Genomic DNA, 226,147 nt, shown 5'->3' with positions numbered 1-226,147 from the left:
TTGACGGCCAAGGACCTGCGCAACCTCATCCGGGTCCATCTCCAGGCGGTCACACTGGCCGAGCGGAGGGGCTGACATGGCAAAATCCCTGCGCCGCAAGCTCAGGCAGCTCGACCGGACAAGGCTCCTGTCCGCCGAAGAGAGGGCACGCTTCATTCTCGACGAGAGGACCGAACGCCTCGCCAGCAGACCCGGCGACCGCACGGAGCCTGTCGCGGATGTGACCCGTGTCCTGATCTGCGGCGCCGGACACGAACATTATGGCATTCCGCTCGACAGGATCGCCGAAATCCTTCCCTTCCGGCCTCCCATGCCGGTCCCGGGCGGCCCTGCGGCCCTCATGGGGGTGCTCGGCCGCGGCGGTCATCTGGTGAGCGTGATCGACCTTGGCGCCGCCCTCGGACAGGGCCCCTCGGACACGGATGGAGCGAACCGCCACCTGGTGCTGCTCCGCCGGGAGCAGCCGCGAGTCGCCCTTTGCGTCGATCGCGCTCACGAGGTTGCGGACGTCACCCGTCTCGCATCCGAGACGACCGGCGATTTCCGGAAGGATGCCGTCATGGGCTATGCCAAGGCGGCATCCGGCTTTGCAGATCAGGAGCGAGTCCTATCTCTGCTCGACGTCGACCGCCTGCTTCACCCCTTCCTGTCCTCTTCCCCTGCCCCTGGAGTTTAATGTGACGGTCTCGATCGCGAATCGCATTCTTCTCGGCTTCGCCGTCATCGTTGCCCTCATGGTCGGGCTCGGTCTCTACACGATTTCCCAGCTCGAGGATGTTCGCCGGACCACGGAAACGATCGTCTCGCGCGATCTCTCCACGATGCGGCAGATCGATATGGTCGGCGAGCAGCAGAACCGAATGCGCGCCGTGCGGGAGGAGGTGCTGTCGCGCTATCTTCTTCGCGCGCTCGGCCAGCAGCAGGCGAATGTCGAGGAACTGATCGCGGAGTGGGGACGGCTGGCCGCTTCGACGGAGGCGGCTCTGGCGCAGGCCATTGCCGCGACCAACAGCTTTGCGGTTCGTTCGGTGACCAACGAACGGGCGGACGCCTGGCGGCGGACGGCGGAGCTTCTCAATTCCGCCAACGGCGAGTTGAACCGGATCCGATCCGCCACCGAACAGCAGTTCACGGCGCTCCAGAACAGCGATTTCGCCGCAGCCCAGGCGACCCAGAACGCCCTGAACACCAGCCGCAGTGCCTGGAACAGGACTCTCGAGGAAACACGTGACCTGGTCAACCAGGCCATCGCGGTTGGGCAGCAGCGCGTCGGAGAGGTTTACGAGCAGAGCCGGCTTTCGATTGCGCTCGCCCTTGCAGGCGTCGCTCTGCTGAGCGTCCTCATCACCTATGCCCTGCGCTCTTCGATTTCCAATCCCCTCAACGCCTTCATGGCTTTCGTGGAGCGGGTCGGACGAGGAGACCTGGCAGGTCAGACCGCCATGACCGGCAACGACGAGATCGGACGCCTCGGCGGAACCCTGAACAGCATGGTCGAGGGCCTGCGCCAGCTGGCGCGCCAGAGCCGCGAGGCCACGGAAAATCTCAATGCCGCCGCGGCGGAGATCCGCGCCTCGACCCAGGAGCAGGCCGCGAGCGTTGAGGAACAGCTCGCCGCCGTCCAGGAGACGGCCGCCACCGTCGACGAGATCACCCATGCGGGCGCCCAGATCGGCAAGCGGGCGCAGGAGGTCATCGCCTCGGCCCAAGCGACGGCTCAGACCAGCCTTTCCGGCCTGCAGGCGGTCGATGAGACGGCGCGCGCGATGGATGCCATCCGGGAGCAGGCGGAGACCGTCGCGGAGAACATCGTCGCCCTCAGCGAGAAGACGCAGGCGGTCGGCGAGATCATCGCCACGGTCAACGACATCTCCGAACGCACCCATCTTCTGGCCCTCAACGCGGCCATCGAAGCCGCAGCGGCGGGCGAGAACGGCCGCAGCTTCGCCGTCGTCGCGTCCGAGATGAAGGTTCTCGCGGATCAGGCCAAGGATGCCACCACCCAGGTGCGGTCGATCCTCGGCGACATCCAGCGCGGCATCAACTCGTCCGTCATGCTGACGGAGGAGGCCGTGAAGCGCGTCTCGGCCGGCAAGGAGCGTACGGACACGACGCAGCAGACGATCACCGAGATTTCCACCCGCGTTCAGGAGAGCGTTCAGACCTTCCAGCAGATCGTGGCCTCCACGAACCAGCAGCAGCTCGGCATCGAGCAGGTCATGGGCGCCCTTCAGAACATCCGTCAGGCGAGCCAGCAGACGGCGGCGGGAACGCGCCAGCTCGATATGGCTGCGGCCAACCTCTCGGATCTTTCGCAGCAGCTGCTCGGGCTCGTCGAACGCTATCGGTTGTGATCGCGCAGGACCGGAGAACCGCGTATCGTGACGGATATCCGCAAACAGCTGCTGGCAGCCTTCGAGGTCGAGCATCGGGAGCATCTTCATGCGATCCGGTCGGCCCTCGATGGCGCGGACCGAAGCACGATCGACATGGCGGACGTGTTCCGCCGCGCCCACAGCCTCAAGGGGGCGGCCCGCGCCGTCGACCTGCCGGCGGTCGAAGAGGTGGCCCATCACCTGGAGGCCCTCTTCTCGCGGATCCTGGAGGGACGGCAGGAGCTGGACAAGCCTACGATCGCGGCCGTCCGCCTGAGCCTCGACACCATCGAGGATCTCGTCGCCGAATCCTCCGGACCGGCCGGTTCCGCGTCGGCGGAGGCGGCCTTGCAGGCGCTGAAGTCGACTTCGCCCGGGGAGCGGCCTGCGGCACCTCCTCCCCAGAAGGCGGAGGAGCGGAAGGACCATCCGCCGAAGCCTGACGCAACCCCGCCCGCAGATGCGGGTGCCGGCACTTATCTCCGCGTTGCCGCCGAACAGATGGAGCAGCTTTCGAGCTCCATGCACGCCCTCGTGGCGGAGCTGCAGGACGACGAGGCGTTCGACGACACTCTGCGGCAGATCGAGGTCGAGGTGCGCGGCCTCCGGCGCGGCTGGGACGCGCTTCATGCCCAGCTCGTCTCAACGGCGCCTGCGGGAAAGGGATCCGCAGCAGAGCGCACCGGACGGACGACGGGTGCCGCAACGCCTCGCCTGCGGGATTTCGACCAGGATCTGAAAGCTCTGTTCCGCAAGCTCTCGGCCCTTGCCCGTAGCCGGAAGCAATCCTCCTGGTCCATCGATCAGGCCGCACGCCAGCTCCGGGACGATATCGACCGGATTTCGCTGGTCGCGGCGGAAACGGTCTTCGGCGGCTTCGGCCATATGGTGCGCGAAATCGCCCGGGAGGAAGGTCGCGACGTGCATGTGCGCACCATCGGCCTCGACCTTCAGGTCGACCGCCGGGTCCTGCAGGCGCTGAAGGATCCGATCATGCACCTGTTGCGCAACGCGGTGAGCCACGGCGTGGAGCCGGCGCCGGAACGCGCAGGCAAAGGGAAGCCCGAGAGGGCCGAGATCGTTCTCGAGCTCGCTTCCCGGGGCGGCCGCCTGGCTGTCAGCATCCGGGACGACGGCCGAGGCCCCGATCTCCAGCGGATCGAAAAGGTCGCCATCGGGCGCGGCCTCCTGGCGCCCAGGGCGGAAGATGCGATGCCGCCCATGCTCGACCAACTGCTCTCGCTCGTCTTCACCCCCGGCTTCTCGACCGCTGACGAGGTCGACCGCCTCTCAGGCCGCGGCATGGGACTCTCCGTCGTGGCCGAGGCGGCCCGCAAACTGCACGGATCGGTTCTGATGCGGCCGCGCTTCCCTTGGGGAACAGAGGTTCTGCTGAATGTCCCTCTCACGGCTGCACGCCAGTCTCTCCTCCTGGTCGAGGCGGAGGATCGCATGTACGGCGTGCCGTCCCATGCGGTCGAACGCCTGCTCCGGCTGCGCGCGGAATCGCTGGAAAGTGTGGAAGGACGCCCGACCATTCGGATCGAGGTAAGGGGGCAGGACGTTGTCATACCTGTTATCGCCCTGGCGGCACTGACAGGATCTCCGAATGCCCAGATTCCCATCGAGGCCGGAAACGTGAAGGCTGTGCTCGTCCGACATGGAGCACGCCATTGCGCCTTCGCGGTCAATGCGTTTCACGACGTCCGCACCATGCTCGTCAACGATGTCGAGGCCATCGGCCTCGACGCGATGGTTTCGGGCACCGTTCTGATGGAAGACGAGATGCCGGCGCTCGTTCTGAATCCCGAACTCCTGATCGACCACTGGGTGCGCAACGAGAGTCGCCTCGCTGCCGGAGGAATGGGACTTTCGGCATGGGCTCCCGACAAGGAGCGACATGCCACGACCGTCCTCGTGGTGGACGATTCGATCACGACCCGCACCCTCGAGAAGAGCATCCTCGAGGCCCAGGGCTATCAGGTTCTTCTCAGCGTCGACGGAATCGACGCGTTGAACGTGCTGCGTTCGGGAGAAACCATGGTGGATCTCGTCGTCGCCGACGTGGAGATGCCGCGCATGGATGGCTTCGGTCTCCTGCAGGCGATCAAGGCCGATGCGCGCATTTCATCGATACCCGTGATCCTGATGACGTCGCGCGCGGATCCTGAGGACGTGCGCAGGGGTCTCGATCTCGGTGCGAGCGCCTATATCACCAAACAGAAGTTCGACCAGCGCGAACTGCTGGCAACGATCGGGCAGTTGCTGTGAGAAGTACGTCGCAAGTCCCTGTCCGCGTGATGGTGGTCGAGGATTCCCTCGTCGTGCGGCAGCTTCTCGTCCACATCATCGCCCGCGATCCGCGCCTGGTCGTGGCCGCAGCGGTCGGCTCCGCGGAGGAGGCGCTGCGCGAGATCGGCCGCGTCCAGCCCGACGTGATCTCCATGGATATCCGTCTGCCCGGCATGGACGGGCTTGAGGCGACGCGCCGGATCATGTCGGACCACCCGACCCCGATCGTCGTGATCGCCGGCAGCGTCGAGGACGAGTCGCTCAAGATCTCCATGAACGCGCTTCGCGCCGGAGCGCTCACGGTCGTGGAGAAGCCCGTCGGCCTGACCAGTGCAGGCTTCGACGGCATTGCCGAAACCATCTGCACCCAGCTCTACATCATGAGCCAGGTTCCGGTCGTCAGACAGCGTTCCTTCGCCTGGCGTCCGAACGCTCAACCCGCGCTGGTGCAGAAGCGGGACTGGGAAAGATCGCCCCTCCGGCCCTCGATCATGGGAATCGCAGCCTCCACCGGCGGCCCGCCGGCTCTGGCGAAGGTCTTGGGCGCCTTCCCGGCCGATTTTCCCATTCCGATCCTGCTCGTCCAGCACATGGGGGCGCCCTTCATGGAGGGCTTCGCCTCCTGGCTCAACGGGCTCATGCCGCTCGAGGTCCGCGTGGCGCGCGACCAGGAAATCCCCGCCCCGGGCAAGGTCTACGTCGCGCCCGGCGACCGCCACCTTCTGCTGTCTCCGGCAGGAACCCTGCAGATCAGCGCCTCTCCCGCGCTGGCCAGCCAGAGACCGTCTGCAACGCTGCTGTTCCAATCCATGGCCAAGACGGTAGGATCGAGAGGCCTGGGCGTCATCCTGACGGGGATGGGCGAGGACGGAGCACAGGGCATCCTCGAACTGCGCCAAGCGGGAGGATACACGGTGGCAGAGGACGAAAGCACGGCGGTCGTCTACGGAATGCCGGCCGCCGCCGTTCGCATGGGCGGCGTCAGCGCCAGCCTGCCGCTGGACCTGATCGGGCCGAGGCTCCTGCGCCTGACCCGAGGAGATGGCGAATGAGCGTGGGTCCTGGGACGCAGGCAGCCCACATTCTCCTGGTGGAGGATTCCGAGACGCAGGCCCTTCAGCTCCGGTATGTCCTGGAAACCAATGGCTTCAGGGTCAGCTGGCAGGCGACCGCGGAGGCTGCCCTCGACGGCCTGAACGAGAAGCTCCCGGATCTCGTCATTGCCGATTATCACCTGCCGGGCATGAACGGCGATGAGCTGACGCGCCAGATGCGCCTGAACGTGCGCACGCGGGCCATCCCGGTCATCATGCTCACGGAAGCGCGGGAGCGCACCGTCGAGCGGCAGGGCCTGGAGAGCGGGGCGGACGCCTACATCTCCAAGTCCGCCGAGCAGGAACTCATCATCCTGAGGATCCGCGCCCTGCTCCGCCGGCGCTCCGTTCCCGTCGCGGAGGCCCAGGAAGGGCATGAGGCGCCGAGCTTCAGCACGTTCCGCAGGGCCTGCATCCTCATCGTCGACGACAGCCCCACCCGACAGGCCTACCTGCAGGACCTTCTCTCCCGCGAGGGCTATGCCGTCACCCTGGCCCGGGAGCCGGCCGAGGCTCTCCGGCAGATCGGCTCTCCGAGCACGGCTTGGGATTGCGTCCTCGTCAACATCCTCAGCCCGACCTTCGACGGATTGGATCTCTGCCGGCAGCTCAACGCCTATCGCGGACTTGCTCCCCTTCCGGGCATGGAGGTATCGAGCTTCTCCATCGTCGGGCTAGGCAACGACGACGGCGGAGACATGCTGTCCAAGGCCTTTGCCGCAGGTGCCGACGACATCGTGCCCACGAGCGCCGATGCCGATGTCATGCGGATCCGGATCCGTGCCCTGGTCCGCCGCAAGCTGCTGCAGGACGAGAACTGGCGCATCGAGGCGGAGTTGCGCGAGCGCGAGCTCGCCTTCGAGCGCGCAAGGGCGGAAGCCGCCTCGGCCGAAGCCCTGGCCAGGGCCAATCGGGAGCTGGAGGAGGCGAACCACCGCCTGAAGGACACGCAGTCCAAGCTCGTCCAGGCCGCCAAGATGGCCTCCCTCGGCGAGCTCGTCGCAGGCATCGCCCATGAGATCAACAATCCCCTCGCCTTCATCCTGGCACACCAGGGCACCGTCGAACGCGTGCTTGCCGACGTCGCGACGCGGCTTCCTCCGGAGGCGGGGCTGGAGCGGCCCATCAACAAGTGCATCGAACGGGTCGGGGCCATGAAGCTGGGCCTGGGGCGGATCCAGGAGCTGGTTCTCAACCTGCGGCGCTTCTCCCGGCTCGACGAGGGCGATTTCCAGACCGTGAACGTTCGGGAATCGATCGAAACCGTCGTGGCACTCCTCGGCCACAAGCTCGGCACACGCATCGACGTCCGCCGGCACTACAACGCCGTGCCGGACCTCTACTGCTCGCCCGCCCTCCTGAACCAGGTGGTCATGAACATCATCGGCAATGCCGCGGACGCGATCAGCGGAACCGGCGCCATCGATATTGAAACATCGAGCGACGACACAAGCTATACCATCAGGATCAGCGACACGGGCCCGGGGATACCGCCGGAGCTGCGCGAGCGCATCTTCGAGCCCTTCTTCACGACGAAGCCTGTCGGGGCCGGAACTGGACTTGGCCTTGCAATCGCCTATAGCGTAGTTCAGGCCCACAAGGGCACGATCACCGTGGATTCCAGCCCCTCGGGAGGCACGAGCTTCATCATCACGATCCCAAGGCAGAGCATCGCATGACGCTGTCGAGCGACAACCCTACAAGGAACGGCACGATCCTGGTCGTCGACGACGAGCCGGACATCCTTGTCGCGCTCGAGGATCTTTTCGAGAACGACTACCGGGTCCTTTCGACCACGTCGCCCCTGAAGGCGCTCGACATCATCGAGCACGAGCCCGACATCGCGATCATCATCTCCGATCAGCGCATGCCGGAAATGCCGGGCGACGAATTCCTGGCGCGGGCGCGTCACCGGAGCGATGCCGAGGCAATCCTCCTGACCGGCTATGCCGACCTCAAGGCCGTGATCGGCGCCGTGAACAAGGGCCGGATCATGGCCTATGTTCCCAAGCCCTGGGATCCCGCGGCCCTCTCCAGCATGGTGGCATCGGCCTACGAGCGGCGCCTGCTGGCCCGCGAACTCGAAACGGAACGCGCCCTTCTGCGCGGCCTGATGGAGAGCACCGGGGACCAGATCTCCTTCAAGGATCTCGAAGGCCGCTTCGTGCGCCTCAACACCAGCAAGGCCAGAAGCCTCGATCTTCCGCCGGAAGCCTGCGTTGGCCGCAAGGAGAGCGAGCTTGCCTCGCCCGAGCAGGCACAATCGGCGGAAGAGGCCGAGAGGAAGGCGGTCATTGCGCGCCAGCCGAGCGAGCGCACGGAGGAGCGCTACGGCCCTGACGGCACATCGCAGTGGTTTCTGGTCAACCACATCCCGATCCTCAACGAGGCGGGATCCGTCACGAATGTCGCCACCATCGAACGGGACATCACCGAACGGAAGGTCATGGAGCTCCGCCTGCGGCAGGCCGATAAGATGCAGGCCCTTGGGACCCTGGCCGGCGGGGTCGCGCACGATTTCAACAACCTGCTGATGGCGGTCCTGGGCAGCCTCGACCTCGCCTCCCGGCGGGCGCCGGACGATCCGCGCCTGACGAGGCTTCTCCAGAACGCGACATACGCGGCGGAGCGCGGCGCATCCCTGACCCAGCGGCTCCTGAGCTTCAGCCGGCAACGGGACCTCAGGCTGCAGACGGTGGACGTCAATCAGGTCATCTGCGGCATGAACGACCTCCTGACCCGCACCCTCGGCGGGGTCATCCGGATCGAGCGGGATCTGGCGGAGCATCTGTGGATGGCCATGGTCGACCCGGATCAGCTCGAACTGGCCATTCTCAATCTGTGCATCAATGCCCGCGACGCCATGGCGGAGAACGGCGTCCTGACGCTGTCGACCCGGAACGAAACGGTCGAGGAAGGACGCGTCACGGATCTGGGTCGCGGCGACTACGTGGTGATCTCGGTCGCCGACACGGGAGCCGGAATGCCGCCGGAGATCCTGAGCCGCGTCCTCGAGCCGTTCTTCACCACGAAGGAGGTCGGCAAGGGCACGGGTCTCGGCCTGTCGATGGTGTACGGGCTTGCCCAGCAATCCGGCGGCACGGTCGCCATCACCAGCACGGTCGGCGTCGGCACGACGGTCGAGCTCTACCTGTCCCGTGCCGCCGTCGACAGGTCCCGGGCGGATCAGGAGGAGACGTCGGACCTGGCTCCCATGGCCAAGGTGCGCATTCTGCTGGTCGACGACGACGCGGAGGTCCGGTCCGTCACGGCAGCCTATCTCGGCGAGATGGGACACCGGGTGGTCGAGGCCGCGGACGGTGCATCCGCTCTCGACATTCTCAAGACGGACAGTCAGCTCGACCTCCTGATCGCCGACTTCGCCATGCCCGGCATGACCGGCCTCGACTTGGCCGACAGGGCACGCAAGCTTCAACCGGGTCTCGGAATCCTCCTCGTGACCGGATATGCCGACCCCGAACGGGTGCCCGGGACATATCCGGTGCTGCACAAGCCCTTCAACCGCTCGGAACTCGGCGCGAAGGTGACGGAAGCGATCCGCAGAACCGAGAGTGCCGATCTGGGCTAGGAAATGCGGGGAAGCTTACCTTTCGGCAGGTTGCGCATCCGGCGCAGAATCCCGTCGGACTTGGCCATAATCGCGCAAAATTGAGGCGCCCGATTCCCTGCGCTTTAGGCACGAAATGGTATATTTTTTCGAAAAATTCTGGAAGGTGTTCGGGACAGATTGACTTTATTGAGGCTTCGCACCTTAACTCCGTCACAGAACGGTCATGAGTGGCCGTCTCAGAGGACCAATGTAATGAAGAAATCAGCTCTCTTCGCAGCGGTTTGCGTTCCGGCCTTCCTGGCCGCCGCTCCGCTTGCGGCCAAAACCCTCGTCTATTGCTCCGAGGGAAGCCCGGAGAACTTCTATCCTGGCGTCAACACCACCGGTACGTCTTTCGACGCCAGCGAGCAGATCTACAACCGCATCGTCGAGTTCGAGCGCGGCGGCACGAAGGTCGTCCCCAGCCTCGCCGAGCGTTGGGAGGTTTCCGAGGACGGCACCGTCTATACTTTCCATCTGCGCAAGAACGCCAAGTGGCACTCCAACAAGAACTTCAAGCCCACGCGCACGGCCAATGCCGATGACGTGGTCTTCATGTTCGAGCGCCAGTGGAAGGAAGAGAATCCTTACTTCAAGGTGACCAGCCCGAACCACTCCTACTTCAACGACATGGGCATGCCTGCCCTGCTGAAGTCGGTCGAGAAGGTCGACGACTACACCGTCCGCATCACCCTGAACCGTCCGGAAGCGCCGTTCCTCGCCAATCTCGCCATGATGTGGGCGAGCGTCCAGTCGAAGGAATACGCCGATGCGATGTTGAAGGCCGGAACGCCCGAGAAGATCGACCAAGAGCCGATCGGCACCGGTCCGTTCTCCCTCGTCCAGTACCAGAAGGACGCCATCATCCGCTACAAGGCGTTCCCCGAATACTGGAACGGCAAGGCGAAGATCGACGACCTCATCTTCTCGATCACCCCGGATGCCTCCGTGCGCTGGGCGAAGCTCCAGAAGGGCGAATGCCACGTCATGCCGTATCCGAACCCGGCTGACCTCGAGGCGATGAAGAAGGACGCCAACGTCCAGATCCTCGAGCAGCCCGGCCTGAACGTCGGCTACCTCGCCTTCCAGACCACCAAGAAGCCTTTCGACGACGTGCGCGTCCGCAAGGCCGTCAACATGGCCATCAACAAGAAGGCCATCGTCGACGCGGTGTTCCTCGGCAGCGGCGTTCCCGCCAAGAACCCGATCCCGCCGTCCATGTGGTCGTACAACGAGGCCGTGAAGGAATACGAGTACGATCCGGAAGCCGCTAAGAAGCTCCTGGCCGAAGCCGGCTACCCGAACGGCCTCGAGACGGACCTGTGGGCCATGCCGGTCCAGCGTCCGTACAACCCGAATGCGCGCCGCATCGCCGAGCTCATGCAGGCCGACCTCGCTAAGATCGGCGTGAAGGCCGAGATCAAGAGCTTCGAGTGGGGCGAGTATCGCAAGCGGGCCCAGGCCGGCGAGCACCAGATGGCTCAGCTCGGCTGGACGGGCGACAACGGCGATCCGGACAACTTCCTGCACACCCTGCTCGGCTGCGCCTCGGCACAGTCTGCTTCCGGCTCGAACATCGCGAAGTGGTGCCACAAGCCCTTCGACGATCTCGTGACGAAGGCGAAGGTCACGACCGATCAGGCCGAGCGCACCAAGCTCTACGAGCAGGCTCAGGTGATCTTCAAGGATCAGGCTCCCTGGTTCACCGTGGCTCACGCGGTACAGCTGAAGCCTGTCCGCAAGGAAGTCGTCGACTTCAAGCTCTCCCCCTTCGGTCGCCACACCTTCTACGGCGTGGATATCAAGGGCAAGTAAGCCTCAACACTCAACCTCTGGCGGAGCGGCCTCGGCGCCGCTCCGCCTTTTTACATTGCGACGATGCTCCGCTTCATTCTCACCCGCGTCAGCCTTGTCATCCCGACCTTCCTCGGGATCACGCTGCTCGCCTTCTTTCTCATCCGCCTCGTCCCGGGCGACCCCATCGAAACCCTTGCTGGCGAACGCGGGATCGACCCTGCACGCCACGAGCAGCTGCGCAAGGAATACGGCTTCGACCAGCCGATCCTCGTCCAGTACGGCATCTATCTTGCCCGTGTGCTCCAAGGGGATCTGGGCAAGTCGATGATCACCCAGGAGCCTGTTCTGAGCGAGTTCTCGGAACTGTTTCCAGCCACCATCGAGCTCGCGGTCTGCGCCATTCTCTTCGCCCTGCTGATCGGCCTCCCCGCCGGAATGCTGGCGGCCATCCGGCGAAATTCCATCTTCGACCACGGCGTGATGGGCATTTCGCTGACCGGATACTCGATGCCGATCTTCTGGTGGGGCCTGATCCTCATCCTGCTGTTCTCGGTCCAGTTCGACCTGACGCCGGTCTCGGGACGCATCGACGTTCTGTACTATATCGAGCCCATCACCGGCTTCCTGCTGATCGATACGCTCTTGTCCGAGGAAGAGGGCGCGTTCTGGTCCGCCGTCCGGCACCTGATCCTGCCGACGATCGTGCTCGGCACCGTTCCCCTGGCCGTGATCGCCCGCATGACGCGCTCGGCCATGCTGGAGGTGCTGGGCGAGGACTACATCCGCACGGCCAAGGCCAAGGGTCTGTCCCGCTTCCGCATCATCGCGCTCCATGCCCTGCGCAACGCCTTGATCCCGGTGGTCACGGTCATCGGCCTGCAGGTCGGCGTGCTCTTCACGGGCGCGATCCTGACCGAGACGATCTTCTCCTGGCCCGGGGTCGGCAAATGGCTCATCGACGCCATCTTCCGGCGCGACTATCCCGTGCTGCAGGGCGGCGCGCTCCTCCTCGGCATTGTCGTGATGAGCGTCAACCTGCTCGTCGATCTCACCTACGGCCTCATCAATCCGCGCATCAGGCACCACCGATGACCGCTGAAACCATGGAAGCTCCCCCGGCCGCCGCACATACGGCCACTCCTCCTCATCCACTGCGCGAGTTCTGGGGCTATTTCAGCGCCAATCACGGCGCCGTGGCCGGACTCGTCATCATCATCGCGGTGGTGCTGGTGGCTCTCCTGGCCGACGTGCTGGCGCCGCATTCGCCCTACGTGACCAATACGACAATCGCGCTCCAGCCGCCTTTCTGGCAGGAGGGCGGCTCCATCGCCTATCCCCTGGGCACCGATCCGATCGGCCGGGACATCCTGTCCCGTCTGATCTACGGCGCCCGCCTGTCCCTGCTCATCGGCATCGTCGTCGTGGCGATCTCCATCGTGATCGGCACCGTGCTCGGTCTCGTGGCCGGCTTCTTCCGGGGCCTGACCGAGATCTTCATCATGCGCCTGATGGACATCATCCTCACCCTGCCGAGCCTCCTCCTCGCCATCGTGATCGTCGCGGTGCTGGGTCCCGGCCTCATGAACTCCATGCTGGCGGTCGCCCTGGTGATTTTGCCGCATTACGTGCGCCTTGCGCGTGCGGCGGTCATCACCGAGACATCCAAGGATTACGTGACGGCGGCCCGTGTGAGCGGCGCCGGCACGGCGCGGCTGATGTTCAGGGAAGTGCTGCCCAACTGCACGGCGCCTCTCATCGTGCAGGCGTCCCTCGGCATCTCGACCGCGATCCTGGACGCCGCAGCCCTGGGCTTCCTCGGCCTCGGCGCTCAGCCGCCCTCGCCCGAATGGGGCACCATGCTGGCGGATGCCCGCGAATTCGTGCTCCGTGCCTGGTGGGTCGTGACCTTCCCGGGTCTTGCGATCCTCATCACGGTGCTTGCCTTCAATCTCCTCGGGGACGGTCTCCGCGACGCCCTCGATCCCAAACTGAAGCGCTAAGACATGGCCCTTCTCGAAATCGAAAACCTATCGGTCGAATTTCCGACCCAGGGCGGCGTCATGCGCGCCGTGGACGGAGTGAGCCTCACGCTCGACGAGGGCGAGGTGCTCGGCGTCGTCGGCGAATCCGGCTCCGGCAAGAGCGTCACGATGCTGGCCGTCATGGGCCTCATCCCGTTTCCTGGCCGCGTGAAGGCCGACAAGCTCACCTTCAACGGTCGCGATCTCCTGACCATGTCCGAATCCGAGCGGCGCAAGCTCACGGGCAAGGACGTGGCGATGATCTTCCAGGAGCCGACCACGAGTCTCAACCCGTCGTTCACCATCGGCTTCCAGCTTGCCGAGACCCTGCGCCTGCACGAAGGCATGGACCGCAAGGCGGCGCGGCGGCGGGCCATCGAGCTCCTGGAGCAGGTGGGCATCCCGTCGGCGGAAAGCCGCCTCTCGGCCTTTCCGCACCAGCTCTCGGGCGGCATGAACCAGCGCGTGATGATCGCGATGGCCATCGCCTGCAATCCGAAGCTGCTCATCGCCGACGAGCCGACGACCGCTCTCGACGTGACGATCCAGGCCCAGATCCTCGACCTTCTGATGACCCTGCAGAAGGAGCGGAACATGGCTCTCGTCATGATCACCCACAACATGGGCGTCGTCGCCGAGACGGCGCGGCGGGTGATGGTGATGTATGCGGGCCAGATCATGGAGGAGCGCTCGGCCGCCGATCTCTTCGACTCGCCTCAGCACCCCTATACGGCGGCCCTTCTCGCCGCCCTGCCGGAACGGAGCGAGGGCGCCACGCGCCTCGCCACCATCCCAGGCGTTGTGCCGGGTCTCTACGACCGGCCGAGGGGCTGCCTGTTCAGCCCGCGCTGCGCCTATGCGACCGAGCACTCGCGCAATGTGCGGCCTGACCTGAGGCCCTGGGCCGGCGGCCAGATCCGTTGCCACTATCCGCTCGGCGATCCGAACCGGAATGCCGAAATCCAAGCTGATCATCCTGTCGGAGCGGAGGCCGCATCGTGAGCGCCCCCATCGTTGAAGCCAAGGGCCTGAAGCGTGTCTACGAGGTGAAGCAGGGCCTGTTCAAGGAGCCCGGCCGCCTTCAGGCCGTGGGCGGCATCTCGTTTGCCATCGAGCCGGGCAAGACCCTGGCGGTGGTGGGCGAATCCGGCTGCGGCAAGTCGACCCTCGCCCGCATGGTGACCCTGATCGAGAAGCCGACCGAGGGCTCCCTCACCCTGGACGGTATGGACGCGGTCAATCCGCCGGCCGGCAAGGCCAAGGACCTGCGCCGCACCGTGCAGTTCGTGTTCCAGAACCCCTACGGCTCCCTCAACCCGCGCAAGAAGGTGGGCACGATCCTGGAGGAGCCGCTCGCCATCAACACCAATCTGCCGTCGGGCGAGCGCACCGAGCGGGCGCGTGCCATGATGGCGAAGGTGGGCCTGCGGCCCGAGCACTACAACCGCTACCCGCACATGTTCTCGGGAGGCCAGCGGCAGCGCATCGCCATCGCCCGCGCGCTGATGCTCTCGCCGAAGCTCGTCGTGGCCGACGAGCCGGTCTCGGCCCTGGACGTGTCGATCCAGGCGCAGGTCCTGAACCTCCTGGCGGATCTCCAGGCGGAGATGGGCCTCGCCTATCTGTTCATCTCGCACGATCTCGGCGTCGTCCGGCACATCGCCCACGATGTGCTCGTCATGTATCTGGGGCATGCGGTCGAGCAGGGGCCGAAGGAGCGCATCTATGCGCGTCCGCTCCATCCCTATACCCAGGCGCTCCTGTCTTCGACGCCCGGCATCACAGGCGTGAAGCGCAAGCGCATCGTGCTGAAAGGGGAGCTGCCCTCGCCCCTCAACCCGCCGCAAGGGTGCGTGTTCTCAACCCGCTGCCCCTATGTAACGGACCGCTGCAAGGTGGAGCGGCCGCAGCCCCGACTTCTCGACGGGCGCTACGTGGCCTGCCACTATGCGGAAAACTTCCTCAAGGAGACGGCGGCCTGACAAGCCGCCGGCTCATGCGGGCAGCGGCAGGCGCTTGACAGCCTCCGCTCCCTCCGCGGGCGGCGGCGCCGCCGGTGCGGCGCTGTTCTCGTCGGGCGCCTTGGCCTTGTTGGTGGCGACCTTCAGGCAGCAGACCACGCCGTCGCGCAGGGACGCGACGTAATAATCCGCCCCGAGAGTTTTGCGCAGCGCTTCGTCCTGCAGGACCTTGTCGTCGGCGGGCCACAATCCCACCAGAATGGGGGCATTGGGAACCTGTTTGCGCAGACGCCTCAGGAGATAGCGCAGATGCGCTGGCGTTCCGCCGATCTCGAGGTAGCAGACGCAGACCATCTGAACGCCGGTCGCATCGAGGTTGAAGATCGCGGCCCGCGAGACATCCGCGTGCGGAATGGTGCGGGTTCCGAGACCATGCTTGCCCAGGAGCTGGGCCAGCATGTCGGCGGCGGCATCATCGAGCGGCCCGCGGCCTGCGATGCACATGACGGCGCCGGACGCCCTCCAGGCGTCGGGAATGTCCTCCTCGCGCGGGTCGCCCTCGATCGCAGGCTCCTTGATGTCGGGCTTGGCACTCTGCGGCGAGGCAACAGGCTCGTCGTCGGTTTCGTCGGGCTCCGGCTCGATGTCGTCGTGGGTTCCCAGGTCATGCACGAGCGCCTGGGCGACTTCCTTCACCTGCTCGAGCTGGCGGCCCGTGAGCACACCGCGGTTCGCGTCGTTGGCCGCAAGCTGGAGCCCCTTGAGGGCCACTTCGTCGTAGTACGACGTGAGCGAGCGCTCCTTGAGGAGGACCTCGGCCGATTCCAGCGCCTCGTCCGGATCGCCCGCCAGCATGCGCTGGTAGAGGTTCTCGGCCGGTGTCAGGGCGGGGCGGTCGCCCAGGAGCACGTCGAGGAATTCCAGCCTCTCCACGTGCCGTCCGAGCACGACGAGACAGAGGGTCAGGGGGGTTGCGATGAGAAGGCCGACAGGGCCCCAGATCCAGGTCCAGAAGATCGCCGAGATCACGACCGCGAACGGGGACAGGCCCGTGCTCTGTCCATAGACCAGAGGCTCGACCACATGCCCCATCAGCGGCTCGCTGATCAGGAAGAGGGCCAAGGTCATGAGCGCCATGGACCAACCGGGATCGACCGCTGCGGCGAGCAGAACCGGGAAGGCGGCCGCCAGGAAGGAGCCGATATAGGGCACGAACCGCATGAGCGTGGTGAAGACGCCCCACAGGGCGGGGCTCGGCACGCCGATCAGCCACAGACCGATGCCGACGAAGACGCCGAAGGCCGAGTTGAGCGCCAGTTGGGTGAGGAAGTAGCGGCTGAGACGCCGCGCCGCATCGTCCATGGCGGCCGTGGTCCGATGCAGATCCGTCGAGCCGAACAGCCGGATCATCCTGTCCCGCAAGTCCTCCCGCTGCAGGAGAATGAAGATCAGGACCACGAAGACGATGCCTGTCGTCGTAAGCGGATGCAGCAGCGGCACGGCAATGCTTCGGGCGATCTCGAGGGGCGTAGGCTCCCGCTCATGCACCTCGACCGGGAGAGGCCCGGGCTCCGGCGCAGGCGGATCCGCCGGGACGGCGGCGGAGGACGCAGGGGGCGTCTCGACGGCCTCCTTTGTCCCCTCCTCCACGGCGCTGTTGAACTCCTTCAGCAGGGAGGGCAGGCGTCCGATCGTTCCTTCCCGCAGGGAGCCGACCTTTTCCCTGATGGTGGTCTGGTACCGCGGCAGGTCGGTGGCGAGCCCGGCAACCTGAAAGCCGATGACGGTGCCGAGCGCCACGATGATCCCGAGAGCGAGGAGAACCGCGATGATGACGGAGGGCACGCGGCCGAGATGCCAACGCCTCAGCAGGTCGACGAAAGGAGCCAGAACGAAGGCCAGGAGGATGGCGAGCACGACCGGCAGGAACACGTCCTGGCCGATATAGAGCGCCGCCAGGACTACGACGCTGACCGCCAGGGTCATCAGACCGCTGATGCCGGGGACGCCCGGCGGCTGGATCTCCGTCTCGGGCGGCGGTGGTACGGGAAGGGGCGCTCGGGCGGTCGGCATGGATTGGATCTCTGTCCGGCCCTGAGGGGATCCCAGCGGCCAGCACGACAACGCCCGGAACAGCCGAACGATCCTTGGCCGTTAGGCGAAGCGGATCGTGGGACCTTTTGCCGTCTCGGACAGGGGAAAGCCCGTTCCTATCTCTTTATCATCACGGTTGCCTAGCCCCACCGGATCCATGTCGATCACCAGACGAACGCTCCTGATCGGGACAGCTCTTGCTGCCTCCCCTCCTGCCCAATCCCAAGACGGAAAGCCAACCTCGATGCCTGTGACGGAACAACGCCAAACCTTCAGGAGCGGCGGCAGGTCCATCGCCGTCGACGTCTTCCAGACGAGCGGGACCGCGCCACGCCCGGCCGTGCTCATGCTCCACGGGGCCGACGGATTGAGCGGCCACGACCAGTATCGCGAGGGAGCGCGCAGTATCGCCGGCGCAGGATACCAGGTTCACCTTGTCCATTACCTCGACCGCACTGGCGAAAGGCGGGCTTCCTTCAGTACGCTGTTCCAGAACTTCCAGCTCTGGATGGAGACGGTAAACGATGCCCTTGCCTGGGTGTCCAGCCACGCGAATGCGGATTCCAGCCGCATCGGGATCGTCGGCATCTCCCTTGGTGCAGCCCTCGGTCTCGCCGTTTCGAGCGCAGACCGGCGCATCAAGGCGTTGGTGAACTATTTCGGTCCTCTGCCTCACGGGGCCATCGCGCAGGATGCCCGCCTGCCGCCCACTCTCATCCTGCACGGGGGCATGGATCCCATTGTTCCCGTCTCGAACGCCTATGCCATCGAGGCTCTCCTGCGGCAGCAGGCCGTACCGCACGAAATCAAAGTCTATCCCGAGCAGGCCCATGGCTTTCGGGGCGAGGCTCATCGGGATGCGACCCAGCGGGCGCTGGCTTTTCTCCGGCGCCATCTGTCCTCGGAAGCGGGCGCGGGGCCCTCGCCGTTTTCCGTGAACGGGTGAGATCATGAAGCTTCGCCATGCTGAGGCGGCTCGTCTTCACGTCTCGGGCATTTTGCGCCGACCGGGTCCACATCCGCGCAAAATGCTTTAAGACTCCGCCCAGCAACGACATCGGCAAGGAGATCCCATGACTGCATCCGACCAGGCCGGCACGGCCAACCCTCTCCTTCGCCCTTGGACGGGCCCGCACGGTCTTCCGCCGTTCGAGAGCATCGCGCCCGAGCATTTCAGGCCCGCCTTCGACACGGCTCTCGCCGAGCAGCAGGCGGAAATCGCCGCCATTGCCGGCAGCTCCGAGAAGTCCACCTTCGCCAACACCATCGAGGCGCTGGAACGGAGCGGCCTGGCACTGAAGCGTGTCGGCGGGGTGTTCTTCAACCTTGCGGGCTCGCACACGAACGATGCGATCCAGGCCATCGAGCGCGAAATGGCCCCGATCCTCGCCAAGCACCGCAACAGCATCTTCATGAACGAGGCGCTCTTCCAGCGCGTCGAAGCGCTCTACCGGGACCGTGAGCGCCTGGGCCTGAACCCGGAGCAGGCCCGGGTTCTGGACCGCTACCGCACGATCTTCATTCGCGCCGGCGCCCAGTTGGACCCCGAGAAGAAGAAGCGGTTGGCTGCCATCACGGAGCGGCTGGCCTCCCTCGGCACGCAGTTCGCCCAGAACGTCCTGGCCGACGAAAGGTCATACAAGCTCGTCCTCGACGGCGAGGCGGATTTGGCCGGCCTTCCCTCGTTCCTGCGCGAGGCCGCGGCGCAGGCCGCCGAGGATTCCGGGCTGAAAGGCAAGCACGTCATCACCCTCTCGCGCTCCAGCATCGAGCCGTTCCTGCAGTTCTCCAGCCGCCGCGATCTGCGGGAGCAGGCCTTCAAGGCCTGGGCGGCACGGGGCGATTCGGGCAATGCGACCGACAACAAGGCCATCATCGCCGAAATGGTGGCGCTTCGGGCCGAGCGGGCCAAGCTTCTGGGCTACGCAACCTTCGCCGATTTCAAGCTCGCCGACACCATGGCGAAGACACCCGATGCGGTGCTCAAGCTCCTCAACGAGGTCTGGACACCGGCCCGCGAGCGCGCACGGCGTGAGCGGGACGACCTGCAGACGCAGGCCCAGTCCCAGGGCGACAACATCGAAATCGCGCCCTGGGACTGGCGCTACTATGCCGAACAGGTACGCATGGCCCGGCACAATCTCGACGAGGCCACCATCAAGCCTTACTTCCAGCTCGACCGCATCATCGAGGCCGCTTTCGACACGGCCCATCGCCTGTTCGGTCTCACTTTCGAGGAACTGCAGGATTTCCCGCGCTACCATCCTGACATTCGGGCCTGGCAGGTCAGGGATTCAGGAGGAGCGCCGATCGGCATCTTCATCGGCGATTATTTTGCGCGGAGCTCCAAGCGCAGCGGCGCCTGGATGAGCGCCTTCCGCTCGCAGGAGCGGCTCACCGGCGACATTCGCCCCATCATCGTGAACGTGATGAACTTCGCCAAGGGCGGACCGGGCGAGCCCTCGCTGCTGAGCTTCGACGATGCGCGCACGCTCTTTCACGAATTCGGCCATGCCCTTCACGGCCTGCTCTCGAACGTGACCTATCCGCTGCTCGCGGGTACGAGCGTATCGACGGATTTCGTGGAGCTGCCGTCCCAGCTTTACGAACACTGGCTGTCGCAGCCGGACATTCTGCGCCGTTATGCAACCCACTACCGCACGGGCGAGCCGATCCCGGAGGAGCTGCTGCAGCGCCTGATGGCGGCACGCAACTTCAATCAGGGCTTTGCGACGGTCGAGTATCTGGCCTCCGCCTTCGTGGACATCGATCTTCACCGCCTTGCCGATCCGGGCGAACTGGATGCGGCCGCGTTCGAGAAGCAGTCCCTGGAGAGGATCGGCATGCCGCGCGAAATCATCATGCGGCATCGCACGCCCCATTTCGCCCACGTCTTTTCCGGCGACGGCTATTCTTCGGGTTATTACAGCTATCTCTGGTCCGAAGTGCTGGACGCGGATGCCTTCACGGCCTTCGAGGAAACGGGCGATGCCTTCAACGGCGAGCTGGCGGACAAGCTCAAGCGCTTCATCTATTCGGCCGGCAACCTTCGCGATCCGGCCGAGGCCTATAAGGCCTTCCGCGGTCGTCTGCCGACTCCGGATGCGCTGCTGGCGAAGCGGGGCCTGGTCGCGACCCCGGCGGCCTGAATGCGCCCCTCAGGGGCGCGTGGTGCCTTCCTGCAGAAATTCCTCGCGGCGCCGATCGGAGCGGATCTGCGCCGCGCCCTGTTTGGACTCGTCCTTGGGAGGCGACACGGGAGTGCGACGCAGGACGCCCAACAGGAAAGCCGCCCCTTTCGGGTCTGTCTTCAGGGCTTTCGCATCGAGCACCGGCATGGCGGATCTCCCTTTCTTGGCTTGTCGTTATTGTCGAGACGCAACGCCGCAAAGACAACCGTCACGCTGGCTGCCGGGTTCCTCACTCCGACGCGAATCGCAGCTCGCTGATCTGCCGGGACACCACTCCCGGCACCAAGATACACGGGGGAAAATGGGCCTTATTGGGGCCGTCGGGAAAACGCTGCGGTTCTAGGCAAAGCCCCGCGTGCGATCCGTACCGTGCTCCCCCCAGGCCCGGAACGGGAATGTCCAGCATGTGCCCGTCATAGAACTGGACGCCCGGCTCCGTGGTCCAGAGTTCCATCGCGAGGCCGTTCTTGAGCGATGTTAACGTAGCGGCATGGGCCAGCTCGCCGCCGTCGCTCTGGAGCACGTAATTGGTGTCGTACGAAATGCGCCGCTGCATCAGCTGCGCCGCGCCGATGGGCCGTAAGGTGGTGAAATCGTAGTCGGTGCTCTCCACCTTCCTGATCTCGCCGGTCGGGATGAGATCGGGCGTGGTGGGGGTGATGTAGTCCGCCTTGATCATCAGATGATGGGACGAGATGTCGGAGCTGCCATCCAGGTTGAAGTAGCCGTGCGTCGTGAGGTTGACCGGAGTGGGCCGGTCGCATGTGGCCTCCAGGGCGATCCGCACCGTCGCCGGCTCGTGCAGGGAGTAGGTGCAGGTGGCGATGAGGCGGCCCGGATATCCCATATCGCCGTCCTCGGATACGAGAGCGAGGGTCAGGCTGGAGGGCTGGTGGTCGATGATCGTCCACAGGCGGGTCCCGAAACCCCTGGAGCCGCCGTGAAGCTGATTGCGGCCTTCATTGGCATCGAGCCTGAATGCTTCCCCGTCCAGGGCGAAGCGGGCCTGCCCGATGCGGTTCGCGTAGCGCCCGACGATGGCGCCGAAATAGGGGGAGTGGGCAACGTAGTCCTCGATGGAATTGAGCCCCAGTACCGTTCTTTGAGGCCCTTCGGCGGCAGGCGCGATCAGGTCCCGCACCACGGCGCCCCAGGTCAGGACGCGCATCTCGATCCCGTCCGGCCCCTTGAGGGTGATTTCGAGGACGTCCTCCCCGTCGATGGAGCCGAACCGTTCGATCGTCATGGCTTATCCTTCGAAGATGTTCGTCTTCATGCCGCGGATGCCGGTCTCCACCACGAAGAGGTGGCCCGCCATGGGGTCGATATGCGGATCGTGGCCGATGGCCGCCGTGGAGATGTAGAGGGTGGTGAGATCCGGGCCGCCGAAAGCGCATTTCGTCACTTGCGCGGTAGGCACGGGGAGGATCCGCTCGATGGACCCGTCCGGAGCGAAGCGGCTGATGCGGGATCCGCCCCAGTGGCAGACCCACAGGTATCCCTCGGCATCGACGGCCATGCCGTCGGGATAGCCCCAGCCCTTCTCGAACTGGACGAAGCGGCGGGGCTCGCCGACACGGCCCTGGTCCAGATCGAGGGCATAGATCGTCCCGCCCATGGTGTCCGTGGCGTAGAGCGTCTGCCCGTCATGGCTGATGGCGGGGCCGTTGGTGACGATGAAGCCCTTGTGGAACTGGGCCAGCTCCTTGCCGTCCCAGCGCCAGAACGATCCGGTGGGATGCTCCTCCTCATCGTCCATGGTGCCGAAGTAGAGCGCGCCGTCGTGTCCCACATCCCCGTCGTTGATGCGGTTTCCCGGCTGCTCGGGCTCGGGGGAGACGAGCGGCTGGACCGTGCCGTCACGCAGGTCGAACCGCGCGATGCCCTTCTTGAACCCGGCGACCACCACATCCGGGTCAGCCGTGAGGGCCACGAAGCCGACCCGTTCGGGAGCCCCGATCCGGGAGTGCTCGCCCGTCTCCGGGTGATAGCGCCAGATGCCCGGGTTCTTGATGTCGACCCAGAACACGGTTCCGGTCCTGTGGTCCCAGAGGGCCCCCTCGCCGACCGTGCAGGCGCTTGCCACGGCGACATGCGGCGTTTCCGGATGAACGACTGGATTGGTCATGTGTCCCCCTCAGCCCCCGCTTCGGCTTCTCTCGTCCTGCCGGTAACTCTGGTGCCCGGATCTCGGTTCGATCAGGCCGAGGCCCCATCCGCAATCCGGGCGGCAAGGGCAACGAGGCTCAGATCGGAACCGGCCGGCCCCATGATCGAAATCCCCAGAGGCGCTCCGAGGCGCGAAGCGAGGGGAATCGAGACCTGCGGCAGGCCCGACAGAACCGACAGGCAAAGCAGGTTTATGGCGTTGTTGCGATAATCGTTCAGCGCCTCGTCGCTCTCCGAGAGCAGAGGCGCCACATCGGGCATGGTGGGCAGGATCAGCACCCCATCCCTGCCGAACAGGGCTTCGAAGCGCTCCCGGAAGGCGCTCCGGATCGCCTGCGCCTCGGTCACCTGTCGATCCGTGACGCCCCGCGAGAACTCGAACCGGTCCCCGACGCCCGGGCCGAGGGGCGGCCGGTAGCGCTCGATCATGGCGCCGTCGACGGTCCAGGCCTCCCGGCTCTGGATGTAGCGCATGCCCCAATAGAGCGAGGTGAAACCGTCCGGCGCGACGTCCTTTTCGTCAGGCTGCCCCAGAACGGCCTCGATGCGGCGAAGGGCAGGCGCAAGGGCCTCCCGCACGGTGCCGTTGAGCAGCCCGAAGGCGTCCCTGGCCAGGAGAGCCCTGGGTTTTTCCGGGAGGGGAACCCGATCCTCCCCGAGCAACACCTCGCCGACACGGACGAACGTGGCCCCATCCCGGGTGAAATATCCGCAGGTGTCGAAGGACGGCGCCAGATCGTGGCAGCCCTCCAGGCTGACGCGGCCATGGGTCGGGCGGATGCCGAAGAGCCCGCAATGGCTGGCCGGCGCCCGCACCGACCCGCCCGTATCGGTTCCGAGGGCGAAATCGCAGAGCCCGTTGGATACGGCAGCCGCGGAGCCGGACGAGGAGCCGCCGGGAATCCGGTCCGGCGCACCCCCGTTCACCGGCGTGCCGAAATGGGCGTTCTTGCCGCTCATGGAAAAGGCGAGCTCGTCCGTGATCGTCTTGCCGACGAGGCGGGCGCCCGCTTCGAGGAGCCTCTGCACCGTCGGGGCCGTCCGGGTCTTGATGCCCGACATCGCGAGCATGTGGGGCGACCCGCTGCTCGTCGGATAGCCCGCCACGTCGAACAGGTCCTTCGCGGCGAAGGTCAGCCCTGAAAGCGGTCCGCGGTCGGCATGGGGCACCGCAGCGGCCGGATAGGGCATGAAGGCACGGGCGGGATCGGCATCGAGCAGCATGGAAACCTTGATCAGCGTGAGGGGAAACGGGGCATCACTTTGTCACCCGCCCGGAGGGGCAGCAAGGCAGGAATTCCGGCCTTGAGCCGCAATAAGTCTTCCTTCACGTCATGAATGGCCCTACATCCTCGCAAGTCCTCCCAGGAAGGGTACGAGTATGGCGACGATATCGATGATCCGCTGGCTGGCTCTTGGAGCGGCGCTCGCGCTTGCAGCACCGGCCGTTCAGGCGCAGCAGGCCCCCATCAAGCTCGGGGAGCTCAACTCCTACTCCAAATGGGCCGCCTTTACCGTGCCCTACCGCAATGGCTGGCAGATGGCCCTGGACGAGATCAACGCCAAGGGCGGCGTGCTCGGCCGCAAGCTCGAAATCGTCTCCCGCGACGACGGCGCCACGACGGGCGACGCGACCCGGGTTGCCGACGAACTGGTGACGCGTGAGGGCGTGTCGCTTCTGTTCGGCTCCTTCCTGTCCAATGTCGGCGTCGCCATGGCGGACTACGCCAACCAGAAGAAGATCGTCTACGTGGCCGCGGAGCCGCTGACCGACGCCATCACGATGGCGCAGGGTAACCGGTACACCTTCCGCATCCGCCCCAACAACTTCATGCAGGTCGGCATGCTGGTGGAGCAGGCGAAGGCCTCCGGCGCCAAGCGCTGGGCCATCGTGGCGCCGAACTACGAATACGGCCAGTCGGCGGCCGAGGTGTTCAAGCGCCTGATCAAGGAGCGCGTTCCCGGGGCCGAGATCGTCGCGGAGCAATATCCCGCGCTGGGCAAGATCGAGGCCGGCGCGACCGTGTCGGCCCTCGAACAGGCGCGGCCCGACGGCATCTTCAACGTGCTGTTCGGCCCCGACCTCACCCAGTTCGTGCGCGAGGGCAACACCCGGGGCCTGTTCGAGGATGCCACGGTTCTCTCCCTGCTGACCGGCGAGCCCGAATGGCTCCTGCCCCTGAAGGACGAGGTGCCGGAAGGCTGGACCGTGACCGGCTACCCTTGGGACCAGATCACCGAGCCGAAGCACAAGGCCTTCGTGGAGGCCTACCGCGCGAAATTCAACGAGACACCCCGTCTCGGTTCGCTCCTCGGATACATGACCGTGTACATGATCCGCGATGCGATCGAACGGGCAGGATCCGTCGAGACGGAAGCTCTCATCAAGGCGCTCGAGGACGCGAAGTTCGACACGATCATCGGCCCCGTGACGATGCGCGGCATCGATCACCAGTCCACCATGGGCGCCTGGGTCGGCAAGCTCGTCCAGCAGGGCGCGACCGGCGGCATGACCGACTGGACCTACAAGGACGGCGCATCCTTCATGCCCTCCGAAGCGGAGGTCAAGGCGGTTCGGAAGGAATAACGGCTTGAAGAAGCGAGGCGCGCACGTGCATCTCTCGACAGGACGGTAACCCACCCATGGAGCCGTCCTTCCTCGTCATCCAATCCCTCAACGGATTGGCCAGCGCCTCGTCCCTCTTCATCACCGCCTGCGGCCTGACCCTCGTCTTCGGGGTGACGCGGATCGTGAATTTCGCGCACGGCTCGCTCTACATGATCGGAGCCTATACGGCCGCGACGCTGGTGCCCTGGCTGCTCCAGTTCTATTTCGGGCCGGTGACCTTCTGGGCCGGCATTCTCGCCTCGGCCCTCGTCGTCGGCCTGATCGGCGTGGTGCTCGAAATCGTGCTCCTCCGGCGCATCTACGCAGCGCCCGAACTGTTCCAGCTGCTGGCCACCTTCGGCGTCGTGCTGGTCGTGCAGGATCTGGTGGTGCAGGTTTTCGGGCCGCAGGACATCCTCGGGCCGCGTGCCCCGGGATTGCGGGCGCCGGTCGAGATCCTGGGACGCCGCTTCCCCTCCTACGAGCTCGTGCTCATCGCGGCGGGGCCCATCGTCCTCGGCCTCGTCTGGCTGCTCCTGCGAAAGACCCGGTTCGGCGTGCTGGTCCGGGCCGCCACCCAGGACCGGGAGATGGTCGCCTCCCTCGGGGTGAACCAGGCGGTGCTGTTCACCGGCACGCTCTTCCTCGGCGCCTTTCTGGCCGGGCTCGGCGGCGCGCTCCAGATCCCCCGGGTCGCGGCCAATACGGGCATGGACCTCTCCGTCATTGCCGAAAGCTTCGTCGTGACCGTCGTAGGCGGCATGGGCAGCGTCCCCGGCGCCTTCCTCGCGGCCCTGATCATCGGCCAGCTCCAGGCCTTCGGAATCCTGATCTTTCCGAAGAGCACCCTCGTCGTCGTCTTCCTTCTCATGGCCGTAGTTCTCGCGATCAGGCCCTATGGGCTGTTCGGGCGGCCGGAGGTCGTCGGGGGCACCCACGCGGTCGGCATCGTCAGCCGCAAGCCGCGATCCTCGGACATGGCGGTGGCGGTGATCGTGCTCGCGCTCCTGGCCTGCCTTCCCCTCGTCGCCGACGCCTACCTGCTCAAGGTGGCGACGGAGATCCTGATCTTCGCGCTCTTCGCCTTCAGCCTGCAGCTCCTCATCGGCGTCGGCGGCATCGTCAGCTTCGGCCATGCCGCCTTCTTCGGCCTGGGAGCCTACGGCGCGGCCCTCGGCATCCGGTGGCTGAGCGCGCCTATGGAGGCGGCGCTGCCTCTCGGGCTGCTTCTGGCCGCCGTGGGCGCCGCCCTGATCGGAGCGTTCGTGGTGCGTCTCTCGGGGATCTATCTCGCGATGATGACGCTCGCCGCGGCGCAGATCCTCTATGCGGTCGCGTTCCAATGGGTCGAGGTGACCGGGGGCGACAACGGCATCGTCGGCGTCTGGCCGGCCGAATGGGCGAGCGGGCAGACCCGCTATTACCTGCTCACCCTGGGCCTGACCGCTTCCGCCGTCCTGGTCCTCAGGCGGGTGATCGACGCGCCCTTCGGCTACGCCCTGAGGGCTGCGCGGGACTCGGAGCCGCGCGCCGAGGCGATCGGCCTGAACATCCGCCGTCACCGCTGGCTCGCCTTCATCCTGTCCGGCGCGGCGGCGGGCCTGGCCGGGGGGATCTACGCCTTCTCCCGCGGCTCAGTCGATCCGAGCCTGCTCGGCATCCCGACATCGGTCGATGCCCTCACCATGCTCCTCCTCGGCGGTATTCAGACCGTCACCGGCCCTCTCGTGGGCGCGGGCGTCCTCCATGCCCTGCGCGACCAGATCATGCCTCTGACCTCCCTGTGGCGGATGTTTCTCGGCCTGAGCATCATCGCCATCGTGCTCATCTTCCCGCGCGGTCTCGTGGGCACCGTCGGGCATTGGCGCGAGGCGCGGTCATGAGCCTCCTCGCGGTGCGGGACCTGAACAAGACCTTCGGCGCCGTGGTGGCGGCCCGGGATGTCGGCTTCACCCTGGAGCGGGGCGAGATGCTCGCCCTGATCGGCCCCAACGGCGCCGGCAAGTCCACGGTCTTCAACATGATCGGCGGCCAGCTCCGGCCGGACCGGGGGCGGATCCTGCTCGACGGGCACGACATCACCGCCGCCTCCCCACAGAAGCGTTTCCGGCGCGGTGTCGGCCGCACCTTCCAGGTGGCCCAGACGTTTCTCTCCATGACCGTGGCGGAAAACGTGCAGATGGCCCTGATCAGCTGCAACAGGGAGGCGCAGGCCGGGTGGGTTCCGGCCCGGGAGCATCATCGCCCCGAGGCGCTGGAGCTTCTCGCCATGGTGGGCATGGCCGACGCGGCGGACCGTCCGTGCTCCGCCCTTGCCTACGGCGACGTGAAGCGGGTGGAACTGGCCATCGCCCTCGCGGGCAAGCCCAAGCTTCTTCTCATGGACGAGCCGACCGCCGGCATGGCTCCCCAGGAGCGGGCGGCCCTGATGGATCTGACGGCTTCCATCGCCGTTTCCCGGGCCATCGGCGTGCTGTTCACGGAGCACGACATGGATGTGGTCTTCGGCCATGCGGGGCGGGTTCTCGTGCTCCTGAGGGGCGAGATCATCGCGGCCGGAACCCCCGACGAGATCCGCCGGGACCCGCAGGTGAGGCAAGCCTATCTGGGCGACGAGCACGCCTTGGAGAAGCCGGAAGCAGGGAGACCCGCATGACGGCGCCTCTGCTCGACGTCGTCAATCTGTCTGCCGCCTATGGCCGGGCACGGGTCCTGTTCGGATTGTCCCTCCATCTCGACCCGGGCGAGGTCGTGGCCCTGGTCGGGCGGAACGGAGCCGGCAAGACCACCACCCTGAAGGCAATCATGGGCCTCGTGCCCGCGACCGCCGAACGCTTGGCCTTCAAGGGCAGGCCGATCCTCAATCTCTCCACCTACCGCATCGCCCGCCTCGGCCTCGGCTACGTTCCCGAGGACAGGCGCATTTTCACCGATCTGACGGTCGAGGAGAATCTCGAAGTCGGCCGGCGCGAGGCCCGGGGCGGCCTCTCCCCCTGGACGCCCGAGCGCCTCTTCAAGCTCTTTCCCAACCTCGCCGAGATGAGGGGGCGGCGCGGCAACCAGATGTCGGGAGGCGAGCAGCAGATGCTGTCCATCGCCCGCACGCTCATGGGCAATCCGGAGGCGATCCTCCTCGACGAGCCCTCCGAGGGAATCGCGCCGGTCATCGTTCAGACGATGGCAGAGGCGATCCGCGCCATGAAAGCCGAGGGCGTCGCGGTGCTGCTGTCGGAGCAGAACTGGGCTTTCGCTGCCGGCATCAGCGACCGGGCCTGCGTCATCGAACGGGGCGAGATCCGGTTTCAGGGCCCCATGAAGGACCTGATGGCCGATGCCGCCCTGCGGGCCGAGACCCTGGGGGTGTGATGCCCCGATGCCCCCGCCGGGCAGGTGGCGGATGCAACAAGCGCAGCGCTAAGGCGTTGACGGGCGGGGCCAAACGCCCGATATGCACCCGGTCCGGCGCGCTCCGCGCCTTCTCCAGTTTTCAAGCCGTTTGAGGAATCCCTGCTTCATGGGCGTCATCCATGTGACCGATCGGGCCGGCCAGCGCCATACCCTTGAGGCCATCGAAGGCTGGCGGGTCATGGAGATCATCCGGGACTGGGGGCTGCCCATCGAGGGCCTGTGCGGCGGAGCCTGCGAATGCGCCACCTGCCATGTCTTCGTCAGCGAGGACTGGCTGTCGAAGCTCTATCCTCCCACCGAGGAGGAGGAGGACCAGCTCGACACGGTGGTCACCCAGCCGAATTCGCGCCTGTCCTGCCAGATCATCTGGACCCCTGAGCTGGATGGTCTGGAGCTCACCCTCGCCCCCACGGGGGGCTAATCGTCAAGCCTGCCGCATTGCCAAACGCGCAAGACCGTGCTTTTCGGGACCGCGCGAAGGAGCCAGTTCATGACCGACAATATCGAAACGGACGTCGTCATCATCGGAGCGGGACCTGTGGGCCTGTTCGCCGTCTTCGAACTGGGCCTCCTCGACATCAAATGTCACGTGATCGACATCCTGCCCAAGGTCGGCGGCCAGTGCGCCGAGCTCTATCCCGAGAAGCCGATCTACGACATTCCCGGCTTCCCCATGATCACGGGCCAGGGCCTCGTCGACAACCTGATGGCGCAGATCGAGCCGTTCCATCCGACCTTCCACCTGAACGAGATGGTGGAGAGCGTGGAATCGATCGGCACGCCCGAGGCTCCCCTGTTCCGGGTCAAGACCTCGGAGAACGAGACCACCTTCACCTGCAAGGCGATCCTGATCGCGGCGGGCGGCGGCTCCTTCCAGCCCAAGAAGCCGCCGATCGAGAACATCGAGGCCTATGAGGGCACGGGCGTGTTCTATGCCGTGCGCCACATGCAGATGTTCCGCGACAAGCGCGTCCTGATCGTCGGCGGCGGCGACTCCGCCCTCGACTGGACCGTGAACCTCCAGCCCATCGCCAAGCGCCTGACGCTCCTGCACCGCCGCGACGCCTTCCGCGCCGCGCCGCATACGGTGGAGAAGATGCGCTCCCTGGTCGGCTCCGGCGACATGGACCTGCATCTGGGCCAGGTCACCGCTCTCAAGGGCACGGCGCCGGTCCTGGAGGGCGCCGTCATCCGCAAGGACGACGGCTCGACCTTCGAGGTCGCCTGCGACGTGATGCTGCCCTTCTTCGGCCTGACCATGAAGCTCGGTCCCATCGCCGAATGGGGCCTGAACCTGCATGAGAACCTGATCCCGGTCGATACGGAGAAGTTCGAGACCAACGTTCCCGGCATCTTCGCTATCGGCGACATCAACACCTATCCGGGCAAGCTCAAGCTCATCCTCTCGGGCTTCCACGAGGGCGCGCTGGCGGCCCAGAAGGTGCACCGCTACGTCTACCCGGAAAAGAAGCTCCTCTTCCAATACACGACGTCCTCGTCGAGCCTGCAGAAGAAGCTCGGCGTCGCGGCCTGACCGTTTTCGGAACCGGCCCAGCTTCCTCTTGCGGAGCGGGCCGGTTCCTGAAAATGTCCGGGCTATGAACACGACGTCAGACCTCTCCCTCGGCCGGCGCGTCATGGCGCTGCTCGACGGGCTCGCCCGGCACAGCGACGAGCCCGGGCGCCTCACCCGCCTCTATCTCTCGCCGGCCCACCGGGACGCGGCGGAGACGACCCTCCGCTTCATGCGCGAAGCAGGCCTCGACAGCCATATCGACCCGCTCGGAACCGTGGTGGGGCGGATGAGCGGGGCCGATCCGGACGCCCCCGCCCTTCTGATCGGCTCCCATATCGACACGGTGGTCGATGCCGGCCGCTTCGACGGCACCCTCGGGGTCGTGTTGGGGATCGTGGTTGCCGAGACCCTGCGGGCCGAGGGGATCACCCCCTCCTGCCCGATCGAGGTGCTGGCCTTCGGCGACGAGGAGAATGCCCGTTTTCCGACCAATCTCTCGACCTCCTATGCCCTGTCGGGCCGCTACAACCCGGCCTGGCTCGACGGCCAGGACCAGGACGGCGTCTCTCTGCGGGATGCGCTGATCCGCTTCGGCGGCGACCCGGAGGGCATCGCCGGCATCGCCCGCAACCCCGCGCGCTATAAGGGCTATCTCGAGGTCCATATCGAGCAGGGACCGCTGCTGGAAGCGCGCAACCTGCCGGTCGGGATCGTATCGGCCATCAACGGCATCACCCGTGCCCGCGCCACCGTGACCGGCGAAGCGGGCCATGCGGGCACGGTGCCCATGACCATGCGCCGGGATGCCCTGGCCGCCGTGGCCGAAATGATCGGGATCGTGGAACGTGCCGGGTCGACGCGCACCGACACGGTCGCGACGGTGGGCGTCGCCCAGGTTCAGCCGGGTGCGATCAACGTCATTCCGGCGCGGGTCGACTTCACGCTCGATGCCCGCTCTCCGGACGATGCCGTGCGTCACGCCATGGTCGAGGACATCGTCAGCGAGTGCGAGGCGGCCGCACAGAGACGCGGCGTGAGCCTCACCATCGAGCCCTTCATGGATTCGCCCGCAATCCCCATGGACAAGGACCTGATCCTGGGGCTCGAGGAGGCTGTCGGGACAATCGGCGTCACGCCCCTGCGCCTGCCCTCCGGCGCAGGTCATGACGCGGTCGCCATGGCCAGCCTTTGCCCCGCCGCGATGCTCTTCGTGCGCTGCAAGGACGGCATCAGCCACAATCCGGCGGAGTCGATCACGGTCGAGGACGCGGATGCGGCCGCGCGCGTCCTGGTCGAGGCCGTCAAGAAGCTGACGGCGGGAGCGCCTCGTTGACGATGTCCCCGTCCCTGGAATTCGTCGAAGAGCCGAATGCCGACCTACGGCGAACCGTTCTGGAGGGCATCCGCTCCTTCAACAGAACTCTCTTTGCCCATTATCCGGAGAGCCGGGATCTCGCCATCGCCATCCGGGATCCGGACAGCCAAACATTCGTGGGAGGCCTGCTGGGACGCACCGCAGGCGGCTGGCTCGCCATCGAGCTTCTGTTCGTGCCCGAGGCCTTTCGCGGCCAGGGGCTCGCCACGAGGCTGCTCGCGATGGCCGAGGAGGAAGCCCGGCGCCGGGAGTGCCATTCGGCCTGGATCGACACCCTCAACCCGAGGGCACGTGAGCTTTACGAGCGCCTGGGCTACGCGGTGTTCGGGGAACTCCAGGACTATCCGGTCGGCTCCAGCCGTTTCTTCCTGCAGAAAAAGCTCGCGCCCGTTCCTAGCACCTGAGGCGCGCTATCCCTGCCAGTCCTCGGCGAGGATGGCCCAGCGCTCGTGGTCGCGCCATTCGCCGCCGATCTTGAGATAGCGCGGCGAGTAGCCCTCCTGACGGAAGCCGAGGCGTTGCACGAGGTTGCGCGACGGGAGGTTGCCTGGCTGGATGTTGGCTTCGAGACGGTGGAGACCGAGGACCTCGAAGGCGTGGGTGATCGAGAGACGCACGGCTTCGCTCATGAGGCCGCGCCCGTCCATGCCCAGGACCCCGTAATAGCCGAGATAGGCATTCTGAAAGAAACCGCGCACGATCTCGCTGAGGTTGACGACCCCGACGATCCGTCCGCTCGCTCTCTCACGCGCGACAAGCCCAACGGCGCGCTCGCCGTCGCAGCGGTTGAAGTAGGCGTGGAAGCTCGCCTGGTCGCGGCAGGGAGACACCCAGGGTTCATGCAAGGCGATGCTGGCGAGATTGGCGGCAATCAGTTCATCGGCATCTTCGATTCGAACCGGCCGGACGATGACGGAGGACGTCATGCTCTCGATCCTCTGTTAGGAACCATGACTTAGCGCTGTCGTTGTCGTCCGTCTCCTCCAATAACGAAGGGTCGATCATGAGAGCCGCCATTCTCCCCGCTTTCGCCTTCATTCTCGGTGTCGGATTCCTTTCAGCGCCCGAGGCGCAGGCCCGCTTCAACGCAGCCCAGTTGCAGGCCCCTTCGCTCATGGAGGACGTGGCGTGCGTCACCCGCCGCATTCGCACCGTTCGGCCGAACGGGCGCGTCGTCTATCGGACCGTTCGCCGGTGCGGTGTGAGGCCCGCTCCGCGCTGGAGAGACCGCTGCCGTACGATCAGGGAGCGAGTGATCCGCCCCAACGGGACCGTGATCTACCGCAACATTCGCCGCTGCCGCTGACCGGCGGCCTTCGGGCCTGGAATGCTCCAGGCCCGTTCTCCCGCATCATTCCAAAGCGCCGACGGCGTCCTCGACAGCCTCGACCACCGCGCCCGAGCGCACCAGGTCGAGGGCTTGGCGCATCTCGGTCGCGTACCAGCGATCGCCTTCCAGCGCCGGCGGAATGACGGCGCGGATCGCGTCCATCGCGGCCCGTGAGCCCTTGCCCAGGGGGTAATCCTTCGCCAGGGGCTCGACCAGCGTGAGGGCCTGGGCCGCCATCAGCAACTCGCCCGCCACGATCTGCTCCACGTTCTCCACGACGGAGCGCGCCTTGCGCCCGCACCAGGTCGAATTGGAAATGTGATCCTCGGCGTTCGACTTGCCGGGGATGGAGTCGACCGAGCCCGGCGTCGCCAGGCTCCGGTTCTCCATGACGAGAGCCGACATCGAGCACTGGACCGTCGCATAGCCGGTGTTGAGGCCGCGCTTGCCGGCGAGGAGGTTGCGCGGCAATCCGTAGGACATGGTCGGGTCGACGAGACGGGCCAGGCGCCGCTCCGAGATCGAGCCCAGATCGGCCATGGCGATGGCAAGCACATCCATGGCCTGCGCCACGTACTGCCCGTGAAAATGGCCGCCGGAAATGGAGACGTAGCCGCCATTCCCGTCGTCGAAGATCAGGGGATTGTCGGTGGCGGAGTTCATCTCCGTCCCGATGATGCGCTCCACGTATTCCACCGCTTCCACGGCCGGCCCGTGGACCTGCGGCGTGCAGCGCAGGGAATAGACGTCCTGGACGCGCGGGCTTGCCGGAGTGCCGGGCTGGCGCGGTTCGTCGGGGAACACGACGTCCCGCGCCGCCTGTGAGCAGCGCTTCGTGCCCTCGAGGATACGCAGGAGATTGCGGGCGACGCGGGCTTGGCCGGGATGCGGGCGAGCCCTGTGGACCCGCGGATCGAACGCCGCCAGCTCGCCGCGCATGGCCTCGAGGGAGAGGCACATGGCGATGTCCGCGTGCTTCAGGAGACGGCGTGCGTCGTAGGTGGCCAGAGCGCCCAGGGCCAGCGACGTGGTCGAGCCGTTGATGAGGGCGGAGGCGTCCTTCGCGCCGAGTTCGAAATCGGGCTCGAACCCGGCCTTGGCGATGGCCTCCCGCGCAGGCATGCGCCGGCCCTTGTAGACCATCTCGGCTTCGGCGAAGCCGCACACGGCGCCGGCCATGTGCGCCAGCGGGGCGAGATCCCCCGATGCGCCGACGGAGCCCTTCTGCGGAATGACCGGGTGCAGGCCCGCATTCAGGAAATCGATCAGCCGCTCGACCAGTTCGACGCGCGGGCCGGAATAGTTGGACGCGAAGGCGTTGGCGCGCAGGAGCATCATCGCCCGCGTCACGTCCTCGGCGAAGGGCTCGCCCACGCCCGTCGCATGGGCATAGACGGTCTTGCGCTGATACGCCTCCATGTCGGCGATCAGGACGCGCTGGTCCTTGAACAGCCCCACGCCCGTGTTGAACGCATACATGAGCGGGGCATCGTCATGCATCCAGGTTTGGTCGATATAGGCGCGCGTCGCGGCGATGCGCTCGCGCGCCTCGGGGTGCAGGGCCGCCTTTTCGAAGCGTCCCTTTCCGTTGGGGCGGGAGACCCGCACCACATCCTTGACCTTGAGCTTTACTCCGTCGACCTTGACCGCCATGGCCCATCCCTCGTGTTCACCCGAGGGATAGCGAGGCTTCCACCGACACGCAACCTTGCTTCTCGAACCGCGCTTGCGCCGGCGGCGGCGTCTTCAGCCGATCCAGGGAGCGAGCCGTCGCGTTCAGGTGCGGCCGAGTCGCTTCGTGGTCTGCGGATCGAACAGGTGCACGTTGGCCGGATCGATGGAGAGGGGCAACTGGCGGGTATCCGCCGGGATCTGGCCGGTCGAGGCCTGCACGACGAATTCCGAGCCCGCCACCTTGCCGTGGAAGAGCTGCGTTGCGCCGAGCTCCTCGACGAAATCCACGTTCATCGTGAGGGCGCTGCTGCCAGCGGCGCCGGCCTGAACGTCCTCGGGACGCAGGCCGACCTCGATCGCGGAGCCGGGGGTCAGGCCCTCGCGCATGTCCGTCACGGCCACGCTCTGTCCGCCCACCGACACGCGGCCGGGGCCCTCCACCTGTCCGGGAAGGATGTTCATGGGCGGGGAGCCGATGAAGGTCGCCACGAACCGGGTTTCCGGACGGCGATACACTTCGGAAGGCGTGCCGACCTGCTCGATCTGGCCGCCGCTCATCACCACGAGCTTGTCGGAGAGCGTCATCGCCTCGACCTGATCGTGCGTCACGTAGATGGAGGTGACGCCGAGGGTGCGCTGAAGGCGCTTGATCTCGACGCGCATCTGCACGCGCAGCTTGGCGTCGAGGTTGGAGAGCGGCTCGTCGAAGAGGAAGACCTGCGGCTTGCGGACGATGGCGCGGCCCATGGCGACGCGCTGGCGCTGACCGCCCGAAAGGGCGCGGGGCTTACGGGCCAGGAACGGCTCGATGGCGAGGATGCGGGCGGCTTCATTCACCCGCTTCGCGATCTCGTCCTTCGGCGTTCCGCGGTTCTTCAGGCCGTAGGCCATGTTGTCGTAGACGCTCATATGGGGATAGAGCGCGTAGTTCTGGAACACCATCGCGATGTCGCGGTCGGCGGGCTCGACCTGGTTCACGACCCGGTCGCCGATCTTCACGGTGCCGCCCGAGATCGTCTCGAGACCTGCGATCATGCGCAGAAGCGTAGATTTGCCGCAGCCGGAGGGGCCGACCAGCACACAGAAAGAACCGTCCTCGATGCCGAGGGACACGCCCTTCACGGCCTCGACATTGCCCGTATAGACCTTCCGCACGGTATCGAGCGTCACGCCTGCCATTGTCTTCAATCCTTCACTTCAGCCTGTGCGACGAGGCACGGGGCCAGATATTCCGTCGTTGATCTGTTCAGCCCTCCCCTTCGAGAGGAGGGCGACGCGCGATCTGCGCGTCACTTCTCCGTTTCGACGAGACCCTTCACGAAGAGCCTCTGCATGAAGATGACCACCAGGACCGGCGGCACCATCGCCAGAACGGCCGTCGTCATGGCGATATTCCACTCCGTGAGCGCATCCTGCGTGGTGATCATCTTCTTGATGCCGATGACGATGGTCTGCATCGAGCTCTGCGTCGTGATCAGCAGCGGCCAGAGATACTGGTTCCAGCCATAGATGAACTGGATCACGAAAAGCGCCGCGATGGTCGTGATCGACAGCGGGATCAGCGTATCCTTGAAGAAGCGGAAGGCGCCCGCTCCGTCGATCTTCGACGCTTCCAGCAGCTCGTCCGGGATCGTCATGAAGAACTGCCGGAACAGCAGCGTGCCGGTCGCCGAGGCGATGAGCGGCAGGATGAGACCGGTATAGGTGTCGAGCAGGCCCAGATCCGCCACGATCTTGTAGGTCGGGTAGATGCGCACCTCGACGGGCAGCATGAGCGTGATGAAGATGATCCAGAACGCGGTCATGCGCAGCGGGAACCGGAAGTAGACCACCGCGAAGGCGGAGAGGACCGAGATCAGGATCTTCCCCACCGCGATCCCCATCGCCATGACGAAGGAATTGAACATCATCATGCCCACCGGCTCGCGGGATGCGCTGCCGCCGATGAAGAGGGTGCGATAGTAGTTGTCGCCCGCCTGATCGCCGGGAACCAGCGGCATGTTGCCGTTGATGATCGTCGAGGCGTCGAACGTGGAAGCCATGATCGCCAGGTAGACCGGGAAGGCCACGATGACGATACCGATCGTGAGGATCAGGTAGGCGAGGAGGTTTCTATAGCGTCGGTTCTCGACCATCAGTACTGCACCCTGCGCTCGACGTATTTGAACTGGATGGCGGTCAGCCCGATCACGATGATCATCAGGATCACCGACTGCGCGGCCGATCCGCCGAGATCGCCTCCGAGACGGCCGTCGGCATAGACCTTGTAGACGAGGGTGGTCGTCTGCCCGGCCGGGCCGCCCCCCGTCACGGCATCGATGATGCCGAAGGTGTCGAAGAACACGTAGACGATGTTGACGACGATGAGGAAGAACGTCGTCGGCGAGAGCAGCGGGAAGATGATCGTCCAGAAGCGGCGGATCGGGCCAGATCCGTCGATGGCGGCCGCCTCGATCACGCTCTTGGGGATCGACTGCAGTCCCGCCAGGAAGAACAGGAAGTTGTAGCTGATCTGCTTCCAGGTGGCGGAGAGCACGAGCAGCGTCATGGCGTGGTTGGCGTCGAGCATCGGATTCCAGTCGATGCCGATCGCCTTGATCGGCCGCGACAGGGTGCCCAGGGTCGGGTGGAACATGAAGATCCACAGCACGCCCGCAATGGCGGGAGCCACGGCATAGGGCCAGATGAGGAGCGTCTTGTAGCCGTTCGAGAAGCGCAGCTGCTTGTCGGCCTGGGTGGCGAGCAGCAGGGAGACGGCGAGGGACAGCACCGCGACCGCCGTGGAGAACACGGCCGTGGTTACCATGGCGCGGTAATATTCCGGCTGCTGGAACAGGTGGCGGTAATTCTCGAACCCGACGAACTCGCTCGAGAGGCCGAAGGCGTCTTCGAGGAGGAAGGATTGCCAGACGGCCTGCGAGGCCGGCCAATAGAAGAAGATGAGCGTGATCGCGAGCTGCGGCAGAAGCAGCATGTACGGCAGGATCTTGCTCGAGAAGAGGGCGCGTTTTTCCATCGCGTTCAGGTCACCCAGTGCAGGCCGGTCTGGAACGGCTGACGCGTTCCGCAGGCTCTCTCTATAAGATCATCCCGGGCGGTCGCGGACCGCCCGGGATGACATGTTGGCTTAGCAGCTTTTAGCGGCTGACGGTGCGCTCGAACTGACGCAGGAGCTGGTTGCCGCGGTTGACGGCGGAATCGAGGGCTTCCTTGGCCGACTTCTTGCCGGCGAGGGCAGCTTCGATTTCCTCAGACCACATGTCGCGCATCTGGACCATGTTGCCGAGGCGCAGACCGCGGGAATTCTCGGTCGGCTCCTTATTGGTCAGCTCGATCAGGGGCGTCTGGAGGACCGGGTTCTTCTCGTAGAAGCCGGACGCCTTGGTCTTCTCGTAGGCTGCCTTGGTGATCGGCAGATAGCCCGACTCCTGGTGCAGCTTGGCCTGACGGTCGGTGTCCGACAGGAAGGCGAGGAACTTGGCGACGCCCTTGTACTCATCGGCCTTCTTGCCGCCCATGACCCACAGCGACGCGCCGCCGATGATGGAGTTCTGCGGAGCGCCCTGGACGTCCGGATAATACGGCATCGGCGCCGACGTGAAGTCGAACTTCGCGTTGGCCTTCACGTTGCCGTAGAAGCCCGACGAGGTCAGGAAGATCGCGCATTCGCCCGAGGTGAAGCGACCCTCGGAGCGGCTGTCGCGGCCCGAGTAATCGTAGGTCTTGTCCTTCTGCAGGTCGACGAGGTTCTGCAGGTGCTTCACGTGCAGGGGCGAGTTGAACTTCAGCTCGGTATCGAAGCCGTCGAGGCCGTTGGCCTTCGTGGCCAGCGGCACGTTGTGCCAGGCGGAGAACTGCTCGATATGGGCCCAGGAAGCCCAGGCGTTGCTGAAGCCGCAGGTGTCGTGGCCGGCAGCCTTGAGCTTCTTGGCCGCATCGAACACCTCAGGCCAGGTCTTCGGAATTTCGTTGACGCCGGCCTTCTTCAGGGCGTCCCGGTTGATCCACATCACCATGGAGGAGGAGTTGAACGGGAACGAGAGCATCTCGCCCTGAGAGGTCGAGTAGTAGCCGGTGATCGTCGGCAGGTAGGCCTGCGGATCGAACTTCTCGCCCGCTTCCTTCATCAGCTCGTGGACCGGCTTGACGGCGCCCTTGGCGCCCATCATCGTCGCGGTGCCGACCTCGAAGACCTGCAGGATGTGGGGGGCGTTGCCCGCACGGAACGCGGCGATGCCGGCATTCATGGTGTCGGCGTAGTTGCCCTTGTAGCTGACGACGACCGTGTAATCCTTCTGGGAGGCGTTGAACTCCTCGGCCAGCTTGTTCACGACCTCGTTATTGGCACCCGTCATGGCGTGCCACCACTGGATCTCCGTCTGAGCGAAAGCAGACGTGCTCGTCGCAAGGCCGAGGGCCAGGGCGGCGAGGAAGGACTTATTCTTCATTCCAATCTCTCCCATAGTCATCCCGTCCGGGATGTTCTTGTCGTTCATCACCCCTGCGCAAAGGCTGGATGACATTTCCATGACGGAAACATGACAATCATAGCCGGCTCCAAAATGGAAGCCCTTTCGTTGAGCAGGCTTAACGCCCGGGCGGGAACAGGCCCGAGCGGCAGATCGTTGAGATCCTATATCCCAACGGAAGAGAGTCCCATGCCCCAGATGATCACGGCCCTGTTCGAGAATGCCGCCCAGGCGCGCCAGGGCTTGCAGGCGCTGATTGAGATGGGGATCGCCCAAAACCGCATCGTCGCCGTCGGATCGGAGGATGCCCGGGAGGTCTCGGCGATTTCCGGTTTCCGCACCCTGTCGGCCCGCGACGACGCCCAGGCGGCCCTCCACGACCTGAACCTGCCGCCGGACGACCTTCGCGTCTTCGAGGAGGGGCTGCGCAAGGGCTGCGCCCTCATTGCCGCACAGGTCGACCGGGACAACCTCGAGGAGGCCGCCCGCGTCCTCGAGATGTTCGATCCTGTGGATCTCGATCGGGACAGCCGGGATCGGATGCAGTCGCAGGGCTCCGACATGCCGACGGCGGATGCGGGCGCCCCCCTCGCCGCCGGGATCACCGGAGGCTCCACCGCGGGCACGACCAACACGAGCGCCCTGCCGGGCATGGGCCTGATGTCGGAGGCCGCGGACGATCTCGGCACGGCCGACCTCCGGACGGACGAGACCGCACAGCCGGGAATGGGCCAGAGCACGACCACGGCCACCGGAGCCCGCCGCGGTGACGAGCGGGCAGACTGGGAGGGCGTCAACGAGCTCGGCGTCCGCTCTCAACCGCCGGCAGCCCAGACGGGTTTTCTTCAGCGCCACATGAACCGGGGCGGCCGCGTCTGGGCCTACGGCTCGGTCGAGGACAGCTCCCTCTAGGTCCGCTCAGATGACGTTGCGCTCCAGGAGCGGACGGTTGGCGACCACCCGCTCATAGGCGAGCTCGGACAGGTCCAGGCTCCGGTAGCCTCCGTGGACGATCAGCTCCGAGAGGCCCCGGCCGACCGCAGGCGCCTGCTGCAGGCCATGGCCCGAGAACCCGTTGCACAGATAGAGGTTCTCGATCTCGCCGGCCCTGCCGATGATGGCGTTGTGGTCGAGAAGGCACATGTCGTAGGGCCCCGACCAGGCGCGGCCCGGCTTGATCGCCTCGAAGGCGGGGACGCGGTGGGCCAGGGCGGGCCAGATGAATTCCTCGAAGAAGGAGAAGTCGATCTCCTGGGTCGCAGGATCCTCGTCCCTCCAGTCCGGATCGAGATCGGCCTCGGGCGACGCGCCGCAGATGAAGTTGCCCTCGCCTTCCGGACGCACATAGGCCCCCGAGGTATCGATGAGCAGCGGACAGTTCTCGACCCTGTCGCGACAGGTGAAGGTGAAGACGTAACGGCGTTTCGCCTGGACGGGGATGTCGAGCCCCGCCTTTGCCGCGAGCGCCCTGCCGCCGGACCCGGCGCAGTTGACGAGTGCGCCGCAGGCGATGCGGGTGCCGTCCGCGAGGCGCACGGCCACGATCCGGTTGCCCTCCCGCTCGACCTCGACCACCTCGCCCCTCACGTATTCCGCCCCCAGGGAGCGGGCCTTCTTGCGGAAGGCCTGCAGGAGACCCCAGCCGTCGAACCAGCCCTCGCCCGTGCGGCCCCAGGTGCCGGCCTTCAGATCCTCGACATTGAGCCAGGGGAAGCGCGCCTTCAGGGCGGCGGCGTCCATGTAAAGGATATCCGCGCCCTCCGCCGCCTGGAGCGCCTGGTTCTCGGCGAGCGTCGCCGCGCCTGCCTCCGTGGCGCAGTAGAGATAGCCTCCCTCCTTGAGGTCGATCTCCGGCCGCTCGCCGTCGACCGCGAGGCGGTCGCCGATGCTGCGCAGGAACTGGATCCCGTAAAGCGAGATCCTGATGTTCACCGCGCTGGAATATTGCTGGCGGATCGAAGCGGCCGAGAGGGCGGAGGCCGAGAGCTGGTAGGTCGGATCCTTCTCGACGACGACGACCCGCCCCTTGAAGCCCGGGTCGGCCAGCAGGTGATAGGCCGTCGACGAGCCCATGACGGCACCGCCGACGATGACGACATCGGCTGAGGAGGAGGCGTTGGAAATCATCGTTCGAATTTCGTTGAGAGGATGATCGAGGACTGGGTGCGCTCCACGCCCTCGACCGCGCCGATCTTGTCGATGGCGGCATCGAGGGAGGGGACGTCTTCGGCCTCTACCACTGCCAGAAGATCAAAGACACCCGCAACGGAATGAAGGGCGCGCAGTTCAGGCATGCGCTGGAGCGCGGTGACGACTCCCGCGGAGGCTTTGGGCGCCACGACGATGGTCACGTGCGCCCGCACCATCCGCCGGCCGATCTCCTCGGCCAGCCGTACGGTATAGCCGACGATGACCCCCCGCCGCTCCAGACTTTCGACCCGGGCCTGAACGGTCGTCCGGGACAACTTCAGACGTCTGGCCGCCTCGGCGTGGCCGATGCGGGCATTCTCACGCAGGAGGGCAATCAGGGCGCGGTCCGTGGCGTCGATCATCGATCTGTTCAATGACTCTGGCGATATGCCGAAACCTACTTGGCTTTTCGTCAACCTGTCTATGGCGTTTTGCAGCCGCCTGCCTTTTTCTCAGGCCAACAGCAAAGGGAGATCCATATGCATTCCATCCTCGTCATCGGTGCCGGCAAGATCGGCTCCACCATTGCCGACATGCTCCATGCCACGGGCGACTATGCCGTGACCGTCGCCGACGGCTCCGCGGCCGCCCTGGAGGCCGTGGCGCGGGATGGGATCAAGACGATCCAGCTCGACTTCAACGACGCGGTGGCCCTGCAGGCGGCCCTGAAGGGGCATTACGCCGTCCTGAGCGCGGCGCCCTATCACCTGACCGGCCATGTGGCCCAGGCCGCCCGCCTCGCCGACGTCCATTACTTCGACCTCACCGAGGACGTCGCCACGACCCGCATGGTCAAGGAGCTGGCCGAGGGCGCGAAGACCGCCTTCATTCCGCAATGCGGCCTGGCTCCGGGCTTCATCTCCATCGTGGCTCACGACATCGCCCGCCGCTTCGACAAGCTCGACACGGTCCGCCTGCGGGTCGGCGCCCTGCCGCAATACCCCTCGAACGCGCTCTCCTATAACCTCACCTGGAGCACGGACGGCGTCATCAACGAGTATATCGAGCGCTGCGAGGCCGTGGTCGACGGCAAGCTCCGGGAGGTCCCGGCCATGGAGGAGCTGGAGGAGTTCTCCCTGGACGGCACCCGCTACGAGGCCTTCAACACCTCGGGCGGCCTGGGCACCCTGTGCGAGACCCTCGACGGCCAGGTGCGCAGCCTGAACTACAAGACGATCCGCTATCCGGGCCATTGCGCGCTGATGCGGGTCCTTCTCAACGACCTCCAGCTTCGCAATCGCCGCGAGGTTCTCAAGGACATCCTCGAAAATGCCGTGCCGGCCACCATGCAGGACATGGTCATCGTCTTCGTGACCGTGACGGGCGAGCGCGAGGGACGCCACGTGCAGGAGACCTATGCCCGCAAGATCTACGGCCAGAAGGTCGCAGGCGTCCAGCGCACCGCCATTCAGGTGACGACCGCCGCCGGCATCTGCGCCATGCTCGACCTTCTCGTCGGAGGCAAGCTGCCGCAGCAGGGCTTCCGCCGTCAGGAGGAGGTCGATCTCGACACCTTCCTGGCCAACCGCTTCGGCCGCGTCTATGCGGGCGAGCTGCTGGAGGAGACGGGCGGCAAGGGCAGCAAGAAGATCGGCCTCGACGCCGTCGCCTGATTTCATTTAAACACGGCGGCACGACGTGCCGCCGTTCCGCTTTTCAGATCTGAGCGAGGGGCGGCAACCCTTCGACTGACCGGGAGACCACCATGTCCGCAAGCCTAAAGCCTGTCTCCGCCACACCCGCGACCGTTGCGGAAGAGGCGCGCTCCATCTTGTCCCGCCTCGGCGTGCCGGACAGCGTCTTCGCCCCGACCGGCCGTCCGGCCACCTCGCCGATCACCGGCGAGACCATCGTCCATGTCCGCGAGACCACCCCGGACGAGGCTCGCGCCACCATCGGCCGGGCCGACGCCGCCTTCAAGGTCTGGCGCAAGCTGCCGGCGCCGAAGCGCGGCGAGTTCGTGCGCCTGATCGGCGAGGAGCTGCGCGCGGCCAAGGAGGATCTCGGCCGCCTCGTGACGCTGGAAGCCGGCAAGGTCATTTCCGAGGGCCTCGGCGAGGTGCAGGAGATGATCGACATCTGCGATTTCGCGGTCGGTCTCTCCCGCCAGCTCTACGGCCTGACCATCGCAACCGAGCGCGCCGACCACCGCATGATGGAGACCTGGCATCCGCTGGGCGTCTGCGGCGTGATCTCCGCCTTCAACTTCCCCGTGGCCGTCTGGTCCTGGAATGCGGCGCTCGCCTTCGTCTGCGGCGACCCCGTGGTGTGGAAGCCCTCCGAGAAGACCCTGCTCACCGCGCTCGCCACGCAGGCCATCGTCGAGCGCGCCGCCAAGCGCTTCGGCGGCGTGCCCGAGGGCCTCTCCGAGGTTCTCCTCGGCGGCCGCGAGATCGGCGAGATCCTGGTCGAGGATCACCGCGTGCCTGTTCTCTCCGCCACCGGCTCCACCGCCATGGGCCGGCAGGTCGGCCCCAAGCTCGCGGCGCGTTTCGCCCGTGCGATTCTGGAGCTCGGCGGCAACAACGCCGCGATCGTCGCGCCCTCCGCCGACCTCGATCTGGCTCTGCGCGGCATCGCCTTCGCGGCCATGGGCACGGCGGGCCAGCGCTGCACCACCCTGCGCCGTCTCTTCGTGCATGAGAGCGTCTACGATCAGCTCGTGCCGCGCCTGAAGAAGGTCTACGGCAGCGTGAAGATCGGCGATCCCCGGGCGGACGGCGTTCTCGTCGGCCCGCTGATCGACAAGTCCGCCTTCGACGGCATGGAGCGGGCGCTCGACGAGGCCCGCGCCGCCGGCGGCACGGTGCATGGCGGCGGGCGCTACACGGATGCGGATCTCGGCGACGGCTACTATGCCCGTCCCGCTCTGGTCGAGATGCCGGAGCAGACCGGCCCCGTCCTGCGCGAGACCTTCGCGCCGATCCTCTACGTGATGCGCTATTCGAACCTGGACGAGGTGATCGAGCAGCACAATGGGGTGGGAGCGGGCCTGTCCTCCTCGATCTTCACCCTCGACATGCGCGAAGCCGAGACCTTCATCTCGGTGGCGGGCTCCGATTGCGGCATCGCCAACGTGAATATCGGCCCCTCGGGTGCCGAGATCGGCGGCGCATTCGGCGGCGAGAAGGAGACGGGCGGCGGTCGCGAGGCGGGCTCCGATGCCTGGAAGGCGTACATGCGCCGCGCCACCAACACCATCAATTACGGCACGACCCTTCCGCTCGCCCAGGGCGTGAAGTTCGACGTCGACGCGTAATTGATCAGGTGACATTCCCTTGAGAGGGTGAAGGGCATATCCTGCCCTTCACCAACCCTTCCGATTTCCTTTCTTCATCGCGAGCCTCCCATGAAAGCGCCCTCCCGCACCGGCGGTCAGATCCTTGTCGATCAGCTCCTCGTTCATGGAGTCGATCACATCTTCTGCGTTCCGGGGGAGAGCTATCTCGCGGCGCTCGACGCGCTCCACGACGCCGACATCAACGTCACCGTCTGCCGCCAGGAAGGCGGCGCAGCCATGATGGCGGAGGGCTACGGCAAGCTCACCGGCCGGCCGGGCATCTGCTTCGTCACCCGCGGCCCCGGCGCCACCAACGCCTCGCCCGGCATTCACATCGCCAAGCAGGACTCGACGCCGATGATCCTGTTCGTCGGCCAGATCGAGCGCGGCATGCGCGAGCGCGAGGCCTTCCAGGAGCTCGATTACCGCGCCGCCTTCGGGCCCCTGGCCAAATGGGCCACGGAAGTCGACGATCCGGCGCGCTTTCCCGAGATCGTCTCCCGCGCCTTTCATGTCGCCACCTCCGGCCGCCCCGGCCCGGTCGTGATCGCCCTTCCCGAGGACGTGCTCACGGAAGTGGCCGGCGTGGCGGACGCCCCGCCCTATCAGGTGATCGAGACCCACCCGTCCCTCGGGCAGATGGCGGAGCTGCAGAAGCTGCTGCACGGGGCCAGGAATCCTGTCGTTCTCCTGGGCGGGAGCCGCTGGTCGGAGACGGCTGTGCAGCGCTTCATGCGTTTTGCCGAGCGCTTCGACCTGCCGGTCGCCTGCAGCTTCCGCCGCCAGATGCTCTTTCCGGCCGATCATCCGTCCTATATCGGCGACCTGGGCCTCGGCGTGACCCCGAAGCTCGTCGCCCGGATCAAGGAGGCCGACCTCATCCTCATGGTGGGCGGGCGCCTTTCGGAAATCCCGAGCCAGAGCTACACCCTCCTCGACATTCCCTCGCCGCGGCAGAGGCTCGTGCACGTTCATCCTGATCCGAGCGAGCTCGGCCGGGTGTACGCGCCGCACCTCGCCATCAATGCCTCGCCGATCGCCTTCTCGGCGGCGCTCGAGAGCGTGCATCCGCCCGCCACGCTTCCCTGGAGCGAGGGCACGAAGGCCGCCCATGAGAGCTATCTCGCTTGGAGCGACCCGAAGGGTATCCGCCATCCCGGTCCGCTCCAGATGGGCGAGGTGATGGCCCATCTGCGCGAGACGCTGCCCGCCGAGACGATTTTCTGCAACGGCGCTGGCAACTTCGCCACCTGGGTCCACCGTTTCTGGCCGTTCCGGAAGTACGGCACCCAACTCGCGCCGACCTCCGGCTCTATGGGGTACGGCCTGCCCGTCGCCGTCGGCGCCAAGCGCTTTCGGCCGGAAAGCCCGGTGGTGGTGTTCGCGGGCGACGGCGACTTCCTCATGAACGGGCAGGAATTCGCCACCGCCGTGCAGTACGACCTGCCGATCCTGGTGATCCTGCTCGACAACGGCATGTACGGCACGATCCGCATGCACCAGGAGCGCGAATATCCCGGCCGCGTTTCGGCCACGATGCTCAAGAACCCGGACTTCGCCGCCTATGCCAAGGCCTTCGGCGGTCACGGCGAGCGGGTGGAGCGGACGGAGGATTTCGCACCCGCCCTCGAGCGGGCGCTGGCCTCCGGCAAGCCGGCCATCCTGCACTGTCTGATGGACCCCGAGGCGATCACGCCGAGCATGTCGCTCTCGGCCATCCGCGAAAAGGCGCTGGCGAGCCAAAGCTGAGCATTGACGGAATAATGTGGCGGCTCCTATAACGGGGCCGTTATCCACCTGGAGCTTTGATGCGCAGAGAGACCGAGTCCCGGTAAGGCCCGCCACCTGAAGGCGGGCAGCGGCTGATCGTTCAGCCGAGCGCGCGTGTGCGCGCCTCTCTCCGACACGATACACAAAGCTTTGGGTTTTTCCCGTGAACGTTTCACGCAATGGCCAGCGCGTGCTCCACGTGCTCGCTCAGGGCGGTCTCATTCGTCATTACAGGGACGAGAACGGCCGCATTTCCGAAATCGAATGCCTGACCCGCGAGGGCTGGCTGATGTCGCTCTGCACGCTGGAGCTGTTCAAGGCGCTGCGTCAGAAAGGGCTGATCGCCTCCTCGAACGGAGGTCCCTACCGCATCACGCGCATGGGGCTGCAGGCGGTGCGGAGCCGGCCCGACAACCGTTGAGCCGTTTTCCTTCGACAGCAAAAGGGAGGCGGCTCTGCCGCCTCCCGACAACCCCTCGAAGCATAAATCCTCTCAAGCCTCGGGGCGCATCTCCACGGCGCTTGCGGGTTTGACCCTGATCGTGGCGGCTCCGGCATCGAATCCGTCGAGCAGGGCGTTGTGGTGCTCCACGATCTGCTCGACCGTGAACTTGTCCGTATCCGCCGTCGTATGGGCGTCGGCCACGAGGGTCACGTCGTAGCCGAGGCTGACGGCGCGCCGGCAGGTGGTGTCGAAGCAGTACTGCGTCATGAGACCGGTCACCACGAGATGATCGATCCTGCGCGCCGAGAGCACGTCCTGAAGATCCGTCCCGTAGAACGAGTCGCAGGCCGTCTTCCGGACGACGATGTCGTCCGGGGTCCGGCCCAGATCGCCGCAGATCTCCCATCCCGGCGTGCCGGTCTCGAGACGGTGTCCCGGGCCGCCGTCATGCTGGACGAAAACGACGGGAACGTCCCGCTCCCGCGCCTGTCGCACCAGACCGGCGATCCTGCCGCGGACCTGGTCGAAGCGCTCCTTGACGGCCGGGCGCACGGCACCCGGCACTTTCAGGATGTCCGTCTGCACGTCGATGATGAGGAGAGCCTTGGACATGGGGATCAGGCCGCCTTCGCTTCCTCGAGCCGCCGCGCCACCAGGGTGCGCAGGGAACGCAGGTCCTTCACGAACTGACGGATGCCCTCCGAGAGCTTCTCGGTCGCCATCGCGTCCTCGTTCAGGGCGAAGCGGAAGCTCTTCTCGTCGAGCCGGGCGGGAGCCGGAACCCTCTCCACGTTGTCGGGCGACAGCTTGCGCGGCAGATCGCCTTCCGCCTTGGCGAGCTCGTCGAGCAGCGCGGGCGAGATGGTGAGCCGGTCGCAGCCGGCGAGCGCCTCGATCTCTCCGATGTTGCGGAAGGACGCGCCCATGACCACGGTCTTCACCCCTTGCGCCTTGTAGGAGGCGTAGATGTTGCGCACGGACAGGACGCCCGGATCCGTCTCGCCCGTATAGGGTCCGCCGCCCGCCTTTACGTGCCAGTCGAGGATGCGGCCGACGAAGGGGGAAATGAGGAATACGCCCGCCTCCGCGCAGGCCTGGGCCTGGGCCTGGCAGAACAGGAGCGTCAGGTTGCAGTCGATGCCTTCCTTCTGGAGCACCTCGGCCGCGCGGATGCCCTCCCAGGTGGAGGCGATCTTGATCAGGATGCGCTCGCGCCCGATCCCACGCTCCTCGTAGGCCTTGATGATGGCGCGGGCCTTGGCGACTGTCGCTTCCGTGTCGAAGGAGAGATCCGCATCCACCTCGGTCGAGACGCGGCCAGGCACGATGCCGGCGAGCTCCGCCCCGAAGGCGACCGCAAGACGGTCGCAGATGGCGGCCACCGCTCCTTCGCGCGAACCGCCCTGGGCGCGGCCCCAGGTCAGGGCCTCGTCCACGATATGCGCATAGGCCGGGGCCTCCACGGCCTTGAGCAGCAGCGTCGGGTTCGTGGTGCAATCCTGCGGTTTCAGGCGGCGCACCGCGTCGAGGTCGCCCGTATCGGCGACGACGACCGTCATGGCGCGCAGTTGGTCGAGCTTGGAGGACATTGAAATCTCCGTGGAAATGTTGCGTCAGCCTTTAGACTGTCTGGCCTGTCTCGTGAAGCCCAACGCCCGTCACAGGAACAGGGTCCGGTTGGCCTTGACCCGGCCCAGGATGAACGAGTGGACCTCCTCGACACGGCGCAGGTTGCGCACCTCCGCATGCATGACGAGCCAATAGGTGCGCAGGAAGGACAGGGAGGGCACGACCACCTGCAGGTCCGGGAGCTGCCGGATGGCGTAGTCGTGCAGCACGCCGACGCCGACCCCCGCACGGACGGCCTCCACCTGGGCTACGACGCTGGCGCATTCGTAGCGGCGGGAGGTGTATTTCTCGAGGCCGGAGAAATAGTCGAGCACCGGGCTGTAGACGAGGTCCGGCACGTAGGTGACGAGGGTCTTGCCTGCGAGATCGGACGGGTCCTCGATGGGGCCGTGCCGGTCCAGATAGGCCTTCGAGGCATAGAGCCTCAGGCGGTAATCCGTGAGCTTCCGGGAGACCAGCCGCCCTTCCGTCGGCTGCTCGAGGGTGATGGCGATGTCCGCCTCGCGCTTGGACAGCGAGAAGGTGCGCGGCAGGGCGACGAGCTGGAGCGTGAGGTCCGGGTGCTGCTCGGCGAGCGCGCCGAGTTCGGGCGCCAGGAAATAGGTGCCGAACCCGTCCGGCGCACCGATCCGGACCGTGCCGGAGAGCGCCAGATCGGAGCCCCCCACCTCGCTCGCCACCGCGAGCGCCTGGGTCTCCATGCTTTCCGCCTTGGCGAGCAGGCGCTCCCCCTGCTCGGTCAGAGCATAGCCCTGGGGCTTGCGCTCGAAGAGCTTGGTCTGGAGCGCGCTCTCGAGGGCCGAGATGCGGCGCGAAACCGTGGTATGATCCGCCTCCAGACGGCGCGCGGCCACGGTGAGACGACCTGCCCGTGCCACGGCGAGGAAGAAGCGCAGGTCGTCCCAGTCGAAAGCGTTCACGGGTTCAAGTCCTTCGAAGACATATTGGCATTTTCGCACAACGCCGCCTCAGTTTCACCCATAGTCGTGCGTTTTCGACAATGGTAGAAGGGGCAGCATCAAAACATCCCTGAGGAGGAGAGACGCCATGCGCGAAGTCGGACATTTCATCGGCGGCAAGCAGGTTCCCGGCAAGTCCGGCCGGACGACCGAGTTCTTCCAGCCCATGACCGGCGAGGTCATCGGCCGGGTCGCGCTGGCCTCGAAGGACGAGCTGCGCGAGGCGGTGGAGAACGCCAAGGCCGCCCAGCCCGCCTGGGCCGCCACCAATCCGCAGCGCCGCGCCCGCGTGCTCATGAAGTTCCTCGATCTCATCGCCAAGGAGACCGATTCCCTCGCCGAGCTGCTCGCCCGCGAGCACGGCAAGACCGTTCCCGACGCGAAGGGCGACATCCAGCGCGGCGTCGAGGTGGTGGAGTTCGCCTGCGGCATCCCGCACCTCCTCAAGGGAGAATTCACGGAAGGCGCCGGCCCCGGCATCGACATGTATTCGATCCGCCAGCCGCTGGGCGTCGTGGCCGGCATCACCCCATTCAACTTCCCGGCCATGATCCCGATGTGGAAGTTCGCCCCGGCCATCGCCTGCGGCAACGCCTTCATCCTCAAGCCGTCCGAGCGCGATCCGGGTGTGCCGATGCGCCTCGCCGAGCTGATGATCGAGGCGGGCCTGCCGGCCGGCATCCTCAACGTGGTCAACGGCGACAAGGAAGTGGTGGACGCGATCCTGGACGATCAGGACGTCAAGGCCATCGGCTTCGTCGGCTCCTCGCCGATCGCTCAGTACGTCTATTCCCGCGCCACCGCGAACGGCAAGCGCGCGCACTGCTTCGGCGGCGCCAAGAACCACATGATCATCATGCCCGATGCGGACATGGACCAGGCAGTCGACGCGCTCATCGGCGCGGGCTACGGCTCGGCGGGCGAGCGCTGCATGGCCGTCTCCGTTGCCGTGCCGGTCGGCAAGGCCACCGCCGACAGCCTGATGGACAAGCTGATCCCGCGGGTGGAAAGCCTGAAGGTCGGCCCTTCCACCGATCCGAGCGCCGATTTCGGCCCGATGGTCACGAAGGCCCACATGGAGAAGGTTCGCTCCTATGTGGATCTCGGCGTCCAGGAAGGCGCGAAGCTCGTCGTGGACGGCCGTAACTTCAAGATGCAGGGCTACGAGAACGGCTTCTACATGGGCGGCTGCCTCTTCGACGAGGTTCGTCCCGACATGCGCATCTACAAGGAAGAGATCTTCGGCCCCGTCCTGTCGGTGGTGCGCGCCAACGACTACAACGAGGCGCTGCGCCTGCCGAGCGAGCACGAATACGGCAATGGCGTCGCGATCTACACCCGCGACGGCGACGCCGCCCGCGACTTCGCCTCCAAGGTGAATGTGGGCATGGTCGGCATCAACGTGCCGATCCCGGTGCCGCTGGCCTACTACACCTTCGGCGGCTGGAAGGCCTCGGGCTTCGGCGACCTGAACCAGCACGGCCCCGATGCGGTGCGCTTCTACACCAAGACGAAGACGGTCACCTCCCGCTGGCCGTCCGGCATCAAGGACGGCGCCCAGTTCGTCATGCCGACGATGCAGTAATTCGCACATCATGGGGAAAGGCCGGGCTCTCGCTCCCGGCCTTTTCTGCTCTAGAGACGTATTTTCCGGCGTAGCGGATCCACTTCGGCGGAAAGAGCTCTAGATCGAAAGTATGGGTGCACGAAAGCGCCCAAGCATGACGATTTAGGCGCCATGAATCAGTTCTCCCTCACCGAAGACCAAATCGCCGTTCGCGACATGGCCCTCGCCTTCGCGGCGGACAACCTCGCCCCCCATGCCCTCGAATGGGACGAGACCAAGCATTTTCCCGTCGACGTGATGCGCGAGGCGGCAGCCCTGGGCATGGCGGCGATCTATACCCGCGACGATGTCGGCGGATCGGGCATGACGCGGCTCGACGCGGCGCTCATCTTCGAGGCGCTCGCCACCGGCTGCCCGGCCGTCTCGGCCTATCTGTCCATTCACAACATGGTCGCCTGGATGATCGACCGCTACGGCTCCGAGGAGCAGCGCCAGCGCTTTCTCCCGGGCCTGTGCAGCATGGACCTCATCGGCAGCTACTGCCTGACCGAGCCCGGCTCCGGCTCGGACGCGGCGGCGCTCAAGACCCGCGCCGTGCGCGACGGCGACCATTACGTCGTCAACGGCGTGAAGCAGTTCATCTCGGGCGCCGGCACCTCCGACATCTACGTGACCATGGTGCGCACGGGCGATAGCGGGCCCTCGGGCATCTCCACCCTCGTGATCGAGAAGGACAGCCCCGGCCTCTCCTTCGGAGCCCAGGAGAAGAAGATGGGCTGGAACGCCCAGCCCACGGCCGCCGTGATCTTCGAGGACGTGCGCGTGCCCGTCGCCAACCGCCTTTCCGACGAGGGCATGGGCTTCAAGATCGCCATGTCCGGCCTCGACGGCGGGCGTCTCAATATCGGCGCCTGTTCGCTGGGCGGCGCGCAGGCGGCCCTCGACAAGGCTCTCGCCTACACCGCCGACCGCAAGGCCTTCGGCAAGCGCATCGCGGATTTCCAAGCCCTCCAGTTTCGCCTGGCCGACATGGCGACGGAGCTGGAAGCGGCCCGCACCTTCCTGTGGCGCGCCGCCTCCGCTCTCGATGCCAAGGCGCTCGATGCGACGAAGCTCTGCGCCATGGCGAAGCGGATGGCGACCGATACCGGCTTCAAGGTGGCCAACGACGCGCTCCAGCTCCATGGCGGCTACGGCTACCTGGCCGATTACGGGATCGAGAAGATCGTGCGCGACCTGCGGGTCCACCAGATCCTGGAGGGCACCAACGAGATCATGCGCCTCATCGTGGCGCGCGACCTCGTCGGGCGGGGGAACGTATGATTTTCAGATCGCTGGGTCTCGGCTTCGGCATCGCCGTGGCGATCTTCGCGCTCTTTTCCCTGGCCGGCCCCGGGTTCTTCCTCGAGGGCCGCCGCCCCTTCCAGCTCAACTTCACCGCCGGCGCAGCCCTCGGCCTGATGCTGGGCCTCACCGGCCGTCATGTGCTGCGCGTGCCCGCGGAGGATGCGGTCAGAGCCATGGTGCTCGCAGCCGTTCCCGGCATGCTGATCATGGCGGCCGTGGGCTCCCACTTCGCCGTGTTCTTTCCCGAGCTGAACCCCGCCCTCGACAAGGTTTTCGGCTCGCTCATGCTCTGGTTCTACGGCTTCGCGCTCGTCGGGGCGCTCTGGACGGCGCGGCGCGCATGAGCGGCGGGCGGGAGCGGCGCGGACTGCCCTCGGGCGAGCTCAGCACCTGGCTCGTTCTCTCGCTCTCGGTCGTCTTCGTTCTCCTCGGTATTCTCTTCGTCTTCGCGCCCCGGGCCGGGGCGGCCCTGTTCGGCATCCGACCGACGGAGGAAGCGGGCCTCGCCTACGTCTCGGCCATTGGCCTGCGGGATCTCGCCCTCGGCCTCTATCTTTTCGTCCTGTCGCGAATCTCCACGCGGCGAGCCATCGGCGCGATCCTGGCCGTCACGGTGCTCATCCCCATCGGCGACGTGATCATCGTGTTCCTGGAGCGTGGCCTCGAGTCGCCGGGCCATCTCCTGCTGCACGGCGGCAGCGCCTTCGTCATGGCAGCCAGCGCGGCCTGGCTGCTCGCCCAAGCAAAACACCACGACCGGGAGGACTAACGCATGACCACCATCGCCTTCATCGGCCTCGGCCACATGGGCGGCCCCATGGCCGCCAACCTCGTGAAGGCCGGACATCAGGTGATCGGTTTCGATCTCTCGCCCGCCTCATGCGATCAGGCGCGGGCCGACGGGGCGACGATTGCCGGCTCGGCTGCCGATGCGGTGCGGGACGCGGAAGTCGTCGTCACCATGCTTCCCGCCGGCAAGCATGTGCTGTCGGTCTGGACCGGCATCCTGCCCGCGGTTCGTCCCGGCACGCTCCTGATCGACTGCTCCACCATCGACGTGGACAGCGCCCGGCAGGCTCACGCCCTGGCGCGGGAACAGGATGGAAGCCTCCAGTCCCTCGACGCGCCGGTCTCCGGTGGCGTCGGTGGCGCCAAGGCCGCGACCCTGACCTTCATGGCGGGCGGATCACAGGAGGCCTTCGCGCGGGCCGAGCCGATCCTGTCCCAGATGGGCAAGAAGGTTGTCCATTGCGGCGATGCCGGTGCCGGACAGGCGGCGAAGATCTGCAACAACATGATTCTCGGCATCTCGATGATCGGCGTGGCGGAGGCCTTCGTGCTGGCGGAGAAGCTCGGGCTCTCCCATCAGGCCCTGTTCGACGTGGCCTCCACGGCCTCGGGCCAGTGCTGGTCGCTGACCACCTATTGCCCAGTGCCTGGGCCGGTGCCGACCTCACCGGCCAACAACGACTACAAGCCGGGCTTCGCGGCCGCCCTGATGCTGAAGGACCTGAAGCTGGCGCAGGAGGCGGCCCTTTCGTCCGGCGCGACGACCCCGCTCGGCGCCGAGGCCGCGCAGCTCTACGCGCTCTTCAACGCCGCCGGACACGAGGGCGACGACTTTTCCGGAATCATCAACTTCATCCGCGGCCAACCGAGAGCCTGATCACCGGAACCGGCGCATGAAGCGCCGGTCGATCCAGTCCTTCCAGCGCCAGACCCAGCGCCCCTCGAAGGAGAGCCACCGGCCGCGTCCGCCGATGGCGCGGCCGTCGCCGGTTCCGATCAGGATCAGGTGGTCGTGCTGCGGCGTGTAGAACTCCAGCGGCTCGCCGCGCAGGACGCGCCTGAGGTTGCGGGCGAGCACCGGCCCCTGCCGCACGGCAAAGACCCCCGCCTTGGGACGGGGGCTGACCATCATCGTGGCGCAGTCGCCGGCCGCGAAGACGCTGCTGTCGTTCAGCACCTGGAGCGACGGTCCGACGGCGAGAAAGCCGCGCTCGTCCTTGGCGAGGTCCGAGCCGTTCAGTGCCGGTGGCGGCGCCGCGCCGGTGGAGACCAGAACCGCGTCGGCCGGAACAAGGCTTCCGTCGGCGAGAGTGACGCCGCGCTCGTCCACTCCGACGGCCACGGCATTCGCGTAAAGGGCGATTCGGCGGCGCTTCAGCGCCTGCCTGATTCGCTCTTGCATCCCGCTGTTCAGTTCGGGCGAAGCCCCCGCGCTAACGACCGAGATCTGCATTCCCGCCCCTCCAACCTTCCGTAGCGTCGAGGCGGCCGCGAACGCCAGGCAGATGCCCGCAACACCGCCGCCGACGATGGCGACGCGGCGCGGACCGTCCGGTCCTGCCGCGGCGGCCACGAGCCGGTCCCACTTTTCCAGCAGGTCGCCGATCGGTTTCACCGCCAGCGCATGGTCCGCAGCCCCGTCGATCCCCGACAGGTCGGGCGTGATGCCGATATCGATGGACAGGAGGTCGTAGGCGATCTCGCCGCCGTTCCGCAGGCGAACCTGCCTGTTCCGGGCATCGAAGCCGATCGCCTCGTCCTGCACCAGGGTGGCGCCGCTCTCCCGGACCAGCCGCTCCAGATCGATATGCATGGCGTCCCGCTCATAAAGACCCGCGAGATGCCCCGGCAGCATGCCGGAATAGGGGGTGAGCACGTCCTTCGTCACGAGGGTCAGCCGCAGCCCGGGCTCGGGGCGGCGGGCAAAGGCCTCCAGCACAAAGACATGGGCGTGGCCGCCGCCCACGAGGAGGAGGTTTTGCGACGTTTCAGGCAGGTTGCGTTCCATCATGCCGACAATCTTGACGGAAGCGAAGATGGGCGAAGTGTTGCACGACACCTACAGCTTTTACCACTTCAGTCCATTACTCTCCCGGCTTACGAGTGCTCAACCCCTGATTGCCGAGCCGTTCATGGCCCGTTCCGTCTCTCCTCTGGCCGACCCTTCAGCCGATGCCGCGGCCATTCTGCGGCGCCTCGGATTCGCGACCCTGTTCTTCGCGATTCCCATGAGCGCCCTCTTTGCGCGCCGGGCCGTCGTGATCCTGGCGCCGCTGGCCGTGATCCTGCTCGTGCTGGCCGCCGCACTCGACGGCAGCGCCAAGCATCTGGGCCAGAAGCTCGGCGCCGTCGTGACCTCCAGGGGCGGCGTGGCCGGGGCCGTTCTGCTGCTCTGGACGGTTCTGGCGCTGATCTGGACCCCCTTCCTTTCCGAAGCCTCGGAGCGGCTCCTCAACATCGTGGCGATGGCCCTGATGGCGCTCGCCGGCTACCTGGCGCTTCCGGACCGGATGCGCTCGGCCAATCTCTACATCCTGCCCGTGGGCGTGGGCCTTGCCGCCCTGACCGGCATGACGATGGCGCTGCGCGGATCCGGCGGCTTCAACCAGGACGGCCAGAGCTTCGAGAGAGGCATGATCCTGCTGGTTCTGCTGCTCTGGCCGGCCGTGACCTGGCTGCATTCCAGGGGCAGGAACCTGGAAGCCATGGTCCTGGCCATCATCGTCGCCCTCGGCGCCCTCTTCGCGGACGACACCCTGGCTCTTCAGGGATTGGCCGTGGGGGCGCTGATCTTCGCCGTGACCGCCTTCAGCCCGCGCTTCGGCACCCGCCTGACGGCCCTGGCCATGGCGGGGCTCCTCCTCTTCGCCCCGGCCCTCCCCTTTCTCCTCAAACCCCTGGCCGAGAGCCTTCTCGGCGCGAAGGCTCCGCTCGTGGCGAGCCTCGAGACCTGGCGTCTGGTCGTTCTCGACGACCCCCTCCGGCTGATCACGGGCCACGGTCTCGAAACCTCCCTGCGCGGACGCCTGCACGGCCTGGTTCCGCCGGCCGCGCCGCACGGCATCCTGTTCGAAGTCTGGTACGAGCTCGGCCTCGTCGGCGCCGTCGCGGGGGCCGTTCTGCTCTACAGGTCGGTTCTCGGCGCAGGCGGCCATCGCCCGATCCTCGGCCCGGGCATCGTCGCGGCCTTCGCCACCGCCTTCGCGCTTGGCTGCTCGGGCATCGGGACCGCGCAGGTCTGGTGGTTCACGGCTCTCGTGGTCGTCGTGCTGGTTTTCGTCGCCATCGAACGGGGCCAGTTCCGCACCAAACGTCCGAAGGCCATCCTTCGCCCCATCCGCTGACGCAGACCAGACCCGCTCGCGCGAGGTTGACGGATCGGCATCGCCTCTGCTTCGGTAGGGACCTGCTCATTTCCAAGAAGGTTTCCTATGCCGATCATCAATCGTGTTGCCGACCTCGCCGATGAGATCACCACCTGGCGACGGGATTTCCACGAGAACCCCGAGCTTCTCTTCGACGTCCATCGCACGGCCGGCATCGTGGCCGAGAAGCTGAAGGCCTTCGGGTGCGACGAGGTGGTCACCGGAATGGGGCAGACCGGCGTCGTCGGCGTCATCAAGGGCCGGTCGAACGGCTCGGGCCGGGTGATCGGGCTTCGCGCCGACATGGACGCCCTGCCGATCGAGGAGGCCACGGACGTTCCCCATAAGTCCAAGGTCCCCGGCAAGATGCATGCCTGCGGCCACGACGGCCACACCGCGATGCTCCTGGGCGCCGCGAAGTATCTTGCCGAGACCCGCAACTTCGACGGCACCGCCATCATGATCTTCCAGCCGGCGGAGGAAGGCGGCGGCGGCGGCGACGCCATGGTGAAGGACGGCCTCATGGAGCGCTTCGGCATCCAGGAGGTCTACGGCATGCACAACATGCCCGGCATTCCGCTCGGCCAGTTCGCCATCCGCCCCGGCGCGATGATGGCGGCCGCCGACCGCTTCATCATCACCATCGAAGGCAAGGGCGGCCACGCGGCGCGGCCCCATGACTGCATCGACCCGGTCGTCATCGCGGCCCATGTGATCACGGCGCTCCAGACGGTCGCATCCCGCAATGTCGATCCGCTGGAATCGGCGGTGGTGTCGGCCTGCTCCGTCAAGGCGGGCGACGCCTTCAACGTGATACCGCAGACCGTGACCCTGCTCGGCACGGTGCGCACCCTGTCGCCGGAGGTCCGGGACCTGTGCGAGACCCGGATCCGCGCCATCGCGGAGAATGTCTGCGCGGCGTTCGGGGCCAAGGCGGAGGTGGATTACAGCCGGGGTTATCCGGTCACCATGAACGACCCGGCCAAGACCGAGTTCATGACCCAGGTCGCAAGGGCGGTCGCGGGCGAGAACGGTGTCGACACCACGGTCGCCCCCCTCATGGGCGCGGAGGATTTCTCCTACATGCTGGAGCAGCGTCCGGGCGCCTACATCTTCATCGGCAACGGCGACACGGCGGGCGTTCACCACCCGGCCTACGACTTCAACGACGAGGCGACGCCCTACGGCGTTTCGCTCTGGGCCAAGATCATCGAGAGCGGCATGCCGGCTCGATAAGGCGCATCAGGACCGGCCCGTCGCGTTCGACGGGCCGGTCTCCTCCGGATCCTGCCCCAGGAGGGGCAGCCGCAGCTCAGTCGTCCGCGTGCGGCAGCGTGAACGAGAGCGTCGCGAAATAGCTCACCCGATCGATGTCGGGATTGTCGGGCGTCTGCTTTGCATGGGCGACGCCGATCACGTTGAGCCCGTCGTTGCGGACGAACAACGTGACCTTGCCTTCCGCGTCCGTCTTCGCGCTCATTGCATGGGGATCGTTCAGGTAATCGGTATTCAGCGCCACCCCGGCGACAGGCTTCCCGTCGGCGAGGACCTGGACGGGCAGGTCGTCTCCCATCTTGAGACCGACCGGATCGACCAGAGGCACGATCTCGAGGCCCAGCCCGGCGGGTTTCAGGGAACCGCCGCTCGCCAGGACAGTGGTGTTCGTCTTGATCGAATGACTGGCCGATTGTGCCCCCGGCACCTCCGCTTTCGGCTTGTTGACCGACTTTCCGTCGGGACCCTTCGTCCAGATTCCGTTATCGAAGACCACGGTCAGAAGCGTGGCCTCCGGGGCCGGCTCGACCAGAGCGTTCCTGGCCTGCCGCACGATGCGGGCTTCCTTGGTCTCTCCCGACTTGAGCCGTGAAACGGCCTCCTTGACCTTCGCGGGGAGGTAGGCCTCGTCGCCGGCCCCGTGGCCGTAGACGACGGCGAGATCGCCATGGCGCTGGGCCACCCAGATCCCATGGGCCTGAGCGGCGGTCGTCATGGCGGCGAATGCGGAGAATATCAGGTAGGTCCGGCGCAGCATTGTTCATGATCTCCAACGATTTGGAGCTTGCGTATAGTATACTATACTAAGCGCCGTCAAGCGACGTCCGACAAGGAACGGGCAGGTCCCCCCGAGCGGAGCACCGGCACATTCCCGTCGATGCTCCGGCGCCGTTCATGCTGATGCGGATGAGAGAGGCAGCGGCCGCCGACATGGAGCCCCGTTCGGCTTTCATGCGCCGCGGGGCTTCAGGCGATATGATTGCTGCGCCGGAGGCCTCAGTCCTTGATCGACGAGGCGAGGAGGCCTTCGATGTCGATGTAGTGACCCGCGCGGTCGCGCTTGGAGGCCAGGTAGCTGACGTTCTCGGGCGTCGCGCGGCCGAGCACCCGGTGATCCGAAATCACCTCCAGACCTGCGTTACGCAGGGCCGCCAGCTTTTCCGGATTGTTGGTCATGACCCGCACGGCCTTGACCCCGAGCTGCCGGAGCATTCCGGCGGCAAAGTCGAAGCGGCGCTGGTCCGCATCGAAGCCCAGGACCTCGTCGGCGTCGTAGGTGTCGTAGCCCTGTGCCTGAAGCTTGTAGGCGCGGATCTTGTTGGCGATGCCGTTCCCGCGTCCCTCCTGGTCGAGGTAGAGGAGAATGCCGCCCTCGTTCTGAGCCATGAAGCCCACGGTGCCGCGCAGCTGGTCGCCGCAATCGCATTTGAGGCTGCCGAAGAGGTCGCCGGTCAGGCAAGCGGAGTGCAGGCGCACGGTGACCGGCTTCGTGAGATCCGGCTTGCCCACGATGACCGCCACCTGGTCGCGCAGGCCCTCGCCGCCCCGGAACACCACGAACTCGCTCGTCGGCGCTCCTTCGAGCGGGACCGGGGCCCGGCTCACGATCTTCAGGTCGAGGGCCTTGGCACGGCGATAGTCCCGGACGGCGGAGCCGGAAACCCGGGTGATCGACGGGTCGATCTCGACGCCCGCAGCGAGCGGAATGACGACGACGGCGGGCAGAACCAGCGACAGCCGCGCCAGCTCGAGAGCCTCCTCGTCGAGTCCGGATGCCGGACGGACGGGAGCATCGATGCGACCGTCGATCTTGAGGGCGAGATTCTCGATCCGGGCCCGATCCACCACAGGCAGGGCGACGACGGCGGGCCTGTCGCGGTCGAGCCCGAGCCGGCGTAGCCGGGCGGAGGGCAGGATCAGGTGAGCATGTCCGCCGGCGATGGCCTCGAGCTGGGCGCCCATGGCCTCGTCCAGATCCTCCACGCCGAGCACGAGCGCGCTGAGCTCCGCCCCGTCGATCACGACCGGGCGGGCGCTGCGGAATTCCATGATGGCCCGCTCGACCGAGGTGGTCGCGGGATCATCGGACAGGCTCAGAACAAGGCGCATCATCAATCGAACTCAGGCGAACCCGTCTCTCGCAGAAAGGAATCGGTTCGTTGCGGAGGCCATCCGGCCTCAGGTCAAGCTTCGAAACTAGGGGCACCTTATCACAAGGCGAGACCGATCCCTAATGACAGAGATGGGATGGCAGCCATGCTTCATCAACAGGCCGCCCCTTCGGCACGGAAAGCCCCATCGCTACAGGAACTTGCCGCCCGAATCCCGCTCAGCCCTGCCCCTGCGGGGCCGGTCGTCGCGGCCTGAGCGCGTGCGCGAGCACGGATGGCAGCCGCCCGTCGATCAGGACGAGGCCGGCGGCAATCAACGCCATTCCGGCCATGTGCCTCGCTTCCAGCGTCTCGCCGAGAAGGAGAACGCCGAACAGGATGGCGCTGACGGGAATGAGAAGGGTGACGAGCCCGACATTGGTGGCGCCCGCCCGGGCCAGCAGCCGGAAGAACAGGATGTAGGCGAAGGCGGTGGAAACCAGCGCCAATCCGGCCAGGGCCATCGCCACGTGGAGGCTCGGCGTCGGCAGGGACCAGGGACGGTCCACGATCATGGCGAGGGGCAGGAGAATCGCGCTCGATGCCGTGACCTGTCCGGCCGCGGTTGCCAGGGGCGGGATTCCCATGGCCCTGAACCTGCGCCCGAACACGCCGGCAAAGGCGTAGGACAGGGCGGCGGCCAGCACGGCCATCTGGGCCGGAATGCTCATGCCCCAGGATTGGAAGGCGGCCGCGCCGATCATGACGGCCACCCCCAGGAAACCGACCAGAACGCCGGCAAGGCGCTGCCGCGTCAGACGCTCGTCCTTGGTCAGGACATGGGCGACGAGCACGGTGAAGAGGGGCGTCGTCGCGTTGAGGATCGAGGCCAGGCCGCTGGCGATGTGGTTCTGTCCCCACACGATCAGCACCATGGGAATCACGTTGTTGAGGATCCCCATCCCGAAGAAGGCCGTCCAGACCTCCCGCCCACGCGGCAGGGCAAGACCCATGAGTCTCAGGACCATGTACAGGGTGGCGGCTCCCAGGCAGACCCGGCTGGCCACGATCGTGAGCGGGGGCAGTTCCTTGACCGCCACGCCGATGAAGAGAAAGGAGCCTCCCCACACGATGGAGAGGATGATCAGCAGCGCCCAGTCGGACGCGCTCATGGTCTTCTGGATCGGGGATGGAATCATGGTGCGGGTCCGCAATGTTCCACCAAGGCAATGCCATATCATGCCCCGCTCTTCGACCCGTTTCCTGTGATCGCGCGGAAGAGCTCTCCGCGACCGTGGCTCGGACGACATCGGGATCTCGATGAGAAGAGCTGCCCGAGAACCATGGAAACGAACGGTTTCCACATCTATTAACCGGCCATAAATCATGAACAATTCGCAACCGCGAAAGGATTGGTTTACGCAAAAACCGGGCTTCGGATCAGTTTTACTTCGCGTTCACGGCTTCGGTTCAGGTTGGCGCCATGACACGTTCATCAGACACCGTGACAGCCATGGGCCTGCACCCCTCCGACGACCGCTCGTTCCTGACGCGCCCTTCCCGCGAAGAGCGGTTTCGATCCACCGGGCGGGCGGGTTTCTGCGTCATGCCCACGCCGCCCCGGCCGGCACGCAACACCAGCTTCATCTTCGGGCGCTCGGAATCGCGGATCCGCCCGCTCCTGAACCAGGAAGAGCGCGATCGCCTGCATTGCTGGGCCATGATCGTGGCCGTCGCCTCGTCGGCGGCGGGGACCACCCTCCTGCTCACGGCGGCTCTCCGATAGAGCCTGCCGGCCCCGAATGGAAAAGCCCGGAACGTCGTTCCGGGCTTTTGTCTTGCCGAGGGATCAGGCCACGGGCCCTGGCTGGTCGCCCGGCTGCGGCGGCGTCATCGGCGTATCCGGGGGGCGTCCGGGATCGGTGGCCGGGATCTCCGTCGGCTCCTGTATGGGCACCTCCGTCGGGGTATGGCCCGGAGGCACGGGATTCTGATTCGGGTTCTGGGGGCTCGGCTGAGGATCGTAGGGGCCGGGGCCTCGCGTCATGACTCAACTCCCTTTGTTGGATTGAGGGGTCAACGGGTGGGTCATGGCTCCGTTCCTCACCGAAGGGGCCAGACCACCATGATCAGCGGGATGCCGACGACCACGACGAGAATGGAGAGCGGCAGGCCCAGGCGCCAGTAATCGCCGAATCGATAGCCCCCCGGTCCCATGACGAGAGTGTTGCACTGGTGCCCGATGGGCGTCAGGAAATCGCAGGCCGCTCCGATGGCGACGGCCATCAGGAAGGCATCGGGCTTGAACCCGAGTTGGGCCGCGAAACTCGCCGCGATCGGCGCCATCACCAGCACGGTCGCGGCATTGTTGAGGAAGGGCGTGACGGCCATGGCCGCGACCATGATGAGCACGAGTGCGCCGGTCGGCGGCAGCATGTTGGCGGCGGACGACAGCCATGCGGCGATGAGTTCGGTACCGCCCGTGGTGCGGATCGCCTCGCTGACGGGAATGAGCGCTCCCAGCATGACGATGATCGGCCAGTCGATGTTCTCGTAAGCCTCGCGCAGGGTCAGCGACCCGAAGAGGACGAGGAGAACGGCCGCTCCGAAGAACGCGATGGCGACGGGAAGCAGGTCGAAGGCCACGAGCACCATGGCGGCCGCGAGGATGGCGATGGGCAAGAGGCTCCTGCGTGCGCTGCCGAGGCGGATGTCGCGTTCCGCGAGCGGCAGGCAGCCGAGCTCCTTCAGGGTATCCGGCAGCCTCTTCAGGTTGCCCTGAAGCACGATCACGTCGCCCGGGCGCAGGCTGATGGTGCGCAGCCGCTCCGTGAAGCGCTGGCCGCTGCGGCTGACGGCGATCAGGTTGACGCGGAAGCGCTCGTAGAGGGCGATGCGCTCCGCGGAAATGCCCGTCAGCACGGAATTCGGCCCGACCACGGCCTCGATGACGCCGATCTCGTCGGTCGCCTCCTCCGTCTCGGGCTGGCGGTGCTCGTGGGTCAGCTTCAGACCGGCCCGCGCGACGGTGCTTTCCAGCGCGTCCGGCTCGCCTTCGAGCATGAGCAGATCGTTCTCGCGAAAGGTCGCGTCGGGCAGCGGGCTGGAGCTGCGGGTCTCGTTGCGGATGATCGCCGCCACCTTCACTTCGTCGTTGGCCATCTTGCGAAGATCCGCGACCGTCTGCCCGATGATGTCGGAATCGGACGCCACGCGCGCCTCGGTGATGTAGTTCTTGATGTTGAGCGCCTCGTCCAGGGAGGCCGTGCCCTTGCGCCCCTTCGGCAGGAGCCGGTAGCCGAAGGCCAGGAAGGCGACCCCGGCGGCCGCGATGCCGAGGCCGACCGGGGCGAAATCGAACATCTCGAAGGGCTGGCCCAGCAAATCGCCCCTGACCCGCGACACGATGATGTTCGGAGAGGTGCCGACAAGGGTCACGATGCCCCCGAGCAGAGACCCGAAGGCCATCGGCATCAGGAAACAGGATGGGGCGGTATTGCTGCGCCGGGCGATCTGGAAGGCGACCGGGATCATCATCGCCAGGGCGCCGATGTTCTTCACGAAGGCCGACAGCACCGTCACCACGCCCACGAGCACGATGATCTGGATTTGGGTGGTGCGCAGATAGGGGCCGATCCGGTTGAGAGCCGCTTCGAGAACCCCCGACTTGGCGACGGCGGCACTCACGAGAAGAGCGCTCGCCACGATGAAGACGATGTCGTCGCTGAAGCCGGAAAAGGCCCGGTCCGCCGGCACGATGCCGACCAGCACGGCAACGAGCAGCGACAAAGCCGCGACGACGTCGTAGCGGAAGCGGCCCCACACGAAGAGCGCCATCATCCCGGCGACGACGGCGAAAGCGAGCATTTGTTGATGGGTCATGGGGTGCGCGAAGAGAGGAACCTTCCCTCTAACGCGCAGCCTAACCCTTTGTGCCGTCCGTTCCTACTGCCCAAGAACGAGAGCCCAATAGCGGCCGTAGCCGCCCTTGGCGTCGGCGCGGGCCAGGCCGATCCGGCGGGCCTGAGGCATCAGAAGATTGGTGTTGTGGGAGGGCGAGGCCTTCCAGCGGCTCACCGCCCGGTCGACGGAGGCGGAGCCGGCCGAGAGGTTTTCCGCCGCATAGCCCATGATGCCGAACTTCTCCATCCGGCTGCCGAAGCTGCCATGGCTCAGCTTGCCCGCCGCGGCCACGACCCGCGCTTGATATTCCGCCGCCTCGTTCATGCGCGGATCCACGGTAACCGGGCTCAGGCCGCGGGAAACCCGATAGGCGGAGATGAGGGAGGCCGCCTCTGCCGCATCGGTCGTCGAGCTTGCGAGGACCGCGTGATTTTGCGTGAGACCGGCATCGCTCGCACATCCGGCGAGCGCCAGAGCGGCCAGGATGCAAAAGGAAACTGTCCTCATCGAAATCCCCTCGAGGCGGCGTTCGCCGCCGCTCCCCTTGAAAAAAATGCCTATGGCGGTCATGTGCAAGAAATATGGCCGCCCGATCCGACGCCGCTGCATGCCATGCTGCCGGCCGAGGGTCCAGAACCCTCCTTCGAGCTCCTGCCGCGTCAGCTGATCGCATGTCCCTGCCGTCCCCTCCCCAAGTCGCCGTGATCGGCGGCGGCCCTGCCGGCCTGATCGCAGCGGAGGTCCTGGGGCAGTCGGGCGTCTCGGCGACGGTCTACGACCAGATGCCTTCGGTGGGCCGCAAATTCCTCATGGCCGGCCGGGGCGGCCTCAATCTGACCCACAGCGAGGATTTCGAGCGGTTCGCGGCGCGCTATGCCGAAGCGCAGCCCCATCTGCGGCCGCTGCTCGAGGCATTCGGTCCGGAGGATCTGCGGGACTGGTGCGAGGGCCTGGGGCAGGAAACCTTCGTGGGCTCGAGCGGACGGGTGTTTCCCAAGGCTTTCAAGGCCTCCCCCCTTCTGCGCGCCTGGCTCTCGCGCCTCGACGCGCTCGGCGTGCGTCTGGCCCTGCGCCACCGCTGGCAGGGATGGGACGAGGCGGGCCGCCTTGTCTTCACCGATCCGGCCGGCGAGATCCTTCGGGTGACCCCGGACGCGACGGTGCTGGCCCTTGGCGGCGCAAGCTGGCCGCGGCTGGGCTCGGACGGCGCCTGGACCTCTCCCCTGGAGGCGGCCGGTATCGCCGTGATGCCCCTGCGCCCGGCCAATATGGGCTTCACCCTTGCCTGGTCCGAGGTAATGCGCTCCCGCTTCGAGGGAGAGCCCCTGAAGCGAATCGCCCTGACGTTCGGGGACGTCACCATCCGCGGAGAGGCGGTCGTGACCGCCGAGGGGATCGAAGGCGGGGCGGTTTATGCCCTGTCTGCGAGGCTGCGCGACGCCATCGAGAAGCAAGGTCACGCCACCCTGATGGTCGATCTGCGACCCGATCTCCCTGCCGAGGCCCTGGCCGCGCGGCTCGGGGCTACGCGCAGGGGCCAGTCCGCCTCCACCTTCCTGCGCAAGGCCGCCGGTCTTTCGCCCGTCGGGGTCGCGCTGCTTCGGGAGGCGCGCCCTGCCCTGCCGGAAAGGGCGGAGGACCTGGCCCGCCTCATCAAGGCCGTGCCCTTGGCCTTGACCGGGACGAAGTCCCTGGAAAGAGCGATCTCCAGCGCGGGCGGCATCCCCTTCGGGGAGGTGGACGAGCACCTGATGCTGCGCAGGAAGCCCGGCGTGTTCGTGGCCGGCGAGATGCTGGACTGGGAGGCCCCCACCGGCGGCTACCTCCTGCAGGCGACCTTCGCCACGGGCATCGCGGCCGCGCGGGGGGCGCTCGCGCACCTCGAGATTCCCGATGCCGCATTGACGCGGAGTCCCTCCTCGGCCACACGGCAGCCGTGACCGACCCGCTCAAGATTCTCCACGACGTCTTCGGCTTCCCGTCCTTCCGCGAAGGGCAGGAAGAGATCGTGCGCGCCGTTCTGGACGGCGAGGACGTGCTGGCCGTCATGCCCACGGGTGCCGGCAAGTCCCTCTGCTACCAGCTGCCGACCCTCGTCCGGAACGGCCTGACCGTCGTGGTATCGCCCCTGATCGCCCTGATGCGCGACCAGGTGGAGGCCCTGCGCCATTTCGGAATCGAGGCCGGAAGCCTCAACTCCGCCAACGACCAGGCCGAGAACCGGCGCGTGGTCGATGCGATTCGCGACGGGCGTATGCGCCTGCTCTATGCCTCGCCCGAGCGCCTCGCCAATACGGGCGCCACCGAATGGCTGGCGCGGGCGGGGGTGAACCTCCTCGCCATCGACGAGGCCCACTGCGTGTCGCAATGGGGTCACGACTTCCGCCCCGAATACGCCCTGCTTGGCGAGGTCCGCCGGCGCCTCGGCGGGGTGCAGACCATCGCGCTCACGGCCACCGCCGACGTGGCGACGCGCGGCGACATCATGCACCGCCTCTTCGAGAGCGAGCCGCGCATCTTCATCCATGGCTTCGACCGGCCGAACCTGCGCCTCGCCATGCAGGCGAAGGAGCATTCGCGGCGCCAGCTCTTCTCCTTTCTCGACAAGCACCGGCACGAAAGCGGCATCGTCTATTGCTCGTCCCGGGACGCCACGGAGAAGCTGTCGGATTCGCTCAATCAGGCCGGCTACCGCGCCCTGCCCTATCATGCCGGCATGGCGCAGGCGGAACGGGCCAAGAACCAGGACATCTTCCTGCAGGAAGACGGGGTGGTGATGGTGGCGACCGTCGCCTTCGGCATGGGCATCGACAAGCCCGACGTGCGCTTCGTCGCCCACGCGGCCCTGCCGAAATCCATCGAGGCCTATTACCAGGAGATCGGCCGCGCCGGCCGTGACGGCGCACCGGCCGACACGCTCACCCTCTACGGCCTCGACGACATGCGCCTGCGCCGCCTGCAGATCGAGGACAGCGATGCCCCCGACGAGCAGAAGCGGGTCGAGCGCCAGAGGCTCAATGCCCTCGTGGCTCTGTGCGAGGCTCCCCGCTGCCGCCGCCAGACGCTGCTGGCCTATTTCGGGGAGACGACGGAGCCCTGCGGCAATTGCGATCTGTGCATCGACGGCGTCATGTCCTTCGACGGCACCATCGAGGCGCAGAAGCTCCTCTCCGCCATCGTGCGCACGGGCGAGCGCTTCGGCACCGAGCATCTCATCAGCATTCTCGTCGGCGAGGACACGGATTCGATCCGCCGCTTCGGGCACGACAAGCTGAAAACCTTCGGCGTCGGCAGCGACCGCTCGAAGACCGAGTGGCGCTCCCTGCTGCGGCAGATCTACGCCGCCGGCCTGGTGGGGCTGGAACTGGCGGAATACGGGCGCTGGACGATCACGGACAAGGGCGTGGCCGTGCTGAAGGGCCAGGAATCCATCGAGCTGCGCTCGGATGTCCTGATGAAGCCGAGCGAGCGCCGGCGCCGCCGCTCACGGATGGAAGCGCAATCCGTCGTGCCGACGGACGATCCGCTCCTGCTCGAACTCAAGGCGCTCCGCACGCGCCTTGCGAAGGAGGAGGGCGTGCCGGCCTATGTGATCTTTTCGGACCGCAGCCTGATCGACATGGCGGCCAAGCGCCCGACCTCCGTGCGCGCCTTCAGCGAGATCCACGGCGTCGGCCAGGCGAAGCTCGACCGCTATGCCGTGGCCTTTCTGGAGGTCATGAAGGAGCACGCCGCCTAAGCGGCCTGCTTCGCCTCGCTCGACGAGACCTCGACCCACTGCCTCGAATGGGCGCTGCGGGCGACGGCGTCCACGGTCCGCTCGATCCGGATGCCGTCCTCGAATTCGATCAGCGTCGCAGCCTCGCCCCTGATGCGGCCGATGAGCTGGCGGCATTCGATGATCTTCAGCTCGTTGAAGCCGAGGCCATGACCCGGAGCCGGGATGAACTTGTCGTAGGGCGGGTGGTGCGGCGCGGTGAGGATGGTGCGGAACCCCTGGGTCTGCTTCTCGCCGTCCGTGGTGTAGAGCTGCACCTCGTTCATGCGCTCCTGGTCGTAGACGACGGTGCCTTTCGATCCGAAGAGCTGCACGAAGATGCGGCCTTTCCGGCCCCAGGCCGAGCGGTTGAGCGCGATGAGGCCCGACGCGCCGTTCTCCAGCTCGATCAAGGTGGTTGCGATGTCGCAGGTCTCGACCGCGCGCCGGCCGCCGCCCTGCACGGGCCGGTCCGCATAGGGCTTCGCCATGTGGCCGCAGACGCGGCGGACGCCGCCGAACAGGGTCCAGATCAGGCTCAGCGCATGGACGCCGAAATCGTCGAGCGCCCCATGGCCGGAGGTCGCCTCGCTCTTCCAGGAGAAGAACTCCTCCGGATCCGCCATGAAGTCCTCGTCCATCTCGAGGCGGACATGGTTGACCTCGCCGATCCGCCCCTCGTCCAGCAGGCGCCGGATCAGGCGGATGATCGGGTTCTGGATATAGTTGTAGCCGAGAGCCGCGACCTTGCCGGAGGCGCGGGCGGCGGCGAGCATCCGCTCCGCATCCGCGAGCTTCGTCGCCATAGGCTTCTCGCACCAGATATGCTTGCCGGCCTCCAGCGCCGCGATGGCCATGTCCGGGTGGAAGGCGTTCGGTGTGGTGATGGACACCACATCGACGGCCGGATCGGACACGAGGGTGCGCCAGTCGCCGGTCGCACGGTCGAATCCGAGCTCACGCGCCTTTCTCTCGGCCAGATCCTGAGACGTTTCCGCCAGCACCGCGAGACGGGGCCGCCCCACGTCGCCGAAGACGGGCGCGACGGCGTTCCAGGCGAGTGCGTGGCACTTGCCCATGTAGCCGGTGCCGATGAGACCGATGCCGAGAGATGTCATGTGTTCGTGCTCCTAGACCATCCCGCCGAGATCGCTCGACAGCACCTGCAGCTCCTTGCCGCCCGCCATGAGGTTCTGCAGCTCGTCGATCTGGATTTCGGATTTGGCATAGGTGCCCAGCGTCTTGCCGCGGTTGAGCACGGTGAACCGGTCTCCGACCGCATAGGCATGGCGCACATTGTGCGTGATGAAGATGACGCCGAGGCCCTTCTGCCGGACCTGGTGGATGTATTTGAGCACCATGGAGGTCTGCGCCACGCCGAGCGCGGAGGTCGGCTCGTCCAGGATCAGCACCTTGGCGCCGAAATAGACCGCGCGGGCGATGGCGACGCATTGGCGCTCGCCGCCCGAGAGCGTGCCGACCGCCTGGTTGGGGTCGCGCACGTCGATGCCGATCTTGTGCATCTCCTCCTGCGTGACCTCGTTGCAATGGTCGAAATCCACGTACCGGAACGGCCACATGCCCTTCACGGGCTCGCGCCCTATGAAGAAGTTGCGCGTGACCGACATCAGCGGGATCATCGCGAGATCCTGGTAGACGGTCGCGATGCCCGCATCGAGCGCGTCGCGGGGGCTCGTGAAGGTCACGTGCCGTCCATCGACGAGGAACTCGCCGCTGGTCGGCTGGTGAACGCCGGCCAGGGTCTTGATGAGGGTGGACTTGCCGGCCCCGTTGTCGCCCAGGAGGCACATCACCTCGCCGCGATTGACCGTGAGCGATACGCCCGAAAGGGCGATCACGGAGCCGAAATGCTTCACGACGTTGCGGATGTCGATGAGAGGAGCATTCGTCGTCATGTCAGCGCTCTCCCGTCACTTTCCGGCGGATGAAGTTGTTGAACAGCACGGCGAGGAGCAGCATGGCGCCCAGGAATACCTGGAACCAGTCCGAGTCGAAGCGGGTATAGGTGAGGCCGATGGACACCATGCCGAAGATGATGGCGCCGAAGAAGGCGCCGATGGCCGAGCCGTAGCCGCCGGTGAGCAGGCAGCCGCCGATGACCGCGGCGATGATCGCCTCGAACTCCTTCTGGAATCCGCGCCGGGCATCGGTCGAGCCCGCATCGAGCACGGTCAGGATCGCCACCAGGGCAGCCGCGCAGGCCGTCAGCATGAAGAGCCCGGTCTTCACCCGGTCGACCGGCACGCCCGAGTTGCGGGCCGCGTTCGGATCGCCGCCCGCGGCGAAGATCCAGTTGCCGACCCGGGTGCGCAGCAGGATCCAGGTGGCCGCGGCGGCAAAGACCACGAACCAGATGATCGACACAGGAACGCCGGTGACCGTCGGCATTCCGTTGGGGAATTTCGCGATGAGATCCTGCGCCGCAAGCCAGGAGAACACGCCCTCGAAGGCGACGCCGGAAAAGATTTCCCGCACGTAGCTCTCGCCGGCCTCGGCACCGATGCCGCGCATCTGCGTCGAGCCGCCGGTCGCCCATTTGAGGCCCACGAGGGACAGCCCGCGCAGGATGAAGAGGAAGGCCAGGGTGACGATGAAGGACGGCAGTTTCGTCCGGATGACGATCTGCCCGTTCACGCCGCCGAGCAGCCCGGCCACGATCAGGGTCGCGGGGATCGCCAGCAGGAGCGGCCAATCCGTGATGATCACGAAGGATCCGAAGACGAGGCCGGCGAAAGCCACCATCGAACCGATGGAAAGATCGAACTCGCCGCCGATCATCAGCATCGCCGCGGCAATGGCCAGGATGCCGAGCTGGGCCGCGGGCGAGAGGATGTTCATCAGTCCCGCGAGGGTGAACATCGACGGATCGGCGGTCGACAGGAAGAAGATCGTCACGAGGACGAGACCGGCCAGCGCTCCCAGTTCGGGGCGACGCATGGCCTTCGTGACGAAGGACGCCTCCTTCAGGCGCTCGTCGCGAGCCGGTCTGGCTGAGACCCCGCCCACGGGCGAGGTCATGGGTGCGGTAGGCTGGCTGACATCCACCATAGGGGCCTCCCGAGCAGATTCAGAAAAAGAAGGGCCCGCGATCCCTGTGGTCGCGGGCCCGGACGAGGCTTAGCGGATGCCCTTGGCGGACAGCTCGATCACCTGATCGGCCTTTTCCTTCGTGATCAGGTTCGGACCGGACGGGACGTTGCCGCCCGGAATGAGGCCGTACTTCGCGTTGAGGGCCAGGAAGGCCACCGGCAGGTAACCCTGGAGATATTGCTGCTGGTCGATGGCGAAGGCTGCGTCGCCTGCCGAAACGGCCTTCAGGAAGTTGGGCGACAGGTCGAACGAAGCCACCTTCACGGAGCCTCCCTTGCCGGCTTCCTTGACGGCCGCCACGGTCGGCTCACCGGCGAGCGAGGCGCCGAGCGCCAGGATGGTGTCGACGGAGGTGTCGGACGCGAGCGCAGCCTTGACCTTGGCGCGAATGTCGGCGGGATCGTTGGAGACGGGGAGCACCGTCACCTTGCCGCCGAAGCCCTTCTTGAAGCCTTCGCAGCGCAGGTCGAGGGAGACGTTGCCGACCTCATGGTTGACGCAGAGGGCCGTCTTGCCGCCCATCTCCTTGAGCCTCTCGCCGGCGATGCGGCCCGCATCGGCCTCGTCCTGGCCCACATGGAGCTGCGCGCCGAGCTTCTTGGAAACGTCGGAGCCCGAGTTCATGGAGATCACGGGAATTCCGGCCGCGACCGCCTTCTGGATCGACGGGCCGAGAGCGGATGCATCCGGGATCGAGACGACGAGACCGGCGGGCCTCTGGTTGACGGCCGCGTCGATGAGCTGGCTCATGGCGACCATGTCGAAGGTTTCCGGCGCCCGGTAATCGACCTGCACCTTCATGTCCTCGCCGGCGGCGGACACGCCGTTCTTCACCACCGACCAGAACGGGTCGTTGGCCTGGCCGTGGCTGACCACGATGATGCGGGAATTCTGCTGGGCCGCGACCGGAGCCGCCGTGGCGAGGGTGAGAGCTGCCGCGGCAGCCAGACCTGTGACGAATGCCTTCATGTGTTTCCTCCCAAAAGGGTCTTCTCTCGAGCATCGCTCCCGGTGACCGGTCGCGACGAACGCTACGGCCTGGAAGCCGCGCGATGGAGTTCGGCAGAAGGGAAACAAATGATTCGAACCCGAATCACCCGTCTTTTTGGCGTCTCCTCTGCCGGCCCGGCTCGCCCAAAACGGAACGCCCGGACCTTTTGTTTATATCTTTAGAATTTTTATTCCATTTTTCCGGGATCGGTGTCAAGCTCCCATTCGCGCAGCGGTAGAGCACTTGGGGATCAGGACAGCCATGGGGGCGGATTCGGAATCGATCACGGACGCGACTCCTGAGGATTACGAAGGCCTGAGGACCCTTCTGCTCAGCCGCAGGGACACCATGCCCAAGCGGTTGAAGCAGCTTGCCGCCTTCGCCCTGTCGCATCCCGAGGAAGTGGCTTTCGGGACCGTGGCGGGCATCGCCGAACATGCGGGCGTGCAGCCCTCGACCCTGGTCCGCTTCGCCAAGAGCCTCGGCTATGACGGCTTTTCACATCTGCAGCAGATCTTCCGCGCCCGCCTGAGAGAGCGCTTTCCCGACTATCGCGAGCGCCTGCGCGTTCTGCGCGACAGCGAGGGCAGCCACGTCCAATCGGCCTCTCTTCTCGAAGGGTTTGCGGATGCGGCGGCCGTCTCGCTCGGCCGCATGCGCGAGTCGGTGCGCCCGGAGGAATTCTCCCGTGCCATCGAGACCCTGGCGAAGGCGGATACGATCTATCTGCTCGGCGCGCGTCGGGTCTTTCCCGTCGCCGCCTACTGCGCCTATGCCTTCGGCAAACTCGGCGTGCGTGCGATCCTGATCGACCATATCGCCCAACTCGGGCCGGAACAGCTGGGCACCGCCACGGAGCGGGATGCGGTGCTGGCGATCAGCTTCACCCCTTATTCGCCCGTGACGGCGGACCTCGCCGCGGCGGCGGCCCGGCGCGACATTCCGGTGGTCGCGATCACGGACTCGGCCTTCAGTCCGCTGGTCACGAGCGCGGATGTCTGGCTCGAGGTCGCGGAGGCGGATTTCGGCGCCTTCCGCTCCCTGTCCGCCTCTTTCGCCCTCGCGATGGCCCTCGCCGTCGGCACCGCGGAGCGGCGGGCGGAGATCTGACGCTCGATCACGCGCGCCAAAAGAAAGGGCCGGGACGAGCCCGGCCCTCGAACGCGGTTTGGGACGGTTCTCAGAGCTTCACGGGCCTGCCGCTCTGCGCCGACTCGGTTGCGGCATCCGCAAGGCGCTGTGCCATGAGCCCGTCATGGCCGGTCGGGTTGCAGGCCGTGCCGGCCTTCACCGCCGTCAGGAAGGCATCGAGCTCGGCCCGGTAGGCGTCGGCATAGCGCTCGAGGAAGAAGTCCTGGACCGGATCCACGGTGATGCCGGACGCATTCGCCACCTCCACGGTGGTGCGATGGATGTTGCCCGCACGGATCATGCCCTTCGAGCCGTGGACCTCGATGCGCTGGTCGTAGCCATAGGTGGCCCGGCGGGAGTTCGAGATCTGCACGATCCGCCCCTTGGCGGTCTTGAGGGTGACGGCGGCCGTGTCCACGTCGCCCGCCTCGCCGATGGCCGGATCGACGAGGGACGAGCCCACCGCGTGCACCTCCACCGGCTCGTCCCCGAGAAGGAGAAAGCGGGCCATGTCGAGGTCGTGAATCATCATGTCCCGGAACAGGCCGCCCGAGGTGGCGATGTAGCTCACCGGCGGGGGACCCGGATCGCGGGACAGGATCGTCACGATCTCGACCTCGCCCACCTCGCCGTCGGCGAGACGCCGGCGCAGGCTGGCGAAGTTCGGGTCGAAGCGCCGGTTGAAGCCGATCATCAGCGGCGTTCCCGCTTTCTCGACCGTGCTCAGGCAGGTCTCGATGCGGGCGCTGGAGAGATCGACCGGCTTTTCGCAGAACACCGCCTTGCCGGCGCGGGCGCCGCGCTCGATGAGATCGGCATGGGTCGTGGTGGGCGTGCACACGAGAATGGCGTCCACATCGGAGCGCTCGACGATCTCGTCCAGGGAGGCGACCTCCGCTCCCGTGGCGGCCGCAAGCTCCTGCGCGGAGGGGGCGTGCGGATCGGCGACCGCGACGAGGCGGGCGTCCACGTGGTTGGCGGCGTTGCGCCCATGAATGCGGCCGATGCGGCCGGCGCCCAAAACGGCGATCCTGATCATAGTCCCCCCGGTGTCTTTTGCCGGCTCACAGGCAAAATTGGAATTGATGTTCCAGCTCAAACTGCTAATAGAATAAACGTTCCATAGCTGCAAGAGCCGTGAAAAAGGCTTGAACCGGACGACGAAACCGGTTCGGGAAGCGGGAGGGATAGCATGAAGCCGACCCTGGATGTCATCACCATCGGCCGCTCCTCGGTCGACCTCTACGGCCAGCAGGTCGGCGGACGCCTGGAGGACATGGCCTCCTTCTCGAAGGCCGTGGGCGGCTGCCCCGCCAACATCGCCATCGGCACCGCCCGGCTCGGGCTCAAGTCCGGCCTCGTGACCCGCGTCGGCGACGAGGCCATGGGCCGCTTCGTCCGCGAGCAGATGGAGCGCGAGGGCGTCGCGACCGACGGGATCGTCACCGACAGGCAGCGCCTGACGGCCCTCGTGATCCTGGGCGTGCGCGACGAGGATTCGTTCCCGCTCATCTTCTATCGCGACAACTGCGCCGATATGGCCCTGTCCGAGGACGACATCGACGAGGGCTTCATCGCGTCCGCCGCCGCCATCGTCGTCACCGGCACCCATTTCTCCCGCGAGACCACCGCCGCCGCGCAGAAGAAGGCGATCCGCATCGCCAAGGCGAACGGCCGGAAGGTGGTGTTCGACGTGGATTACCGCCCGAACCTCTGGGGCCTGCTCGGCCACGGCGCCGGCGAGTCGCGCTATGTGCGCTCAGACGCCGTGACCGAACACCTCAAGCCTATCCTGGGCGATTGCGATCTCATCGTGGGCACGGAAGAAGAGCTGCATATCGCCGGCGGCTCCGAGGACACTCTGGCGGCCATTCGCGCCATCCGCGCGGCCTCGAAAGCCACCATCGTGTGCAAGCGTGGTCCCATGGGCTGCGTCGTGTTTCCGGGCGAGATCCCCTCCTCCCTCGACGAGGGCGTGAAGGGCCCCGGCTTCCCGGTCGAGGTCTACAACGTTCTCGGCGCCGGCGACGCCTTCCTCTCCGGCTTCCTGCGCGGCTGGCTCAGGGGCGAAGCCCTGGAGACCTGCTGCGCCTATGCCAATGCGAGCGGCGCCTTCGCGGTCTCGCGCCTCCTGTGTTCACCCGAGATCCCCACCTTCCCGGAGCTGCAGTACTTCCTGAAGAACGGCAGCCGCCACAAGGCGCTGCGCTTCGACGAGGGCATCAACCATATCCACTGGGCCACCACGCGCCGCCCCGGCTCCGAGACCCTGATGGCGCTCGCCATCGACCATCGCATCCAGCTGGAGGCGATGGCGAAGGAACTGGGCGCCCCCATCGACCGCATACCGGACTTCAAGGTGCTGGCCGTCCAGGCGGCTGCACGGGTGGCGAACGGCCGCCCCGGCTTCGGCATGCTGATCGACGGGACCTATGGCCGCGAGGCTTTGTTCCGGGCAGCCGACCATCCCTTCTGGATCGGCCGTCCCGTGGAACTGCCCGGTTCGCGCCCGCTCGATTTCGAGAACGGCGGCAGCCTCGGGGCGCAGCTCATCGAATGGCCGGTGGGTCACACCATCAAGTGCCTGTGCTTCTATCATCCGGACGATCCGCCTGAAATGAAGGAGCGCCAGGAACGCGAGCTTCTTCGCCTCTACGACGCCGCCCGCCGCGTCGGACGCGAGCTGCTGGTCGAGATCATCGCCGGCAAGAACGGCCCCCTGACCTCCGACACCATCCCCCGCGTGCTGCAGCGCCTCTACGACCTCGGCATCAAGCCCGATTGGTGGAAGCTCGAGCCGCAGCGGGATGCCGCCGCCTGGGGCGCCATCGGCAAAGCAATTTCCGCAAACGATCCCTATTGCCGGGGCATCGTCCTGCTCGGCCTCGAAGCGCCGGAGGACGAGCTTGAGGCCGCCTTCGCGGCCGCCGCGAGCGAGCCGCAGGTCAAGGGTTTCGCCGTCGGCCGCACGATCTTCAACGATGCCGCGCGGCGCTGGCTCAAGGGCGAGATTTCCGACGAGGCGGCGATCGGCGACATGGCGGCCCGCTTCCAGCGTCTCGTCGACGCTTGGCAAAGCGCCTCCGGACGTGCAAAGGCTGCTTGATCCACGAGCGAGGCCGCCATGTCCTTCACCGAGGAAGACATCAAAGCAGCCGGAGGCGCCATCGCGCTCTCGGAGGACCAGCTCGACGGTCTGCTGGCGGTGCTGCGGGCGCGGAAGACCTCGGCCGCGGCGGCTCCGGCCGGGCCGAAACCGGAGCGCGTCCGCTTCGATCTCGTGCACCTTCTCTGGTATGCGGGCACCCTCATCGTGATGAGCGCGATGGGCCTGTTCTCGACCCTGGCCTTCGAAGCGCTGGGCGGCATGGCGCTTGCCATCACGGCTGCAGTCTACGGGGCCCTTTTCGTGCTCGCGGGACGCCGCCTCTGGAACCGCGGCTCCCTCCGAACGCCCGGTGGCCTGATGATCGCGATTGCCGTCACGATGGTGCCGCTGGCCATCTACGGCATCCAGGAGGAGTTCGGCTGGTGGGGCGACGGCGGCGACCCCGGACGCTACCGGGACTTCTTCGCCTGGGTGAAGAGCAGCTGGCTGTTGATGGAGATCGCGACCGTCGCGGTCGGCCTGATCGCCCTTCGCTTCTATCCCTTCCCGTTCATCGTCGCCGTCGTGTCGCTCGCGCTCTGGTTCATGTCCATGGACCTGACGCCCTGGCTCCTGCACGGGCGGGAGATGAGCTGGTCCGAGAACTGGGCCGTGCGACGCGCGGTCTCGATGGTGTTCGGCCTGGTCATGATCGGGGTCGCGTGGTTCGTGGACATCCGGCGGGATAAGGATCTGGACGTCGCCTTCTGGCTGTACCTCGCGGGCCTCATGGCCTTCTGGGGCGCACTGACGCTCTCGCACAGCGACAGCGCGCTCGCCAAAGCCTTCTACTGCCTCATCAACGTGGCGCTCGTCCTGCTCTCGGTCTTCCTGGTGCGCCGGGCCTTCGCCCTGTTCGGCGCGATCGGAATCGCCATCTACCTGGGCGACCTGGCGATCAGGGTCTTCGACGATTCCTTCCTGTTCCCCTTCGTCCTGTCCTTCATCGGCATAGGCATCATCGCAGCAGGCCTCGTCCTCCACCGCCACCGCGCCGCGCTGTCGGAGTGGATGCTGGACTGCCTGCCGGAACCTCTCAAAAAGCTGCGTCCGCCCCATGCCGACGCCGCCCTTCGAATGGAGCACGCATGAGCACGATCCGTCTCACCATGGCCCAGGCGATCGCCCGTTTCCTCGCGGCGCAGAAAACCGAGATCGACGGGGAGATCCTGCCGCTTTTCGCCGGTGTCTGGGCCATCTTCGGTCACGGCAACGTGGCGGGCATGGGCGAGGCGCTGCACGGCGTGCGCGACCGCCTGCCGACCTACCGCGCCCATAACGAGCAGGGCATGGCCCATGCGGCCATCGCTTTCGCCAAGGCCTCGCGACGCCGGCGCATGATGGCCTGCACCACCTCCATCGGCCCCGGCGCGACCAACATGGTGACGGCGGCGGCCGTCGCCCATGTGAACCGCCTTCCCGTCCTGCTGCTGCCCGGCGACGTCTTCGCCAACCGCCGCCCCGATCCCGTGCTGCAGCAGATCGAGAGCTTTTCCGACGGCACGGTCTCCGCCAATGACTGCTTCAGGCCCGTCTCGCGCTATTTCGACCGCATCGCACGGCCGGAGCAGATCATCCCGGCGCTCCAGCGTGCCATGACGGTGCTGACCGACCCCGCCGAATGCGGTCCGGTGACCCTCGCGCTGTGCCAGGATACCCAGGCCGAGGCCTACGACTATCCGGAGAGCTTCTTCGCGGAAAAGGTCTGGACGCCGCGACGCATCCGCCCCGACAGGAGCGAACTGGAGACGGCCGCCGCCCTCATCCGCAAGGCCAAGAAGCCCTTCATCGTCGCCGGCGGCGGCGTGCTCTATTCCGGCGCCGAGGCGGCGCTCGCCGACTTCGCCGAAAAGCACGGCCTCTTCGTCGGCGAGACGCAGGCCGGCAAGTCGAGCCTGCACCACGACCATCCGGCGAATCTCGGCTCCGTCGGCGTCACCGGCACAGGGGCAGCCAATGCCCTTGCCGAAGAGGCCGACGTGGTGATTGCGGTCGGCACGCGCCTGCAGGATTTCACCACCGGATCCTGGGCCCTGTTCAAGGATCCGAACCGCCGCATCGTCGGCCTAAACGTGCAGGCGTTCGATGCAACGAAGCACAATGCGCAGCCGCTGGTGGCGGACGCCCGCGTCGGGCTCGAAGAACTGAGCGAGGCCCTTGCGGGCTGGAAGGCGCCTGAAGCCTGGACCGCCAAGGGAAGCAGCGAAAAGACCCGCTGGTTCGAGGCCGCCGCGCGCTACACGGACCCGACCAATGCGGAACTGCCCTCCGACGCGCAGGTGATCGGCGCGGTGCAGCGCACCTCCTCGCCGACCGATGTGGTGGTCTGTGCGGCTGGTGGGTTGCCGGGCGAGCTGCACAAGCACTGGAAGGCCGGCGCCGCGCTCGGCTACCACATGGAATACGGCTATTCCTGCATGGGTTACGAGATCGCCGGCGGCGTCGGCGTGAAGATGGCCTGCCCGGACCGCGAGGTCATCGTGATGGTCGGCGACGGCTCCTATCTCATGATGAATTCCGAGCTCGCCACGTCGGTGATGCTCGGCCAGAAGCTGACGGTCGTCCTGCTCGACAATCGCGGCTATGGCTGCATCAACCGCCTGCAGCGGGCCACGGGCGGAGAGAGCTTCAACAACCTCCTGCAGCACACCAATCACGTGACCCTGCCGGAGATCGACTTCGCCGCCCATGCGGCGAGCCTCGGCGCACAGGCGATCAAGGTGAACGGCATCGGCGAGCTCGAGGATGCGCTGAAGAAGGCCCGTGGTGCCGACCGCAGCACCGTCATCGTCATCGACACGGATCCCCTGGCCTCGACGGATGCCGGCGGACACTGGTGGGACGTGGCCGTGCCGGAGGTCTCCGTGCGGGCCGAGGTGAACGCAGCCCGCAAGGAATATGAGAACGCCCTCGCCACGCAGCGCGTCGGCGACTGACAACGAAAGAGAGACAAGAACATGACGATCCGCATCGGGGCGAATCCCATCGGCTGGTCCAACGACGACATGCAGGAACTGGGCGGCGAGACGCCGCTCGAGGTCTGCCTTGCCGAGGCGAAGCAGGTCGGCTTCGAGGGCATGGAACTGGGCAACAAGTTCCCGCGCGAGCCCGAGGCCCTGAAGAGGGCTCTGGCTCCCTTCGGCCTTGCCTGCATCTCGGGCTGGTATTCGGCGGAGCTCTTGAAGCGCGACGCCGATGAGGAGATGAAGGCGCTTCGCCCGCATCTCGACCTGCTCAAGGCCATGGGATCGAACGTCCTGGTCTTCGCCGAGACATCCAATGCCATTCACGGCGACCGCTCCAAACCGCTCTCGCAGCGCCCGGTCATGAAGGACGGCGATTGGGCGGAGTATGGCCGGCGCGTCACGCAGGTGGCCGAGCAGACCCTTAAGGAAGGCGTGCGCCTGGTCTACCACCACCACATGGGTACGATCGTGGAATCGGAGGCCGATATCGACGCCTTCATGAACTCGACCGGCGAGGCGGCGCATCTCCTGCTCGATACGGGGCACGCCACCTGGGGCGGCGCGAACCCGGCCGAACTCGCCCGCCGCTACCGCAACCGCATCAGCCACGTCCACACCAAGGATGTGCGCAAGGACGTGATGGAGAAGTCGAAGGCGGGCAACTGGAGCTTCCTCGATTCCGTCATCGAAGGCGTCTACACGGTGCCGGGCGACGGCATGGTGGATTTCGTCTCCGTCTTCAAGGAGCTGCCCGGCTACAGCGGCTGGGTGGTGATCGAGGCCGAGCAGGATCCGAAGAAGGCTCATCCGCTCACCTATGCCAAGATGGGCTACGCCAACCTCACCCGCTTCCTGAAGGAAGCAGGATTGCGATAGGAGCAGCGCCGATGTCGAAACTCCTCGTCAAACCGAATAAGCCCGATGCGAACGGCCGCATTCACGCCATCACACCGGCATCGGCGGGATGGACCTATGTCGGCTTCGAGGTCTACCGGCTCCAACAGGGCCAGAGCCTCCGCCAGGCGACGGAGGACCGGGAGGCCTGCATCGTCATGCTGTCCGGCAAGGCGCACGTCTCTGCGGGGACCGAGGATTTCGGCGTGATCGGCGGGCGCTCGTCGCCCTTCGAGCCCGATCCCTGGTCGCTCTACGCTCCGGCGCGCTCAGAGTGGTCGCTCCAGGCGGAGACGGACTGCGAGATCGCCGTCTGCACGGCGCCCGGCGAGGGGAAGCTGCCGGCCCGCGTCATCCGTCCGGATCAGGTGGGGCAGGAGACGCGCGGCAAGGGCACGAACACGCGCCACGTGCGCAACATCCTGCCCGAGACTGAAGCAGCCGAGAGCCTGCTCGTGGTCGAGGTCATCACGCCTTCCGGGCACTGGTCGAGCTATCCGCCGCACAAGCACGACCGGGATGCGCTGCCCAACGAGTCGCTCCTCGAGGAAACCTACTATCACCGCCTCAACCCGCCTTCGGGCTTCGCCCTGCAGCGGGTCTATACGGACGACCGCTCCCTCGACGAAACGCTGGCGGCGAGCGACGGCGACGTGGTGCTTGTGCCCAAGGGCTACCACCCGGTCGGCGCTCCGCATGGCTACGAACTCTACTACCTCAACGTGATGGCGGGCCCGAAGCGGATCTGGAAGTTCCACAACGATCCGGCCCACGAGTGGATGGTGGCGTAAGGCCGGACCCGAACGTCGAAATCCCCTCGCTTCGTATAGTCCCTGTTCACGGATGGGACCGCGTGAAGCACGGTGCATATCTGGTCGGACCAGGACAATTTCCTTAAAGGAAATATTGTTCTGGTCCGACGTGTTTGAGAAGCGCTGTTCGCTTTTCCGGCATTCTGCCGGAACGGCAATTTCGCAGAACTTCCCAGAAACAGCCCGGACCACAAGAAGGAACCAGCCCGAGAACGGGCATGGGAATGAGCCAACGCGCTCGTTGAATGTGGTGGGCAGACATGACGACTTCGACACAAGGCGGTGCTTCCGCAAGTGTCGTGCGGCCTTCGGGCTATGGCACGGCATCCGCGCTGATCTGGGGCTATAAGTGGGGCAGCGACTCCATGGGAACGCCGGTCACGGTGACATGGAGCGTTCCGAAGACATCCTCCACATTCGCATCGATGAGCCTCTACGGCGGCAAATCGGAGACCGGCTCCTGGCACGCCTTCACGTCCGCCGAGGCCTCGGCCGCAAGCCGCGCGATAAAGGCATGGGACAAGGTGGCGGGGATCAAACTGACGAAGGTTGCCGACAGTTCGTCCAGTGCCGGCGACATCCGCTTCGCCCTCACGACCGCGAAGGATTCCCCTGGAAGCATGGGGCATGCCTATAGTCCGGGCACCTATGACTCGGCGGGCGATGTCTGGATGCAGCATCAGAACTGGCACACCGACCGCACCGCCGCCATCAAGCCGGGCTCCTACGATTACCTGATGCTGCTTCATGAGATCGGCCATGCGCTGGGCCTGAAGCACCCGTTCGAGAAGACGTCCCTCGAGGGCAGTTCCAAACTGTCTGCGAGCAAGGACAGCTACTTCCAAACCGTGATGAGCTACTCGGCCAAGCCCGGATTTTCAGGTCATGCGGATTTCTATCCGACGACGCCGATGTATCTCGACATTCTCGCCCTGCAGGCCCTGTACGGACAGGACACGAGAACCAACGCAGGCAACACCGTCTACCGCTTCTCCAGTTCGAAGAAATACTGGCAGACCGTTTACGATGCCGGAGGGCGGGACACGATCGTCTCGACGGGGGCGGCGGATTCCACGATCGATCTGCGCCCCGGGAAGTTCAGCACGCTCGGAGCCCCGATCACCTTCTCGAACGGATCCTCCACCCGCAAAGCCGTGAGTATCGGCCCCAACACCACCATCGAAACCGCCATCGGCGGCTCCGGCGACGATAGAATTGTCGGCAACGGCGCCGCCAACACCCTTCGCGGCGAGGGGGGCAACGACGTGCTCTACGGTGGGCTCGGAAGCGACCTTCTCGCGGGAGGTGCGGGACGCGACATCTTCGTGTTCAACACGAGGATCGAAGGCGACATCGACCGCATTGTAGACTTCATTGCGCGCGACGACACCATCAAGCTGGAGAATGCCGTCTTCCGCGGATTGGCGCCGGGTGCCCTGTCCGCCAGTGCCTTCCGAATCGGGTCGAGGGCACACGATGCGAACGACCGCCTCGTTTACGACGAGGCGACGGGCTCTCTCTTCTACGATCCGGATGGAACGGGAGCGGCTCCTCAGATCGAGTTCGCCCGCATCGGCAAGAACCTTCCGATGACGGCAGCCGACTTCCTGGTCATGTGACCAGGGCGACAAAGCTGTGCCCCCCACCCGCTACTTGGGAGGCAGCACCAGGGCGAGGTCGGCATCGCCGAGAATGCGGTACTGTCCCGGCGCGAGGTCGTCGGGCAGCGCCAGATCTCCCACGCGGTCCCGATGCAGCGCCGTGACATGGTTGCCGACGGACGCGAACATACGCCTGACCTGATGGTAACGTCCCTCGGTGAGGATCACATAGGCGCTGGTGCTGGAGAGCACCTCCATCTGCACGGGCAGGAGCGGCTTGTCCTCCCCTTCCAGGAGCAGGGTGCCGGATGCGAACACGGCCCCCTCGTCGCCGCGCAAGGGCCGGTCGAGGGTCACGTGGTATCGCTTCTGCACATGTGCGCGCGGCGAGATGATCCGATGGAGCAATCCGCCGTCATCGGTCAAAAGCAACAGTCCGGACGTCTCCTTGTCGAGACGCCCGACCGTCGAGAGAGCGGGATCGCGCCGGCGCCAGCGGTCGGGCAGGAGGCTGTAGACGAGGGGACCGGCCTCCTTGTGGGAGCAGGTCACGCCGAGGGGCTTGTGCAGCATCAGCGTCAGCCCCGGCGGCGGATCGAGCGGCTTTCCTTTGATGCGCATCCTGCCGGAGAGATCGGGTGTGACGGCGATGCGCTGCTCGGCATCCTCGATGATCTCGCCGTCCAGCACCACCAGGCCCGCGCGGGCCATCTGCTGGACCTCGCGGCGCGATCCGTAGCCCATATTGGCCAGGAGCCGGTCGAGGCGCAGCATCGGACCACCTTTACTCATTTCTGGGCCTCGTAAAGCTTGTATCCGCCTGCTTCCGCCTTCAGGTCCACCCGCCTGAACAGCGATGTGAGGACGGCCTCGTAGGGAAGATGGCGGTTGGCGATCAGCCAGCAAATGCCGCCCGGGCGCAAGGCTTCCGCCGCCCGCCGGATGAAGCTCTGTCCCAGGCTGCGATCCTCCTCGCCGCCGTCGTGAAAGGGCGGGTTCATGACAACGAAATCGAGCCTGCCGAGCTGATTGCCCAAGGCTCTCACGTCGGCCCAGAGCACGCTCGCACGCGGGTCCTCGATGTTGCGCTTCGTGGCCTCCACGGCCCGCCGGTCGATGTCGACCAGGGCTAGGTGCTCGACCTTGGGCGAGGTGAGCACGGTCCGCGCCAAGTAGCCGATGCCGCAGCCCAGATCCGCGCCCCGTCCGGCGAGAGGAGGGAGATTCCGTTCGAGAAGGGCGCTGCCGGGATCGATCCGGTTCCAGCTGAAGACACCCGGCTGCGACCAGAGCCCGAACTCCTCCATGAGGCGCGGGCTGCCTTCGGCAAGGGCCTCGTCCATGCCCGTCAGGACCGACGGGCGCTCGCAGGTGCAGATCCGGTAATGCCGCCGCGCGGTTTCGTCGACGGCGCAGCCGAAGCCCGCGAGTTCCTTTCGCAGCCGCGATCCGCCCTTGTCCTTCGGTGCAAGAACGGTCAGGGACGCGCCGGGCGCCAGGGTCTTCAGGGCAAGCGCGATGGTGTAGCGGCGCTCGATGGTGCCGGGAGGTGCCAGAACGATCAACTCCGCCAGCGATGCCTCGCCCTGCTGTTCGAGGCTTTCCGCGCCGGGAACGAGAGGGGAGAACTGAATGGCTCCCTCAGGCACCGCGACAAGTTCCGCCGGCGGGGTGCCATAGACACCGTCAGGTTTTGCGTCGTGCACGTCCGATTGTTCCACGTTGGTTCTTCGTGTTCCTATAACGAAGCAACCGGGAAGGTAAGTCCGGCGGAGAGGAAAGCCTTTAGCCGCTACGACGCCACTGCCGCCACCTGCGGCGTCATGGACTGGATCTTGTGCGCCAGATCGGCGGCGCGGTACGGCTTGTAGAGAAGGTCGATCTCCTCGACGAGCTCCGAATCCTCCACATAGCCCGTCGTCAACAGAACCCGGACCGCCGGATACTTCTTCTTGATCAGGCCCGCGAGATCGACGCCGCTGAGCTTTCCGGGCATCCGCACATCGCTCAGGACGAGCTGGAATTCGCAGCTGTTCTTCAGAAGGTCGGCCGCCTCATCCGCCGACTCGGACTCGGTCACGGTGAATCCAAGGGACTTGAGGGTCGAAACCGCAACCTGCCTGACGTCCGAATTGTCCTCGACCACGAGGACGGCCTCGCCTTGACCGAAGGGAAGCATGTCCATGGTTCGGGCATTGCTGCCAGGGCAGGCGACGGGATCGTGTGACCGCGGCAGGAAGAGCCGGATGGTCGTGCCCTGGTCCGGGGCGCTGTCGACCTCGATATGGCCGTTCGATTGCTGGACGAAGCCATAGACCATGCTCAGTCCGAGACCTGTCCCCTTCCCGCTTTCCTTCGTGGTGAAGAAGGGCTCGAAGACGCGCTCCAGAACGTGGGGCGGCATGCCGACACCCGTATCGGCAACCGAGATCACCACGTAGTCGCCCGGCTGTGCGGCTCCTTCGACAGTCCGGTTCTCGATATGGATCTTGAGTCCGCCGCCATTGGGCATGGCGTCGCGCGCGTTGACCGCGAGGTTGAGGAGGGCCGCCTCGAGCTGGGCGCGATCCACGTGGATCGGCCAGACGTCCTCGGGACCGGTGAGCTCGATGCGGATGTTCTCGCCCAAGGTCCGGTGCATGAGCTCCAGAAGGCCCGGCATGACCGCGGCGACGCTGATGGTCGCCGCCTGAAGCGGCTGACGCCGCGAGAAGGCAAGAAGGCGATGGGTCAGATCGGCGCAGCGCTGTGCGCCCTCCAGCGCCATCTTCACCCGTTTCTGCGCGCGCTCGTTCCCCTTCAGCGATTTCTGCAGAAGATCGAGGTTGCCGATGACGACGCTCAGCATGTTGTTGAAATCGTGCGCGATGCCGCCGGTGAGCCGGCCGACGGCCTCGAGCTTGCTCGCATGCAGCAGGTTCTGCTCCAGCTGCTTCCGCTCCGTAATGTCGAACCACATCCCGAAGATCTCGCGCGGATTGTCGTCGTCGTCGCGAATGATGATGGTGTGGTCCAGAAAGTGCCGGTCGGTGTTGTCGGCGCAGCGCCAGCGATATTCCAGGGACACGGATCCGAGATCGCGCAGATCCCGCAGCTGCGAGAACACGCGCTCCTGATCCTCCGGGTGGACCCGGGACGACCAGAAATCCTCCCGGTCGAGGAAGGCCTGCTTGTCGAAGCCCGTGATGGCCGAGATGCTGTCGTTCGTGAAGTGCAGGCGCCGGTGATCCTCCTGAAGGGAGGCCGTGAACAGGGCGATCGGCAGCGACTTCAGGATGATCGACTGATGCTCCTCGCGCCGGCGCAGCATCTGCTCGGTCTTCAGCTTCTCGCTGCGGACCTGCAGGTTTTCCAGAAGAAGACGGCGCTCCTCCTCGCCCTGCCTGCGGATCTCCTCGGTCTTGCGGTGAAGATCGACGAAGATGTCGACCTTCGATTTCAGGATCAGCGGCTCGATGGGCTTGAACACATAATCGACCGCGCCCGCGCTGTAGCCGCGGAAGATGTGCAGGTCGTCCTTGTTGAAGGCGGTGAGAAAGATGATCGGCACCCGCGACGAGCGGGCCCTCGCGCGGATCATCCCGGCAACCTCGTAGCCGTCGATGTGCGGCATCTGCACGTCGAGGAGGATCACGGCGAAATCCTCCTTCAGGACATGCCGGAGCGCGGCCTCTCCCGACTCGGCGGTCACGATCTCCACTTCCGGCGCCTGCAGCATCTCCCTGACGGCCAGGAGGTTGCGCGGATCGTCGTCCACCACCAGGATCTTGGCCGTGACCGGCTGAGGATCCACGTGGGGAAGCAGACCCTCAGGCCAGAACGTCGGTTCCACCGGGCCGTTAGGCTTCCTCATAGGTGCAGACCATTCATCGCCGCCCCAGGCCTGCTCGGCCTGTAGGTGCTGTTCGTGAGCTGGATCCGGAGGACCGCCAGGAGCTGGTCCATGTCCACCGGCTTGGAGACATAGTCGGTCGCGCCGGAGGCGAGGCACTTCTCGCGGTCTCCCTTCATGGCCTTGGCCGTGACCGCGATCAGAGGCAGGCTCTGGTATTCGGGCAGCTTCCGGATCTCCTGCATGGTTTCGAAGCCGTCCATTTCCGGCATCATGATGTCGACCAGCATGACATCCACATCAGGAGTATTCTTCAGCATTTCGATGCCTTCGCGCCCATTCTCGGCGAACACGACGTTCATTCCATGCTGCTCCAATGCGCTTGTCAGCGAGAAGATATTGCGGACGTCGTCATCGACAATAAGCACCTTTCGTCCTTGCAGGGACGCCTCGCTGGGCCGCTCCAGCCTGATCGGCTGAAGCTCGGCGTTTTCAGCGCTATCTGTGATCGCCTTGTGAAGAAACAAGGTGGTCTCGCTGAGAAGTTTCTCGGGAGCGCCGCTGCCCTTGAGGATGATGGTCGAGGCGATGCTCTCCAGGCGGCTTTCCTCCACCTTGGTCAGTTCGAGGCCGGTATAGACGATGACCGGCAGCTCTTCCCCACCCCGGATGCTGCGGATGCGCTCGATGAGCTCCGCCCCCGGCATGTCGGGAAGGCCGAGGTCGATGATGGCGCAATCGAACCGCTTCGCCTCGATGGCCTCCAGGGCTGCCTCGCCCGTGCCCATATCCGTGACCTCGACGTCGCCGTCCTGCAGGAGCGCGACCATGCTCTTGCGCTGATTGGCGTCGTCCTCCACCAGGAGAAGGCTCTTCACGGGATGGTCGATGAACTCCCTGGTCCGGGCTAGGGCCTTCATCAGGGCATCCCGGTCGACCGGCTTCTCGAGGAAGCCGAAGGCTCCGGCCCTCAGGCCCCGCTTCTTCTGATCGTCCACCGAAATGACGTGGATCGGCACGTGGCGGGTGCGCGGATCGTGCTTGAGCAGATCGAGCAGCGCCCATCCGTCCATGTCGGGAAGACCGATGTCGAGGGTAATCGCGTGCGGCTTGTAGCGGTGGGCCAAGGCCAGGGCCGTGGCGCCGTCGTTGGCGATCAGACCCTTGATGCCCTGTTCGCGGGCGAGCTCCAGCAGGACCGATGCGAACATGGCATCGTCCTCGATGATGAGCACCACGTGGTCACCCTGCGAAATTGCATGGCGATCGTCCGAGAAGGCGGTCAGGGCACTCGGCATCGCAGGCCGGTTGAAGGTGCCGTCCGCGCTGCTCGTCCGAGGATCGGCGTCCGCGCCGACGGGCGCCTGGAGCGGCAGGAACAGGGTGAAGGTCGAGCCTCTTCCGGGCTCGCTCGACAGCACGATCTCGCCGCCCAGCAGCCTGGCGATTTCGCGGCTGATGGCGAGGCCGAGACCCGTTCCGCCATAGCGCCGGCTCGTGGTTCCGTCCGCCTGCTGGAAGGCCTCGAAGATGATGCGCTGTTTGTCCTCGGGAATCCCGATGCCGGTATCGACGACCGAAAGCGCAATCCAGTCGCTGCCGGCCCGCAGCGGCGAGCCCTCGGCGGAGCCGATCTTGAGGGTCACGCCCCCCTGCTCCGTGAACTTGAATGCGTTCGAGAGCAGATTCCGCAGGACCTGCTGCAACCGCTTCGTATCCGTGCGGATCGTGGCAGGCAGCTCGGGATCGAGGACGATGCTGAAATCGATCTCGTTCTCGATGGCCACCTGCCGGAAGGTTCGCTCCATATTGTCCGCAAGTTCCTGGAAGTTCACGTTGGTGAGTTCCAGGCTGACCGTGCCCGACTCGATCTTCGACAGGTCGAGGATGTCGTTGATGAGCGCGAGCAGATCCGAACCCGCCGCATGGATCGTCTTGGCGAATTCGCGCTGCTTCTCGGTGAGGTTCCCGTCCGGGTTCTCGGTGAGAAGCTTCGACAGGATGAGAAGGCTGTTCAGGGGCGTGCGCAGCTCGTGGCTCATGTTGGCCAGGAACTGGGACTTGTAGCGGGAGGTCAGCGAGAGCTGCTCCGCCTTGTCCTCCAGAGCCGACTTCGCATGCGAGACCTCGAGGTTCTTGTTCTCGACCTCCTTCTTCTGGATTTCGAGCAGGCGCGCCTTTTCTTCCAGCTCCTCGTTCGTCTGGCGCAGGGCATCCTGCTGCTGGCGCAGAAGCTCTTCCGACTGGCGCAGGGTCGCAGCCTGCTGCTCCAGTCGGTCGTTCGTCTTCTTGAGTTCTTCCTGCTGGCTCTGGAGCTCGCTGGTGAGGAGCTGCGACTGCTTGAGCAGGCCTTCCGTGCGCATGTTGGCCGCGATCGTGTTGAGCACGATGCCGATGGACTCGGTGAGCTGATCGAGGAAGGACTGGTGCGTTTCGCTGAAGCGGCTGAAGGAGGCCAGCTCGATCACCGCCTTCACCTCCTGCTCGAACAGGACGGGGAGCACGATGATGTTGAGCGGCGGCGCCTCGCCGAGTGCCGAGCTGATCGTGATGTAGTCGCCGGGAACCTGCGTGAGGAGAATGCGCTTCTTCTCGTAGGCGACCTGGCCCACGATGCCTTCGCGGAGGCGGAACCGGTTGGCCAGGCTCTTGCGCTCGGTGTGAGCGTAGGATGCGGTGAGTTCGAGCACTGGCTCCCCGCCATCGGCGCTCACGGTGTAGAACACGCCACGCTGCGCATTCACCAGAGGGGCGATCTCCGACAGGATGAGGTTCGACACCATGCCGAGGTCGCGCTCGCCCTGCAGCATTCGGGTGAATTTGGCCAGGTTCGTCTTGAGCCAATCCTGCTCCGCGTTCTTCTGCGTCGTGTCGCGCAGATTGCGGATCATCTCGTTGATGTTGTCCTTTAGGGCGGCAAGCTCGCCCAGGGCTTCGGCGGTAATCGACCGGGTCAGGTCGCCGCGGGTCACCGCGGTCGCGACCTCCGCAATGGCGCGCACCTGGTTGGTGAGGTTGGCCGCGAGCTGGTTCACGTTGTCCGTCAGATCCCGCCAGAGACCCGAGACGCCTTCCACGCGCGCCTGACCGCCGAGCTTTCCTTCCGTGCCCACCTCCTTCGCGACGCGGGTCACCTCCGAGGCGAAGGAGTTGAGCTGGTCCACCATGGTGTTGATGGTGTTCTTCAGCTCCAGCATCTCGCCCTTCACGTCCACCGTGATCTTCTTGGAGAGATTGCCGTTCGCGACCGCGGTGGTCACATCCGCGATGTTGCGGACCTGGCCGGTGAGGTTCGCGGCCATCATGTTCACGTTGTCGGTGAGATCCTTCCAGGTGCCGGCGACGCCTTGCACCTGGGCCTGCCCGCCGAGCTTTCCTTCCGTGCCCACTTCGCGGGCCACGCGGGTCACCTCGGACGCGAAGGAGTTGAGCTGATCCACCATGGTGTTGATGGTGTTCTTCAGCTCCAGCATCTCGCCCTTCACGTCCACCGTGATCTTCTTGGAGAGATTGCCGTTCGCCACTGCCGTGGTCACGTCCGCGATGTTGCGGACCTGGCCGGTGAGGTTCGCGGCCATCATGTTCACGTTGTCGGTCAGGTCCTTCCAGGTGCCGCCGACGCCCTTCACCTGAGCCTGACCGCCGAGCTTTCCTTCGGAGCCCACTTCGCGGGCCACGCGGGTCACCTCGGACGCGAAGGAGTTGAGCTGGTCCACCATGGTGTTGATGGTCGATTTCAGCTCCAGCATCTCGCCTTCGACCACGACGGTGATCTTCTTCGACAGGTCGCCCGTGGCGACGGCCGTCACGACCTCGGCGATGCCGCGCACTTGGCCGGTCAGGTTCGCGGCCATGAGGTTCACGTTGTCGGTGAGGTCCTTCCAGGTACCGCCGACGCCCTTCACCTGCGCCTGACCGCCGAGCTTTCCTTCGGAGCCCACCTCCTTCGCGACGCGGGTCACCTCCGAGGCGAAGGAGTTGAGCTGGTCCACCATGGTGTTGATGGTGTTCTTCAGCTCGAGAAGCTCGCCCTTCACGTCCACCGTGATCTTCTTGGACAGGTCGCCGTTCGCGACCGCGGTGGTCACGTCCGCGATGTTACGGACCTGGCCGGTGAGGTTGGCCGCCATGAGGTTCACGTTGTCGGTCAAGCCCTTCCAGACGCCGCCGACGCCCTTCACCTGGGCCTGCCCGCCGAGCTTTCCTTCCGTGCCCACTTCGCGCGCCACGCGGGTCACCTCGGACGCGAAGGAGTTGAGCTGGTCCACCATGGTGTTGATGGTCGATTTCAGCTCCAGCAGCTCGCCCTTCACATCCACCGTGATCTTTTTCGACAGATCGCCGTTCGCGACGGCCGTGGTGACATCCGCGATGTTACGGACCTGGCCGGTCAGGTTGGCGGCCATCATGTTCACGTTGTCGGTCAGGTCCTTCCAGGTGCCGCCGACGCCTTCCACGCGTGCCTGACCGCCGAGTTTGCCCTCCGAGCCCACCTCCTTCGCGACGCGGGTCACTTCCGAGGCGAAGGAGTTGAGCTGGTCCACCATGGTGTTGATGGTGTTCTTCAGCTCCAGCATCTCACCTTTCACGTCCACGGTGATCTTCTTCGACAGGTCGCCCGTGGCGACGGCCGTGGTCACCTCGGCGATGTTGCGGACCTGGCCGGTGAGGTTGGCCGCCATCATGTTCACGTTGTCGGTGAGGTCGCGCCAAAGACCGGCGGCTCCCGGCACGCGGGCCTGACCGCCGAGCTTGCCCTCGATTCCCACCTCGCGGGCGACGTTCGTCACCTGATCGGCGAAGGTCGCGAGCGTCTCGATCATGCTGTTGATCGTATCGGCCAGAGCGGCGATTTCGCCCTTCGCTTCCACGGTCAGCTTGCGGGTCAGGTTGCCCTCGGCGACCCCTGTCACGACCTCGGCGATGCCGCGCACCTGACCGGTGAGGTTCGCGGCCATCATGTTCACGTTGTCGGTGAGATCCTTCCAGACACCGGCGACGCCCTTCACCTGGGCCTGCCCGCCGAGCTTGCCCTCCGAGCCCACCTCGCGCGCCACACGGGTCACCTCGGAGGAGAAGGAGTTGAGCTGGTCCACCATGGTGTTGATGGTGTTTTTCAGCTCCAGCATCTCGCCCTTCACGTCGACGGTGATCTTCTTGGACAGGTCGCCGTTCGCCACTGCCGTGGTCACGTCCGCGATGTTGCGGACCTGGCCGGTGAGGTTCGCGGCCATCATGTTCACGTTGTCGGTCAGGTCCTTCCAGGTGCCGGCGACGCCCTTCACCTGCGCCTGCCCCCCGAGCTTGCCCTCGGTACCGACCTCGCGGGCCACGCGGGTCACCTCGGAGGCGAACGAGTTGAGCTGGCCGACCATGGTGTTGACCACCTTGCCGATGCGCAGGAACTCGCCGCGCAGGGGCCGCCCTTGGATTTCGAGCTGCATGGCCTGGGTGAGGTCGCCCTTGGCCACGGCTCCGATGACGCGAGCCACCTCCGTCGTCGGCTGGACCAGATCGCCGATCATCGAGTTGACGGATTCGATGCAGTCGCTCCAGCAGCCCCGGGCCGCCGGAAGCTTGCCGCGCTCGCCGATCTGCCCCTCCTTACCCACGACCTTGGACATCCGGTCCAGTTCCTGGGTCAGCCCCTGGTTCAGCTCCACGACGTCGTTGAAGGCCTCGGCGATTTCGCCGTCGACCCCGGTGAGGTCGAGCGGAAGCCGGACGGAGAAATCTCCTTTTCGGAAGGATCTCAGAGCCTTGAGAAGCACCTTACGGTCAAGCTGGGAAGCGGTGGTCTCGGTCTGTGGCATGGTCCCCCCGTACGAGCACTCGTATCTGAACAATAAAGAGGCAGGATTTCTTCTTCCCACTGGTCATGGAAAAGACCTGTCATGGCAAGCGATAACAGAAATGCCGCCTCCAGCACTCATTTGGCTTGGTAAATAATAGTGCCGTTTTCGGAGTCTAGGAGAGGCACCGAAATACCGCACGATACGTTATTTTATACAATTCGATGACTTGAAATCGCCCAAGCATGACCTAGCGGACCTGAACGCAGCCTGACCCCCGCCATAGAAGCCGAAGGGCCGTCAGCGCGAGCGGCAAACGAGATCGACGATTTTCATGGAGGGATGGCGCACCCGACACGATTCGAACGTGTGACCTTTGCCTTCGGAGGGCAACGCTCTATCCAGCTGAGCTACGGGTGCTTGAGGCAATAACCTGACGACTCCACTACCCGATTAGCGCCCCAAGAGCAACCTCTGACCGCGGCATGAAATGAGGAATGGCGGAACGGCAGCCGTGCCGGAGCCTGTCCGTTCGCAGGCAGCGCGCCGACCTTCGTCAATCGCCGTGCATATGCACGTGTCTCATGAAAGAAATTTACGTATTCCAGCCGCTCATGAATAGGAATACTGACTTATACGTTCGTAAATATCCGTATCTTGTAAAGCTTTTGGGGTGAATATAGGATTTCCCCATCGACATTTGGCGGGACGACTGGGCTACTCGCTTTGGCACTGCCGGGCGCACGTTGCTTCTCTCTACCAATATCGACTAACGGGCGGACGCCGCCCACGTGCAAACGACAGTGAAAGGGACGCCCATGGCTACCGGAACCGTGAAGTGGTACAATGAAACCAAGGGCTACGGCTTCATCCAGCCGGACAACGGCGGCAAGGACGTGTTCGTCCATGCGACCGCTCTCGAGCGGGCTGGCATGCGTGGCCTGCGCGAGGGTCAGAAGCTCTCCTACGAGCTTCAGGCAGACCAGCGCACCGGCAGGGAATCCGCCGTCAACCTGAAGACCGACTGATCCCGAGAACGGAACCGGCGCAAGGCATGCCTTGCGCCGATCGTGAGAGCCGCCCCGCCGGGCGGCTTTTTGCTGGGCCGCGCACCCTCGGCCGGGTCAGCGGCGGCTCGTGCGCGAGGGCTTCCGCGTCCGCGGCGGAAGGACCGTGACCGTGATCTTCTTGGAGCGCAGCAGCGGCTTGAAGGGCCTGTGCTCCGCATCGCCCAGGACGAGTTGCAGCGTGTGCTTGCCCGGAGGAAGCTCGAGACGGGTCTCCGTCTGCCCGGAGCCGAAATGGAGATGCTGCTTGTCGGTCGGAAGCGGCTCCGTCGGATCGATCTCGTCGGTCACGTCCACGAGGAGATGGTGGTGTCCCATGTTGGGTGTCGTGTCACCGGCGCGGGTCACCCCCATGTTGCGCAGCCCGAACCTGACCGGAAAGGCGCCCCGGATGCGCTGCCCGTCGGCGGGATAGATGATGTAGAGGTGGGCATCGGGCGGAGCCGGCGTCTGTGCCGGCGCGGGCTGCGGAATCCAGCAGGCCCCCGTCAGGACGGCGACGGCTGTGCAAAGCCGGAGGGTGATGCCCATGGTCCTCTCCTCTCATAGGGAGCGCGCGACCCGGAAGCCGTGGGTGGGATATCGCACGCCGCTGTCGTAATAGGCCCGGCTCGCCGACCGGACATAGCTGGCATCGTTGCGCCACGAGCCGCCGCGCAGGACATGCTCACGGCAGTGAGGCTCGCTCCACGCCGAACCGTCCGTGGGAGCGCCCTGATAGTTCGGGTGCCAGCAATCGGCGACCCACTGGGCCACGCTCCCGACCAGGTCGTGAAGTCCGAATTCGTTTGCCGGGAAACTGCCCACGTTGACCGGCTGCCGGGTGTCGTGGGGCTCGCCGCAGCCCTTGCAGTTCGCCATTTTCGGCGCGAGCTTCTCACCCCACCAGTAGCGGCTGGTCGTTCCCGCGCGGGCCGCATATTCCCATTCCGCCTCGCTCGGCAACCGATAGTCCTGGCCCGTGCTCTTGGAGAGCCATGCCACGTATTGCTGCGCATCGTTCCAGCTCAGATTGCGGGCGGGAGCCCTGCTCTCGCCGTCCAGGCTGCGCGAGCAGGCCTTCGCGGCTGCGCAATGATTCCACTCGCCTACCGTGACCGGATAGCGGCCCAGGGCGAAAGGCTCGATCCGAACCGGGTGAACCGGCTTCTCCGACGGATCCTCGTCACTCCCCATACGGAAGCTTCCGCCGGGCAGGCGGACCATTTCGGGACAGCCCTGACAGTCCCGGAAGACCGGCCCGCTGTCAGCAGGCGGGTTCAGAGGCTGCGGCGGGACGATGGCGGCGGTCTGCGTGCCCTCGGCCGGAGCCGCCTCGGGGGGCGTCGGAGGAATGGGGATCGGAAGCGTTCCGCTCAAGGCGGCAGGCGGAGCCGGCAGGCCCGGCAGCGATCCTGCGGCCTGCGGCGGACTGGACGAAGCGGCGGCGAGATCCGTCTGCGCCGCGGCGGCCACGGGGGGCCCCACCGGAGCGGGCCTCGCACCCTCGGCTTCCCGCAGGACCAGCACGGACCAACCCGCGCCGACGGCTCCCAGCAGAGCCATGGCGCCCGCGGCAGTCCATTTCCACCGGCTTCGGGTGGCGCGGGACACGGCTGCCGGATCCGGCAGCACCCGATAGATCCGCACCGGGTCGGTGATGTTCTTGAGCTTCTCGTCGCCGAGGGACTGGTAGCCGCAGACGAGCTTGTTCTTGATCTGCTCGTAGACGCCGCCCGAGATGTAGACACCGCCGGGATCCGCCAGGTTCTCCAGGCGGGCTGCGATGTTGACGCCGTCGCCGTAGATATCGTCCGGATCGACGATGACGTCGCCGAGATTCACCCCGATGCGGTAGCGGATCCACTGCTCCGGCGGAAGCGACATGTTGCGCGCCGCCATGGATTGCTGGATCACGATGGCGCAGCGGACCGCCTCGAGCGGACTGTCGAACATGGCCAGAAAGCCATCTCCGGTGGTCTTGATCACGCGGCCGAAATGCTCGTGGATCGTGGGCTCGATCAGCTCGCGGCGATGCCGCTTGAGGCGGGCGAGGGTACCCTCCTCGTCGAAGCCCATGAGCCGGCTGTAGCCTGCGATGTCGGCGGCGAGGATCGCCGCCAATCGACGTGGGCTGCCGACCACATGCGATGTGCTCTCTCCGGGCATGACAGCTCCCGACGGCACAGTGAAGGCTTGATAAGGTACACCCGTTCGCCCCTCCGGCGCAATCTGCGATCGCAGTCCCGCTTATCCGGACGACACTCGGCCGAGGCCCGGCATCATATTCCTACGAGGCTGCGCCATGGCCCTGCTCCGCGCGCTTGCGCTCGAGGGCCCTGACGCGCTCGCGGTAGGCGGTGTAGAGACCGCTCGCCGCGATGATGCTGGCGCCGAGCGCGGTCCACATGTCCGGCAGGGTGCTGAAGACGAGGTAGCCGAGGGCGCTGGCCCAAAGGAGCTGGACATAGGAGAACGGCGCGATGACGGACGCGTTGGCGTGCCGGTAGGCAAGGATGACCAGCCAGTGCCCGGCGGTGGACAGGATGCCGATGCACAGACCGAAGGCGACCTGCTCCCAGCTCGGAGCAACCCAGGTGAACGGCAGGGCGATGCTCAGCACGACGAGGCCGACGAAGGCGGAATAGGCCAGCGTCGTCAGCGGATGGTCGCGGCCGCTCATCTTGCGCGTCACGACCGCGGACGCGGCCCAGCTCGTGGCGCCGAGGAGCGGCAGGAACGCGGCCGCCTCGAAGGCGCTCGTTCCGGGGCGGATGACGATGACCACGCCCAGGAGGCCGACCGCGGCCGCACTCCACCGCCGCCATCCGACGTCCTCCCCGAGGAACAGGACGGAGAGGGCCATGATCAGGATCGGCGAGATGAAATAGATCGCCGTTGCATCGGCAACCGGCAGGAACGGCAGCCCCGCGGTGAACAGGAGGGAGGACCCCACCATGCCGAGGCCGCGAAGCACCTGGAGGCCAGGACGCTGCGAGCGCAGAATCGTACCGCCGCCGTTCATCAGAAGAGCCGGGATGACCAGGAGCGCAAAGGTGGCATAGCGCAGCCATGCGATCTCGACGGGCGGAAGCGCGGATGCCAGCTCCTTGGTGATCACGTCGGACACCGAAAAGAACACGGTGGAGCCCACCATCAGCAGCGTTCCGCGAAGCTGCGACTCCACGGGCCTGTGGTGAGGCTGCGCCCCTGCTGACGGGGCAGGCGCGGCAAGCTTCGATGCAATGGAGCTGGTCATTGAGGGATGTTTCGAAAAAGGAAGGGGCCCTCGGAGCCCGACAGCGCGACGGCACGCAATTCTCAACTTGCAGTAAGCAGATCTTCGCCCCTGAGGAGAAGCGCAAAGGCGACACCTGCTCCATGTTCTCAGCGAATGGATCAGTTGGCCGCCTGTGCTAGATCTGCGTTGCAGGCGGGAGAACCTGCCCTAACGGCACGGTTGCGGCGAAGGTCATCAGAGGACGATCCGATTCCATGCAGGAAGCCCCCAAGCGCCTTGAGAGCGGAACCCCTGCCTTTCGCCGCCTGAATCTCGCCCTGTTCGCCGCCGGCTTCGCGACCTTCGCCATTCTCTACTGCGTGCAGCCGCTTCTCCCGGTCTTTTCGGAGGAGTTCCACGTCAGTCCGGCGGTCAGCAGCCTGTCCCTGTCGCTCACGACGGGCCTGCTCGCGGTCGCCATGCTTGTCACGGGCACCCTGTCGGAGGTGTGGGGGCGCAAGCCGGTCATGGTCGCCTCGCTTCTTTCCTCGGCGGCGCTGACGATCCTTTCGGCGGCGGCGCCCAACTGGCAGATCCTGCTCCTCGCACGGGTGCTCATGGGCATCACGCTCAGCGGGCTTCCTGCCGTCGCCATGGCGTATGTCAGCGAGGAGGTGCACCCGAAATCCATCGGCCTCGCCATGGGCCTGTTCATCGGCGGAAACGCGATCGGCGGCATGGCCGGCCGGCTGGTCAGCGGCGCCCTGACCGATCTGGGATCCTGGCGCCTCGCCATCGGCACCATCGGCGGGCTCGGGCTGATCGCCGCCATTCTGGCGTGGCGCAGCCTGCCGAACTCCGTCCATTTCCTCCCGCGCCGGGCGCGGCCCGTGGAGCTGCTGCGCTCGTTCGCGGATCATCTTCGGGATTCGGGCCTGCGCTATCTCTATGCCGAGGCATTCCTTCTCATGGGCGCCTTCGTGACGCTCTACAACTATCTCGGCTACCGGCTGATGGCCGCGCCCTACGGCCTGAGCCAGACCGCCATCGGCGCCATCTTCGTCATCTATCTCATCGGAACGGCGAGCTCGACCTGGGTCGGAGACCTCGCAGGCCGCCTCGGGCGGGAACGGGTCTTCTGGGTGATGATTGCCGTCACCCTCGGCGGGGCGCTGCTCACTCTCTTCGACCCGCTCCTCATGATCCTCGCCGGGATGGTGACGGTGACCTTCGGCTTCTTCGGCGCCCATTCCATTGCCAGCAGCTGGGTCGGGCGCCGCGCCGCCCACTCCAGGGCTCAGGCCTCGGCACTTTATCTCTTCTGCTATTACTTCGGCTCGAGCGCCGTCGGCACCCTGGGCGGCGTCTTCTGGGCGCGGACCGGCTGGTGGGGCGTGGTCGGACTGGTGGCCGTGCTGCTGTCGCTGGGCTTGGCCCTGGCCTTCCGGCTCATGAGACTTCCGCCCGTCGAGGCGGAGGACGGCGCTGGAACCTGATCCCCGCATACGGGAGCCGGACCTTCCACCAGAAGACGATACCCTCGATAAGCTGAAGCATAGTAAAGTCTTGGAGCCGAGGCTAAAATGAAGCCGTCCAAGATGGTTCCATAATCTATTTTTCGAGCTGCATCGGTCCTTCCATAATTTTTGCGAATATATGGAACTTTCTCGAAGGACTTATTCTCGCCCCATTAGCCTACGATTAAGCTGCCTCCGCACAAGAACAAGGGAATGCAACGTGATTCAACGTAAGGCAACGCTTGCGCTTGCGAGCCTCATCGTATCGGCCGCCGCAGTTCTGTCTCCGGCCACTGTCAGCGCAGAGCCGAAGAAGGCTTCCACGCGGCACGTCCAGAGCGGCAAGGCCTCCTGGTATGGCCCGGGCTTCCACGGAAAGCGTACGGCGAGCGGCGAAACCTTCAACACGCACGCCATGACGGCGGCGCACCGCACCCTGCCCTTCGGCACCAAGGTCCGCGTCGTAAACAAGAAGACCGGCAAGTCGGTCGTGGTCCGCATCAACGATCGCGGTCCTTATGCCCATGGCCGCGTGATCGATCTGTCTCGCGCCTCTGCACAAGCCATCGGAATCTCCGGCGTCGGTTCGGTCGAGGTGGTGCAGCTTTAAGCCTCAGCTTGGAACCCGGAGCGCGCCCAGCCGCGTTTCTCTCGTCTCCTCCCCTCCATCAGGGGAGGAGTTCGGGAGGGTGAGATGCGGTTCGACGAAGCCTTGGGACGAAGCAGCATTCTGCTTGTGACGCTGTTGTTCGGCGGGGGAGGAGCCCTCGCCCAGACGAACAGGCCCTGGACCGATCCTCCGGCCGATCTCAACGTTCCCCAGCCGGTCGAGCCCCAGGCCCCGGCTGCGCCGCCTCCACTTCCGGTCCAGCCGAATCCGCCGCAGGCCGCGCCCTCCCCTGAACCCGCGCCGCCCGTGCAGTCGGCCCAGCCGGAGAGGCCCAGCCCGGCTCCGGTCACGCCTCCGAGCCAATCCGCAGAAACGCCCCCCGCACCTCCCGCCGCAGCGCCTCCTGCACCGGCCGTGGCCGAGAGCCCACGCCGGGACGAGCCCCAGGACCGGATCGCGATTCGCAGCGAAGCCGCACGGGACCTTGCGGTCGAGTACCTGAGATCCTGGTCCGCGCCGAATGATGAAACACTGGAGATGACGGGCGATTTCTACGGGGATCGCGTCGTGTTCCATGGACGTGCGATGAGCGTGAAGAACCTCGTCCGGGAGAAGCGTCGCTTCGTTCGACGCTGGCCGGAACGCGACTATCGTCCCCAACCCGATACGGTAAAGGTCTCCTGCGAACCGGCGGGCATGCTCTGCACGGTTCATGCGATGTTCGATTTCAAGGCGGCCAATCCGAGGCGCGGCAGAAAGGCCGAGGGCGTCGGCGCGCTTCAGCTCGTCGTCAGCTTCGTGGGCGAGCGGCCCGTGATCACCGCCGAGAACAGCCTGGTCATGGGCCGAAACGCCGCTCGCCGAAATCTTGCTCTGGAGAAACGGTCCGATGATTGATGTCGAACGCTCCGCGCGGTCAGGAAAAACCGTCCAGGTTCACGATGCGGCGCCCGAATCGCGGTGGCGGAGCACGCGGGAGCGGGTTCGCGAGGCCATTCGCACCGAGGTCGACCGGTTCAACCCGACGGAGGATGCCCGCCGTCCGCTGGAACTGATCGTCGAATCCTCCATCCGCTACGGCGATGCCGATGGCGAACCCGCCATCACGGTCGTGGACGATGCCGGACAGCCGCGGACCGTCACCCGCGACGGACAGACCGCCGCCTTCACGATCCGCGATCTTCTCGAAGAACTGCGTGCCACGCGCCCGATGCTTTTCAAGCCGGCGCAATCCACCGCCGCCCCGGCGGACGAGCAGCCGCAGCCTGCCCCGATCCGCGAGCGCGACTGGCTCGATCTCGGTGCCGGGGAAGGCGCCTCCGAGAGCGATCCGGCGGAACCCGCCCGCGAGAGCGGGCTCGTTCACCTCAAGGGCGGCGGGGCTCGCCTTCACCTGTGGACGCGGACGGCACATAGGAGGTGGGTCGCGCCGATGCTGGCGGCAGGCGCATCGCGCCTCCATGCCGCCCGCAGCGACATGCCCCAGACCCTGGACCGGGCCCGGAGCGCATGGGACGGGATCCGCACGCCCGCAGGCGGTCGCGGCCTTGCGGCCGGAGCGGTCGCGCTCCTGGCTCTTCTGGGCGCAGGGAGCTATCTCCTCTCCGACTGGAACCGGCCTGCCGCCGAGAGTGTCCGACCGGTTGCGGAAGCCCCAAAGGCGGTGGTTCCTGTTGCGGACGAGGCCGACCCTGCCACCGAGACCGCCGGCACCCAGGGTGCCTTCGAAGAACCGGACACCACCGGCTCGGTGTCGAACGAAGGCACGGATACGGCCTCCGCGCCCAGGACGAGCGGGCGCTCCCTGCGCGGGGTGCCGGATGTGCTCGACACGGCGACGCTCTCGCTACAGGGCGAGGTCGTGCGTCTGTTCGGGGTGGAATGGGCGCCCGGCGCCGGAAAGCCGGAAGATCTCACCCGCTATCTGCGGGGGCGGGAAATCGTCTGTGAGCCCGCGGGCGCGAACGACACCTACCGCTGCCAGGTCGGCAATCAGGATCTGTCGAAGGTGGTGCTGTTCAATGGCGGCGGGAAGGCGACGGCCGATGCGACGCCCGAGCTGAAGGCGGCCGAGGAGAAGGCGCGCACGTCCCAGATCGGCGTCTGGCGCAACTGACGGCCGGCTAGGGGTTGCGTCCGAGTCGGCGTACCGGAAGCGGGGCGCCGACTCGGACCTTGTCGTCCATCTCAGGCTCGGGCGAGGTCGGGGCCCGGAAGCTCGACCTCGATCTCAAGCGTCGAGAGATCGGCACCGCGATTCATCTTCACCTGAACCCTGTCGCGCTCGATCGTCACGTGCCGGCCGACGACGGCGAGGATCTCTTCCCGCAGGAGCGCGACGAGGTCGGTCTTGCCGCCGACGATGCCGCGCTCGTGGGCCAGGAGGATCTGGAGCCGCTCGCGTGCCACCGGCGCAGAGGTGCGCCGGTTGAAGAAGCTCATCAAGCTCATGCTGCCCTCCGGCCGAACAGCTTTCCGAGCAAGCCCTTCCTGTCGGAGGGGATCATCATCTCGACCGTCTCGCCCTTGAGTCGGCGCGCCGCGTCGAAGTATGCGCGTCCCGGTGCGCTGCTCGGATTGTTGAGAGTGACCGGCGTGCCGACGTTGGAGGCGCGCAACACCTCCTCGCTCTCGGGAATGATGCCGAGGAGCGGGATCGAAAGGATCTCCAGCACGTCCTCCTTCTTCAGCATCTCGCCGCGCTCGGCCCGACCCTGGTCGTAGCGGGTGAGCAGCAGGTGCTTTTCCACCCGCTCGCCCTTCTCGGCCTTCTCGGTCTTGGAGTCGAGCAGGCCGATGATGCGGTCCGAGTCACGCACCGAGGAGACCTCGGGGTTGGTGACGACGACCGCGACATCCGCGTGGCGCATGGCCAGGGTCGCGCCGCGCTCGATGCCGGCCGGGCTGTCGCAGACGATCCAGTCGAACTTCTCGCGAAGCTCCGCGAGCACGCGGGCCACGCCCTCCTCCGTCAGCGCATCCTTGTCCCGGGTCTGGGAGGCGGGAAGCAGCGAGAGGTTCTCGAGGCGCTTGTCGCGGATCAGGGCCTGGCTGAGCTTGGCATCCCCTTGCACCACGTTGATGAGATCGAAGACGACCCGGCGCTCGGCTCCCATCACGAGGTCCAGGTTACGCAGGCCGACATCGAAATCGATGACGACCACTTTCTCACCGCCCTGAGCGAGCGCGCCGCCCAAGGCTGCCGTCGATGTCGTTTTTCCGACGCCGCCCTTGCCAGATGTTACGACCAAGACTTTGGCCATTGTCGTCTCTCTTTCTTATCTCAATCCAGGGTTTTCAGGATGATGGAGTCGCCGTCCAGGCTCACCTGGATCGGTTGACCGCGGTATTTGGAACCGAGGTCGTCGGCCGTTTTGTACAGCCCATCGACGGCGATGAGCTCGGCTTCGAATTTTCTGCAGAAGATGCGGGCATTGGCGTGGCCCGTGCATCCGGCGATCGCGCGGCCGCGCAGGGCGCCGTAGATGTGGATCGAGCCGCCTGCCACGATCTCGGCGCCCGATGCCACGTGGCCGAGAACGGTCACGTCGCCTTCCGTATGGATGATGGATTGGCCGGAACGGACGGATCCCTCGATGAGGAGGGCCGTCGTCGGCGCGGATTGCGCCGGAGCGGCCGCAGGCAGCGGCACGGCGTCGAGATCGGGCGTCTCGATGTCGCCCGCGGGGCGTCCGCCGTTGATCTGCGGCGGCATGTCGACGTCGAGAACGGCCGCCGCGGCTCCTTCGAGCCCGATGATGTGGATGTCCCGCATCTTGAGCGCGGCCAGGAAGAATTTCAGCTCCGACTTCGAGGGCTTGAGGGCGGAGACATCGGCAATGATGGGGCGGTCGGTAAAAAATCCCGGCGAGCCCTTGGAAACGGCGTCGAGGTCCTCGAGCCAGTCGCGGAGCGGCACCGTCGGCGCGAGAACGAGCGCCAGAAACGACTTGCCGCGAAAGCGGAGAGAGGGGCGGGTGCGAACTGCAATAGTCACGGGCGATCAATTTCCTGCTGCTCTGTGATTTCGTCGTTTTATGGTTAATGGACGGTTAATTTTGCCGCCGAAGCGCGAGATTTTTAACTCTTCTCTCCGGGTGGTCCTTCCGGGTCCGGCATCCGGCTGCCCGCCGCTTCGCGTCCCCTCCTTCCTCCCTCCAGGCAGCAGGTGCGACCAAATGTAATAATCGAGGCACCACCAAGGCATGCCGGCTTCAGTGGGTGATTTGCCTTATAGGAGGAATATAAATCTAAAAACTAGCTCTTCTTGATTACTGCCTACCCCTTTTCAATTACTGCACTGCATTCTGCCGATTATTGACCGATAAAATGATCGGCCTACGATGACCCTCCCCGTATCTCCAACTTCCGCGATGTTTACACAACGACATCATGGCAGATCGTTTAGATACGAAAGTAATCATGAGGCTCAAGACAGCCCAGGGAGGACAGGATGTCCGGACGGTTCGGCGATTTCTGCGCAACTGCTTTCCGTGGCGACGGCACCCGAGCGGGCACGCTGCGACGAGGCCTTCTCGGCGCCCTTGCCGCCGCTGCCGTCATGCTCTCCGGAGCGGCCCCGGCCTCCGCCCAGAATGGGTCGGCATCCAACTTCGCGCGCGTCAATGCGGGAACGGTCGGCATCATTTCGGGCGGTGCGGACGGAACCTACATCCGCATCGCCGCCGATCTCGCGAACGTCCTCGACGGCGAGAACCTGCGGATCCTGCCCATCATCGGGCGCGGATCCCTCCAGAACCTGCGCGACGTCATGTTCCTGCGCGGCGTCGATATCGGCATCGTGCAGATGGACGCCCGAGAGGAGCTCAAGGCCGAGAACCTGCGCAACGACGCCGTGCGCCGGCTGCGCTACATCTCGCGCCTCTACAATGAAGAGGTCCATATCATCGCAAGCCGCGACATCACCGACATCCGGCAGCTCGAAGGCAAGAAGGTCAACATCGACAAGGCGGGCAGCGGCACCAACCTGACCTCCCGCCTCATCTTCGAGAAGCTCGGAATCAAGCCCGACATGACGACCTTCGACCAGAGCTCATCCTATGAGCGCCTGCGCTCGGGCGAGATCCAGGCGGCCGTCTACGTGGCCGGGCGGCCGGTGCGCGCCATCGCGGAGTTCCAGAGCGAAGGGCGCTTCCACCTTCTGCCCATCCCGTTCGAGGGCGAGATCGCCGAAACCTATTTCCCGGCGCGCTTCTCGAACTCCGACTATCCGCGCCTGGTGGCCGACGCGCCCGTCGACACCCTGGCGGTGGGGAGCCTTCTCGCCGTCTTCAACTGGCCCGAGAACTCCGACCGCTACAACCGGGTGAAACGGTTCGTGGATTCCTTCTTCTCCCGCTTCGACGAGTTCCTGCAGCCGGGCCGCCATCCGAAGTGGAAGGAGGTCAATCTGGCCGCGGAGGTTCCCGGATGGGAGCGCATGAAGCCCGCGCAGGAATGGCTCGACCGCGCAGCCGCCGCCAAGGCCACCCCGGAACAGTCGAAGAGCTTCGAAGCCTTCATCCAGAGCACCGGCAACACGATCTCGGCTGCACAGCGGGAGCTTCTCTTCCGCGAGTTCCTCACCTGGCAGAACGAACGGCAGAAAACGAACCGGGGAGCGGCCCGGCAGAACTGAAGCCACGGCAGGACCGCAGCTCCCGGTCGGCGCCGCCAGCCCGTGAGAGAACCACAAGGAGGTCCGACATGACTGGACGTGACCATCCCCTTTCGTCCGCCGCACGATCCCGCATGCAGCCGCCGGGCAGGCGCAGAACAGGCCTCGTTCACGGCGTATCCGCAGCGGCCTTGATCGTCCTGATGGGACTGCCGGCGGGTTCTCCGCCGAGAGCCCAGGACGCGGCCGTCACGGCTCCCGATCCGGCCCCGAGCCAAGCCGTGGCTCCTGCCGGTGCGGCCGACGCCAATCCCGACGACGTGGCGGCTCTCCTGCCGCTGCTCATGACCTCTCCCGAGCGCAAGCGCTTCGCGTCCGACCTCGAGTCGTCCATCCGCCTGGGAAATCTGGAGGCCGCCGAACATCGGCTCAAGGCGGCCATCGAGACGGGCACCCTGGCCATCGTGCTCGCGGACAAGCTGCGCGATCCCGGGCTGCTCACGGCCCTCCAGGCTCTGGGCATCAAGGGAGCGGACGACCCGCCCGCGGCGCCCGATACGGACGCCGCCGGCAACCCGGCGGTCTGCACCATGGCCGCGGCGTCGGCGCCCAACGCAGCCGATCTGCAGGAGGCCCTGGAACGTGAGCAGGCCCGTGGCGACGCGATGGCCTGGGAGCTTGCCACCCTCACCGAGGAGTTCCGCAATCTCCAGAAGCTCGGGGAAACAGGTTCCGCCTCGAGCGACGCCCAGATGGGCGAGCTGCAGCAGGCCCTGCAGCGTGAGCGCGAGCGGGGAGACAGGGCCGAGCGCGAGCTTGCAAGCGCGCGAGAGGAGTATGGCGCCCTTCAGGCTCTCCACGAACGGGACGCGACTTCCCAGGCCGGCGCTTCCGCGCAGATCAAGGAGGCGCTGGCGCAGGAGCGGGAACGGAGCGAGAGCACGGCACGCGAGCTGGCGGCGATGCAGGAGGAGCTGAGCCGCCTGAAGAACGACCGCGAGGCCGAAGCGACCTCGATGAACGCCCAGGTGGCCGAGCTGCGGGAGGCCCTGAAGCGAGAAGGCGAGCGGAGCGACACGGCAGCGCATGAGCTCGCTGCGGCCAGAAAGGCGGCGGACGACCTTCGGGCGCTCCGGGAGCAGGAGGCGGCGGCGGAAGCGGCAAGGCTGACCGAGCTGACGGAAGCGCTGGCGCGGGAGAGGCAGCGCCGCGATGCCGTGACCCAGGAGCTGGCCAGCGCCATCGACGAGCTGCGCACCTTCCAGGAGGCCCATGGCAGCGGGCCGGCTCCGCTGCTGGTCCGTTTGGCCTCGACGGGAGTTCCGAGCCCTCAGGCAGCGCCGCCCGAGGAGGCTCTTCCGCCTCCCGACAAGCCGGTCTTCGTTGCTGCGGCCATTGCAGCGCCTCCTCCCGCACCGGCACCGAATGCCGCCTCTGACGCCACCGGCACGACCCAGGCGATGCTCACGCCGCCTCCGGCCGTCCAGCCGCCCAGGACCGAAGCGGCTCCGCCGCCGGCTGTCGCGGACGACCGTCTCCTGAAGCGAGCCAACTCCCTTCTTCGCAGCGGCGACGTCAGCGCCGCCCGGCTCCTGCTCGAACGGTCCGCGGAGGAGGGAAACGCCCAGGCGGTCTACCTTCTCGCGGAAACGTTCGATCCCCACGTCCTCGCGGTCATCGGGGCGCTGGGAATCCGCAGCGATGCCGCCAAGGCGCAGGAACTCTATGCCCGCGCGCTGGCGCTGGGCATCCGGCAGGCGGAAGCGCGCATGAGGGCCTTGAAGTGAGGTCCGGGCCGGGCGCCGGGTGAAGGCTGGGCGGGGCGGCAGGGGTTCAGAACGGAACCCATTCCCCGCCTTCGGTCAGGGCCTCGGTCGCGCATTCCAGCGCCGTTGCGGCATCCAGGAGATGCTGAGCGGTCTGTTCGACCTGAAGCCCAGGCCCCGGAAGGGCCACGACGCGCTCCGTCAGCTCCCTGACCCGGTCGATCATCTCGATCAGATCGGCGGCCAGCGCAGCCCTCTCCTCTTCGGCAGGCGTCGCCGCCGGCGTCTGCTGCCTGGAGCGCGAGGAGAATGGGATCACGTTCGACATTGCTCTAAAGGTCCGCCTTTGGCCGGACCAAGGCAATAATAGAGTCACGCGATCCACAGCAATCAGCGTTTCACGCGTACGAGCAGTTTTCCGAAGTTGTTGCCCTTGAGCAACCCGATCAGAGCTTCGGGCGCATTCTCCAGCCCCTCGACCACATCTTCGCGATACTTGATCCGCCCCTCCCGCAGCCAGGGGGAAACCTCGCGATAGAACTCCTCTGCCTGGGACGCGAAGTCGCCCACGATGAAGCCCCGCAGGGTCAGGCGGCGCGCCAGAACGGCGCTCATGAGCTGGGGCAGGCGGTCGGGACCCTGCGGGAGGCCCGTATCGTTGTAGTGGGCCACCAGGCCGCAGACGGGAATTCGCGCGAAATCGTTCAAGAGCGGGAAAACGGCGTCCCAGACGGCGCCGCCCACATTCTCGAAATAGACATCGATTCCGTTAGGGCAGGCCTCCTTGAGCCTGGCGGCCATGTCGGAAGAGCGGTGGTCGATGGCCGCGTCGAAGCCGAGCTCCTCGACGAGGTAGCGGCACTTCTCCGGCCCGCCTGCGATGCCGATGGCCCGGCAGCCTTTCAGCTTGGCGATCTGTCCGACCATGGATCCGACGGGTCCGGTCGCGGCCGCCACCGCGACCGTTTCTCCAGGCTTGGGCTGGCCGATATTCATCAGGCCCGTATAGGCGGTCAGTCCCGGCATCCCGAGTACGCCGAGGGCCGTCGAGACCGGCGCCAGCGACGGATCGAGCTTGCGCAGGCCGGCGCCGTCCGAGAGGGCATAATCCTGCCACCCCGCATAGGACTGGACGATGTCGCCCTCCGCGAACCCCGGATGCCGGGAGGCGACGACCTCGTTCACCGTGCCGCCGACCATCACCTCGCCCACCTCCACCGGTTTGGCGTAGGATCTGGCGGCGCTCATGCGTCCGCGCATATACGGATCGAGCGACAGCCAGAGAGTCCGAAGGAGGATCTGGCCGTCGCCCGGCTCCGGAACGGCGGCATTCTCCAGCCTGAAATCGGCGGGTGTCGGCTCGCCTGTCGGACGCGACGCCAGGACGATCCGACGGTTGGTTGCCTCTCGCATGGGGTTCTCCTGAATGAGGGCCTGTTAGATTGAGCATCCCGCCCGGCGGGCAAGGGTGCCGCCCCGGCACGGAAATCTCTAGACATTCGCCTAATGGGCTTCGAGAACCGCCCCATGCTATCCCGCAGGGGCCTCGCCTCTGGTCCCAACCACAAGAACAGACCGACCATCATGGATTTTCCCACCGTGCTTCTTCTTGCCGCGTCCGGCCTTGCGGCAGGGCTCGTGAATGCCATTGCGGGAGGAGGCACGTTCTTCACCTTTTCCGCGCTCCTCGCCGCAGGTCTCCCGCCCATCGTCGCCAACGCCACCAGTGCGGTGGCGGTCACGCCGGCCAACTTCGCGAGCGCCTGGGCCTACCGGAAGGAACTCGTCGCCAATCTCCGGCGATTCGCCGCGCTCGGCATCGTCAGCCTGTTCGGCGGACTTCTGGGCGCCTACATCCTGACGGTGACGAACAATGCTGCATTCCGGCAGCTGGTGCCGTGGCTTCTCCTGTTCGCGACCCTTCTGTTCGCGGCAAGTCCGCGCATCGTGGCGCTCGCGCGCACCATCGGCCGCCACGAAGGCCACCATCCCTCGACAAAGGCCTGGGCGGCGGGACTGGCCTTCCAGTTCCTCGTGGCCATCTATGGCGGCTTTTTCGGTGCCGGGATGGGAATCGTCATGCTCGCGGCTCTCGCCATCACCGAAGGCGACGACTTTCACCTGATCAATTCCGCCAAGCATCTGTGCTCGACCGTGATTCAGCTGGTCGCCGTCGTGCTCTTCATCGTCGCCGGGCTCGTGAGCTGGCGCGAGACCGCCATCGTGGGCGGCGCGTCGGTGATCGGCGGCTATCTCGGCGTCGTCTTCGGGCGTCGCCTGCCTCCGGCCGCGATCCGCTGGCTGGTGATCGCGGTGGGCGCGGTGCTGACGCTCTACTTCTTCATTCGTTAACTCTGGCCATCGATTTTGCTGGCGCTTTTTCCGGAGCTTGCCTGATTCACGCCACACCCGTGACTCTAGCTGTGACGGTGTGATTCTCATCTCTCATGAAAAGGACAACGCCGTGGCCGAACCCAAGAATATGGCAGGACTCGAAGGATCCCAATCGGTAAGCGCCCTCGGCCTGCGCTGGGCCGCCCTGCGCGGCATGCTGACCTCACCGCTCATCATGGTCGAGGAGCAGCGTGGCCTGCGCGAAGAACTCCTGCGGGAGCTGGGAACGATCGAGCAGGAATTCGTGTCCCTGCAATCCCGTAACACCATGGAGATTTCCGCCAAGATCGACATCGCGAAATCCGCCCTTCGCGACGGATTGCAGGCCGGGCACAACTGGCTCGTCGATCTTCTGGACAGCATCCAGACGGACCTTCACCTGACGAACGCGAAGCCGGCTGCACCGGCACGCCCCACGACGAACCTCGTGCGCGCCCAGCAGCAGCGTCCCGACGGCGGGCCCGCGCCCACTCCCGAAGCCGAGCAATCGCCGGCAGCGTAATCCTGTTCGCATCGCGCGCCGCGTCGGAACGAAACGCGGCGCGCGATGCGCCCCTCGGCTTCAGACCAGCCCCGGATCGATGGCGCTCCTGCGCTCCAGCCATGCGGGCACCGGCAGGTTCTTCGAGCGCAGGAATTCCGGGTTGAAGAGCTTCGACTGATAGCGCGTGCCGTAGTCGCACAGCACCGTCACGACGGTATGGCCCGGCCCGAGGTGCCGGGCCAGACGGATCGCCCCGGCCACGTTGATGCCCGAGGAGCCGCCGAGGCAGAGCCCTTCGTGCTCCAGCAGCTCGAAGATCACCGGCAGCGCCTCCTCGTCGGGGATCTGGAACGCCACGTCGACGGGCGCGTCGTTGAGATTGGCGGTGATCCGTCCCTGCCCGATGCCCTCGGTGATGGACGAGCCGGTCGCCTTGAGTTCACCGGTCGTGTAGTAGCTGTGAAGCGCCGCTCCCATGGGATCGGCCAGTCCGATGACGATCTTCGGATTTCGCTCCTTCAGCGCCATGCCGACGCCGGCCAGCGTGCCGCCCGTACCGACGGCGCAGACGAAGCCGTCGGCCCTGCCGTCCGTCTGCTCCCAGATCTCGGGCCCGGTCGTCTCGATATGGGCCTGCCGGTTCGCCACGTTGTCGAATTGGTTGGCCCAGATCGCTCCGTTGGGCTCCGTAGCGGCGAGCCGCTCGGCAAGGCGCCCTGAGACCTTCACGTAATTGTTCGGGTTGGCATAGGGCACCGCCGGCACCTCGATCAGCTCCGCCCCCGCGAGCCGGAGCATGTCCTTCTTCTCCTGGCTCTGCGTTTCCGGGATGACGATGATCGTGCGGAACCCGAGCGCATTGCCGACGAGCGCGAGGCCGATGCCCGTATTGCCCGCCGTTCCTTCGACGATGACGCCGCCGGGACGCAAGGCTCCGCGCCGGATAGCATCCTGGACGATGAAGAGGGCTGCCCTGTCCTTCACCGACTGACCGGGGTTCATGAACTCGGCCTTGCCGAGAATGGTGCAGCCGGTCAGCTCCGAGGCGCGGCGGAGCTTGATCAGCGGCGTGCCGCCGATCGCGGCGAGGACGTCAGGCTTTATCGTCATGGGGGTCTCGTATGGGGTGGGTGGCGCGGCGGCTGGCGCCGCAGAGCAGGAGATGAAGGGCCCTGCCCGCGCAATCAATAGCAGGATAATTCACAAATTAAATTAGGTGAATTATTTTAATTTGCAATTCTTGACGTATATTATATGAAAGCACATCCTAAAGACGGATCCGGGATGCGCTCAGCTCTGCGGCAGAGGTCCCGGCCCGCAGGTAAGGAAAACCCCCATGTCTAGCTCTGCATTGGCCTCGCCCGTCTCCGTCGGGAGCCGGACCGGTCTCGGCATCAATGTCTCGACGTCCTTTGTCGCCGCGGCCGGCATCCTGGGCGGTGCGGCCTTCATCGGCTCGATCGTCAATCCCCGGCAGGCCGCCCTCTACGTGCTGGGCGCCGTGCTCGGTCTCGTGCTCTATCACGCGGCTTTCGGCTTCACCTCCGCCTGGAGGGTCTTCATCGCGGATCGCCGCGGCGAAGGTCTGCGGGCTCAGATGGTGATGCTGGCCGTCGCATCCGCCCTGTTCTTCCCGGTCCTGGCCTCCGGCTCCCTGTTCGGCCAGCCGGTGACGGGCCTCGTCTCTCCGGCCGGTCTGTCGGTGGTCGTCGGTGCCTTCATCTTCGGCATCGGCATGCAGCTGGGCGGCGGCTGCGCCTCGGGCGTTCTCTACACCGCGGGCGGCGGCTCGACCCGCATGCTGATCACGCTTGCCGGCTTCATCGCCGGTTCGGCCATCGGCGCAGCCCATCTGCACTGGTGGGCGGCGCTGCCGAGCCTGCCGAAGATCTCCCTGGTCGAGGCCTGGGGTCCGTGGACCGCCCTTGCGGCGCAGCTCGCAGTCTTCGCCGCGATCGCCGCCGTGACCGTGGTGCTGGAAAAGCGCCGCCACGGCCGCCTGATCGAAGCGAATCCCTCGCCCCGTCAGGGCCTTGCCCGCTTCCTGCGCGGTCCGTGGCCGCTGGTCGCCGGTGCCGTGGCGCTGGCATTCCTGAACTTCGCGACCCTCTATCTGGCCGGACGCCCCTGGGGCATCACCTCGGCCTTCGCGCTCTGGGGCTCCAAGATCGCTGCCGTGATCGGCTTTGAACCGGCGAGCTGGCCCTACTGGTCGTCTCCCGCCCGGCAGGCCGAGCTGACCGGAAGCATCTTCAACGACATCACGTCCGTGATGGATATCGGCCTCGTGCTCGGCGCCCTGCTGGCCGCCGCGCTCGCCGGACGCTTCTCGCCGGTCTGGCGGATTCCGCTGCGCTCGGCCGCAGCGGCCGTCGTCGGCGGCCTGCTGCTCGGCTACGGCGCCCGCCTGGCCTATGGCTGCAACATCGGCGCGTATTTCTCGGGCATCGCCTCGGGCAGCCTGCACGGCTGGGTCTGGCTGGTGGCCGCCTTCCTCGGAAACGTGCTCGGCACCAAGGTGCGCCCCCTCTTCGGGCTCGAAGTCGAGCGCGTCAAGCTGACGAGCTGCTGAGCGGAAAGGGGCTCTCCTCGAGCCTCCGTCACGATCAGGTCGGCGGAGCCACGGCTCCGCCGGCACTGCCGAGCGCCCGCTCGATCACCTCCCTGACCGTCTCGTACGGCTGCGCGCCGCTGAGGAGGTAAGCCTGCTCCCCCGCGCTGACGACGAGCGCCGGGACGCCGGAGATGCCGATCTCCTGGGCGAGACGCTGATCCTCCAGGACGCCCCGGGCGTAGCGGCCATCGTCGAGCGCTTCGCGCAGGGCATCCGCATCGAGACCGACCGATCGGGCGATGTCGAGCAGGACATCGGGATCGGCAAGGTCGCGTCCCTCCTCGAAGAAGGCCTTGAACAGGGCCGCGTTCATCGCATCGAGCCTGCCGGCCTCGCGGGCGAACTCCGCGGCCTCGTGAGCCTTGCGGCTGTAGGGCTGCACGGGCGGCAGACGCAGGCTCATCCCGCGCGCCTGCGCCATGGGATAGACCGACTGGTTCCAGACCCGGTGAAGATACTCGCCATCGGGATCGAGCGTGGGCGTCGGCTCCGGCCGCAGCTCGAAGGCGCGCCAATCGATCTCCACCTTCTCACCCAGCTCGCTTCTGACCTGATCGAGAACCGGCCGCTCGAGATAGCAGAACGGGCAGACATAGTCGCTCCAGACCAGGATTCGGAGGGTGGCGTCCGCCGGCATTCGTGTTCTCCGTCGTCGGCCGGCCGATGCCGGCAGCTTTCAGTCAACGTCTGCGGGCTTCGCGGGTTTGGCACCGGCCGCATCTTTCGTGCGGATCGCCCTGATGAGTTCGCCGAGCGCCGCGAAATCCGCCTTGCGCCCGGAGGTGCGCCGCCAGGCAAGCCCGATGGTGCGCTTGGGCGGCTCGTCGGGAAACTGGATCAGGGCGATCCGCTGCCGGTCGACCTCGGCCTCCGCGCAGAGTTCGGGGAGAAGCGTGATTCCATGGCCGGCGGCGACCATCTGCATGATGGTGGTGAGCGAGGCCGCCCCCAGCGCCTTGCGCGCCTGGACGTTCGCGACCTGGCAGAACTGCAGCGCCTGATCGCGCAGGCAATGTCCCTCCTCCAGCAGCAGCAGACGCTCGCGCATCATGCGCGCATGCAGGTTGTCCGGCGTCCAGCCCCGCGCAGCCTGCGCCTGCACCGCGATCAGGAACCGGTCGTCGAACAGCTCCAGGGTGTCGAGCTGGGAGGGCGACACGGGCAGGGCCAGCAGGGCCGCATCGAGATCGCCGCGGATGAGCTCCTCGATGAGCGTGTCGGTCTGCGTCTCGCGGACGAGAAGATCGAGGGACGGGTAGCTCGCCTCGACTCCGCCGAGGAGGCTCGGAAGCAGATAGGGCGCCACGGACGGGATGATGCCGAGCCGCAGGGTCCCGGTGAGCACGCCGCATTGCTGGCGCGCATAATCGGTGAGCTCTCGAACCTGGTTCAGGATCGCCTCCGCCCGGGCGGCGATCTCCTGCCCTGCGACGGTGAGCGCCACGGCGTTGCCCCGGCGCTCGACGAGCTTGATGCCGAGCTCCTGTTCGAGCTCCTTCACCTGCATGGACAGAGCGGGCTGCGTGACGGCGCATTGACTCGCCGCCATGCCGAAATGGCGGGTGCGGGACAAGGTTTCGAAATAGCGGAGCTGCCGGAACGTGACCATGCCGATAAGAATAACTTATCTCTCCTCACATGCAAAGCGATTGGACCTGATCGGCCAGTTTAGGCATGTTCCAGACAAGCTTTGGAGAGGACCATGACCAAAAGCACGACAATGACGACCACGGCCGGAGCGCCGATCCCCGACAACCAGAACAGCCTTTCGGCCGGCCCGCGCGGTCCGCTGCTCCTCCAGGACTACCAGCTCATCGAGAAGCTCGCGCACCAGAACCGCGAGCGCATTCCGGAGCGCGTGGTGCACGCCAAGGGCTCTGCGGCCTATGGCACGCTCACCATCACCAACGACATCACCCGCTATTCCAAGGCGAAGGTGTTCTCCGAGATCAGCAAGCAGACGGAAGTGTTCCTGCGCTTCTCGACCGTGGCCGGCGAGCGCGGCGCGGCCGACGCCGAGCGCGACGTGCGCGGCTTCGCCCTCAAGGTCTACACGGAAGAAGGCAACTGGGACATCGTCGGCAACAACACGCCCGTGTTCTTCGTGCGCGACCCGGTGAAGTTCCCCGACTTCATCCGCACGCAGAAGCGCCACCCCGCGACGAACCTGCGCTCGGCCACCGCCATGTGGGACTTCTGGTCGCTCAGCCCGGAGACGCTGCACCAGGTGACGATCCTGTTCTCGGACCGTGGCCTGCCGCAGGGCTACCGTTACATGCACGGCTTCGGCTCGCACACCTACTCGTTCATCAACGAGGCCGGCGAGCGTTTCTGGGTCAAGTTCCACTTCAAGTCGATGCAGGGCATCAAGACCTGGTCGAACCGCGAGGCCGAGGCGGTGATCGCCAAGGACCGCGAGAGCGCCCAGCGGGACCTCTACGAGGCGATCGAGAACGGGGACTTCCCGCGCTGGAAGTTCTGCGTCCAGATCATGCCCGAGACCGACGCGGAAAAGACCCCCTACAACCCGTTCGACGTGACAAAGGTGTGGCCGCACGCGGACTACCCGCTGATCGAGGTCGGGGTTCTCGAGCTGAACCGCAACGCCGCGCACTACTTCGCCGAGGTGGAGCAGTCCTCGTTCTCACCGTCCAACATCGTGCCGGGCATCGGCTTCTCGCCCGACAGGATGCTGCAGGGCCGCCTCTTCGCCTATGCGGACGCCCACCGCTACCGCGTCGGCACCCATTACGAGGCCCTGCCGGTGAACCGTCCGCGCTGCCCCGTGCACCATTACCATGCCGACGGCGCCATGCTGTTCGACGTGCCCAACCGGGGTGACGCCTATTACGAGCCGAACTCCTTCAACGGCCCGGTGCAGAGCCAGCGCGCCGTGGAGCCGCCGCTCAAGATCTCGGGCGACGCGGACCGCTACGACCATCGCGCCGGCAACGACGACTACAAGCAGCCGGGCGACCTGTTCCGCCTGATGACGCCCGAGGAGCAGGGCCGTCTGATGGACAACATCGCCGAGGCGATGCAGGGCGTGCCGGTGGAGATCGTGAAGCGCCAGATCGTGCACTTCTACCTGGCCGACAAGGCCTACGGCCTTGGCGTCGCCGACCGGATGGGCCTGAAGGGCGCCGTCATGATCCAGGCGGCCGAGTAAGCCCCGACGACATCGAGGCAACGACGAAGGCGGTCCAGGGCAACCCTGGGCCGCTTTTCGTTGCGGGCCGCGGCGCCCCGGCGATCATGTCCCGGGCCGAGGCGAGCGACAAAAGCTACAGGCGCCGGTGGGATGTCCTACACCCAGCCGCCGTCCACCAGATAGGTCTGGGCCGACATGGCGGTGGAATCGTCCGAGCCGAGGAACAGGGCGAAATTGGCGATGTCCTGCGGCACGAGACGGCGCTTCACGCATTGGCGCTTCATGAGCTCCTCCTCCCCCTCCGGCGTGAGCCACATGTCGATCTGGCGCTGGGTCATGATCCAGCCCGGCACGATGCAGTTCACGCGGATGTTGCGGTCGCCCAGCTCCCGAGCCAGGGCGCGGGTGAGACCCACCACGGCGGATTTGGCGGTCTTGTACGCGGCGAACGAGTCGTTGCTCACCATGTAGCTGGTCGAGCCCATGTTGATGATCGAGCCGCCGCCGGCCTTCTCCATGTCGGGCAGCACCGCCTGGGACGCGAAGAACTGGTGGTCGAGATTGGTGGCGAAGCGTTCGCGCCAGTATTCGGGCGTGACCTGGTCGATGGTGTGCCGGTCGTCGCGCGCGACGTTGTTGACGAGAATGGTGACCGGCCCCAGCGCCTCGCTGGCACGGCGGATGGCGGCCTGCAGGGCCGGGATGTCGCGCACGTCGTTGTGCTCGAAATGCACACGCTCGCCCAGACGCTTTGCGAGGTCCTGACCGGCCTCCGCGTTGTAGTCGAGAATGGCGACCTTGCTTCCCTGGGCGTGGAAGGCCTGGGCGATGCTCTCGCCGATGCCGCTGGCGCCGCCGGTGATGAGGACGGTCTTGCCCTTCAGGGAGCCGTAAACAGTCTGGGTCATGAAGTCTCGCTTCCTTGATTGTTCGTCGTCAGCTTGCGCCGGGGCCGGGAACGGCGCCGGGCGGACATTTCCCGAGGATGATCATGCCCAGCACCTCGTCCTGGGTCACGTCCGAAACGTTCGCCGAACCGACGAGCCTGCCGTTCTTCATCACGCTCACCCGGTCCGCGAGGCCGAATACGTCGTGAATATCGTGGCTGATGAGGAAGATGCCGATGCCTTCCTTCTTGAGCTGCAGCACGAGATCGGCCACCTGCTGCGTCTCTGCGGGCCCGAGGGCCGCGGTCGGCTCGTCCATGATCAGCACGCGGGCGTTGAAGTAGATCGCGCGGGCGATCGCCACCGACTGGCGCTGGCCGCCGGACAGGGCCTTCACGGGCTCCTTGAAGCGGCGGAAATGCGGGTTGAGGCGCGCCATCACCTTGCGGGTCTCCGCCTCCATGGTGGCGTCGTCGAGGGTGCCGTAGGGCGTCAGCACCTCGCGGCCGAGGAAGATGTTGCCGGCCGCATCGATGTTGTCCGCGAGCGCGAGGGTCTGGTAGATCGTCTCGATGCCGTAGCGCTTGGCGTCGCGCGGGGTTCCGATATCGGCCTTCTCGCCGTTCACGTAGATCTCGCCCGCATCCGGCCGGTAGGCGCCGGACAGGATCTTGATGAGGGTCGATTTGCCGGCGCCGTTGTGGCCGAGGAGCCCCACCACCTCGCCGGGGCGCAGATCGACGGAGACGCCGTCGACCGCCTTGATTCCCCCGAAGGCGATGGAGATGTCGCGCATCTCGACCAGGGGCGTTGTGCCGTTCGCTTGCATGGCGCTCTCCCTTACTTGATGCGGCGGCGGTAGAGGCCGTCGACGAAGACCGCCAGCACCAGCACGGCGCCGACGACGATGTTCTGAAGGGGCGTATCGACCCCGAGCAGCACCATGCCCGATTGCAGGGACTGCATGACGAGGGCGCCCAGCATGGCGCCCGCGATGGTGCCGACGCCGCCTGCGAGCGACGTGCCGCCGATGACAGCCGAAGCGATGACGTAGAGCTCGTCCAGCGAGCCTGCGGCGTTGGTCGCGGCGTTCAGGCGGGCGGTCGAGATGCAGGCGGAGATGCCGCACAGCAGGCCCATGAGGCCGAACACCTTCATGAGGGTCCAGCGGGTGTTGATGCCAGACAGTTCCGCCGCCTCGGGGTTGCCGCCGATGGCGAAGACATAGCGGCCGAAGCGCAGGCGCCGGGCCAGGAAGGTCATCCCCAAGCCGACGATGATGGCGATCAGCACCGGCAGGGCGATGCCGTGCGGAATGGACAACCCGCCCTCCGGCCAGGCGATGCCGTTCGCCTCGGCCCAGCGGCGCGCGATTCCCACCGGCAGCGGATAGGCATTGGCGATGGCCGCCGCGATCAGAACCGCCCCGCACGCGAAGGCGGCGATCGCCGCGTCGCCCCAGGCGGGACGGACGGGGAAGCCGAAACGCACGCGCCGGCGGCGGGAGAGGCCGAGCGCCACGACGATGAGACCGCAGGCCACGGCGGCGATGATCCAGGTGGCGGTGGCGCCGAGCGCCCCTTCCACGCCGCCGCCGAGGGCCTTGAAGCGGGTGTCCATCGGCGCCACGGTCTGGCCCGTGGTGACCCACCAGGCGGCGCCGCGCCAGATGAGCAGGCCGCCGAGGGTAACGATGAAGGACGGGATGGCCAGATAGGCGATGAGCCAGCCCTGGAACAGGCCGATGGCGCCGCCCACGAGAACGGCGGCGACCACGGCGATGGGCGCCGTGAGCCAGTGCTCGAAGCCGAGCCAGGCGGGCAGCCATTGCACCTGCAGCACGCCGACGATCATGCCGACGACGCCGAGAATGGCGCCCACCGACAGGTCGATGTTGCGGGTGACGATGACCAGCACCATGCCGGTCGACATGACGGCGATGGACGCGGTCTGAACCGAGAGGTTCCAGAGGTTGCGCGGGGTCAGGAACAGGCCGCCGGACAGGATGTCGAACCCGATCCAGATCACGCCGAGCGCCGCCAGCATGCCGAGCATGCGAACGTCGATCTCGAGCTTCGACAGGAACGAGGCGGATGTGGCGCCGTGGGACGGCGCGGCCGTCGCGCTGGGAGCAGTCATGGCAGGCCCTCGGATCGTTGGAAGTCATTCCGGGCCCGCATGGCGGGCCCGGAAGCTATCGGCACGACAAGGAGAGATCGGCTCGTCATGGGAGGTCGTGTTGCCGGACCTGCCGTGCCTCCAGCCCTTCGGGAGACGACCCTTTCGGACCGCCTCCGGATGACGGGAAAGGTCAGTCGCAGACCTTCGCGGTGCCCGGCTTCACGCCCTGGCAGACCACGTCCTTCGTGACCCAGCCCGCGTCGATGACCACGTTGAGATTGTCTTTCGTGATCGCGACCGGCTTGAGGAACAGGGCGGTCATGTTCTGCTTCTTGGGACCCTGGTTCCAGGTCGTGGCGCCCTGGATCTCGTTCAGCTTCTTGCCGTTGGCGAGCTGGACGGCGATTTCCGCCGCGTTGCGGCCGAGCTCGCGGGCGTCCTTGAACACGGAGACGGTCTGGGTGCCGAGCGCCACCCGGTTGAGGGCCGCCTTGTCGGCATCCTGGCCGGAGACCGGCACGGAGCCGGCCAGACCCTGAGCCGCGAGCGCCGCGATAGCGCCGCCGGCGGTGCCGTCATTGGCGGCGACCACCGCGTCGACCTTGTTGTTGTTCTTGGTCAGGAACTGCTCCATGTTCCGCTGCGCGTTGGCGGGAAGCCAGCCGTCGGTATAGGCCTCGCCCACGTTCTTGATCTTGCCGGCATCCATGGCGGGCTTGAGCACTTCCATCGAGCCCTGGAACAGGAAGTTGGCGTTCGGATCCGAGCCCGAGCCCTTGATGAAGACGTAGTTGCCCTCGGGCTTCACCTTCATGACCTCGCGGGCCTGGAGACGGCCGACCTCGACGTTGTCGAAGGTGAGATAGAAGGCCTGCGGGATCTCGATGAGGCGGTCGTAGCCCACCACCGGAATGCCTTCGGCCACCGCCTTCTCGACGGCCGGACGGACCGCATCCGCGTCCTGCGCCAGGACGATCAGGGCCTGGGCGCCGCGGGCGATGAGGCTCTCGATATCGGTGAGCTGCTTGGCGGGCGAGGATTGCGCATCGGCGGACACGTAGGTGCCGCCGGCCTTCTCGACCGCGGCCTTGATGGCGGCCTCGTCGGTCTTCCAGCGCTCTTCCTGGAAGTTGGACCAGCTGACGCCGACGACCGGGCCCTTCCCCTGCGCGAAGACGGCAGTCGTGGACAGGGCGAGGGCGGCAAGGCTGATCAGGGCGTGCTTCTTGAACAACATGAATTCCTCCTGGGCGGCATTCCTCGAAAGCCGTTTGCCATGGCGGGTCATCACCCTGAGGGCGAACGCGCTCGGTCGCACCGCCATGCTTTCTTATTTTCGAGCCCGGAAATAATTATCCCGAACCGAAGCCTCATCAAGCGGCCCTTTCCTCATCCATTGGTCTGATACCCTTTTTACGAAGAGGTGTTTTATTCGCTAGATGAACAAATAAGGGACCATGTCGATGAACCCGCTCACCCCCCGCGAAGCCGCCCGGCGTCGTCTGCTCGACACGCTGCGCCGGGAAGGGCCCATGGCGCGGGTCGAGATCGGCCAGCAGCTCGGGATGAGCCCGGCGAGCGTCTCCGAGCTCACGGCGAGCCTCGTCGAGGAAGGCATCCTGGTGACGGAAGAGACCGGCGAATCGGCGGGCCTCATCCGCGGGCGCCCGAAGGTGCGCCTCTATTTCGCCGACACCCTCGGCTCGGTGATCGGCGTCTGGACCGGCTTCAACCGGATCGAGCTGCGCCTGGTGGACAGCGCGGGCCGCAACCGCGCCAGCCGCCATATCGAGCACCCTCTTCGCAACCTCGAAGCCGAGGAGCTCATGGACGCGCTGGCGGAGGCCATCGCGGCCTTCGCGCGGGACACGAACGCGCCGAACCTGAAGGCCGTGGGCCTTGCCTGCCAGGGCTATGTGGACACCCGCGACGGCATCGTGGCCTGGAGCCCGGTGCTCGGCGCCCGGGACCTGCCGCTGGCCTCGGGCCTGAACCGGCGCCTCGGGAAGCCGGTGCTGATCGAGAACGATGCCAGCGCCATGGCCTTCGCCATCGCCCAGCGCCATTCGGAGCTGCGCTCGGGGCGCACGGCCTGCCTCATGGTCGGCGACGGCGTGGGCTTAGGGTTTCTCATCCAGGGCGAGCTCTATCGCGGAGCCCGCTTCGGCGGCAGCGAGTTCGGCCATGTGCGCCTGCGCCGGAGCGGCCCGCAATGCCGCTGCGGCGGGCGCGGCTGCATCGAGGCGTTCCTGGCCGACTATGCCCTGCACCGGGACGCGCAGCTCATCGACCACCGCCCGGCCCCGACCGTGCTGATCCCCGGCGAGGACGCCATGGACGCCATCGTGGCTCAGGCCCGTGCGGGCCACCCCGCCCTCGCCAACCTCTTCCGCGAGGCCGGCGAGGTCCTCGGGGACGCGGTCGGGATCCTGATCCAGACCCTGGAGCCGGATCACATCGTGATCTGCGGCCCCGGCACCCGCGCCATGGACCTCCTGCGCCCCTCCTTCGAGGCCGCCCTCGAATCGCAGACGATCCCCGAATTGCGGGCGCTCGCCACGATCCAGGTGGTGGAATCCTCCATGGATCTCCTGACGGAAGGCGTGGTCATGCAGGCCCTGCGGGAGCTCGATCTGGATCTCGCGCGCTTGAGGGCTGCATAAGCCGGCCGTAGCCATAGCCATCGGGGCCCGAAACCACTATCTCTTGCGGGATCATTTCCGCACGAACGAGACCCATGGCTTCCTCCCGTCCCGTCCAAGCCGGCGACCACGTTTTCCTCGTCGACGGCTCGTCCTTCATCTACCGGGCCTACTTCCAGTCCATGAACCAGGACTCGAAGTACAATTCCCGCATCTCGGACGGGATGCCGACCGGCGCCGTGCGCCTCTTCGTGTCCAAGCTCCTGCAATTCGTCCGCGACGGCGCCGCCGGCCTGATGCCGACCCACCTCGCCATCGTGCTCGACAAGTCGGAGGGCTCGTTCCGCAAGGAGCTCTACGAGGACTACAAGGGCCACCGCCCGGATGCGCCCGACGACCTCAAGGTGCAGATGCCCCTGATGCGCGAGGCGATTCGCGCCTTCGGCCTGGAGCCCATCGAGCAGGAGCGCTACGAGGCCGACGATCTCATCGCCACCTATACGCAGGAGGCCAAAGCCCGCGGCGCCAACGTGCTGATCGTCTCCTCCGACAAGGACCTGATGCAGTTGGTCGGGCCGCTGGTCTGCTTCTACGATTTCGAATCGGGCTCGAAGGGCAAGCCCGGCTACCGGCCCGAGCGGAACCTGGACGAGGCCGCCGTCACGGAGCGCTGGGAGGGCATTCCCCCGGAAAAGATCGGCGACGTGCTGGCTCTCATGGGCGACACCTCCGACAACGTGCCGGGCGTGCCCGGCATCGGCCTGAAGACCGCCGCCCAGCTCATCAAGGAGTTCGGCGACCTCGAAACTCTTCTGGAGCGGGCGCCGGAGATCAAGCAGCCCAAGCGCCGCGAAACGCTGATCAACAACGCCGAGTCGGCCCGGCTCTCCAAGAAGCTCGTGACCCTCGACTGCGCCGCGCCGCTCCCCGTTTCGCTCGACGAACTGCGCCTGCCCGAGCCCGACCCGAAAACCCTGATCGGCTTCCTGAAGGCGATGGAATTCAACACGCTCACGCGACGGGTGGCCGAGATCTACGACGCCGATCCGACCGCCGTGGAGCCCGACCCGCGCCTGATGCCCGGCGGCGAGGCCATCCGCTGGGAGCGCCTCGGCGGCCCTGGCCCCGCCGAGACCGAGGTTCCTTTCGAGGGCGGCGCCGTCGCGGGAGACGTCGATCCCTTCGCCGGACTCGACCTGCCGGAGACCGCGCGGCGCAAGCCCGTGGAAGGGCTCGGCACGCCCTCGCAGCTGGCCGCGAAGCGCGCGACGGAAGCCTCCTCGCAGGCTGTCGACGTGCAGGCCTACGAGACCGTCACGAGCCTCGAGCGCCTGAAGGAATGGGTCGTGGAGGCCCGCGAGAAGGGGTTTGTGGCGGTCGACACGGAAACGAGCGCGCTCGACGCCAATCTTGCCGAACTCGTCGGCTTCTCGCTCGCGGTCGAGGCGGGCCGGGCCTGCTATGTGCCGCTCCAGCACCGGGGCGATTCGGACCTGTTCGGCGGCGGGCTCGTGCCGGGCCAGATTCCGGTCACCGATGCCCTCGACGCCATCCGTCCGCTCCTGGAGGATCCGTCCGTTCTCAAGATCGGGCAGAACCTGAAATACGACTGGATCGTCTTCAAGCGCCACGGCATCGACGTGCGGCCCTACGACGACACGATGCTGATCTCCTACGTGCTCGATGCGGGCAAGGGCCCGCACGGGATGGACGAGCTCTCGCGCCGCCATCTCGGCCATTCCCCCATCAGCTTCTCCGACGTGGCCGGCACGGGCCGCAGCAAGGTGAGCTTCGACAGGGTCGAGATCGCCAAGGCCACCGCCTACGCGGCCGAGGACGCTGACATCACGCTGCGCCTGTGGCAGATGCTGAAGCCGCGCCTCGCCGCCGAGCACCGCGCGACGGTCTACGAGACCCTGGAGCGCCCCATGATCGACGTGGTGGCGCGCATGGAGATGCGCGGCATCCTGGTCGACCGGCAGATCCTGAGCCGCCTCTCGGGCGACTTCTCCCAGACGCTCGCGCGGCTCGAGGATGAGATCCACGAGATGGCGGGCGAAAAGTTCGCCCTCGGCTCGCCGAAGCAGATCGGCGACATCCTCTTCGGCAAGATGGGCCTGCCCGGCGCGAAGAAGACCCCGTCCGGCCAATGGGCCACGCCCGCGACGCTCCTCGACGAGCTGGCCCAGGCCGGCCACGAGCTGCCCGCGAAGATCCTCGAATGGCGCCAGCTCGCCAAGCTCAAATCGACCTACACCGACACCCTGCAGGAGCACATGCACCCGGACACCAAGCGGGTGCACACCTCGTTCTCGCTGGCCGCGACGACCACGGGACGCCTGTCCTCGTCCGACCCGAACCTCCAGAACATCCCGATCCGCACGGAAGCCGGCCGCAAGATCCGTCAGGCCTTCGTGGCGCCGCCCGGACACAAGATCATCTCGGCCGACTACAGCCAGATCGAGCTGCGGCTCCTCGCGCATATCGCCGACATCCCGCAATTGCAGGAGGCGTTCGCGCAGGGCATCGACATTCACGCGGCGACCGCGTCCGCCATGTTCGGGGTGCCCCTCGACCGGATGAACCCGGATCTGCGCCGTCAGGCCAAGACCATCAATTTCGGCATCATCTACGGCATCTCGGCCTTCGGCCTCGCGGTCCGCCTCGGCATTCCGAACAACGAGGCCGCCGCCTTCATCAAGCAGTATTTCGAGCGCTTCCCGGGCATCCGCACCTATATCGACGAGACCAAGAAGTTCTGCCGCGACAAGGGCTACGTGACGACGCTGTTCGGCCGCGTCTGCCATTACCCCCAGATCAAGTCGGGCAATCCGTCCGAGCGTGCGGGCGTGGAGCGCCAGGCGATCAACGCCCCGATCCAGGGCACCGCCGCCGACATCATCCGCCGCGCCATGGTGCGGATGGAAGACGCGCTGCGGGCCGAGCGCCTCTCCGCCCGGATGCTGCTGCAGGTGCACGACGAACTGGTCTTCGAGGCCCCCGACGAGGAGGTGGAGGCCACGCTGCCCGTGATCTCCCGCGTCATGACGGAAGCCCCGTTCCCGGCCGTATCCCTCAAGGTGCCGCTCGCCGTGGAAGCCCGCGCCGCACAGAACTGGGACGAGGCGCATTGAGGGGCAGCATTCTGCCAAGCACGCCGTCGCGCCTGATCCAGTGGTGGTAGAGCGCGCCTGCGATGTGCAGGACGAGAAGAGCGAGCAGGAGGCGCGCCATGAAGCCGTGCGCAAGTCGGGGCGGCTGTCGCATCAGATCGGACATGGACGACAGATCCCCCGCGGCCAGCATGGGTGCCAGACCGCTCCTCGCGATCAAGCCGATGCCGCTGACCGTCAGCGCGAGGACCACCCCGTAGAACCCGGCATGAACCAAACGCGCCAGGCGGTGCTGAACGGAAGCATCGGCCTGCCCTGGCCGCGACATGAGGTCGAAGGCTCGCCACCACACGAGCCGGACAAGGGTCAGAAGGCCGACCATGATTCCAGAAGCCACGTGGACCCGGTACAACCCGGGACGCAACCCGTCGGGGACCGCCTGCATGGCGAAGCCTAAGGGGATGAGAATGAGGATCAGAACGGCGCTTGCCCAGTGGAGAGCCAGGGCGACGGTCCCGTATCGATCCGATGTGCTCTTGAGAGTCATGCCTGCGCTCCTCGATCAGCGGGCAGAACCCAGCGTCCGCTCGGCCTGATAGAGGCGGCGGAACCCGGTCTGTCTCATCGACGCGGCGGCCGCCTTGAAGTCGGGTGAGGCCAAAGCGGCCATGAAGGCGGAGACACTTTCCCATACGGCATGATTCACCCAGAGACGGGAGCCGCCCACCGGCCGATGAAGCGTCGTCGAGACGAACCCGGGCTGGCGCCGCAGGACCTCGGCCGCCCTGGCCCAGCCCTGCCGGAAAGCCTCGGCCTCCCCTTCCGGCACCAGGAACGTGTTGAGCAGCACGATCTGTCCAGTCGGTGCGGAGCGAAGCTGCTCCGCGAAACTCGTCCCGTCGCTTTTCTGCGCATCGGAAAGGCTGAGAATCTGCTCTGCCCGGCCGGCGCCGGGAAGTGCTGCCGCGAGCATGGCCGGAACGATGATTTGTCTCAGACCCATGGAAGCCTCCTATGTATATAGCATGCTATATATCATTGAATAGCTTGCTATACAAGATAAGAAGCATCGACTCTGCAGGATACGGAATGAGTTTCGACAAAGACCAATCGGCCGGGTACGTGGTCAATCACATGGCCCGCCTGTTCGCGGCGGCGCTGACCGAACGCATCAGGCCGCTCGGGCTGAGCACAGGGCAGTTTCCCATTCTGCTCCAGCTATGGAGCGAGGAGGGGTTGACTCAAAAGCAGTTGGTGGAGCGTCTCGACTTGGAGCAGGCGACCATCGCCAACACCCTGACCCGCATGGAGCGTGACGGCCTGATCGAGCGGAAAGCCCATCCGCAGGACGGGCGGGCCCAGTGCATCTATCTCACGAAGAAGGCGCGTGCTCTGGAGGCTCCTGCAACGGAGGCGGCCAAAGCCGTGAACGAAGTCGCCCTGGCGGACCTGCCGCCCGTCGCACGCAAGGCTTTCTTGCGCGTGATGGAGCAGATCATCGGAGCCCTGCAAAAGGATCTCGCAGGATAGGTGGCCATCGCCGCTGTGCCTCCTAAGTCTTAGGCCTGTACCGCTGAACGACGGGAGCCCCCTATGCCTTACGAACTCTACTACTGGCCCACGATCCAGGGACGCGGCGAGTTCGTGCGGCTGGCGCTGGAGGAGGCGGGTGCGGATTACGTCGATGTGGCGCGGGGGCCGGACGGCGTCCCGGCCATGATGCGGATGCTGGAGGAGGCGGCGCACCCGCCCTTCGCGCCGCCTTTTCTCAAGGACGGCGATCTCGTCATCGGCCAGACGGCCGCGATCCTGCTCTATCTCGGGGCGCGGCACGGGCTCGCCCCGAAGGATCCGGCCGGGGGCCTGTGGACGCAGCAGATCCAGCTCACCCTGTCGGATCTCGTGGCGGAGGCGCACGACACCCACCATCCGGTGAGCGTCAACCTCTACTATGAGGACCAGAAGGAGGAGGCCCTGCGCCGGGCGGCCGATTTCCGCGACAGCCGCATCCCGAAATTCCTCGGTTGGTTCGAGGGCATCCTCGCGCGCAACCTGGCCGGCGACCGGCACCTCGTGGGCGCGTCCCTCACCTATGCGGACCTGTCCCTGTTCCAGGTGGTGGAGGGATTGTCCTACGCCTTCCCGAAGGCCATGGAGCGCGCGCTCGCGGATGCGCCACGCGTCACGGCGCTTCGTCATGCGGTCGCCGAGAGACCGCGCATCAAGGCCTATCTGAGGAGCTCGCGCCGCATCCCGTTCAACGAGGACGGCATCTTCCGGCGCTATCCGGAGCTCGACGGGTAGGGCGGCCTCAGGCTGCCAGGCGTCCCATGGCCTCGTTCAGGCACTGAACGCCGACGCCGCCACCGGCGCGGGCCACGAGAGTGCAGCCTTTCGGCACCTCCCGCCAGCCCTTCTCCTTGCTGTCGATGGGCTCGGACACGACCAGAAGGCCGCCGTTCTCCTCGCGGTAATAGAGGGTCGGGGGCTTGCCGTCGCAGGCCCAGCGGAAGGCCCACAGGCTCTCGCCGTCGGTGAGGGCGGCGGTGAAGCGCAGGGGCTCCTCGATCTCCGCCTCCTCCATGAGGCCCCGCACCTGCTTGAGCGTGCGGGCCATGGCGGCGATGGGATCGTCCTTCAGGCCGTTGGCGAGGGCGGCGAGGAAGATCGCCTCCGAATCCGTGGTGCCGAGGCGTCCGTCGTAGAGCTCGTCCGGGATCAGGGCCTCGAGGCGGCGCTTGATCCGGCCATAGCCGCCGATCTGGCCGTTGTGCATGAACAGATGGCGCCCATGCGCGAAGGGATGGCAGTTGGCCCGGGTGGTCGAGGTGCCGGTGGAGGCCCGCACATGGGCGAAGAAGAGGCTCGAACGAACCTGCTCGCACAGGCTCCGCAGGTTCTCGTCCGACCAGGCGGGGCGGACCTCCCGATAGACCCCCGGTTCCGGGCGCTCCCCATACCAGCCGATGCCGAAGCCGTCGCCGTTGGTGCCGGTCTTGGCCTCGACCGCGTGCAGGGATTGATGAACCAGGGAGTGGGCCGGAGCGCAGACGAGATCGGCGAGGAAGATCGGCTCTCCCCGATAGGCAAGAAAGCGGCACATCGATGTTCGTCCCCCCGGCGTCTCGGGCGCCCTGTGCAACCTTGTTTTACTATCCTTCCCTCATGGTGAACAGCCGGTTAACGAACCTGCTGTTGCGGCCCCGCCCGCCTGCCCGTAAAGCTTGGCAAAACACGTCCAACCGGACGACGGGGGTTTCACCGCATGTCTCGCGCTCTCCGCCTGGCGCTCGGCGCCGCTCTGCTGCTGCTGCCAGAGGCCGCGTCGGCCGCCGAGCTCGACGGGCGGTCCTTAAGCCTCCTCTGGTCCCTGCCCTTCGCGGGCATTCTTCTCTCCATCGCGCTCTTCCCGCTTCTGGCGCCTCATGCCTGGGAGCATCACCACGGCAAGATCGCGGCCCTGTGGGGCGTGCTCGTCCTCGCGCCGATGGCCCTGATCCTGGGCCCGGCGACGGCGCTCCACGCCCTCGTCCACACGGCGCTCCTCGAATACATCCCCTTCATCCTGCTGCTCCTCGCCCTGTTCACCGTGGCCGGCGGCATCCTGGTGCGCGGCAACATCCACGGGGCGCCGGGCACCAACACGATGCTGCTCGGGATCGGCACGGTGCTGGCCAGCTTCATCGGCACCACGGGCGCCTCCATGGTGATGATCCGCCCCGTCATGCGCGCGAACGACGACCGCCTGCACAACGTGCACGTGATCGTGTTCTTCATCTTCCTGGTCTCGAACATCGGCGGCTCGCTCACGCCGCTGGGCGACCCGCCCCTCTTCCTGGGCTTCCTGCGCGGCGTCGACTTCTTCTGGACGACCACGCATCTCCTGCTGGAGACGCTCTTCGCCGCCGCCCTCCTGCTCGGCCTCTTCTTCCTGTTCGATACGTACCTCTACCGGAAGGAGGGCCGCATCAAGCCGGACCCGACGCCGGACACGCCGGTGAGGATCACGGGCGGGATCAATTTCTTCCTGATCTTCGTCATCATCAGCGCCATCCTCATGAGCGCGACGGTCGATCTCGGCCGGGCGACGGTGCTCGGCACCGAGGTCGAACTCGCCAATGTCCTGCGCGATCTCGTCATGGTGGCCGTCACCGTCATCTCCCTCAAGCTCACGCCGAAGGGCAACCGCATCGACAACGGCTTCTCCTGGGGCCCGATCGAGGAGGTGGCGAAACTCTTCGCCGGGATCTTCGTCACCATCATCCCGGTGCTCGCCATGCTCAAGGCCGGCAGCGAGGGCGCGTTCGCGCCTCTCGTCGCCCTGGTATCGAACCCGGACGGCAGCGCCAACCATGCGGCCTATTTCTGGCTCACGGGCGGCCTGTCCTCGTTCCTGGACAATGCGCCCACCTACCTCGTCTTCTTCGAACTCGCGGGCGGCGACCCTCAGGTGCTGATGACGCAGGCGGCGGTGACGCTGGCCGCCATCTCGGCGGGCGCCGTGTTCATGGGCGCCAATTCCTATATCGGCAACGCCCCGAACTTCATGGTCTATGCCATCGCCCGGCAGGGCGGCGTGAAGATGCCGAGCTTCTTCGGCTACATCGTGTGGTCGGGCCTGATCCTGGTCCCGACCTTCGTGCTGGTGACGCTGATCTTCTTCCAGGGGTAAGACCCGGCGGCGGGAGGCGCTAGGCCTCCAGCCTGTCCGCCACGTCCTCGGCGAGCGACAGGCTCGACGTCAGGCCAGGGCTCTCGATGCCGAACATCTGGACGAGACCGGGCAGTCCGTGCTCGGCCGGTCCGTCGATCATGAAATCGGCGGCCTTCTCGCCCGGGTTGGTGAGCTTGGGCCGGATGCCGGAATAATCCGGCACGAGGGCCCCGTCGGGCAGGCCGGGCCAGTAGCGGCGGATCGAGGCGTAGAAGCTTTCCGCCCGCTGCGGGTCCACCTCGTAGACCTCCCGCTCGACCCATTCCACATCGGGGCCGAAGCGCATGCGCCCGTTGAGATCGAGCGTGACGTGGGTGCCCAGTCCCCCGTCCACGGGCGCCGGATAGATCAGCCGCGAGAAGGCGGGCTTGCCGAGGCAGCCGAAGTAATTGCCCTTGGCGAGCACGAGCGGCGGCACCCGTTCCTGCGGGTAGCCCTCGGTGGCACGGGCGAGGGCCTGGGCGCCCAGCCCCGCCGCGTTGACCACGGCGTCGAAGGTCAGCGTGTCGGCCTCAGCGCCCCCGATCCGCACATCCCACCCGGAGGCCGTGCGCGCGATGTGCTCCACCGGCGTGTTGAAGGCGATGGCGCCGCCCTCCGCCTCCAGATCGCCCTGGAGCGCCAGCATGAGGGAATGGCTGTCGACGATGCCGGTCTCGGCCGAGAGAACGGCGCCGGTGCAGGACAGATTGGGCTCGAGGGCCCGCGCCTCGGCGGCGGTCAGGAACGACAGGCCCTCCACGCCGTTGGCGATGCCCTGCTCGTAGATGCCCTCGATCTTCGCCTGTTCGAGATCGTTCGTCGCCACGATGAGCTTGCCGCATCTGGCATGGGGCACGCCGTGGCTCTCGCAGAAGGCGTAGAGCAGGCGCCGGCCGTTGACGCAGTGGCGGGCGCGCAGGGAGTCGGTCGGATAGTACATGCCGGCATGGATCACCTCGCTGTTGCGAGAGGACACGCCGTTGCCGATCCCGCCCGTGGCCTCCGCCACGATCACCCCATGGCCGCGCTGGGCCAGGGCGCGCGCAACGGCCAATCCGACGACCCCGGCTCCGACGACAAGAGCATCCATGTCCAGTCCCCCATGCAAAACGGCGGCCCGAAGGCCGCCGTTTGTTAGGACAGATCGAAAAGGATGTCAGGCCGCAATCGACGTCTGCGGCGCCGCGGAACGCACGTCGGAATCCACGTGCCCCTCGAAGCGCTTGAAGTTCTCGTTGAACATGTCGATGAGGCGCTTGGCCGTCTCGGCGAACTCCGCCTTGTTCTGCCAGGTCTTGACCGGATACAGGATGTGCGGCTCGACGCCCGGCACCGAGGTGGGCACCGCGAAGCCGAAATAGGGATCGCGGCGGAAATCGGCGCGGGAGAGCGAGCCGTCGAGGGCCGCCGTCAGCAGGCGGCGCGTGACGCGGATCGGCATGCGCCGGCCGACGCCGTACTTGCCGCCGGTCCAGCCGGTGTTGACGAGCCAGCAATCCACCGAATGCTTGGCGATGAGGTCGCGCAGCAGGTTGCCGTAGACCGAGGGGTGGCGCGGCATGAAGGGCGCACCGAAGCAGGTGGAGAAGGTGGCTTCCGGATCCTTCACGCCCTTCTCCGTTCCGGCGACCTTCGCCGTATAGCCGGAGAGGAAGTGGTACATGGCTTCCGCCGGCGTGAGCTTGGCGATGGGAGGCAGCACGCCGAAGGCGTCGCAGGTCAGCATCACGATGTTCTTCGGGATGCCGGCCCGGCCGGTCGCGCTCGCATTGGGGATGAAGTCGAGCGGATAGGCGCAGCGCGTGTTCTCCGTCTTCGACGCATCGTCGAAATCGGGAATGCGCGTGATCGGATCGATCGCCACGTTCTCCAGCACCGTGCCGAAGCGCTCGGTGGTGGCGAAGATTTCCGGCTCCGCCTCGCGGGACAAGCGGATGGTCTTGGCGTAGCAGCCGCCCTCGAAGTTGAAGACGCCGTTCGGGCCCCAGCCGTGCTCGTCGTCGCCGAGCAGGATGCGGTTCGGATCGGCCGAGAGGGTGGTCTTGCCCGTGCCGGAGAGGCCGAAGAACACGGCCACGTCATTGGCATTGCCCACATTGGCGGAGCAGTGCATCGGCATCACGTTCTGCGGCGGCAGCACGAAGTTCAGGTAGGTGAAGACCGACTTCTTCATCTCGCCGGCATAGGAGGTGCCGCCGATGAGGACGATCTTGCGGGTGAAGTCGCAGGCGATCACCGTCTCGGTGCGGCAGCCGTGCCGGGCCGGGTCGGCCTTGAAGGACGGCAGGTCGATGATGGTGAGATCCGGCGCGAAGCTCTTCAGATCGCCCCGGTCGGGACGGATCAGAAGGTTGCGGATGAACAGGGAGTGCCACGCGAACTCGGTGAACACCCGCGCCCGGACCCGGTAGCTCGGATCGGCGCCGCCGTAGAGATCCTGCGCGAAAAGCTCCTTGCCCTCGGCATGGGCCATGAAGTCCTTGTACAGGGTCTCGAATTGCTCGGGGGTGATCGAGCCGTTGTTCTCCCACCAGACCGTTCCTTCCGTCGTGGCGTCGCGCACCACGAACTTGTCCTTGGGGGAGCGGCCGGTATGAACGCCGGTCTCGGCCAACAGCGCTCCGCCCTGGACCACCTTGGTCTCGCCGCGGGTCAGGGACTGCTCGTAGAGCGCGGGCGCCTCGAGGTTCCAAAAGACCCGCTTGAGGTTTCGGAAGCCGGAGGTCTCGGCCCCCTGCGCGCTGTTGAAGACGCCGATAGTTTCCACTGAAGACTTCTCCTGATGGTCGGCCATTGGACGGCCCTGTTTCCTGCCCAGAAATGGCGCTATACTGTTCTTGTTCAAGCGTCGCCGTTGCAACCCTTTCGCCGTACCGCCTGTCGCAGCGATGGTGAGGTTAGCCGGCGTCACCGTCAACTAACCACGTTCCATCGCATTCTATTTTGTCTCAGGCTAGGCCGTTTTCGCGCCGTCCAGACGAAATTCGCCCGCTTTTGCGGGGTATTGGCGGCTCTCCGGCCCGCCTTGGGAAGAGAAACCCAGCTTCCGGCGGCGTTCATCTCCGGTTGTGGGAGGGCGCCTAAACTTGCCCTCGGGACCGGGGCCCCTGGCACTCCCACGAGGGGACCTTATTTATGCCATGAGAAAGACGCAGTTGGGCACGTTTTGGTGCCTCCTGCGTTGTCAGGCGGGAGGCCCACCGGAGTGAGCGTGCCGGCAACGGCCATTCGCGTATAACAAGGAAGAGTTCATGCCAACGATCGCCCTTGTCGATGACGATCGCAACATCCTGACATCCGTCTCCATCGCCCTGGAGGCGGAAGGCTATCGCATTCAGACCTATACCGACGGCGCATCCGCCCTCGACGGCTTGAAGCATGCCCCGCCGGATCTCGCGATCTTCGACATCAAGATGCCGCGCATGGACGGAATGGAGCTCCTGCGCCGCCTGCGCCAGAAGTCCGATCTGCCGGTGATCTTCCTGACCTCGAAGGACGAGGAGATCGACGAGCTGTTCGGCCTCAAGATGGGCGCCGACGACTTCATCCGCAAACCATTCTCGCAGCGTCTCCTGGTGGAGCGGGTCAAAGCCGTGCTGCGACGCTTCGCCCCCAAGGATCAAGCCGCCCCGCGGGAAACCGACGCCAAGGCGCTGGAGCGCGGGCAGTTGAAGATGGACCCGGAGCGCCATGCCTGCACCTGGAAGGGCGAGCCGGTGACCCTGACGGTGACCGAATTCCTGATCCTGCAGGCGCTCGCCACCCGCCCGGGCGTCGTGAAGAGCCGCAACGCCCTCATGGACGCGGCCTATGACGACCAGGTCTACGTGGACGACCGCACCATCGACAGCCACATCAAGCGCCTGCGCAAGAAGTTCAAGATGGTTGACCAGAATTTCGAAATGATCGAGACCCTCTACGGCGTCGGCTACCGCTTCAAGGAAGCCTGACGCCGAGGCGTCCTGAATGAGTGGCATGAAGGCTGATCCCATCCACGCCGAGGCTGCGGCCGAAGACCCGCCAGCCCCCCGTGGTGCCCTGGCACAGCTTCGGCAGTTCGGCCGGATGCTCGTGCAGCGCGCGTCGTCGAGCCTGACGCGACGGATCGTCGTGCTCAATCTCGCCGGCCTCGTCGCGCTGCTCGTCGGCTTTCTCTACCTCAACCAGTTCCGCGAGGGCCTCATCGAGGCGCGGGTGCAGAGCCTGCTCATCCAGGGCGAGATCATCGCGGGCGCCATCGCCAGCTCGGCGACGGTGGACACGAACACCATCGCGATCGACCCCGACCGGCTGCTGCAGATGCAGGCGGGCGAGACCGAGCGCTTCAGCGACGAATATCTCTCCTCGCTCGAGTTCTCCATCAATCCCGAGCGGGTGGCGCCCCTGCTGCGCCGGCTCGTCACGCCGACCCAGACCCGCGCGCGCATCTTCGACCGGGAGGGCTTCCTCCTCCTCGACTCCCGCACCTTCTATTCCCGCGGCGACATCCTGCGCCGGGACCTGCCGCCGGTGGCGGCCACCGAGGACACCACGAGCTTCATCGAGCGCACCTGGAACTCGCTGCGCAATCTGTTCCGGCGCAAGCGGCGCCCGGTCCAGGAGGAGCCCGGCCCCGCCAACGGCAAGACCCTGCCCGAGGTGCAGCAGGCCTTCGCCGGCAAGCAGGCCAACGACGTGCGCGTGAACGCCCGGGGCGAGACCATCGTTTCGGTGGCGGTGCCGATCCAGCGCTTCCGCACGGTCCAGGGAGTGCTGCTGCTCTCGACCCAGGAAGGGGACATCGACGCCATCATCGCCTCCGAGCGTTTCGCCCTGCTCCAGGTCTTCCTGGTGGCGGCGGTGGTGATGATCGTCCTCTCGCTCTTCCTCGCGGGTGCCATCGCCGGGCCGGTCCGGCGGCTGGCCGAAGCGGCGGAGCGGGTGAGATGGGGCACCAAGTCCCGCCAGGAGATCCCGGATTTCACCGCCCGCTCCGACGAGATCGGCCACCTCTCGGGGGCGCTGCGCGACATGACGAAGGCGCTCTACAACCGCATCGACGCCATCGAGAGCTTCGCCGCCGACGTGGCGCACGAGCTCAAGAACCCCCTCACCTCCCTGCGCAGCGCCGTGGAAACCCTGCCGCTCGCCCGCAACGACGAGTCCCGCCTGCGCCTCATGTCGATCATCCAGCACGACGTGAAACGCCTGGACCGGCTCATCAGCGACATCTCGGACGCCTCCCGCCTCGATGCGGAGCTGGCGCGCGCCGACGCCGAACCCGTCGACATGGCCCGGCTTCTCGACGCGGTGGTGTCGGTCGCCAATGAGCGCAAGCGCGAGAACGATCCGATCATCGATCTGAGGATCGAGAAGCACCCCAAGGGCCGTGACGCCTTTCTCGTTCTCGGTCACGACAGCCGCCTGGGGCAGGTCTTCAACAACCTCATCGACAATGCCCGCTCCTTCTCGCCCCCGGACCAGCCGGTGCGGGTGTCCCTGCGGCGGCGAAAGGCGGATGTGGAGATCGTGGTGGAGGACAGCGGCCCGGGCATCGAGCCCCACGCCCTCGACCGGATCTTCGAGCGCTTCTACACGGACCGGCCCGAACAGGGCTTCGGCCAGAATTCGGGGCTGGGCCTGTCCATCTCGCGCCAGATCGTGGAGGCTCACCGCGGGACGATCCGGGCGGAGAACCGCCCCGGCCCGCTCGACGAGGAAACGGGGGAGCCGCGCCGCCTCGGCGCCCGCTTCATCATCCGCCTCCCGATCGCCAGCCAGAAAGGATGACGGCTCCTTGACCGGCAGCGAGACGATCCATGCCTGCTGCGTCGTCGTGGGTGAGGCCGGGCTCCTGATCCGGGGCGCCTCCGGCGCCGGCAAGTCCTCGTTCGCCCGCGAGATCCTGTTTCATGGCGGCCGGGCGGGACGGTTCTGCCGCCTCGTCAGCGACGACCGGACCCGCCTCGAGGCGCGGCACGGGCGCCTCCTCGCCTTTCCCGTGGCGCCCATCGCCGGATGCATCGAGATCCGCGGGGTCGGGATCGTCCGGCAGTCCTTCGAGCCCGCCGCCGTCATCCGCCTCGTCGCCGATCTTTCGGATGATCCGCCGCGTCATCCCGAAGAGCAGGATGGACAGGTCCGGCTCTGCGGCGTCATGGTGCCTCGTGTTCACATGCGAACCAGGGCATTTTCGACCGACATTGCTCTCGCCCGGCTGAGTGGTGTTTGCGACACGGTCGTGACACTGTGATGAACTTTTCCTCTCATTGCTCTTGCGCTTGGCTTCGCAGTGCACAAAATAGCGGCTCCGCTCAGGGGAGCGTTCGGACCTGTAACAATATGATTGGAATGGTGCTCGTCACCCACGGGCAGCTCGCGACGGAATTCAAAGCGGCGCTAGAGCATGTGGTGGGGCCTCAAGAGCAGCTCGAAACGATCACGATCGGCCCCGACGACGACATGGAGACACGGCGCAAGGACATCATGGCCGCCGTGTGTCGGGTCAACTCGGGCCAGGGGGTGGTGGTTCTGACGGACATGTTCGGGGGCACGCCCTCGAACCTGGCCCTGTCCTGCATGAACGGCAACTCGGTCGAGGTGGTCGCCGGGATTAACCTGCCCATGCTGATCAAGCTCGCCAGCGTCCGGGACGAGGAGTCCCTGGCGGATGCCGTCTCCCATGCGCAGGAGGCCGGCCGGAAATACATCAACGTCGCCTCGCGCGTCCTGTCGGGGAAGTGACCGCATGGACCGCGTCGACGACGAGGACTGCCCTCCAGTCATCCTGCCGGACGGGGTGCTTGCCCGCGAGATCCGGATCATCAACCGCCGCGGTCTCCACGCCCGCGCTTCGGCCAAGTTCGTCCAGACCGTGGAGCGCTTCGACGCCGACGTGACCGTGACCCGGTGCGGCGAGACGGTCGGCGGCCGCTCGATCATGGGCCTTCTGACCCTGGCGGCCGCCCAGGGCACCTCGATCACCGTCACGGCCAAGGGCGAGGACGCGGAGGCCTGCCTGCAGGCCATCGACGATCTTCTGGCCAACAGGTTCGGCGAGGACGAGTAGCTTCGCCGACATATAAAGACATCTTTATATCTTGATTGCCTCTCTGTCCGGTCTCTGATAGACACGGCGCCAATTCACCAAAGGCGCAAGAGAGACATCATGAGCCAAGCCGCTTTGAAGAGCGCGAACGACGCGCAGGACTACATCGTCAAGGACATCGGCCTCGCCGATTTCGGCCGCAAGGAGATCTCGATCGCCGAGACCGAGATGCCGGGCCTCATGGCCGTCCGCGAGGAATACGGCCCGAAGCAGCCCTTGAAGGGCGCCCGGATCGCCGGCTCGCTCCACATGACCATCCAGACCGCGGTCCTGATCGAGACCCTCAAGGCGCTCGGCGCCGATATCCGCTGGGTGTCGTGCAACATCTATTCCACCCAGGACCACGCCGCCGCGGCGATTGCGGCCGCCGGCATCCCGGTCTTCGCCTATAAGGGCGAAACCCTCACCGAGTACTGGGACTACACCGCCAAGCTCTTCGACTGGCATGGCGGCGGCGTGCCCAACATGATCCTCGACGACGGCGGCGACGCCACCATGCTGGTGCATCTCGGCCTGCGCGCCGAGCGGGGCGACGTGGCCTTCCTGGACAAGCCGGGCGCGGAAGAGGAAGAGGTCCTGTTCGCCCTCATCAAGCGCCTCCTCAAGGAGAAGCCGAAGGGCTGGTTCGCCGAGCTCGCCGCCTCGATCAAAGGCGTCTCGGAGGAGACCACCACGGGCGTGCACCGCCTCTACATCATGGCCAAGGAGGGCAAGCTCCTCTTCCCGGCCATCAACGTCAACGACTCGGTCACCAAGTCGAAGTTCGACAACCTCTACGGCTGCCGCGAGTCGCTGGTCGATGGCATCCGCCGCGGCACGGACGTGATGATGGCCGGCAAGGTCGCCATGGTCGCCGGCTTCGGCGACGTGGGCAAGGGCTCCGCCGCCTCGCTCCGCCAGGCCGGCTGCCGCGTTCTGGTGTCGGAGGTCGACCCGATCTGCGCGCTCCAGGCCGCCATGGAAGGCTATGAGGTCACGACCATGGAGGACGCAGCTCCCCGCGCCGACATCTTCGTCACCGCCACCGGCAACAAGGACGTGATCACCATCGACCACATGCGGGCGATGAAGGACCGGGCCATCGTCTGCAACATCGGCCACTTCGACAACGAGATCCAGGTCGCGGGCCTCAAGAACCTAAAGTGGAACAACATCAAGCCGCAGGTCGACGAGATCGAGTTCCCCGACGGTCACCGCATCATCCTGCTGTCGGAAGGCCGCCTCGTGAACCTCGGCAACGCCATGGGTCACCCGTCCTTCGTGATGTCGGCCTCGTTCACCAACCAGACGCTGGCCCAGATCGAGCTCTGGACCAACCCGGGCAAGTACGAGCGCAAGGTCTACACCCTGCCCAAGCACCTGGACGAGAAGGTCGCCTCGCTGCACCTCGAGAAGATCGGCGTGAAGCTCACCAAGCTCTCGAAGGAGCAGGCGGACTACATCGGCGTGGCCGAGAAGGGTCCCTTCAAGCCGGACCACTACCGCTACTGAGCCGCCTGTCCGAAGGCCGCAAACGAGAAAAGCCCGGCATTGCCGGGCTTTTTTCATGGTGCGGAGGCCGCCTCGATTCGGTGTGCGCCCGCCGACGAAAAAGAGGGTTACGCAAGGAGAGTGGCCAATTGTCCACAGGTTCTCCAAAGGAAGCTTAAGCGGACCTTAACCCCCTTTCTGGCTGACTCGGCACTGGTCTATTGTGAACGCGATTCGTCCGGTTGTGTCGGGTTTTACGTACCATGCCGGCAGTTCCGTTCATGCGTCTGCAAGACCGTCTGCGGCGTCGCATGCTGCGCCGCCGCGTGGATCATTTTGGCTCCGTTCCGGAGCCGCAACCGATTGGGAAGGACCGCACGGCATGGCCGCGCAGTGGGGATGGGAGCGTCATGAGCGCGAGGAGGAACTGACGGGGAAACCCGTCGCCGCCGCTCGCGGACCCTTGGCCTTCGCGTTCCTCGCCGGGATCTCCTGGCCCGCCCTGGCCTCCGACCTGACCTTGTCCCTCTCGGACGAGGCCACCGACCTCATCGGCGTCCTGAACAGCTTCGACCTCCACAATGCCGGCTATCTCGGCCTCTTCATGGGCCTCGTGGCGTTTTCCACCACCACCTCGGTGATGCTGCTGCGCGAGCGGCGGCGCTTCGCGCAGCGGGAGGAGGCCATGCGCACGGAGCTGGCGAGCCTGCGCGGCGCCGACGACCTCGTGACCCTGCTCATGGGATCGGAGCGCCAGCTCCTCGTGAGCTGGCAGGGGCGCGACGGCGAGCCCCGGTTCGAGGGCGACCCGTCCATCGTCTCCGACGGAGCCAACGCCAAACGGGCTCTCGCCTTCGGCGCCTGGCTCGCGCCCAGCGACGCCGCCGCCGTGGAGACCTCCCTGGAGCAGCTGCGGCAGCGGGGCGAAAGCTTCCGCCTGACCGTGCGCACGCTCACCGGCCGCTTCATCGACGCGGAAGGCCGCACCATCGGCGGGCGCGCCATTCTGCGCCTGCGCGACATCACCGGCGACCGGGCCGAGCTCCTGATGGCGCGGTCCGACCTGCTGGCGGCCCGCAGCGACCTGCGCTCCATGACGACCCTTCTCGACGCGGTCGCCTATCCGCTCTGGATCCGCGACGCGGAGGACGGGCTCATCTGGGCCAACCAGGCCTATCTGAAGGCCGTCGAGGCGACCGACATCGACGACGCGGCGGCGCGCTCCCTCGAACTGCTCGACCGGCAGACCCGGGAGGAGGCGAGCCGTCAGCGCAAGTCCGGCGCGACCTTCGCGGCCCGCGTCACGGCGGTCATGGCCGGCCAGCGTTCCGTGCTCGACGTGATCGAGCGCCCGACCGCCGGCGGCAGCGCCGGCATCGCCGTGGACGTGTCGGAGCTGGAAGCGGTCCGGACGGACCTGCAGCGCCAGATGGCCGCCCATGTGCGCACCCTCGACCAGCTCCCCACCGCGGTGGCGATCTTCGACGGGTCGCAGCATCTCATCTTCAGCAACGCCGCCTATCAGCAGCTCTGGGGCCTCGACCAGGCCTTCCTGGCCTCGCGGCCGCAGGACAGCGAGGTGCTCGACCGCCTCCGCGCCGCCCGCAAGCTGCCCGAGCAGGCGGATTTCCGCGCCTGGAAGGCGGACTTCCTCTCCGGCTACCGCTCCGTGGAGCCGCAGGAGATCTGGTGGCACCTGCCCGACCGCCGGACCCTGCGCGTCGTCATCAATCCGAACCCGCAAGGGGGCGTGACCTATCTCTTCGACGACGTGAGCGAGCGCTTCCAGCTGGAGAGCCAGGTCACCGCCCTCACCCGCGTGCAGAGCGAGACCCTCGACACCCTCAAGGAAGGCGTCGCCGTGTTCGGCTCGGACGGGCGCCTCAAGCTGCACAACCGCGCCTTCGCCGACATGTGGAACCTGTCGCCGGACATGCCGGCCGAGCACCCGCATATCGACACCGTCATCAAGACCTGCCGCCTGCTGGCGCCTCAGGAGGAGCCGTGGATCGAGATCCGCGGCGCGGTCGCGGGGCTGGCCGACATGCGCATGGGCCTGACCTGCCGCATGGAGCGGCGCGACGGCTCGGCGCTGGACTGCACGGCGCAGCCCCTGCCGGACGGCGCGACGCTTCTGACCTTCATCGACGTCACCGCGAGCGTGAGCGTGGAGCGGGCGCTCACCGAGCGCAACGATGCGCTGGAGCGCGCCTCGCGCCTGCGCGACGAGTTCGTGCACCACGTGTCCTACGAGCTGCGCTCGCCGCTCACCACCATCATCGGGTTCACGCATCTCCTCAGCGACGAGACGGCGGGCTCGCTCAACCCGCGCCAGCGCGACTACGCCGACCACATCGAGCGGTCGTCCAAGTCCCTGCTGGCGATCCTGAACGACATTCTCGATCTCGCCTCCATCGATACGGGCTCCCTCGAACTGGTGCCCGAGATCGTCGACATCCGCTCGACCATCGAGGCCGCCATGCGCGGCCTCGAGGACCGGCTCAGCGAATCCTCGCTCAACGTGGTGATCGACGCGCCGGACGACATCGGCTCCTTCGTGGCCGACGGCAAACGCATCCGGCAGATCCTGTTCAACCTGCTCTCCAACGCGGTCGGATTCTCGCCGCCGGGGCAGACGATCACGGTGCGGGCCCGCAAGTCCGGCGGCGAGGTGATCTTCGAGGTGAGGGACCAGGGCCGCGGCATGCCGCCCGAGGTCAAGGCCCGCATCTTCGAGCGCTTCGAGAGCCACACGCTCGGAACACGCCATCGCGGCGTGGGCCTCGGCCTCTCGATCGTGCGCTCCTTCGTCGAGCTGCATGGCGGGCGCATCGACGTGTCGTCCGCCCCCGGCGTCGGAACCACCGTCACGTGCATCTTCCCCAACGAGCGGCAGGAATCGCCATCGGACGGCCGTTCGGGGCATAATGCGGTGCCCAAGATCGCTGCCGAGTAGGTGCGGCGATGGTGAATGGATTCTCCCGCATGACCGAGGACGACGTCTCGCAACCTCTCTGGATCGTGGCCCTGCCCGATCACGAAGCGACGGAGCAGCTGGCCCGCAGCCTTGCCGACGAACTGCGTCCCGGAGACCTCGTCACGCTCTCGGGCGGCCTCGGCGCCGGCAAGACGACCTTCGCGCGCGCCCTCATCCGCGCCGTGGCGGGCGAGCCGGATCTGGAGGTTCCGAGTCCCACCTTCACCCTCATGCAGGTCTACGAGGGTCCGAAACATCCCATCGTCCATGCGGATTTCTACCGGCTTTCCGGCGGAGACGAACTCGTGGAGCTCGGCTGGGACGAGATGACGGAGAATGCCGTCACCCTGGTCGAGTGGCCGGAGCGGGCGGACGACGCCCTCAAGTCGGAGCGGCTCGACATCCGCCTCGATCTCGCCCCGGACGGCGGGCGCATCGCCACCCTGTCGGGCTTCGGCCTTTTCGAATCCCGGCTCATGCGGCTCAGGGCCTTCCGCGAGCTCGTGGAGCGCTGCGGCTGGACGGACGCCCTGCGCATGCCGATGCCGAGCGACGCATCGGTGATCCGCTCCTACGAGCGCCTGATGAAGCCCTCCGGCGAAACCGCGCTCCTCATGATCTCGCCGCCGCGCCCGCCAGGCCCGCCGGTTCGCCGCGGCAAGCCCTACACCACCATCGCGAAGCTGGCCGAGACCATCCACGCCTTCGTGGCCATGGACAAGGGCCTGCGCTCCTTGGGCTTCAGCGCGCCGCGCATCTACGGCGAGGCCCTCGATGCCGGCCTGCTCCTCATCGAGGATCTCGGCTCCGAACCCTTCGTCGACGTCAACGGACCGATTCCCGAGCGCTATGCGGAGGCGACGCGGCTTCTCGTGAAGCTGCACGGCATGACACTGCCGCAGGTCCTGCCGGTCACCGAGGGGCAGGAGCACGCCATCCCGCCCTACGATCTCGAGGCGCTGCTGATCGAGCTGGAGCTTCTGGCCGACTGGTACGTGCCGCACATCATCGGCAACCTGCTGTCCGGCTCGGCGAGGGCGGAATTCGTCAATCTGTGGACCGAGACCCTGTCCGAGGTGCTGTCGGGGCCCACCACCTGGGTTCTGCGCGACTACCATTCGCCGAACCTGATCTGGCTGCCGGAGCGCGAGGGCCTCGCCCGCGTCGGAATCATCGACTTCCAGGACGCGGTCCTGGGCTCTCCCGCCTACGACGTCGCCTCCCTGCTGCAGGATGCGCGCGTGACCGTGTCGCCCGACATGGAACTGCGGCTGATCGGCCTCTACGCCCGCGAGCGCAAGGCCGCCGATCCGACCTTCGACGTCGCCTCCTTCGCGCGGGCCTACGCCATCATGGGCGCGCAGCGCGCCACGAAGATCCTCGGCATCTTCGCCCGGCTCGACCGTCGCGATGGCAAGCCGCACTACCTGCGGCACCTGCCGCGGATCGAGACCTATCTCATGCGCAACCTCGCCCATCCCTCCTTGAGCAGGCTGAAGGTCTGGTACGAGAACTACCTGCCGCGGCTCATTCCGCCCGTGGACGACACGCCACCCTCCCCTTGAGCCGAAAGCGCCAGCCCTTGCCCTCGCGTTCGCCCAAAACCGCCATCGTCCTCGCCGCCGGGCTGGGCAAGCGCATGCTGCCGATCACCGCGACCATGCCCAAGCCCCTGGTCAAGGTCGGCGGCCGCAGCCTGATCGATTTCGCCCTCGACCGGCTCGCCGAAGCGGGCATCGAGACGGTCGTGGTGAACGTCCATCACTTCGCGGACATGCTCGAGGACCACTTACGCACACGCAAAATGCCGCACATCGTGGTCTCCGACGAGCGCGCGGAAGTGCTCGAAACGGGCGGCGGCGTGCGGAAGGCGCTGCCGCTCCTGGGCGATGGCCCGTTCATCACCTTCAACTCCGATTCCATGTGGATCGAGGGCCGCGAGCCGAATCTGAGACGCCTCGTGTCGGCCTGGGATCCCGACCGCATGGACATCCTGATGCTCGTGGCGCCTTTGTCCACAAGCGTCGGCTACGAGGGGCGGGGCGATTTCAGCATGGACCCGGACGGGCGCCTGCGCCGCCGCAGAGGCGACGAGGAAAGGGTGCCTTTCGTCTATGCGGGCGTCGCGATCGTGAAGCCGGAACTCGTCGCCGACACGCCGGAAGGACCGTTCTCGGCCAACCTGTTCTACGACCGGGCCATCGCGAAGGACCGACTCTACGGCTTGCAGCTTGACGGTCAGTGGCTGCATGTTGGTGAACCGCAGGCGATCCCTGTGGCGGAAGAGTGCCTTGCCGCCAGCCTGCGGTGAGGTTTTTCGGTGTCGCGTCACACGGCCAACGTCTTCTCCATTCCTCCGGGTTGCGCCTTCCTGCCGACCCTGGCGGATGCGCTGATCGACGGCCGCCTCGTCGGCTCCCTTCCCGACGACCCCGCGGCGCTGGCCGACGTCACGATCTATGTTCCGACCCGCCGCGCCGCCCGCGCCCTGATCGCGCTCCTCGCCGAACGCGGCGGGGGCAAGGCGCAGCTCCTGCCGCGCATCGTGCCGCTGGGCGAGACCGACGAGGCCGAGTTCGAGATGACGGGGCTCGAGGGCACGCCCCTCGAAGAGGCCGCCTCCCTCAAGCCTCCGATCCCGCCCCTGGAGCGCCGCCTCATCCTCACCCGGCTCGTGCAGCGCTGGTCGGCGGAGGTGGACCGGAGCCTGCTGCAGCTCGGCCCCGGCGTGCCCTTCATGGTGCCCGCCTCGCCGGCCGATGCGGTGGGTCTCGCGGGGGATTTGGAGACCCTGATGGATGCCTTCACCACCGAAGGCATCGACTGGCACGCCCTGGAGCTCGCGGTCGACGCGGATTATTCCGAATATTTCCGGATCACCCGGCATTTCGTGCAGATCGCCAGCGAGAACTGGCCCAGGATCCTGGCCGAACGCCAGGCCAGCGACCCGGCGCAAAGGCGCGGGGCCTTGATCGAAGCCGAGGCGCGGCGGCTGACGCGCGAGCGTCCGGCGAACCCGATCATCGTCGCGGGATCCACCGGCTCTGTGCCGGCCACCGCCAATCTCATGGCGGCCATCGCGCGCCTTCCCAGAGGCGCCGTGGTGCTGCCGGGGCTCGACACCGATCTCGACGAGGAGAGCTGGGCCACCATCGGGGGCACCGGCGACGACGAAACCGATCCGGTGCACGGCCATCCGCAGGCGAGCCTGCGCCGTCTCGTGGACCGGCATCTGCGCGTGAAACGCTCCGAGGTGACGGTCATCGGCGAGGTGCCGGATCTCGCCAGGGCCCGCAACCACCTGCTGTCGGAGGCCCTGCGGCCCGCGGACACGACGGACCGCTGGTCCCTGATCGCTCCCGAGGACCGGGTGGCCCTGAGCGAGGCCGGCTGCGCGGGCCTCGCCATCGTGGAGGCCATGGACGAGCGCGAGGAGGCCCTGTCCATCGCAGTGGCCCTGCGCGAGACCATTGCCCATCCCGGCCGCACGGCCGCCCTCGTCACGCCGGACCGGGCCCTGGCCGCCCGCGTGACGGCGGAACTCGCCCGCTGGGGACTGGCGGTGGAGGATTCCGCCGGCATCCCGCTTCCCGACACGCCCGCCGGCCGCCTCGCGCGCCTGGCCGCGGAGGCGGCGGCCGACGACCTGCGCCCGATCCGGCTGCTCGCCCTCCTCGCCCATCCCCTGGTGCGGCTCGGAATGCCGCGCGCAAGCGTGGAGCGGGGGGCAAGCGTGCTCGAAATCGGCGTGCTGCGCGGCCCGGCGCCCGCGCAGGGCATCGAGGGCATCCGCACCGCGCTGGCCTCCCGCCGCTCGGGGAAGGACCACCGCACGCCCCGTCCCGAAGCACGCCTGGCCGAGGCCGACTGGGACCTCGCCGACGAGCTGCTGCAGCGCCTCGGGCTCGCCTTCGACGGCTTCACGCCCGCCACCCATGGCGAGGGAAGGCTCGACCTGATGGCGCTGACCGAAGAGCACCGCCGCACCTTCGATCTGCTGATCGCGCTCCCGGACGGGGAAGGCGAGATCGTCGATCCGGATTCCTCCCTGGAGGCGGTGGCGGCCCTGTTCGACGATCTGGCCCATTCCGACATCCGCCAGGAGGAAGGGCACCCGCTCGAAGGCCGCTTCGTCGACTACCCGACCTTCTTCGCCGCGCTCGCCAAGCAGCGGACCATCAGTCCCTCCCCGCGCTCGACCCATCGCCGCCTGAAGATCCTGGGCCTGCTGGAGGCCCGCCTTCTGTCGGTGGACCGGGTGGTGCTGGGGGGCCTCGACGAGGGCACCTGGCCCCCGCGCACGGTGACGGACGCCTTCCTCAACCGGCCCATGCGCGCCCGCGTGGGGCTGGCGCCGCCCGAGCGCCGCATCGGCCAGACCGCGCACGATTTCGTGCAGGCGCTCGGCACCCACGACGTGGTGATCACCCGCGCGCAGAAGCGCGACGGCTCGCCCATGGTGCCCTCGCGCTTCCTGCAGCGCCTGAAGGCCTTCACCGGCAAGGACGTATGGGCGGAGATGACGAAGGCGGGCGAGCGCTACCGCCGCCTCGCCCGCCATCTCGACACGCCGCAGCCCGCGCCGCCCCTGGCCCGGCCGCGGCCGAAGCCCGACCCTGCCCTGTTCCCGCGCAGCCTGAGCGTCACGGAAATCGAGACGCTGGTGCGCGACCCCTATTCGATCTTCGCGCGCCACATCCTCAAGCTCGACGCCCTCGACGCCATCGCCGTGGCCCCCAGCGCCGCCGATCGCGGCACGATCATCCACGACGTTCTCGGCGGCTTCGCGGAGGCCTATCCGAAGGCCCTGCCCGCCCACGCGCTGGAGGACCTGCTGTCGCGCGGCACGGAAGCCTTCGCGGACATCGCCGACGCCTATCCCGAGCTCTACGCGGAATGGTGGCCGCGCTTCACGCGGCTCGCCACCGCATTCGTGGTCTGGGAGCAGGGTCGGCGGCCGGATCTCGTGGAGGTCCATGCCGAGCGTTCCGGCAAGCTGCCGATCCCGCTCGGCGACGGCAGCGTGTTCACCCTTCGCGCCCGCGCGGACCGGATCGAACAGAGGCGCGACGGGGGCTTCACCATCATCGACTTCAAGACCGGGCAGCCGCCGGGCCTGCGCGAGGTCTATGCCGGCTTCTCGCCGCAGCTCACCCTGGAGGCCGTGATGCTGATGAAGGGCGCCTTCAAGGGCATGCCTGCCGCGAAGGAGACGCCGGACCTCGTCTACATCCACACCACGGGCGGGCGCGAGCCGATCAGGCCGCGGGAGATCAAGCCGGGACGCGACGAGGAGCGCTCGGTGCCGGAGATCGTGGAAGAACATCGCCGTCGCTTCGAGGGCATGATCGCCCGCTATGCCAAGGGCGAGGCGGCTTACGTGTCGCGGCCCTTCCCGAAATATGCGCGCCGCTTCTCCGAATACGACCACCTGGCGCGGGTGAAGGAATGGTCGCTCGCGAGCGCGGGCGGCGGCGAGGGCTTCGAATGAGCGACGATCTCGTCATTCCGGACTACACGCGCGAAGCGCAGCGCCGCGCCGCCAATCCACGCGCCTCGGCCTGGGTGTCGGCCAATGCGGGCGCGGGCAAGACGAAGGTGCTCACGGACCGGGTCGTGCGCCTGCTGCTCGCAGGCTCCCCGCCCGGCCGGATCCTGTGCCTCACCTTCACCAAGGCCGCCGCCGCCAACATGGCGATCCGCGTCTTCGAGCGCCTGGGCAAATGGGTGACGCTGGACGAGGAGAGCCTCGTCAAGGAGCTGACGGAGCTCGAAGGCGAGCGCCCGACCCGCCAGCAGGTCAGGCTCGCCCGCACCCTCTTCGCCCGCGCGGTGGAAACGCCGGGCGGCCTGAAGATCGACACCATCCACGCCTTCTGCGAGCGGCTTCTGCATCTCGTGCCCTTCGAGGCCAACGTGCCCGCCCGCTTCGCGGTGCTCGACGAGAGCCAGACCGACGAGATGCTGGCAGCCGCCATGGCGAACGTGCTGGCGGACGCGTCGAGCGGCAACTATCCGGAGCTCGCCGAGGCGCTCGACATCGTGAGCGTGGAGGCGGCGGGCGATGCGCTGACATCGGCGCTGAACGCCGCCATGCGCTGCAAGACGTTTCTCCATCGCGTCGACGGTCCGGCGCTTCTGCGAAAAGAGCTGGGGCTGGCCCCCGACGAGACGATCGAGAGCGTCGAGCAGGCGATGCTCGACGGCGGGATCGGCCCCGACAGCTGGCCTTCCATCGCCCGGGAGCTTCTGGCCGGCAAGACGACCGACCAGGAACGCGCCGCCGCCTTCATCGCCGCGTCCGAGGCGAGCAATCCGGACGAGAAGCTCACTCACTACCTGACGATCTTCCTCAAGGAATCGGATTGGACACCCCGCGCGGAGTCCCGTCTCGTCACGAAATCCGTCGATCCGGCGCTGAAGGAGAAGCTGCTCGCGGAGCAGCAGCGCATCTGGCGCCTCATCGAGAAGCGCAAGGCCGCGCGCGCCTTCGCGCGCACCACGGCCCTGTTCACCCTCGCGGCCGAGATCAGCCTGCGGGTCGATCAGGCGAAGGCGCGCCTCGGCGCCCTCGATTTCCAGGACCTCATCGACAAGACCCTGCAGCTCCTGAACCGGGGCGACGCGGCCTGGGTGCTCTACAAGCTCGACCGCGGCATCGACCACGTGCTCGTCGACGAGGCGCAGGACACGAACCCGGAGCAATGGGAAATCCTGCGCCGCATCACCGAGGATTTCACCGCAGGCTTCGGCGCCCAAGGGAAGCGCGTGCGCACGCTGTTCGCGGTCGGCGACCCCAAGCAGTCGATCTACGGCTTCCAGGGCGCCGCCCCGCAGGAATTCGAATCGAGCCGCCAGACCTGGTCGCGCAAGGTGAGCGCGGCGGAGCTGCCCTTCGAGGATGTGCGCCTCACGGTCTCCTTCCGCTCCGCCAAGGCGGTGCTGTCCGCCGTGGACGCCACCTTCGCGGTGGACCGGCACTTCAAGGGCCTGTCCTTCGAGGACAAGGCGGTCGGCACGGTGCACGAGAGCGCGCGTCCCCATGCGCCGGGCCTCGTGGAATTGTGGCCGACCGAGACCCCCGCCGAGGAGGAGGAGCCGGAGGCCTGGGTGCTGCCGGTCGACCAGCCCGAGCAGCAATCCCCGCCCGTGGTCGTGGCCCGGCGGGTCGCGCAGGCCGTGAAATGCTGGACCACCAAGGGCGACGAGATGGGCCGCGTCTGGAGCGCGGGCGACGTGCTCGTGCTGGTGAGAAAACGCGGCGCCGCCTTCGAGGCGGTGATCCGGGCGCTGAAGGAAGCGGGCGTGCCGGTGGCGGGCGCGGACCGGCTCAATATCGGCGAGCACATCGCGGTGCTCGACCTCGTCGCGGCAGGCCGCGCGGCGCTGCTGCCGGAGGACGACCTGACGCTGGCGACCGCCCTCAAGTCGCCCCTCGTGGGCCTGACCGACGACGACCTGATCCGCATCGCGGCCTACCGGGCGGACGAGGAATCCCTGCTGGCCGCCCTGGAGCGGCACGCGGAGGCGGGCGACAAGGCCGCCGGGGCCGGTCTCGAAGCCCTGCACGCCTGGCAGGAGCTTGCCCGCACGCACGGGCCCTTCGGCTTCTTCGCCACCCTGCTCGGGCCCCGGGGCGGGCGCTCGAAGCTGGTGGCGCGGCTGGGCAGCGAGGCGGGCGACGCCATCGACGCCTTCCTGTGCTTCGCCCACCAATCCGAGACGACGGAGACGCCCTCGCTCACCGTGTTCCTCAACCGGTTCGAATCCGCCTCCCACACCATCAAGCGCGACCTCGACGCGGTGAACAACGAGGTGCGGGTGATGACCGTGCACGGCGCCAAGGGCCTGGAGGCGCCGATCGTCATCCTCATCGACGGCTGCGAGGTTCTGGGCCGCGACCCGCCGCTCCTGCAGCTGCCGACCCGGTTCGGCGAGACGGTTCCGGTCTGGTCGCCGGGCAAGTCCTACGATTCGGACGTGATGGCCCAGGCGCGCGAGACCCTGCACGCCAAGGGCCACGAGGAGCACAACCGCCTCCTCTACGTGGCCATGACCCGGGCCAAGGACCGGCTGGTCATCGCCCCCTACCTGACGGGCCGCAAGGATTCGCCGCAGGAAGCCTGGTGCGAGATGATCCGGCACGGGCTCATCGAGAAGGCCGGGGGCCTGGAGCTGAGCGAGGCACCTTACGGCCCCATCGAGGTCTGGCGCGACGGCGCGCCCCTGGCCCGACCCGCGGCCAGCGCGGAAATCGTGCCCCTCGAACCCGTCGAGGTGCCGGATTGGCTGAGCCTGCCGGCCCATCCCGAGCCCGAGCCCCTGCCGCCGATCAGGCCTTCCAGCGCCTTGGGCGCGGCCGAGCGTCTGGCCCGCCCCGGCGACGGACCCTACGCCCCGGACGCGCGCCTGCGCGGCACCCTGGTCCATGCCCTGCTGGAACGTCTCCCGAGCCTGCCTCTGGAGCGCCGGGAGGCCATGGCGGGGGCCTATGTGAAGGCCCGCGCGCCGCGCCTGCGCGAGGATGTGCGCGCGGCCGTGGTCGCCAGCGCCCTCGGCGTCCTGGACCATCCCGACCTGAAGCCGCTTTTCGGCCCGGCCTCACGGGCCGAGGCGCCCATCGCGGGCCGGGTCGGGACGGCGGCGGGCGACCTCATGGTCTCGGGCCAGATCGACCGGCTGGCGGTGCTCGACGACGAGGTTCTGGTGGCGGATTTCAAGACCACGGCCCGCCCGCCCCGGCCGGGCCAGCCGCCGCCACGCTCCTACGTGGCCCAGCTTGCCCTCTACCGGACGCTTCTCCAGGAGATCTATCCGGGCAGACGGGTGCGGGCTTTCCTGGTCTGGACCTCGGGGCCGGTGATCCACGAATTGCGGGAACCGGATCTGGAATCGGCTCTTACCCTCATCAAAGCGGCGTGAGGGAAAGGCCCCTTGCTTGATTCCCGAAAAGGCCGTTCTTAACTAGGCCTTATCGTTGAGCGACTCGGGACATGAGTCGCGGTAACAGAACAAAGGTGATGCAATGGCGACCGTTAAGGTGACCGATGCGAGCTTCTCGCAGGACGTCCTGAACTCCTCCGAGCCCGTCGTGGTCGATTTCTGGGCCGAGTGGTGCGGTCCCTGCCGCATGATCGGCCCGGCCCTGGAAGAGATCTCCAACGAGATGGCCGGCAAGGTGAAGATCGCGAAGATCAACGTGGACGAGAACCCGCAGGTCGCGTCGCAGTTCGGCATCCGCTCGATCCCGGCCCTGATGATGTTCAAGGGCGGCCAGGTGGTGGCCCAGAAGATCGGCGCCGCCCCCAAGGGCGACCTCGCCAAGTGGATCCAGGCCTCGGCCTGAGCTCTGCCATAACGGAATTTGGAAAGGGGCCGAAAGGCCCCTTTTTCGTGTCGTCGCCTATTGCGGCAGCGTTCCGTTCGCGGCCAGCACCTCGCCCGCGAGGTAGAGCGAGCCGCAGATGAGGATGCGGGGCGGGTGCTCCCAGACGTAGTCGTGGAGCGAGGCGAGGGCCGATTCGACGCTGGCCTTGGTCGAGGTGGTCAGGCCCACGCTCGCCGCGATGGCCGCGACCTCGTCAGCCGGGCGCGCGGCGATCTGGCCCGGAATGGGAACCGCGATCACCTCCCGGGCCAGTCCCAGGAAATTCTTGAAGAAGGCTTCCGAATCCTTGGTGCCGAGCATGCCGGCGATCAGCACCAGGGGCGCATCGCTGCGCTCGCTCCGGTCGGCCATGGCGGCGGCGAGAACGCGCCCGCCATCGGCGTTGTGGCCGCCGTCGAGCCAGAGTTCGCAGCCCCGGGGCGCGATCTCGGGCAGGCGACCCTTGGACAGGCGCTGCAATCGGCCCGGCCATTCGGCGCGGGTGATCCCGGCCTCGAAGGCCGAGGTCTCGAATTGCTCGAAGCCGGCCGCCCGCAGGGCCGCGATGGCGGTGCCCGCATTGATGTATTGGTGGCGCCCGACGAGCCTGGGCCGCGGCAGGTCGAGGAGGCCCTTCTCGTCCTGATAGACGAGGCGCCCTCCTTCCTCGTGAACGGAGAAATCCTGCTGGCCCACCAGGAGCGGCGAGGCGCCGATCCGCTCCGCCTCGTCGCGCAGGGTCTCGTCGGCCTCCGTGTAATCCTGCGGCGCGATCACCGCCGGGCAGCCGCGCTTGAAGATGCCGGCCTTCTCCTTGGCGATGGCCTTCAGGGTGGTGCCGAGATACTCCGCGTGGTCGTGCCCGATGGAGGTGACGACGGCGGCGGCCGGATGGTCGATCACGTTGGTGGCGTCGAAGCGTCCCCCGAGACCCACCTCCAGCAGGAGCACGTCGGCGGGCTCCTCCGAGAACAGCAGGATGGCGGCGGCGGTCGTGATCTCGAACACGGTGATGGGCTGGCCCGCATTGACCTTCTCGCAGCGGCGCAGGGCCTCGACGAGGCGATCCTCGCCCACATACTGCCCGCCGCCGATGCGCCCGAGGCGGATGCGCTCGTGGAAGCGGACCAGATGGGGCGAGGTATAGACGTGGACGGCGAGGCCCGCGCTTTCCAGGATCGCCCGCATGAACGCGATGGTCGAGCCCTTGCCGTTGGTGCCGGCCACATGGATCGTGGGCGGCAGGCGGCGCTCGGGATGGCCGAGCTCCCCGAGGAGACGCTGGATCCGCCCGAGGGACAGATCGATGGTCTTCGGGTGCAGGGCGAGAAAGCGCGCGATCAGCGCATCCGACGAATCCATCGCCCTGTCTCCGAAAACGTCTTACTCGGCGGCCTCGGCCACCGGCGCACCGGCGACTGGCGTCTTGGTGAAGAGGCGCGACAGGCGGGCTATGGTGGGCTTCAGGTCGTGGCGGTGCACGACCATGTCCACCATGCCGTGGTCCTTGAGGTACTCGGAGCGCTGGAAGCCGTCGGGCAGCTTCTCGCGGATGGTCTGCTCGATCACGCGCGGACCGGCGAAGCCGATGAGCGCGCCGGGCTCGGCCAGGTGCACGTCGCCCAGCATGGCGTAGGACGCCGTGACGCCGCCGGTGGTCGGGTTGGTGAGCACCACGATATAGGGCAGCTTCGCCTCGCGCAGGCGGCGGATGGCCACCGTCGTGCGCGGCATCTGCATGAGCGAGAGAATGCCCTCCTGCATGCGCGCGCCGCCGGAACCGGCGAAGAGCACGTAGGGCGTCTGCTTCTCGAGGGCCGTTTCCGCGCCCTTGATGAAGGCCTCGCCCGCGGCCATGCCGAGCGATCCGCCCATGAAGCCGAAATCCTGCACCGCGATGGTCATCGGGGTCTCTTCGACCCGGCCGAAGCCGACCTTGAAGGCGTCCTGCTGGCCCGTCTTGGCGCGGGCGTCCTTCAGGCGGTCCACGTAGCGTTTCTCGTCGCGGAACTTGAGCGGATCCACCGCCACCTCGGGAAGCGCCACGTCGAGCCAGGTGCCTCCGTCGAACATGAGCTGCAGGCGCTGGGTGGCCGAAATGCGCATGTGGTGGTTGGAACCGGGGATGACCCACTGGTTCGCCTCCACATCCTTGTGGAACACGACCTGTCCGGTCTCCGGGCACTTGATCCAGAGATTGTCCGGGGTCTCGCGCTTGAAGAGCGTCTTGATCTTCGGACGGACGACTTCGGAGATCCAGTTCATCTTTCTACCTTCTCTTTCAGAGGCACTCCGCAGCCCTCATGCCGAGGAGGTCACTCGGTGACCGTCTCGAAGCACGAGGGCGTCTCCGGAGCCTGCTGGAACCGGCCTCCGACCCTTCGAGACGCTGCTGGCGCAGCTCCTCAGGACGAGGCCTTCCGTTGCTCTATGCGGCCGCCGCCTTCTTCGCGACCGACCGCACGCCTTCGCTCAGTTCCTTCACCAATGTGGTGACGGCCTCGACCGTGCGCGAGGTGGCGCGGTCTTCCCCGTCGAGGGTGCCCTTCATGGCGTCGATGAGCGCCGAGCCCACCACGACGCCGTCGGCCCCTTGCGCCACCGCCGCCGCATGGGCACCGCTCTTCACGCCGAAGCCGACCACCACGGGCAGCGGGGTATGACGCTTGATGCGCTCCACCGCCGTGGCGACCTTGCCGAAATCCGGGGTCGCCGCGCCGGTGATGCCGGTGATCGAGACGTAATAGACGAAGCCCGCCGTGTTCTTCAGCACCGCCGGCAGGCGATGGTCGTCGGTGGTGGGCGTGGCGAGGCGGATGAAGGCCAGGCCCGCCTCGAGCGCCGGCAGGCAGAGCTCGTCGTCCTCCTCCGGCGGAAGATCCACCACGATCAGGCCGTCGACGCCGGCCTCCTTGGCATCGGCCAGGAAGCGGTCGACGCCATAGACGTAGATCGGGTTGAAATAGCCCATGAGGATCACGGGCGTCTCCGCATCCTCGGCCCGGAAGCGCCGGATGAGGTCCAGGGTCTTGACCGTGTCCTGCCCGACCTTGAGGGCGCGAAGCCCCGCCGCCTGGATCGCCGGGCCGTCGGCCATGGGATCCGTGAAGGGCAGGCCGAACTCGACGATGTCGGCGCCGGCCTTGGGCAGGCTCCTCAGGATCTCGAGGGAGGTCTCGGGATCCGGGTCCCCCGCCATGACGTAGGTCACGAGGGCGGCGCGGCCCTCCTGGCGGCATTTTTCGAAACGGGCTTCGATGCGCTGTGTCATGGGCGGGTCTTTAGCACGGGATTTACGGGATGTGGACAGGGATCTCACATCTCTCCATGGCCGCGTGTAACGTCGTCCGAACTCGAATCGGGCGCAGGCCCATCGGCCCGACCGTCAGGATGCTGCCATGGCGAAGACCTCTCAGATGACCCGATTGCGCGCGCCCTATCTGAGGCGCCTGTGGCTCGACGGGGAGCGCCTGGGGGACCCCTCGACCTATCCGTTTTGCCTGCCGATCTTCCGGGATGCGGACTTCGCGATGGAGTTCGACCGATCGGTCACGATCATCGTCGGCGAGAACGGGGTCGGGAAATCAACCATCCTGGAAGGGATCGCAGCCCTCGCCGGCTATGACGAGGCGGGCGGCGGCAAGGGCTATCGGCCCGTCGATCATTCCCGGGCCGTGGAGGCGATGGGCGGGGTTCTCGGGCAGGCTCTCCGGGCCAGCTGGCTGCCGCGGGTCACCAATGGCTGGTTCTTCAGGGCGGAGAGCTTTTTCTCGGTGTCCCGCTACCTGGATACGGCAGCCCTCGACGCCAACGAGGCTCCTCCGGACTTCCTCTCCCATTCCCATGGGGAAGGATTCCTGCGCTTCTTCGAGGAGCGTTGCGCCAAGCAGGGCCTGTACATCTTCGACGAGCCCGAATCGGCCCTCTCGCCGTCGCGCCAGATCGAGTTCCTCAAGCTGCTGCAGAGGATGGACCGTTCCGGGTACTGCCAGGTCATCATGGCGACCCACTCGCCGATGCTGATGGCCTATCCGGGAGCGCGGCTTCTCGGGCTGACGAAACATGGCCTCGCGCCGGTCAGGCTGGAGGATACGCAGCATTTCCGCCTGCTGCGGGAGTTCTGCCTGGATCCCGAGCTTTTCCTCGAAGCGATGCTGAACGACTGAAGGAGAGACCTCCTCCAGCCTGTTCGTCAGACGATGTCCTGCTTCAGGTGCTCGGCGATGGTGAAGAGGTCCTTGTCGCCGCGACCGCTGATATTGACCACCATCAGGTGATCCTTGGGCTTCTGCGGCGCGAGTTCCATCACCTTGGCCAGCGCGTGGCTGGGCTCCAGTGCGGGCAGAATGCCCTCGAGCTTGGAGCAGAGCTGGAAGGCTTCCAGCGCCTCGTCGTCCGTGGCCGAGATGTAGTTGACCCGTCTCACATCGTGCAGCCAGGCATGTTCCGGGCCGATGCCCGGATAGTCGAGGCCGGCGGAGATGGAGTGAGCGTCCTGGATCTGGCCGTCGCGGTCCATCAGCAGATAGGTGCGATTGCCGTGCAGCACGCCGGGGCGGCCACCCGACAGGGACGCCGCGTGGAGCTGGGTCAGGCCGTGGCCCGCCGCCTCGACCCCGTAGATCTCCACCCCCCGGTCGTCGAGGAAGGGATGGAACAGGCCGATGGCGTTGGAACCGCCGCCGATGCAGGCGACGAGGGAATCCGGCAGGCGGCCTTCGGCCTGCATCATCTGCTCGCGGGTCTCCTGGCCGATCACAGCCTGGAAATCGCGCACCATGGCCGGATAGGGATGCGGGCCCGCCACGGTGCCGATGCAGTAGAACGTGTCGGCGACGTTGGTGACCCAGTCGCGCAGCGCCTCGTTCATGGCGTCCTTGAGGGTCTTCGTGCCGGACTGCACGGGCACCACCTTGGCGCCCAGCATGTTCATGCGGAAGACGTTGGGCTTCTGCCGCTCCACGTCCACCGCGCCCATGTAGACGATGCATTCCAGGCCGAAGCGCGCGCAGAGCGTCGCGGTGGCGACGCCGTGCTGGCCCGCGCCGGTCTCGGCGATGATGCGCTTCTTGCCCATGCGGCGGGCGAGAAGGATCTGACCCAGCACGTTGTTCACCTTGTGGGCGCCCGTGTGGTTCAGCTCCTCGCGCTTGAAGTAGATTTTTGCTCCGCCGAGATGCTCGGTCATGCGCTCGGCGAAATAGAGCGGGCTCGGGCGGCCGATGTAATGGGTCATGTACCCGTCCATCTCGGCCTTGAAGGCGGGATCCGCCTTGGCCTCGCCGTAGGCCTTCTCCAGATCGAGGATCAGCGGCATCAGGGTCTCGGCCACGAAGCGGCCGCCGAAGATGCCGAAATGCCCGCGCTCGTCGGGTCCGGTGCGGAAGGAGTTCGGTTGGGGCTGAGCTGACACGCCTGTCCTGCCTTAACGGTTCTGGGCGGCGAATGCCGCCCGGGCTGCCTTGACGAAGGCCTCGATCTTGCTGGGGTCCTTGATGCCGGGCCCGGCCTCCACCCCCGACGACACGTCGACGGCCCTGGAGCCGGTCAGCCGGATCGCCTCCGCCACGTTGTCGGGGTTGAGCCCTCCTGACAGCATGAAGGAGACGCCGGGGTCAAGCCCGACAAGAAGCCGCCAGTCGAAGGACAACCCGTTGCCGCCGGGCAGCGAGCCCGGGATCCGGGGCGGCTTGGCGTCCAGGAGAAGATGATCCGCGGCCTCGCCGTAGGCTGCGAGCGCCGCGAGATCGGACGAGTCCGCGATGCCCAGCGCCTTCACGACCGGACGGCCGAACCTCTCACGGATCGCGGCGACCCGCTCGGGCGTCTCGTGGCCGTGAAGCTGGAGCAGATCGGGATCGAGCGCCTCGACCGCGTCGGCGATGTCCGCATCCTCCGCATCGACCAGGAGAACCACGCGCAGGGCGCGGCCCTTCGCCTGGCCCGAGAGATCGCGGCCGAGATCCAGGCCCACATGGCGGGGGCTCCTGGCGAAGCGCACGAACCCGACCCAGTCCGCGCCGGCCGAGAGGGCAGCGTCCAGGGTTTCGGGCGTGGAGAGCCCGCAGATCTTGACCAGGTTGTCCATGGACGGATGTTACGACGCTTTCGCCACGGAGCGCCACACCAGCATCGCCGCAGCCAGGTCCTCCAGGGCGGTTCCGACCGACTTGAACAGGGTGATCGCCTCGTTCTCGCGCCGGATCGGGTTCCGGCACAGGTCGAACAGGTCGCCGCGCACGTGGCTCTCGGCGATGGCGCCGCCCTTGAGCGCCAGCGCCACGTCGCCGCCCTCGTGCTTGGCGGCCTGCGTATCGACATAGACCTGCGCCCGGCGGATCGCCTCGTCGTCGGCCTCGCGCATCCTGAGATTGAAGGCGCCGACCAGGTCGAGATGGGCGCCCGGCTTCAGCCACGCGCCCTCGACGATGGGAGCGCTGGAGAGCGTCGCGCAGGAGACGAGGTCGGCCTCGCGCACCGCGCCTTCGAGGTCGGCGACGGCGGTGACCGGAAGGCCCTGCGCCTTGAGCTCGGCGGCGAGGCTCTCGGCCTTCTCGGGCCTGTGGTTCCACAGCGCCACCTCTCGGATCGGGCGCTGGCTCATATGGGCCCGGATGAGGAAGGGCGCGAGCGATCCGGCGCCGACCATCACCATGCGGCTCGCATCCTCGCGGGCAAGATAGCGCGCCGCGAGCGCCGAGGCGGCGGCCGTGCGCCACACGGTCAGGCGCGTGCCGTCGAGGGCGGCGCGCGGCTGGCCGGTCGCACCGTCCATCAGCATGTAGGTGCCGAGCACGCTGGGAAGGTTCTTCGCCCCGTTTTCCGGGAACACCGAGACGATCTTCACGCCCACATAGCCGTCCTGCGTGGCGGGGCCGGTCCAGGCCGGCATGAGCAGGAGCGTGCCGTGGGCGCCGGAGCGCTCGACCTCGTGGTGGTGGCGGACCGGGGTGACGATGTCGCCGCGAAAGGCCTCGGCCAGGGCATCGATCAGGGCGGGAAAGGTGAGAACCCGGTCGATCTCGGCGGCTGTGATGACGTGCATGGTCTCTTCCAGGGCGTCGCGCGAAGAAGGCGGGAGCCGTTCTCGCGCGACACGATGCGTCGCAAGGGGTGAAGCGGGTCTTCCGAGGGGCCGGAAGGCCGGTCTAGTAGGCGGAGGCCTGCGGACGCGGCAGGGCTGCCGGGCCGGTGGTGGTGGTCTGGTTCTGCGTGCGCAGGCGCTCGGTCTCGTGGCGCAGGGTGCGGGCCTCGCGGCGGAAGCGGCGGCGCTCCTTGCGGTTGCGTCCTTGAGCGAGCCAGGAGGCCGTGCCGCCGATCACCACGCCCAGCGCGACGGCGGCGAAGATCACGGCGAACAGGGGCAGTTCGGCCGAGAATTCCGGCACGTCCGAGAACGGATCGAACGACAGGGTCACCGGCGCGCGGTTGGCGACCGCGAGCAGCACGACGAGAATCGCGACGGGCAGGAGAATCAACGCCTTCAGAAACCGAATCATGTACGGACCATCCCTCGGGTTATTGGGCTGCGGCAGCCTTCAGAACCTTGGGGGAGGCATTGAGGCGCTGACGCATTTCCTTCCCCGTCTTGAAGACGGGAACGACTTTTTCGGAGATGGAAACGGATTCACCCGTGCGCGGGTTGCGCCCGGTGCGGGCATCCCGCTTCTTCACGGAGAACGCGCCGAAGCCGCGCAGTTCAACCCGGTCACCCCTGGCAAGAGCATCGGCGATGGTATCGAGAATCGCGTTCACGATGTTCTCGACGTCGCGCTGATACAAATGCGGATTCTGCTCAGCGAGCTTGAGCACCAGTTCGGATTTGATCATGGAACGGCTATATGTTTGATGCTGCTTTATTTTTCGGAAGGGTGCCAGAGCGCCAGCAGACCGTCAAGCTGAGCGGCCTGAAGGCTGACGGCGGACCGGCGGAGAGACTCGGCGGCTCGCTCGAAGCCGAAGAGGTCGGCGCCGGTCGCGGCCAGAGCGATGATCGAGAAGTCGCGTTCGCTGCGGGGCTCCCATTCGCGCACCGGCAGGTCCCGCGCCACGCCCCTTTCCTGCTCGAGCCAGGCGACCGCATCCCGCTCGCTGCCGATCCGGTCGACCAGCTTGAGGGACACGCCCTGGCGCCCGCTGAAGACCTGGCCCGTGGACGCGGTCGCCAATTCGGCCTCGTTCAGGCGCCGGCGCTCCCGCACCAGGGTCTTGAACCAGTCGAAGGTGTCGTTGACCACCGATTGCAGGGCCGCGCGGGCCTCGGGGCTCGTGGGCTTGAACGGGCTCGGCTCGGCCTTCAGCGGAGCGGACTTCACCTCCTCGACCCGCACGCCCAGGTGGTCGAGCAGGCCGGACACATCGGGGAACTGGAACAGGACGCCGATGGAGCCGACGAGGGAGGTCTCGCGGGCGACGATGTGGTCGGCCGCGATGGCCGTGATGTAGCCGCCCGAAGCCGCGGTGCCGTCGACGAAGGTCACGACGGGCTTCTTCTCGGCGAGCTTGCGGATATTGCGGTAGAGTTCCTCGGAACCCGTGGTGGTGCCGCCCGGGCTGTTGATGGAAATCACCACGCCGGACACGGAATTGGCCTTGCCGACCCGGTCCATCAGGTCGGCCATGCGCTGCTGGTTGCTGATGATGAAGCCGTTGACGGCGATGCGGGCCACGTGGGTCCGCCCCTCCGGAATGCCGAACCGGTCGGTGGCGGCATAGCCGAAGGCGAGGACGGCGGCGATGAGAGCCAGGATGCCTGCGACGCGCCAGAAGGTCAGCTTGCGGCGCAGACGGCGGCGATCGGTGATGGCTTCGGCATCGATGGGCATGAATTTCGTCTCTTGCATGGTGCCTGCTTCAAAGGCGACACCCTATTGCGAAGGCAGATAGGGCGGCAAGGCGGTTAACCAATAAAAAACCTGCACCCCTGCCATGCGGCCCCGTAGGACGGGACAGGCTTCACGACGCCCGGTCGGGCCAGAAGGCCCAGATCAGGAAGGCGGCCGCCGCGACCCAGAGGGCCACGACGGCAAGAGCCCCGGCCCGGCTCCTCGGGCGCTCCGCCCGGGCCCGCGCCTCGACGCGCAGTTCCTCCATCACAGGGGCCGGGATCAGCCTCACCGCGAGCAGGATGCCGAGCGGCACGAGGATCACGTCGTCGAGATAGCCGAGGACCGGGATGAAATCGGGAATCAGGTCGATGGGGCTGAGCGCATAGGCCGCCACCACGGCGGCCGCGAGCTTGGCATGCCAGGGCACCCGCCGGTCGCCGACGGCGAGCGAAAGCGCCACCGCGTCGGTCCTGACCGTCCGTGCCCAGTTCCGCAGCCGGGTCCCGAGACCCGCGTCGTCTTGCCCACGCGCCATGGCCTGCCAGCCTGTTCTTCGCTCCCGAGGCTTCGCCGGAAAGCTGTGGCGCCGGGGCGGAAAGTCCATGGACGGGGCCTCGGCCCGCGCAGCAAAAAACCCGCGCGATCGCTCGCGCGGGTCTGTTCGGTGGCCCCGGGCCAGAGCCCGGGGACGGTCGAGCCGTTGCCGGCCCGATTACTTCTTGTCGGTGCGGGCCTTGAGGGCCGCGCCGAGGATGTCGCCGAGCGAAGCGCCCGAGTCGGTCGAGCCGTACTGCGCCATGGCTTCCTTCTCCTCAGCGACCTCGAGGGCCTTGACGGAGACGGTGACGCGGCGGGCCTTGCGGTCGAACTGCGTGACGCGGGCATCGAGCTTCTCGCCCACGGCGAAGCGCTCGGGGCGCTGGTCGGCGCGGTCGCGAGCGAGCTCGTTGCGCTTGATGAAGGTGTTGAGGTCGGTGTCGACGATCTTCACCTCCAGGCCGCCGTCCTTCACCTCGAGAACCTCGCAGGTGACGATCTGGCCCTTCTTGATCTCTCCGGCTTCCGCGAAGGGGTCGCCGCCGAGCTGCTTGATGCCCAGCGAGATGCGCTCCTTCTCGACGTCCACGTCGAGAACCTGGGCACGCACCATGTCGCCCTTCTTGAAGTCGTCGATGACCTGCTCGCCCGGACGGTTCCAGTCGAGGTCCGAGAGGTGGACCATGCCGTCGACGTCGTTCTCGAGACCGATGAACAGACCGAACTCGGTCTTGTTCTTGACCTCGCCCTCGACCTCGGAGCCGACAGGGTGCTTCTCGGCGAAGGCCTCCCACGGGTTCTGCAGCGTCTGCTTCAGGCCCAGCGAGATGCGGCGCTTCACCTGATCGACCTCGAGGATCACGACCTCAACCTCCTGCGAGGTGGAGATGATCTTGCCCGGATGGACGTTCTTCTTCGTCCAGGACATCTCGGAGACGTGGATCAGGCCTTCGATGCCCGGCTCGAGCTCGACGAACGCGCCGTAGTCGGTGATGTTCGTAACGCGGCCCTTGAGCTTCGCCTGGACCGGGTAGCGGGCGGCGATGCCCTCCCACGGATCGGCCAGGAGTTGCTTGATGCCGAGCGAGATGCGGTGCGTCTCGTGGTTGATCTTGATGATCTTCACCTTGACCGTCTGGCCGATGGTTACGACCTCGGACGGATGGTTCACGCGGCGCCATGCCATGTCGGTGACGTGCAGGAGGCCGTCGATGCCGCCGAGATCAACGAACGCACCGTACTCGGTGATGTTCTTGACCACGCCGTCGATGACCTGACCCTCTTCGAGGTTCGCCACGAGCTCGGAACGCTGCTCGGCGCGGCTCTCTTCGAGGACCGTGCGGCGCGACACGACGATGTTGCCGCGGCGGCGGTCCATCTTGAGGATCTGGAACGGCTGAGCCACGCCCATGAGCGGGGTGACGTCGCGGACGGGACGGATGTCGACCTGCGAGCGCGGCAGGAACGCCACGGCGCCGTCGAGATCGACCGTGTAGCCGCCCTTGACCTGGTTGAAGATGACGCCGTTGACGCGCTCCTGGGCCTCGAAGGCCTTCTCGAGCTTGACCCAGCTCTCTTCGCGGCGGGCCTTGTCACGGGAGATGACGGCCTCGCCCAGCGCATTCTCGATGCGCTCGACATAGACCTCGACCTCGTCGCCGACGTTGATCGTCTGGTCGCGGTTGGGGCCTGCGAATTCCTTGAGGGCCACGCGGCCTTCGGTCTTGGCGCCGATGTCGATGACCGCGACGTCCTTCTCGATCGCGACCACTTTACCCTTGACGACCGAGCCTTCGCTGATCTCGTTCGTGCGGAAGGATTCTTCGAGCAGGGCCGCGAAATCCTCACGGCTCGGCGCTTGTTGGTATGCTGCGGACATATGTTCTCCTGAATGGCCCTCGTTTAAGGGGCAACGCCGGCGGCTCGTGTGAACGGGCCGTTTCCAGCCGCCGCTGCCAGGGACGCCCCTTCAGGGCCAGGTCCCGGGCATGCCGCTCCATGGAGCGGGCCGGCGTATCATCGACGGATGGAAACGCTTGCTCCGTCAGGCTTTTCGGAAACGCACCAAGGGCGCGCGCACGCACCCTCACAACACGGCAACCGTCAATGTCCTGTCGGATGGGCGTTCTTTTATCGCGTTTCGTGCCGGATCACAAGCGTTTCCGGGCCGCCGGGCGAAGCCGCCGCAGCCCCGCCGGGCTCACACCGGCCACTCGGAGCGGCGTCCGTGCTCCGCCGCCCATTCCAGCGCCCGCTCCAGGCGGTCGTTGCCCCAGAACATCTCCCGGTCCTCGGCCACGAAGGCGGGGGCGCCGAAGATGCCCCGCGCCTGGGCCTCCTCGCCCATCCGGCGCAGGCGCGCCTTGTTGGCGTCCCCTTGCGCCTCCCCGATCACCGCATCCGCGTCCAGCCCGAGATCGGCCAGGATGCCGGCGAGCAGCACCGGGTCGGAGATGTTGCGGCCCTTGCCGAACTCGATCAGGAACACCGCCTTGGTGAAGGCGGGCGTCCAGCCCGCCTCCGCTCCGACCAGGGCAACCCGGGCGGCGAGCAGGCTGTTCTGCGGGAAGGGCTCCGGACGACAGAAGGGCAGGTCGAGCCTGGCCGCCTCCCGCTCCATGTCGCGCCACATGTAGCGGCCCTTCTCCGGGTAGAGGTTGAACGGCGAGGTGGTCCAGCCCTGGGCGGCGAAGATCGGCCCCAGGAGGAAGGGCCGCCAGGCGAGCCCCACCCCCGCCTCCTCGGCGGCGGCCTCGATGCGCATGGCCGCGAGATACGAATAGGTCGAGGCGAAATCGTACCAGAACTCGAGAATCGGCCGGCGCATGGCAATCGTCTCCCCGCAAGGCGAGCCGCATCGGTGCGGAACCCATTGCCTAGCTTATCGCGCCTTTCCGCAACAGCTCCGGCTTTTCCGGTCAGGAATGACGGAGATGCATATCGCCGGCCAATTGCACGGTTGCGCCGCCCAAGCTTCCGTTCTAAGTCGCGGGCACGGTTGAAATCTCGGAACCCCTTGCTATGGCTGAAAAGCGCGTGAACAAGGTCGTGCTCGCCTATTCCGGCGGCCTCGACACCTCGATCATCCTCAAGTGGCTGCAGACCACCTATGGCTGCGAGGTGGTGACGTTTACCGCCGATCTCGGTCAGGGCGAGGAACTGGAGCCTGCCCGCAAGAAGGCCGAGCTCCTCGGCATCAAGCCGGAGAACATCTTCATCGAGGACCTGCGCGACGAGTTCGTGCGCGACTACGTGTTCCCGATGTTCCGGGCCAATGCCCAGTACGAGGGCCTGTACCTGCTCGGCACCTCCATCGCCCGTCCGCTCATCGCCAAGAAGCAGATCGAGATCGCCGAAAAGGTCGGTGCCGATGCGGTGTCCCACGGCGCCACCGGCAAGGGCAACGACCAGGTACGCTTCGAGCTCGGCTACTACGCCCTCAAGCCCGACGTGACCGTGATCGCCCCCTGGCGCGAATGGGACCTGCGCTCCCGCGAGCAGCTCATCGCCTTCGCGGAGGCGCACCAGATCCCGATCGCCAAGGACAAGCGCGGCGAGGCGCCGTTCTCCGTGGATGCCAACCTCCTGCACGCCTCCTCCGAGGGCAAGGTGCTCGAAGACCCGGCGGCTGAGGTTCCGGACTACGTCTATTCGCGCACCAACGATCCCGAATCGGCTCCCGACAAGCCGACCGTCATCTCCATCACCTTCGAGAAGGGCGACCCCGTCGCCATCGACGGCAGGAAGATGGGCCCGGCCGACCTGCTGGCGAAGCTCAACGAGCTCGGCCGCCTCAACGGCATCGGCCGCCTCGACCTCGTCGAGAACCGCTTCGTCGGCATGAAGAGCCGCGGCATGTACGAAACCCCCGGCGGCACGATCCTTCACCTCGCCCACCGGGGCATCGAGTCGATCACCCTCGACCGCGGCGCGGCTCACCTGAAGGACGAGCTCATGCCGAAATACGCCGAGCTCATCTATAACGGCTTCTGGTTCTCGCCCGAGCGCGAAATGCTCCAGGCGCTCATCGACAAGAGCCAGGAATTCGTCACCGGCGAGGTGCGCCTGAAGCTCTACAAGGGCGGCGTCCACCTCATCGGCCGCGAGAGCCCCTATTCCCTCTACGACCAGGACCTCGTCACCTTCGAGGAAGGCGCCGTGGCCTACGACCACCGGGACGCGGCCGGCTTCATCAAGCTCAACGCCCTGCGCCTGCGCACGCTGGCGCAGCGGAAGAAGAAGCTAGGCCTGTAAGGCATCGCCCCGTCATGGCCGCACGGGTGCGGCCATGACTCCCATGATCTGGACGCGCGATGCCCGGCGCCTGCCTCAAAGCCGGTCGAGCGACGGAAGCTCCGCGCCGAACCAGTTTTTCTGCAGCAGCATCCGGGCCTCCTCGGCGGCCTGGGCATTGCCCTGAGCCTCGGCCGCGCGCAACAGGCCTGCCGCCGCCCATCCGTTATTGGGCGAGCGTTCGAGCGCAGCGCGGAAGGCGGCCTGGGCGTCCTCGGTCCTGCCCTGCTCCAGCAAAGCCGCCCCCAGGGACTGGTGCACCGGATAGTACCAGAAGGGCGGCTCCATGTAGGGCAGGCGGTCCTGGATTTCCGCCGCCTCCCTGAACAGGGTGGCGGCTCTGTCCCGATCGCCTTCCGCCTGCGCGATGCGCGCGTCGATCACGCGCGTCGAGATCGCCAGCACGTCGGAGCCCGGCACGCCGGCCGCCGTCAGCGCCGCGATCTCGGGCGTTTTCTCCAGCTGCTCGATGGCCGTCATCTCGGCACGCGCCTCGTCGGTGCGCCCGAGACGCGCCAGCGCCACCCCTCGGGCATAGTGCCAGGCCGCCCGCACGAACGGAAAATCGCCGTCCGGCGCATCGAGCGCCAGCACGTCCTCCGGTTTCGTGACGAGCGCATGGGCATTGTAGGGAGCGGCCGCGATGGGCTGGGTCCAGGGAACCTCCCGCTTGGTGCGGTCGGACACGATTCCGGCGAGTTTCCCCGCCCCGTCCACCGCCGTGCGGCCATCGCCTCCCATCAGGGCCGAGACCATGACGAAATGGACGTTATGGGCGTGGTAGCCCTCGGCATAGAGCAGGCTCGCGCCGCCCTGCCCCATGAGCGCCTCGTCCGCCGCCGCGGCGCGCACATTGGCGTCGAGACTGTCGCGCCATTGCCCAAGCCGGTACCAGATATGGCTCGGCATGTGGACGAGGTGCCCGGCGCCGGGCATCAAGGCTTCGAGGCGGGCCGCATGGGGCGCGGCCCGTTCGGGACGGTCGGAAGCCTCCACCGTGTGGATGTAGAGGTGGATGGCGCCCGGATGGTCGGGCATCGCCTGCAGCGGCCCGAGCTGCCGTGCGCCGAGCACGCCTTCGAGCAGCGCCACGGTGCGGTCGGTCTTGCCCTTCGGGGTCTTTCCGCCATCGGCCCAGTAATCCCAGGGGCTGAGATTCATGAGCGCGTCCGCGGTCAGCACTGCCACATCCGGATCCTGCGGGAAGCGGGCCTGCACGGCCTCCATGGCATCCGCATAGGCCTGGTCGAGCGCCTTGCGGTCGGCGTTCGCGTCCGGCGAATGCCGCTGCAGCAGCGCCTCGATCAGCGCCCTCTGCATCTCTCCCGCGCCCGCTACGCCCCTGGCCCGTTCCAGGACCGCCAGGGCCCGGGCATTCGCGTCCGGCTCCATCGGGTAATTGATGTGGGGGCCTAACACCCATGCCTCGCCCCACAGGCACATGGTGCAGTTCGGATCGAGCTCCTGCGCCGCCCGGAAGGCGCGGGCCGCCTCGGCGTGGTTGAAGCCCCAGCCGAGGCGGTAGCCCTGGTCGAAATAGGCCTTCGCCTCGGGGTTCGCCGTATCGACGATGCTCCACGAGAGCGCACCGAGATTGTCCTGAAGGGCGGGCTTCGCCTCCGAGGTCGGCGCCGCCGCGCCGTGCGGCAGGTTCCGGCCATAGGCGCCGAGCTCCGTGCGGGAGGGTTTCGTCGGGGTCTGGGGACCGGCCTGGGATTGCAGCTGCGCCACCGTCGTCCCGTGACCATGATGCCCCTTTTGCTGCAGGGCGTGGAGCATCCGCACGCGCGGGCTGTCGTGGCTGCCGAGCGGGCAGGCCTGTGCGGCTCCGGCAAGGAGCGCGAAGGCCGCGACGGCCGACAGGAGGGTCGATCTGGAAGACAGGCAGGTTGGCCGGCTGTGGGGGATCATCATGCGCAGGCTCCTGAATGGGAGGAGTGACGGACGGCCTGCGAGAAGGTTCTGCGCCGGCCTCGTGCTCAGTACGGCGACATGCCGTGCCGGCCCGGTCTCGCCCGGCGCATGGCCTCTCCGGCCATGCGCATCACGCTCCATCGCGGAAGCCGCGTGTTTCCGGCCTCGCTCACCATGGGACCGCCCCGCCTGTGGGGCGGTTCCGGCCGGTCATGGGGACGGTGCTCCGGATCGCCAGCATGGGACACCCATCATGCTTGTCCTGACGGCGGTTCATGTCCGCGAGCGTCCGGCTCCTGCCAGGACGCCCCGGCCCCTGCGGCTGTCGGCAAGGGTCGCATCGCCAGTCGCAGGATAGACCCGGCGGAGTCGAGGGAGATGTGCGGTCGAGCACATCGGCTCGCACCCTGTCCTTGCGGGGAGCCGATGCCGGCGCCCGGCCCCGTTCAGTGCCGCAGGCCCGGAGCCTCCTGGCCGGTGCGCGCCACGTACTCGATGTAGCCGCCGCCATACTGATGGATGCCGTCAGGCGTGAGCTCCAGAACCCGGTTGGACAGCGCGCTCAGGAAGTGCCGGTCGTGCGAGACGAAGAGCATGGTGCCCTCATAGCGCGCGAGCGCCTCGATCAGCATCTCCTTCGTGGCCATGTCCAGATGGTTCGTCGGCTCGTCGAGCACCAGGAGGTTCGGCGGGTCGTAGAGCATCTTGGCCATGACCAGCCGCGCCTTCTCGCCGCCCGAGAGCACGCGGCATTTCTTTTCCGCATCGTCGCCCGAGAAGCCGAAGCATCCGGCGAGCGTGCGCAGGGAGCCCTGGCCCGCCTGCGGGAAGGAATCCTCCAGGAACTGGAACACCGTGCGGTCGCCGTCTAGCACCTCCATGGCGTGCTGGGCGAAGTAGCCCATCTTCACGCTGCTGCCGAGCGCGACCGTTCCTTGGTCGGGCGAAGTGGTGCCGGCCACCAGCTTCAGCAGCGTCGACTTGCCGGCGCCGTTCACGCCCATGACGCACCAGCGCTCCTTGCGCCGCACCGCGAAGTCCAGCCCCTCGTAGATGCTCCGGCTGCCGTAGCGCTTGTGGACGTTCTTGAGGCTGATCACGTCGTCGCCGGAGCGGGGCGCGGGCAGGAACTCGAACGCCACGGCCTGCCGGCGCCTGGGCGGCTCCACCCGCTCGATCTTCTCCAGCTTCTTGACCCGGCTCTGCACCTGGGCCGCGTGGGAAGCGCGCGCCTTGAAGCGCTCGATGAACTTGATCTCCTTGGCGAGCATCGCCTGCTGGCGCTCGAACTGCGCCTGCTGCTGCTTTTCGTTCAGCGCGCGCTGCTGCTCGTAGAACTCGTAGTCGCCGGAATAGGTGGTCAGCGTTCCGCCGTCGATCTCGATGATCTTGTTGACGATGCGGTTCATGAAGGCGCGGTCGTGCGAGGTCATGAGCAACGCGCCCTCGTAGCCCTTCAGGAACTCCTCCAGCCAGATGAGGCTCTCCAGGTCCAGGTGGTTGCTCGGCTCGTCGAGGAGCATGGCGTCCGGGCGCATCAGCAGGATGCGGGCGAGCGCGACGCGCATCTTCCAGCCGCCCGACAGGGCGCCCACGTCGCCGTCCATCATCTCCTGGCTGAAGCCCAGGCCCGCGAGAACCTCGCGCGCCCGGCCGTCGAGGGAATAGCCGTCCAGCTCCTCGTAGCGCGCCTGCACCTCGCCGTAGCGCTCGAGGATCTGGTCGAGTTCGTCCGCCCGGTCGGGATCCACCATCGCGGCTTCGAGCTCCTTCAGCTCGGCCGCCACCTCGCTCACCGGTCCCGCACCGGCCATGACCTCGGCCACGGCGCTGCGGCCCGCCATCTCGCCCACATCCTGGTTGAAATAGCCGATGGTGACGCCGCGATCGACGGAGACCTGCCCCTCGTCGGCCAGCTCCTCCCGGGTGATCATCCGGAAGAGGGTCGTCTTTCCCGCGCCGTTGGGGCCGACCAGACCGACCTTCTCTCCCTTCTGGAGGGTCGCGGAAGCCTCGATGAAGAGGATCCGGTGGCTGTTCTGCTTGCTGACGTTCTCGACGCGAATCATGGACCTTGAGCCTCAGGGAGTTGCGGCGGGCTTATGGCACGGGTCGCGCCGGGGGACGAGGGGCGCGGGCCGGACACGCGGACGCAGAGCCGGTTTTCCCCGAAATGCCCTTGCGCGCGAGCCCCTGGCGGGCGAGCCGCAATCTCTCCGTCGGCTCAGCCGAGGATCTGCCTGCCCCGCATCGGCGGGAAGCCCGACGGCTCCGGAGACCCGCCTTCCATCGCCCGGACCTTCTCCTCGACCAGATCGGCCAGGACGCTTTCCGGCTCGGCGGCGCGCAACTCGGTCACCGCGTCCTTGATCTGCTTCAGATCCAAAGGGGAAAGCATCGGTCTCGCGTGGTCCCCAAGCTCCCGGTCCGAGATCATCCCTGGTCCTCCGCTTGAGCCGGCAGTGCGGCATAAAGAGTTCGAGCTGAAACAGGCACGACCCTAAGCTCGGCTGGCTGCCCTCCGTATTGCGGGCGGATTACAGGTTTGTAATGGAGCAGGGGCGACCACGACCCTCCTCGTCTGGCGCAAGGACATTCCTCAGCGCAAGGTGGCGTGTCTTGCGGATATTCTCGCGGCCCCAGCCGATCCTCCCCGGCCGGAGAGCGGGACCGGAAAAGCTCATCTTGCGCAGGCCCCGAAGACTGCCTAAACCTTAGGCGGCCAATCATAAATCTCGGGGCGCCCTATTGCGGCGGCCCTCGCATCACTATATTGCGTCCTCATCAATTTTTCGCCCGGTTCGAGCCAGGGGCGCGGCCTAGCTTGCCGCGAACCGGGCCGCTTTGCTTTGAAAGACTAGCCTCATGAAGCTGCGCAACATCGCCATCATCGCCCACGTCGACCATGGCAAGACCACCCTCGTCGACAAGCTGCTCCAGCAGTCGGGCAGCTTCCGCGAGAACCAGCGCGTGGAAGAGCGCGCCATGGACTCGAACGACCTCGAGAAGGAGCGCGGCATCACCATCCTGGCCAAGGCGACCTCGGTCGTCTGGAAGGACACCCGCATCAACATCGTCGACACCCCCGGCCACGCCGATTTCGGCGGCGAGGTGGAGCGCATCCTGAGCATGGTGGACGGCGCCATCGTCCTCGTGGACGCGGCCGAAGGCCCGATGCCGCAGACCAAGTTCGTGGTGTCGAAGGCCCTCAAGATCGGCCTCAAGCCCATCGTGGCCATCAACAAGATCGACCGTCCCGACGCCCGCCACCAGGAAGTGATCAACGAGGTGTTCGACCTGTTCGCGGCGCTGGACGCCACCGACGAGCAGCTCGACTTCCCGATCCTCTACGGTTCGGGCCGCAACGGCTGGATGGCCAAGTCGCCCGAGGGCCCGAGCGACCAGGGCCTCGCCCCGCTGTTCGACCTCGTTCTGGAGCACGTGCCCCCGGCCAAGACCGAGGAAGGCCCGTTCCGCATGCTCGGCACCCTGCTCGAGGCCAACCCCTTCCTGGGCCGCATCGTCACGGGCCGCATCGCCTCCGGCACCGTGAAGCCGAACCAGACGATCAAGGTGATCGACCGTAACGGCAACCTGGTCGAGAACGGCCGCGTGTCCAAGATCCTGGCCTTCCGCGGCCTGGAGCGTCAGCCCATCGAAGTGGGCGAGGCGGGCGACATCGTGTCCATCGCGGGCCTCGTGAAGGGATCGGTGGCCGACACCTTCTGCGCCCCCGAGAACGACATCCCGATCCAGGCCCAGCCCATCGATCCGCCGACCGTGACCATGTCGTTCATCGTCAACGACTCACCCCTCGCCGGCACCGAGGGCGACAAGGTGACGAGCCGCATGATCCGCGACCGCCTGTTCAAGGAAGCGGAAGGCAACGTGACGCTCAAGATCGAGGAAGCCGCCGACAAGGACAGCTTCTACGTCTCCGGCCGCGGCGAATTGCAGCTCGCGATCCTGATCGAGACCATGCGCCGCGAGGGCTTCGAGCTCGCCGTGTCGCGTCCTCGCGTGGTGTTCGAGAAGGACGAGGCCACCGGCCAGCTCCTCGAGCCCGTCGAGGAAGTGGTGATCGACGTGGACGAGGAGTTCTCCGGCGTCGTGGTGCAGAAGATGTCCGAGCGCCGCGCCGAGATGGTCGAGATGCGCCCGTCGGGCGGCAATCGCCAGCGCCTGGTGTTCTACGCTCCGACCCGTGGCCTCATCGGCTACCAGAGCGAGCTTCTGACCGACACCCGCGGCACCGCGATCATGAACCGCCTGTTCCACGCCTACGAGCCCTACAAGGGCGAGATCGCCGGCCGCCGCAACGGCGTGCTGATCTCCAACGACTCGGGCGAGGCCGTGGCCTACGCCCTGTGGAACCTGGAAGATCGCGGCCCGATGATGATCGAGCCCGGCTGGAAGGTCTATCAGGGCATGATCGTGGGCGAGCACAACCGCGAGAACGACCTGGAAGTGAACGTGCTGAAGGGCAAGAAGCTCACCAACATCCGCACGACCTCCAAGGACGAGGCGGTGCGCCTGACCCCGCCGATCCGCATGACGCTGGAGCGGTCGCTCGCCTGGATCCAGGACGACGAGCTCGTCGAGGTGACGCCGAAGTCGATCCGCATCCGCAAGGCGATCCTCGACCCGAACGACCGCAAGCGCGCCGAGAAGCAGAAGGAAGCGCTCAGCGCCTGAGGCGAACAGGTCCGAGACGAACGAAAGGCCGCCCCTCTAGGGCGGCCTTTTTCATTGGGGCGGCGATCCGGGGAAGCCGGGACGAGCGAGCCCGGGCCGAACTGTGCAGGCTCACCCCTCGGCCTTGTCGCCCTGCCCCTTCTTGGCGCCCTCGCCCATCGGGTCGGTGGAATCCTCGCCGGAGGCGCTGGGATCGTCGCGGCCTTGGGGCGTCAGCCGCGGGGCGCTGATGTCCTTTTCGGTCGCCTGCTTGGACTTGTCGTCAGATTGAGCCATCGTTCTGTCCTCGTTTCGATCAGGATGGGCCGCCGGAACCGTCCGTGGGTCCGGAGCCGGATTCGGAGCCGGCATCGCCTTCGTTGCCGAGGGAGCGCGAGCCGCTCGGATCGGAAAGGCCGGTGGCGCGGCCGCCGGCATCCGTGCCGTTGGAAACGCTGCCCCGCGGACCGCCCGGAATGGTGCTCGAGCCGACGCCGGTTTCGTTCTCGGGCGAGGCTCCGCCCAGGTCGAAGCCGGGACGGTCTTCGCCGCCGCCTTCGGGCTTGCGGTCGGCGACTTCAGGGTCCGGGCGTTCGGTGGGCACCTTCGGCTCCTGCTGATCTTTTCCTGCCATTACCTTCTCCTTTTGTCCGTCATCCGGTCACGGAATCCGTGCCCTCGTCCGCGCCCGGAGGCGTCAGGGCTCCGGTGCCCGGGGTCGCGTCCGGGTTCGTGAGGGACGGCTGGCTGTGCGGCCCGGCCGCGGGCGGAGCATCGCCCTGCTTGCCTTGTCCGCTCTGGCTGCCGGAATTCTTCTCCGGCGAGGATGTGCGGCCGGCTTCGGGATCGACGTGATCTTCGGTGTGGTTGCCGTAACCTGCATTGCCCATAGGGCTCTCCTTACGTCATGAACGTTCGCGGTGGCTCTGTTCGGTATCGCCGCTTCCCTCGGCGGCCTTGCGGTCGTCTTCCGCACCCCGGGAGCCGATCCGGTCGGAATGCGCGCCCGACGAGCCGTCGACGGCGGGATTGCCCGGAAGCTGGGACCGGATCTTCGCCTCGGCGTCGGGCTGGGCATCCACCCTTGCGCCGCCTTCCCGATTCATCGGGTCGTCGTTCTTTCGGGACATGGATCTCAGCCCTTGCCCTTGTCGTCGCCGTTGACGGCCGTGGCGCGCGCGATGGCTTCGGCCGTCGCGTCCTTGTCGTCCGGCGAGAGGCTGGCGTCGCTCAAGTGCTTGGTGGTCTCGGGCGTCTCGGCGGCGGTGAGTTCGTCATGACCGTCGAACCCGGCATTGCTGGTCTGGCCCGTCTGGCCCTGGCGGTAATTGTAGGCCTCGCCGCCCGGCTGGCTCCAGACCCGGCGCAGGGTCGCGTTGCCCTCCGGACCGCCGTCCCGGTTGGGATCGATGGGGCTGTCGATGCCGCCGCGCTGCTCGTTGCGGATCTGGTCCGCGGTCTGGTCTTTCAACGAATGGGGTGCGTGTCTCTCCGCCATGACGAACTCCTTGGAACCGATGTTGCAGGGAGAACACGGCGGAACCGGAGAGGTTCTTGTCACGCTTGGGAAAAGCTTGTGCCGGCGGTACGGGCCTTGTGCTCGGGAAGAGGCCTAACGGAAACACGCCCGTTATCCCTTTCGGGATTTGGTCGAATGGCCGACCTGCAAGTGAGGCCCCTGGCGCATTTCCAGAAGCCTCACCTGGGCTGATCAGTACATCCAGAGGTACTCGTTCAGCCAGTAATGAAACCCGCTGTGCTTGTGAACGATAGGCTCGCTGCACATGGGGTATCTACCGCCACCATAGCTGAGACCGTAGCTGCTGCTGGGGCCGACGCCGAAGCCGAAGCTGGTATAGTCGTTGGAATTCGTGCCCGAAGCGGTTGTTGTCTGCACAAATGGCTCGTGAGCCGACTTGCCTCTGGGTGCCCCCCCGATCTCACCATCCTCATAAAAGTAGTTCTTGGCTGGCACTGTCATTACCCTTTCTTTGCGAATGACCTCACCGCCGACATGGCAATGAGATGTTGTTTCATCGCACGAAGGGAAGGGTGTCGTCTACTTCGGGGTGTAATTTTCTCCTTTGACACCCACAGGTAGAGCAATCTGTAGTCCTCCTCATTGAGGGCATGATACAGAACATGCCGTCAGAGGAGAAAAACCTGCGAGGCAGGCTGCGCAGGTTGGGTTGGCTCGGGCTCAGGCCCGTCCGACTGGAATGTCGGCTCATCAGGCGGAGCTCAAAGAGACGCGGATCGATGATGAGCCGCGTCCCCTTTCCAACGTTCGGAGTCGATGGTTCTTTGAAAGGCTCAGAGCCCCTCGAAGAGCGCGCTCGAAATGTAGCGCTCGGCGAAGGAGGGCGCGACCGTGACGATGCGCTTGCCCTTGAACTCCGGCCGCCCTGCGATTTCGAGCGCCGCGGCGATGTTCGCGCCGGTCGAGATGCCGCCGGGGATGCCCTCGAGCTTCGCGAGCTTGCGCGCCATCTCGAAAGCGGTCTGGTTGCCCACCGTCACCACGTCGTCGATCACGGCGCGGTCGAGCACGTCCGGCACGAAGCCGGCGCCGATGCCCTGGATCTTGTGCGGACCGGCCTGGCCGCCGGAGAGAACGGGGGAATCCTCCGGCTCCACCGCGACCACCTTCATGTTCGGCAGGCGTGGCTTGATCACCTGGCCGACGCCGGTGATGGTGCCGCCGGTGCCCACGCCCGCCACGAAGGCGTCGAGCTGGCCGTTGGTGTCGTTCCAGATCTCCTCAGCGGTGGTGCGGCGGTGGATCTCCGGGTTGGCCGGGTTCTTGAACTGCTGCGGGATCACCGAGTTCGGAATCTCCTGCAGCAGCTCCTCGGCCCGCGCGATGGCGCCCTTCATGCCCATCGGGCCGGGGGTGAGGACGAGTTCGGCGCCGAGGAACGCCAGCATCTTGCGGCGCTCGATCGACATGGTCTCGGGCATGACCAGGATCAGCCGGTAGCCGCGGGCGGCCGCCACGAAGGCGAGCGCGATGCCGGTATTGCCGGAGGTGGGCTCGATCAGGGTGTCGCCGGGCTTGATGCGGCCTTCGGCCTCCATCGCCTCGATCATGTTGACGCCGATGCGGTCCTTCACGCTCGAGATCGGGTTGAAGAATTCGAGCTTCACGAGGATCTCGGCATCGACCCCATGCTCCTTCGGCAGGCGGTTCAGCCGCACGAGCGGGGTGTTGCCGATGGTTTCGGTGATGGAGCCGTAGATGCGGCCGCGACCGGGCTTGGTGCTAGCTTCGGCCGGCTTGTTGAGCGTGTCAGCCATGAGATCCTCCTCGGGAATGCAGGAGTTCTTTATGCCTATTTGCGCGAAATGTCGATAATTAGATTATTTCACAAGTTAAATCGTGAAATCCACATGACCGGTCTGGTCGACCGCAGCTTCCGCCTGCGCCCGGTTGCAAAGATCCTCGACCGTTACCTGATCCAATTCCGCCAGGAAGGCTTCGGTTCCGCGCCTGACGACCGGCTCGACCACGACCTCGGCGAGGCGGGATTCCGGCCGGGGCGAACTGGCGTCCTCCTCCTGGGCCGTAATGGCGACGCGGACGATGTCGCCCGCCGTGATCCGCCGCCGTTCCCGGGCGAGTTCGTAGCCGCCGCGAGGGCCGCGCACGCCCTTGAGGATGCCCTGCCGGACCAGCGCCTGGAGGATCGGCTCCAGATGGCGCGGCGGCAGGTTGTGCCGCGCCGCGAGGGCCTTGGCGGAAACCGGCATGGGGCGCGCATGGAGGGCGATGTCCGTCACCGCTGCGATGGCGAGCAGGGAGCGGCGGGAAAGAAAGTTCATGGTCCCGTCCTCGCGAGCCCGGTCGACCCGAAGCCGGCCCCGGCGCGCTCGGTCTCGTCCACGTTCTCCACCTCCACCGGGACCACCGTCGTCACCGGCGCCACCACCATCTGGGCGACGCGCATGCCGCGGGTCACGGCGAAGGGCTCCTGCCCGAGATTGACCAGGAGCACCTGCACCTCGCCGCGATAATCCGCATCGATCGTGCCCGGCGCATTGAGAACGGTGACGCCGTGCTTGAGGGCGAGGCCGGAGCGGGGACGCACCTGCGCCTCGTAGCCGGGCTCGAGCTGCAGCACGAGGCCGGTGGGAATGAGTGCCCGCCGCAGGGGCTCCAGAACCACGGGCGCATCGGCGGGGTTGGCGGCAATAAGGTCCATGCCCGCCGCGCCGGCCGTCTCGTAGCGGGGCAGCGGCAGATCCCGGGCATGGTCGAGGCGCCGGAGGCGAAGGACGCGGCTCATGCCTTGCCGCCTCCCCAGGCCCCGAGCCGCTCCACGAGCCTGCGGGCGACATCCGCCTTCGACAGGGTCGGCCAGGTTTCGACATCCGACGCGGTGACGAGATGGACCGTGTTCCGGTCGCCGCCCATCACGCCCGTGGCCGCCGAGACGTCGTTGGCGACGATGAGATCGCAGCCCTTCTTCGCCAGCTTCTGCTTGGCGTGCTCGATCACGTGCTCCGTCTCCGCCGCGAAGCCGACCATCAGGGGCGGGCGGCCCTCGTTGCGGCGTGAGATGGTGGCGAGAATGTCGGGGTTTTCCGTAAGCGAGAGCTCCGGCAGGGCGCCGCCGTTCTTCTTGATCTTCTGCTCGCCCGCATTCGCGACCCGCCAATCGGCGACCGCCGCGGCGAAGATGCCGATATCGGCGGGCAGCGCCTGCTCCACGGCGGCGAGCATCTCCCGCGCGCTCTCCACGTGCAGCGTGGTGACGCCTGCGGGATCGGGCAGATCGACGGGTCCCGACACGAGCGTCACCCGGGCGCCCGCCTCGGCGGCCGCCCTGGCGATGGCGTGGCCCTGCTTGCCCGAGGAGCGGTTGGCGATGTAGCGCACGGGATCGATGGGCTCGTGCGTGGGGCCCGAGGTCACGAGCACGTGCTTGCCGGCGAGAGGCCCCGAGGGGGCAAGCAGCCGTTCCACAGCCGCCACGATCTCCAGGGGCTCGGACATGCGGCCGGGGCCGAACTCGGCCTCCGCCATGGCGCCCTCGTTCGGACCGGTCACGTGAACGCCGTCCGCCCGGAGCGTCGCGAGATTGCGCTGGGTCGCCGGATGCAGCCACATGCGCACGTTCATGGCGGGCGCGATCAGGATCGGGAGCGTCGTGGCGAGCAGCACCGTCGAGGCGAGGTCGTCCGCATGGCCGCCCGCCATCTTGGCCATCAGGTTGGCGGTGGCGGGAGCAACGATGACGGCATCCGCATCGCGGGCCAGGCGGATATGGCCGATATCGGCCTCGTCCTCGCGGTCGAACAGGTCCGTGTGGGTGCGCTGCCCCGAGATGGCCGAGGCCGCGAGCGGCGTGACGAATTCCTGAGCGCCCGCCGTCATGATGCAGCGCACGGAGGCGCCGCGCTCGCGCAGGCGGCGGATCAGGTCGAGGGATTTGTAGGCCGCGATCCCGCCGCCGATGACGAGGAGGATGCGTTTGCCCGAGAGCGCCATCGTCACAACCTTTCGAACAGCATGATCATCAGCGACGCGGCGATGATCCACAAGGCCGCCGTCCCCCAGCGGGCGCCCCGTGCCTCCGCCCGCCCGATGGCGGCGATGCTCTCGCGTTCGAGGGAGACGCCCTTGGCGGTCACGTCCTCGAGCTGGTTGAGGACGCGCTCGGCGCGCAGGGCGAGGTCCGGCAGGTCGCCGATGACGCCCGCGAGCGTCAGCAGGCCGCTGCCCGCCTGCTCCATGCGGCCGATGGGGCCGAGATTGCGCTCGATCCACTCACGCACCACCGGTTCGGAGGTGGTCCACATGTCGAGCCGCGGGTCGAGATTGCGGGCCACGCCCTCCACCACCACCATGGTCTTCTGCAGCATGACGAGCTCGATGCGCGTCGCCATGTCGAACAGGTACGTGATCTCGAACAGCAGCGTGAGCAGCTTCGCCATGGAGATCTCGTCGGCGCGCCGGTCGTGGATCGGCTCGCCGATGGCCCGGATCGCCTGCGCGAAATCCTCCACCGAATGGTGCGGCGGCACGTAGCCGGCCTCGAAATGCACCCGGGCCACGCGCAGATAGTCCCGGCGGATGAAGCCGAGCAGGATTTCCGCCAGGAAGCGGCGCTCCTTCATGCCCAAGCGGCCCATGATGCCGAAATCGACCGCGACGAGGCGGCCCGCCCGGTCCACGAACAGGTTGCCCGGATGCATGTCCGCGTGGAAGAAGCCGTCGCGGATCGCATGGCGCAGGAAGGACTGGATCACCGCGCGGGCCAGCGCCACCCGGTCGAACCCGGCCGCATCGATGGCGGCCAGGTCGTTGAGGCGGATGCCCTCGATCCAGGTGGTGGTCAGCACGTCCCGGGCGGTGAGGTCCCATTCCGGCTTGGGCACCCGGAAATCCGGATCGTCCTTGGTGTTCTCGGCCAGTTCGGAGACGGCCGCCGCCTCGAGGCGCAGGTCCATCTCGACCGCGACCGAGCGGGCCAGGGTCTCGACGATCTCCATCGGCTTCAGGCGGCGCGCGTCCGGCACCAGGCGCGCGAAGAGCTTGGCGGCGGCCCGCATGGCCTGCAGGTCGCGGGCGAAGCCCTCGCGCACCCCCGGCCGCACCACCTTCACGGCGACGGTCTCCTCGCCCTCCGGCGTGCGGATGCGGGCCTTGTGGACCTGCGCGATGGAGGCGGCGGCGATCGGGTCGCTGAATTCCAGGAAGAGTTCGTCGATGGGCCGCCCCAGGGCGAGCTCGACCATGCGGACGGCCTCGGCCCGGGGAAAGGGCGGCATCCGGTCCTGCAGGCGCTCCAGGTCGTGGGCGGCGGCCACGCCGACGATGTCGGGGCGCGTCGCCAGGAACTGGCCGAATTTCACGTAGGAAGGCCCGAGCCGGGTCAGGGCCGCGGAGAGCCGCGCCGCGCCGTCCCCGGCGCCCTTGCGCTCGACGAGGCGGGCGAGACGCAGGACCGCGCGTCCGGCCGGCGGGAGCACGCTGGGGTCGATGAGCGCCAGCGCGCCCTCGCGGGCCAGGATGAAGCCGGCGCGGGCGTTGCGGGCGAGGTGGACGAGGCTGCCGATCACGTCAGATCTTCCAGCCGGAATGGATGGCGACGACACCCGCCGTGAGGGGGCGGTGGGTGACGCGCTTGAATCCGGCCTCCTCGATCATGCGCGCGAAGGCCCCGGGGGCCGGAAAGCGACGGATCGACTCGACGAGATACTGGTAGGATTCCGCATCCCCCGTCACCGCCTGCCCGAGCCGCGGGATCACGTTGAAGGAATAGGCGTCGTAGATCCGGTCCAGTCCCGGCACGTCGACCTTGGAGAATTCCAGGCACAGGAAGCGTCCGCCGGGCTTCAGCACCCGGTGCGCCTCGCGAAGCGCCGCATCGATGCGCGGCACGTTCCGGATGCCGAACGCGATGGTGTAGGCGTCGTAGGCTTTCGATTCGAGCGGCAGCTCCTCCGCATTGGCCTCGACGAAGTCGATGCGGCCCTCGTAGCGGTGGCCCGCCCGCTCGCGACCCACCTTCAGCATCTCGCCGTTGATGTCGAGCACCGTCACATGGGTCTGGGGCCCGCCCGCATCGAGGATGCGGAAGGCCACGTCGCCCGTGCCGCCGGCCACGTCGAGGTGGCGGAAGGGCCGGTCCTTCGGCGGGCGCAGGGTGGTCACGAGGGTGTTCTTCCACAGGCGGTGGAGACCGGCCGACATGAGGTCGTTCATGAGGTCGTAGCGGCCGGCGACCGAGTGGAAGACCTCGTTGACCCGCCCCTGTTTCTCGGTGAGCGGCACGGATTGGAACCCGAAATGGGTCTTCTCGTCGGTCATGGTCTCACAGGCCTCCCGCGTGCGTGTTGTCGCGATCCATAGCGGATGAAGGCCCGGAAGGCTATGTAAGGGGTCGTCGGAACCGAAGAGATGGTTGATGCCTGAACTGCCTGAAGTCGAAACCGTTCGCCGCGGCCTGGAGCCCGCCATGGTGGGGGCCCGCTTCACCAAGGTGGCGCAGCGCCGGCCGGACCTGCGCTTTCCCTTCCCCGAACGCTTCGCCGAGCGCCTCGAAGGGCAGGAGGTGACCGCGCTCGGGCGTCGGGCGAAGTACCTGCTCGCGGACCTGTCCTCCGGCGAGGTGCTCGTGATGCATCTGGGCATGTCGGGCCGGTTCCTCGTCACGAAAGGCGGCGAGACCGCGATGCCGGGGGAGTTCCACCACGAGCACGGGTCCCTGGGCGCCCACGACCACGTGGTCTTCGGCTTCACCAACGGCGCGACGGTGACCTACAACGACGCCCGCCGCTTCGGCTTCATGGATCTGGTGCCCCGGTCGGGGATCGAGACCAGCAGGCATTTCAAGGATATGGGGATCGAGCCCCTCGGGAACGAACTCTCGGGCGAGGCCATCGCGCGGCTCTTCAAGGGCAAGCGCACGCCCCTGAAGGCCGCCCTGCTCGACCAGCGCCTGATCGCGGGCCTCGGCAACATCTATGTGTGCGAGGCCCTGTTCCGCACCGGCCTGCATCCGGAGGCGCCCGCCGGCTCCCTGGCGACCGCGGCGGGCGAGCCCACCGAGAAGGCGCACCGCCTGGCCGGCATCATCCGCGACGTGCTCGCCGAGGCGGTGGAGGCGGGCGGCTCGACCCTGCGCGACCATGCGCAGGTGGACGGGTCCCTCGGCTATTTCCAGCATTCCTTCCGGGTCTACGACCGGGAGGGCGAGCCCTGCGTGACGCCCGGCTGCACCGGCACGGTGGGCCGCCTCGTCCAATCGGGACGCTCCACCTTCTACTGCCCCGAATGCCAGAAATGACAGGCGTCGCTTAAAGGCGTACACTCCCTCCCGTCGACGGCAGGTTGCGGCCCCACACGATCGGCGCCGCAAGGGGGGCGCGGGCGCACTGCACGACACCGGGTGCCGGAATCGCCTGAACGCTGTTCGGGAGGAACGGCCATGGCGAAGCTCCACGCCCTTCACGACGCCGGCACGGTGCTGGACGAACCCCTCGTGCGCCGGATCGGACCGGCCGATCTCCGGCAGGCCCTGGCGGCGGGGATCGACGATTTCAAGGCGATGCCGACCCACGCCTTCTTCATCGCCCTGATCTATCCCGTCCTGGGCCTCGTCCTGGCCCGGATCATCCTCGGCTCCGACGTGCTGCCGCTCCTCTTTCCCCTCATGTCGGGCTTCGCCCTGGTGGGCCCCTTCGCGGCCGTCGGACTCTACGAGCTCAGCCGCCGCCGCGAGCGGGGGCAGGCATTCTCCCTGGCCCATGCCCTGCGGATGCTGCGTTCGCCCGCCATCGGCTCCATCGCGGCGCTCGGCGCCCTGATGCTCGCGGTCTTCGTGGTTTGGATCACCACGGCCCAGCTCCTCTACCAGGCGACCTTCGGCAGCCATGTGCCGGCCACCGTGGGCGGCTTCCTGCAGGAGGTCTTCGCCACGGGCCGGGGCTGGGCGCTGATTCTCGCCGGGAACCTGCTGGGCCTCGTCTTCAGCGCCGTGGCCCTGAGCCTCAGTGTGGTGTCGTTTCCCATGCTCATCGACCGGGACGTGAGCGCCGCCACGGCCGTGCGGACCTCGATCCGGGCCGTGGCGGCCAATCCGGCGACCATGGCGCTTTGGGGCCTGACGGTGGCGGGCGCCCTCGCCCTCGGTTTCCTGACGCTCTTCCTCGGCCTCGCCGTGGTGCTCCCGGTCCTGGGCCACGCCACCTGGCACCTCTACCGCCGGGTCGTGGCCTCCTGAGGACCGTCGCCCGGAAACCTGCAATTCCCTCTTGCCGAGCCTCATCGCCTCGCCTACCGGTGGGCCACCCTGGAGGAGACGGCGCATGGCCTATGAAACGATTCTCGTCGAGACCCGCGGCAAGGTGGGGCTCATCACCCTCAACCGGCCCAAGGCCCTGAACGCCCTCAACTCCGCCCTCCTCGGCGAGGTGAACCGGGCGCTCGACGCCTTCGAGGCGGATCCGAACGTGGGCTGCATCGTGATCACCGGCTCGGAGAAGGCCTTCGCGGCCGGCGCCGACATCAAGGAGATGTCGGACCTCTCCTATCCCCGGACCTACATGGACGACTTCTTCGTCGGCTGGGACCGGGTGGCGAACCGGCGCAAGCCGATGATCGCGGCGGTGGCAGGCTTCGCGCTCGGCGGCGGCTGCGAATTCGCCATGATGTGCGACTTCATCATCGCGGCCGACACCGCGAAGTTCGGCCAGCCGGAGATCAAGCTCGGCGTCATGCCCGGCATGGGCGGCACCCAGCGCCTGACCCGCCTGATCGGCCGGGCCAAGGCCATGGAGATGTGCCTCACCGGCCGCATGATGGGCGCCGAGGAGGCCGAACGCTCCGGCCTCGTCGCCCGGGTAGTGCCCGCGGCCGATCTCCTGAGCGAGGCCTTCAAGACCGCCGAGACCATCGCGTCCATGTCGCTCCCCATCGCCATGATGACGAAGGAGAGCATCAACCGCGCCGACGAGATGGGCCTGGCCGAAGGCATCCGCTTCGAGCGGCGCGTCTTCCACGCCATGTTCGCGACCGCCGACCAGAAGGAAGGCATGGCCGCCTTCGTCGAGAAGCGCGCACCCCAGTTCAAAGGCCAGTAGGCCGTGACCGAACTCGGCTTCGACATGATCGCGGTTCTGGCCGCGGTCTCCTTCCTCGCCGGCTTCGTGGACGCCATCGCCGGCGGCGGCGGGCTCCTGACGGTGCCGGCCCTGCTGCTCGCCGGTCTCGATCCGGCGCAGGCCATCGCCACCAACAAGGTGCAGGGGGTCGTGGGCGCCGCCTCGGCCACCTACACCTTCGGCCGCAAGGGCCTGATCGATTGGCGTTCCGCCTGGCGTTTCGCGCTGGTCTCGTTCGCGAGCGGCGTCGCCGGCGCGCTCTGCGTCCGGTTCCTGCCGAGGCCGGTGCTCGAGGCGCTGATTCCCGCCCTCCTGATCGTCATCGCCTTCTATTTCGCCCTGTCGCCCAAGATAAAGGACGCCGACGCCCAGGCCCGGATGAGCGCCCTCGCCTTCGGCCTGACCGTTCCGGTCGCGGTCGGCTTCTACGACGGGATCTTCGGCCCCGGGGCCGGCTCCTTCTACATGTTGGGCTTCGTCACCCTCCTGGGCTACGGGGTGGTGCGGGCGACCGCCCATACCAAGCTGCTCAATTTCGCGAGCAATCTGGGCAGCCTCCTTCTCTATGCGGCCACCGGCGCCGTGGTCTGGCCGGTCGGCCTTGTCATGGCCGGAGCCGCCCTGCTGGGGGCCCAGGTCGGCTCGCGGCTGGCGATCCGCCTCGGCAGCCGGATCATCCGTCCCCTGCTCGTGGTGGTGTCCGGAATGATGGCCCTGAGGCTCCTTCTCGACCCCGCCAATCCCTGGCGTCAGGCCCTGAAAGCGCTTTTTTGACGCGTGAATGACGGCCGGCGTTGACGTTGAGCCGTCGCGCAGCTATAAGCCGCCACACATGAGCCCGCGCCATCCGCGGGCTCTTCGGTTTCCATGCAATCACCCGATCGCCGCGGAGCTCCTCTAAGCCAGGCTCGTCGCATCGGATATCAGAGAACGAGGTTAGGCCATGGCCAACACCGTGTCGGCCAAGAAGATGACCCGCAAGATCGCGAAGCGCACCGCGATCAACCGCTCGCGCCGCAGCCGGATGCGGACCTTCATCCGCAAGGTCGAGGAGGCGATCGCCTCCGGCAACCAGACCGAGGCCGTCGCCGCCCTGCGCGCCGCCGAGCCCGAGATGATGCGCGCCGCTCAGAAGGGCATCCTGCACGCCAACACCGCCTCGCGGAAGGTGTCGCGTCTGGCCCACCGCATCAAGACGCTGAGCGCCTGAGAAGCAGCCCTTCCGCTGCTCCTAATCAAGACGGATGAGACCCGGCCGAAAGGCCGGGTTTTTTCATGATTCCGACCCGGCTAATGAATTCCCGTTTTATCCACATAAGCCCTTGACTCTTATCCCCGGACGCGGGGTGAAGCGCGGACGGCTCAAGATCGAAACTGCGCAGGAAAAACGAAGCTTAACCAATATCTTAGCAGGCAAAGCTTCGTGAAGCATCCTTATCCACCCCGACTCGGGCCGAATCGAACGTGAATCAACGTTGCGCGAAAACTCTTTTTGCCGGCTTGCGGACAAGCTGTGATGGAACAGTGAATCGGTTGAAGAGTCAGGACTTTATGGCTGTCGGTGAAAAGCTGTGGACGGCCCTGTGGAGCCTTTAGGGGCATCCGGGGCTCGGGCCGCCTGTTCGTCCGTGTTGCACCCCCCCTACCCCCTGTGTAAGGTCAATCCACTTCGACGGTCCGCCGCGAAGTCATCCACTCAAGTGCCGATGTATAGAGCTCACACACGAGGACGGGGCGTTGCTTCACGCGTCTATAAAGCAAGAGAAAGTCTGTTCCTCGCCCAGGGTTCACTTGGAAAGACTTGAGAGGGGGCCGAGAAGATAGCCAGGTTTGGCTGTCTCGTCTTAAAGGTAAACCAAAAATCTTTAGTACAACTGGGGGCGCCAGGTTTTGGCTTCCTGTGGGTCACTTGTGCCTATGGGGTTCAAAACAGGCAGTGGCGTTGGGGTCTCGACCTTTTTCGAGCGGGACCTCGTGGAGGGGATATTGATGCAGCGCAGTGAAGATCACCGCACCTTTTCCGCTTCGAGCGAGAGCGGTGTCGAACCCTCGGCGGAGCAAACGGCATCGGACGTATGGGCAAGGGTCAAGCGCCGGCTCAGGGCCGAGCTGGGCGAGGACATCTTCGCCAGCTGGTTCGGCCGGCTGGAGGTGGACGCGGTCGTGGAGGGCTGCGCCTATCTCACCGTTCCGACCCGCTTCCTGAAGAGCTGGATCGAATCCCACTATTCTGACCGGGTGCTGGCCGTGTACCGGTCCGAGGCTCCCGATGTGGAGCGCATCGTCATCGGCGTCCGCAACACCCTGGGCCGGGGCGAGACCCCGCCGGCGCGCCGGGCCAGCGAGGCGCCGCGCGCGACCCCGGCTGCGACCATCGTGGGCACGAGCACGGAAAGCGACGCCAAGCCCGTCTCCATGCCGGCGCCCGAGCCGCGCGGCGAGGCCTCCGATCTCGGCGGCGCGCCGCTCGATCCCCGCCTGACCTTCGAAAGCTTCATCATCGGCCGCTCGAACGCCCTCGCCCATGCGGCGGCGGACCGGGTCGCCCAGTCCCAGAACGGGCAGGTGATCTACAACCCGCTCTACCTCCATGCGGGCGTGGGCCTCGGCAAGACGCACCTCCTTCATGCCATCGGCCATGCGGTGCGCTCCCAGGGGCGGCGCGTGATCTATCTCACCGCCGACCGCTTCATGTACGGCTTCGTCGCCTCCCTGAAGGCGCAGACGTCCCTGGCTTTCAAGGAGCGCCTGCGCGGCATCGACCTGCTCATCATCGACGACGTGCAGTTCATCCAGGGCAAGCAGATCCAGCAGGAATTCGGCCACACGCTGAACTCCCTCATCGATGCGGGCCGCCAGATCGTCGTCGCGGCGGACCGCCCGCCGGCGGATCTGGAGAGCCTCGACGAGCGGGTGCGCTCGCGCCTGGCCGGCGGCCTCGTGGTCGAGGTCGGCGCCCTGGACGAGGCCCTGCGGGCGTCGATCCTCACCACCCGGATCGATGCGTTGAAGCAGATTCATCCGACCTTCGAGGTCGGACCGAGCGTGGTCTCCTACGTGGCCCGCTCCATCACGGCCAACGGTCGCGACCTCGAAGGCGCCGTCAACCGGCTCCTGGCCCACGCGACCCTGACGGGCTCGGCCATCACGCTGGAAACGGCGGAGGCCGCGATCCGGGACCTGGTGCGCAACCGCGAGCCCAAGCGCGTCAAGATCGAGGACATCCAGAAGCTGGTGGCCTCGCGCTACAACGTCTCCCGCTCGGACATCCTCTCGGAGCGCCGCACCGCCGCCGTGGTGCGCCCGCGCCAGATCGCCATGTACCTGTCCAAGGTGCTCACCCTGCGGTCCCTGCCGGAGATCGGCCGCCGCTTCGGCGGGCGCGACCACACCACCGTGCTCCACGCGGTGCGCAAGATCGAGAAGGCCCTGGGCGAGGACAACGCCCTGTCCGACGAGGTCGAGCTCCTGAAGCGGATGCTGCAGGAATAGGCATCCGCACGATAAAGCGCGGGGGTTGTTGAGGAAAGCGGGGCCCGGCCTTGCTTTCTCCGGCAACACCCGCCAATCTTTGCGCCCCGCTTTCCTGCCCGGCCATCCGGCGCCGGGCGGTCGAGCCAAGAATTCCAACGAAAACGGGTGTTGGGACTATGAGAGTGACTGTTGAGCGCGCCGCCCTTCTGAAGGCGCTCGGGCATGTGCATCGCGTCGTCGAGCGGCGCAACACCATTCCGATCCTGTCCAACGTTCTCCTGCGCGCGGAGGACGGGACCCTGCGCCTGAAGGCGACGGACCTGGACATCGAGGTGACCGAGACGATCGCCGCCGACATCACGGATGCGGGCTCGACCACCGTTCCGGCCTACATGATCTACGACATCGTCCGCAAGCTGCCGGACGGCTCGCAGGTCTCCCTGGAGACGACGGGCGATACGGGCCAGATGCAGATCCGCTCGGGCCGCTCGCGCTTCATGCTGCAGGCCCTGCCCGAAAGCGATTTTCCCGATCTCGCCGCCGGCGACCTGCCGCACCGCTTCACCCTCGCGGCAGCCGACCTCAAGCGCCTGATCGAGAAGACGCAGTTCGCGATCTCGACGGAGGAGACGCGCTACTACCTCAACGGCATCTTCCTCCACACCATCGATGTGGGCGGCACCACCATGATGCGCGCGGTGGCGACGGACGGACACCGCCTCGCCCGGGTCGAGATGCCCGCGCCTGCGGGCTCCGAGGGCATGCCGGGCGTGATCGTTCCGCGCAAGGCCGTGGCCGAGATCGTCAAGCTGGTCGAGGACGGCTCGGAGAGCATCACCATCGAGCTTTCCTCCGCCAAGGTGCGCCTGACCTTCGACGGCGTCGTGCTGACCTCCAAGCTCATCGACGGCACCTTCCCGGACTACCAGCGCGTGATCCCCAGCGGCAACGACAAGCTCCTCACGGTCGAGCGCAGCGATTTCGCCAAGGCGGTGGACCGCGTCTCCACCATCTCGTCGGAGCGGGGCCGCGCCGTGAAGCTGGCGCTCAACGAGGGCCGCCTGACGCTCACCGTCAACAACCCGGATTCGGGCAGCGCGACGGAGGAGATCGAGGTCGATTACGACGCGGCGCCGATCGATATCGGCTTCAACGCCCGCTATCTCCTCGACATCACGGCCCAGCTCGACGGCGACACCGCCCTGTTCAAGCTCGCCGATCCCGGCTCTCCCACCCTCGTCCAGGACCGCGAGGGCGCCTCCGCCCTCTACGTGCTGATGCCGATGCGGGTGTGAGCCCCGTCGTCATTCCGGCGCCGCGAAGCGCAGCCCGGAACCTGTAGCGGCCGAGATTTCGGAAGAGCAGGAAGAACGCTTCACCTCGTCCCAAGACGTTGGGGTTCATGGATTCCGGGCCCGCACCTCCGGTGCGTCCCGGAATGACGGAGCCGGCTTTCAGGCCAACCAATCCGCTTGATCTTTCGCGCCTGCTCCTGAATGAAGGGCGCGCATGTCCTCCGCCCCCCTCGCCGCTTCGCGAATCGCCCGCCTCATCCTCCAGGATTTCCGCACCTATGCGAGCCTGGACCTCGCCGTGTCGCGCCCGCTCGTGGCGCTGGTGGGCGAGAACGGGGCGGGCAAGACCAACATCCTCGAGGCGATCTCGCTCTTCATGCCCGGCCGCGGCCTGCGGCGGGCGGAACTCGGCGACATGGCGCGCCAGGGCGGAGCGGGCTCGTTCGCCATCTCGGTCGCCCTCGACACCCCTTACGGCGAGCACCGCCTCGGAACCGGCCTGGAGCTTCAGGGCGAGGCGGCGCGGGCCTCCCGCATCTGCCGCATCGACGGCATGGCGGCGTCCTCGCCGGCCGCCTTTGCCGAGCACCTGCGCATCGTCTGGCTGACGCCGGATCTCGACGCCCTCTTTCGCGGACCGGCCGGCGACCGCCGCCGCTTCCTCGACCGGCTCGTCCTGGCGGTCGATGCGGAGCACGGCACGCGGGTGAACGCACTGGAACGGGCGCTGCGCTCCCGCAACCGGGTGCTGGAGGAGAATCCCGACGACCGCCTCTGGCTCGACGCCCTGGAGCGCGAGGTGGCGGAGCTGGCCATCGCGGTGGCTGCGGCGCGCCAGGAGACGGTCGGGCGGCTCGCCGCCCTGATCCAGGAAACCCGCGAGGAGGAATCGCCCTTCCCGTTCGCGACCCTGAGCCTGGAGGGCGAGATCGACGCCCTGGTGGCGGCCCTTCCTGCTGTGGACGCGGAGGACCGTTACCGGGCGATCCTGCGCGACCAGCGTCCCCGCGACCGGGCGGCGGGGCGCACCCTCGTGGGGCCGCAGGCGACGGACCTGCTCGTGCGCCACGGCCCGAAGGACATTCCCGCCGGCATGGCCTCCACCGGCGAGCAGAAGGCGCTCCTCATCGGCCTGGTGCTGGCCCATGCGCGGCTCGTGGCCAGCATGAGCGGCATCGCGCCCTTCGTGCTTCTCGACGAGGTCGCCGCCCATCTCGATCCCCGCCGCCGGGCGGGCCTGTTCGCGGCCCTGGAGGCGCTGGGCGGCCAGGTCTGGATGACAGGCGCGGATCCGAGCCTCTTCGCCGAGCTGAAAGGCCGCGCGGACATTCTCCAGGTAAGCCCCGGCCATGTGGAGGCCCTGACGGCCCTATGACCCGCGCCATGGCATTCGCCCGCCCCTTCCTCGTGTTGAGCGGCCTCGGGCTTCTCGGAATCCTGTCCCTGGTCCCCACCCTCGGGCCCACCATCGCGCAGATCCAGCACCTGCCGGAGGCGCCGCCGCTCTCGGAAGCCGCTCTGGCTGCCATCCTGCTGGTCCAGCCGACCCTGCTGCTCCTGGCGGCGGTGGCCGTCGGGGTGGGCCTGAGCGAGCGGGCGGGCCTCGTTTCCCTCGTCCAGCGCCGCTGCCGCGGCCAGGCCGTGCCCGAAACGGCGGCGGGAGGCTGGCTCACGGCCCTGCTCCTCGGGGCTCTCGCCGGGACGGTGGCCGCGGCCGTGGATCTGGTCCTGCGCCAGCTCCATCTGGCCTCCTTCGCCGGAATTCCGCGCCTCGACGACGCCCCAGTGGCGGGGAAGATCATGGCGCTCCTCTACGGCGGCATCACCGAGGAACTCATGACCCGCTTCGGCCTCATGACCCTCTTTCTCTGGATCGGAACCCGCCTCCTGCGCGGGAAGCGCCCCCTCTGGCTCGTCTGGGCGGCCATCGCCCTGGCGAGTCTCCTCTTCGCGGCGGGGCATCTGCCGGCCCTTGCCGGCACGACCCGGCCGGACACCGTCCTGATCCTGCGGACGCTCGGCCTCAACGGCCTGCTCGGGCTCGTCTACGGCTGGCTCTACGCCTCCCGCAGCCTGGAACACGCCATGTTGGCGCACATGGCCACTCATGTGATATTCTGGATCGCAACGCCGTTTCTTGTCCTTCTGGGGCTCTAGTCATGGACCTCGCCGGCCTTCTGGTCTTCGCCACCGCCCTGTTCATCGCCGCGGCCTCCCCGGGGCCGGGCATTGCCGCCATCGTGGCGCGGGTGCTGGGGCGGGGAACCCAGGGCGCGGCCGCCTTCAGCGCCGGGCTCGCCGTCGGCGACGTGGTCTGGCTGACCTTCGCCATCGTCGGCCTGGCGGCGCTCGCGCAGACCTTCCACGGGGTCTTCCTGGTGGTGAAATGGGCCGGCGCCGCCTACCTGCTCTACATCGCCTACAGGCTCTGGACGGCCCCTGCCGCCCCGCAGGAGGTGGAGGTCGACCGGAAGGCCGAGCATCCGGCCAAGCTCTTCCTGGCGGGCCTCGCGGTCACCATGGGCAACCCGAAGGTCATGGTGTTCTACCTGGCGCTCCTGCCCACCCTCCTTGACCTGACCCGGATCACGGTTTTGGGCTATGCGGAACTCGTGGCCGCGACCCTGACGGTGCTGGGGGTGGTGTTCGCCGCCTATATCGGCCTCGCGGCCCGGGCGCGGCGTCTCTTCACCAGTCCCAGGGCGATCCGCATCCTCAACCGGACCACCGGAACCGTCATGGCCGGGGCTGCCGCTGCGATAGCCTCGCGCTGAGCCTAAATTCCGGCTTTTTCTGCTGTTTTTCCACGCTTTCCCACGCGCGCGTATGCGCGCGGGGGTGAAATTTCAATCATCCGACACTAAATAATTTACCTGACGAATCAGACACCGGGCGCGCATCCCCTTTCCTGCCGCGCCGTGAAGGATCCCAAATGGCCGAACCCGCAATCAACGTGAATGCCGACGCCTACGGCGCGGACTCGATCAAGGTCCTCAAGGGCCTCGATGCGGTGCGCAAGCGGCCCGGCATGTATATCGGCGATACCGATGACGGCTCGGGCCTGCACCACATGGTCTACGAGGTGGTGGACAACGCCATCGACGAGGCGCTCGCCGGTCACGCGACCGAAGTCACCGTCACGCTCAACGCCGACGGATCGGTGACCGTCACCGACAACGGCCGCGGCATCCCCACCGACATCCACAAGGGCGAGGGCATCTCGGCGGCCGAGGTCATCATGACCCAGCTGCACGCGGGCGGTAAGTTCGACCAGAATTCCTACAAGGTCTCCGGCGGCCTGCACGGCGTCGGCGTCTCCGTGGTGAATGCCCTGTCGAGCTGGCTCAAACTGCGCATCTTCCGCAACGGCAAGGAGCACTTCATCGAGTTCCGCCACGGAGACGCGGTGGCCCCGCTGGCCGTGGTCGGCGATGCCAATGGCCGCAAGGGCACGGAAGTGACCTTCCTGGCCTCCACCGAAACCTTCACCATGGTGGAGTACGATTACGACACCCTGGAGCACCGCCTGCGCGAGCTGGCGTTCCTCAATTCGGGCGTGCGCATCATCCTCAGCGACAACCGCCATGCGGAGCGCAAGCACGAGGAGCTGATGTACGAAGGCGGCGTGGAAGCCTTCGTGCGCTATCTCGACCGGGCCAAGACCCCGCTCATCCAGCAGCCCATCGTCATCCGGTCCGAGAAGGACGGCATCGGCGTCGAGGTCGCCCTGTGGTGGAACGACTCCTACCACGAGAGCGTGCTCTGCTTCACCAACAACATCCCGCAGCGCGACGGCGGCACGCACCTCGCGGGCTTCCGCGCGGCCCTGACCCGTCAGGTCACGGGCTATGCGGAATCCTCCGGCATGACCAAGAAGGAGAAGGTTTCGCTGACCGGCGACGATTGCCGCGAGGGCCTGACCGCGGTCGTGTCCGTGAAGGTGCCCGACCCCAAATTCTCGTCGCAGACCAAGGACAAGCTCGTCTCGTCCGAGGTGCGTCCGGCTGTCGAGAACGTGGTCAACGAGGCGCTCAACAACTGGCTCGAGGAACATCCTCAGGAAGCCCGGACCCTCGTCGGCAAGGTGGTCGAGGCCGCCGCCGCCCGCGAGGCCGCCCGCAAGGCCCGCGAGCTCACCCGCCGCAAGGGCGCCCTCGACGTGGCGTCCCTGCCCGGCAAGCTCGCCGACTGCCAGGAGCGCGATCCGTCCAAGTGCGAAATCCTCCTGGTGGAGGGCGACTCGGCCGGCGGCTCGGCCAAGCAGGGCCGCGACCGCGCCTTCCAGGCCGTGCTGCCCCTGCGCGGCAAGATCCTCAACGTGGAGCGCGCGCGCTTCGACAAGATGCTGTCGTCCCAGGAGATCGGCACGCTGATCACGGCGCTCGGCACCGGCATCGGCCGCGAGGAGTTCAACCCCGACAAGCTGCGCTACCACCGCATCATCATCATGACGGACGCGGACGTGGACGGCTCGCACATCCGCACCCTGCTGCTCACGTTCTTCTTCCGGCAGATGCCGGAGCTGATCGAGCGCGGGCACCTCTACATCGCGCAGCCGCCGCTCTACAAGGCGACCCGCGGCAAGCAGGCGATCTACCTGAAGGACGAGCGCGCGCTCGAGGACTTCCTCATCGACGCGGGCATCGAGAACGCGGTGCTTCGCCTGGAATCCGGCCTGGAATTCCACGGCGACCAGCTGAAAGGCCTGATCGACGAGGCCCGCCTCGTGCGCCAGGTTCTGTCGAGCCTGCATTCGCGCTACGACCGCAAGGTGGTGGAGCAGGCGGCCATCGCCGGAGCCCTGCGTCCCGACGTGGTGGAGGACCCCGAGCGCGGCCCCGCGGCGGCAACCTACATCGCCCAGCGTCTCGATGCGATCTCGGAAGAGATCGAGCGCGGCTGGACCGGCGAGGTTCGCGAGGGCGGCTATGTCTTCTCGCGCACGGTGCGCGGCGTGAAGCAGGTCGCCGTGCTGGACCAGGCTCTCATCGCCAGCCAGGAGGCCAAGAAGCTCGACGAGCGTTCCGCCACCCTGCAGGACGTCTATGCCAAGCCGGCCGTGCTGGTGCGCAAGAACGACGAGATGGCGATCGACGGGCCGCTGACCCTGTTCCAGTCGGTGCTCGCCGCCGGCCGCAAGGGCTTGCAGCTCCAGCGCTACAAAGGCCTCGGCGAGATGACCGCCCAGCAGCTCTGGGAGACCACCCTCGACCGCGACGTGCGCTCGCTCCTGCAGGTGAAGGTGAAGGATTCCACCGACGCCGACGATCTCTTCGTCAAGCTCATGGGTGACGTGGTGGAGCCCCGCCGCGAGTTCATCCAGGAGAACGCCCTCTCGGTGGCGAACCTGGACGTCTGATCCGGATGTCCTCGAACCGTTAGGCACGTCAGGCGAAACGGAAACTGAATGGAGCGGCGCAGTCGATTGAACTGCGTCGCTTTTTTCATCGAAGGCAACGCAGCCGGCTCCACCGAGGAGCTGCCCCTGGCGCTCGCGAAAGCACAGACGGCCCATGAATTCCAGCCGCTGCCCGCGATCACGCCCACCGTCGGCCGTTTCGACCCGCCCCTTGACGGAATGGAACGTCGGAGAACGCGGAACGCAATCCTGGCCGTAAGCGTCTGATGCTTATGCAGCACTCGACAGTCGCCCCCGATCCCCGGCCGACCGTGAAGCCCGATGGCACGGAAAATGAGCCTTCCATCGGCGCAAAGCTCACGGGCGCGGTTGTCGTTTCGATCCATATCTGCGCCATCGTTCTCGGCACGGGAGCCCTTTACTTCGCTAAACCGCTGATCCTGCCGATCATCATCGGCCTGCTCATCGCGCTGACGCTCATCCCGGTCGTGCGGTGGCTGGAAAGGCGAGGCATTCCCACGGGTCTGTCGGGCACCGCTCTGGTGCTGCTCCTGGCACTCATCATCGGGGCCGGCGTCTATTTCCTCAGCGCTCCGGTGACGGAATGGATCCAGCGGGCGCCCTCGATCGGACGGCAGGTCGAGGACAAGCTGAACAGCCTGCGCGGCTCGGTTGCGGCGATCTCCGAAGCGAGCCAGACGGTGGAAAACCTTGCCGGCGCAACCTCAGATCCGCGCGTGCAGGAGGTCGTGGTCAAGGAGGCCGGTTTCCTGTCGTCGGCGACGTCCATGCTGTGGAGCGCGCTGACGACTACCGGCATTGCCCTGGTCCTCGTCCTCTTCCTGCTCGGTTCGGGCAACATGATCTACGAGAAGATCGTGCGCGTGCTTCCAACCTTCCACGACAAGAAGACCGCTGTCAGCATCGTGCATGACATCGAATCATCCATCTCGCACTATCTGCTGACGATCACCCTGATCAACATGGGCCTTGGCATCGTCATCGGGTTGGCGATGTGGGCGATCGGCATGCCGACGCCGTATCTCTGGGGATTAGGGGCCACCTTTCTCAATTTCCTGCCCTTCATCGGAGCGCTCGCAGGCGTGAGCCTGGTCGCCGTGGTCGCCCTGATCTCTTTCGATTCGATCTCCTACGCGCTGCTGGCGCCGCTGCTCTATTTCAGCCTGACGGCGCTGGAAGGGAACATCATCACGCCCCTGATCCTCGGGCGCCGGCTCGAGCTCAACACCGTTGCGATCTTCATCGGGGTCGCCTTCTGGGGCTGGGTCTGGGGACTTGTGGGCGTGCTCATCGCGGTGCCGCTCCTGGTGGTCGTCAAGAGATGCTGCGATCACCTCCCGTCCTGGAGCACCCTGGGCGAGTTCCTCTCCATCACGCCGCCCAAATCGGAAATGGACGCGGACCAGGAGCAGCCGGACGCCAACCCGGCGGCGAAGACCTGAGTCGTCAATCGAGCAGGAACCGGCGGGCGGAACCCTGGGCCCGGGGACGGGCTCGGCAGAGGCGCGGGCACCGAGACAGGTGGTCCGGGGGCGCGCCTGCTCCCGCATTTCACCCGGTACGGGCCTGCCGTCGGCGCCTCGTGAAATCCGGTGAAAACTCCACCAATCGCCTTGCCATTTCGCCTCGTTGGCATAGAACAAATACAGAACGCAGGAGCCTGATTCCCATGCGACACAGCCATCCGAAAAGATCCTACCGCATCATGAAACGAGAGGTCGCCGACGGGCTGCTGGAGTCGCTGCGGCCGACCCGCCACCTCCTCACGCGGACCCTTGCGGCCATCCCTGTCGGCGGGCCGGAATACCGTCAGATCGACCGTGTGGTGCAGGAGATCGACGGGCTGGCCGAGATCCTGATCGGCAACGAAACCCACTACCATCAGGAGGGGCATTCCTTCCGGATGTGCGATGCGGGCCGCCGCAGCGAGTAGATAATGGAATTAAGCGGAGCATTGCCCCGCAATTGAAAACGAGTGGACGGTCGGCGTACCGGTTTCTTCGGAGAACGCCGCCGCGCCTGTCAGAACTGCCCGCCGATGAGGCCCGGGCGGACGAAGGTGAGGGACCGGAATCCGAGACCGGCGAGGTCCCGCTCCCGCTCCCCCTTCACCCGGTTGTAGAAGAAGCGCGAGGACGGATCCGCCCCGATGGCCGAGTTCAGGGCGAAGGTCTCTGCACCATGCTCCCTGGACAGGCGGGCGACGGCGAGCGGGTAATCGCGATCGACCCTGCGGAACGCCTCCTGCGATCCGGCCGTCCTTATGGTCGTCCCGAGCGTGCACACGACGGCGTCGGCCTGCCACCACCCGGCATCCTCGGGCAGGCGCTCGAAATCCACTCTCGGCGCGAGAAGCTTCGGATGGGCCGGCAGGGGCCGGCGGACAGGCGCGACCACGGCGTCGATGCGGATGTGCGCGTGGCCGCAACCCAACCGCGGCCTGTGCGTTCAAACCTTGGCATTCGCATGAATGGAGACTTGGCGGGCTCGTCTCCGCTGGTCGTTCCGTTCCGAGGCGGGCTTTGCGCCCGGCATGGCCGCCTCGCGGAAAACCATGGAGGAACGGACATGCTCAAGGTACTCGGCGGCACTCTCGGAATCATCTTTCTCATCGGTCTGGCGGTGGTGATCGGGATTCTCGCCCTGATCTTCTGACGACGCCGCCCGGTCATGAAACCTGGAATGCACCACTCCGAAAGCGGCCTCCGAGTCCTTGAGGAGGGCAGGACCTGCTGGCGCCTCGCGCGGGCCGACCGCCTCGCGGTGATCGTCGATGCGGCGGCCTATTTCGCCGCGGCGAAAGCCGCCATCCTGCAGGCGCGGCATACCGTGTTCCTCATCGGGTGGGACTTCGACCTGAGCATCGGCCTCGAACGGACGAACCCGATGCCGGGCGTGCCGGACGAACTCGGCTCCTTCCTGGCGGAAGCGGTCAAGAGGCGGCCGGGGCTGCGCGTGTTCGTGCTCCGCTGGGATCTGTCGTTCCTCAAATTCCCGTTCCGGGCCACGCTTCCCCTGAAGCTGCTCGACTGGCTCCTGGGCAAGCGCATCGATTTCCGCCTGGACCACGAACATCCCATGGGCGCCTGCCACCACCAGAAGATCGTCGTGATCGACGACTGCCTGGCCTTCTGCGGCGGCATCGACATGACGGATTATCGCTGGGACACGCCCGCGCATCGCGACGACGATCCGCACCGGATCGACAGGGGCCGGGCCTATCAGCCGTGGCACGACGTCACCACCTGCCTCACGGGCGAGGCGGCCGGGGCTCTGGGCGAGCTTGCGCGCGAGCGCTGGCGACGGGCGACCGGCGAAGCGCTGCCGCCGCCGAAGGCCGCCGCTCCCTGCTGGCCGGAACACCTGTCTCCCGACCTCACCGACGTGGAGGTCGCCATCGCCCGGACGGAGCCGGCCTATGGCGAGGCGCAACCGGAGATCCGGGAGATCGAGGCGCTCTATCTCGCGGCCATCCGGGCCGCGCGGCACACGATCTACATCGAGACGCAGTACTTCGCCTCGCACCGTATCGCCGACGCGCTGGCGAAGCGCCTGCAGGAGGAGAACGGCCCCGAGATCGTCGTAATCAATCCGCGATCGGCGGTCGGATGGCTGGAGGAAGAGGTGATGGGATCCGCCCGCGCCGTCCTGGTGCGCGATCTCGCAAAACAGGACCGCCACGGCCGCTTCAGGATCTACACCCCCGTCACGAAAGGGGGCGAGGACATCTATGTCCATGCCAAGGTCGTGGCCGTGGACGACCGGCTCCTGCGGGTGGGCTCGTCCAACCTGAACAACCGCTCCATGGGCCTCGACACGGAGTGCGACCTCGCCGTCGAGGCCGGCGCCGGCCAGGCCGACCGCAAGGTCCGGCAGGTGATCACGGCGATCCGCGACCGGCTGATCGCGGAGCATCTCGGCGTGGCGCAGGAGAGGCTCGCGGCCACGCTGGCGACCGAGCACGGATCCCTGATCCGGGCCATCGAGCGGCTGAGGCGGGACGACGGACGCAGTCTCATCCCGTTCGAGCCGCCGGAACTGACGGAGGCCGAGGTCGCGATGGCGGAGAGCCGGCTGCTCGATCCCGACCGGCCCGAGCGGATGGCGCCCGAATTCGGGGAGCGGCTCACGCTGCCGAGCCTGCGCACCGCCCTGGGCATCGGGCTGGTGGCGGCTGTGGGCGTCGCCGCCGCGGTGGCGCTCGCGCGCCGCCGCGCCGAAGCTTCGCGGTCGCGCCCGGCGCGATGCGCTAGGCCGCCGCGGAACCCCGATAGGCCTGATCGAGCGCGCCGAGATCGAGCTTGACCATCCGCAGCATCGCTTCCATGACCCGGCGGACCCTGGCCGGGTCCTCGTCCTTCAGCATCCGGCCCAGCGCCGTCGGCACCACCTGCCAGGAGACGCCGTAGCGATCCGTCACCCAGCCGCATTGCTGGGGCGTGCCGCCGTCGAGCAGGGCGTCCCAGAGACGATCCACCTCCGCCTGATCGGCGCAGTGCACGAACAGGGACAGGGCGGGCGTGAACGAAAAGCCCGGCCCTCCGTTCAGGGCGATATAGGACGATCCGGCAAGGGTGAACTCCACCGACATCACGTCGCCCGGCGATCCGCCAGGCAGCTCGACGCTGTAGGGCGTGACGGCGTCGATGCGGGAATCGGGCTGCAGCGAGACGTAGAACCGCGCCGCCTCCTCGGCCTTTCCGTCGAACCACAGGCAAGGGGCGATCCTGGACATGGCGCCTACTCCCCCGTGTCGAGCAGAAGCTCGAAGCCGCCGTAGATGAGGCGTTTCGCGTCGAAGGGCATCTCGGCCTCCATCAATCGCGGATCGGCCATGACCTTCCGGTTGGCCTCGTCGCGGACCTCCTTGGAGGGCCAGACGATCCAGGAGAAGACCACGGTCTCGCCGTCCTGCGCCTTCACCGCCCCCTTGAAGTCCGTGACCTTGCCGTCGGGCAGGTCGTCGCCCCAGCATTCCACGATGCGGATGGCGCCGTATTCCTTGAAGATCGGCGCCGCCTTCGCGGCCACTTCGCGATAGGCTTCCCGGTTGCCCGCGGGCACCGGAATGACGAACCCGTCGATATAGCTCATGGCGTTTTCTCCTTGAATCGATCCGCGAACCTCACGCCGCCGCGCGCTCGCCCTCGGCGAGTTCGGCGAGCTGGCCCAGGCAGATGCCCCAGCCCTCGTGGAAGCCCATGGCCTCGTGGCGCTGCCTGGCCTCCTCGCTCCAGTGCCGCACCCGCACGGTGTAGCGCGTGCCTGCGCCTTCCGGCTCGAAGGTGACGGTCACGGCCATGAACGGGTCCTGCGGAATCCACCCGGTCCTGAACGCGTCGGTGAAGACGATCCTGCGGTTGGGCTCGACCTCGAGGAAGACGCCCTCGTTCGGCATGTCGGTGCCGTCGGGAGCGCGCATCCTCGTGAGGAAGCGCCCGCCGGGGCGGAGGTCGAGCGCGACTTCCGGGGTGGTGTAGGGGCGCGGCGCCCACCACTCGCCGGTGCGCTCGGTCCAGACCCGGTAGACGGTCTCGGGCGGCGCATCGATCAGGCGCGTGATCACCAGCTCGTGCGGGGCGGCGGATGTGTCGGTCATGGTCGTTTCCCCTTCTCTTTCGTAGGCTCGCTCTTTCGTAGACTCGGCTCAGGCCATCGCCATCTCGCCCGCGGCATTCTTCGCCGCCTCGACGTCCATCCACATCACTTCCCAGATATGCCCGTCGGGATCCTCGAAGCTGCGGCCGTACATGAAGCCGTAATCCTGCTTCGGTCCCGGATCGGCGGTGCCGCCGGCGGCCGCGGCCTTGGCGAGCGTTTCGTCCACCGCCTCGCGACTGTCGGCGGAGATGCAGATCAGCACCTCGCTCGTCGCCTTCGCGTCCGCGATCGCCTTCGGGGTGAACTGGCGGAACTTGTCGTGGGTCAGCAGCATCACGTGGATCACGTCGGACAGGACCATGCAGGCCGCCGTGTGGTCGGTGAACTGCTCGTTCTTCTCGGCGCCCAGGGCCTCGTAGAAAGCGACGGCGCGGTCGAGATCGGCGACGGGAAGGTTCAGAAAGATCATCTTGGGCATGGCGGTCTCCTGTCGGGTGTGGTTTGACATTGATTCCCCAGAAAGTTATAAAAAGCAACTATGAAGTTAGAAAAAATAACAAAGACGTCGGAGACCTCCCAGCGCCGCCACTACGACGACGCCTGCGCGACCGCGCACGCCCTCGATCTGGTGGGGGAGCGGTGGGCCCTCCTGGTCATGCGCGAGCTCATGCTGGGGCCGCGCCGCTTCAGCGACCTGCGCGCGAGCCTTCCCGGCATCAGCGCCAACGTGCTCACCCAGCGGCTCGAAGGCCTCGAGGCCGCGGGCATTCTCGTGCGCCGCAGGCTGCCCCCGCCCGCCGCGACCCAGGTCTACGAGCTGACGGAATGGGGCTACGAGAGCGAGCCCATCTTCCAGAGCCTGGGCCGGTGGGCGGCGCGCTCCCCCGCGCATGATCCGAGCCGGCCGTTCAGCGCCGTCTCGCTGATGCTGTCGCTGCGCACCATGCTGGACGCGAGACGGGCCGACGGCCTCGACGCGCGCATCGGCTTCCGGGTGGGCGAGGAGACCTTCCTGGGCCATCTTGCCGGGGGACGGATCGAGATCTCCCGCGCGCCCCTGGACGCGGCCGACCTGATCTTCGAAGGCACGGCGCCGGCCATCGCGGGCGCGATCTATGGCGGCCAGCCCCTGGAGGCCATGGAGGAGGCCGGCGCGCTGCGGATCGAGGGCGACCGCGCCCTCGCGGCGCGGTTCACGACCCTGTTCCCGCTTCCGCCCAAGGCCGGACAGCCAGCCTGATGGGGAAGCGCGGCGGTTTGACGTGGGTCAAGGCACGGATGCTCCCGCGCGGCCAAGGTCGGCGCGAAAGGAGCAAACCATGTCTCACGTTCCCCACGAACTCGCCCAGGAATTTCCCGGCCATGCCGACGCGATCCATGCCCGCAAGCTCAGCGACCGCCACTTCGCCAGGCTGGCCGAGGAATACCACGAGGTGAACCGCACCATTCACCGGCTCGAAACCCGCGTCGAGGCCGCGTCCGAGGAGCGCGAGGCCGAACTGCGCAGGGAGCGCCTTCGCCTGAAGGACGAAATCGCCCGCCTGCTGGAGCAGGAAGCCGCCTGAGCGCGGCCGGGCGTCAATGCCCCGCAGCTCTCGTCGTGAGGAGGTAGAGCAATCGCCCTCCCATGAGGCGAGAGATGCGGGCCTAAGCCCTCGACGCCGCGCCGACGGCCGGCGCTTCTGCGTCGGTCTCCTCGTGCCTCTCCTGCACCGTCTTCACCGTATCCCGCCGCACGACCAGGCACAGGATCACGAGCGGAATTCCGATGCTGGCGGTCGCGGTGAACAGCAGCGGGTAGCCATAGGCATCCACCACCGCGCCGGAGGCGCCGCCGATCAGCTTGCCCGGCAGGGCATAGAGGGAGCTGAGCAGGGCGTATTGGGCTGCGGCGAATCCCGGCGCGGTGAGGCTCGACATGTAGGCGACGAGTGCCGAGCCCGCGAAGCCCGCGGCGAAATTGTCGACGCTGATCGAGAGAATCAGCAGGTCGAGCCGGGCGCCTTCCGTGGCGAGCCAGGCGAACATCAGGTTGGACGAGGCCGCGATGAAGGCGCCGATGAAGAGCGTCCACCACAGCCCCAGCCGGGTGAGGGCGAGCCCGCCCGCGAAGGCGCCGATGATGCCGACCCAGATGCCGTAGAGCTTCGACACGTTGGCGATGTCGGCCTTCGAGAAGCCGAGGTCGATATAGAGCGGGTTCGCCATCACGCCGGCCACGAAATCGGGCAGGCGGAAGCAGGCGACGAGGGCGAGGATCGGGACCAGGATCATGCCCTTGCGCCGGAAGAGCTCGGTCAGGGGCTCCAGGATCGCCGCCGCGAAGGGGAGGCGCTTGCGGGCCGGGCCTTCGTCCACCCGCGGCGCGAGCAGGGTTCCGGCGAGGCCGACCACCATGAGCGCCGCCATGGCGAGGTAGGCGCTGCGCCAGTCGACGAATTCCGCGATGTAGAGCGCACCCGCTCCGGCGCAGATGAGGGCGAGCCGGTAGCCGAGCTGGTAGGTCGCCGCCATCATGCCCTGGCGTTCGGTCGTGGCGGCGTCGATGCGCCAGCCGTCGATGACCACGTCCTGGGTGGCCGACGCGAAGGCGACCACGAGGGCCGACACGATGGCGGCGGACAGGTTCGCCTGCGGGTCGCTGGACGCGATGCCCACGAGGCCGATAGCGACGCCGATCTGCGCCAGGGCCATCCAGCCGCGCCGGCGGCCGAGCAGCCGGGCGAGGACCGGCACGTCGTAGCGGTCGACGATGGGGGCCCAGAGGAACTTCAGGGAATAGGCCAGCGCCACCCAGCTCAGCATTCCGATCTCGGTCCGCGAGATTCCCGCCTCCCGGAGCCAGGCCGAGAGCGTGCTGAAGACCAGCAGGAAAGGCAGCCCCGAGGAGAAGCCCAGCGGCAGCATGAGGGCGACGCGCCCGTCGGTCAGGACATCGCGGAGAGAAAGACGGCGTCGGGCTTCGGCCATGATCACCTTCGAGAAAAACTGCAGAGGCGCAAGGCCGTCATGGCAAGTCCTCGGGGCGAGACGATGGCACGGCGGGTGTTGATGCTTTGTTAACGATGTTTCGGCTCGCGGGAGCCGGCGCCTCACCGCTCCTCGACGGCATCGCTGAGCTTTGCGAGAAAGACCTCGAGCGCCTGTTCCGGGGGACAGTCCTTCTCCGTCAGGACCTGGAGGCCCCACTGCTCCAGCACGGCCTCCTCGATCGGGTTCGGCCGCAGCATGAAGACGTAGGATTGCGGCCTGTTGCGCTCGAAGCCCGAGCCGGACCAGGTTTTCCAGAGCCGGTGCAGGAGGAAGCGGATGTTCAGGTCGGTCATGCTGTAGCCGATGAACAGGATGGTCTTGCCCAGGGCGTCGGAGCGGAACTTGATGTCGAGGGGCGACTCGAAGGACAGGCGGTCCAGATAGTCCGTCTCGGCGATCACGATGGATTCGTCGTCGTCGAAATCCCCGTGGTACTTCACGATCTGCGGAACCTCGCTCCGGATGCGGGCGATGTCCTTGGCATTGACGATCTTGACGTAGTCCTTCCCGTGCAGATCGAAGGCCGTCTCCAGGTTGCGGTCGAAATTCGTGGTGTAGACGATGGGAAAATCGAGCCGGCAGATCAGCTCGTGGACCCGGGAGGCCTTCAGGGCGTCCTCCGGAATGGTCCAGTTCCGGTCCATCCAGCTGCGCAGGGGCCCGATGCTGCCCTGCTTGAGGCGGTAGTACTCGGCCAGGGTGAGGTGGTTGATCTCCGTCTCCGGAAACTTGGACAGGTCGAGGCCCAGCTCCGCCGCGATGTGCTCCACCAGGGTCCGCCAGGACGGCAGTCCGACGGTCATCGAAACGCCGGCCCCGGCGAACAGGATGGCCTGGCGTTCCTTCACGGCTCTGATCAGGTCTTCCACACCCCACCTCTGCATGGTCGTAATCAACGCCGACAACGCGAAACGGTGCCGTCGGGCTTCCAATCGGCCTCGCCGGGCAACGGTTGCCTTCTGGCGCGTTGTCGTGAGACCTCCGAGGCGGAGGCCGAAACGGAAAGGGAGAAGACGTGGCAGGTTACCGGATCACCAAGGTGGGAACCCTCTATGACGGATGGCGCAAGGTCCTCGGCTTTACCGTCCGCAAATCAGACGGAGAGACGATGGAGCGGGAGATCGTCGAGAGCGACGACGTCGCCGCCGTGCTTCCCTACGATCCGCAGCGGCGCACGGTCGTCCTCGTCCGTCAGTTCCGCGTGCCCGTCATGCACATCGAGGCGAAGCCGGACATCCTGGAGGTCATTGCCGGCCTCCTGGAAGGGGACGAGCCCGAGGCCTGCGCCCGGCGGGAAGCCATGGAGGAGGCCGGGCTGCGCCTCGGCACCCTCGAGCCCGTCGGCCGCACCTGGTCGACCCCGGGCGCGATGACGGAGCGGCTCAACCTGTTCCTGGCGCCCTATACGGCGGCGGATCGGGTGGCCGAAGGAGGCGGCCTCGCGGAGGAGCACGAGGACATCGAGGTGCTGGAGATCGGCTGCGGGGAACTGGCCCGGATGCTGGAGCGGAACGCCCTGACCGACCTCAAGACCCTGGCCCTGACGCAGGCCCTGCGGATCCGGCACCCGGAGCTGTTCGAGACAGCCTGAGCGGTGCCGCTCAGGCCTTGATCGCCCCGGAGGCGAGGGCGTCGATCTGGGCCACGACCCGCGGCTCCAGGCCGAGGGCGCCGGAGAGATGTGCGAGAAACACCCGCTCCTCCACCGTGCTCGGCGTGATGATGCGCCGGGCCGCCGTATAGACCTGGACCGCCATGTCGGGAGTCTTCACCGCCGCCGCGAGTTCGGCCGCGCTCGCCGGGCGGGCGAGTTCGGCCTCGATCAGGGCGACGCCTTCGCCGTCGATTCCCGCCCGCTTGAGGGTGCCGAGGATCCGCTCGCGCTCGTCGTCGTCGATGCGCCCGTCCGCGGCCGCGGCCGCGATCATGGCGCGCATGACCAGAAGAGCCGTCTCGCCGCTGTCGGCCGGGGCCGGCGCGGGCAGCGCCGCCGCTTCTGGGGCGGCCGGGACGGTGATCGCGGAACCCTCGATGGTGGGCGCTTCCGCTCCCTTGTTGAGGAGGCGGTTGAACAGGGCCGTGCCTTTGGGTTTTCGCCGATGCGGTGAGCTTGCGGCCGGCCTCGGAATTGACCACGGCCTTGGTCAGGCCGAGCACGACCGCGTTCATGGCGGCGTTGCCCTGGGGCGTCTTCAGGAATTCCTGGGCCTTGCCGAGGAGAAGGTCGGTCAGGTCGGCCGGAGGCGGCGCTGCCTTGGGCGCGGTGGCCGCGGGTTTCGGCTGAGCCGGCGGCTCGCCCTCGGCGGGGGCTTCCGTCGCTTCCGTTGCGACCGGCTCGGCGGTTGCGTTGTCCGGTGCTGGCGGAGGAGGCGAGGGCCTGTTTGCAAGGCCGATCAGCTCGCTCAGCAGCGTGCCTGCGCCGAACGCCTGGGCGGCGCCGGCGGCGGGAGCGGCGGGTTTGGAGGCGTCAGGCGCGGGCGCGGCAGCCGGAGCGGCCGCTGCGGGTGCCGCCGGCGTGGCGGGAGTTCCCAGTGCATCGAGAAGTTTCTTGGCGTCGAACATGGACCTGTCCCCACGAATCCATGGAGTTTAACGGAAAAAAGCGAAGGATCGCGCAAGCGAGCCGGAAATCCCGACTCTTAGAAGATCGAAGAGAAGATCATGCTGATGGCGCTCCAGACCATCATGGCGCCCATGGCGTAATAGCCCCATTTCGGCATGCCGGAGGGCGCCGCCTGCTGGGCCTGCGTGCCGACCGCGTTGATCAGCTCCGACTGGACCTGCTGTCCCTTGAGCACCAGGAGCGTCAGTCCCTGGATCGCCTCGGCCTGGGCGTTCAGCAGGGCGACCATGTGCGGCGTCCGGGTCTTGTCGTCGGAGGCGTTCAGCTCGCCCAGGGAATGCCCGATCTGCCCGATCGCGCCGCGCATCACGTCGAAGTTCTGGCTCTGCTCCGCCAGCAGGAGGCGCGCCTGGGTGATCGGATCCGGCGCAGCCTTCTCGGCGGCTTTGGCCAGATGCTGCATCAGCCCCTCGGGGCCTCTGGCGATGGCCGTGCGGATCGCCGCCTTGCCCGCCTCGGACGCGAGGGCGGACTTCGTCATGTCGACGGCCTTGCCGACAAGCTGGCCGGCATTGGGGGAGAAAATAGGCTCGCGGGTCTGTTCCATGGGCGGTGCTTTGGGTCGGTCTTACGAAAAGATTCGCACGAAGAACGGATCTCTTAGCCTGTTTATTGGCAAAGAGCTATGCTCTATCGTTCCAGAGCAGGATCTATTCCTCTGCGTCAACCGGGCGCAGTGCGCCAGAGCACTTAGGGAAACCGGGAGGGTTCGGAGGTTGTCGGGTTCCCGACTACCTCCGAAGAGTTGTCAAAGACCGAGCCGGGCCCCATGCCAGCGCAGGTGGTCCTCGATGAAGGTGCCGATGAAGAAGTAGGAATGGTCGTACCCGTCCTGGCGCCGGAGCGTCAGGGGGATGCCGGCCTTCGCGCAGGCCTCCTCCAGCAGATGCGGCTTGAGCTGGCTGTCGAGGAAGGTGTCGGCGGTGCCCTGATCGACCAGAAGATCGTTCAGGCGTGCCCCGCCCTCGATCAGGGCGCAGGAATCGTAGTCCCGCCACGCCGCCCGATCCGGCCCGAGATAGCCGGACAGGGCCTTCTCGCCCCAGGGGCAGTTCATCGGCGAGGCGATGGGCGCGAAGGCCGAAACGGCCTTGAAGCGGCCCGGATTGCGCAGCGCGATGGTCAGGGCCCCATGGCCGCCCATGGAGTGGCCGGTGATGCCCTGCCGCCCCATGTCGGCCGGCAGGCTCTCGGCCACGAGGGCCGGGAGCTCCCGCTCGATATAGGAGCGCATGCGGTAGTTCTTGGCGAAAGGTTCCTCGGTCGCATCCACGTAGAAGCCGGCCCCGAGGCCGAAATCGTAGGATCCCTCGGGGTCGTCCGGTACGCCCTCGCCGCGGGGGCTGGTATCCGGCGCGATCAGGATCACGCCGAGTTCCGCGGCCACGCGCTGCGCGCCCGCCTTCACGGTGAAGTTCTCCTCCGTGCAGGTCAGGCCGGACAGGAACCACACCACCGGCACCTTGCCCCGTTCCGCCTGGGGCGGAACGAAGGCGGCAAGGCGCATGGGCGTGCCGGTTTCCTGCGATGCGTGGCGATAGACGAACTGCGTGCCGCCGAAGCAGCGCGATTGCGAGACGACCTCGAGGCTCAAGAACTGTCTCCCGATCAGTAGACGATGACGGAGCGGATCGACTTGCCCTCGTGCATGAGGTCGAAGGCGGTGTTGATCTCGTCGAGCGGCATCTTGTGCGTGATCAGGTCGTCGATGTTGATCTTGCCCTCCATGTACCAGTCGACGATCTTCGGCACGTCCGTGCGGCCGCGCGCGCCGCCGAAGGCGGTGCCCTTCCAGACGCGGCCGGTGACGAGCTGGAACGGCCGGGTCGCGATCTCCCGGCCGGCTTCCGCCACGCCGATGATGATGCTCTCGCCCCAGCCGCGATGGCAGCATTCCAGCGCCTGGCGCATCACGTCCGTGTTGCCGGTGGCGTCGAACGAGAAGTCCGCGCCGCCGCCCGTCAGGTCGACGATCGCCTGCACGACCTTGTCGTTGCCGATCTCCTTCGGATTGATGAAGTCGGTCATGCCGAACTTCTCCGCCATGGCGCGCTTGGACGGGTTGATGTCGACGCCGATGATCTTGTCGGCACCGACCATGCGCGCGCCCTGGATCACGTTGAGGCCGATGCCGCCGAGGCCGAACACGACCACGTTCGCGCCGGGCCAGACCTTCGCGGTGTAGATCACCGCGCCGATGCCCGTGGTGACGCCGCAGCCGATGTAGCAGATCTTGTCGAAGGGCGCGTCCTCGCGCACCTTCGCCAGCGCGATCTCGGGCAGCACCGTGAAGTTCGCGAAGGTCGAGCAGCCCATGTAGTGGAACACCGTCTCGCCGTCGCAGCGGAAGCGGGACGTGCCGTCCGGCATCACGCCCTGCCCCTGCGTGCCGCGGATGGCGGTGCAGAGATTGGTGCGGCGGGACAGGCAGGATTTGCAGTTGCGGCATTCCGGCGTGTAGAGCGGAATCACGTGGTCGCCGACCTTCAGGGTCGTGACGCCGGCGCCGACCTCGCGCACGATGCCCGCGCCCTCGTGGCCGAGAATCGCCGGGAACTTGCCCTCGGAATCCAGGCCGGACAGCGTGTAGGCATCCGTGTGGCACACGCCCGTCGCCATCACCTCCACCAGCACCTCGCCGGGCTTGGGTCCCTCGATGCGAATGGTCTCGATGGTGAGCGGCTTGCCAGCCTCCCACGCCACGGCGGCCCTGGTTTCCATGATGAAGCCTTTCCTTTGATTCTGTGCCCGGGACTATGGGAACCGGGAGGGAGGGAGGTCAATAGAAGGCGCCCTCAGCCATGAGGGGTTCAAACGGGCGAAGCCCGGCTATATGTGCTGTGTGCATAACGTGAGGGTTTTCAACGTGTCAGACGTCCGCGCCGCCATCATTCCCGTGACGCCGTTCCAGCAGAACTGCACGCTCCTGTGGAGCGACCGGACGAAGAAGGGCGCCGTGATCGACCCCGGCGGCGATCTCGACCGCATCCGCCAGGCCATCGAGGAGATCGGCGTGACGGTGGAGAAGATCATCCTCACCCACGGCCATATCGATCATGCGGGCGGCGCCGCCGAACTCAAGGAGGCGCTCGGCGTGCCGATCGAGGGGCCGCACGAGGCCGACAGGTTCCTGCTCGACCGATTGGAGGAAACGGGCAGGGGCTACGGCATCGAGGCCCGCGCGGTCACGCCGGACCGGTGGCTGCAGGAAGGCGATACGGTCGCCGTGGGCGATCTTGTCCTCGACGTCCTGCACTGCCCCGGCCATTCCCCGGGCAGCGTCGTGCTCGTATCGCCCACGCAGCGTTTCGCCATCGTGGGCGACGTGCTGTTCCAGGGCTCGGTCGGCCGCACGGATCTGCCGGGCGGCGACGGCAAGGCGCTGATCCGTTCGATCAAGGAGAAGCTGCTGCCGCTCGGCGACGACATCTCCTTCATCTGCGGCCACGGCCCCACGAGCACCATCGGCCAGGAGCGGCAGACCAATCCGTTCCTGCAGGGCGACGCGGTGTTCTGAGGGGAGGTTCAGCCGCCCCTCAGACGCCGATGGCGGCCTTTACCTTCTCGGCGCGGAACGGGATGTCGTAGAGACGCCGTCCCGTCGCATGGCGGATCGCGTTGCCGATGGCCGCTGCGGTGGGGCCCTGCGCGGCCTCGCCCGTGCCCAGGAAGGGCCGGCCGGGCCGGTCCATGATGCGGATATCCATGCTCTCCGGCACGGCGCCGAAGCGCATGATCGGGTAGCTCGACCAGTCGATGCTGGTGATGCCGGTCTCCTCGAAGGCGACCGCCTCGTAGAGGGTCCAGCTCGCGGCCTGGATGATGCCGCCCTCGGTCTGGTTGCGGATGCCGTCCGGGTTGACGACCTCGCCGCTGTCGATGGCGGCGACCACGCGGGTCATGCGGCTGCGCCCGGTCTCCCGGTCCACCTCCATCTCGATAGCCATGGCCAGATAGGCCGCCAGGTTCTTGTAGCGGGCGAAGGCGAAGCCCCGGCCCCGCCCCTCGGGCAGCGGATCCCCGGACCAGCCGAACCCTTCCGCCGCCGCCTCGATCACCGCGCGTCCACGTGGGTCCTCCATGTGGCGCAGGCGGAACTCCACCGGGTCCACGTTCGCCATCAGGGCGAGTTCGTCCATGGCGCTCTCGATGGCGAACACGTTGACATAGGCGCCCAGCGCCCGCAGGGCCGAGACCCGCAGGGGCATGTCGGGCAGGAAATGCCAGATCACCCGCAGGTTCGGCACCGTGTAGAGCGGCACCGCATTGCGGTCGCCGTTGCCCGCGGGCGAGATGGTGAGCTTGACGGGCTGGGGCGGGAACGGGTTCGGCAGCGACCGCGCGGCGATGAGGGAGCCTGCCGGCCCCGGCCTCGTGGTGTGGGTGTTGCTCCACAGGTCGTAGTTCCAGTCCACGATGCGGCCGGTCTCGTCGATGGAGGCGCGCAGCTCCGTCAGCATGGCGGGGCCATAGGGCTCCCACACATGCTCCTGCTCGCGCATCCATTGCAGGCGCACCGGACGCCCCGGCACCGCCTGGGCCACCAGCGCGGCATCCGCCGCCGCGTCGTCGGCGCCGTTATGGCCGTAGCAGCCCGAGCCCTCCACATGGATGACGCGCACCTGCTCCGGCGCCACGCCCAGCATTTCCGAGATCGCCCTGCGGTCGGGATAGACGCCCTGGGTGTGGCTCCAGACCGTCGTGGTGCCGTTCTCCAACAGGGCGACGGCGCAGGACGGGCCGATCGAGCCGTGGATCTGGTAGGGCCGGGTGAAGGTCGCCTGAAAGGTCTTCGCGGCCGTCGCGGCGCCGCCTCCGCCGCGCTCGGCGACCACGCCCTGCTGCGCCGGAAAGGTCTTCAGGCTCGCGACGAAGCCGTCCGGATCGGGAAGCCGCGTCCCCTCCGACCACTGCGCCGCCGCCTCCAGGGCCTGCATGGCCCTGATTGCCTGGAACTCGCGCTCCGCCGCCACCGCGAGGAAGCTGCCGTTGCGCACCACCGCGACGACGCCCGGCATCCGCTCGACCGCAGCGGAATCCAGGTTCGTGAGGGTCGCGCCGGGGCGCGGCGGGCGCACGACGCGGGCATGCACCATGTTCGGCAGGCGCATGTCCTGCACGTAGATCGGCGTGCCGGTCACCTTCGCGGGGATGTCGACCCGTGGCAGGGACTGGCCCATGACCCGGAAGCTGCCCTGCGGCTTCAGCCGGGTCTGCGGCACCGCTTCCACGTGCAGGGTTTCGCCGGACACGAGGGCGCCGTAATCGAGCGCCTGCCCGTCGGTCCTGACCACCTTTCCGTTCTCGGCCCGCAGCCCGTCGATCGGGATCTGCCAGCGGGTGGCCGCCTGGGCGATCAGGATGTCGCGCACCTGCGCGGCGGCGTGGCGAACGGCGGTGCCGCTGTTCTGCATGGACTGGCTTCCCGCGGTGTAGCCTTCGTCCGGGGTCCGGTCCGTATCGGCCGTGACCAGCCGGACGGCCGCCGGGTCGACCTCCAGCTCCTCCGCGGCGACCTGGATGATCGCGGTCTTCACGCCTTGTCCGAGCTCCGCCTTGCCGGTGAACACCGTGATCTCGCCGTTGGCGTCGATGCGGATCCAGGAATCCAGCAGGGGAGCGCCCGACAGGCTGCCGGGCAGCTTGGGCCTCGGCTCCTTGGGCGGCGTCACGCCCTGCACCTCGCCCTCCTGGGCGAGGGCCCTCGACAAAAGCGAAAAGCCGACGACCAGGGAGCCGCCTCCGGCCAGAACGCCGCGGCGGGTCACATTCTTCGCATCGTGCTTCGTCATCAGGTGGCCCCTCCGCTCTGGGAGTTCTGCCGCATCAATTCGCCCGCGCGCATCACGGCCTTGATGATGCGCATATGGGTGCCGCACCGGCAGAGATTGGGTTCGAGATGCGTGCGGATGGCGGCCTCGTCCGCATCCGGGTTCGCCTGCAGCAGGGCCTGCGCGCGCATCATCATGCCCGGGATGCAGTAGCCGCACTGGGCCGCCTGCTGCTCGATGAAGGCCTGCTGCATCGGCCCTGGCGCATCGAGGGTGCCGAGCCCCTCGACCGTCGTGACCTTGCGCCCTTCGAGCAGGAGAACCGGAGTCACGCAGGAGAGCACCGCCGTGCCGTCCACCATGACGGTGCAGGAGCCGCATTGGCCGATGCCGCAGCCGTACTTGGCGCCGTTGAGCTCCAGATGGTCCCGCAGCACGTAGAGCAGCGGGGTGTCGGGATCGGCATCGACCTGGCGGGTCGTGCCGTTGACGGTGAGGGTCACGGCCATGGCGTCGTCCTCATGCTGGATTCCGGAGGGGCCTGCGTCGTGCCGTCCATGCGGTAGACCGTGACCTTTCGCTCGCCGCCCATGGTCTGGGCGACGCGCTCACGGGTGTCGGTCCAGGCGGGCAGGTCGCTGAAGCGCTCGCGCATGTAGTCGAGCAGGGCGACCAGCTGATCCTCGTTCAGGACGCCGCGATAGGCCGGCATCATGGCGCTCGGCTCGCCCTTGGCTCCGGGCAGGCCGAACAGCACGACATTGATGATGTTCTGCGGATTGGGTCCGTTGACGGCGGTGCTGAGATGCAGGTTGAGCCCGCCGAACGGCAGGGGGCGGCGGCCGTCGTGGCAGCCCTCGCAGGCGCTGACATAGATCGCCTCGCCGATGCCGCTGCCGGATGCGCCGGCCTGAACGGGACGCGGTGCTCCGCCCTCCTCCCGGATCGCCGCGCGCGCGGCGTCCGCCCGGGTCTGCCGCTCCTGGTTCGGCTCGCCCATCAGGTCGGCGAGATACGTCGCGATGGCGCGGGCATCCTCCTCCGGCACCGAGCCGAGATTGGCGGTCACCGGCGCCATCGGCCCGCGGGACACCCCGTGCTCCTGATGCCAGCCGTGGCGCAGGTAGAAGGCGAGGCTCTCCGCGTTCCACGGAATGGGAGCGGGCGACGCCGCGTTGATGGCGTAGGCCGTCCAGTTCTCGACCTCGGCTCCCGCGAGATGAAGCTCCCGCTGCTCCGCGCCGAACCGGTTGCGCGGCGTATGGCACGCACCGCAATGGCTCAGGCCTTCCGTGAGGTAGCGCCCCCTGTTCCATTCCGCCGAGCGGTTCGGATCGGGCTGGAACGCACCCTCGCGGAAATAGAGCGCCTTCCAGCCGGCGAGCAGCATGCGCATGTTGAGCGGGAACGGCAGTTCGTTCTCCGGCGCCTGCGCCCTCACGTGCTTGCGCGACATGAGGAAGGCGTAGAGCGCCCGGTTGTCCTCGTCGGTGACGAGCGTGTAGTGATCGTAGGGAAAGGCCGGATAGAGGTGGCGTCCCTCGCGGTCGACGCCCTCGCGCATGGAGCGCAGGAAGGCGGCCTCCGACCAGCGGCCGATGCCCGTCTCGGGATCGGGCGTGATGTTCGTCGAATAGATGGTGCCGAACGGGGTGGGGATGCCCAGGCCCCCGGCGAAGGTCTCGCCGCCCGGCGCCGTGTGGCAGACATTGCAGTTGCCGATGGCCGCGAGATCGGAACCCCGCGCCACCAGCGCGGGATCCAGCCCCGCCTGGGCGGGCGGATCGACCGGGTCGATTTCCGAGCGCCACGCATAGGCCGCGAAGGCGGCCACACCGATGACGAGAAGGAGCGCGAGACCTGCAAGGACCCGAAGGAAGGTCTTCATGAATGCGGGACCCGGACGAAGGGCGCCGCCTGTCTACGCACGAAACCGGGATCGCATCGTCTCTGCACCGCCAACCTCCCCTGCCGTCGAGCGGTACGCAACTTTCTCGCTTGCTGAGCTGATTTCAACGCGGAACGGGGGACGAGTGTTCCATAGGAACTATGCGAACAGGGTAGCCGTCCGGCCCGGAATCCGCGGGGGCCTCCATAAGCCTATTGAGGGATGGCGGGCGAAAACTACCGCTTTCGGATGATTGTGCCCCATGTGTGGCGCGCAAATGACAGCATTCCGTAACGGAATCGTCTCTAAGCGATGCCGCAATTTGGACAGGCAAACCCTGCCTCGGAGACCCGTTTCGTGACGAAATCAGCAGCAACCTTTTCCGCCCTCGCCAGCGGCTTCCTGATGGCGACTTCCCTGACCGTGGCGTCGCAGGGACATGCAGCCGATCTCGCCACCCGCTCCGCCCCTCTTCCTCTTCCGGTGCTGGCCGCGGGCCCGTTCTTCTCCGCCGAGATCTATGGCGGCTATCTGACCGGGCAGGCCCGTGAATACGTGTACAACGTGCCGGGCAACGGATCCAAGCTCAGCCAGCTGAACTGGCAGATCGACAATGCGGCCATCCTCGGCGCGCGCCTGGCCTATCGGCCGCTGGACTGGCTGTCGCTTCGGGCGAACGGCTGGACGATCATGGCATCCGACAACGCCATGGACGATTTCGACTGGATGGCCGGCTACATGGGCTTCGACAGCTGGTCGGAATGGTCGCATTCGTCGGACACCACCCTCGCGAAGGGCTACCAGATCGATCTGGGCGCGGCCGCGAGGTTCTACCAGTCCGGTCCCTTCGAGTTGAGCGCCCTGGCCGGCTACCGCTTCATGACGTTCAAGATGAACGCCTATGGCGGCCACTACATCTATTCGAGCGAAAACGGCTTCCGCGATCTCACGGGCGTCTTCCCCGACCGTCTCGGCATCGCCTATCAGCAATGGTGGCATACGCCCTATCTGGGCCTCGGCGCGAGCTATTCCGCCGGATCGCTCAAGGTGAACGCCGAGTTCATCGCGAGCCCGTTCGTGATGTCGTCGGACAAGGATCACCACAATCTCCGGAACATCGTGTTCGAGGAGCGCTTCAGCCCCGACTGGATGGTCGGCGTGACGCTCGGAGCGGAATACGCCCTGACGGACACCGTCTCGCTGACGGGACAGGCGGAGTACCAGAACTTCTTCGAGGCGAAGGGCGGCTCCCTGATGTTCGACGGCGGACAGGGACGGGTGGAGAAGACGCCGAAGCCCGCCGCGGGCGGCGACATCAGCACCCTCATGCTGTCGGTGGGCCTCAAGGCACGCCTGTAACGCAAGTCCCCTGCGAGACGGCCGAGGCGGCGACCGGAAGAGATCCGGCGCCGCCTTTTTCATGCCGGTCCGAAAACCTATTTGCGCGGCCGCACCAGGGCGAAGACGGGCGCGGCTGCGATCATCACCAGGAACACCCGGATGATGTGGTGGGCGGCCACGAAGGCCACCTCGATGCCCAGCGACAGCGCGACGAGGCTCATCTCCGCGAGGCCGCCGGGCGAATAGGCCAGGAGCAGGGTCACCCGGTCGTAGGACGAGATGCGGCTCACCCCCGCCGCGAACGCGAAGGTGATCGCGAGCAGGATCACCGTCGAGCCGAGCGACAGCACGAGGATGCGTATAATCTCGCGCGGGGCGAGGCCCGCGAAGCGGCAGCCGATGGTGGTTCCCAGCACGAGCTGCGCCACGGTGACGACCTCCACGGCGGGCACGAAGCGGGTCCATCCGAGAACGTGCACCGCCGCGCTGACCAGCATCGGGCCGAGGAGAAGCCGCGCCGGAAGCCGCAGGTAATGTCCGACCAATCCGCCGACGACGGCCGTCGCAACGAGCCAGACCTCGTCGATCCAGGGGGTCTCGAAGACGGACACCCCGAATTGCGGCCTTGCCCCGACCGAGACGCCGCTGGTGAGCCAGATCAGGAACGGAAGCGTGAGAACCACGAGGAGAATGCGGGCCGAGTGCACGAGGGCGATGGTGCGGGCGTCGCCGCCCTTGTCCTCGCCGACGATCACCATCTCGACGAGGCCGCCCGGCATTCCGGAAAAATACGCGGTCGGCACGTCGAAGCCGGCCACGCGCCGGAAATAGGCGACGCAGGCGGCTCCGCTGACCACCACGAATCCCGCGAGCCCCAGCAGCGTCGGCAGCCAATGGGTGGCGCTCTCGATCACCTGGGGCGTGAAGCCCGCGCCCAGCATCACCCCGATCACCATGGTCATCGGCGGCCGCACGGCGGCGGGAGCGGCAATGGGCGCGCGCAGGAGCGCCGCGAGGGTGCAGGCCGTCATGGAGCCGAGCATCCACGGCAGCGGCAGGCCGAGCCGGACGAAGACCCAGCCGCCGAGGGTGCCGATCAGCAGGGCGGCGAGGAAACGGCCGTAGGGAAAGGCGGCAGGCGAGAGCTTCCGGACCCAGCTTCGACAGGCCGTGACGAGTTCAGATGCCATCGTTCCTCATGGCCGGCGCAAGGCATCGCACCGGGACGGATCCGCCTTTAGCCCGGCTTCAGAAGCCCGTGAAGCCCGTATCGAAGGAATAGGACACGGTGAGGCCGAGGCCGAACTGGTTCTCCGAGCCGAAGCGCTTGACGATCGGGCTGTCGGCGGCGTCGCCCACGAGGCGCTTGTAGGAGACGAAGGCGGTGGTCGACCATTGCGGCGACCATTCGTAGGTCATGGCGGTGGTCACGCCCACGGAGGTGAGGCCGCCGGACGGACGGTAGGGCGTCACCTGGCCGTTCACGGCCGCCTCGAAGGGCGTCACGCCGAAATAGGTGCGGGTGAACTCACTGTCGCCCAGCGCCAGACGCGGACCGGCCGAGAAGGTGAAGGCGCCGAAGCGCTGCACGAGGTCGACGCCCAGATCGGCCACGAAGCCCTCATGGCCGCCGAAGCCGCGCCGGATCTCGGCGCGGGCGCGCAGGAACTCGACGGGCCAGTACTCGACGAAGACGCCGGGCTCGACCGCCCAGTCGATCTTGTCGAGGCCGAAGAGGCGGCGGTCGTCCTTGTAGTAGCGCCCGCCCTGGAAGCGGCCGACGAAGCCGATGCGAAGCGCCGATTGCTCGAGGAAGGAGAAGCTGAGGCCGTCGTCGGGGGCGCTGAACCGCTCCGGCGTCCCGGCGCGGCGGAAGCTCACGGACGGAAAGCCGTAGACGCCGAAATCGTCCGCTCCCGGATAGGACGGACCGGCCCGCAGATTGCCCTTGATCGTGGCGATCCAGCTCGCGGAGGTCACGGGCGCCTGCTGGAAGAGGAGGTCCGCGGCCTGGGCGGGAGCAAGGGCCGAACCGAGAGCGAGGAACGGGACAAGGACGAGGGATCTGGCGATGCGCATGGCTCTTCCTGCTTCGGGACCGGACAACCCGTCCTGGCCTCAAACTTACCTAAGGTCAAGCATGATCGCCACCCGTGGCGACGGCCGCGCGGGGCGGATGGGCGAAGCGATACAAAATCCAGGTTTCCGAATTCTTTCCGCGCTCTCGCCCTGGGCCCGCCGAGGGTCTATAGGCCGTGGCATACCAGCAGGGAGACTCAATCGGACATGTACGGCATCGGCATCATCGGTCTCGGCGTCATGGGACGGCGCTTCATCCAGGGCCTCAGGGCCAACCCGGATTTCCGCATCGTCGCGGGCTACGATCCGGCCCCGGTCGAGACGGACGTGCCCCGCGCCGCGAGCGTGCAGGACCTCCTCGCCGATCCGGCCATCGACTGCATCTACATCGCGACCCCGCCCGCCACCCACGAGGACCTGGTCGCGGCCGTGGTCGGCGCCGGGAAGGCGGTGTTCTGCGAGAAGCCCCTCACGGCCGATCCGGAGAGCGCGCGGCGCTGCCTGGAGACGGTGGCCCGTTCCGGCGTGCCGGCCGCGGTGAACTTTCCCTTCGCGACCGCGCCCGCGTCCCTGCGCATGAAGGAGCTGGTGGAGACCGGCGCCCTCGGCGACGACCTGACCGCGCACCTGACCCTGCGGTTCCGCACCTGGCCGCGCGGCTGGCAGCAGGGCGCCGCCGGCTGGCTCGCCGGTCCCGAGCAGGGCGGCTTCACCCGGGAGGTGGTGTCCCATTTCGTGTTCCTGGCCGGGCGCCTGTTCGGCCCCGGCGAGCTGACCGAGGCGCGCATCGAGCGGGGACCGCTCGGCAGCGAGACGCGCATGGAGGCCGTGCTGCAATTCGCCCGCTGCCGCATGACCATCGACGCCGCCGTGGAAGGCGAGGCCGAGGAGTTCAACCGCTTCGAGGTGAAGGGTTCGAAGGACGTGGCCGTGATCAGCGAGTGGTACCGGCTCACCCATTCCGGCGGCAACATCGAGCCCGCCCGGGCCGACGGGCACCAGATCGCCGAATTCGCCAAGCTGCTGGGCGGACAGGAAAGCCGCCTCGCGACGGTGCGGGAGGCGGCTGGCGTGGTCGATATCGTCGAGGGGATTCTGGCGCGGACGTCGCAGGAGACCGTTTAGACATCCTCGAAGCAACGGCCCTCGCCGCGGGGCCGGTTCCGGATCGGCCGCTACCAGCCGCGCTGGCGCTTGATCATCTGCTTCTGCATGTTCTTCTGCGCCCGCCAGTAATCCTTCTCCGCCTCCTTCTGCATCCGGTAATAATCCCGGACGCGCTCCTTGCGGCTGGTGGAGTTGCGGTATTGGTTCCAGTCGTAGTGCCTGTCGTGGATGTATCCGTCGTCCTCGTCGACGAAGAGCTGGAAGAGCTGCGCCGGAACCACGATGGAACCGCGCCCTGGCGCGGAGGTGGAGGGCAAGGCCGAGGCGGGGACGGCCATGAGGCCGAAGCCGGCCAGGGCGGCGGCGGTCAGGATGAAGCGCCTCGTCTGCGTCATGTATCTCGTCTCCCGTGCCGTCACCGTTGCCGGCTGAAGGTCTGCGGCAGGGTCGGGGCTACCCAATCCATGCGCGTTACCGCGCCGTCGTCGTCCCGTTCGAAGCGGATCTGCGTCACCGCCTCGTCGCCCATCATGGCCGCGATGGGCGCATAGGCCCCGCTGGCGTCGAGTCGCGCATCGAAGAGATCCTCGTCGCGAGGCGCCAGCGTCAGCGTGGCTTCGGTATCCTCGAGCCTCAGCCGGAGCCGCCCACCTTCGACGCTGACCGCGACGTCTCCCAGCAGCGGCGACATGTAGGTTCCCGCAAAGGCCGTCAGATCCTGGGACTCGGGCGCATGCGCGGGAGGCGCGGCCTTTTCCCGCTCCTCGGCCTCCCTCCCACGAGCCGCCTCGAGGGCGAGCGCCACGTTGTCGACGGCCTCGTTGCCGAGAAGCCGGTCATAGACCCACTGCGCGACCGCATCGGGAAAGCCCCGGTTCTGCGTGTTGGTGAGGACGACGATGCCGACGCCGCGGTCGGGCAGGAAGCCGACATGGGCGCCGAAGCCCATGGTCCCGCCGTTGTGCCAGACGATGCGCCCGTTCGGCGTTGCGGTGACGACCCAGCCGATTGCGTAGGAAAGCCGCTCGTTGATGGCGACGCGCGGCGTCCATGTCACGTCGAGGTTCTCTTCGGAGACGATGACCTTGTCCTCGAAATGACCGCGCCCGAGCTGCATGCGCAGCCACCGCGACACGTCCGGCACGTTGGAATTGATGCCGCCGGCGGGGCCGTGGATGTAGGGGAAGGATTCATGGAACGGAATGGCGGTGGTGGCCGCCTCGTCCTGCCGGTGGCCGACGGCATGGTCCGGCGCCTTTTCGATGGCTTCCGCCGAGGACGAGGACGACGTCATGCCGAGGGGCTCGAAGATGCCGCTCCTGACCACGTCGCTCCACGATTCCATGCCCAGCTTGCGGGCCAGGATGATGCCGCCCGCGATATGGGTGATGTTGACGTAGGTGAAATCGGAGCGGAACACCCGCGTCAGGGGTGCGTCCCTCAAGGAGCGCACGAGCGTCATCGCATCGTAGCCGAGCCCGGTCAGGCCATCGTTCACGTAGGGCGTCAGACCGCTGCGCTGAGCGGCGAGGTCGAGCACACGGATGTCGCGGCCGACCCAAGGATCGCTCAGCTGGAATTCGGGCAGGAGATCGGAGACGCGGTCGTTCCATTCGAGCTTGCCGGCATCCACCGCCTGGGCCAGCGTCGCGCTGAAGAAGGCCTTGGAGGTCGAGCCGATCTGAAAGATCGTGGCGGGGTTCACCCGATCCGGCTTGCCGAGTTCCTTCACGCCGAAGCCTTTGGCGTAGATGAGCTTGTCGTTGTGCACGATGCCGACGGCGGCGCCCGGCACATCGAAGCTCTCCATGCCCGCCTGCAGATAGGCTTCGAATTCCGGGATCAGCCCGTCGATCCGCTCGCGCATCGCCGATGCGCCGAGGCCCTGAGCCTGTGCCGGCAGGGCCGCCGCACCCGTAAGAGCCAGGACGGCGGCAACAGCCGAAACGAACCTCGACCCGAAAAATGACATCGGAGCCCCCACCTGTCCCGCGCCGGTCGGGCGATAGTGTCAGAACTCCGCCTTACTCTCAATGCGCAACGGCGCTGACTTCCGACGCTATGCCTGCGTTTCTCCCGTCGCTGGCGATGGGAGAAACGGGAATGTCCTACAGCGGCTTGAGGCCCGCCTCGATCTGCGCCCGGCGCGGCTCCAGGAAAGGCGGCAGCGCCAGGCGCTCGCCGAGGCTTTCCAGGGGCTCGTCCGTGGCGAAGCCCGGGCCGTCCGTGGCGATCTCGAACAGGATGCCGTTCGGCTCGCGGAAATAGAGGCTCTTGAAGTAGTAGCGGTCGATGGGGCCGCTCGACGGCGCCCGCATGGCGCGCAGCCGCTCGGCGCACTCGCGGTAGGTCTCCTCGTTCGGCGTGCGGAACGCCACGTGATGCACGCCGCCCGCGCCGGGATGCGCCGGCTCGAGATGCGGCTCCACCGCCACGTGGAGCTCGGCGGAGGGGCCGCCCGCGCCCATCTCGAACACGTGGACCGGCGTGTCGCGGATGCGGAATTCCCGCGCGGCGCGCATGTCCATGCCCCTGGTCAGCACAGCGGCCGTGCGGTCGAGCTGCGGCACGCTGATGGTGATGGGACCCAGGCCCCGGATCTGGTGCTCAACCGGCACGGGGCTGCGATCCCACGGATGCGCCTCGTCGCCCTGGCCGCCGTCGTCCACGAGAGCGAGGCGCTGGCCTTCCGGGTCCTCGAAGGAAAGCCACAGCCGCCCGTCGCGCTCGGCGATTCCCTCGTGCTGGATGTGGAGGGAATCGAACCGGTCCTTCCACCATTGCAGGGTTTTCTCGCCGTTCACGCGCAGGGCCGTGTTGACGATGCTGTGCGTGCCGCGCCGCTCGCGCTGCACGGGCCAGTCGAAGAAGGTGATGTCCGTGCCGGGAGAGGCCAGGGCGTCGGCGTAGAACAGGTGATAGGCGCTCACGTCGTCCTGGTTGACGGTCTTCTTCACGAGCCGCATTCCCAGCGCCTGCGTGTAGAAGTCATGATTGCCGGAGGCATCCGCCGTCACGGCGGTCAGGTGATGGATTCCGGTCAGCTTCATGGCGCTCTCCTGTCCGTATGAAGCTGGCAAGATAGGGTTGCAGGCCTGCAAGCGCGACCCTATCGAGCGCCAAAGAGACCTTGCGAGGATGCAAGAAATGTCTGCGCTCCCCCTTCGTTGGGAGACGGGCGGGAGTGCTGCGGCGAGGAAGGCGCTCGTTCGCCTCAGTGGAGGATATCGCGCTGAGCGAGGGCGAAGAGTCTCGCCGGCAACAGGCTCGCGCCGATAGCGTGCCCTGCTCTCCTCCCCACGGATCTCGGGCCTGCCCGTGTTCACCGGTGGCGCTGACCGGCTCTCCTCCCCCTTGTGGGGAGGAGTTGGAGGTGGGGGTGTGAGCGATAGCCTATGACGGTCCGGCGCCGGCACCCCCACCCTGGCCCTCCCCACAAGGGGGAGGGAAAACCTGCGCCATATCCGGCGATGTTGCGTCCCTGCCCAGATCTGACACCCGGCTTCCTGCCGAGGGTGATGAGTGCGCTCAGCCGAACGAGCGAACTTTCACGCCGCCTTGGCGCGCAGGTCGTCCGGGGTGACGTCGTCCGGGATCGGGCAGATATAGGCGCGGCCGCCGGTGCGCTCCGTCAGCTCCGCCTTGGCGCGGGCGATGAGATCGGGATTGCGCAGGCAGTCGGCGGCGGTGGCCGCCATGGCCTTCGCCGCGAGCACCATGCCTTTGTGCGCGGCGGGCAGGTTGCCCTGCGCCACGAGCTGCCAGGTGTGGAACGGGGTGCCGATGGCGAAGCAGGCCGTGTGGCACTGGACCGTGGGCACGATCCAGCTCACGTCGCCCACGTCGGTGGTGCCCATCATCACCTCCTCGCGGGTCGGCATGGAGAGCACGCCGTCGTGGAGCACCTTCGTCCTCAGCGACATGTCGTGCGGCTTCACGCTCGCCAGGATCTCCTCGTCGGTGAGGGACGCCGCCCGCAGCTTTTCCGCGAAGGCGAAGTCGGCCTCGTCGAAGGCCGGCGGCCCGAGGCGCTTCATGTTCTCGTACATGGCCTCCTGCAGGGCCTTGTTGGGAACGACGTTCGACGTGGCGTCGGTGATCTGCACCGTGACGCTCGTCTCCGTCATCAGGCTCGCGCCTTCCGCGATCTTTTTCACGCGCTCGAACAGGCGCTCCGCATCGGGCAGGTGCGGCGAGCGCACGAGATAAAGGGATTCCGCTTGAGATTGCACCACGTTGGGCGCGTCGCCGCCCGTATTGGTGACCGCGTAGTGCACGCGCGCGTCGGAGGGCATGTGCTCGCGCATGTAGTTCACGCCCACATTCATCAGCTCCACCGCGTCGAGCGCGCTGCGGCCCACATGCGGCGCGGCGGCGGCGTGCGAGGCGCGGCCCCGGAAGCGGAAATAGGCCTGGATGCAGGCGAGCGACGACGTGGTCTGGACCTCGTTGACCACGCTCGGATGCCAGCAGAAGGCGGCGTCGAGATCGTGGAACAGGCCCGCGCGGGCCATGAAGGTCTTGCCCGATCCGCTCTCCTCGGCCGGGCAGCCGTAATAGCGCACGGTTCCGGCGATGCCTTCGGCCTCCAGCGCATCCTTGAGCGCGACGGCGGCGAGCGCCGAACCCGCGCCCAGAAGATTGTGGCCGCAGCCATGGCCGGGCGTTCCCGCCGCTGTCGGCTTGTGCCGGGTCTCGCCGGATTCCTGCGCCAGGTCCGGCAGCGCGTCGTATTCGCCGAGAATGCCGACGACCGGTCCGCCGCTGCCGTATTCGGCCACGAAGGCGGTGGCCATGCCGCCGACATTGCGGGTGACGCGGAAGCCCTCGGCCGTGAGCATGGCGATCTGCTCCGCGACCGATCTGTGCTCCTCGAAGGCGAGTTCGGGCATCGCCCAGATGCGGTCGCTCAGGGCGCAGTAATCGGCGCTCTTGGCGTCCACGCGGCGGGCGATTTCGTCGAGGCTCAGGCGGTCGTTGTGCATTCCACTCTCCTTGCACCGACCGTCATTCCGGGGCGGCCGAAGGCCGAGCCCGGAACCCATATCCACCGTCGTCGCCGAAGAAGAGCGGCGCGAGGTCCGCACATTCTGAAGCGCCGATGTCTATGGGTTCCGGGCTCCGCTGCGCGGCCCCGGAATGACGGGTGGGGATGTCCGGCCCGAACCTGTATCCGCAAACCCGTCCAATGTCAGCCGACCGCGAACAGGTCCCGGTTGTCGGAGCTCGCCACCGGCTCCTCGAAGGCGTTCGGGTCGCCCGGCCCCGTCTCCCAGCCGAGATCGGGGAGCGCGATGATGCGAAGCCCGCGCGGGTCGTTGCGGGTCACCACGATGTTGCGGGTTTCCATGTAGGCGATGAGACGCCGCGCGCGGCCGGGGGAGCGGCTGCCGCAGGCGCGGGCGATCTCGCCGTCCGGCGGGCAGGGCGAGCCTTCCAGGGCGGCGCGGGCGAGGAGCAGGAACACGCCCTGGATGTCCTCCGCGAGATCGGCCGCATAGGCGATTGCGCGGTCCCATTCGGTGCCCTCGGCGGTGGCCGTGTCGACGCCCGCGCGCGCCACCGCGAGGCGGCGGCGGAAGGCGGGCAGGCTCAGGGGCTCGCCGCTCACGCGGCGGATGCGGCAGCGCACGAGGAAGTCCTGGTAGAGCACCGCCACCGTGCGGAAGGCCGCCTCGGGATCGTCGAGGATCTCGCGCAGGATGGCGTCGAGCGCCGCCTCGCGCTCGGCCTTGCTCTCCTCGGTCGCCTCGGCCTGCGGCTCCGGCGCGGCGGCCGGCCGCGTGCGGGCGAGCTGGGCGAGAAGATCGTTGGTGGAGGGGGCCGGCGGCGGCGGGGGCGCGCGGCGCGGCATGACCGGGCGCGCGGGCTCGTCCTCGCCCGGCTTGAAGATGAGGTCGCGCGCCTCCTCCTTCGGCTGCTCGGGGAGCGGCACGAGCTTGAAGCTGCCGCTGCGGGCCGAGGTCTCCACGTCGCCGATGCGGATCGGCACCGGGCGGCGCGACAGGGCGGGGCCGAGCGCCACGAAATGGCCGCGCTCCAGGTCGCGGAACATCTCCGCCTGACGGCGCTCCATGCCGAGGAGATCGGCGGCGCGCGCCATGTCGATGTCCAGGAAGGTGCGGCCCATGAGGAAGTTGGAGGCCTCCGCCGCCACGTTCTTGGCGAGCTTGGCGAGGCGCTGGGTGGCGATGATGCCGGCCAGCCCGCGCTTGCGGCCGCGGCACATGAGGTTGGTCATGGCCCCGAGAGAGACCTTTCTGGCCTCGTCCGACACGTCGCCCGCGGCGGCCGGGGCGAAGAGCTGCGCCTCGTCGACGACCACGAGCATCGGGTACCAGTAGTCGCGGTCCGCATCGAACAGGCCGCCCAGGAAGGCCGCCGCGCAGCGCATCTGCGCCTCGGCGTCGAGGCCCTCCAGGCTCAGCACCACCGAAACCCGGTGCTGGCGCACGCGGGCGGCGATGCGCTGGATGTCGCCCTCGCTGCGGGAGGCATCCACCACCACGTGGCCGAACTTGTCGGCGAGCGTGACGAAATCGCCCTCGGGGTCGATGATGGCCTGCTGGACGAGGGATGCGCTCTGCTCCAGGAGCCGGCGCAAAAGATGCGACTTGCCGGACCCGGAATTGCCCTGGACGAGCAGACGCGTCGCCAAAAGCTCCTCCAGATCGAGCAGAGCCGCCGTTCCTCCGGGTGCGGAGGACACCACTCCCATGTCGATGCCGACCTTCATCAGCCTCCCTCGTGTCGTTTCAAGAACCGGCCCGTACCTAACACGCCCGAACGCCCGAAAGTGCCGGGAGTCGCGGAATGCGCCACAATCTTGAGGCGCTATCCCCAGGCATGAGGCCGCAGGCACCCTGAAACCGGGCGGTAACGGAAGCATTAACCGTGGGTCAGCCTCCCAGGAGAAAAAATGCCGCCTTCCCTCACCGTCAGCCGGGTTCTTCCCGACAGCCCGATTCTCTCCTGGGAGGTCCCCGGCCTCTCCGCCCAGACGACGGGCGCCCCGCTGTCCGGCGACGACCAGGGCACCCGCCCGCCGCCTCCGGGCGAGGCGCGCACGGAGAGCCTTTTCGCCTATGTGGGAATGGGCCTGTCGCTCCTGATCGTCATCGCGGCCGTGTGGATCCTGATCCGGCGGCGGCGGCGCTGACGAGGATCAGTCGGCGATGGCCGCCTCGGCGGCCTTGATGGCGCTGCCCTTCAGGGGCCGCTCCTCCATGGCGAGCAGGAACGCAAAGGCGAGGCCGAAGCCGATGACCGCCGCCATGAAGACGTAGCTGAACACGTCGGACAGGTTGATGCCGCTCCGGGCCGCCGAGGCCGCCAGGGACTCGAAGCTGGCGGCGCCCACCATTCCGGTTCCGCTGAGCACGATGGCGCCGAAGATCGCCACGATGAAGGCGCCGCCGAGCGAGCGGAAGAAGTTCGCCGCCCCGGTGGCGGTTCCGAGTTCGTGGGGCGAGACCGCGTTCTGGATCGCCACGGTGGAGACCGGCAGGAGCGTGCCCAGGCCGATGCTGATGACCGCGAGGAGTCCCTCGACCGCGAGCAGGGAAATCCCGTTGCCGAGAACCGCCAGCACCGCCGTGGCCGCCATGGCGACCACCAGGCCGACGACGGGCAGGCGCTTGTAGTGGGTCACCTTCGCCATCATGCGGCCGGAGAGCGTGGCTCCCACCACCGTGCCCGCCATGAGCGGGATCAGCGCCAGGCCCGACAGGCTGGCCGAGAGGCCGCGCACGGTCTCGAAATAGACCGGCAGGTAGATGGTCAGCCCGATATAGGTGCCCATGCCGAAACAGGCGGAGAGCGTGCCCATGCGCACCACGGGGTTGTGCAGCACGCCGGGCGGGATCAGCGGCTCGGGCGCCAGGCGCATGCGGATCGCGAACAGGACCCAGATCACGGCCGATCCGGCGAAGAGGGAGACGATCGGCCACGAGCCCCAGGGATAGCGCAGGCCGCCCCAGCTCAGGGCCAGCAGCAGCGAGACGGTCGCCGCCACCATCAGGAAGGCGCCCAGGAGGTCGAGCCGGTGCGGCCGGTCGAAGCGCGGCAGCTTCTTGAGGCCGTGGAAGGCGATGAAGAGGGCGATGAGCCCGAGGGGCAAGTTGATCCAGAAGATCACCGACCAGTGCAGGTGCTCGGCGAAGAAGCCGCCCAGCACGGGGCCGAGCAGGCTCGACGTCATGAACACGCTGGCGAAATAGACCTGATAGCGCCCGCGCTCCCGGGGCGGCACGAGATCGGCCACGATGGTCTGGGCGAGCGCGATCAGGCCGCCGCCGCCGAGCCCCTGGACCCCGCGGGCGAGGATGAGCGCGATCATGGTCGGGGCCAGCGCGCAGGCGATGGAGCCCAGGATGAAGACGACGATGCCGATCAGCATGGTGACGCGCCGGCCGTAACTGTCGCTGAACTTGCCGTAGAGAGGCGTCACGGCCGTGGCCGTGAGGAGGTAGACCGTCACCACCCAGGGCAGGTGCTCGAGGTCGCCGAGCTCGCGCCCGATGGTCGGCAGGGCGGTGGCGATGATGGTCTGGTCGAGGGCGGCCAGCAGCATGGCCAGCATGACGCCGAGGATGATCGTACGGATCTCCGCCTGGCTCAATGTGTCCCCCCGGCCGGGCCGCAGGGTCTCTCTCGTGCGCTGATCCATCGTTTCCTTCGCCTTGCTGCAGCCGATTTAGGGGAGAGTAGCCGCCTTGTCTCAAAACCTGGATGCAGGGCTGATATGCGTTCGCGCCCGCAGAGGAATCGCGCCGGAAGAATTCATCGCAGGCTAGGCACGGATCGGGGCGGCCGCCATATCTCCGTTCCCACGACCTGTTTTCGCCAGACCCGGAGGCCCCCGTGCAGCCCGAGAACCCGTCCCAGCCGCCGGCCCTCGACGACGAGACGCTCGCCTTCGCCCAGCGGGTCTTCCAGCGCACGAGGGAGGGGCGGACCGAGGAGCTGGCCCCGCTGCTCGACATGGGCCTGCCGCCGAACCTGCGCAACGAGAAGGGCGACAGCCTCCTGATGCTCGCCTGCTACCATGGCCATGCGGAGCTGGCGCGGGCGCTCCTGCGGCACGGCGCCGATCCGGACCTCGCCAACGACCGCGGGCAGACGCCCCTCGCGGGAGCGGCCTTCAAGGGCGACGCGGCGACCGCGCGCCTGCTGCTGGAGCATGGGGCCGGGGTCGACGTGACAGGAGAAGGCGGCCGGACCGCCCTGATGGTCGCGGCCATGTTCAACCGCACGGAGATCGTGGAACTCCTGCTCGCCCACGGGGCCGACGCCTGCGCCCGCGACGCAAGCGGCCTGACGGCCGAGGCGGCCGCCCGGGCGATGGGGGCGTCGGACACGCCAGAGCAGCTCGTCCGGTGGGTGCGGGAGCACGGCTCCGCCGAGACATGAGGATGCGAAGCCGCCCTGAACGCGCCCCCTTGCCGTCCGGTGCCGCATGGCGCTAGCTGTGCGAGACCATCCGCATCCCGCCATGACCGCCCGCACCCGATTTTCCCGCTCCCAGGCCCGGCGCATCGCGCTGGCCGCTCAAGGCCTCGGCGAGACGCGCCCCGCCGCGCCGACGGCCCGCCACGTCGCCCGTGTGCTCGACCGGTCGAGCCTGCTCCAGATCGATTCGGTGAACGTGCTGGTGCGGGCCCATTACATGCCGCTCTTCTCGCGGCTCGGAGCCTACGACCGGGAGCTCCTGGAGAGGACCGCCTATCATCCCAAGAAGCGCGGCGCCTTCGAGTATTGGGGCCACGAAGCCTCCCTGATCCGCCTCGACCTCCACCCCCTGTTCCGCTGGCGCATGGCCCGGGCGGCGCGGGGCGAGGGCATCTATGGCGGGCTCGCCCGCTTCGGGCAGGAAAAGCGCGCCTTCATCGAGGAGGTCCGGCGCGAGATCGAGGATCGCGGCCCCATGGCGGCCGGCGAACTCAGCGGCGGCCACAGGGGACAGGGCTCCTGGTGGGGCTGGAGCGACGGCAAGCGGGCGCTGGAATGGCTGTTCTGGGCCGGGGAGGTCACCACCGCCACGCGGCGCGGCTTCGAGCGCATCTACGACCTGCCGGAGCGGGCGCTGCCCGCCGCGATCCTGAACGTGCCGACGCCGCCCGAGGAGGAGGCCCAGCGCGAGCTCCTGCGGCTCTCGATCCGCGCGCTGGGCATCGCCAGCGAGCGCTGCCTGCGCGACTATTTCCGCATCGAGCCCACCGACGCCAAGGCGCGCATTCCCGAACTCGTGGAGGCGGGCGACCTGGTTCCCGTGACGGTCGAGGGCTGGCCGGGGCCGGTCTATCTCGACCCGCAGGCGAGGCTTCCGCGCCGGATCGACGCGCAGGCTCTCGTGTCGCCCTTCGATCCCATCGTCTGGGAGCGCACCCGCACCGAGCGCCTGTTCGATTTCCGCTACCGGATCGAGATCTACACCCCCGCCGAGAAGCGCGAGTACGGCTATTACTGCCTGCCCTTCGTGCTGGGCGAGGCCATCGTGGCGCGCCTCGACCTCAAGGCGGACCGGGCCGGGAGCCGGCTCCTCGTCCACTCGATCCACCCGGAAGTCTCCGTGGCGCCCGAGGAAATCGCCCCCGCGCTGGGCGACGAGCTGCGCCTGATGGCCCGGTGGCTGGGGCTCGGCGACATCGTCGTGCCGAAGGATTGGCGCCAACGGCTGGAGCTGTGAAAGCGGCCTCGCGTGCTGTCGTCGTGTTTCGAGGCGGGCTTGGCTCCGCCCTGCTCTCCTCCCCCGGATCTCGGACGCGCCGACCTGCTCTCCTCCCCCTTGTGGGGAGGAGGTGGAGGTGGGGGTGTGGGCGCCACACCGTCATAGGCTATCGCTCACACCCCCACCCTGGCCCTCCCCACAAGGGGGAGGGAAAAACGTCGCGCCCGATGCCGCCAGATCCACGACGACCTCCACCAACTCCCGCCCTCCTTCGAGACGGACCCGACGGCGGGCGATTGCCATCCGGGATGCGGGCTTTCACAATCCGGCCTTGGCCTTTGTCGGCGCGCCCCACTCGCCAGACCGGCCGCACCCCTCTATGTCTGCCACGATGAACAACCTCGTCGCCCCCGCCACCCGCATCTGGATCCGCCTTCGCCTGAACGAGCTGGGGCCCCTGATCTCGCTCGCGGGCTTCGGCTTCTTCGCCTGGGCCTTCATGGAGCTCGCCGACGACGTGAGCGAAGGGGAAACCCATGCCCTGGACCAGTCCCTGCTGCTCGCCCTGCGCGATCCCGCGAACCTGGCCAATCCCCTCGGGCCCGGATGGCTGGAGGAGGCGGCCCGGGACATCACGGGGCTCGGCGGTTATGCGGTGCTGGCTATCATCACCTGGGCGACCTGGGCCTATCTGATGATGGTGGGCAAGCGGGGCGCGGCACTCCTGGTGCTGGTCTCGATCATCGGCGGAACCCTGCTCTCACATGGACTCAAGCTCGGTTTCGAACGGCCCCGGCCCGATCTCGTGCCTCATGCGACCCAGGTCTACACCGCGAGCTTTCCGAGCGGCCACGCGATGATGTCAGCCATCACCTACCTGACCCTCGGCGCCCTGCTGGCCCGCGTCGAGAAAAGCCGGCGCACCCGGGCCTTTGTGATGGGTCTCGCAGTGGCCATGACCCTGCTGGTGGGCGCAAGCCGCGTCTATCTCGGCGTCCACTGGCCCAGCGACGTTCTGGCCGGCTGGTCGGTCGGCGCAGCCTGGGCTTCCTTCTGCTGGTTCGTGGCCCTGCAATTGCAGCGGGGAGGCCAGGTGGAGGATCCGGGCGAAACCTCCTCCCCCGAAGCCGAGACCTCATGACGGACGACGACAGGAAACCGGTCCGGAAGGTCCCGCGCAAGGTCACGCCCGCCTATTTGCAGCGGGCCGCGATGGCCTATCTCGAACGCTATTCCTCCTCGGCCGAGAACCTGCGGCGCGTCCTGCGGCGCAAGGTGGAGAAGCGCTGCCGCCTGCGCGGCGAGGACCCGGCCGAGTTCCACGAGGCCATCGACGAGGTGGTGGCGAAGAGCCTGCGCAGCGGCCTCATCGACGACACCCGCTACGCCCAGGCCCGGGTCGCGACGCTGCGCCGCCGCGGCGGCTCCGCCCGGGCGATCGGGGCCAAGCTCGCCGCCAAGGGTATCGACCGCTCCACCATCGCCGAGGCCCTGGAGGGCGAGGAGGGCGACGAGGAGAGCGCCGCCCGCGCCTTCGCCCGCCGGCGCAAGCTCGGGCCCTACCGGCCCGGCGAGCGCACGCCCTACCGCGACAAGGACCTTGCCGCGATGGCCCGCGCCGGCTTCCGCTTCGACGTGGCCCGCGGGATCGTCGACGGGGAGCGGGACGAGGACATCCCGCATTGACGATGGACCGGCCGGACTAGATCAGCCCCGCGCCCACATTCACCGCGAGCGCTCCCGCATCTCGCCCATGGACGACCGGGCGGCCATGAGCCCGACCGGAACGGGATAGCAGAGGATGCCGATGTTCCAAGCCACGAGGGCGGAACCGAGCCGCCGCGGGCGCAGGCGGGCGACGCTCCCGTCTTTCACGTGGCGACCTCCATATCCCCTTCGCGGCGGCGTGCTCTACATGTCGCTGCGTAACCTCACAAGGAGACAATCATGAACCGCAAGGCAAGAGCCGTTTGGCAGGGCACGGGCAAGGACGGCAGCGGCCATCTCTCGGCCGATTCGGGCGTCCTGTCCAACACGCCCTACTCCTTCAAGACCCGTTTCGAGAACGAGAAGGGGACCAATCCGGAGGAGCTGATCGCCGCGGCTCACGCGGGCTGCTTCACCATGGCGCTCGCCTTCCAGCTCCAGAACGCGGGCTTCAACCCGACCGAGCTCGCCACCGAGGCGGTGGTGTCCCTCGAGCAGGAGGGTGGCGGCTTCACGATCAAGAAATCGGCCCTCACCCTGAACGCGAACGTGCCCGGCATCGACCGCGGCAAGTTCGAGGAGCTCGCTCGCGCGGCGGAGAAGAACTGCCCGGTCTCCAAGGTGCTCAACGCCGAAATCACCATGGATTTCACCCTGGCGTGAGACGTTAGGCGGAGGCCGCGTGGATGTGACCGTGACAACGCGACCTCCTTCCCTCCCCCTTGTGGGGAGGGCCAGGGTGGGGGTGCTGGCGCAGGACCTTCATAGGCTATCGCCCACACCCCCACCTCCACCTCCTCCCCACAAGGGGGATACTGCTGGCGAATCCATCATGCACCTGTTGGAAGCGTCATGAGCCTTGTGAATGCTGACTGACGCGTTCGCGCGAGCGGTGTGCCCGCGAACCAAGCCCCT

At 67.0% G+C, this 226,147-nt stretch carries 206 protein-coding genes and 1 tRNA gene (1 of these 207 cut by a window edge); 104 read left to right on the top strand and 103 right to left on the bottom strand.

Going from position 1 to position 226,147, the window contains the following annotated elements:
- From ACFOYU_RS26965 to ACFOYU_RS26910, 12 genes are all read left to right on the top strand, one after another.
- A protein-coding gene (locus ACFOYU_RS26965; RefSeq protein ID WP_377035901.1) for a CheR family methyltransferase crosses the window boundary here: on the top strand, positions 1–75 show its 3' end. Its footprint begins 1,380 nt before the window's first position; 75 of the gene's 1,455 nt are visible here — the last part of the coding sequence; the start codon falls outside the window, past its left edge; the stop codon is at positions 73–75.
- A 1-nt stretch (position 76) separates the two neighbouring features.
- Complete coding sequence (locus ACFOYU_RS26960) at positions 77–676, top strand: chemotaxis protein CheW (protein ID WP_377035900.1); 600 nt, start codon at positions 77–79, stop codon at positions 674–676.
- 1 nt (position 677) lies between these two features.
- Entirely contained in the window at positions 678–2,354 is a 1,677-nt protein-coding gene (locus ACFOYU_RS26955) for a methyl-accepting chemotaxis protein (RefSeq protein WP_377035899.1), read from the top strand.
- Between the two features lie 27 nt (positions 2,355–2,381).
- Positions 2,382–4,646, top strand: coding sequence for a response regulator (locus tag ACFOYU_RS26950; RefSeq protein ID WP_377035898.1), 2,265 nt, complete (start codon positions 2,382–2,384; stop codon positions 4,644–4,646).
- 29 nt (positions 4,647–4,675) lie between these two features.
- Positions 4,676–5,719 (top strand): chemotaxis-specific protein-glutamate methyltransferase CheB, encoded by a 1,044-nt coding sequence (gene cheB / locus ACFOYU_RS26945; RefSeq protein WP_377035956.1) that lies wholly within the window; start codon positions 4,676–4,678, stop codon positions 5,717–5,719.
- Positions 5,716–7,440 carry a response regulator gene (locus ACFOYU_RS26940; RefSeq protein ID WP_226739022.1) on the top strand — a complete coding sequence of 575 codons (1,725 nt, stop codon included), beginning with the start codon at positions 5,716–5,718 and terminating at the stop codon, positions 7,438–7,440. Before cheB ends, ACFOYU_RS26940 begins: the two co-directional genes overlap by 4 nt.
- On the top strand, positions 7,437–9,350 hold the full coding sequence (locus ACFOYU_RS26935) for a response regulator (RefSeq protein ID WP_377035897.1): 1,914 nt from the start codon (positions 7,437–7,439) through the stop codon (positions 9,348–9,350). Before ACFOYU_RS26940 ends, ACFOYU_RS26935 begins: the two co-directional genes overlap by 4 nt.
- Before the next feature lie 234 nt (positions 9,351–9,584).
- Entirely contained in the window at positions 9,585–11,186 is a 1,602-nt protein-coding gene (locus ACFOYU_RS26930) for an ABC transporter substrate-binding protein (protein ID WP_226739018.1), read from the top strand.
- A 63-nt stretch (positions 11,187–11,249) separates the two neighbouring features.
- Positions 11,250–12,260: an ABC transporter permease subunit gene (locus ACFOYU_RS26925; protein ID WP_226739016.1), complete on the top strand. Its 1,011-nt coding sequence runs from the start codon at positions 11,250–11,252 to the stop codon at positions 12,258–12,260.
- Positions 12,257–13,168, top strand: a complete 912-nt coding sequence (locus tag ACFOYU_RS26920) for an ABC transporter permease subunit (RefSeq protein ID WP_226739014.1) — start codon at positions 12,257–12,259, stop codon at positions 13,166–13,168. Before ACFOYU_RS26925 ends, ACFOYU_RS26920 begins: the two co-directional genes overlap by 4 nt.
- 3 nt (positions 13,169–13,171) lie before the next feature.
- The gene (locus tag ACFOYU_RS26915; protein WP_226739012.1) at positions 13,172–14,191 is read left to right on the top strand and encodes an ABC transporter ATP-binding protein; all 1,020 of its coding nucleotides are present in this window, start codon (positions 13,172–13,174) and stop codon (positions 14,189–14,191) included.
- The gene (locus tag ACFOYU_RS26910; RefSeq protein ID WP_377035896.1) at positions 14,188–15,171 is read left to right on the top strand and encodes a peptide ABC transporter ATP-binding protein; all 984 of its coding nucleotides are present in this window, start codon (positions 14,188–14,190) and stop codon (positions 15,169–15,171) included. Before ACFOYU_RS26915 ends, ACFOYU_RS26910 begins: the two co-directional genes overlap by 4 nt.
- Positions 15,172–15,183: 12 nt before the next feature.
- Here ACFOYU_RS26910 and ACFOYU_RS26905 read toward each other — a convergent pair whose 3' ends face one another.
- Complete coding sequence (locus ACFOYU_RS26905) at positions 15,184–17,223, bottom strand: AI-2E family transporter (RefSeq protein WP_226739008.1); 2,040 nt, start codon at positions 17,221–17,223, stop codon at positions 15,184–15,186.
- Between the two features lie 265 nt (positions 17,224–17,488).
- Here ACFOYU_RS26905 and ACFOYU_RS26900 point away from each other — a divergent pair, with 265 nt between their 5' ends.
- Positions 17,489–18,190, top strand: a complete 702-nt coding sequence (locus ACFOYU_RS26900; protein WP_377035895.1) for a dienelactone hydrolase family protein — start codon at positions 17,489–17,491, stop codon at positions 18,188–18,190.
- A gap of 127 nt (positions 18,191–18,317) precedes the next feature.
- Positions 18,318–20,393 carry a M3 family metallopeptidase gene (locus ACFOYU_RS26895; protein WP_377035894.1) on the top strand — a complete coding sequence of 692 codons (2,076 nt, stop codon included), beginning with the start codon at positions 18,318–18,320 and terminating at the stop codon, positions 20,391–20,393.
- A 9-nt stretch (positions 20,394–20,402) separates the two neighbouring features.
- Here the strand turns inward: ACFOYU_RS26895 and ACFOYU_RS26890 are convergent, their stop codons facing one another.
- The 4 genes from ACFOYU_RS26890 to ACFOYU_RS26875 form a co-directional block, all read right to left on the bottom strand.
- On the bottom strand, positions 20,403–20,582 hold the full coding sequence (locus ACFOYU_RS26890) for a hypothetical protein (protein ID WP_377035893.1): 180 nt from the start codon (positions 20,580–20,582) through the stop codon (positions 20,403–20,405).
- Between the two features lie 82 nt (positions 20,583–20,664).
- Positions 20,665–21,681 (bottom strand): aldose epimerase family protein, encoded by a 1,017-nt coding sequence (locus ACFOYU_RS26885; protein WP_377035892.1) that lies wholly within the window; start codon positions 21,679–21,681, stop codon positions 20,665–20,667.
- Positions 21,682–21,684: 3 nt separating this feature from the next.
- A complete protein-coding gene (locus tag ACFOYU_RS26880) occupies positions 21,685–22,563 on the bottom strand; it encodes an SMP-30/gluconolactonase/LRE family protein (protein ID WP_226739003.1) in 879 nt (292 codons plus the stop codon).
- 71 nt (positions 22,564–22,634) lie between these two features.
- Entirely contained in the window at positions 22,635–23,828 is a 1,194-nt protein-coding gene (locus ACFOYU_RS26875; protein ID WP_377035891.1) for an amidase, read from the bottom strand.
- 157 nt (positions 23,829–23,985) lie between these two features.
- Here ACFOYU_RS26875 and ACFOYU_RS26870 point away from each other — a divergent pair, with 157 nt between their 5' ends.
- The 8 genes from ACFOYU_RS26870 (at position 23,986) to ACFOYU_RS26835 (ending at position 31,915) form a co-directional block, all read left to right on the top strand.
- A complete protein-coding gene (locus tag ACFOYU_RS26870; RefSeq protein WP_226739001.1) occupies positions 23,986–25,191 on the top strand; it encodes an ABC transporter substrate-binding protein in 1,206 nt (401 codons plus the stop codon).
- A gap of 56 nt (positions 25,192–25,247) precedes the next feature.
- Complete coding sequence (locus tag ACFOYU_RS26865; protein WP_377035890.1) at positions 25,248–27,095, top strand: ABC transporter permease; 1,848 nt, start codon at positions 25,248–25,250, stop codon at positions 27,093–27,095.
- On the top strand, positions 27,092–27,868 hold the full coding sequence (locus ACFOYU_RS26860) for an ABC transporter ATP-binding protein (RefSeq protein WP_377035889.1): 777 nt from the start codon (positions 27,092–27,094) through the stop codon (positions 27,866–27,868). Before ACFOYU_RS26865 ends, ACFOYU_RS26860 begins: the two co-directional genes overlap by 4 nt.
- Positions 27,865–28,578: an ABC transporter ATP-binding protein gene (locus ACFOYU_RS26855; RefSeq protein WP_377035888.1), complete on the top strand. Its 714-nt coding sequence runs from the start codon at positions 27,865–27,867 to the stop codon at positions 28,576–28,578. Before ACFOYU_RS26860 ends, ACFOYU_RS26855 begins: the two co-directional genes overlap by 4 nt.
- A gap of 148 nt (positions 28,579–28,726) precedes the next feature.
- Positions 28,727–29,041, top strand: coding sequence for a 2Fe-2S iron-sulfur cluster-binding protein (locus ACFOYU_RS26850; RefSeq protein WP_226738994.1), 315 nt, complete (start codon positions 28,727–28,729; stop codon positions 29,039–29,041).
- 69 nt (positions 29,042–29,110) lie between these two features.
- Positions 29,111–30,154 (top strand): NAD(P)/FAD-dependent oxidoreductase, encoded by a 1,044-nt coding sequence (locus ACFOYU_RS26845; RefSeq protein WP_226738992.1) that lies wholly within the window; start codon positions 29,111–29,113, stop codon positions 30,152–30,154.
- 64 nt (positions 30,155–30,218) lie between these two features.
- Positions 30,219–31,469, top strand: a complete 1,251-nt coding sequence (locus tag ACFOYU_RS26840; RefSeq protein ID WP_377035887.1) for an allantoate amidohydrolase — start codon at positions 30,219–30,221, stop codon at positions 31,467–31,469.
- 2 nt (positions 31,470–31,471) lie between these two features.
- On the top strand, positions 31,472–31,915 hold the full coding sequence (locus ACFOYU_RS26835; RefSeq protein WP_377035955.1) for a GNAT family N-acetyltransferase: 444 nt from the start codon (positions 31,472–31,474) through the stop codon (positions 31,913–31,915).
- A 6-nt stretch (positions 31,916–31,921) separates the two neighbouring features.
- Here the strand turns inward: ACFOYU_RS26835 and ACFOYU_RS26830 are convergent, their stop codons facing one another.
- Entirely contained in the window at positions 31,922–32,437 is a 516-nt protein-coding gene (locus tag ACFOYU_RS26830; RefSeq protein ID WP_226738988.1) for a GNAT family N-acetyltransferase, read from the bottom strand.
- Between the two features lie 77 nt (positions 32,438–32,514).
- Here ACFOYU_RS26830 and ACFOYU_RS26825 point away from each other — a divergent pair, with 77 nt between their 5' ends.
- Positions 32,515–32,817 carry a hypothetical protein gene (locus ACFOYU_RS26825; protein ID WP_377035886.1) on the top strand — a complete coding sequence of 101 codons (303 nt, stop codon included), beginning with the start codon at positions 32,515–32,517 and terminating at the stop codon, positions 32,815–32,817.
- A gap of 45 nt (positions 32,818–32,862) precedes the next feature.
- On the opposite strand, the gene hutH is transcribed toward ACFOYU_RS26825, so the two are convergent.
- The 5 genes from hutH to ugpB form a co-directional block, all read right to left on the bottom strand.
- On the bottom strand, positions 32,863–34,494 hold the full coding sequence (hutH, locus tag ACFOYU_RS26820) for a histidine ammonia-lyase (RefSeq protein WP_377035885.1): 1,632 nt from the start codon (positions 34,492–34,494) through the stop codon (positions 32,863–32,865).
- Positions 34,495–34,617: 123 nt separating this feature from the next.
- A complete protein-coding gene (locus ACFOYU_RS26815; RefSeq protein ID WP_226738982.1) occupies positions 34,618–35,694 on the bottom strand; it encodes a sn-glycerol-3-phosphate import ATP-binding protein UgpC in 1,077 nt (358 codons plus the stop codon).
- Between the two features lie 110 nt (positions 35,695–35,804).
- Positions 35,805–36,650, bottom strand: a complete 846-nt coding sequence (gene ugpE / locus ACFOYU_RS26810) for a sn-glycerol-3-phosphate ABC transporter permease UgpE (RefSeq protein ID WP_377035884.1) — start codon at positions 36,648–36,650, stop codon at positions 35,805–35,807.
- Positions 36,650–37,531, bottom strand: coding sequence for a sn-glycerol-3-phosphate ABC transporter permease UgpA (gene ugpA / locus ACFOYU_RS26805; RefSeq protein WP_377035883.1), 882 nt, complete (start codon positions 37,529–37,531; stop codon positions 36,650–36,652). Before ugpA ends, ugpE begins: the two co-directional genes overlap by 1 nt.
- Before the next feature lie 121 nt (positions 37,532–37,652).
- Entirely contained in the window at positions 37,653–38,963 is a 1,311-nt protein-coding gene (gene ugpB, locus ACFOYU_RS26800; RefSeq protein ID WP_377035882.1) for a sn-glycerol-3-phosphate ABC transporter substrate-binding protein UgpB, read from the bottom strand.
- 210 nt (positions 38,964–39,173) lie between these two features.
- On the opposite strand from ugpB, the gene ACFOYU_RS26795 reads away from it, so the two are divergent.
- Positions 39,174–39,896: a hypothetical protein gene (locus tag ACFOYU_RS26795; protein WP_377035881.1), complete on the top strand. Its 723-nt coding sequence runs from the start codon at positions 39,174–39,176 to the stop codon at positions 39,894–39,896.
- Positions 39,897–39,902: 6 nt separating this feature from the next.
- Here ACFOYU_RS26795 and ACFOYU_RS26790 read toward each other — a convergent pair whose 3' ends face one another.
- Together ACFOYU_RS26790 and ACFOYU_RS26785 are read right to left on the bottom strand one after the other, a co-directional pair.
- The gene (locus tag ACFOYU_RS26790) at positions 39,903–41,111 is read right to left on the bottom strand and encodes an FAD-binding oxidoreductase (RefSeq protein WP_226738975.1); all 1,209 of its coding nucleotides are present in this window, start codon (positions 41,109–41,111) and stop codon (positions 39,903–39,905) included.
- Positions 41,108–41,536: an Lrp/AsnC family transcriptional regulator gene (locus tag ACFOYU_RS26785; protein WP_226738972.1), complete on the bottom strand. Its 429-nt coding sequence runs from the start codon at positions 41,534–41,536 to the stop codon at positions 41,108–41,110. The genes ACFOYU_RS26790 and ACFOYU_RS26785 overlap by 4 nt, the downstream gene beginning before the upstream one ends.
- Before the next feature lie 117 nt (positions 41,537–41,653).
- On the opposite strand from ACFOYU_RS26785, the gene ACFOYU_RS26780 reads away from it, so the two are divergent.
- The 4 genes from ACFOYU_RS26780 (at position 41,654) to ACFOYU_RS26765 (ending at position 46,645) form a co-directional block, all read left to right on the top strand.
- Positions 41,654–42,787 (top strand): saccharopine dehydrogenase family protein, encoded by a 1,134-nt coding sequence (locus tag ACFOYU_RS26780; protein WP_226738969.1) that lies wholly within the window; start codon positions 41,654–41,656, stop codon positions 42,785–42,787.
- A 92-nt stretch (positions 42,788–42,879) separates the two neighbouring features.
- The gene (locus tag ACFOYU_RS26775; RefSeq protein WP_377035880.1) at positions 42,880–44,433 is read left to right on the top strand and encodes an aldehyde dehydrogenase family protein; all 1,554 of its coding nucleotides are present in this window, start codon (positions 42,880–42,882) and stop codon (positions 44,431–44,433) included.
- A gap of 90 nt (positions 44,434–44,523) precedes the next feature.
- Positions 44,524–46,203 carry a thiamine pyrophosphate-binding protein gene (locus ACFOYU_RS26770; RefSeq protein WP_377035879.1) on the top strand — a complete coding sequence of 560 codons (1,680 nt, stop codon included), beginning with the start codon at positions 44,524–44,526 and terminating at the stop codon, positions 46,201–46,203.
- 184 nt (positions 46,204–46,387) lie between these two features.
- Entirely contained in the window at positions 46,388–46,645 is a 258-nt protein-coding gene (locus ACFOYU_RS26765) for a YjhX family toxin (RefSeq protein ID WP_226738964.1), read from the top strand.
- Positions 46,646–46,717: 72 nt separating this feature from the next.
- On the opposite strand, the gene ACFOYU_RS26760 is transcribed toward ACFOYU_RS26765, so the two are convergent.
- The 3 genes from ACFOYU_RS26760 to ACFOYU_RS26750 form a co-directional block, all read right to left on the bottom strand.
- Positions 46,718–47,281: a cysteine hydrolase family protein gene (locus tag ACFOYU_RS26760; protein WP_377035878.1), complete on the bottom strand. Its 564-nt coding sequence runs from the start codon at positions 47,279–47,281 to the stop codon at positions 46,718–46,720.
- 5 nt (positions 47,282–47,286) lie between these two features.
- A complete protein-coding gene (gene tal / locus ACFOYU_RS26755; protein ID WP_377035877.1) occupies positions 47,287–48,258 on the bottom strand; it encodes a transaldolase in 972 nt (323 codons plus the stop codon).
- 69 nt (positions 48,259–48,327) lie between these two features.
- A complete protein-coding gene (locus ACFOYU_RS26750) occupies positions 48,328–49,218 on the bottom strand; it encodes a LysR family transcriptional regulator (RefSeq protein ID WP_377035876.1) in 891 nt (296 codons plus the stop codon).
- Between the two features lie 127 nt (positions 49,219–49,345).
- Between ACFOYU_RS26750 and ACFOYU_RS26745 the strand changes: the two genes are divergently transcribed.
- The 5 genes from ACFOYU_RS26745 (at position 49,346) to mmsB (ending at position 53,837) form a co-directional block, all read left to right on the top strand.
- Positions 49,346–50,842 carry a CoA-acylating methylmalonate-semialdehyde dehydrogenase gene (locus tag ACFOYU_RS26745; protein ID WP_226738956.1) on the top strand — a complete coding sequence of 499 codons (1,497 nt, stop codon included), beginning with the start codon at positions 49,346–49,348 and terminating at the stop codon, positions 50,840–50,842.
- A gap of 153 nt (positions 50,843–50,995) precedes the next feature.
- Positions 50,996–52,147 carry an isobutyryl-CoA dehydrogenase gene (locus tag ACFOYU_RS26740; RefSeq protein WP_377035875.1) on the top strand — a complete coding sequence of 384 codons (1,152 nt, stop codon included), beginning with the start codon at positions 50,996–50,998 and terminating at the stop codon, positions 52,145–52,147.
- Positions 52,144–52,515 carry a DUF5367 family protein gene (locus ACFOYU_RS26735; protein ID WP_377035874.1) on the top strand — a complete coding sequence of 124 codons (372 nt, stop codon included), beginning with the start codon at positions 52,144–52,146 and terminating at the stop codon, positions 52,513–52,515. Before ACFOYU_RS26740 ends, ACFOYU_RS26735 begins: the two co-directional genes overlap by 4 nt.
- Positions 52,512–52,940 (top strand): DUF4267 domain-containing protein, encoded by a 429-nt coding sequence (locus ACFOYU_RS26730; protein ID WP_377035873.1) that lies wholly within the window; start codon positions 52,512–52,514, stop codon positions 52,938–52,940. The genes ACFOYU_RS26735 and ACFOYU_RS26730 overlap by 4 nt, the downstream gene beginning before the upstream one ends.
- A gap of 3 nt (positions 52,941–52,943) precedes the next feature.
- Positions 52,944–53,837: a 3-hydroxyisobutyrate dehydrogenase gene (gene mmsB / locus ACFOYU_RS26725; RefSeq protein WP_226738946.1), complete on the top strand. Its 894-nt coding sequence runs from the start codon at positions 52,944–52,946 to the stop codon at positions 53,835–53,837.
- Here the strand turns inward: mmsB and ACFOYU_RS26720 are convergent, their stop codons facing one another.
- Positions 53,838–54,971 (bottom strand): FAD-dependent oxidoreductase, encoded by a 1,134-nt coding sequence (locus tag ACFOYU_RS26720; RefSeq protein WP_377035872.1) that lies wholly within the window; start codon positions 54,969–54,971, stop codon positions 53,838–53,840.
- Between the two features lie 121 nt (positions 54,972–55,092).
- On the opposite strand from ACFOYU_RS26720, the gene ACFOYU_RS26715 reads away from it, so the two are divergent.
- Complete coding sequence (locus tag ACFOYU_RS26715; RefSeq protein ID WP_226738942.1) at positions 55,093–56,304, top strand: peptide ABC transporter permease; 1,212 nt, start codon at positions 55,093–55,095, stop codon at positions 56,302–56,304.
- Positions 56,305–56,391: 87 nt separating this feature from the next.
- Entirely contained in the window at positions 56,392–57,561 is a 1,170-nt protein-coding gene (locus ACFOYU_RS26710) for a M20 aminoacylase family protein (RefSeq protein ID WP_226738940.1), read from the top strand.
- A gap of 76 nt (positions 57,562–57,637) precedes the next feature.
- On the opposite strand, the gene ACFOYU_RS26705 is transcribed toward ACFOYU_RS26710, so the two are convergent.
- The 3 genes from ACFOYU_RS26705 to ACFOYU_RS26695 all read right to left on the bottom strand — a co-directional run bounded on the left by ACFOYU_RS26705 (position 57,638) and on the right by ACFOYU_RS26695 (position 60,889).
- Complete coding sequence (locus ACFOYU_RS26705; RefSeq protein ID WP_377035871.1) at positions 57,638–58,357, bottom strand: DUF4198 domain-containing protein; 720 nt, start codon at positions 58,355–58,357, stop codon at positions 57,638–57,640.
- A 239-nt stretch (positions 58,358–58,596) separates the two neighbouring features.
- Positions 58,597–59,709: a GTP cyclohydrolase II RibA gene (ribA, locus tag ACFOYU_RS26700; protein WP_377035954.1), complete on the bottom strand. Its 1,113-nt coding sequence runs from the start codon at positions 59,707–59,709 to the stop codon at positions 58,597–58,599.
- A gap of 220 nt (positions 59,710–59,929) precedes the next feature.
- Complete coding sequence (locus tag ACFOYU_RS26695; RefSeq protein ID WP_377035870.1) at positions 59,930–60,889, bottom strand: DMT family transporter; 960 nt, start codon at positions 60,887–60,889, stop codon at positions 59,930–59,932.
- 284 nt (positions 60,890–61,173) lie between these two features.
- Here ACFOYU_RS26695 and ACFOYU_RS26690 point away from each other — a divergent pair, with 284 nt between their 5' ends.
- Positions 61,174–61,476 (top strand): hypothetical protein, encoded by a 303-nt coding sequence (locus ACFOYU_RS26690; RefSeq protein WP_226738936.1) that lies wholly within the window; start codon positions 61,174–61,176, stop codon positions 61,474–61,476.
- 63 nt (positions 61,477–61,539) lie between these two features.
- Here the strand turns inward: ACFOYU_RS26690 and ACFOYU_RS26685 are convergent, their stop codons facing one another.
- The 3 genes from ACFOYU_RS26685 to ACFOYU_RS26675 form a co-directional block, all read right to left on the bottom strand.
- Positions 61,540–61,737 (bottom strand): hypothetical protein, encoded by a 198-nt coding sequence (locus tag ACFOYU_RS26685; protein ID WP_377035869.1) that lies wholly within the window; start codon positions 61,735–61,737, stop codon positions 61,540–61,542.
- Positions 61,738–61,793: 56 nt separating this feature from the next.
- Complete coding sequence (locus ACFOYU_RS26680; RefSeq protein WP_226738934.1) at positions 61,794–63,572, bottom strand: SLC13 family permease; 1,779 nt, start codon at positions 63,570–63,572, stop codon at positions 61,794–61,796.
- Between the two features lie 63 nt (positions 63,573–63,635).
- Complete coding sequence (locus ACFOYU_RS26675) at positions 63,636–64,100, bottom strand: CAP domain-containing protein (protein WP_226738933.1); 465 nt, start codon at positions 64,098–64,100, stop codon at positions 63,636–63,638.
- Positions 64,101–64,264: 164 nt separating this feature from the next.
- On the opposite strand from ACFOYU_RS26675, the gene ACFOYU_RS26670 reads away from it, so the two are divergent.
- The gene (locus tag ACFOYU_RS26670; protein WP_377035868.1) at positions 64,265–65,533 is read left to right on the top strand and encodes an NAD(P)/FAD-dependent oxidoreductase; all 1,269 of its coding nucleotides are present in this window, start codon (positions 64,265–64,267) and stop codon (positions 65,531–65,533) included.
- Complete coding sequence (gene recQ / locus ACFOYU_RS26665; RefSeq protein ID WP_377035867.1) at positions 65,530–67,332, top strand: DNA helicase RecQ; 1,803 nt, start codon at positions 65,530–65,532, stop codon at positions 67,330–67,332. Before ACFOYU_RS26670 ends, recQ begins: the two co-directional genes overlap by 4 nt.
- On the opposite strand, the gene ACFOYU_RS26660 is transcribed toward recQ, so the two are convergent.
- The 4 genes from ACFOYU_RS26660 to ACFOYU_RS26645 all read right to left on the bottom strand — a co-directional run bounded on the left by ACFOYU_RS26660 (position 67,329) and on the right by ACFOYU_RS26645 (position 71,430).
- Complete coding sequence (locus ACFOYU_RS26660; protein WP_377035866.1) at positions 67,329–68,468, bottom strand: Gfo/Idh/MocA family protein; 1,140 nt, start codon at positions 68,466–68,468, stop codon at positions 67,329–67,331. The genes recQ and ACFOYU_RS26660 overlap by 4 nt on opposite strands.
- 12 nt (positions 68,469–68,480) lie before the next feature.
- Positions 68,481–69,266 (bottom strand): ATP-binding cassette domain-containing protein, encoded by a 786-nt coding sequence (locus tag ACFOYU_RS26655; protein WP_377035865.1) that lies wholly within the window; start codon positions 69,264–69,266, stop codon positions 68,481–68,483.
- A gap of 1 nt (position 69,267) precedes the next feature.
- Positions 69,268–70,389, bottom strand: a complete 1,122-nt coding sequence (locus ACFOYU_RS26650) for an ABC transporter permease (protein WP_226739251.1) — start codon at positions 70,387–70,389, stop codon at positions 69,268–69,270.
- A gap of 99 nt (positions 70,390–70,488) precedes the next feature.
- Entirely contained in the window at positions 70,489–71,430 is a 942-nt protein-coding gene (locus ACFOYU_RS26645; RefSeq protein ID WP_226738924.1) for a sugar ABC transporter substrate-binding protein, read from the bottom strand.
- Positions 71,431–71,713: 283 nt separating this feature from the next.
- Here ACFOYU_RS26645 and ACFOYU_RS26640 point away from each other — a divergent pair, with 283 nt between their 5' ends.
- A complete protein-coding gene (locus ACFOYU_RS26640; RefSeq protein ID WP_226738922.1) occupies positions 71,714–72,562 on the top strand; it encodes a MurR/RpiR family transcriptional regulator in 849 nt (282 codons plus the stop codon).
- A gap of 70 nt (positions 72,563–72,632) precedes the next feature.
- On the opposite strand, the gene iolG is transcribed toward ACFOYU_RS26640, so the two are convergent.
- Positions 72,633–73,622: an inositol 2-dehydrogenase gene (iolG, locus tag ACFOYU_RS26635; RefSeq protein WP_226738920.1), complete on the bottom strand. Its 990-nt coding sequence runs from the start codon at positions 73,620–73,622 to the stop codon at positions 72,633–72,635.
- A 153-nt stretch (positions 73,623–73,775) separates the two neighbouring features.
- Between iolG and iolC the strand changes: the two genes are divergently transcribed.
- From iolC to ACFOYU_RS26605, 6 genes are all read left to right on the top strand, one after another.
- A complete protein-coding gene (iolC, locus tag ACFOYU_RS26630; protein WP_377035864.1) occupies positions 73,776–75,689 on the top strand; it encodes a 5-dehydro-2-deoxygluconokinase in 1,914 nt (637 codons plus the stop codon).
- 18 nt (positions 75,690–75,707) lie between these two features.
- Positions 75,708–76,823 (top strand): hypothetical protein, encoded by a 1,116-nt coding sequence (locus ACFOYU_RS26625; protein WP_377035863.1) that lies wholly within the window; start codon positions 75,708–75,710, stop codon positions 76,821–76,823.
- Positions 76,820–78,667 carry a 3D-(3,5/4)-trihydroxycyclohexane-1,2-dione acylhydrolase (decyclizing) gene (gene iolD / locus ACFOYU_RS26620; RefSeq protein WP_377035862.1) on the top strand — a complete coding sequence of 616 codons (1,848 nt, stop codon included), beginning with the start codon at positions 76,820–76,822 and terminating at the stop codon, positions 78,665–78,667. The genes ACFOYU_RS26625 and iolD overlap by 4 nt, the downstream gene beginning before the upstream one ends.
- Positions 78,668–78,688: 21 nt before the next feature.
- On the top strand, positions 78,689–79,573 hold the full coding sequence (gene iolE, locus ACFOYU_RS26615; RefSeq protein WP_377035861.1) for a myo-inosose-2 dehydratase: 885 nt from the start codon (positions 78,689–78,691) through the stop codon (positions 79,571–79,573).
- Positions 79,574–79,584: 11 nt separating this feature from the next.
- Positions 79,585–80,382 (top strand): 5-deoxy-glucuronate isomerase, encoded by a 798-nt coding sequence (iolB, locus tag ACFOYU_RS26610; protein ID WP_377035860.1) that lies wholly within the window; start codon positions 79,585–79,587, stop codon positions 80,380–80,382.
- Positions 80,383–80,663: 281 nt separating this feature from the next.
- On the top strand, positions 80,664–82,022 hold the full coding sequence (locus ACFOYU_RS26605) for a M10 family metallopeptidase (protein WP_377035859.1): 1,359 nt from the start codon (positions 80,664–80,666) through the stop codon (positions 82,020–82,022).
- A 30-nt stretch (positions 82,023–82,052) separates the two neighbouring features.
- On the opposite strand, the gene ACFOYU_RS26600 is transcribed toward ACFOYU_RS26605, so the two are convergent.
- The 5 genes from ACFOYU_RS26600 to ACFOYU_RS26580 form a co-directional block, all read right to left on the bottom strand.
- A complete protein-coding gene (locus ACFOYU_RS26600; RefSeq protein WP_377035858.1) occupies positions 82,053–82,796 on the bottom strand; it encodes a pseudouridine synthase in 744 nt (247 codons plus the stop codon).
- Positions 82,793–83,725: a class I SAM-dependent methyltransferase gene (locus tag ACFOYU_RS26595; RefSeq protein WP_377035857.1), complete on the bottom strand. Its 933-nt coding sequence runs from the start codon at positions 83,723–83,725 to the stop codon at positions 82,793–82,795. The genes ACFOYU_RS26600 and ACFOYU_RS26595 overlap by 4 nt, the downstream gene beginning before the upstream one ends.
- A 71-nt stretch (positions 83,726–83,796) precedes the next feature.
- A complete protein-coding gene (locus ACFOYU_RS26590) occupies positions 83,797–85,797 on the bottom strand; it encodes a response regulator (protein ID WP_226738903.1) in 2,001 nt (666 codons plus the stop codon).
- 56 nt (positions 85,798–85,853) lie between these two features.
- Positions 85,854–91,649: a HAMP domain-containing protein gene (locus tag ACFOYU_RS26585; protein ID WP_377035856.1), complete on the bottom strand. Its 5,796-nt coding sequence runs from the start codon at positions 91,647–91,649 to the stop codon at positions 85,854–85,856.
- Positions 91,650–91,971: 322 nt separating this feature from the next.
- A tRNA-Arg gene (locus ACFOYU_RS26580) sits at positions 91,972–92,048 on the bottom strand.
- 398 nt (positions 92,049–92,446) lie between these two features.
- Between ACFOYU_RS26580 and ACFOYU_RS26575 the strand changes: the two genes are divergently transcribed.
- Entirely contained in the window at positions 92,447–92,656 is a 210-nt protein-coding gene (locus ACFOYU_RS26575) for a cold-shock protein (RefSeq protein ID WP_377035855.1), read from the top strand.
- 96 nt (positions 92,657–92,752) lie between these two features.
- Here the strand turns inward: ACFOYU_RS26575 and ACFOYU_RS26570 are convergent, their stop codons facing one another.
- The 3 genes from ACFOYU_RS26570 to ACFOYU_RS26560 all read right to left on the bottom strand — a co-directional run bounded on the left by ACFOYU_RS26570 (position 92,753) and on the right by ACFOYU_RS26560 (position 95,933).
- Positions 92,753–93,226: a DUF4399 domain-containing protein gene (locus ACFOYU_RS26570; protein WP_377035854.1), complete on the bottom strand. Its 474-nt coding sequence runs from the start codon at positions 93,224–93,226 to the stop codon at positions 92,753–92,755.
- A gap of 12 nt (positions 93,227–93,238) precedes the next feature.
- Positions 93,239–94,843 carry an SUMF1/EgtB/PvdO family nonheme iron enzyme gene (locus tag ACFOYU_RS26565; RefSeq protein ID WP_377035853.1) on the bottom strand — a complete coding sequence of 535 codons (1,605 nt, stop codon included), beginning with the start codon at positions 94,841–94,843 and terminating at the stop codon, positions 93,239–93,241.
- A 121-nt stretch (positions 94,844–94,964) separates the two neighbouring features.
- Positions 94,965–95,933, bottom strand: a complete 969-nt coding sequence (locus ACFOYU_RS26560) for a DMT family transporter (RefSeq protein WP_377035852.1) — start codon at positions 95,931–95,933, stop codon at positions 94,965–94,967.
- Between the two features lie 236 nt (positions 95,934–96,169).
- Between ACFOYU_RS26560 and ACFOYU_RS26555 the strand changes: the two genes are divergently transcribed.
- From ACFOYU_RS26555 to ACFOYU_RS26540, 4 genes are all read left to right on the top strand, one after another.
- Positions 96,170–97,390 carry an MFS transporter gene (locus ACFOYU_RS26555; protein ID WP_377035851.1) on the top strand — a complete coding sequence of 407 codons (1,221 nt, stop codon included), beginning with the start codon at positions 96,170–96,172 and terminating at the stop codon, positions 97,388–97,390.
- A 241-nt stretch (positions 97,391–97,631) separates the two neighbouring features.
- Entirely contained in the window at positions 97,632–98,021 is a 390-nt protein-coding gene (locus ACFOYU_RS26550) for a septal ring lytic transglycosylase RlpA family protein (protein WP_377035850.1), read from the top strand.
- Between the two features lie 84 nt (positions 98,022–98,105).
- Positions 98,106–98,918, top strand: coding sequence for a hypothetical protein (locus ACFOYU_RS26545; RefSeq protein WP_377035849.1), 813 nt, complete (start codon positions 98,106–98,108; stop codon positions 98,916–98,918).
- Entirely contained in the window at positions 98,911–100,137 is a 1,227-nt protein-coding gene (locus ACFOYU_RS26540) for a thermonuclease family protein (protein ID WP_377035848.1), read from the top strand. The genes ACFOYU_RS26545 and ACFOYU_RS26540 overlap by 8 nt, the downstream gene beginning before the upstream one ends.
- Positions 100,138–100,208: 71 nt before the next feature.
- On the opposite strand, the gene minE is transcribed toward ACFOYU_RS26540, so the two are convergent.
- Genes minE through minC form a run of 3 tightly spaced genes read right to left on the bottom strand, consistent with a single transcriptional unit; the run spans position 100,209 to position 102,018 of the window.
- Positions 100,209–100,472: a cell division topological specificity factor MinE gene (minE, locus tag ACFOYU_RS26535; RefSeq protein ID WP_226738884.1), complete on the bottom strand. Its 264-nt coding sequence runs from the start codon at positions 100,470–100,472 to the stop codon at positions 100,209–100,211.
- Complete coding sequence (minD, locus tag ACFOYU_RS26530) at positions 100,469–101,284, bottom strand: septum site-determining protein MinD (RefSeq protein WP_377035847.1); 816 nt, start codon at positions 101,282–101,284, stop codon at positions 100,469–100,471. Before minD ends, minE begins: the two co-directional genes overlap by 4 nt.
- Before the next feature lie 20 nt (positions 101,285–101,304).
- Positions 101,305–102,018, bottom strand: a complete 714-nt coding sequence (minC, locus tag ACFOYU_RS26525) for a septum site-determining protein MinC (protein WP_226738880.1) — start codon at positions 102,016–102,018, stop codon at positions 101,305–101,307.
- A 456-nt stretch (positions 102,019–102,474) separates the two neighbouring features.
- Here minC and ACFOYU_RS26520 point away from each other — a divergent pair, with 456 nt between their 5' ends.
- On the top strand, positions 102,475–103,659 hold the full coding sequence (locus ACFOYU_RS26520; RefSeq protein ID WP_226738878.1) for a TAXI family TRAP transporter solute-binding subunit: 1,185 nt from the start codon (positions 102,475–102,477) through the stop codon (positions 103,657–103,659).
- A 68-nt stretch (positions 103,660–103,727) separates the two neighbouring features.
- The gene (locus ACFOYU_RS26515; RefSeq protein WP_377035846.1) at positions 103,728–105,425 is read left to right on the top strand and encodes a hypothetical protein; all 1,698 of its coding nucleotides are present in this window, start codon (positions 103,728–103,730) and stop codon (positions 105,423–105,425) included.
- A 46-nt stretch (positions 105,426–105,471) separates the two neighbouring features.
- On the opposite strand, the gene ACFOYU_RS26510 is transcribed toward ACFOYU_RS26515, so the two are convergent.
- Entirely contained in the window at positions 105,472–105,732 is a 261-nt protein-coding gene (locus tag ACFOYU_RS26510; protein WP_226738875.1) for a hypothetical protein, read from the bottom strand.
- A 62-nt stretch (positions 105,733–105,794) separates the two neighbouring features.
- Positions 105,795–106,817, bottom strand: a complete 1,023-nt coding sequence (locus ACFOYU_RS26505) for an NADP-dependent oxidoreductase (protein WP_226738873.1) — start codon at positions 106,815–106,817, stop codon at positions 105,795–105,797.
- Between the two features lie 171 nt (positions 106,818–106,988).
- Here ACFOYU_RS26505 and ACFOYU_RS26500 point away from each other — a divergent pair, with 171 nt between their 5' ends.
- Together ACFOYU_RS26500 and ACFOYU_RS26495 are read left to right on the top strand one after the other, a co-directional pair.
- The gene (locus ACFOYU_RS26500) at positions 106,989–107,756 is read left to right on the top strand and encodes a sulfite exporter TauE/SafE family protein (RefSeq protein ID WP_377035845.1); all 768 of its coding nucleotides are present in this window, start codon (positions 106,989–106,991) and stop codon (positions 107,754–107,756) included.
- A 112-nt stretch (positions 107,757–107,868) separates the two neighbouring features.
- Positions 107,869–108,300 carry a hypothetical protein gene (locus ACFOYU_RS26495; RefSeq protein WP_226738868.1) on the top strand — a complete coding sequence of 144 codons (432 nt, stop codon included), beginning with the start codon at positions 107,869–107,871 and terminating at the stop codon, positions 108,298–108,300.
- 60 nt (positions 108,301–108,360) lie between these two features.
- On the opposite strand, the gene ACFOYU_RS26490 is transcribed toward ACFOYU_RS26495, so the two are convergent.
- The gene (locus ACFOYU_RS26490) at positions 108,361–109,392 is read right to left on the bottom strand and encodes a cysteine synthase A (RefSeq protein WP_377035844.1); all 1,032 of its coding nucleotides are present in this window, start codon (positions 109,390–109,392) and stop codon (positions 108,361–108,363) included.
- 226 nt (positions 109,393–109,618) lie between these two features.
- On the opposite strand from ACFOYU_RS26490, the gene ACFOYU_RS26485 reads away from it, so the two are divergent.
- Positions 109,619–110,854: a YeeE/YedE family protein gene (locus tag ACFOYU_RS26485; RefSeq protein WP_377035843.1), complete on the top strand. Its 1,236-nt coding sequence runs from the start codon at positions 109,619–109,621 to the stop codon at positions 110,852–110,854.
- A gap of 34 nt (positions 110,855–110,888) precedes the next feature.
- Here ACFOYU_RS26485 and ACFOYU_RS26480 read toward each other — a convergent pair whose 3' ends face one another.
- Positions 110,889–111,533 carry a DsbA family protein gene (locus tag ACFOYU_RS26480; protein ID WP_377035842.1) on the bottom strand — a complete coding sequence of 215 codons (645 nt, stop codon included), beginning with the start codon at positions 111,531–111,533 and terminating at the stop codon, positions 110,889–110,891.
- A 39-nt stretch (positions 111,534–111,572) separates the two neighbouring features.
- Positions 111,573–112,505, bottom strand: coding sequence for a LysR substrate-binding domain-containing protein (locus tag ACFOYU_RS26475; protein ID WP_377035841.1), 933 nt, complete (start codon positions 112,503–112,505; stop codon positions 111,573–111,575).
- 93 nt (positions 112,506–112,598) lie between these two features.
- Here ACFOYU_RS26475 and ACFOYU_RS26470 point away from each other — a divergent pair, with 93 nt between their 5' ends.
- Positions 112,599–114,065 (top strand): catalase, encoded by a 1,467-nt coding sequence (locus ACFOYU_RS26470; protein WP_377035840.1) that lies wholly within the window; start codon positions 112,599–112,601, stop codon positions 114,063–114,065.
- A gap of 137 nt (positions 114,066–114,202) precedes the next feature.
- Here ACFOYU_RS26470 and ACFOYU_RS26465 read toward each other — a convergent pair whose 3' ends face one another.
- The 4 genes from ACFOYU_RS26465 to xylF form a co-directional block, all read right to left on the bottom strand.
- A complete protein-coding gene (locus tag ACFOYU_RS26465; RefSeq protein WP_377035839.1) occupies positions 114,203–114,955 on the bottom strand; it encodes an SDR family NAD(P)-dependent oxidoreductase in 753 nt (250 codons plus the stop codon).
- Positions 114,956–114,983: 28 nt separating this feature from the next.
- Positions 114,984–115,763 carry an ATP-binding cassette domain-containing protein gene (locus tag ACFOYU_RS26460; protein WP_377035838.1) on the bottom strand — a complete coding sequence of 260 codons (780 nt, stop codon included), beginning with the start codon at positions 115,761–115,763 and terminating at the stop codon, positions 114,984–114,986.
- 11 nt (positions 115,764–115,774) lie between these two features.
- Positions 115,775–117,073 carry a sugar ABC transporter permease gene (locus tag ACFOYU_RS26455; RefSeq protein WP_377035837.1) on the bottom strand — a complete coding sequence of 433 codons (1,299 nt, stop codon included), beginning with the start codon at positions 117,071–117,073 and terminating at the stop codon, positions 115,775–115,777.
- Positions 117,074–117,245: 172 nt separating this feature from the next.
- Positions 117,246–118,292 (bottom strand): D-xylose ABC transporter substrate-binding protein, encoded by a 1,047-nt coding sequence (gene xylF, locus ACFOYU_RS26450; RefSeq protein ID WP_377035836.1) that lies wholly within the window; start codon positions 118,290–118,292, stop codon positions 117,246–117,248.
- Between the two features lie 226 nt (positions 118,293–118,518).
- Between xylF and ACFOYU_RS26445 the strand changes: the two genes are divergently transcribed.
- Positions 118,519–119,718 carry an ROK family protein gene (locus ACFOYU_RS26445; RefSeq protein ID WP_377035835.1) on the top strand — a complete coding sequence of 400 codons (1,200 nt, stop codon included), beginning with the start codon at positions 118,519–118,521 and terminating at the stop codon, positions 119,716–119,718.
- Positions 119,719–119,792: 74 nt separating this feature from the next.
- The gene (polA, locus tag ACFOYU_RS26440; RefSeq protein ID WP_377035834.1) at positions 119,793–122,831 is read left to right on the top strand and encodes a DNA polymerase I; all 3,039 of its coding nucleotides are present in this window, start codon (positions 119,793–119,795) and stop codon (positions 122,829–122,831) included.
- Here polA and ACFOYU_RS26435 read toward each other — a convergent pair.
- Positions 122,773–123,357, bottom strand: a complete 585-nt coding sequence (locus tag ACFOYU_RS26435; RefSeq protein ID WP_377035833.1) for a cytochrome b — start codon at positions 123,355–123,357, stop codon at positions 122,773–122,775. The genes polA and ACFOYU_RS26435 overlap by 59 nt on opposite strands.
- A gap of 15 nt (positions 123,358–123,372) precedes the next feature.
- Positions 123,373–123,813, bottom strand: coding sequence for an antibiotic biosynthesis monooxygenase family protein (locus tag ACFOYU_RS26430; protein WP_377035832.1), 441 nt, complete (start codon positions 123,811–123,813; stop codon positions 123,373–123,375).
- An 86-nt stretch (positions 123,814–123,899) separates the two neighbouring features.
- On the opposite strand from ACFOYU_RS26430, the gene ACFOYU_RS26425 reads away from it, so the two are divergent.
- Together ACFOYU_RS26425 and ACFOYU_RS26420 are read left to right on the top strand one after the other, a co-directional pair.
- Complete coding sequence (locus ACFOYU_RS26425; protein ID WP_226738838.1) at positions 123,900–124,340, top strand: MarR family winged helix-turn-helix transcriptional regulator; 441 nt, start codon at positions 123,900–123,902, stop codon at positions 124,338–124,340.
- A 63-nt stretch (positions 124,341–124,403) separates the two neighbouring features.
- Positions 124,404–125,114 (top strand): glutathione S-transferase, encoded by a 711-nt coding sequence (locus tag ACFOYU_RS26420; RefSeq protein WP_377035831.1) that lies wholly within the window; start codon positions 124,404–124,406, stop codon positions 125,112–125,114.
- Positions 125,115–125,121: 7 nt separating this feature from the next.
- On the opposite strand, the gene ACFOYU_RS26415 is transcribed toward ACFOYU_RS26420, so the two are convergent.
- On the bottom strand, positions 125,122–125,913 hold the full coding sequence (locus ACFOYU_RS26415; RefSeq protein WP_226738834.1) for a class II glutamine amidotransferase: 792 nt from the start codon (positions 125,911–125,913) through the stop codon (positions 125,122–125,124).
- Between the two features lie 162 nt (positions 125,914–126,075).
- Here ACFOYU_RS26415 and ACFOYU_RS26410 point away from each other — a divergent pair, with 162 nt between their 5' ends.
- A complete protein-coding gene (locus tag ACFOYU_RS26410) occupies positions 126,076–127,482 on the top strand; it encodes a sodium:proton antiporter (RefSeq protein WP_377035830.1) in 1,407 nt (468 codons plus the stop codon).
- Between the two features lie 19 nt (positions 127,483–127,501).
- On the opposite strand, the gene ACFOYU_RS26405 is transcribed toward ACFOYU_RS26410, so the two are convergent.
- On the bottom strand, positions 127,502–128,596 hold the full coding sequence (locus ACFOYU_RS26405) for an NAD(P)/FAD-dependent oxidoreductase (RefSeq protein ID WP_377035829.1): 1,095 nt from the start codon (positions 128,594–128,596) through the stop codon (positions 127,502–127,504).
- A gap of 66 nt (positions 128,597–128,662) precedes the next feature.
- The gene (locus ACFOYU_RS26400; RefSeq protein ID WP_226738828.1) at positions 128,663–130,273 is read right to left on the bottom strand and encodes a phosphoenolpyruvate carboxykinase; all 1,611 of its coding nucleotides are present in this window, start codon (positions 130,271–130,273) and stop codon (positions 128,663–128,665) included.
- A gap of 484 nt (positions 130,274–130,757) precedes the next feature.
- Between ACFOYU_RS26400 and ACFOYU_RS26395 the strand changes: the two genes are divergently transcribed.
- The 12 genes from ACFOYU_RS26395 to trxA all read left to right on the top strand — a co-directional run bounded on the left by ACFOYU_RS26395 (position 130,758) and on the right by trxA (position 148,386).
- Positions 130,758–131,456: a response regulator transcription factor gene (locus ACFOYU_RS26395; protein WP_226738826.1), complete on the top strand. Its 699-nt coding sequence runs from the start codon at positions 130,758–130,760 to the stop codon at positions 131,454–131,456.
- Positions 131,457–131,481: 25 nt separating this feature from the next.
- Positions 131,482–133,275 carry a sensor histidine kinase gene (locus ACFOYU_RS26390; RefSeq protein ID WP_319004821.1) on the top strand — a complete coding sequence of 598 codons (1,794 nt, stop codon included), beginning with the start codon at positions 131,482–131,484 and terminating at the stop codon, positions 133,273–133,275.
- 7 nt (positions 133,276–133,282) lie between these two features.
- Entirely contained in the window at positions 133,283–133,738 is a 456-nt protein-coding gene (locus tag ACFOYU_RS26385; protein ID WP_377035828.1) for an HPr kinase/phosphorylase, read from the top strand.
- A gap of 89 nt (positions 133,739–133,827) precedes the next feature.
- Positions 133,828–134,229, top strand: a complete 402-nt coding sequence (locus ACFOYU_RS26380; RefSeq protein WP_226738822.1) for a PTS sugar transporter subunit IIA — start codon at positions 133,828–133,830, stop codon at positions 134,227–134,229.
- A gap of 4 nt (positions 134,230–134,233) precedes the next feature.
- Positions 134,234–134,554, top strand: coding sequence for an HPr family phosphocarrier protein (locus tag ACFOYU_RS26375; RefSeq protein ID WP_226738820.1), 321 nt, complete (start codon positions 134,234–134,236; stop codon positions 134,552–134,554).
- A gap of 99 nt (positions 134,555–134,653) precedes the next feature.
- Positions 134,654–136,084 carry an adenosylhomocysteinase gene (gene ahcY, locus ACFOYU_RS26370; protein WP_377035827.1) on the top strand — a complete coding sequence of 477 codons (1,431 nt, stop codon included), beginning with the start codon at positions 134,654–134,656 and terminating at the stop codon, positions 136,082–136,084.
- 361 nt (positions 136,085–136,445) lie between these two features.
- Positions 136,446–139,019, top strand: coding sequence for a PAS domain-containing sensor histidine kinase (locus ACFOYU_RS26365; RefSeq protein WP_226738816.1), 2,574 nt, complete (start codon positions 136,446–136,448; stop codon positions 139,017–139,019).
- Between the two features lie 29 nt (positions 139,020–139,048).
- Entirely contained in the window at positions 139,049–140,605 is a 1,557-nt protein-coding gene (gene tsaE, locus ACFOYU_RS26360) for a tRNA (adenosine(37)-N6)-threonylcarbamoyltransferase complex ATPase subunit type 1 TsaE (RefSeq protein ID WP_377035826.1), read from the top strand.
- 17 nt (positions 140,606–140,622) lie between these two features.
- Entirely contained in the window at positions 140,623–141,351 is a 729-nt protein-coding gene (locus tag ACFOYU_RS26355; protein ID WP_377035825.1) for a nucleotidyltransferase family protein, read from the top strand.
- Between the two features lie 9 nt (positions 141,352–141,360).
- Positions 141,361–144,531: a double-strand break repair protein AddB gene (gene addB / locus ACFOYU_RS26350; protein ID WP_377035824.1), complete on the top strand. Its 3,171-nt coding sequence runs from the start codon at positions 141,361–141,363 to the stop codon at positions 144,529–144,531.
- Complete coding sequence (gene addA / locus ACFOYU_RS26345; RefSeq protein WP_377035823.1) at positions 144,528–147,962, top strand: double-strand break repair helicase AddA; 3,435 nt, start codon at positions 144,528–144,530, stop codon at positions 147,960–147,962. Before addB ends, addA begins: the two co-directional genes overlap by 4 nt.
- A gap of 103 nt (positions 147,963–148,065) precedes the next feature.
- Positions 148,066–148,386 carry a thioredoxin gene (trxA, locus tag ACFOYU_RS26340; protein ID WP_226738806.1) on the top strand — a complete coding sequence of 107 codons (321 nt, stop codon included), beginning with the start codon at positions 148,066–148,068 and terminating at the stop codon, positions 148,384–148,386.
- A gap of 57 nt (positions 148,387–148,443) precedes the next feature.
- Here the strand turns inward: trxA and ACFOYU_RS26335 are convergent, their stop codons facing one another.
- From ACFOYU_RS26335 to trpA, 3 genes are all read right to left on the bottom strand, one after another.
- Positions 148,444–149,769: a bifunctional folylpolyglutamate synthase/dihydrofolate synthase gene (locus ACFOYU_RS26335; RefSeq protein WP_377035822.1), complete on the bottom strand. Its 1,326-nt coding sequence runs from the start codon at positions 149,767–149,769 to the stop codon at positions 148,444–148,446.
- 21 nt (positions 149,770–149,790) lie between these two features.
- Positions 149,791–150,672 carry an acetyl-CoA carboxylase, carboxyltransferase subunit beta gene (gene accD / locus ACFOYU_RS26330; RefSeq protein WP_226738802.1) on the bottom strand — a complete coding sequence of 294 codons (882 nt, stop codon included), beginning with the start codon at positions 150,670–150,672 and terminating at the stop codon, positions 149,791–149,793.
- 163 nt (positions 150,673–150,835) lie between these two features.
- A complete protein-coding gene (trpA, locus tag ACFOYU_RS26325) occupies positions 150,836–151,678 on the bottom strand; it encodes a tryptophan synthase subunit alpha (RefSeq protein ID WP_377035821.1) in 843 nt (280 codons plus the stop codon).
- Positions 151,679–151,805: 127 nt separating this feature from the next.
- On the opposite strand from trpA, the gene ACFOYU_RS26320 reads away from it, so the two are divergent.
- Positions 151,806–152,573, top strand: a complete 768-nt coding sequence (locus tag ACFOYU_RS26320) for an AAA family ATPase (protein ID WP_377035820.1) — start codon at positions 151,806–151,808, stop codon at positions 152,571–152,573.
- Positions 152,574–152,599: 26 nt separating this feature from the next.
- Here the strand turns inward: ACFOYU_RS26320 and trpB are convergent, their stop codons facing one another.
- From trpB to ACFOYU_RS26275, 9 genes are all read right to left on the bottom strand, one after another.
- Positions 152,600–153,820 carry a tryptophan synthase subunit beta gene (gene trpB, locus ACFOYU_RS26315; RefSeq protein WP_377035819.1) on the bottom strand — a complete coding sequence of 407 codons (1,221 nt, stop codon included), beginning with the start codon at positions 153,818–153,820 and terminating at the stop codon, positions 152,600–152,602.
- Positions 153,821–153,832: 12 nt separating this feature from the next.
- A complete protein-coding gene (locus ACFOYU_RS26310) occupies positions 153,833–154,495 on the bottom strand; it encodes a phosphoribosylanthranilate isomerase (RefSeq protein ID WP_226738795.1) in 663 nt (220 codons plus the stop codon).
- A gap of 9 nt (positions 154,496–154,504) precedes the next feature.
- A complete protein-coding gene (locus ACFOYU_RS26305; RefSeq protein ID WP_377035818.1) occupies positions 154,505–155,452 on the bottom strand; it encodes an ornithine cyclodeaminase family protein in 948 nt (315 codons plus the stop codon).
- 103 nt (positions 155,453–155,555) lie between these two features.
- Positions 155,556–155,906, bottom strand: a complete 351-nt coding sequence (locus tag ACFOYU_RS26300) for a lipopolysaccharide assembly protein LapA domain-containing protein (protein ID WP_226738791.1) — start codon at positions 155,904–155,906, stop codon at positions 155,556–155,558.
- Between the two features lie 19 nt (positions 155,907–155,925).
- On the bottom strand, positions 155,926–156,237 hold the full coding sequence (ihfB, locus tag ACFOYU_RS26295; protein WP_226738789.1) for an integration host factor subunit beta: 312 nt from the start codon (positions 156,235–156,237) through the stop codon (positions 155,926–155,928).
- Positions 156,238–156,263: 26 nt separating this feature from the next.
- Positions 156,264–157,232 (bottom strand): signal peptide peptidase SppA, encoded by a 969-nt coding sequence (gene sppA, locus ACFOYU_RS26290; RefSeq protein ID WP_226738787.1) that lies wholly within the window; start codon positions 157,230–157,232, stop codon positions 156,264–156,266.
- Between the two features lie 130 nt (positions 157,233–157,362).
- On the bottom strand, positions 157,363–157,770 hold the full coding sequence (locus ACFOYU_RS26285) for a YkvA family protein (protein WP_377035817.1): 408 nt from the start codon (positions 157,768–157,770) through the stop codon (positions 157,363–157,365).
- 177 nt (positions 157,771–157,947) lie between these two features.
- The gene (rpsA, locus tag ACFOYU_RS26280; protein ID WP_226738782.1) at positions 157,948–159,651 is read right to left on the bottom strand and encodes a 30S ribosomal protein S1; all 1,704 of its coding nucleotides are present in this window, start codon (positions 159,649–159,651) and stop codon (positions 157,948–157,950) included.
- A 321-nt stretch (positions 159,652–159,972) separates the two neighbouring features.
- Positions 159,973–160,599 (bottom strand): 2-hydroxychromene-2-carboxylate isomerase, encoded by a 627-nt coding sequence (locus tag ACFOYU_RS26275; protein WP_226738779.1) that lies wholly within the window; start codon positions 160,597–160,599, stop codon positions 159,973–159,975.
- Between the two features lie 194 nt (positions 160,600–160,793).
- Between ACFOYU_RS26275 and ACFOYU_RS26270 the strand changes: the two genes are divergently transcribed.
- Positions 160,794–162,026: an argininosuccinate synthase gene (locus ACFOYU_RS26270; RefSeq protein WP_377035816.1), complete on the top strand. Its 1,233-nt coding sequence runs from the start codon at positions 160,794–160,796 to the stop codon at positions 162,024–162,026.
- A 75-nt stretch (positions 162,027–162,101) separates the two neighbouring features.
- Here the strand turns inward: ACFOYU_RS26270 and ACFOYU_RS26265 are convergent, their stop codons facing one another.
- From ACFOYU_RS26265 to ACFOYU_RS26255, 3 genes are all read right to left on the bottom strand, one after another.
- Complete coding sequence (locus ACFOYU_RS26265; protein WP_377035815.1) at positions 162,102–163,979, bottom strand: tetratricopeptide repeat protein; 1,878 nt, start codon at positions 163,977–163,979, stop codon at positions 162,102–162,104.
- A 446-nt stretch (positions 163,980–164,425) separates the two neighbouring features.
- On the bottom strand, positions 164,426–166,048 hold the full coding sequence (locus ACFOYU_RS26260) for an ABC-F family ATP-binding cassette domain-containing protein (RefSeq protein ID WP_377035814.1): 1,623 nt from the start codon (positions 166,046–166,048) through the stop codon (positions 164,426–164,428).
- A gap of 155 nt (positions 166,049–166,203) precedes the next feature.
- Positions 166,204–166,377, bottom strand: a complete 174-nt coding sequence (locus ACFOYU_RS26255; RefSeq protein WP_377035813.1) for a hypothetical protein — start codon at positions 166,375–166,377, stop codon at positions 166,204–166,206.
- Positions 166,378–166,844: 467 nt separating this feature from the next.
- Here ACFOYU_RS26255 and typA point away from each other — a divergent pair, with 467 nt between their 5' ends.
- Positions 166,845–168,674 (top strand): translational GTPase TypA, encoded by a 1,830-nt coding sequence (gene typA / locus ACFOYU_RS26250; protein WP_226738763.1) that lies wholly within the window; start codon positions 166,845–166,847, stop codon positions 168,672–168,674.
- Positions 168,675–168,785: 111 nt separating this feature from the next.
- Here typA and ACFOYU_RS26245 read toward each other — a convergent pair whose 3' ends face one another.
- The 12 genes from ACFOYU_RS26245 to ubiE all read right to left on the bottom strand — a co-directional run bounded on the left by ACFOYU_RS26245 (position 168,786) and on the right by ubiE (position 176,469).
- Positions 168,786–168,950 (bottom strand): hypothetical protein, encoded by a 165-nt coding sequence (locus ACFOYU_RS26245; RefSeq protein WP_226738761.1) that lies wholly within the window; start codon positions 168,948–168,950, stop codon positions 168,786–168,788.
- Positions 168,951–168,969: 19 nt separating this feature from the next.
- Positions 168,970–169,287: a hypothetical protein gene (locus tag ACFOYU_RS26240; RefSeq protein ID WP_226738760.1), complete on the bottom strand. Its 318-nt coding sequence runs from the start codon at positions 169,285–169,287 to the stop codon at positions 168,970–168,972.
- Positions 169,288–169,306: 19 nt separating this feature from the next.
- Positions 169,307–169,543 carry a hypothetical protein gene (locus ACFOYU_RS26235; RefSeq protein ID WP_226738758.1) on the bottom strand — a complete coding sequence of 79 codons (237 nt, stop codon included), beginning with the start codon at positions 169,541–169,543 and terminating at the stop codon, positions 169,307–169,309.
- Between the two features lie 15 nt (positions 169,544–169,558).
- Complete coding sequence (locus ACFOYU_RS26230; protein WP_226738756.1) at positions 169,559–169,783, bottom strand: hypothetical protein; 225 nt, start codon at positions 169,781–169,783, stop codon at positions 169,559–169,561.
- A gap of 5 nt (positions 169,784–169,788) precedes the next feature.
- Positions 169,789–170,151 (bottom strand): hypothetical protein, encoded by a 363-nt coding sequence (locus ACFOYU_RS26225; RefSeq protein WP_377035812.1) that lies wholly within the window; start codon positions 170,149–170,151, stop codon positions 169,789–169,791.
- Between the two features lie 213 nt (positions 170,152–170,364).
- A complete protein-coding gene (locus ACFOYU_RS26220; RefSeq protein WP_377035811.1) occupies positions 170,365–170,634 on the bottom strand; it encodes a hypothetical protein in 270 nt (89 codons plus the stop codon).
- Positions 170,635–170,966: 332 nt separating this feature from the next.
- On the bottom strand, positions 170,967–171,950 hold the full coding sequence (cysK, locus tag ACFOYU_RS26215; RefSeq protein ID WP_226738752.1) for a cysteine synthase A: 984 nt from the start codon (positions 171,948–171,950) through the stop codon (positions 170,967–170,969).
- A 75-nt stretch (positions 171,951–172,025) separates the two neighbouring features.
- On the bottom strand, positions 172,026–172,475 hold the full coding sequence (locus ACFOYU_RS26210; protein WP_226738750.1) for an Rrf2 family transcriptional regulator: 450 nt from the start codon (positions 172,473–172,475) through the stop codon (positions 172,026–172,028).
- The gene (gene dut, locus ACFOYU_RS26205; protein ID WP_377035810.1) at positions 172,472–172,939 is read right to left on the bottom strand and encodes a dUTP diphosphatase; all 468 of its coding nucleotides are present in this window, start codon (positions 172,937–172,939) and stop codon (positions 172,472–172,474) included. The genes ACFOYU_RS26210 and dut overlap by 4 nt, the downstream gene beginning before the upstream one ends.
- Positions 172,936–174,144 carry a bifunctional phosphopantothenoylcysteine decarboxylase/phosphopantothenate--cysteine ligase CoaBC gene (gene coaBC, locus ACFOYU_RS26200; protein ID WP_226738746.1) on the bottom strand — a complete coding sequence of 403 codons (1,209 nt, stop codon included), beginning with the start codon at positions 174,142–174,144 and terminating at the stop codon, positions 172,936–172,938. The genes dut and coaBC overlap by 4 nt, the downstream gene beginning before the upstream one ends.
- Positions 174,145–174,146: 2 nt before the next feature.
- A complete protein-coding gene (gene ubiB / locus ACFOYU_RS26195) occupies positions 174,147–175,718 on the bottom strand; it encodes a 2-polyprenylphenol 6-hydroxylase (protein ID WP_377035809.1) in 1,572 nt (523 codons plus the stop codon).
- Between the two features lies 1 nt (position 175,719).
- Positions 175,720–176,469: a bifunctional demethylmenaquinone methyltransferase/2-methoxy-6-polyprenyl-1,4-benzoquinol methylase UbiE gene (ubiE, locus tag ACFOYU_RS26190; protein ID WP_377035808.1), complete on the bottom strand. Its 750-nt coding sequence runs from the start codon at positions 176,467–176,469 to the stop codon at positions 175,720–175,722.
- Between the two features lie 97 nt (positions 176,470–176,566).
- On the opposite strand from ubiE, the gene mutM reads away from it, so the two are divergent.
- The 14 genes from mutM to ACFOYU_RS26120 all read left to right on the top strand — a co-directional run bounded on the left by mutM (position 176,567) and on the right by ACFOYU_RS26120 (position 191,346).
- Positions 176,567–177,448, top strand: coding sequence for a bifunctional DNA-formamidopyrimidine glycosylase/DNA-(apurinic or apyrimidinic site) lyase (mutM, locus tag ACFOYU_RS26185; RefSeq protein ID WP_226738740.1), 882 nt, complete (start codon positions 176,567–176,569; stop codon positions 177,446–177,448).
- Positions 177,449–177,589: 141 nt separating this feature from the next.
- Complete coding sequence (locus ACFOYU_RS26180) at positions 177,590–178,384, top strand: DUF2189 domain-containing protein (protein ID WP_377035807.1); 795 nt, start codon at positions 177,590–177,592, stop codon at positions 178,382–178,384.
- Positions 178,385–178,469: 85 nt separating this feature from the next.
- Complete coding sequence (locus ACFOYU_RS26175; protein ID WP_377035806.1) at positions 178,470–179,243, top strand: enoyl-CoA hydratase; 774 nt, start codon at positions 178,470–178,472, stop codon at positions 179,241–179,243.
- A gap of 3 nt (positions 179,244–179,246) precedes the next feature.
- Positions 179,247–180,038, top strand: coding sequence for a TSUP family transporter (locus tag ACFOYU_RS26170; RefSeq protein WP_377035805.1), 792 nt, complete (start codon positions 179,247–179,249; stop codon positions 180,036–180,038).
- Positions 180,039–180,207: 169 nt separating this feature from the next.
- Positions 180,208–180,474 carry a 30S ribosomal protein S20 gene (rpsT, locus tag ACFOYU_RS26165; RefSeq protein WP_226738732.1) on the top strand — a complete coding sequence of 89 codons (267 nt, stop codon included), beginning with the start codon at positions 180,208–180,210 and terminating at the stop codon, positions 180,472–180,474.
- Between the two features lie 779 nt (positions 180,475–181,253).
- A complete protein-coding gene (dnaA, locus tag ACFOYU_RS26160) occupies positions 181,254–182,756 on the top strand; it encodes a chromosomal replication initiator protein DnaA (RefSeq protein ID WP_377035804.1) in 1,503 nt (500 codons plus the stop codon).
- 158 nt (positions 182,757–182,914) lie between these two features.
- Complete coding sequence (dnaN, locus tag ACFOYU_RS26155; protein ID WP_377035803.1) at positions 182,915–184,033, top strand: DNA polymerase III subunit beta; 1,119 nt, start codon at positions 182,915–182,917, stop codon at positions 184,031–184,033.
- A 214-nt stretch (positions 184,034–184,247) separates the two neighbouring features.
- Complete coding sequence (gene recF / locus ACFOYU_RS26150; RefSeq protein ID WP_377035802.1) at positions 184,248–185,408, top strand: DNA replication/repair protein RecF; 1,161 nt, start codon at positions 184,248–184,250, stop codon at positions 185,406–185,408.
- Positions 185,409–185,416: 8 nt separating this feature from the next.
- The gene (locus ACFOYU_RS26145) at positions 185,417–186,190 is read left to right on the top strand and encodes a type II CAAX prenyl endopeptidase Rce1 family protein (RefSeq protein WP_377035801.1); all 774 of its coding nucleotides are present in this window, start codon (positions 185,417–185,419) and stop codon (positions 186,188–186,190) included.
- Between the two features lie 2 nt (positions 186,191–186,192).
- Positions 186,193–186,807, top strand: a complete 615-nt coding sequence (locus tag ACFOYU_RS26140; RefSeq protein ID WP_377035800.1) for a LysE family translocator — start codon at positions 186,193–186,195, stop codon at positions 186,805–186,807.
- A 158-nt stretch (positions 186,808–186,965) separates the two neighbouring features.
- The gene (gyrB, locus tag ACFOYU_RS26135) at positions 186,966–189,392 is read left to right on the top strand and encodes a DNA topoisomerase (ATP-hydrolyzing) subunit B (protein ID WP_377035799.1); all 2,427 of its coding nucleotides are present in this window, start codon (positions 186,966–186,968) and stop codon (positions 189,390–189,392) included.
- 48 nt (positions 189,393–189,440) lie between these two features.
- Positions 189,441–189,659 carry a hypothetical protein gene (locus ACFOYU_RS26130; protein WP_377035798.1) on the top strand — a complete coding sequence of 73 codons (219 nt, stop codon included), beginning with the start codon at positions 189,441–189,443 and terminating at the stop codon, positions 189,657–189,659.
- Positions 189,659–190,855: an AI-2E family transporter gene (locus tag ACFOYU_RS26125; RefSeq protein WP_377035797.1), complete on the top strand. Its 1,197-nt coding sequence runs from the start codon at positions 189,659–189,661 to the stop codon at positions 190,853–190,855. Before ACFOYU_RS26130 ends, ACFOYU_RS26125 begins: the two co-directional genes overlap by 1 nt.
- Before the next feature lie 263 nt (positions 190,856–191,118).
- A complete protein-coding gene (locus tag ACFOYU_RS26120; protein WP_377035796.1) occupies positions 191,119–191,346 on the top strand; it encodes a hypothetical protein in 228 nt (75 codons plus the stop codon).
- An 89-nt stretch (positions 191,347–191,435) separates the two neighbouring features.
- On the opposite strand, the gene ACFOYU_RS26115 is transcribed toward ACFOYU_RS26120, so the two are convergent.
- Entirely contained in the window at positions 191,436–191,846 is a 411-nt protein-coding gene (locus ACFOYU_RS26115) for a hypothetical protein (RefSeq protein WP_377035795.1), read from the bottom strand.
- Between the two features lie 45 nt (positions 191,847–191,891).
- On the opposite strand from ACFOYU_RS26115, the gene ACFOYU_RS26110 reads away from it, so the two are divergent.
- A complete protein-coding gene (locus tag ACFOYU_RS26110; RefSeq protein WP_226738710.1) occupies positions 191,892–192,068 on the top strand; it encodes a hypothetical protein in 177 nt (58 codons plus the stop codon).
- Positions 192,069–192,095: 27 nt separating this feature from the next.
- Positions 192,096–193,718 (top strand): phospholipase D-like domain-containing protein, encoded by a 1,623-nt coding sequence (locus ACFOYU_RS26105; RefSeq protein ID WP_377035794.1) that lies wholly within the window; start codon positions 192,096–192,098, stop codon positions 193,716–193,718.
- Here ACFOYU_RS26105 and ACFOYU_RS26100 read toward each other — a convergent pair.
- The 4 genes from ACFOYU_RS26100 to ACFOYU_RS26085 are packed head-to-tail and all read right to left on the bottom strand — an operon-like array spanning position 193,663 to position 195,492.
- Positions 193,663–194,148 (bottom strand): VOC family protein, encoded by a 486-nt coding sequence (locus ACFOYU_RS26100; protein ID WP_377035793.1) that lies wholly within the window; start codon positions 194,146–194,148, stop codon positions 193,663–193,665. The genes ACFOYU_RS26105 and ACFOYU_RS26100 overlap by 56 nt on opposite strands.
- Before the next feature lie 5 nt (positions 194,149–194,153).
- Complete coding sequence (locus tag ACFOYU_RS26095) at positions 194,154–194,507, bottom strand: DUF1428 domain-containing protein (protein ID WP_377035792.1); 354 nt, start codon at positions 194,505–194,507, stop codon at positions 194,154–194,156.
- A 31-nt stretch (positions 194,508–194,538) separates the two neighbouring features.
- Complete coding sequence (locus ACFOYU_RS26090) at positions 194,539–195,012, bottom strand: SRPBCC family protein (protein WP_226738701.1); 474 nt, start codon at positions 195,010–195,012, stop codon at positions 194,539–194,541.
- A 48-nt stretch (positions 195,013–195,060) separates the two neighbouring features.
- Positions 195,061–195,492, bottom strand: a complete 432-nt coding sequence (locus ACFOYU_RS26085; RefSeq protein WP_377035791.1) for a VOC family protein — start codon at positions 195,490–195,492, stop codon at positions 195,061–195,063.
- Positions 195,493–195,552: 60 nt separating this feature from the next.
- Between ACFOYU_RS26085 and ACFOYU_RS26080 the strand changes: the two genes are divergently transcribed.
- Positions 195,553–196,254 (top strand): winged helix-turn-helix transcriptional regulator, encoded by a 702-nt coding sequence (locus ACFOYU_RS26080; RefSeq protein WP_377035790.1) that lies wholly within the window; start codon positions 195,553–195,555, stop codon positions 196,252–196,254.
- Between the two features lie 79 nt (positions 196,255–196,333).
- Positions 196,334–196,579, top strand: coding sequence for a YdcH family protein (locus tag ACFOYU_RS26075; protein WP_226738694.1), 246 nt, complete (start codon positions 196,334–196,336; stop codon positions 196,577–196,579).
- A gap of 82 nt (positions 196,580–196,661) precedes the next feature.
- Here the strand turns inward: ACFOYU_RS26075 and ACFOYU_RS26070 are convergent, their stop codons facing one another.
- Together ACFOYU_RS26070 and ACFOYU_RS26065 are read right to left on the bottom strand one after the other, a co-directional pair.
- Positions 196,662–197,984, bottom strand: coding sequence for an AmpG family muropeptide MFS transporter (locus ACFOYU_RS26070; protein WP_226738692.1), 1,323 nt, complete (start codon positions 197,982–197,984; stop codon positions 196,662–196,664).
- A 122-nt stretch (positions 197,985–198,106) separates the two neighbouring features.
- Positions 198,107–198,931 (bottom strand): SIR2 family protein, encoded by an 825-nt coding sequence (locus ACFOYU_RS26065; protein ID WP_226738690.1) that lies wholly within the window; start codon positions 198,929–198,931, stop codon positions 198,107–198,109.
- Positions 198,932–199,062: 131 nt separating this feature from the next.
- Here ACFOYU_RS26065 and ACFOYU_RS26060 point away from each other — a divergent pair, with 131 nt between their 5' ends.
- The gene (locus ACFOYU_RS26060) at positions 199,063–199,638 is read left to right on the top strand and encodes an NUDIX domain-containing protein (protein WP_377035789.1); all 576 of its coding nucleotides are present in this window, start codon (positions 199,063–199,065) and stop codon (positions 199,636–199,638) included.
- Positions 199,639–199,648: 10 nt separating this feature from the next.
- Here the strand turns inward: ACFOYU_RS26060 and ACFOYU_RS26055 are convergent, their stop codons facing one another.
- From ACFOYU_RS26055 to ACFOYU_RS26040, 4 genes are all read right to left on the bottom strand, one after another.
- A complete protein-coding gene (locus ACFOYU_RS26055; RefSeq protein ID WP_377035953.1) occupies positions 199,649–200,032 on the bottom strand; it encodes a DUF533 domain-containing protein in 384 nt (127 codons plus the stop codon).
- A 654-nt stretch (positions 200,033–200,686) separates the two neighbouring features.
- Positions 200,687–201,217: a hypothetical protein gene (locus tag ACFOYU_RS26050; RefSeq protein ID WP_377035788.1), complete on the bottom strand. Its 531-nt coding sequence runs from the start codon at positions 201,215–201,217 to the stop codon at positions 200,687–200,689.
- A 201-nt stretch (positions 201,218–201,418) separates the two neighbouring features.
- On the bottom strand, positions 201,419–202,264 hold the full coding sequence (fghA, locus tag ACFOYU_RS26045; protein ID WP_377035787.1) for an S-formylglutathione hydrolase: 846 nt from the start codon (positions 202,262–202,264) through the stop codon (positions 201,419–201,421).
- A gap of 14 nt (positions 202,265–202,278) precedes the next feature.
- Complete coding sequence (locus ACFOYU_RS26040; RefSeq protein WP_226738680.1) at positions 202,279–203,391, bottom strand: S-(hydroxymethyl)glutathione dehydrogenase/class III alcohol dehydrogenase; 1,113 nt, start codon at positions 203,389–203,391, stop codon at positions 202,279–202,281.
- Between the two features lie 112 nt (positions 203,392–203,503).
- On the opposite strand from ACFOYU_RS26040, the gene ACFOYU_RS26035 reads away from it, so the two are divergent.
- Positions 203,504–204,187: an MBL fold metallo-hydrolase gene (locus ACFOYU_RS26035; RefSeq protein WP_377035786.1), complete on the top strand. Its 684-nt coding sequence runs from the start codon at positions 203,504–203,506 to the stop codon at positions 204,185–204,187.
- A gap of 19 nt (positions 204,188–204,206) precedes the next feature.
- Here ACFOYU_RS26035 and ACFOYU_RS26030 read toward each other — a convergent pair whose 3' ends face one another.
- Genes ACFOYU_RS26030 through ACFOYU_RS26020 form a run of 3 tightly spaced genes read right to left on the bottom strand, consistent with a single transcriptional unit; the run spans position 204,207 to position 208,329 of the window.
- Positions 204,207–206,462, bottom strand: a complete 2,256-nt coding sequence (locus ACFOYU_RS26030; protein ID WP_377035785.1) for a molybdopterin cofactor-binding domain-containing protein — start codon at positions 206,460–206,462, stop codon at positions 204,207–204,209.
- Positions 206,462–206,950 carry a (2Fe-2S)-binding protein gene (locus tag ACFOYU_RS26025; RefSeq protein ID WP_226738674.1) on the bottom strand — a complete coding sequence of 163 codons (489 nt, stop codon included), beginning with the start codon at positions 206,948–206,950 and terminating at the stop codon, positions 206,462–206,464. The genes ACFOYU_RS26030 and ACFOYU_RS26025 overlap by 1 nt, the downstream gene beginning before the upstream one ends.
- The gene (locus ACFOYU_RS26020; RefSeq protein WP_377035784.1) at positions 206,941–208,329 is read right to left on the bottom strand and encodes a c-type cytochrome; all 1,389 of its coding nucleotides are present in this window, start codon (positions 208,327–208,329) and stop codon (positions 206,941–206,943) included. The genes ACFOYU_RS26025 and ACFOYU_RS26020 overlap by 10 nt, the downstream gene beginning before the upstream one ends.
- Before the next feature lie 357 nt (positions 208,330–208,686).
- Between ACFOYU_RS26020 and ACFOYU_RS26015 the strand changes: the two genes are divergently transcribed.
- Positions 208,687–209,688 (top strand): omptin family outer membrane protease, encoded by a 1,002-nt coding sequence (locus ACFOYU_RS26015; protein WP_377035783.1) that lies wholly within the window; start codon positions 208,687–208,689, stop codon positions 209,686–209,688.
- 77 nt (positions 209,689–209,765) lie between these two features.
- Here the strand turns inward: ACFOYU_RS26015 and ACFOYU_RS26010 are convergent, their stop codons facing one another.
- Positions 209,766–210,860 carry an AbrB family transcriptional regulator gene (locus tag ACFOYU_RS26010; RefSeq protein ID WP_377035782.1) on the bottom strand — a complete coding sequence of 365 codons (1,095 nt, stop codon included), beginning with the start codon at positions 210,858–210,860 and terminating at the stop codon, positions 209,766–209,768.
- A gap of 58 nt (positions 210,861–210,918) precedes the next feature.
- On the bottom strand, positions 210,919–211,749 hold the full coding sequence (locus ACFOYU_RS26005) for a MipA/OmpV family protein (RefSeq protein ID WP_226738665.1): 831 nt from the start codon (positions 211,747–211,749) through the stop codon (positions 210,919–210,921).
- A 207-nt stretch (positions 211,750–211,956) separates the two neighbouring features.
- Here ACFOYU_RS26005 and ACFOYU_RS26000 point away from each other — a divergent pair, with 207 nt between their 5' ends.
- A complete protein-coding gene (locus ACFOYU_RS26000) occupies positions 211,957–212,874 on the top strand; it encodes a Gfo/Idh/MocA family protein (protein WP_377035781.1) in 918 nt (305 codons plus the stop codon).
- A 50-nt stretch (positions 212,875–212,924) separates the two neighbouring features.
- On the opposite strand, the gene ACFOYU_RS25995 is transcribed toward ACFOYU_RS26000, so the two are convergent.
- The 5 genes from ACFOYU_RS25995 to ACFOYU_RS25975 all read right to left on the bottom strand — a co-directional run bounded on the left by ACFOYU_RS25995 (position 212,925) and on the right by ACFOYU_RS25975 (position 219,592).
- Positions 212,925–213,251 carry a hypothetical protein gene (locus tag ACFOYU_RS25995; RefSeq protein ID WP_377035780.1) on the bottom strand — a complete coding sequence of 109 codons (327 nt, stop codon included), beginning with the start codon at positions 213,249–213,251 and terminating at the stop codon, positions 212,925–212,927.
- Positions 213,252–213,271: 20 nt separating this feature from the next.
- On the bottom strand, positions 213,272–214,828 hold the full coding sequence (locus ACFOYU_RS25990; RefSeq protein ID WP_377035779.1) for a serine hydrolase: 1,557 nt from the start codon (positions 214,826–214,828) through the stop codon (positions 213,272–213,274).
- 136 nt (positions 214,829–214,964) lie between these two features.
- Entirely contained in the window at positions 214,965–215,906 is a 942-nt protein-coding gene (locus ACFOYU_RS25985) for a ring-cleaving dioxygenase (RefSeq protein WP_377035778.1), read from the bottom strand.
- Positions 215,907–216,404: 498 nt separating this feature from the next.
- The gene (locus ACFOYU_RS25980; RefSeq protein WP_377035777.1) at positions 216,405–217,841 is read right to left on the bottom strand and encodes a M20 family metallopeptidase; all 1,437 of its coding nucleotides are present in this window, start codon (positions 217,839–217,841) and stop codon (positions 216,405–216,407) included.
- A gap of 206 nt (positions 217,842–218,047) precedes the next feature.
- On the bottom strand, positions 218,048–219,592 hold the full coding sequence (locus ACFOYU_RS25975; RefSeq protein ID WP_377035776.1) for a helicase HerA domain-containing protein: 1,545 nt from the start codon (positions 219,590–219,592) through the stop codon (positions 218,048–218,050).
- Between the two features lie 183 nt (positions 219,593–219,775).
- On the opposite strand from ACFOYU_RS25975, the gene ACFOYU_RS25970 reads away from it, so the two are divergent.
- Complete coding sequence (locus tag ACFOYU_RS25970) at positions 219,776–220,015, top strand: hypothetical protein (protein WP_377035775.1); 240 nt, start codon at positions 219,776–219,778, stop codon at positions 220,013–220,015.
- 6 nt (positions 220,016–220,021) lie between these two features.
- Here the strand turns inward: ACFOYU_RS25970 and ACFOYU_RS25965 are convergent, their stop codons facing one another.
- Complete coding sequence (locus ACFOYU_RS25965; protein WP_377035774.1) at positions 220,022–221,524, bottom strand: MDR family MFS transporter; 1,503 nt, start codon at positions 221,522–221,524, stop codon at positions 220,022–220,024.
- 194 nt (positions 221,525–221,718) lie between these two features.
- Here ACFOYU_RS25965 and ACFOYU_RS25960 point away from each other — a divergent pair, with 194 nt between their 5' ends.
- The 4 genes from ACFOYU_RS25960 (at position 221,719) to ACFOYU_RS25945 (ending at position 225,211) form a co-directional block, all read left to right on the top strand.
- On the top strand, positions 221,719–222,267 hold the full coding sequence (locus tag ACFOYU_RS25960) for an ankyrin repeat domain-containing protein (RefSeq protein WP_377035773.1): 549 nt from the start codon (positions 221,719–221,721) through the stop codon (positions 222,265–222,267).
- A gap of 82 nt (positions 222,268–222,349) precedes the next feature.
- A complete protein-coding gene (locus ACFOYU_RS25955) occupies positions 222,350–223,543 on the top strand; it encodes a winged helix-turn-helix domain-containing protein (protein WP_377035772.1) in 1,194 nt (397 codons plus the stop codon).
- A gap of 361 nt (positions 223,544–223,904) precedes the next feature.
- Positions 223,905–224,666 carry a phosphatase PAP2 family protein gene (locus ACFOYU_RS25950; protein ID WP_377035771.1) on the top strand — a complete coding sequence of 254 codons (762 nt, stop codon included), beginning with the start codon at positions 223,905–223,907 and terminating at the stop codon, positions 224,664–224,666.
- Complete coding sequence (locus ACFOYU_RS25945) at positions 224,663–225,211, top strand: regulatory protein RecX (RefSeq protein WP_377035770.1); 549 nt, start codon at positions 224,663–224,665, stop codon at positions 225,209–225,211. Before ACFOYU_RS25950 ends, ACFOYU_RS25945 begins: the two co-directional genes overlap by 4 nt.
- A gap of 39 nt (positions 225,212–225,250) precedes the next feature.
- Here the strand turns inward: ACFOYU_RS25945 and ACFOYU_RS25940 are convergent, their stop codons facing one another.
- Positions 225,251–225,400 carry a hypothetical protein gene (locus tag ACFOYU_RS25940; protein ID WP_377035769.1) on the bottom strand — a complete coding sequence of 50 codons (150 nt, stop codon included), beginning with the start codon at positions 225,398–225,400 and terminating at the stop codon, positions 225,251–225,253.
- Positions 225,401–225,472: 72 nt separating this feature from the next.
- Here ACFOYU_RS25940 and ACFOYU_RS25935 point away from each other — a divergent pair, with 72 nt between their 5' ends.
- Positions 225,473–225,895 (top strand): OsmC family protein, encoded by a 423-nt coding sequence (locus ACFOYU_RS25935; protein WP_226738632.1) that lies wholly within the window; start codon positions 225,473–225,475, stop codon positions 225,893–225,895.
- The last annotated feature ends 252 nt before the right edge of the window (positions 225,896–226,147 follow it).

Source organism: Microvirga sp. GCM10011540, assembly GCF_042650665.1.
GTDB lineage: Bacteria > Pseudomonadota > Alphaproteobacteria > Rhizobiales > Beijerinckiaceae > Microvirga > Microvirga lenta.
This window is presented reverse-complemented; position numbering and strand designations above follow the sequence as displayed.

Excerpts from the sequence above, each read along its gene's own strand:
- ACFOYU_RS26960 (WP_377035900.1), top strand. The coding sequence starts at position 77 with ATGGCAAAATCCCTGCGCCGCAAGCTCAGGCAGCTCGACCGGACAAGG.
- cheB (WP_377035956.1), top strand. The coding sequence starts at position 4,676 with ATGGTGGTCGAGGATTCCCTCGTCGTGCGGCAGCTTCTCGTCCACATC.
- ACFOYU_RS26940 (WP_226739022.1), top strand. The coding sequence starts at position 5,716 with ATGAGCGTGGGTCCTGGGACGCAGGCAGCCCACATTCTCCTGGTGGAG.
- ACFOYU_RS26935 (WP_377035897.1), top strand. The coding sequence starts at position 7,437 with ATGACGCTGTCGAGCGACAACCCTACAAGGAACGGCACGATCCTGGTC.
- ACFOYU_RS26930 (WP_226739018.1), top strand. The coding sequence starts at position 9,585 with ATGAAGAAATCAGCTCTCTTCGCAGCGGTTTGCGTTCCGGCCTTCCTG.
- ACFOYU_RS26925 (WP_226739016.1), top strand. The coding sequence starts at position 11,250 with ATGCTCCGCTTCATTCTCACCCGCGTCAGCCTTGTCATCCCGACCTTC.
- ACFOYU_RS26920 (WP_226739014.1), top strand. The coding sequence starts at position 12,257 with ATGACCGCTGAAACCATGGAAGCTCCCCCGGCCGCCGCACATACGGCC.
- ACFOYU_RS26915 (WP_226739012.1), top strand. The coding sequence starts at position 13,172 with ATGGCCCTTCTCGAAATCGAAAACCTATCGGTCGAATTTCCGACCCAG.
- ACFOYU_RS26905 (WP_226739008.1), bottom strand. The coding sequence starts at position 17,223 with ATGCCGACCGCCCGAGCGCCCCTTCCCGTACCACCGCCGCCCGAGACG.
- ACFOYU_RS26900 (WP_377035895.1), top strand. The coding sequence starts at position 17,489 with ATGCCTGTGACGGAACAACGCCAAACCTTCAGGAGCGGCGGCAGGTCC.
- ACFOYU_RS26895 (WP_377035894.1), top strand. The coding sequence starts at position 18,318 with ATGACTGCATCCGACCAGGCCGGCACGGCCAACCCTCTCCTTCGCCCT.
- ACFOYU_RS26890 (WP_377035893.1), bottom strand. The coding sequence starts at position 20,582 with ATGCCGGTGCTCGATGCGAAAGCCCTGAAGACAGACCCGAAAGGGGCG.
- ACFOYU_RS26885 (WP_377035892.1), bottom strand. The coding sequence starts at position 21,681 with ATGACGATCGAACGGTTCGGCTCCATCGACGGGGAGGACGTCCTCGAA.
- ACFOYU_RS26880 (WP_226739003.1), bottom strand. The coding sequence starts at position 22,563 with ATGACCAATCCAGTCGTTCATCCGGAAACGCCGCATGTCGCCGTGGCA.
- ACFOYU_RS26875 (WP_377035891.1), bottom strand. The coding sequence starts at position 23,828 with ATGCTGCTCGATGCCGATCCCGCCCGTGCCTTCATGCCCTATCCGGCC.
- ACFOYU_RS26870 (WP_226739001.1), top strand. The coding sequence starts at position 23,986 with ATGGCGACGATATCGATGATCCGCTGGCTGGCTCTTGGAGCGGCGCTC.
- ACFOYU_RS26865 (WP_377035890.1), top strand. The coding sequence starts at position 25,248 with ATGGAGCCGTCCTTCCTCGTCATCCAATCCCTCAACGGATTGGCCAGC.
- ACFOYU_RS26860 (WP_377035889.1), top strand. The coding sequence starts at position 27,092 with ATGAGCCTCCTCGCGGTGCGGGACCTGAACAAGACCTTCGGCGCCGTG.
- ACFOYU_RS26855 (WP_377035888.1), top strand. The coding sequence starts at position 27,865 with ATGACGGCGCCTCTGCTCGACGTCGTCAATCTGTCTGCCGCCTATGGC.
- ACFOYU_RS26850 (WP_226738994.1), top strand. The coding sequence starts at position 28,727 with ATGGGCGTCATCCATGTGACCGATCGGGCCGGCCAGCGCCATACCCTT.
- ACFOYU_RS26845 (WP_226738992.1), top strand. The coding sequence starts at position 29,111 with ATGACCGACAATATCGAAACGGACGTCGTCATCATCGGAGCGGGACCT.
- ACFOYU_RS26840 (WP_377035887.1), top strand. The coding sequence starts at position 30,219 with ATGAACACGACGTCAGACCTCTCCCTCGGCCGGCGCGTCATGGCGCTG.
- ACFOYU_RS26835 (WP_377035955.1), top strand. The coding sequence starts at position 31,472 with ATGTCCCCGTCCCTGGAATTCGTCGAAGAGCCGAATGCCGACCTACGG.
- ACFOYU_RS26830 (WP_226738988.1), bottom strand. The coding sequence starts at position 32,437 with ATGACGTCCTCCGTCATCGTCCGGCCGGTTCGAATCGAAGATGCCGAT.
- ACFOYU_RS26825 (WP_377035886.1), top strand. The coding sequence starts at position 32,515 with ATGAGAGCCGCCATTCTCCCCGCTTTCGCCTTCATTCTCGGTGTCGGA.
- hutH (WP_377035885.1), bottom strand. The coding sequence starts at position 34,494 with ATGGCGGTCAAGGTCGACGGAGTAAAGCTCAAGGTCAAGGATGTGGTG.
- ACFOYU_RS26815 (WP_226738982.1), bottom strand. The coding sequence starts at position 35,694 with ATGGCAGGCGTGACGCTCGATACCGTGCGGAAGGTCTATACGGGCAAT.
- ugpE (WP_377035884.1), bottom strand. The coding sequence starts at position 36,650 with ATGGTCGAGAACCGACGCTATAGAAACCTCCTCGCCTACCTGATCCTC.
- ugpA (WP_377035883.1), bottom strand. The coding sequence starts at position 37,531 with ATGGAAAAACGCGCCCTCTTCTCGAGCAAGATCCTGCCGTACATGCTG.
- ugpB (WP_377035882.1), bottom strand. The coding sequence starts at position 38,963 with ATGAAGAATAAGTCCTTCCTCGCCGCCCTGGCCCTCGGCCTTGCGACG.
- ACFOYU_RS26795 (WP_377035881.1), top strand. The coding sequence starts at position 39,174 with ATGCCCCAGATGATCACGGCCCTGTTCGAGAATGCCGCCCAGGCGCGC.
- ACFOYU_RS26790 (WP_226738975.1), bottom strand. The coding sequence starts at position 41,111 with ATGATTTCCAACGCCTCCTCCTCAGCCGATGTCGTCATCGTCGGCGGT.
- ACFOYU_RS26785 (WP_226738972.1), bottom strand. The coding sequence starts at position 41,536 with ATGATCGACGCCACGGACCGCGCCCTGATTGCCCTCCTGCGTGAGAAT.
- ACFOYU_RS26780 (WP_226738969.1), top strand. The coding sequence starts at position 41,654 with ATGCATTCCATCCTCGTCATCGGTGCCGGCAAGATCGGCTCCACCATT.
- ACFOYU_RS26775 (WP_377035880.1), top strand. The coding sequence starts at position 42,880 with ATGTCCGCAAGCCTAAAGCCTGTCTCCGCCACACCCGCGACCGTTGCG.
- ACFOYU_RS26770 (WP_377035879.1), top strand. The coding sequence starts at position 44,524 with ATGAAAGCGCCCTCCCGCACCGGCGGTCAGATCCTTGTCGATCAGCTC.
- ACFOYU_RS26760 (WP_377035878.1), bottom strand. The coding sequence starts at position 47,281 with ATGTCCAAGGCTCTCCTCATCATCGACGTGCAGACGGACATCCTGAAA.
- tal (WP_377035877.1), bottom strand. The coding sequence starts at position 48,258 with ATGTCCTCCAAGCTCGACCAACTGCGCGCCATGACGGTCGTCGTCGCC.
- ACFOYU_RS26745 (WP_226738956.1), top strand. The coding sequence starts at position 49,346 with ATGCGCGAAGTCGGACATTTCATCGGCGGCAAGCAGGTTCCCGGCAAG.
- ACFOYU_RS26740 (WP_377035875.1), top strand. The coding sequence starts at position 50,996 with ATGAATCAGTTCTCCCTCACCGAAGACCAAATCGCCGTTCGCGACATG.
- ACFOYU_RS26735 (WP_377035874.1), top strand. The coding sequence starts at position 52,144 with ATGATTTTCAGATCGCTGGGTCTCGGCTTCGGCATCGCCGTGGCGATC.
- ACFOYU_RS26730 (WP_377035873.1), top strand. The coding sequence starts at position 52,512 with ATGAGCGGCGGGCGGGAGCGGCGCGGACTGCCCTCGGGCGAGCTCAGC.
- mmsB (WP_226738946.1), top strand. The coding sequence starts at position 52,944 with ATGACCACCATCGCCTTCATCGGCCTCGGCCACATGGGCGGCCCCATG.
- ACFOYU_RS26720 (WP_377035872.1), bottom strand. The coding sequence starts at position 54,971 with ATGATGGAACGCAACCTGCCTGAAACGTCGCAAAACCTCCTCCTCGTG.
- ACFOYU_RS26715 (WP_226738942.1), top strand. The coding sequence starts at position 55,093 with ATGGCCCGTTCCGTCTCTCCTCTGGCCGACCCTTCAGCCGATGCCGCG.
- ACFOYU_RS26710 (WP_226738940.1), top strand. The coding sequence starts at position 56,392 with ATGCCGATCATCAATCGTGTTGCCGACCTCGCCGATGAGATCACCACC.
- ACFOYU_RS26705 (WP_377035871.1), bottom strand. The coding sequence starts at position 58,357 with ATGCTGCGCCGGACCTACCTGATATTCTCCGCATTCGCCGCCATGACG.
- ribA (WP_377035954.1), bottom strand. The coding sequence starts at position 59,709 with ATGCGCCTTGTTCTGAGCCTGTCCGATGATCCCGCGACCACCTCGGTC.
- ACFOYU_RS26695 (WP_377035870.1), bottom strand. The coding sequence starts at position 60,889 with ATGATTCCATCCCCGATCCAGAAGACCATGAGCGCGTCCGACTGGGCG.
- ACFOYU_RS26690 (WP_226738936.1), top strand. The coding sequence starts at position 61,174 with ATGACACGTTCATCAGACACCGTGACAGCCATGGGCCTGCACCCCTCC.
- ACFOYU_RS26685 (WP_377035869.1), bottom strand. The coding sequence starts at position 61,737 with ATGACGCGAGGCCCCGGCCCCTACGATCCTCAGCCGAGCCCCCAGAAC.
- ACFOYU_RS26680 (WP_226738934.1), bottom strand. The coding sequence starts at position 63,572 with ATGACCCATCAACAAATGCTCGCTTTCGCCGTCGTCGCCGGGATGATG.
- ACFOYU_RS26675 (WP_226738933.1), bottom strand. The coding sequence starts at position 64,100 with ATGAGGACAGTTTCCTTTTGCATCCTGGCCGCTCTGGCGCTCGCCGGA.
- ACFOYU_RS26670 (WP_377035868.1), top strand. The coding sequence starts at position 64,265 with ATGTCCCTGCCGTCCCCTCCCCAAGTCGCCGTGATCGGCGGCGGCCCT.
- ACFOYU_RS26660 (WP_377035866.1), bottom strand. The coding sequence starts at position 68,468 with ATGACATCTCTCGGCATCGGTCTCATCGGCACCGGCTACATGGGCAAG.
- ACFOYU_RS26655 (WP_377035865.1), bottom strand. The coding sequence starts at position 69,266 with ATGACGACGAATGCTCCTCTCATCGACATCCGCAACGTCGTGAAGCAT.
- ACFOYU_RS26650 (WP_226739251.1), bottom strand. The coding sequence starts at position 70,389 with ATGACCTCGCCCGTGGGCGGGGTCTCAGCCAGACCGGCTCGCGACGAG.
- ACFOYU_RS26645 (WP_226738924.1), bottom strand. The coding sequence starts at position 71,430 with ATGAAGGCATTCGTCACAGGTCTGGCTGCCGCGGCAGCTCTCACCCTC.
- ACFOYU_RS26640 (WP_226738922.1), top strand. The coding sequence starts at position 71,714 with ATGGGGGCGGATTCGGAATCGATCACGGACGCGACTCCTGAGGATTAC.
- iolG (WP_226738920.1), bottom strand. The coding sequence starts at position 73,622 with ATGATCAGGATCGCCGTTTTGGGCGCCGGCCGCATCGGCCGCATTCAT.
- iolC (WP_377035864.1), top strand. The coding sequence starts at position 73,776 with ATGAAGCCGACCCTGGATGTCATCACCATCGGCCGCTCCTCGGTCGAC.
- ACFOYU_RS26625 (WP_377035863.1), top strand. The coding sequence starts at position 75,708 with ATGTCCTTCACCGAGGAAGACATCAAAGCAGCCGGAGGCGCCATCGCG.
- iolD (WP_377035862.1), top strand. The coding sequence starts at position 76,820 with ATGAGCACGATCCGTCTCACCATGGCCCAGGCGATCGCCCGTTTCCTC.
- iolE (WP_377035861.1), top strand. The coding sequence starts at position 78,689 with ATGACGATCCGCATCGGGGCGAATCCCATCGGCTGGTCCAACGACGAC.
- iolB (WP_377035860.1), top strand. The coding sequence starts at position 79,585 with ATGTCGAAACTCCTCGTCAAACCGAATAAGCCCGATGCGAACGGCCGC.
- ACFOYU_RS26605 (WP_377035859.1), top strand. The coding sequence starts at position 80,664 with ATGACGACTTCGACACAAGGCGGTGCTTCCGCAAGTGTCGTGCGGCCT.
- ACFOYU_RS26600 (WP_377035858.1), bottom strand. The coding sequence starts at position 82,796 with ATGAGTAAAGGTGGTCCGATGCTGCGCCTCGACCGGCTCCTGGCCAAT.
- ACFOYU_RS26585 (WP_377035856.1), bottom strand. The coding sequence starts at position 91,649 with ATGCCACAGACCGAGACCACCGCTTCCCAGCTTGACCGTAAGGTGCTT.
- ACFOYU_RS26575 (WP_377035855.1), top strand. The coding sequence starts at position 92,447 with ATGGCTACCGGAACCGTGAAGTGGTACAATGAAACCAAGGGCTACGGC.
- ACFOYU_RS26570 (WP_377035854.1), bottom strand. The coding sequence starts at position 93,226 with ATGGGCATCACCCTCCGGCTTTGCACAGCCGTCGCCGTCCTGACGGGG.
- ACFOYU_RS26565 (WP_377035853.1), bottom strand. The coding sequence starts at position 94,843 with ATGCCCGGAGAGAGCACATCGCATGTGGTCGGCAGCCCACGTCGATTG.
- ACFOYU_RS26560 (WP_377035852.1), bottom strand. The coding sequence starts at position 95,933 with ATGACCAGCTCCATTGCATCGAAGCTTGCCGCGCCTGCCCCGTCAGCA.
- ACFOYU_RS26555 (WP_377035851.1), top strand. The coding sequence starts at position 96,170 with ATGCAGGAAGCCCCCAAGCGCCTTGAGAGCGGAACCCCTGCCTTTCGC.
- ACFOYU_RS26545 (WP_377035849.1), top strand. The coding sequence starts at position 98,106 with ATGCGGTTCGACGAAGCCTTGGGACGAAGCAGCATTCTGCTTGTGACG.
- ACFOYU_RS26540 (WP_377035848.1), top strand. The coding sequence starts at position 98,911 with ATGATTGATGTCGAACGCTCCGCGCGGTCAGGAAAAACCGTCCAGGTT.
- minE (WP_226738884.1), bottom strand. The coding sequence starts at position 100,472 with ATGAGCTTGATGAGCTTCTTCAACCGGCGCACCTCTGCGCCGGTGGCA.
- minD (WP_377035847.1), bottom strand. The coding sequence starts at position 101,284 with ATGGCCAAAGTCTTGGTCGTAACATCTGGCAAGGGCGGCGTCGGAAAA.
- ACFOYU_RS26520 (WP_226738878.1), top strand. The coding sequence starts at position 102,475 with ATGTCCGGACGGTTCGGCGATTTCTGCGCAACTGCTTTCCGTGGCGAC.
- ACFOYU_RS26515 (WP_377035846.1), top strand. The coding sequence starts at position 103,728 with ATGACTGGACGTGACCATCCCCTTTCGTCCGCCGCACGATCCCGCATG.
- ACFOYU_RS26510 (WP_226738875.1), bottom strand. The coding sequence starts at position 105,732 with ATGTCGAACGTGATCCCATTCTCCTCGCGCTCCAGGCAGCAGACGCCG.
- ACFOYU_RS26505 (WP_226738873.1), bottom strand. The coding sequence starts at position 106,817 with ATGCGAGAGGCAACCAACCGTCGGATCGTCCTGGCGTCGCGTCCGACA.
- ACFOYU_RS26500 (WP_377035845.1), top strand. The coding sequence starts at position 106,989 with ATGGATTTTCCCACCGTGCTTCTTCTTGCCGCGTCCGGCCTTGCGGCA.
- ACFOYU_RS26490 (WP_377035844.1), bottom strand. The coding sequence starts at position 109,392 with ATGACGATAAAGCCTGACGTCCTCGCCGCGATCGGCGGCACGCCGCTG.
- ACFOYU_RS26485 (WP_377035843.1), top strand. The coding sequence starts at position 109,619 with ATGTCTAGCTCTGCATTGGCCTCGCCCGTCTCCGTCGGGAGCCGGACC.
- ACFOYU_RS26480 (WP_377035842.1), bottom strand. The coding sequence starts at position 111,533 with ATGCCGGCGGACGCCACCCTCCGAATCCTGGTCTGGAGCGACTATGTC.
- ACFOYU_RS26475 (WP_377035841.1), bottom strand. The coding sequence starts at position 112,505 with ATGGTCACGTTCCGGCAGCTCCGCTATTTCGAAACCTTGTCCCGCACC.
- ACFOYU_RS26470 (WP_377035840.1), top strand. The coding sequence starts at position 112,599 with ATGACCAAAAGCACGACAATGACGACCACGGCCGGAGCGCCGATCCCC.
- ACFOYU_RS26465 (WP_377035839.1), bottom strand. The coding sequence starts at position 114,955 with ATGACCCAGACTGTTTACGGCTCCCTGAAGGGCAAGACCGTCCTCATC.
- ACFOYU_RS26460 (WP_377035838.1), bottom strand. The coding sequence starts at position 115,763 with ATGCAAGCGAACGGCACAACGCCCCTGGTCGAGATGCGCGACATCTCC.
- ACFOYU_RS26455 (WP_377035837.1), bottom strand. The coding sequence starts at position 117,073 with ATGACTGCTCCCAGCGCGACGGCCGCGCCGTCCCACGGCGCCACATCC.
- xylF (WP_377035836.1), bottom strand. The coding sequence starts at position 118,292 with ATGTTGTTCAAGAAGCACGCCCTGATCAGCCTTGCCGCCCTCGCCCTG.
- ACFOYU_RS26445 (WP_377035835.1), top strand. The coding sequence starts at position 118,519 with ATGAACCCGCTCACCCCCCGCGAAGCCGCCCGGCGTCGTCTGCTCGAC.
- polA (WP_377035834.1), top strand. The coding sequence starts at position 119,793 with ATGGCTTCCTCCCGTCCCGTCCAAGCCGGCGACCACGTTTTCCTCGTC.
- ACFOYU_RS26435 (WP_377035833.1), bottom strand. The coding sequence starts at position 123,357 with ATGACTCTCAAGAGCACATCGGATCGATACGGGACCGTCGCCCTGGCT.
- ACFOYU_RS26430 (WP_377035832.1), bottom strand. The coding sequence starts at position 123,813 with ATGGGTCTGAGACAAATCATCGTTCCGGCCATGCTCGCGGCAGCACTT.
- ACFOYU_RS26425 (WP_226738838.1), top strand. The coding sequence starts at position 123,900 with ATGAGTTTCGACAAAGACCAATCGGCCGGGTACGTGGTCAATCACATG.
- ACFOYU_RS26420 (WP_377035831.1), top strand. The coding sequence starts at position 124,404 with ATGCCTTACGAACTCTACTACTGGCCCACGATCCAGGGACGCGGCGAG.
- ACFOYU_RS26415 (WP_226738834.1), bottom strand. The coding sequence starts at position 125,913 with ATGTGCCGCTTTCTTGCCTATCGGGGAGAGCCGATCTTCCTCGCCGAT.
- ACFOYU_RS26410 (WP_377035830.1), top strand. The coding sequence starts at position 126,076 with ATGTCTCGCGCTCTCCGCCTGGCGCTCGGCGCCGCTCTGCTGCTGCTG.
- ACFOYU_RS26405 (WP_377035829.1), bottom strand. The coding sequence starts at position 128,596 with ATGGATGCTCTTGTCGTCGGAGCCGGGGTCGTCGGATTGGCCGTTGCG.
- ACFOYU_RS26395 (WP_226738826.1), top strand. The coding sequence starts at position 130,758 with ATGCCAACGATCGCCCTTGTCGATGACGATCGCAACATCCTGACATCC.
- ACFOYU_RS26390 (WP_319004821.1), top strand. The coding sequence starts at position 131,482 with ATGAAGGCTGATCCCATCCACGCCGAGGCTGCGGCCGAAGACCCGCCA.
- ACFOYU_RS26380 (WP_226738822.1), top strand. The coding sequence starts at position 133,828 with ATGATTGGAATGGTGCTCGTCACCCACGGGCAGCTCGCGACGGAATTC.
- ACFOYU_RS26375 (WP_226738820.1), top strand. The coding sequence starts at position 134,234 with ATGGACCGCGTCGACGACGAGGACTGCCCTCCAGTCATCCTGCCGGAC.
- ahcY (WP_377035827.1), top strand. The coding sequence starts at position 134,654 with ATGAGCCAAGCCGCTTTGAAGAGCGCGAACGACGCGCAGGACTACATC.
- ACFOYU_RS26365 (WP_226738816.1), top strand. The coding sequence starts at position 136,446 with ATGGCCGCGCAGTGGGGATGGGAGCGTCATGAGCGCGAGGAGGAACTG.
- tsaE (WP_377035826.1), top strand. The coding sequence starts at position 139,049 with ATGACCGAGGACGACGTCTCGCAACCTCTCTGGATCGTGGCCCTGCCC.
- addA (WP_377035823.1), top strand. The coding sequence starts at position 144,528 with ATGAGCGACGATCTCGTCATTCCGGACTACACGCGCGAAGCGCAGCGC.
- trxA (WP_226738806.1), top strand. The coding sequence starts at position 148,066 with ATGGCGACCGTTAAGGTGACCGATGCGAGCTTCTCGCAGGACGTCCTG.
- ACFOYU_RS26335 (WP_377035822.1), bottom strand. The coding sequence starts at position 149,769 with ATGGATTCGTCGGATGCGCTGATCGCGCGCTTTCTCGCCCTGCACCCG.
- accD (WP_226738802.1), bottom strand. The coding sequence starts at position 150,672 with ATGAACTGGATCTCCGAAGTCGTCCGTCCGAAGATCAAGACGCTCTTC.
- trpA (WP_377035821.1), bottom strand. The coding sequence starts at position 151,678 with ATGACACAGCGCATCGAAGCCCGTTTCGAAAAATGCCGCCAGGAGGGC.
- ACFOYU_RS26320 (WP_377035820.1), top strand. The coding sequence starts at position 151,806 with ATGGCGAAGACCTCTCAGATGACCCGATTGCGCGCGCCCTATCTGAGG.
- ACFOYU_RS26310 (WP_226738795.1), bottom strand. The coding sequence starts at position 154,495 with ATGGACAACCTGGTCAAGATCTGCGGGCTCTCCACGCCCGAAACCCTG.
- ACFOYU_RS26305 (WP_377035818.1), bottom strand. The coding sequence starts at position 155,452 with ATGCACGTCATCACAGCCGCCGAGATCGACCGGGTTCTCACCTTTCCC.
- ACFOYU_RS26300 (WP_226738791.1), bottom strand. The coding sequence starts at position 155,906 with ATGATTCGGTTTCTGAAGGCGTTGATTCTCCTGCCCGTCGCGATTCTC.
- ihfB (WP_226738789.1), bottom strand. The coding sequence starts at position 156,237 with ATGATCAAATCCGAACTGGTGCTCAAGCTCGCTGAGCAGAATCCGCAT.
- sppA (WP_226738787.1), bottom strand. The coding sequence starts at position 157,232 with ATGCCCATCGATGCCGAAGCCATCACCGATCGCCGCCGTCTGCGCCGC.
- ACFOYU_RS26285 (WP_377035817.1), bottom strand. The coding sequence starts at position 157,770 with ATGGCGCGTGGGCAAGACGACGCGGGTCTCGGGACCCGGCTGCGGAAC.
- rpsA (WP_226738782.1), bottom strand. The coding sequence starts at position 159,651 with ATGTCCGCAGCATACCAACAAGCGCCGAGCCGTGAGGATTTCGCGGCC.
- ACFOYU_RS26275 (WP_226738779.1), bottom strand. The coding sequence starts at position 160,599 with ATGCGCCGGCCGATTCTCGAGTTCTGGTACGATTTCGCCTCGACCTAT.
- ACFOYU_RS26270 (WP_377035816.1), top strand. The coding sequence starts at position 160,794 with ATGGCTGAAAAGCGCGTGAACAAGGTCGTGCTCGCCTATTCCGGCGGC.
- ACFOYU_RS26265 (WP_377035815.1), bottom strand. The coding sequence starts at position 163,979 with ATGATGATCCCCCACAGCCGGCCAACCTGCCTGTCTTCCAGATCGACC.
- ACFOYU_RS26260 (WP_377035814.1), bottom strand. The coding sequence starts at position 166,048 with ATGATTCGCGTCGAGAACGTCAGCAAGCAGAACAGCCACCGGATCCTC.
- ACFOYU_RS26255 (WP_377035813.1), bottom strand. The coding sequence starts at position 166,377 with ATGCTTTCCCCTTTGGATCTGAAGCAGATCAAGGACGCGGTGACCGAG.
- typA (WP_226738763.1), top strand. The coding sequence starts at position 166,845 with ATGAAGCTGCGCAACATCGCCATCATCGCCCACGTCGACCATGGCAAG.
- ACFOYU_RS26245 (WP_226738761.1), bottom strand. The coding sequence starts at position 168,950 with ATGGCTCAATCTGACGACAAGTCCAAGCAGGCGACCGAAAAGGACATC.
- ACFOYU_RS26240 (WP_226738760.1), bottom strand. The coding sequence starts at position 169,287 with ATGGCAGGAAAAGATCAGCAGGAGCCGAAGGTGCCCACCGAACGCCCG.
- ACFOYU_RS26235 (WP_226738758.1), bottom strand. The coding sequence starts at position 169,543 with ATGGGCAATGCAGGTTACGGCAACCACACCGAAGATCACGTCGATCCC.
- ACFOYU_RS26230 (WP_226738756.1), bottom strand. The coding sequence starts at position 169,783 with ATGTCCCGAAAGAACGACGACCCGATGAATCGGGAAGGCGGCGCAAGG.
- ACFOYU_RS26225 (WP_377035812.1), bottom strand. The coding sequence starts at position 170,151 with ATGGCGGAGAGACACGCACCCCATTCGTTGAAAGACCAGACCGCGGAC.
- ACFOYU_RS26220 (WP_377035811.1), bottom strand. The coding sequence starts at position 170,634 with ATGACAGTGCCAGCCAAGAACTACTTTTATGAGGATGGTGAGATCGGG.
- cysK (WP_226738752.1), bottom strand. The coding sequence starts at position 171,950 with ATGGCTGACACGCTCAACAAGCCGGCCGAAGCTAGCACCAAGCCCGGT.
- ACFOYU_RS26210 (WP_226738750.1), bottom strand. The coding sequence starts at position 172,475 with ATGAACTTTCTTTCCCGCCGCTCCCTGCTCGCCATCGCAGCGGTGACG.
- dut (WP_377035810.1), bottom strand. The coding sequence starts at position 172,939 with ATGAGCCGCGTCCTTCGCCTCCGGCGCCTCGACCATGCCCGGGATCTG.
- coaBC (WP_226738746.1), bottom strand. The coding sequence starts at position 174,144 with ATGGCGCTCTCGGGCAAACGCATCCTCCTCGTCATCGGCGGCGGGATC.
- ubiE (WP_377035808.1), bottom strand. The coding sequence starts at position 176,469 with ATGACCGACGAGAAGACCCATTTCGGGTTCCAATCCGTGCCGCTCACC.
- mutM (WP_226738740.1), top strand. The coding sequence starts at position 176,567 with ATGCCTGAACTGCCTGAAGTCGAAACCGTTCGCCGCGGCCTGGAGCCC.
- ACFOYU_RS26180 (WP_377035807.1), top strand. The coding sequence starts at position 177,590 with ATGGCGAAGCTCCACGCCCTTCACGACGCCGGCACGGTGCTGGACGAA.
- ACFOYU_RS26175 (WP_377035806.1), top strand. The coding sequence starts at position 178,470 with ATGGCCTATGAAACGATTCTCGTCGAGACCCGCGGCAAGGTGGGGCTC.
- rpsT (WP_226738732.1), top strand. The coding sequence starts at position 180,208 with ATGGCCAACACCGTGTCGGCCAAGAAGATGACCCGCAAGATCGCGAAG.
- dnaA (WP_377035804.1), top strand. The coding sequence starts at position 181,254 with ATGCAGCGCAGTGAAGATCACCGCACCTTTTCCGCTTCGAGCGAGAGC.
- dnaN (WP_377035803.1), top strand. The coding sequence starts at position 182,915 with ATGAGAGTGACTGTTGAGCGCGCCGCCCTTCTGAAGGCGCTCGGGCAT.
- recF (WP_377035802.1), top strand. The coding sequence starts at position 184,248 with ATGTCCTCCGCCCCCCTCGCCGCTTCGCGAATCGCCCGCCTCATCCTC.
- ACFOYU_RS26145 (WP_377035801.1), top strand. The coding sequence starts at position 185,417 with ATGGCATTCGCCCGCCCCTTCCTCGTGTTGAGCGGCCTCGGGCTTCTC.
- ACFOYU_RS26140 (WP_377035800.1), top strand. The coding sequence starts at position 186,193 with ATGGACCTCGCCGGCCTTCTGGTCTTCGCCACCGCCCTGTTCATCGCC.
- gyrB (WP_377035799.1), top strand. The coding sequence starts at position 186,966 with ATGGCCGAACCCGCAATCAACGTGAATGCCGACGCCTACGGCGCGGAC.
- ACFOYU_RS26130 (WP_377035798.1), top strand. The coding sequence starts at position 189,441 with ATGGAGCGGCGCAGTCGATTGAACTGCGTCGCTTTTTTCATCGAAGGC.
- ACFOYU_RS26125 (WP_377035797.1), top strand. The coding sequence starts at position 189,659 with ATGCTTATGCAGCACTCGACAGTCGCCCCCGATCCCCGGCCGACCGTG.
- ACFOYU_RS26120 (WP_377035796.1), top strand. The coding sequence starts at position 191,119 with ATGAAACGAGAGGTCGCCGACGGGCTGCTGGAGTCGCTGCGGCCGACC.
- ACFOYU_RS26105 (WP_377035794.1), top strand. The coding sequence starts at position 192,096 with ATGCACCACTCCGAAAGCGGCCTCCGAGTCCTTGAGGAGGGCAGGACC.
- ACFOYU_RS26100 (WP_377035793.1), bottom strand. The coding sequence starts at position 194,148 with ATGTCCAGGATCGCCCCTTGCCTGTGGTTCGACGGAAAGGCCGAGGAG.
- ACFOYU_RS26095 (WP_377035792.1), bottom strand. The coding sequence starts at position 194,507 with ATGAGCTATATCGACGGGTTCGTCATTCCGGTGCCCGCGGGCAACCGG.
- ACFOYU_RS26090 (WP_226738701.1), bottom strand. The coding sequence starts at position 195,012 with ATGACCGACACATCCGCCGCCCCGCACGAGCTGGTGATCACGCGCCTG.
- ACFOYU_RS26085 (WP_377035791.1), bottom strand. The coding sequence starts at position 195,492 with ATGCCCAAGATGATCTTTCTGAACCTTCCCGTCGCCGATCTCGACCGC.
- ACFOYU_RS26080 (WP_377035790.1), top strand. The coding sequence starts at position 195,553 with ATGAAGTTAGAAAAAATAACAAAGACGTCGGAGACCTCCCAGCGCCGC.
- ACFOYU_RS26075 (WP_226738694.1), top strand. The coding sequence starts at position 196,334 with ATGTCTCACGTTCCCCACGAACTCGCCCAGGAATTTCCCGGCCATGCC.
- ACFOYU_RS26070 (WP_226738692.1), bottom strand. The coding sequence starts at position 197,984 with ATGGCCGAAGCCCGACGCCGTCTTTCTCTCCGCGATGTCCTGACCGAC.
- ACFOYU_RS26065 (WP_226738690.1), bottom strand. The coding sequence starts at position 198,931 with ATGCAGAGGTGGGGTGTGGAAGACCTGATCAGAGCCGTGAAGGAACGC.
- ACFOYU_RS26050 (WP_377035788.1), bottom strand. The coding sequence starts at position 201,217 with ATGGAACAGACCCGCGAGCCTATTTTCTCCCCCAATGCCGGCCAGCTT.
- ACFOYU_RS26040 (WP_226738680.1), bottom strand. The coding sequence starts at position 203,391 with ATGGAAACCAGGGCCGCCGTGGCGTGGGAGGCTGGCAAGCCGCTCACC.
- ACFOYU_RS26035 (WP_377035786.1), top strand. The coding sequence starts at position 203,504 with ATGTGCTGTGTGCATAACGTGAGGGTTTTCAACGTGTCAGACGTCCGC.
- ACFOYU_RS26030 (WP_377035785.1), bottom strand. The coding sequence starts at position 206,462 with ATGACGAAGCACGATGCGAAGAATGTGACCCGCCGCGGCGTTCTGGCC.
- ACFOYU_RS26025 (WP_226738674.1), bottom strand. The coding sequence starts at position 206,950 with ATGGCCGTGACCCTCACCGTCAACGGCACGACCCGCCAGGTCGATGCC.
- ACFOYU_RS26020 (WP_377035784.1), bottom strand. The coding sequence starts at position 208,329 with ATGAAGACCTTCCTTCGGGTCCTTGCAGGTCTCGCGCTCCTTCTCGTC.
- ACFOYU_RS26010 (WP_377035782.1), bottom strand. The coding sequence starts at position 210,860 with ATGGCATCTGAACTCGTCACGGCCTGTCGAAGCTGGGTCCGGAAGCTC.
- ACFOYU_RS26005 (WP_226738665.1), bottom strand. The coding sequence starts at position 211,749 with ATGCGCATCGCCAGATCCCTCGTCCTTGTCCCGTTCCTCGCTCTCGGT.
- ACFOYU_RS26000 (WP_377035781.1), top strand. The coding sequence starts at position 211,957 with ATGTACGGCATCGGCATCATCGGTCTCGGCGTCATGGGACGGCGCTTC.
- ACFOYU_RS25995 (WP_377035780.1), bottom strand. The coding sequence starts at position 213,251 with ATGACGCAGACGAGGCGCTTCATCCTGACCGCCGCCGCCCTGGCCGGC.
- ACFOYU_RS25990 (WP_377035779.1), bottom strand. The coding sequence starts at position 214,828 with ATGTCATTTTTCGGGTCGAGGTTCGTTTCGGCTGTTGCCGCCGTCCTG.
- ACFOYU_RS25985 (WP_377035778.1), bottom strand. The coding sequence starts at position 215,906 with ATGAAGCTGACCGGAATCCATCACCTGACCGCCGTGACGGCGGATGCC.
- ACFOYU_RS25980 (WP_377035777.1), bottom strand. The coding sequence starts at position 217,841 with ATGCACAACGACCGCCTGAGCCTCGACGAAATCGCCCGCCGCGTGGAC.
- ACFOYU_RS25975 (WP_377035776.1), bottom strand. The coding sequence starts at position 219,592 with ATGAAGGTCGGCATCGACATGGGAGTGGTGTCCTCCGCACCCGGAGGA.
- ACFOYU_RS25970 (WP_377035775.1), top strand. The coding sequence starts at position 219,776 with ATGCCGCCTTCCCTCACCGTCAGCCGGGTTCTTCCCGACAGCCCGATT.
- ACFOYU_RS25965 (WP_377035774.1), bottom strand. The coding sequence starts at position 221,524 with ATGGATCAGCGCACGAGAGAGACCCTGCGGCCCGGCCGGGGGGACACA.
- ACFOYU_RS25955 (WP_377035772.1), top strand. The coding sequence starts at position 222,350 with ATGACCGCCCGCACCCGATTTTCCCGCTCCCAGGCCCGGCGCATCGCG.
- ACFOYU_RS25950 (WP_377035771.1), top strand. The coding sequence starts at position 223,905 with ATGTCTGCCACGATGAACAACCTCGTCGCCCCCGCCACCCGCATCTGG.
- ACFOYU_RS25945 (WP_377035770.1), top strand. The coding sequence starts at position 224,663 with ATGACGGACGACGACAGGAAACCGGTCCGGAAGGTCCCGCGCAAGGTC.
- ACFOYU_RS25935 (WP_226738632.1), top strand. The coding sequence starts at position 225,473 with ATGAACCGCAAGGCAAGAGCCGTTTGGCAGGGCACGGGCAAGGACGGC.